The sequence below is a fragment of the Spirosoma lacussanchae genome (genome assembly GCF_005870035.1).
GTDB lineage: Bacteria > Bacteroidota > Bacteroidia > Cytophagales > Spirosomataceae > Spirosoma > Spirosoma lacussanchae.
This window is the reverse complement of the sequence record NZ_SWJG01000001.1, coordinates 173015-403700: the sequence shown is the minus strand read 5'-3', so window position 1 is coordinate 403700 and position 230686 is coordinate 173015. Positions and strand designations below refer to the sequence as shown.

Below are 230686 nucleotides of genomic sequence, written 5' to 3'. Positions count from 1 at the left end.
AAAAAAGCCAAAGCCGAGAAAAAAGTCATTTTCCTGGATGCTTACGCCAGCTGGTGTGGCCCCTGCAAACTGCTGCAGAAGCGGGTGTTTACCCAAAAGACCGTAGGCGACTACTACAACAGCCGGTTCATCAACGTGAAGATGGACATGGAAAAAGGCGAAGGGCCGGCCCTGATGCAGGTGTATCCGCTCGAAGCCTATCCAACACTGCTGTTCATCGACGGCAACGGTCGGGTTCTGAAAAAAGTCCTGGGCTACCAGTCGCCCGAAGACCTGATTGCCATTGGCCGCAGCGTGAAATAAATCACCGACATTCAGGACAGGAGCCTGTGGTCATACGACCGCAGGCTTTTTTCGTTGGCCAGATCCGACCCGGATTATGCCGTTGTGGTCGAGGCAGGGCGGCTGACGGGTTCCCCGCCCGCGGCTGCCTTCAGCAGACAGCGGGCCAGCTCGACCATAATCGTATGGCGGTTGAATTGCCGAATGAAGTCAGGCCGGTACTGGGTCCGGTAAGGCGTCTGCTGCAGCTGGGTTACCAGCTCGGCCACGTTGCCGGGCGGAAACAGCCGGTGGTTGCTGAGGTGTAGTCGAACAAAGCGGGCCGCGTAGCCCCCCACCCCCGCCAGAATCGGTTTGTCGGTCGCTCCGTACTCGAACAGTTTGGAGGGCAGCACTCGTTTCAGCGCCCGCAGATTACCCAGGTGAACAAACAGATAATCGGCCCGCTGGTACTCGGCCAGCAGCGTTTTTCGGTCTACGGGCGGGCGCAGCTCCACGTTTTTCACCCCCCAGTTATGAACGGCCGCTTCAAGGGCCGACAGCCTGCTGCCATCGCCGATGATGACGAACCGAAACTGGTTACCGAGCAGCCAAGCCGCCTGCGGAACAATGATCTCCAGCCGCTGCCCGGCCCCGATATTTCCCGCATACAGAATAGTTACGGGCCGGGTACCGTCAGGCGCTGGGGTAACCGGATTATTAGTGGGCATAAACTCTTTATCGATGCCGTTGGTATAAAAGCTGTACGACGCCTGCCGGTACCGGCCGAAATAGCTGGTAAAGCCTTCGGATACCAGATTGATATGGCGGGCGTAGCCGAACGTGTACCGCTCCACCGCCCAGAGCACGGGGTTGAGTGGCCAGCTGAGCGGATGCCCCAGCAATTCGACTATGGTTTCCCGAAACAGATCACGGATGTCGAGCAGCAGCGGAACCCGGCGCTTTCGCGCCAGCCGGGCGCCCAGAAAGGCCGTGAACAAACGCGACGACGACGCAATGACCACATCATAGTCGTGTCCTTTAGTCAGCTGACGAGCAGCCCGGTAATACGCCCCAAACGACCGAATCTGATCCCGGAACCCGTTCGCGTGGGCCGGTACACTAATCCGGTCGATTAGTAGGTTTCCCCGTTGTTCATGGGCCGGCGCCAGCCGGTAGAACGACTGGTATCGGTTGGGCTGCGTAGTGACTACGTGCAGCCGGTCATCGGTCGTCAGCTGCCGCGACAATTCGGCTACCAGCGCCGAGTTGCGGAACGACCCTGCACACAAGTCCGGCTCGAAGTAATAGGTTAAAAACAGAATAGTCATTCGGCTAGCTGGATTATGGTGTTCAGAGTGGTAGCAAAATCAACCGTCAGGCAGCTACCGGGCCGCAACTGGTTAAAATCCAGAGCCATCTCGTACGGAGTCAGCTGCCACGTCAATGGCCCATCTGACCGTAGCATCAGCCGCAGCGGACCAATGATGGCCCCGTTATCAGTCAGGCTAACCGGCACCTCCGGATGGGCATAAAACCGGGCCGTTCTCTGGCGATTGTTGGCAGTATGCCGCCCCGTAATCCGGTCGGTAATCCAGATACGGTCCGGAGATAGCGTCCAGCGTCGCCAGTGGGTCAGACCCAGATGCCGGTAGCCCGTATGCCGGGCCAGCAGGGTTGTTTCCGTATCGGTCAGTATCGTAACCCGCGCCCGGCGCCCCACCCGAAAAGCAGCCCAGACTTCCGATGAGTTCTGACCAGCTATCTCCACGGTATTATGGGCCGCGGTACTGCGCTCCCACCGACGGCGTTCGTTTCGTTCGTAAGTCGACGTACCCACATCGACCAGCACCGGACGGTTATCGACATACAGCAAAAACCCGAAGGTGTCGGCATGGGCGTGGCCGGGCTGATGATCCGGCCCTACCGGCCCCACGTCGGCCAGCAGCTCATACCTGGGCCGACGGAACATACGATAACCGGGCTGCCCGAAGCGGGTGTCAGCTACGGCCAAACCAGCTGTCGATATCACAGAGATACTATCGTTCATCATCGGTAAATCGCCGTTCCGAAACGTAATGGCCGCCAGCCAGCCCTTCATTCGGCTCACGTTGCGGGATACGACGGTTATCAACTCCGGGTCGTGGTGCCAGCTGTCGGCCAGCAGCATGGTCAGCAGGATAATAAGCCGGTTCAGCAGCAGCCGGTGGTAGGTCGGACTTTGTTCGTAATGCCCCCCATCTGACCCGATCTGACGGCTCAGCTCCGTACAGACGAGTTGAGTTGCTTTTCGTAACCAACGCTCATCACGCCAATGTACTGAAGCCATCAGCAGCGCGATGCCATTTTCTAGTAAATGGTTGCCGCTCAGGTGATATTCGAGCCGTTGCCAGACCAGCCGGGCCTGTGCTTTCAGGTGCCGGTCCAGTACGGCATCCTGAATCTGGTGCCTCCGCAGAAACTGAATCCAGTTGACCAGCCGCAGGGAGGTCGGGTACGGCTCCAGCCCATCGCGCAGGGAAGCGGTCTGACGCACGAAGTCGTATAGCAGCGCCAGCCCCCGATCAGCCGGCATGGGTTCCGGCTCGTTCAGGTAGCTGAACCCGTTCAGGTGATAGGTCCAGAGTTTGCCGTATACGGCGTAATTCCAGTCGACGGTTTCGTAGAACGTGGCGGTGCGGTTCAGAAACGTGAACGCAACAGGCGCTATGTCCGGCACACCCGGCCGGGTCGTCCCAGCCGTATACCAGGCATCGGCTCCCGGCAGGCGCGGGGCGAAACGCAGTCGGTTCCAGACCTGGTAAACGAGCTGGCGGGGCGTCAGGTGCCGCAGCGTGCGCCAGTACCGACCGGGAGTTACCATGTCGAAGGGGCTGATAGTGGTTCGATAGTTGGCTGGAGGGTGACCCAACCGGTCTGGCGCAGGCTCTCCAGGGCAGCCAGCATGGCCTGGGTCGTATTTACGCTCTCCGCGAACGGAATGGGCGGTTCGCTGCCCTGGCGCCGGTGATGCGCCAGGGCCATCATCAGCGCCCGATGGCCCTTATCCTGCCGCCCCGCCAGCCGCGAGAAGTGGCGAAAGCCATAGCCCGTGAGGCTTCGGTAGTTGTCAAGCACCAGCGTCCGGCCCTGGCTATGCACCTCAACCCGTTCCTTGGCGTAAGCACGGCTGCCAACGGCGAGGAAGTTCAGCACCCCCGTAGCGCCGTTGGCGTACTGAATGAGCAGCGAGGCCGAATCGGTTGTCTCGCTGGGCTGGGTTCCCATCGCCAGCAGACACACCCGCACCACCCGACTACCCGTCAGAAATGTAATCAGATCGACGCCATGGCAGCCTTCGCCCAGCAGCCGTCCTCCTCCAACAGCCCGGTCGTGTAGCCACGACCGGGCCGGCACCTCGCCCACATTCATAGTCATGGCCACATGCATCGGCACCGCATTGGATGCGGCTCCGCCCAGGAGCGTCTTCATCCTCTGCACATAGGTCGAGTAGCGTCGGTTAAACCCCACCGTTACGGTCCGGCCCGACAGCCGCTGTGCCTCCACGACATCGGCTAGCTCAGCCTCCGACAGCGTCAGTGGTTTCTCAACAAAGACATGCTTACCCGCCCGTAGCGCGTCGACGGTGAGCCGGGCGTGGCTGTCGTGACGGGTAGCGATCAGGCACAGGTCGATTGTCGGGTCGGCGAGCAGGTGGCGGTAGCTGGAGGTAGCCTTTTCGATCCCGTAGACGTTTGCCAGCCGGGCCGCGCTGAGTCCACTTTCGCTGGCAATGATGGCGGGAATCAGGCCGGTCTGTTTCAGAGCGGGCAGCAAGGTTGTTTTGGCGTAGTTACCCGCGCCGATCAGGCCCACCCCACCAACCGAATCCGTAAACCGGCCGGGACTTATACGAACGACCGGACTGAGCGATACCGGGTCGGGATACGAAAAGAGGGCGGCCACCGGCCCCGTCGATGTGTACACGGAGCGGAAGTCGGTCAGCGGTACGGGCTCCGTCCGCAGGGTCGACACCGTCAGCTGACCGCTGGCCAGCAGCTGCAGAATGGTCTGGAAATTCCGGTTTTCGGTCCAGCGGACAAACGGTAGCGGGTAGTCGTGCCCCTGCTGCTCGTAGGTATCGTCGTAGCGACCGGGCCCGTATGAACACGACACCTGAAACGTCAGTTCTTTGGCGTAGAAATCGGCCCGGTTCAGATGCAGCCCTACCTGCCCCACCAGTACGATACGCCCCCGAACCCGGCTCATTCGGGCAGCCTGGGTCAAAAGCGTATCACCCGATGCGGTAGCTGCGATGATCACCCCATCGGCACCGGCCTGCCCCGTCAGCGATACGACGGCGCGTAGTACGTCGGTCTGGTCCGGATTCAGCGCCAGCAGACCCCGGCGCCGGGCCAGGTCGCAGCGGGACTCGTCGGGGTCCGTAGCCACCACCCGGCAACCGTTGATCCGAAGCAGATCGGCGGTGAGCTGCCCAATCAGCCCCAACCCCATAACCACGACCGTTTCGCCCAAAGTCGGACTGAGCAGGCGGATACTCTGCAGCGCAATGGCTCCCACAACGGTAAAGACGGCATCGTCGTCGCTGACATCGTCGGGAACGGGAGCTACCAGATTGCGCGGTACGCAAACCACTTCGGCATGGGGGCCGTTGCTCACTACGCGCTGCCCTACGCGGAGATCAGTTACTCCTTCGCCCAGGGCCAGTACTTCGCCTACATTGCAGTACCCGAGCGGCACCGGCTGGTCGAGCCGCCGACGTACCGCATCGATGGTGGGCCAGAGGCCGTCGGTTTTCAGCTTGTCCAGCATCTGCCTGATCCGTTCGGGCTGCTGGCGGGCTTTGGCAAACAGACTGGCCCGTCCGAAGGCAACCAGCATCCGCTCCGTTCCCGCCGATACCAGCGACCGGCGCGTTCGGATCAGCACCTGCCCGGGTCTGACCCGTGGCGCGGGCAGGTCGTCAAGGCGTATCTGCCCGGTTTTCAACTCCAGAATCAGCTGTTTCATGCCCGGGAAGCCGCTATACAGTTAGCAATGCGACGGGCCGTCTGGCCATCCCAGAGCGGGGGCACGGCCGCGGGCCGCCGGGTTCCGGTCAGCAGGTCGGTTACGCGCATCCGTACCGTATTCGGGTTGAGGTCGCTCAGGAGTTGGTTGGTGCCGAGGGTGGTGGTAACGGGCCGCTCGGTGGAGTCGCGGAACGTCAGGCAGGGTACGCCGAGATAGGTAGTCTCTTCCTGAACACCGCCCGAATCGGTAATGACCAGAGCCGCCTGATCGAGCAGGTTCAGAAACTCCAGGTACCCCTGCGGCTCCAGCAGCCGGACATTCGGGAGTTGCTCCAGTTCATTCAGCAATCCAAACCGGGTCAGGCTGGCCCGCGTACGCGGGTGCATCGGGAACAGGACCGTACGCTGCTGCGCCGTATCGCTGATCAGCTGCAGCAGGGTCCTGAGCCCGTCGGCCGAATCGACATTGGCAGCCCGGTGCATGGTCATCAGGATGTACTGGCGGGGCTCGAGCCCCAGCGAACCCACCGTATCCAGGGCGCTGGCCCGGGGTAGGCATTGCTGCAGCGCATCGATCAGCACATTGCCCACAAAATGAATCTTTTGCGGGCGTATGCCCTCGCGCCGGAGGTTTTCCAGCCCGGCCGTTTCGGTAACGAACAGCAGGTCGGCCAGCTGGTCGGTCAGCAGCCGGTTGGTTTCTTCGGGCATCCGCCGATCACCGGAGCGCAGACCGGCTTCGACATGCGCCACCCGGATGCCGAGCTGTACGGCCACCAGCGCACAGGCCAGCGTACTGGTCACATCCCCCACGACCACCACCCAGTCGGGACGTTCTGTGAGCAGTACGGCTTCAAACCGGGCCATGATGCCAGCCGTCTGCTGCGGAATAGACCCCGGTCCAACTCCCAGCACATAGTCCGGCGCGGGCAGGTTCAATTGCTGGAAGAACAGATCGCTCAGCCGGGCATCATAGTGCTGGCCCGTATGCACGATCAGGTTGGTCAGAGCCGGATGCGCGTTAAACGCCTGGTGCAGCGGAGCCACTTTCACAATATTCGGGCGGGTGCCGACAACGGTAATGAGTTTCACGGGGTCTGCGGGGTCGATTAGGGGTTCACACTACGGCCTGACCAGCCGTTTGTACGGCATCGTCAAAGCAGGCCAGTTCATCGGCCAGCACAAAGCGCGACTGCCGGGTGCGGGTCAGCACACAATCGCGGATATGAAGGGTCAGTAGTGTTGTCAGTTCGATCTCGCGCCAGGGCCGAACATCGGCCAGGAAGGGTTGCAGCACAGCCCGTTCGTGGCCCACGTCTTTCGGTGAGAAGCGCCAGGTTTGTTTCGCGGCTCCCTGCCAGATGGTCATCGACCGGAAATCATCGATCCGGGCCATGAGATCGCCACATTGCAGGTCTATTTGCTCACTGATGCCTTCGTAGGGCTCCGACCGGGCGGTCAGCACCAGGCTAACCAGATCATGCCGATCGGTGGTGAGCGTCACCGACAGGTTATCATCGGGTTCGGCCGGATCAGCCCAGGTCAGCTGGATGGCAAACCAGTCGGGGAAGCCGCGTTGGCTCATCAGGTGAACAGCCAGGTCGATCCAGTGACTTAGGTTGCCCAGGATGCGGGTGCCTTCGGACGGGTGGCGGTACCAGTGGTCGGGCGGGATGCGGTGGCCGTTGATGTGACAGCTGAGGCTGAAGGGAGCCGCGCCCGGCTGGGTACGTAGCCAGGTAGCCAGTTTGGTCGTAGCCGCGGCAAAAGGCCGGTTGTAGCCAGCCAGCAGCTGACCCGCGGCCGCGCGCTGCGCCGACGACAGCGCCACCAGCTGCTGTCGGGTAACCGCTACCGGCTTTTCTACGTATACATCGAGCCCCCGCTGTAGTCCCGCCAGGGCGTAGGGCGTATGCGACGCGTGTGGAGAGGCTATATACAGCACCCGCAGGGCCGGGTTGGCGAGCAGTTCGCCGGGCGTGTCGACATACCGCCGAAAGCCGTACATCCAGGCCAGCGACCGGGCCTGTTCGGCATCGGTGTCATACGCATCGAGGAAGCGATTGCCCCGGTGTTTGCGCAGGAAAAAACAGAGGGTGCTGAACGCAAACTGCCCGCAGCCAATAACCGACGTATCGGCCCGGCCCGGCCACCCCCGCCCCACCATCAGCCATACCGGCCATTGGGTACGGAGTCGACCGGCAGCTTTGGTAAGGGCCCGACGCCAGCCGTAGATCCCGGCAAATCGAACCAGTCGAGCTAGCTGCTGGGTCGTCATAGCGGAGCTGAAACCGGGCTGAAGAGCTGCTGGTACTGCGCCAGGGCGGCTGATTGGTCGAAGATGCGGTCCAGCACAGCCCGGGCGCCAATGGCCCGCTCGGTGTAGGCTATAGGCCCCATGTCCAGGCAGCTGGTCAGGACGTCGACCCAGCGATCGGTATGCAGCGGCAGGTTCCACCCGGCCCGCTGTTCGTACAACCGCTGCCAGGGGGTCTGGTCGCTGATGAGCACCGGTAACCCGACCGACAAGGCTTCGGCAATACCATGACCAAAATTTTCGCCGGACGTGGGCATCACCAGAAAGTCGTACGGTACAAGCGTGTCCCGCACGGCCGTCGGAACCACGTCGCCCCGGTACACGATCCGATGCCGGCTGGCACAAATACGCTGCAGACACGCCTGCCAGTAACGCTCGTCGACCACGGGGCCGTAGATGGTCAGGGTCACCCCCTCGGGAACCCGCTCCAGGCAGTCGAGCAGAAAAAGCAGTCCTTTGTTTCTGGCGATACGGGCCAGCCAGATCAACCGGAGCTGCTTAGCCTGTTTGTAGTGCGGAGGGCGCGGGCTGAGCCGAATGGGAAGGTCAGGCGCCAGCACAATCTGGTCGGCACCCACGCCCAGCCAGTACTGGATCTCCTCTTTTTCGTGGATCGATGTGGCGTGCCAGCGTAGCCTGTCGGTCATCAGCCAGCGTAACAGCTGTACATACGGTTGTTTTTTCCAGGCTTTCAGCCGGATAGCGCCCGGCAGCAGCTCGCCCCGCGGAGCCACGGTAATGGGGCGTTTCAGCAGGAGGCTGTTCAGCAACAGCAGCCGCGTAAATACCGAAAATAAACTGTTGGTATAGACCAGCGCTTCGGGCCGCTCACTCAGCAGTTGCCCCACCCGGCAGAAAGTGACCTGATCGGGTGGCAGGTACAGCACCTGATAGCCATCGCGGTGGAGCCAGTTCTCGGCCGCCAGGCCGGGATAGGCTACGGTGTCGCCGGCGTCGCGGTCGCGCGTTACAACAAACAGATCGTACTGATCCCTCAACAGGCTAATCAGGTTTTCGACAGCGGGAATAGGGCCACCAAACCGATAGCCAGGCCGAAAATGGTCGATAAAAATGAGCAACGAGGGTGTCAAGAGCAGCGCGTTTACCGGTAATTACCAGAACCGATAGACGTATATACAGCCCTGTAGTCACGAGCCATCTGGGCAGTAGAATACCGGTTGGCATTCTGCAAACCAGCCGCAATTCGCTCGCTTCGGCAGGTTTCATCCGCCATGAGCCGGACAATACCCGCCCGAATGGCAGCCACGTCGGTCGGGTCAACCAACAGCGCTGCGTCGGCCGCTACTGTTCGCATGGGCTGCCGATTGGCGGTAATGACCACCCGCCCTACGGCATTGGCTTCCAGAATGGGCATACCAAAGCCTTCGTACACAGACACGAACGTGACAAGGTCGCAGTTTGTATACAACTGAAAAATAGCAGCCTGGCTTAGGTCGGCATATGATTCATAATCGATCCGGCAGCGGTCGAGCTGTTCCGTGAGTTGGGGCGACAGTGGGCCAACCAGCACCAGCCGACACCGCAACCCGGTCAGCGCATCGATCAGCCGGGGCAGGTTCTTGTGCGGAGCCGTTCCCAGCTGGAGCAGGACCGGGTAATCGGACCGAAAGGGACGCGGGCTGTACTGAAAAATCGGGTCCGGCGCGTTCGGCACGACTACCACCGCATCAGCCCGACGCCCTACATACCGGCGGAGTTCCTGCCGGGTTTTGTCCGAGACGGTCGTTACGACAGCCGCCCGGCGCATGGGCCAGTAGAACCACAACAGCCAGAAAACCAGCCACCGAACCGGCCGACGCCGATTCTGATGCAGGGTAATGGCATCATGAATGGTCAGCACCGTTCGCGACGGCGGCAGCACCAGCGCCAGGTAATGCACGTCGCCCGTGATATGGTACACGTCGGCGGGTGAGGTTCGGGTCAGCCGGGCCACAAACCGGAGGTTCTGCCAGACGCTCCGAATACCGCGGCTTACGTGCGGCATCGTTACCACGCGGACTGTGTCGGCCGGCTCACGAGCCAGCTCCTGCCCGATACCGGCTACCAGCGACTCGATGCTGTGGCCTGTACCGGGGCTCCGTAGTAGCAGGGTTATGTTCATGATGGTGCTTCTCCAGACGCATTTTGGCCGTCGGTAGCCGACTGCGGGGCCGGGGTTCGTTTCGGGCTCAGTAGCCAGGCCAGTGCGTAGCAGACCAGTACCGACCGCAGACCGATCAGGAAGGTGATCATATCGGTCTCCAGCATCGACAGCGCCAGCGATACCAGCACACAGGCCGTCAGCAGCGCAAAGACCGGCCGCCGGTCCGACGACGCCAGCCGGTACACCAGCCCGACCAGCGCCGTCAGAAAACCCGCGTACACGATAAACCCCAACCCGCCAAAATCGACAAACGACTCCAGGTACAGCGTCTCGCTGATGTCGGTCAGGCCGATTCCGAAGGCGTGTTCATAGAGTTTTTCTTTTACCTCGATTGTTTGCTTGTCGACCAAAAAATCGCTGGGCGTCGCCACGAGCAGACTACCCACCAGTTGCTGTCCCAGCAGGGGCGACTGCGAACTGGTTCGGAACAGATTCACGAACTGGCCCAGCGCCAGCGACCCATAGCCCGCCCGCAGCGCCAGGTTGCGGTTCCGGAGCGCGCTGTATTCATCCGTATCAGCCTGCCAAAGCCCCGTCAGCATTTCCCACCCACTCATACGCTGGGCCGCTTCGAACCGATAAACGACCCGCAGGCGGTGGTAGGCATCGGCCAGCGCAAAGGCCATCATCGCCGTCAGCAGCAACGCCAGGCTATTTTTCAGCCGAAATGGCCGGCTTAGTGGCCGGTCGAACAGAATCCCTAATCCGGCCAGCCCGAAAAAGAAAAAGACGCTGCGTCGACCAAACAGAAAAAACCAGCCCAGCTCAACCGTCAGCAGCAGGCCGTAGAGCAAAACGTGTCGGTAGCGACCTCGGATGTACTGATCCCGGGCGTAATACCCCAGCACCACCGGCATGACCGGAACCAGCGGACCGGTCAAGGCCAGCAGCGGATGCGTAGGCGCCCCGTCCTGCGCCAGATCACGACCGCCGTAGACCACCGCCCCAATCGCCAGCAGATATCCCTGCGTCAGCAACAGCAGCCCGACCAGCCCCTGCAAACGACGCCGGTGGTCGGTCAAAGCTGCCAGCGCGGTCCGATGCAGCCGGGTTATGCGACCGGTCTGCTGAACCCGGTTGCCCACCAGCCACAACGTCAGCGCAAAGGCGTTGGCATACGCCTGCGCCAGGGCCAGATCGGTACTGGTCGTATGCGCCTGCTCAATAACATCGGTCCACAAACCGGCCTGCTGAATCGATAGCGCCAGCAGGCTGAACAAACCACCCAGCGAACTGAACAGCCCGATCGTGACAGCGGCTACCCGGAAAAAGTTGAGCCGACTCGCCGGATGGCGCAGCAGCCCGACCCCACCCAACCCGCTACCCGCCAGCGAGAGCAGGGCCGTACTGACAAAGACCGCATCGGCCGGCCAGACCAGCCCCAGACCCGCTACGGCCATCGCCAGCAGCAGGTACCACACCACCCGTCGATCAGCGTCGTGTTCCATTGGTCAGAGGCCCAGTATGGCCAGTAACTGCGCTACCCGCCGGTCAAACGTGTGATACTCCTGAAAATGCCGGTACTGCCGGTCGGCCAGCTCGTGGCGCTCGTCGGGGCGGGTCAGGTATTGCCTGATGCTGGCGATGGCTTCGTCGAGGGTATCGAACGTCACCTTGTCAGACGGCACTCCCGTACAGGCGGCAACCATGGGTTTATTGTCGCACAGCTGGAATCCGCCGATGCCGTTGATTTCGAAATATTTCTGATTGGCCGACGACACCTCGGCGTAGTGAAAGCCGTTGAATACCACTTTGGCGCCGTAGACGAGCCTATTTTTCTCCTCGCCTGTCAGGTAGCGCGTCCGCCATTCGACCGGGCCCGCCAGGTGTCGGTACCGACCGGGCTGTCCGTAAACCACCAGGCGTAGCCCCGCCCGCGCCAGCTGCCCGATCAGCCGGGCCCGGTAGGCGTACAGACTTCCGTAGACCAGCACGTCGACCTGCTGCCGGCGTTCGGCATCGGCTTTGGGGAGGCTGGGTCGGCAGTGTACGCGGGGATTAAATGCTTCGGGCAGGTAGTGGGCGTTCAGACCGGCTTTATCGCGCAGGAACGCCACCAGATACGGCTCTTTCGAGAAATAGCAGTCGTAGTCGGCCCCGATGATCTGCTGCTGCTCCAGGTTGGTGAGCGCATCGGGGTTGATCTGGGCAACGGGTACTCCCGGCAGATCGCGCTTCAGCCGGTCGACCAGCAGGGGATGCAGGTGACGGTATACGACCAGCACCAGATCGGGCCGACATTGCCGAATCCGACGGGCCAGCTGTCGGGCCAGCAGCCGGTCATACGGCTCCGCAAAACGGGCCATCCAGTAGCTGAACCGTACCGAAGCAGGCAGTCCGTCGGTTATGTCGACCAGTCGGGGATGGTGGCCCAGCGCCCGGAACGAATCTCCGAGGTGATACTCCAGCGAATCGAACGCCCGACATCCCACCAAGACAACCTTCATCGGTTTAGCTGTGCAAAGGCCTATAATCGCCAGTAATCGAACCCATCGTCAGGGCTAATGGTATACAATCCTTTTACGTCGAGCAGAATGGGCGTACCGTTCATCAGTCCCCGCAGATACGCCACCTCATATTGCCGGAAGGAGTCGTGCCCCACCGCCACGATAACGGCATCGTAGGGTCCTGCGGGCCGATCGAACAGGGCCAGCCCGTAGGCCTGGGCTACCTCCCGGGGCGATGCGTAGGGGTCAACTACGTGTACGCTGATAGCCAGTCCCATCAGCTCCCGAACCAGATCGACCACTTTCGAGTTGCGGATATCCGCCACGTTTTCCTTGAAACTCAGCCCCATCACCAGCACCCGCGACTGCGCAGGCTCCTTGCCATTGCGTACCAGCATCTGGTTCAGCTTAGCGGCAATAAACGATGGCATGGCTTCATTGATGCGTCGGCCGGAGTTGATCACCTCGGGGTCGTAGCCGAGCTGGCGGGCTTTATAAAGCAGGTAGTGCGGATCGATACCGATGCAGTGCCCCCCCACCAGCCCCGGCGTGAACGGCAGAAAATTCCACTTCGTGGCGGCCGCTTTCAGCACATCCTGCGTGTCGATCTGCATGCGGTCGAAGATGATGGCCAGCTCGTTCATGAGCGAGATATTCAGGTCGCGCTGTACGTTCTCGATCACCTTGGCCGCTTCGGCCACGCGGATGCTGGGGGCTACATGAATACCGGCTTCGATAATCCGGCCGTAGACCCCGGCGATGGTCTGAACGGCATCGTCGTCGCTGCCCGACACGACCTTAACGATGGTGGTCAGCGTACGAACCCGATCGCCGGGGTTGATGCGCTCGGGCGAGTAACCCACCTTGAAATCGGTGCCGAGCCGTAGCCCCGACGTTTGTTCGAGTACCGGCAGGCAGTCCTCTTCCGTACAGCCCGGGTATACCGTCGATTCATAGACTACATAATCGCCCGGTTTCAGCGCCCGGCCAACAGTTGCCGACGCCCGGCGCAGCGGCTCCAGATCGGGTTGGTTGTCGGCGTCGACGGGGGTGGGTACTGTTACAATGAAAAAATGGGCCTGCTGCAACCCGGCCGGATCAGCCGTAAAGCGAATGTCGGTACCGGCAAAATCGGCGGTTGTCATCTGCTGCGAAGGGTCCTGCCCCTGCTGCATCTGCGCCACACGGTCGGCATCGATGTCGAAGCCGATCACCCGGAACTGCCGCGCCAGCGCCAGCGCCAGGGGTAACCCCACGTAGCCCAGCCCCACCACCGCTATCCGTTTTTGTTTTGTTACCAGTTCATCGATCATTCGTTGCAGCGCTAATCCGCGCGGTTCATTCAGGTATTTCGGTATCGCTTCTGCAGTTGCGCAGGGGGCGGTCTGTGTCAGGCTGCGGGTTACCTCAGGTCCCGCCAGGTCAGCCAGCCGGGCCAGTCTACAGCCAGCGTCAGCACGTAGCCAGCGCCCAAAGCTAAGCCCCCCAGCCCAAACAGCAGCACCAGCAGGGTCCGTTTGGGTGAAACCCGTTCGAGCGGTACCGTTGGGGGTTCGAGGACTTTAAAGACCGGCGTCCGCTCCTGCACCTTCAGCCGGGCCTGTTCGTAACGCCGGGCCAGCTCGGTATAGAGCCCCTGCGCCAGCGTTAGCTCGTCGGTCAGGCGCTGTCGCTCCAGCGTGGCCGTTTGCAGAAACAGGCGCTGGTGCTGGTCGTTATGCCGAAACAGCCGGAGCTGCGCCGTCTGGTAGCGCTGGCGGGCGTCGGCAAGCTGCCGACGATAGAACAACAGATCCTGCCGGGCTTTTTCGGTGCGGTAGCCCACTACGTACTGCTGCAGGTAATCCATGGCCAGCTGCGCCACCGTGGCCGACGCGCTGGCATCGGGCATCCGGGCCGTAATCGTAATAATGCCGGAGCGCGTATCGAAGCGCGCACTCACCCGCTCGCCGACGGCCTCGATCAGGGCTTTCTGCCGCATCGACAGCCGGATGGGCTGCCCGGGCCGAACCCCCGCGGGTGGTGCCAGCTCGCGGCTACCCGCTCCGAACCACCGGCCAATCTGCGCGATCAGGCTACGCTCCGGGCGAATCAGCTGCCCAACGGTAGTCGTATCGCCCTGGCTCAGCCGCACGCGCTGATCGATCAGCGCCAGCAAAAAAGGGGTGCTCTGCAGAATATTGGGGTACAGATCGGGCCGGATGGTTTCGGTATCGGTGGCGTCGGCCAGGTCGAAGCCCGAAAACCCCGCCACCGACGCCAGCTGCCGGAGTCGGTCGCCCGACCCATCGGTCAGTTCGGGCATGACCCGCGCCCCGGCCGCATACTCGGGCCGGAGCAGCAGCGCTACCGCCACCCCCAACAGCGCGCCCGCCAGCCCAATCAGCCAGACCAGCCGCCGGTTGGCCCAAAGCACGCGCCCGATGGTTTCGGTCGACAGGTCGGCCCAGGCCAGGCGCTTCGGATGGATAGTCACAGGGTACAGATCGGGAGTGGTTCTGCCCTCTCCGACGTACAGACACGCCTAATGTCTCTGCTGACCGGTAAAAGTTAACGGCCGGGCGGGCGTTACATCCGCTGCATCAGCCGAACTACCATCTCGTTCTTCCAGGACAGGAAGTCGCCCGCTTCGATATGGGCCCGCGCCTGCCGCACCAGCCAGAGGTAGAACGTCAGGTTATGCAGGCTGGCAATCTGCCCGCTCAGCAGCTCGTCGGACTTGAACAGATGGCGGAGGTACGCTTTGGAGTAGAACGTGCTGGCATAGCCGCCCAGCCCTGCATCGATCGGGTTGAAGTCGCGGCTCCATTTTTCGTTCTTGATGTTCATGATGCCTTCCGTGGTAAACAGCAGGCCATGGCGGGCATTGCGGGTTGGCATCACACAGTCGAACATATCGACGCCCCGCGCAATGGCTTCGAGGATGTTGGCGGGTGTACCCACTCCCATGAGGTAGCGGGGTTTGTCGGCAGGCAGGATTTCGTTGACCAGTTCGATGGTTTCGTACATGGCTTCGGCGGGCTCACCCACGGCCAGGCCACCAATGGCGTTGCCCTCGCGCTCCTTGCTGGCGATGAACGTGGCCGACTGTTTCCGCAGATCGGGATAGGTGCTGCCCTGTACGATAGGGAACAGGGTTTGTTTGTAGCCATAATGTCCCTCGGTGCTGTCGAACCGGTCGATGCAACGGTCGAGCCAGCGGTGGGTCATCTCCATCGATGCGCGGGCATAGCCGTACTCGCAGGGGTAGGGCGTACACTCGTCGAATGCCATGATGATATCGGCGCCGATAGTCCGCTGAATGTCCATAACGCCTTCGGGCGAAAAGTGGTGCTTCGACCCGTCGATATGCGACATAAACGTGACCCCTTCTTCCTTGATCTTGCGCGTTCCCGACAGCGAATAGACCTGGTATCCGCCCGAATCGGTCAGGATAGGCCGTCGCCAGCCGTTGAACGCATGCAGTCCACCGGCCTGCCCCAGCACGTCGAGGCCCGGACGCAGGTAGAGGTGGTAGGTATTACCCAGAATAATTTCGGCGTTGATGTCGGTTTCGAGTTCACGCTGGTGAACGGCCTTCACGGTCCCGGCCGTGCCGACTGGCATAAATATTGGTGTCTGTATAGGCCCGTGATCCGTCGTAAGCAGCCCCGTCCGGGCCTTCGACTGTGGATCATGCGCCGTAATCGAAAAATTCATTCACAAAGATAGGGAAGGAGTGATGAGTTATGAATGATGAGTGATAAGCGATGAGCGATTGGCTATGAGCGATGAGTGACAGCTATGAGCCACCTGTGGGCGTGTCCCCACGGCCACCTTCGCGACAGCAACACCATCCGGACAGGTGTACGTGTCCCCACGGCCACGGGTGGCTCATCATTTATCACTCATCGCTCATCATTCATAACTCATCACTCATCATTCATTCCCGCTCATCGCTAATCGCTCATAACTCATCACTCTTCTTTACCTTTGCCGCTTCATTCAGATAATCAATTCACTACCGAACAACCGTTTACTTTTTCCGTGATCACTGCCCTCCTGATCGCCTGGCTGCTTGTGGTCGGCATTCAGCTCGTTTATATCCTGTTTATCTACACCCGAACGGCCTTTTACCGGCAGCCCCAGCGGATGGCGGTGGCGGTAGCCGAAGCGGTTTCGGCGCCTGTCCGATCGCGACAGGCCGCTGGTGAGACGCTGACCGACGACGAAGCCGCGGGCGTGACGGTCGTGGTTTGCGCCCATAATGAGCTACACAACCTGACCGAGCTGCTGCCCCTGCTCAACGAGCAGCACTACCCCACCTTTGAAGTGCTCGTCATGGACGACCGCTCGACCGACGGCACCGTGGCGTACCTCGAAAACGACATCGCCAGCCTCGACCGGGTTCGGTTCATCCGCATCGCCAACGAACACGAGCACGTTACCCCGAAGAAGTACGCCCTGACCATAGCCCTCAAAAAAGCCACCTACCCCACCGTCCTGCTCACCGACGCCGACTGCCGCCCCGCTTCGGCCGACTGGCTGGCCGGTATGGTCGCGCCCCTCACCGATCCCAGCCGCGCCATCGTTCTCGGTTTTTCGCCCTACGAAGCCCAGCCGGGTCTGCTGAACCTGCTCATCCGCGCCGAAACGCTGTTTACGGCCGTGCAGTACTTTTCGCTGGCGCTGGTGGGTCGGCCGTATATGGGCGTGGGGCGCAACCTGGCCTACCGGACCAAAACCTTCTTCGCCAACCGGGGTTTTTATACCCACAAGAACGTGCTCGGTGGCGACGATGATCTGTTCATCAACGAAGTAGCCACGGCCCGCAACACCGCCATCTGCCTCGACGAAGACACCTTCGTGTGGTCGAAACCAAAGGAAAGCTGGGCCGACTGGCGCATCCAGAAACGGCGGCACCTGAACGTAGGCAAGCACTACAAGCCGGGCCATAAATTCCGGCTGGGTCTGCTCACCGGCTCGCACGTGCTCAGCTGGCTGCTGGCCCTGGCGGCTGGTAGTGTGCTGCTGATAAAAGAAATACGACAGGCGCCGTTCACGACCGACGAATGGCTACTTTTGCTCGTTGCCTCGGGCGGGTTTGCGTTTCGGTGGCTGGCGTTCTGGGGCGTTGTGGGCCGAATCAGCTACCGGCTGGCGCATACCGTTCACTGGGCGCTGGTGCCGTTGACCGACCTGATGCTTGGCATCTATTACGGCCTGGCGGGTCTGAAAACCCTCTTCCGCCGACGTCGGCAGCGCTACCACTGGCGGTAGATGGCCAGAGAAGACCGATGAGCGGTCGGCAGGCGACCGGGCCACTTGAATGAACTGTGATGACTATTGATCTTCTGCTTACTTATTTTCCGAACCTGACAGAGCAACAGCGAGAGCAGTTTGCCGCGCTGGACGGGCTCTACCGCGACTGGAACGCCAAAATCAACGTTATTTCGCGGCAGGACATCGACGCCCTCTACGAGAAGCATGTGCTCCACTCGCTGGGTATCGCCAAGATTGTATCGTTCAAACCCGGCACCGAAATCCTGGACGTAGGCACGGGGGGCGGCTTTCCGGGCATTCCGCTGGCTATCCTGTTTCCCATGGCCGACTTTCATCTGGTCGACAGCATCGGCAAAAAGATCAAAGTGGTGCAGGAAGTAGCCGACGCGCTGGGCCTCACCAACGTCAGGGCCGAGCAGGCCCGCGTGGAGCAGCTCAACACCACCTACGATTTTGTGGTGAGTCGGGCCGTAACGCGGCTGAAACCGTTTCTGGGCTGGGTTCGCTACAAGATTCACAAAAGTGGCAACAACGACCGCCCCAACGGGGTTTTGTACCTGAAAGGCGGTGACCTGACCGAAGAACTCGCCGAAGTCCCTGACCGGTACCGGGTCTACGACCTCTCCGATTACTTCAAAGAGCCGTTTTTCGAAACCAAAAAAGTAATTTACGTCCCGAAGAAATAGGTATCACGATGAAGAAACACCGGTTCGCCAGGTATAGCTAATGGCCGTCGGTTATGCGTTAAAGTTATGGTCGGGCAGCATCGCCGGTGCAGACACGGACCACAGTGTCGGGATGCGCGCTACCCGAACCAACTAAACCCCGGAGGCACTTTACCGACAACCGGATTTCAGTATCGACCTACCCAAATCAACTATGAACGAAAAATTCCATTCCAGCAGTTTCAAGGACCCCATCAACCGCGACGAGGTTGAGTTCAACGACAAAGGGGTTACGTTCCGGGTGCGCAAGCTCATTGGCGGCACCGACAACTTCGTATTCTACTCCGACATTTCGGGCGTCGAGATCGACAATGGCGTTTTCTTCTCGACGGTGCGGGTGATTCCGCGGGCGCGGCCGGAGATCGTGATCCGCAACTTTACCAAGGGCGACGCCCGGCGCATCAAGGAGCTGATCCTGCAAAACGTACCGAACAACCGGCCCGACATGTTTGGCGGTCCTCAGGGCGGCTATCCAGCGCGCTGATCATCAGCGGGGTAGCCAGCCTATACCGCCTGCTACCCTCTGACGGTATATTTTTTCTGGAAATATACTTGCGCGGTGTTGTGTTACGCACTACTTTTGCACCCACAATAACCGACACACTCCCGAATAGCTCAGTCGGTTAGAGCATCTGACTGTTAATCAGAGGGTCGCTGGTTCGAGCCCAGCTTCGGGAGCAAAAGCCATTTAGCAGCAATGTTAAATGGCTTTTTGATTTTTTGACCCGCTGGTTGACAGAACCTGATTAAAGGTATTTATCGATGCTGCTCAGGCAATGGGCCGGGCCTTGCTCTTCACTCCATCCGGATTATTACAAATCTCGCCGGGTTTACCAGTTTTAGTCATCGACCCCGGTCCATCATCTTCGAAAGTATAGATTATGGACCGGGGTCGATGACTAAGCGAAATGGCAGGCTATTTGCCAGGGTTACCAGTACGCCACTAAACCAATCAATCATTTCTGAATCAAAAGCTTACCCCGTTTGTTATCTATTATACAGTCCTTGCCGTTTCAACGTTATTCAGTAACTTTAGCGTTTGTGTTTTATGAATGCGTCGCACCATATGATCAGTATTCCAGAGGAAACAGGCGTAACCGTTGATATGACGGTGGCCTCGATGGCCGCAAAAGCCGTTCATACGGCCTTTCTAGATGCGCGTGTCAGTAATCAACCCGTTGTGGTGGCAGAAGGCGATGAACTGATCGAGCTGGGGCCTGACAATCGCCGAACCGTTCTGAAACAGTTGACACCTCTGCAAAAGCCTACCCGGCGGCTGCTGATCATCTCCTAACATATCGTGCCTACCCTGACCTTATTTGCCGGACCCAATGGTTCCGGTAAAACTACCATTGTCAAGTACGTACGGCAAAACGTTCAGTATCCTTATCCGCCCGATACGGTCTACCTCAATGCCGATGATTTGGAACAGGAACTGCGCAGAAACCCCTTCTGCGATTTACGAATTTTTGGGCTTTCGGTACTTCCATTATCCAGATGGAACCGGTTTGTGCTCACCTCTACCCTTACCGATAAAATTTGCCAGGTTAAACGGATTACAACCGAGCAACTACTGAAATGCGTAAAACTGGTACATGGCGTAATCATTATCAGAACGGTTCCTGTTGAAGGCGACCCCGACCGGCTCGATGTCGACTCGTATGTAGCCGCCCTCATCATTGATTTCATTCGGTACGCCCTCATCGAAGCCCGGAAATCATTTGCATTTGAAACGGTCATGTCGCATGTCGACAAACTGGACATCATGCAACGGGCCAAAGAGGCTGGCTTTACAGTACGCCTGTACTACATCACCACCCGCGACGCCGACATTAACGTGGCCCGGGTCAGGTTTCGGGTGGCCTCCGGTGGTCATCCGGTCAATGAAGCCAAAATTCGCAGTCGATACATCGGTTCGCTCGATAATCTGGCCGGGGCCCTTCGGCTATCCGACGAGGCCTTTCTGTTCGACAATTCGACCAACGGTCAGGATAGTATCGAGGTAGCCCGCAAAACCGGCAGCGACCTTACCGTTTCTACCGACCTGGTTCCTGACTGGTATATCACCTACGTTGAAGAGAAGTTTCTGACCAGTTAGCTTCATTGTACCCCTGTCACGCAGCCAGCCGTCCGTACGAATTGCGTCTGACGGAGACAGCACCTTCATCGCTTTCAGGACCCGCAGATTGGTTTTCTATTCAGCTTCGCGAACCCTGATCTGAGCAACAATGGGTCTGGTTTGTCATCGCCTGATTATCTCTTTTTATAGCAGTCAATGATCAGTAGGCCATCCCGCTACCCTGGCGAACCGGCGATACCGTGCATTCATAAGCACAAACGCATAGCTTTGCCGATGGCTTTTCCCTAGACCGATTATGCGACTTTCGTTTGTTTTTCTGATGCTGCTGGTGCTTCCTGCCTGGGCGAAGGTAACCGATACCCGTCCTAAACCCCGGGTGCTGGTACTGACCGATATAGAGAATGAGCCCGACGATACGCAGTCGCTGATTCGGTTTCTGCTCTATGCCAATCAGTGGGATATTGAAGGCTTGATTGCCACTACGTCGGTTCATCAGCAGGAGCGGGTTGCGCCCGAGAAAATAAGGGAGGTCGTTACAGCCTACGGGCAGGTCAGGGCGAACCTGGCATTGCACGAACCCGGCTATCCGGAAGCCGCGCAGCTATTGGGTCTGATCAGACCGGCCCTGCCCCGGTTCGGCAGGCAGGCGGTTGGTCCCGGTAATGACTCGCCCGGCTCGGACTTGATCATTCAGGTTGTCGACAAAAACGACGAGCGGCCCGTCTGGGTGCTGAGCTGGGGCGGACCGAACTGCCTGGCACAGGCGCTCTGGAAGGTATCGATGACCCGATCAGCGGAAGAGCTGAACCGCTTTATCGCTAAACTCAGGGTCTACACCATCTCCGACCAGGATGATTCGGGGCCCTGGCTGCGCAAAACTTTTCCGTCGCTTTTCTACGTGGCCAGTCCCGGCGTATATGGCCGGGGAGCGTACCACTACGCCACCTGGAACGGCATCAGTGGCGATCGGCACCACGGTCGGTTCACGGGTGCCGATTTTTCGCTGGTCGATAACCCCTGGCTGGATGTCAACATCCGGCAGGGTCACGGCCCGCTGGGAGCGCTGTATCCGCTTACCAAATACCTGATGGAGGGCGATACCCCATCATTTCTGCATTTGATCGACAATGGGTTGAACGTCCCCGAACACCCGGACTATGGCGGCTGGGGCGGCCGCTACGAATACTATCAGCCCCGCACCCGACCCTGGTTTTCGGAGCCGGAGACCCGCCCGTTTTTCACCGACGCCGACGATGAGGTGAAGGGGGTCGACGGACACATGCACCGGAGCAATCAGGCCACTATCTGGCGCTGGCGGCAGGCCTATCAGCATGACTTCGCGGCCCGGATGGACTGGTGTGTGAAGCCGTTCAGCGAAGCCAACCATCCGCCCCGGGTCGTGCTGAATCACCCGGCGGCCCTAAACGTAACCAGCGGAGAGCCCATCACCCTCAACGCGCGGGGCTCGACCGACCCCGACGGCAACTCCCTGACCTACAACTGGCTCTATTATCCGGAAGCCGGTACGTATCTGAGCCATCGGGACCTGGTGATCAGCCAGCCAGCCGCCCCCGCTACTACCCTGACGGCCCCCGATGTCAGCAAACCCGAAACGCTGCATTTTATCGTATCGGTAACGGATAACGGCAGTCCGGCTCTGACACGCTACCAGCGCGTACTGGTAACGGTCCTGCCAAAAAATCGGTAGACCGCTGGCTAAAGCACTGGGGCGGGGAACAGGCTCCTCTTCCGATCTTTCGGGTATGCAGACGTTGCTTTGTTCACTCCTGTTGCTGGCCCGGCCCCTGGCAGCGGCTCCGGCCGAGCCGCCCCCGCAGACGCTCAACCAGTATGTGGCGTTCCTGAGTCAGTCGGTCGACGTGGTCAACGGGCGCTGTCTGGCCCTGAAAGCGTATGAGGCCGAGGTGCAGCGGTATCGCAAAAAAGCCGATGGTACGCTGCGGCTGCCTTCGTCGGGGCCGCTGGAGACGTATTATTACCAGAAAGCACTGGCCGCTACCGGACTGACTGCCGCCGAACGGCAATTGTTGACAACCGGCGCGCAGGGCCTCTGGCAACGGCTGAACCAGATCGACCAGACCGGCAAGGCCCTGGAAACCTACGTGCGCCTGGGCGATTACCGGCGCGACAACCTGAGCCGGTCCGACTCGCTGGTACGCGCGCTACAGACCCTCGCCGGTCAGTTCGGCCAAGAGAAGGATGCCTGCTACCAGCAGATCCGGCAGATTTACCGGCGGTACCAGCCCTACCAGGCCAGCGACCCGTATCTGGTTGCCGAACACGAGATGGAACAGGTGCTGCAAAGCCAGCAGGCGCTGCTGTCGGCCCTCCCCTTCGTGCTCCACGACGATAGCCCCGCGGCCTGGCCCGCTGACCGGGTGCAGCAACATATGCTGGCCGATGCGGAACGGCTGCAACGCTTCGGCCAGACCGCCCCCCGGATCGGCTACCCGGCCTCGTCCATGCTGGCGTCGTTCAAAACGGCTTTACAGGCCATGCAGGCCCTCAAAAGCCGGGCCATCGATGACAATACCTATGCCGCCCGGCAGTCGGCCCGGCACGGGAACGAGGTGTACCTGGCCCTGCTGCAGGCGCTCAATCAGGATTTGCTGGCCATGTATCACAGCTTTGTCAACTACAGCCAGTCGGCCCGGGCGCTGCTCGACTACCCCTCGGTCAGCATTACTTTCCTGACCGAGTCACCCGCCCCGATCAGCCGGACGGTTGCGTCGGCTGCGCCTTTTGTCAACAGCCCCCCGCTGGCGTTCAGCACCCGCCCGGCAACGGCACCGGCCAGCCACGCTACGTTTCTGGCCCTCAACGCCTATGTCGATTTCATCAACGAGTCGCTCCGGCAGCTGCATACGCTACAGGTCGGCCTGCGCAACTACCAGTCGTCGGCGGAGTACCAGCGCGATCCGGCCCGGAGCCAGAAACGGGCGGCCCTCACGTATGCCCACGACGACTATAAACTGCCCACCTCCCTCTATCAGCTGCTGCGGCTCAACAGCCAGTCGATTCCACTTCCGTACCGGGCTTCGGTCAGCGGTCAGGCCGAGGTGCTCATGAACATGCTGATCGAGATGGACCAGCTGAGCATCGAACTGACGAACTACACCGCCGACAAACGCTACCAGCAGGACCAGCTACAGCGGTCTGACGCTATCCTGGACCGTTATGCCTACCTGTTCGATGCGTTTGATCAGAAGAAAGAACGGTTATATACCGACATCCGGCGTATTTACGAAAGCTACCCCACAGCCAGTCCGGGCAGCTCGTGGAACCGGGCCGGAAAAGCCCTGCTCAGCGCAGTTGACAGTAACCGGGCCGTGCTGGCGGGTATCCGGGCGTACCTGAGCGGACAGTCGGACCGGCTACCCGAAACCGCTTCTCTCGAAGCCATGGGCCGGCAGCTGATGGCCGATGAGTATTCGAACCTGAACGGCCTGACCCGCTACGGACGCAGCAACGGACTCTGCCCCTACACTCCCTACGAAGACCTGGCCGAGAGTTCGCTGCGGTTCGCGGAGCTGACAAAGCGGATCGCGTTACCCCGGCCCACTGCCACCAGCCATCCCTACGAGTCGGTCTATTATTTCTACAACAATCAGCTCATTTACCCTTACAACAAGTTCTGCGAGCTGGCCAAAGAAAACCGGCTGAAAGCCATTAACCAGCCCGACCTGTTCGCGTTTCGCCGGCAGGCGTCGGCTACGGGGTTGCCCCCCGCTCCGGTACCGGTCAGCCCGCCCGAATCGGCACGCGCTCGCCGGGAGCCATCGCCCAGCCCGGCCACAACGCCGGCAACGCCCGTTTCACCGCCCTCCGCTCCTGTAGCTGCCGGACCGACGCTGCGGGATACGGTTTATGTGGAGCGGCTGCGGGTCGACACGATGTACGTCGACCGAAGCCGCGACCGGGCGGTCAGTCCGTCGCTGGCGGGATTTGCGCCGAACAACATGGTGCTGCTGCTCGATGTGTCGGGCTCAATGGATTCGCCCTATAAACTGCCCCTGCTGAAGCGGTCGGTCAAAGCGCTGCTGACCCTGCTCCGGCCCGAAGACCAGCTCTCCATCGTAGTTTATTCCGGCAAAGCGCGGGTGGCCCTGAAACCAACCTCCGGAGCGCATGTCGATGAGATTGCCCGCGTCATTGACGAGCTGACATCGACGGGCGATACCGACGGGAATGGCGGGCTGAAACTGGCCTACAAGGTGGCGGACAAACACTACATCCGGGCCGGTAACAACCGGATCATTCTGGCTACCGACGGCGAATTTGCAATCAGCGGGGAGGTACTTCAACTCATCGAAGATCGCGCCCGGCAGGACATCTCCCTGACCGTTTTCACCTTTGGCCGCAACGCCCTTACCGGACAGGGCCTCCAGAAGCTGAGCCAGCTGGGTCGGGGCACCTTCGTTCATGTTACGCCCCAAAACGCCACCAACCAGCTGATTCTGGAAGCGCAGGCCAGGCCCGTTCGGTAAGCAACCTGATCTGGCCAGTAAACGAATAATTAGCTCAGGGCCAGTCCGGCCAGCGGCAAATCGAACCACCGGGCCAGTACGGCAACGATCAGGTTATGGTCATCGCGCTGGGGCAAACCCGACACGGCCAGCGTACCGACGCAGCCCGTTCCGCGCAGGATCAGCGGGAAACAGCCGCCAAAGGGCGCGTAGTCTCTGAGGTCGAGGCCCGAGCGTTCCTGCAGGGAAGTTTGCCGCTGTTGCAAATCGAGCCCAACGGCGTAGGAACTCCGGTGGAAACGCAGCACCACGTTTCGTTTGCGCCGAATCCAGTCGGCATTGTCGGCGGTGGTGCCGGGCATGGCGTAGAAGAACAGCGGCTGACCAGCCAGCTGGATCTCGATGGCAACGGCTTTACCGGCGGCTTCGGCAGCTTCTTTGAGCCGGGTGCCGAGCTGCCAGGCGGTATCGGCCGTGAAGGTATCGAACTGGAGTTGCTGCTCCTGAACGGCAAGCTGGTCGAGATCGGCCTGTATATCAATGGGGGCGGTATCCATAGGGAGCGGAATAACGGGTTAGGGCCGGGTCGTGACTGAGGAGCTACCGCTTCTGACGACCCGGCCCTGACAGAACCACAGGCAGCGGCTTCTCTACTCGTCGGTCCAGCGGGTCAGGCCCAGCAGTTTTTTCCCCAGCTCGCTTAGTTCGGCGGTCTGGTGGCGGGTGCGCTCCCAGCCACGCGGGTCGCCGGGAAAGGCGTAACCTTCGGGGGCGATGCGGTCGCGCCAGGACGTGATGCGCCACTGCCGCAGGGCTTCATTGTCTTCTTCGGCCGGCATCATGGAAATATACTGCGCAATCCGCACCTTATCGGCCGAGCGGTTGGGCCGGATGCCGTGGGGCTGGGTACTGTTGAAGATCAGCAGATCGCCCGCGTCCATCTTCACCTTGACCAGCTTGTCTTCGAAGCCCGTAATATCGGGTTTGAACCGGTCGCGGTCGGCGGGTTGGGTCAGCTTCCAGGTGTCGTAGGTACGATACAGCTCGGGTATGCACTGGAAACCACCCATGTTCTCGTCGTTCTGATCGGCCAGGGCCAGCACGCCCTGTACGTTCTGGGGGCGGGTTTCGGGGTCGTAGTCCCAGTGAATGAATCCTTTGAAGGTATCCTGCGGACGCAGCGGAAAATTCAGGTTAGCCCGGTCTATGGTTACCCAGAGGTGCTCGGTGCCCCAGATGTCGACAAACGCATCGTAGACACGGGGATACTGGCGGTTGTCCCACTGGTACTGGTGATTGTAAAGTTCGACCATGCCGCTGCCGATCAGCTCTTTCATCTGCATGTCGGCCCGCGGGGGCGCGTACCAGGTGCCGGGGTCATTGGGGTCTTTTTCTTCAAACGCCCACAGAAAGCGGGCCAGTCGCTCGGCCTGCTCGCGCGGCACGGCCTGTTTGACAACGATATAGCCGTTTTCTTTCCAGAACTGCCAGTCGGCTTCTGACAGTACCCGCAGCGGTTTGACCGTTTCGCCGGCGCGGTCGCTCAGGCTGATTTTGCTGCTGGTAGCCGTTGAGGGGTTGCCCGGAATATCTTTGTGGGCGTTGGCGGGCGCCATGGTCGGCGTCATGGTTGGGGTTGCTTCCATACGAGCTGATCGGTAAAAACAGGGTTTGGTTAGAACAAAGGTAGCCCGACCGGAGCAGGAGGTGTTACTACGAAACTAGCCCTTTTTTGTACTATATTGCTCTCAGATAGTACCAGACTCTGGCAAACCGGCAGATATGCACAAAACCCGCCCCGTATGAAACTAGCGCTCGAACAGATCAGCCCGGATGCCGACAGCTCGTTCCATATCCTGCTGACGCCCCAGCTGAGCGACGTTTTCCTGTGGCATTACCACCCGGAGTACGAGATCGTGTTTATCGAAGGCGCCAGCGGCACCCGCCACGTAGGCAACCACATGTCGCGCTACGAAGGCAGTGATCTGGTCTTTATCGGCCCCAACGTGCCGCACCTGAACTTCGACTACGGGGTTAGGACCGAGCACCGAAAAGTGGTGGTCCAGCTGAAAGAAAATTTTCTAGGGGAGGTGTTCTGGCAGGCACCCGAGCTGGCTGCTATTACCCGCCTGTTCGAGCGCGCCCGGTCGGGGCTGTCGTTTTATGGGGCTACCAAGCAGGCCGTTGGGCAGCAGTTGAGCCAGCTGGCCGGGCTGCCTTCGTTTGAGCGGCTGCTCAGCTTGCTCCGCATCTTTCAGCAACTGGCCACCAGCACCGAATACACCCCCTTACACGGCCAGGCGGTAGCCAGCGCCTATAACCTCAACGAGCAACAGCGGCTGAAACGGGTGCATCAGTTCATTACTGACGAATATGCGCGTAAAATCGAGATTCCGGAAGTGGCCGCCCTGGCCAGTCTTACCGAATCGGCCTTTTGCCGATCCTTCAAACGAATTACCGGGCTTACGTTTACCCAGTTCCTGAACCAGTACCGGATCAATCAGGCGCAGAAGCTGCTGCTCATGGACCATACCGTATCGGAAGCCTGCTTTGCCTGCGGATTCGAGAGCCTGTCGTATTTCAACCGCATTTTCAGGCGACTGACCGGCGAGAATCCGCTTCAGTTCAAGAAACGCCACCGCCAGGAACCGCCCTGATCTTTTTTGTCATTCCGCCGAAGAAGGGATAACAACGTGAGCAGATGATAAAAAACGGCGGGGCGCCTTACAGTTTAAACGCCAGGCCGGGTTCGGTGGGCATGGAGGCCGGGTGGAGGAGCTGGAGCAGAACGGCCCGCTCGGGGGCGGAGAGATGCTGCTGAAGATACCCGGCCAGGTTGCCATAGGTAGCGGTTGCGAAAGCCGGATGCAGCGCCTGATACGCGCTCACGCAACGGATGATCTGTTTCAACTGGCCTGCGTACCTCAGCTGCCGATCGATCTGTTCCGACGAGTCCGTTTCGAAGAGGGTCATCAGCACGCAGCGTATACTCGTGAGGGTTGCGGCCTTGTACAGTTTCCAGATCATGACTATCATATTTAACTAGTTGGAGAAATAAACCAGCCTGCTTAGTGCATAAATCGTTCCAGAAGCGGGGGTGACCACGATTTTCTGGAACGATTTATGCTTGTTACAGTGCTAATTCTCAAATTTACTATTTTAGCTTTAAAGCCAACTCATTGTTACTAACAAAACAATGATCCGGCTATAAGTAAACAGTTACACCCAAATCTGGTACATGAAAAAGTAAAGAAGTATCATACATCGTTATTATCACCTCAACCCTCTTTATATCAAACACTTATGAAAATACAATTAAAATGTATTTATCGATGAATGGGTAACACCAGTCAATTGTTGTCCGGAAATAACTGACCCTTATTAAAATTTGAGCTGGCCACCTGAATAATTACGTATATGGTTTTTAGTAAACTTATAATTTGCCATATTTGACACTTGTAACTTTACAGCAAGCATAAAGACAACCTCATGGAAAACAGCTACCACGTCCTTCATATAGATGATGACGTTTTCATCAGAAGAATCATCGAGCAGGCTCTCGGCGCCCAGTTTAAGATTACCTCATTTGCCAATGGTATGGAAGCGATGATGTGGCTGGAGTCGGGCAACGTGCCAGACATTATCCTGACTGATCTTCGGATGCCGATGCTCGATGGCACTGAAATGATCGATCTGATCCGGAGCAGCTCCCTGTATCGGCACGTACCCATTATCGTGCTGTCCAGTGCCGACGACAGCGCGCTGAAAGTGAAATGCATTGACCAGGGGGCCGACGATTTCATCATCAAGCCGTTCAACCCCCTGGAAATAGAGGCTAAAATCAAAGCCTTACTCCGCCGGGCCAACGATCGCCGGACCTTCCGGACTGATTTCGATGCCGCACGACTGAGCCCTTTCAGACAGTAACTCTCCTTCTCTGTGATGACTTCAGACTCGCCCGTCAATACCGTTGATTTCCGCATACTGTATGTTGAAGACAACGCCGAAAGAGCCTCTGATTTCGTGCAGGCGTTTGCTACGCTGGGGTCGGTAACGGTTCTTCCCGGCCGGTCAGAAGCGCTGGCAGCCCTCCAGCAGGGTCGGCCTTACGATCTGGTCGTGGTCAATGATGAACTGGGTGGGCTGAAATTCCTCAACAGCATCGACACGATCCGGCTCGACCAGGCGTTTGCCGTTATGCTGCTCAGCCCCAACGCCGAAGCCGATACGAACGTGCAGGCCGAGGGTCAGCCCATCATTGACGTATTTCCGCTGGATTACGACCCCACGGCGGTTCGGCAACGGCTAACCTACCTGATCCGAAAAAAAGAGTACAAAACAGCCTTTACGACCTTCGACAACGAAGAGCCGCTCCGGATGCCCCTCGGCAAACGCCTGTTCGATATTGCCGTGTCGGCCGGGGTGCTGCTGCTGATCTCGCCCCTGCTGCTGGTAGTGGCCGTGCTGATCCGGCTCGACTCCAAAGGGCCTATTCTGTACAAATCCAAGCGGATCGGTATGGGTTACAAACTGTTCGACATGTACAAGTTCAGGACCATGCGCACCGGGGCCGACAAGCTCATTTCGGGGATGGCGTCGCAGAATATGTACCAGTCGGCCCAGCCCGAGCAGGCTCCCGATGCGCTCTGCGAAACCTGCCAGCAGGCGGGTACGTCCTGCCAGCGGCCGTTATTTCAGGACAACATGCAGGTCTGCGAGATTCAGGTGCAGCGGAACCGCAAGGCCAAAGCCATGTTCATGAAGTTCAAGGAAGATCCGCGCGTAACCCGCCTGGGCAAGTTCCTGCGCAACACGAGCATCGACGAGCTGCCGCAGCTGTTCAACATCCTGAAAGGCGATATGTCGTTTGTGGGCAATCGTCCGCTGCCGCCCTACGAAGCCGAAAAGCTGACCACCATCGGCTACGCCCGCCGGTTTGCGGCTCCGGCGGGGCTGACGGGACTCTGGCAGGTAACCAAACGCGGTAAAGCCGGCGTGTCGGATCAGGAACGGATTCAGCTCGATGCGCTCTATGCCCGAACCTACTCCTTCCGGACCGATCTGATTATTCTGATCCGGACGGTGAAGGCTGTTTTCCAGAAAGAGAATGTATGAACAGCCAGCCGCTCGTTTCGCTGATCATCCTGAACTACAACCAGGTTGAGGTCACCTGCGCCCTGCTGGCGTCGGTGCAGCAGCTGACGTATCCATCGCTCGAAATCATCGTCGTCGATAACCATTCGGCCCAGAACCCCGAACCGGCCATTACAGCAATAGGCCTGCCGAACCTGCGGCTCATCGTTACCGATGCCAACCTGGGCTTTGCGGGCGGCAACAATGTGGGTATCCGGCAGGCCACGGGCGACTTCCTGCTTATTCTCAACAACGATACCGAGCTGGCCCCCGACCTGATCGAGCGCCTGCTGGAACCCTTCGCCACCGACAACGCCATTGGGGTTACCTGCCCCAAAATTCGTTTTTTCGACCATCCGACCGTTATTCAGTATGCCGGCTATACGCCCCTGAACACGTATACCGGACAGGCGTGGGCCGTCGGCAGCCATCAGGCAGACCGGGGCCAGTTCGACCAGCCGGGGCCTACGCCGTTTGCCCACGGCGCGGCCATGCTGGTCAAACGCGACGCTATCGAGCGGGCCGGCCTCCTGCCCGAGCTGTATTTTCTGTACTACGAAGAACTCGACTGGTGCATCCGAATCCGCGAGGCAGGCTATGTCATTTATTACCAGCCTTCGGCGCTGGTCTATCACAAAGAGTCGATATCGGTGGGCAAGGGAAACCCGCTGAAGGTGTATTACCAGACCCGAAACCGGATTCTGTTCATGCGCCGGAACGTGGCCCCGCCCCGGCTGCTGTTTTTTTTGCTGTACTACGCCGGCCTGGCTTTACCGAAAGCCATGGTGCGCTACAGCCTGCGCGGCCAACTCCCCTTTTTGAAGGCGCTGCTCAACGGCGTCGGCTGGAACCTGCGCCATAGCGTAGCCCGGCCGGCCCCGCTGCCAGCCGACGCCGTAACCCTGTTAACACCCCCTGTGTATGCGAATCGGAATTGAAGCTCAGCGACTCCTCAGACCTCATAAACACGGTATGGACATTGTGGCGCTGGAGCTTATCAATGCCCTCCAGCAGATCGACCATGACAACGAGTATTTCATCTTTGTCCGGCCCGACGTGGACGAAGGCTGCCTTAGCCTGCGCGAGAATTTCACCCTGGTCAAGGTAACGGGCAACAACTACGTACACTGGGAGCAGGTGGCACTCCCGAAAGCCATTCGCGACTACCGGCTCGACGTGCTGCACTGCACCGCCAATACGGCTCCGCTGATGCCCGGCGTTCCGCTGATCCTGACCCTACACGATGTGCTGTTTCTGATGCCCGCCTTCGGCATCAATACCGCTACTGCCTACCAGCGCTTCGGCAACCGGTACCGGGCCCTGCTGGTTCGGCGGCTGATCCGGCGCTGCCACAAGATCCTGACAGTGTCGCACTTTGCCAGCCAGCAGATCAAGGGCGAGTTGAATCTGGCCAAAACGCCCATCGAGGTACTTTACAATGGCGTCAGCGCCCGGTTTTCGGAGCCCATCACCGACCAGCAGCGCGACCGCGCCAGGGCCAGCTACCACCTGCCTGAGCGGTTTATGCTTTTCCTGGGCAGCGCAGATCCGCGCAAGAATATGACAACGGTGCTGAAGGCTTTTATTCGCTACGGCCAGATCGACACCGACGTGCAGCTGGTTGTCAGCGGCAAGCTCCCCGCATTCCTGAAGCAGCTACTCACCCCCGACGAGTATGCGTTTGTGGAACAGCGTTGTCAGTTTATCGGCTATATCGATAACGACGACCTGCCGGCCTTGTACGCCCTGGCCGAAACGTTTCTGTTCCCGTCCATCAGCGAAGGTTTCGGCCTGCCCATTCTGGAAGCCATGGCCTGCGGCACCCCCGTTATCACGAGCCGGGTTACCTCCATGCCCGAAGTGGCCGGAGATGCTGCGCTGCTGGTCGACCCGCACCAGCCTAACCAGATGGTGGTGGCCATGCACCGCCTTCGCCACGACCCCGCGCTCCGGCAAACGCTGATCGAACGGGGCCACAAGCAGGTGGCCCGTTTCTCGTGGCAACGCTCGGCTCAGCAACTGCTGGCTACCTACCGTACCTTTGCGCCGGCCCCGCAGTCGGTCACGACATCTACCTATTCAATGGTCTAACTAGCTATGCAGCTCTTCCTCCTGTTGTGTCTGGCCATTGTGGCCTATACCTACGTTGGTTACGGGATCGTGATCACGATACTGGTAGCCCTTCGGCGCTTGATCAAAGGTCGCCGACCGCTTCCGGCCGATGATTCGTACACGCCACTGGTAACGCTGATCATTCCGGCCTACAACGAGATGGACTGCCTGCCCGCTAAACTCAGCAACTCGCGCGCGCTCGATTACCCCGCCGGGCAGCTCCGCTTTCTGTTCGTCACCGAAGGCTCGACCGACGGGTCTACGGCTTACCTCGAAGCCCTACGCGACGCGGGCGACCCGCAGATCAGCGTCCTGGGCGGCACCGAGCGGGCGGGCAAGGTGGCGGCTATGAACCAGGCCATGCAGCACGTCAGCACCCCGCTGGTTATTTTCAGCGATGCCAATACCCAGCTCAACCCCCGCGCCATCCGTAATCTGGTGCGCCATTTCTACGACGAAGGCGTAGGCGCGGTAGCGGGCGAAAAGCGCATCGAGGTGTTCGATGCCGAAGCGGCTGCGGGCGCGGGCGAAGGGCTCTACTGGAAATACGAATCGTACCTGAAGCGGAAAGATGCCGAACTGCATACGGTCGTTGGCGCGGCCGGGGAGCTGTTTGCCCTCCGTACCAACCTATATGAACCCGTTGAGACGGATACGCTGCTCGACGACTTCATGATCTCCCTGCGCATTGCGGGTCGGGGGTATCGGGTCGAGTACGAACCCGAGGCTTACGCGCTCGAGCGGCCTTCGTTCTCGATCGTGGAGGAGAAAAAACGTAAAGTTCGGATTGCGGCCGGGGGCTTCCAGTCGATTCGGCGGCTGCTGTACCTGCTGAACGGATTTCGCTACGGCTGGCTGACGTTTCAGTATGTGTCGCACCGGGTGCTGCGCTGGGCCGTCACGCCGTTTCTGTTGCCGCTGATCTGGCTGGCCAATCTGGCGCTGGTGCTGGGCATCGAACCGCTGTCGCCCCTGGCCTACGGGGTCTGGGTGCTGCTGTTTATTGGTCAGTGTGCATTTTACGGGGCCGCCTGGTTGGGTTACCGGCTGGAGCATCGGCAACTGCGCGTCAAAGCGCTGTTTGTGCCGTTTTATTTCACCTTCATGAACGGTTGCGCGATTCTGGGTTTTCAGCGCTATTGGCGTGGCAACACCTCCGGTATCTGGGAAAAAGCCCGTCGCGCCACCGATCTACAGTTAGCCAAGTAGAGACGCAACCGCGACGGCGGCCCGGCCCTTGCGTCTCATTCGCGGCAGCACCCCACCTACGCGACAGCAACAAACCATCCGGACAGAAGACGCAAAACCATCCGGACAGAAGACGCAAAGGGTTGCGTCTCTACGTGCGGTCAGGACGACAAACGCACAGGTACTGGTCGATACCATGCCATTTCACCCTGACTGTGCCGATAGGCCAGTCAGTGGTACGAACCGTGATGCACGCGTGTTGTTCCTGTTTCTTACTGGCTGACGCCTTTGGCGCTGTGGGGCGTGTGGAGAAACTGGTTCTTGGCCGTTTTCATCTTGTAGATCGACTTGATGAAGCTCGTGAAAAGAACCGGCAGCTTCAGCAGCTCGGCCGGGCCGATCTGACGAATCAGGGCGTTGGGCGTTGAGATATAGAACGTGATCAGCAACAGAGCCAGCTGGCTACCGGTAACCAGCAGAAAGACCGGACTGTTGACCAGCGCACTGGCGATGACGGCCAGCAGCAACCCGCCCATCAACAGAATACGGGGTGGTATCAGCGTTTGAAACACCTTGTCGGCATAGTCGATGTTCCCCTCCAGCAATGACCGGATTCCCGACCGGAAGTTTAGCCGCAGGTATTTGTACTGAGCCGCAATCCAGCGGGTGCGCTGCCGTTCGAAAACCGCTTCGTTGGGCACCTTTTCATCGTATACGAAGGCGTTGGCCACGTAGGTAAACGGAATTCGCTGACTTAGCAGCCGCATTTCCAGCTCTTTGTCGAACCCGCCCACCGCCTGTACCTCGGGCATGATCTGCCGCAGCAGCGCATATTCGAACGCCATACCCGAGCCAATGAGCGCGGCCGACAGCCCTACCGAGCGGTGGCCCTGCCGGAAAATATGGTTGTTGATTTCTTCGCTGATGGCGTCCAGCACCGCCACGCTGCTGTCGGTATTTTTGGCCACCCGATGCCCCTGTACAATGCGCCAGCCCTGCTGAAAGGCCGTGTTGATTTGTTGCAGAAAGTCGGGCGCCATCAGATTGTCGGCGTCCAGGATAACGGCTATATCGTACGTGGTCGGCAGCTGCTGCAACGCCACATTGAGTGCCTTGGCTTTGGTCGACTTCTCGAATGACACCTCAATGACCTGGATCGGGAGCTTTCGCAGGGTCTGAATGGTTTCGGGCTGCAGCGAATCGGCGATCACGATTACGTCGTACATCGATGCCGGGTAGGTTTGCAGCAAGCCCTGCTGCGCCGACTCCAGAATGACGCCATCTTCGCGATAGGCCGGAATCAGCACCGCAATGCGCTGGCTCGTGGCCGCGTAGGTCCGAACCATGTTTTTGTTTTTCCGAAGCCGGCCCGCCAGCGCAAAAAACAGCAGGTACAGCACAACGAGACCTGTGTATAGAAACAGAGCGGCAGCCGCCCACTGAAAAATAAGTATCATACTACTAAGCAGTTAAGCCATTAATCGTTTCCACTCGCGCCGGAGCCGCATCGTAAACGCCTGCCCCAATCCGCCCGACTCCAGCAACCGGCGGTCGCTGGTACGAGCGCGGGCTTTGGGCGACGACACCCGGTACAAACGACCGCGTTCCATCAGGCAAAGGGCCATCCAGCCGTCTTCGCAGGGCCCGCTTTTATGATTCACCGTACCGGTATGACCGGCGTTGAGATTGAAGCCGCCCACGGCCAGCGCGTCGGCCCGCCGGAAGGCGAAGTTGAACCCCAGCACGTTGGTGGGCTCGTTGGTCCGGCTGCGCATCAGCGAAGCCAGCCGCGACGCCCGTTCGTAGAGGGCCAGCTGCAGGGGCGAAGTCCGGGCGCTGGGAATAAACGAGTAGGTGCCGTAGGTGCAGCTCACGGCCGGGTTCTCCAGCGGTTTGATGATGGTATTGAGCCAGGTAGGCGGGTATACGCTATCGGCGTCGGCGTTGGCTATGTAAATGCCCCGGGCGGCTTCGAGCCCGGCCTGCCGCGCGTAGGCCACGCCCTGCTGCTGCACGAACAAAGACCGAACCCCGTACTGGTCAAGCAGGGCCTGGGTCCGATCGGTTGAGTTGTTGTTGGCAATGATGAGCTCAACCCGGTAAGACGTTACCTGAGCCGCCATCGATTTCAGCAGCCGCTCAATCGTCTTTTCTTCATTGTAGGCCGGAACAACAATAGACACCTCGGGGTCATCGACCAGAAAGCGCTTTAGTTGCTGACGGAGTTCGGGAGTACCGGTGGATGGTTTGTGTGAGATAGCGGCCATAGGAGCACGAATTTCACACAAGTATAATGCTATAATTTATTATAATCCATAATATGTAAACAATACAGTTATTAAAATTCGATTAACCTGTTTTTTATTAACAAAACATATGCCTTATTTGAATGTATTTGTCATTCTGCACACTTACAGAGCCGTTCTATCCTGACTTGTATGAAGAAACGACCTACCTGTAGCCTGCTAATATCTACCTACAACTGGCCCGATGCCCTGCGGCTTTGCCTGTTGAGTGCGTTCCGGCAGAGTGTTCTTCCGAACGAGATTATTGTCTGTGATGACGGCTCCCGCGACGACACCCGGCAGCTGATCGATCAACTCCGGCCGCTGAGTCCGGTGCCGCTGCTTCATGTCTGGCAACCCGACGAAGGGTTTCAGCTGGCCCGCATCCGCAACAAAGGACTGGCGCGGTCCAGCTATCAATACATCCTGCAGATCGACAGCGACATTATCCTGCACCGCCACTACGTAAAAGACCAGCTGGCCAACGCGCGACAGGGCTTCTTTTTCTCGGGCAACCGGTATTATCTGTCGCCCGACGAGTCGGCCCGGCTCCTGGCCGATCCGGCTGCCAGCGAACATATTCCGTTCAAACTGAACAAGATGAGCTGGCGCCGGCTACGGCTTCCTGTTTTGCAGAACCCCATGCGCTGGTATTACCACTGGCCGACCGAGTACCTGTATACTACGGGCTGTAACATGGCTTTCTGGCGGCAGGACCTGGTCGATGTAAACGGCTACGACGAGAGTTTCAAGGGATGGGGTTGGGAAGATACCGACCTGGCGCTGCGGCTGATGAACAAAAATGTTAGCCTGCAATTTATTCGGTTCGGCGCCATCCAGTTTCATATCTACCACCGCGAAGTCAGCCCCGACAAACGAAACGAGAACTACGCCCGGGCTATGGTGTCGAAGGAGAAAAAAATCATCTACTGTCAGCAGGGGATGAGTCAGTATCTGCTGGCGGCCAACCACCAGCCCGCTACCGTATAAAGCCGGCTGACTACCGAATTTTCTGTATGGGCATGACTATAACGCACAGGGTTGCCGACAACCCTAGACTGAAGCAACTTATTCATTATCTGCTCATTCCGAAGGGGCAGGCGCGTCCGCGGTGGTGGGTGAGCTGGTTCGTAAATCCGTTCATTCATAAGAAAGGCAAAGGAGCCCGCATCTGCCGGTCGGCCCGGCTGGACGTGCTGCCGTTCCGAAAATTTGAGCTGGCCGATCATGCTACTATCGAAGACTTCTGCGTGATCAACAACGGAGTTGGCGACGTTACCATTGGGCCCAGTTCGCGGGTTGGGATCAGCAGTGTGGTCATCGGCCCCGTCCGGATCGGCACGCAGGTTATCATTGCGCAGCACGTGGTTATTTCGGGGCTGAACCACAGCTACGAATCGCTCGACAAACCCATCCGCCTGCAACCGCCCACCAGCCGTTGTGTGGTGATAGAAGACGAATGCTGGATTGGTGCCAATGCGGTCATTACGGCCGGGGTGCGAATTGGCAAGCACTCGGTGGTAGCGGCCGGCAGTATCGTTACGAAAGATGTGCCCCCCTATTCGGTGGTGGGCGGCAATCCGGCGCGTTTGCTCAAAGCGTATAATCCCGAAAGCCAGTCGTGGGAAAAAGTACGGCCTCAGCCGGTTAGCTGAGTCAGGATCCGGGGGCGTATGGTTTCCATTCGGTCGGCCAGCCGGCATGTCACCCCTACCGGAGCCTGGCGTATGGACAGGCAAATCCGACGAAAATCGCCTAACCAGGACGCTGAACCGATACCAACGTTACAAACCAACCCGTATCTACGGCAGGAGCCGCGACTAGAATAGTCGCGGCTCCTGATAAATCAACGCGATAAGCCCCTTACAAGCGGTATCGGTTGGCAGGCAGGGTAACGGTCTCCAGCCAGTAGCTGCCCAGTGTCTGGAAATACAGCAACCACTCATCATAATCTACCGGTTTTTTCAGGTAGGAAGAAGCGCCCAGCTCGTACGTTTTGAGGATGTCATCGCTATTATCTGATGAGCTAAACGTCACCACCGGGACCTGACCCAGCGGAAAAGGCATGTTTTTAATGTACTCCAGCAACGCCAGACCATCCGTGCGGTCGGGCATGTACAAATCCATCAGGATCAACTTCGGGATCTCCCATTCCTGATAGGTCCAGGCGTCCAGCTGCACCAGTGCTTCTTTGGGCGACCGGACCCAGATAATCTGCACGTTGGGCAGGCTTTGCTGAACGATCTTCTGAATCAGCGTTCCCTGATCCTCGTTGTCTTCAACGAGAAAGATTCGGACTGACCTGGATGTAGTTCGGCCGTTGATTGGACTTCCAGAAATTTTCATAAAGTAGGGAGGTTAGTATATTAGATAACAAACTATTTGTCAAATAGATTAAATAGTTTATAGATAGTTTTCGTGTATATACATTGGTTATCAGGGATTTTCAGCAATAGACTACTATCAAACAGACGTTTGTGATTCAGAATTTGTAGTTGGCAGTTGTCGATTCAATAGCACCCTGATTCGCACGAGTCAGAGTTTTCTACAATGCCTGTAACTCTTGCCCCTGACACCGGGGGGCTAAGGCCGTTAGTGAAAGTAACCGAATCAGCGTCTTAACGTATAGACACTCCGAGTCAGCAGATCGCCCTGACTTTCGGGTCGCCAGTGAGCAAATGGTCTGTCTATTTTGTCTGTTCACCGGCTCAACTTCGGACGCTATCAAGTACAAAAAACCCCGGCAACAGCGTCGCCGGGGTTTTCTAACTATCCTCTCAATATACTATCTTCAATAGGGTTCGGCCTGGTAGCCCAACCCCTTTTATTATCTGACTTTTCGGATCACGACGGGTACGCATTTCGGCGCCGGGCATTCGCATACCACCGGATCGAGCGTAACGATAACGTCCGTTACACAGGTGCCACCCGCGCTGAACAACCGAACGGTATAGGTTTGCCGCTGGGTCGGGTTCGCAATACCGGTGAAGCTCACCGCTCCGCTAACCACCAGCTTGTTGCTGGCCGCTCCGTAGACGGGTCCGCTTCCATACGAGCTACCCTGTACGATGTCGGCACGCTCTACGTTCTGCAGGGTCGTGAAGTCAAACCGCGCATCGCTATTCGGATTGGCACCGGTACAGGTAGCGGCAGTTACCGTCGGGGCCACATCGAACGTGGGGGCACTGTTGACGGTAATCGTAGTAGCAATAGTCGATGAGCATCCTGTCGAGAACGTACACGTAGCCGAATAGGTCGTCGTTACCAGCGGCTCGATCGACAGCGATGCCGTATTATCGCCGGTTGACCAGCGGATGCTGCCACCTTCGCAGCCACCAACGACCAGGTTGGTCGACGTACCGGCGCAGATCGTTGCCGAATCGATAGTCAGTTGTGGGCTGGCGTTAACCGTTACCGTAGCGCTGGTCACGTCTGAACAGCCGGCTTCGTTGGTTACCGTTACCGAGTACACCCCGGTGCTGGTTACCGAAATAGCCGCCGTTACTTCGTTTGTCGACCAGCGGTAGGTAGCTCCCCCACTAGCCGTCAGGGTTGAACTCTGACCAGAGCAGATGGTGGCGTTGCTTACTGTGATGCTGGCTACTGGGTTAGCGTTGACGACCACCGTGCCGCTGCCCACTGCCGTACAGCCCTCGGCCGAAATGGCCGTCACGCTGTAGACCGTTGAGGAGTTGGCCGCGCTCAGGCTCGTAGCGACCGTAGCCGTATTGCCGCTGGCGCCACCCACCTGGGTCAGACCCGATGAGAAAACGTAGCTGGCGTAGCCCGGTGTTGCTGTCAGACTGGCTGTCGTGCCCGCGCAGACCGTCGCGCTACTCAGGGCGATAACGGGGTTGCTGTTGACGACCACCGTGCCGCTGCCCACCGCCGTACAGCCTTCCGCCGAAATGGCCGTCACGCTGTAGACCGTCGAGGAGTTGGCCGCGCTCAGGCTCGTAGCCACCGTAGCCGTATTGCCGCTGGCGCCACCCACCTGGGTCAGACCCGACGAGAAAACGTAGCTGGCATAGCCCGGGGTTGCCGTCAGACTGGCCGTAGCACCGGCGCAAACCGTCGCGCTGCTGAGGGTGATGACGGGGTTACTGTTGACGACCACCGTGCCGCTGCCCACCGCCGTACAGCCTTCCGCCGAAATGGCCGTCACGCTATACACCGTCGAGGAGTTAGCCGCGCTCAGGCTCGTAGCCACCGTAGCGGTGTTGCCACTGGCGCCACCCACCTGGGTCAGACCCGATGAGAAAACGTAGCTGGCATAACCAGCCGTAGCCGTCAGGCTGGCTGTCGTGCCCGCGCAGACCGTCGTGCTGCTGAGGGTGATGACGGGGTTGCTGTTGACGACCACCGTGCCGCTGCCCACCGCCGTACAGCCTTCCGCCGAAATGGCCGTCACGCTATACACCGTCGAGGAGTTGGCCGCGCTCAGGCTCGTAGCGACCGTAGCGGTGTTGCCGCTGGCGCCACCCACCTGGGTCAGACCCGACGAGAAAACGTAGCTGGCATAGCCCGGGGTTGCCGTCAGACTGGCCGTCGTGCCCGCGCAGACCGTCGCGCTACTCAGGGTGATGACGGGGTTGCTGTTGACGACCACCGTGCCACTACCCACCGCCGTACAGCCCTCGGCCGAAATGGCCGTCACGCTGTAGACCGTTGAGGAGTTGGCCGCGCTCAGGCTCGTAGCCACCGTAGCGGTGTTGCCACTGGCGCCACCCACCTGGGTCAGACCCGATGAGAAAACGTAGCTGGCGTAGCCCGGGGTTGCCGTCAGACTGGCCGTAGCACCGGCGCAGATGGTGGTGCTGCTCAGGGCAACTACCGGATTCGGGTTCACCGTAATGGCACCGCTGGCCGTAGCCGAACAGCCCGATGTAGAGATGGCCGTTACAGAATAGGTTGTTGTGCTGCCGGCCGCACTCAGGCTCGTGGCCAGGGTGGCCGTATTGCCACTGGCACCACCGACCTGGGTCAGACCCGGTGAGAAAACGTAGCTGGCATAGCCCGGTGTTGCCGTCAGACTGGCCGTAGCACCGGCACAGATGGTGGCGCTACTGAGCGTAACCACGGGGTTGTCATTAACCGTAATGGTTGTCGATGTGCTGGCGGTACAGGTGCCGTAGGTGTTCGATGTACAGGTAAACGAGTAAGCCGTTGTCGATGTCGGCGATACCGTTATGCTGGCCGTACTGGCACCCGTACTCCACAGAAGCGTACCGGTGCCGCAGCCGGTAGCGGTCAGGCTGGTGCTGCCGCCCACGCAGATGGCCGTGGCCGAAGCTACCGCACTCAGGTTCGGCAGGATACCATCTTCGATAACAAGTGGTACGCAACCGCTAGCCGGACAGTCGACATTGGCCGTTGTGGTGAAGCTATAGCTACCCGCCTGTGTAATGGTGAAGCTGTTCCCCGAAGCCACGGGAGTCGGGTTGGCATTCCGATACCATTGTACATTGGTATACTCGGCCGGCAGGCTCGCGACGTACGACTCGCCCGGGCACATCTTGACCGGTACGGTTACCCCCGCGCGGCTCACGTTGTTGCGCGTGCTGATTTCGGCATCGGCGGTCGTGACATAAGCCGTATTATAGACAATACCTTCGGCATTTGTTTTCACCGTCAGGTTAATGCTCGACGTAGCGCCAGCCAGCATGGTTCCCAGCGACCAGGTCAGTACGGTCTGCGACGAGGGTGTGGTGCTAACCGTAGCCGCTGGTGAGGATGAGACATAGAGTACACCGGCGTCGAGGGTATCTTTTACGATGACGTTGGTAGCCACGCCGTCGGGGCTGATGTTGTCGACCCGAATGGTGAAACTGGCGTTGCTGCCCAGCGTTACGCTCGTTACGGTGGCCGTTTTTGTCAGGCTCAGATCCGGAGCACCGGCGGCCAGTCCAATATCGTACGAGTCGTTGGGCGAGTTGGTACCGCCAGTTGCGGCAAATACCACGATCTGGTTACCGATAACCTGTGCATCGCTGTCGCCACTGGTATCGCCCTGGTTCCGTTTCGTCAGCGAGAAGCCCGCTGGCAGATCGGTTGTAGCCACCCGAATTTCATAGGCCGTATTAGGCTTGAGTCCTCCCGTCACAACGGCGTCGTCGAAGGTATACTGTCCATTGGCATCGGAGGTTGTCTGACCGCGCTGGATTCCCTGCTGATAGAGCCGGAGTTTTACGTTACCGATGCCCACTTCGCCGTCGTCCTGACGGCCGTTTCGGTTGTAATCATGGAAAACGCGGTTGCCGAGTGCCAGCGCTTTGGGTGCGTTTCGGGCACCGGGAGGCCGACTGCCAGGGGGTGAATCATCAGGTACGAAAGCCCCCGCTGTCTGCGCTACCAGGATCAGTAGCCACAGCCCCGCCACCCGCACTAGTCGTTCTGTCAGCAGGGAGCTAAAACTGGATAACTGTTTCATAGAGGATTGTTTGTCAAGATGTTTTATTTAGTTAAGTAATCGGTGTTAGCGGTTAGTAGGCATTGGATATGCACAGGATTTTTAGCGCTTTTGCAGACTTACTTTCGGACATAACAGCGGTTCGCAGGTCGAGCAGGACGCTACAGGGATGGTTGTTTGTGTAGTCTGGCAGGTTGGTATGTCAAGATCACGGATAACGAGGGTGTAGGTGGTCGTACCATCCGCTTTGAACGTAGTGGGCGTGCCGACAGTAACCGACTGGCCGTACGTTGTCCCGCCGGGGTTCAGCACCGTGCCGTTCAGCAGTACCTCGAACCGATTCGATGGGCCGCGCACGCCGGGCAGCGCCCGTACGCCCAGGGTGTAGTAGTCATCGGCGGTAGTTGAGTTGCTGTTGTTGCTGTTGCAGGTTCCCTGTACCAGCGTAGCTGACGTCAGTGTCTGACTAACAGTCGTTGTAGCCGAGGCTGTACAGCCGTTGGGGGCCGTAGCCGTTACGGTATAGGTGCCGGTCTGGCTGACCGTAGCACTGGCGCCTGATGTACTCACCACACCCGGGCCGGCAAACGCGTAGCTCAGCCCGCTGGTCGTGCTACTGGCGGTGAGCGTCACTGTAGCTGCCGTACAGCTGAGCGGCCGGTTACTGGCCAGACTGAGCGACTGGGGCGCATTCGTATTGAGGGTAACCACCGCCGTAGCCGAACTGGTGCTGGTACAGCCATTAGCGGTAACGGTCAGCGTATACGTACCAGGTGTACTGGTCGTGAAGCTTTGTGCTGCGGAGGTGAAGGCGAGCGGGCCGGTCCAGCTGTAGGTCGACCCGGTCAGGCTCGAGCTACCCGTTACGGTGGCGGTAGCCACGCAGGTAATCGTCCCCCCCGTAGCGGTTGGCGCCGGTACCGGCCTGACCGTGACGGTACCGGTAGTCGTAGCTGTACAGCCACTAGCATTAGCTGCGGTTACCGTATAAGTCGTCGTACCACTCGGCGTAACGGTGAAGCTACCCGTCGCACTGGTCAAGTTGCCCGGCGTCAGCGTATAGCTGGTACCGCCCGTGGCCGTCAGGGTAGCCGTCTGCCCAGCGCAGATGGTTGCGCTGCTCAGCGATGGCGTCGGTAAGGAGTTCACCGTCACAACGCCAGTGGCTCTGGCGGTACAACTGCTGGCGTTCGTGGCAACGACTGTGTAAGTCGTCGTGCCGCTCGGCGTAACGGTGAAGCTACCGCTAGCGCTGACCGTTCCCGTGTTGACCAGCGTATAGCTGGTACCGCCCGTGGCCGTCAGGGTGGCTGTCTGCCCAGCGCAAATGCTGGTACTGCTCAACGATGGCGTCGGCACGGGGTTGACCGTTACAGTTCCTGTCGTGCTGGCGGTGCAGCCGCTGGCGTTGACAGCCGTTACGGTGTAAGTCGTCGTGCCGCCTGGCGTAACGGTGAAGCTACCGCTAGCGCTGACTGTTCCCGTGTTGACCAGCGTGTAGCTGGTGCCGCCCGTGGCCGTCAGGACAGCCGTCTGCCCAGCGCAGATAGTTGCGCTGCTCAGCGATGGCGTCGGCAATGGATTAACCGTGACGATTCCTGTTGTGCTGGCGGTACAGCCGCTGGTGTTGACCGCCGTGACGGTATAGGTCGTCGTACCGCTTGGCGTGACGGTGAAGCTACCCGTCGCACTGGTCAGACTGCCCGGCGTCAGCGTATAGCTGGTACCGCCCGTGGCCGTCAGGACAGCGGAACGCCCGACGCATATTGATGTCGAAGAAAGAGTTACGGCGGGATTCGGGTTAATCGTTACCTGAATCAACTGCGAGGGGCGGCAGCCATCGGCTGCGGGGGCAGGATTCAGAATGGCATAAACATAATAGGTAACGGCTGTCGTACCCGTGTTGGCTGGGAAGGCTACGTTCCCGATTCCGGCCGTGCCACTGGCGGGCGTAGCCGTTCCGAGCGACGTACCACCCGAATACATGGCCGTGCCGCTCTGGGGCGCCGTGAAGTAAACAAACTGTATGCCGTTGGTAACCGTAGTTGTGGTCGCCACCGTTAGCGATCGGATGGGTGTACCGGTGCAAACGGCCGTTGTACCCGAGGGATTCGTTATGGTTGGACAGTCAACAAATCCGAAGTCGAGGGTGTGGTTGTTTTCGCCGTAGTCGCCCGTGGTGAAGCTAATAACCGCGTTGTTGCCATTTCGTACGGCATCATTATCAATCGACGGATCGGAACCGGAACCACTGGGCGCCGGCAGGTAGCCCGGCCCCGAAAGGGCGGTCTGACTCAGCGGCACCCGCAATTCATAAGCCGTATTGGGTAATAAGCCCCCCGTCACGTTGGTACTGTTGAAGTAGTACTCGCCATTGGCGTCCGTAGTAGTCGATGCCACCTGCGAACCATTCAGGAAGAGCTGTACGGTTATACTGGCCAGGGGCGAGAGGCCGTTATCCTGCGTACCGTTGGCGCCCGTTGCTACTCCGTCGTACCAGATGCGGTTACCGATTTCGATCGGAGCCGGACTACAGCTCAGCTCCAGATCACCCAGGCCGTTTGCTTTACCGAAAGTGGCTACGTCGCCACTGGCATAGACCTGCACGCTGGTTGACGGACTACCGGTACCCGTCGCATTTCGAAACCGCCGGATCCCCCCCGCATCGATCTGGTCGGTTGGGTCGATTACGATAGACGATACGTCGCCGGTACCGGGAAATAGCGCCAGAGCTCCTTCGCTCATCTCAGCATGATACGGATCGGTAGCCGAAGGAATAGCAATAGCGTCCTGGTAGTAGTATTCACCGCCACCAAACCCCTGTCCGTTGGTTGCTCCAGCCGTAGCCGTTCCGCTACAGACCCGGCCAGCTCGTTCGATAGTCCACTGGTTAACGGCCGGATCACATTTACCCGCCCGCAGAATATCGCCGGGAGCAATGGCGCGGTACAAAGTTGTCGTGTTAGCCGTATTGGTACCGTAGTTATTATTGCCGTACTGATCGCCCAGACGGTCACGTATGCTCAGGATCATGGAACCATCGACATCGAATTCGATACCCGTCAGCATTGGCTGAGGATAACTACAGTTGGGCAGGTCGGCGCGGGCAAACCGGTTGGGTACGCTTCCCGTAGCCGGCGGAGCACTGATCCAGGGTAGCCAGTATTCGGCCCGGTCTACGCCAGACCGGTCATTGTTAGTGGCTCCTTTCTTATACGTCAGCGGAAACGCCAGTACCTGGGTAAAGGAGTTATTTACCGGATTGAACTCGTACACATACGCCTTCATGTTGGTCGTATCGCGGGTAATCAGGTTCCCCGTTGTCGATCCAGAGCCGAAGTTGATAGTCGTGGAGGTAGGCACGCCCTCGTTGGTAGTAACCCCGCCCACGTAGACCCGATCCCGATACACTTTAAGCGCAAATGGTCGAAAAACACTTCCCGTCCGTTGCGAAGGCACCGGCAGTGTATAACTCGTTGGCGTACCGGCCGTTGGGGTCGCGCTGGTAGGGTTAGTGATCGGAATCCTGTACAGCGACCGGTCGGCCAGGTTAACGGCGTATAGAACAGTACCATCTTCGGAAAGCTCGATGTCGCCCAGACCAGCCTTACCCACCTGATCATATACCGACGGATCGTGGTTACCCGTAGTGATATTGGCCGGTAGTCCCCGATCGGTATTTGAAGCAACAGTACCGGCGCTGAGTGTCGTAAACACACTCGATACCAGCGACCCACTCACCACCCGGGTCAGGTAGATAGCCCCTGCCCCGCCGGGGCCCAGCCCCGCATGACGCTTTACAAACGCACTGGAGTAGAGCTGGTTGGCAGCCCGCTGGTACGCCAGCCCATATACGGTACCAACTTGCTGGTTCAGGGCCAGAGCCGTTTCGGTAGGCGAGTTACCGGTACTACTATACGGCAGCGAAACCAGTACCCCCTGCGTACCGGCATTTCCGGTGGTCGTGAGCGAATTTCCGTTCACATAACAGGGCACCAGGTAGTTGGGGTTGGCCTGGCAATAGTCGGCCGGGTAGTTAATACCCAAACTAACCGTTGCTGATACGGGCAGCGTAGTGGTGTTGACAAACTGAACGGTAGTACCGCTCTGTGTACCCCGCTGCCCCGGGAAATAGCCGCTGGGCAGGTTGGTAAACTGAACCCGGTAGGGCCCGACCACGGAAGGTGTAATGCTGTATTGCCCCTGCGTAGCGGTTGTTGAGCTGGTGACTGCCGTTCCGGCAATAGCTCCCGTAGCAGTATATACGGTTACCGTTACGCCCCCTACCCCAATCTCTCCCGTCAGCGTCGATACGGCGGTATACTGACGAGTGCCGCTTTCGTTAAAGTCCCGGTAAACAACCCCCGATATCTGCGCGGTAGCCTGGCCAGCTACCAGCAGGCTAATCAGACCGATAAACAGACCGAAGCCCCGCCCGGAAGCCGTTTTAAGAAATTGACTATATCGAAGGTAAGTGGCGTAGAATTTTTCGTCCATACACAGTAACTTTTTGTATACATCTATACCGTATCATATTGCTGATAAATCAGATGTACACAGACTACTTTTATCGGATAAAGTACAAGTGCAGGACTCCCTCGATCAAATAAGGTGCCAGTTTTCTTAATTAATAAACTTTAATACCCTTTTAATACTACATTCGTACACTAATATGGCTAAACAGGAAACATACTTTAAAATAAGCTCACTAGTACATATATCACCTAATACGTATACTATATAATAACATATTTTATGAATCATCTGATTTATAGTTCATTACGTATATACTACCATAGGCCGGTTTCGGTCGGCTCCGTGCCAGGTATATTTTGTATTAATCAGGCAAAACAATTTATCCGATTTTAGGTCTATACATGGATCGACTCGACCAGGTGGCCCCGCTAATCGGAGCCAGCAGCCAGTACTGTCCAGCCGGAACCTGGCCTTTTTATGGGATGGCCAGTTCATCAAATACTATACCAGATTTGGCAGGAACATCTAGAATTTAGAACATACAGACTGACTGGGTTTAACCGTATGATAAGGTTCGTTTAGACCTCTTATCACAATTCGGTTGTTTTCGCGAAACCACCGTTGGAGATTAGGTATTGATTTGTATATTTGAAACCGTCGCATTATGAATTTTAGGCACAATAAGCTATTATACAGCCTATTGTGTTCTCTTTTTGCGACTCAGCAAACTACCCCACCGGGTTCTACCATAGTCCGTTCACCTTCCTGCCGTCTGGCGTCGATCCAGCCAATCGACTACAGATAGCTATGTCGTCGCATGAGAGTCTCGCCTACGCAACCATTCCAAATCGTTTATTCCCTGCTGGACCATGAGTTTCTGGGTTATCTCATCGAAGCCTTCGTGGTGCAGCGGAATAGCAAGGGAGAGTTAACCCTGCAGAACCAGACGCTCTCGACACAAAATGTAGGCGAGTTTGCGCAGGGACTCGACGAGCGGGATTTCGAACTGGTTAAACTGATCGACAGTATCCAGCAGGACACCATCGTTAAGAAATTTAACACCCGTAAGCTGCCCGCCGTCGATTTTTTCCTGAAGATTTACGACCCCCAGAAAGGCGACAAGCTGGTTCAGGAAGCAATATGCCAGTACCTGGAGAATCTGAAAGCCCAGATCATGGCCCTGATGCCCGGCAAGCCGTTCTATATCATGGGCAATGATGGCAACCCGGCCTGGTCGGTCATTGAGTGGATGCCCGAACCCGCCCGAGTCAACTTCCACTTCGACCGCAACGCCGAATCGACACATTATTTCCCGATTATCCGCTACCCTACCGGCCAAGTATCCGAAACCGGCCGCCCCCTGACCGACCGTGTGGAATTTCAGTTCAAAGATGCACTCATGATCTGCGACGAGCCGGCCTACATGATGGTAGGTAACCGGCTGTACCATTTCGGCAAAAACGTGGATGGGAAAAAGCTGCGGCCGTTCTTCACGAAAAACCATATCGTTATTCCCCGCAACATCGAGCAACAGTACTACGAGCGGTTTGTTACCCAGCTCATTGCCGGCTACGACGTATATGCTAAAGGGTTCGAAATCAGATCCGAGGTGCTGGAGCCAAAACCCGTCCTGACCGTATCAGAAACGGTGACCAGCGGTCGGCCCATACTGGCCGATGGCTCGGTCGATACCGACGAGGAAGCCAGCCACCGCATCACCTTCGATTTGTCGTTTCAGTACGGCGACTTCATGTTCCGGTTCGACAGTTTCGGGCCGTCGGCCAACGTCAGCCTGGAAAAACAGGGCGACGACTATATCTTCCATAAAATTCGGCGGGATCAGCGGCTGGAGCGGCAAAAGCTGAGCTTCCTGCGCGAAACCGGCCTCGACCTGCGGCACGGTCGGCTGGCCCTGCCCAAAACCGAGGCCTTTAGCTGGCTAACCGAAACCAACGTGCGGCTCCAGGAAGCCGGCTTCCAGCTCCGCCAGCACGAACACGACGCCAAACGGTATTTTCTGGGTTATTCGAGCATCGACGTGTCGATCCGCGAAGGCCGCGACTGGTTCGATATCTACGCCAACGTGCGCTTCGGCGAGTTCGAAATTCCATTCCTGAAGCTGAGAACCCTGATTCTGAACAAGAAACGGGAGTTCAGCCTGCCTAACGGCGAGGTGGCGGTGATTCCGGAGGCCTGGTTTACCAAATACTCGGAGCTGTTCGGGTTTCTCGAACATCGCATCGATCAGGATACAGACCAGCTGGTTTTGCAGAAACACCACCTGGCGCTGGTGCAGGAACTGGAACGCGACAACCTGGCCAGCACCGTGATGAGCCGTAAACTCGAGCGCCTGCGCGACTTCGCCGAAATTGAATCGTTTCCGCTGCCGAAGCAGTTCAAGGGGATATTGCGCCCCTACCAGCAGGCCGGTTATGACTGGATGAATTTCCTGCGCCAGTACCGGTTTGGGGGTTGCCTGGCCGACGACATGGGGCTCGGAAAAACCGTTATGACGCTGGCTATGCTACAGGGTCAGAAAGAGATCGCGCTGGCTGAAGCCGGCGTTTCGGCATCACCCGACGAGAAACAGGCCGCCCTCGCAGCCGCCCGGCCCAGCCTGCTGGTGATGCCCACGTCGTTGCTGTACAACTGGGAACTGGAAGCCCGCAAATTCACTCCCGATCTCCGGGTCATGATCTATACCGGCACCTACCGCGACAAGAACACGGCCCAGTTCGACAGTTACGACCTGATCCTGACCTCGTACGGTATCGTCCGGATCGACATCGACCTGCTGAGCCAGTATCAATTCAACTACGTGATTCTGGACGAGTCGCAGGCGATCAAAAACCCGTCGTCGCACATTACCCGGGCGGTGATGCAGCTGAACACCAAACATCGGCTCATCCTGACCGGTACTCCGCTGGAAAACAGCACTATGGATCTCTGGTCGCAGATGTCGTTCATCAACCCGGGCCTGCTGGGCAGCCAGTCGTTCTTCAGAAATGAGTTTCAGGTACCCATCGAGAAACGGCACGACGAAGCGAAGACGGGGCGGCTCTACGGCCTCATCAAGCCGTTCATGCTTCGGCGCAACAAGGCTCAGGTAGCTACTGACCTGCCCGAAAAGGTAGAGAGTGTGCTGTTCTCGGACATGACCCCCGATCAGGAGAAACAGTACGAAGAAGCCAAGTCGTACTACCGGAACCTGATTCTGGAGCGCATCGAAGAAGACGGCATGGCCCGGTCGCAGATGATCGTTTTGCAGGGCCTGACCAAGCTCCGCCAGATTGCCAACCACCCGCGCATGGTCGATGCCGACTACGAAGGTGATTCGGGTAAGCTGGACGACATGCTGATGCGGCTCGAAACGGCCATCGGCGAACACCATAAAGTACTCGTCTTCAGCCAATTCATCAAACACCTGAGCGTTGTTCGCCAATACCTGAAAGAAAAGAACATCAAATACGCCTACCTCGACGGATCGACTACCGATCGCCAGGGCCAGGTCGAGTTGTTCCAGACCGACGATTCGGTGCGGCTGTTCCTGATCTCGCTGAAAGCAGGTGGTTTGGGTCATAACCTGACCGCTGCCGACTATGTATTCATTCTGGACCCCTGGTGGAACCCCGCCATAGAAGCGCAGGCGGTTGACCGGGCCCACCGCATTGGCCAGCAGAAAACGGTATTCACGTATAAGTTTATCGCCAGGAATACCGTCGAGGAAAAAATTCTGGCGCTCCAGCGCTCCAAGCAGCAACTGGCAGGCAGCCTCATTACGACTGAAGAAAACTTCGTGAAATCGCTCACGAAAGAGGACATTATGGTCCTGCTGGAGTAAGACTTGGGTCAGGAACTGATTTTTTGGGACACTCGGTCTGTTTTCGAGTTATCTACCCGGAAATCATCATTCACTCTACTGACTCAACGATGAACACAAAAAGCATACTCGGCCTTATTCTCACCCTGGTCGGACTGGTTGGTCTGATCTACGGCGGCATCGACTTCACTAAAGGGGGCGTAGCGCAGGCTTCGTTCGTTTACCTGATTCTGGGCGGTATCTTTTTCTTCGCCGGCATTAGCCTGATTCGTAATACGAAAGGCTAAAAAAGGTCATTTCCCCCTCAGCGACTGACCATCCGCTGAGGGGGAAATGACCTTTTTCGTGCGAGTGCTTCTAATTGCTACCCAGGTTGTAATAGACACCCAGACCCAGCAGCAGCGCTTTGCTCGTACCGCCCTCACCGAAAATAAGGTGCAGACCGGCATCAAAATTAACACCCAGCGCTGAGGTGATCGCGTACTGTACGCCCGCCTTGGGAGCGATACCAAAATTGGTCACGTTGTCCGAATCAGTCCCACCGACACCGGCATTGGTCGTCAGGTCTAATTTATAAGCAGAGCGGTACATACCCGCTTCCAGCCCTGCGTAGGGACGCAGCGGGTAAGCCGCTTCGCTAAAGAAATACTCCGCCTGGCCCGTAACCTGGAGTATATTAAAGTTAGCTGTGGCCGTCGCCGTAATTCCTCCTCCGCTGCCACTGGCCGATTCACGCCGGGTAAAATACCGCGCGTTTAGCCCAACGGCCAGATTCTGGTTCAGGAAATAGCGCCCGGTAGCTCCGCCCCCCCATAATCCATCGGAAAACGAAGAGCCTGATTCGACGGGGGCCAGGTAGTTTCCGGTTAGGTTCAGCTGAATTTGCGCCTGCGCCCGGCCTGGTACCAGCCAGCATCCCAGCAGCAGGACCAGCACAGCTACTATGCGTACATACTTTTTCATAACTGTAGTTAATAGATTGAGCCGCGAATCTAGGCTTTATCACATATTATCTACAGAACAGATACATTAAATTTATTCATATGTCGGCAAGGAGAACGCATGAATAAATTTAACACAGCGGATGTCTGCGGGTTCGTGCTGGCTTTACTGTTTATTACTTTTTAATACGGTCAACACCATTGACCGGCCTGGCGGCACAGTCGGGGTGATACAGTTGGGTTGGTTACGCTCAGCGGAGGTAGACGCCCATTCGGGTGTCATCACTCAGGACCACATCGACGTGGTCGGTCAGGGTGGTGCTGAGTTCGTAGCCTTTGTAGTCGGCAGAGACGGGGTAGCGGGGGTAGTTGCGGTCGACCAGCACCGCTACCTGCAGCTTGCGGATCGGTACCGACAAGAAAGGCTGTAGACTGAATGCCAGCGTTCGGCCGGTATACAACACGTCATCGACCACGATTACCACTTTATCGGTAAAGTCGGTAACCGATCCGCTGGCTTCGACGGGCGGCTGGGCGGGCTGGGTTTTGTCGAGCCGAAGCTGTAGCAGTTCTACCGAAAAAGGGGCAATTCGCTGTAACTCCTGCGCCAGGGCCTGGGCCAGCACGTAGCCCTCGCCCGAAACGCCGGCCAGCAGCAGAGCCGGCTCTTCAAAATTGGTTTCGTATATCTGGAAAGCAATCCGCCGGATTTTCTGACGAATCTGCTCAGGAGTAAGAATCAGCGTTGGCTGGATGGTATTCATGCGCAGGTAAAACCATTTACGCTGTAAAGATGAGAAAAGTCGGTCACGGAACGAAATTACAGGCCCTTGGGGCCTTTCCCTTTCGTGTGCCCTATTCTCCCTTTCCACCTAACAATCCGTATCTTTGCGCTTTCTCACGAAAGTGCCATGATTGTTAAGACAAAAAAATACGCATTAGACCAAAAGACGTACATCAACATTGCCCTGCGGCAGTGGCTGAAGGAGAACTGGAAATGGGCCTTTGTACCGCTGGGACTGATCCTGCTGAACGTGGTTCTGAACATCACCGGAGCGTATCCTAACTACTGGATTTACATCGTCATTGTGCTCCTGACGATCCTGTACGTGCTGTTCTGGGCCGTACAGATTACAGGCATTGCCCAGATGGAACAGAGCAAAGCCCTGTTTCAGAAATACGTCTACGAAATCGATAGCCGCCAGATCCTGATGCGCATCAACGCCAAAGAAGGGGGCCTGCTAAAATGGAATCAGATCGACAGCGTTATCAAGGACAAAGACGCCTACATCCTCTTTCTGGATAATACCGAAGCCATGAAAAATGTGAAGGCGACCTGGATTGCCCGCGTGGTTACGAAAGGTCTTTCCAAAGCCCAGTTCCTGTATCTGCCGTTCAGCATTTTCAACAGCGATAACGACCTTCGTTTTACGGATGCCCTGCTCCGGCGCAAAGGCCTGCTGCCCGACAGTCCGGCGCTTCCGGCCGAAACCACCAAGTAGTGGTCTGGCCCTGGTCGTCTCACACTCATCTGGCCTTATTGGCACACAACCCGTATGCTCCGATTTCTTAGTCTGCTGATTATCCTACCAGGCCTTGTACTGGCGCAGAAACCCGTTACTCTCGACGACATCTGGGGGCGCAGCCAGGGTGTCTTCAACCAGCGTTCGGTATCGGGCGTAAACTGGATGAAAACGGGTGGTTTCTACACTACCCTCGACGGCGGTCGCATCGATCGGTTCAGCATCACAACGGGCAGCGCCGTAGAGACCCTCTTCGATGAGCGCAAAAACACCGTAACCGGCACCGGCAAAGCCGTTCACGTCGACAGCTACCAGCTCTCGGCCGATGAGCGCAAGCTTCTGCTGACAACCAACGAAGAGCCGATCTACCGCCGGTCCAGCAAGGCCGACTTTTACGTCTACGACCTGACGACCAACCAGCTGAAACCACTCAGCCAGGCCGGCAAGCAGCAATACGCTACATTCTCACCCGATGGGAAACGGGTGGCTTTTGTTCGGGATAACGACCTCTTTGTAGTCGATCTGCAGTCGGGGAAAGAAACCCGGCTCACAACGGATGGCAAACGTAACGCCATTATCAACGGGGGCGCCGACTGGGTCTACGAAGAAGAGTTCAGCATGGCCCGCGCCTTCGAGTGGTCGCCCGACAGTCGGCGCCTGGCCTGGATTCGGTTCGACGAAAGCCGGGTTCCGGAATATAACATGCAGCTCTGGGGGGAATTATACCCCACCGATTACCGCTTCAAATACCCCAAAGCCGGCGAAGCCAACTCCGTTGTAACGGTCTGGATAGCCGACGTAACGACGACGAAGAAAATACAGGCGCAGACCGGCACCAATACCGACATTTACCTGCCTCGAATTCAGTGGACCAAAGACCCGGCGCTGCTGTCGATCCGCCGGCTCAACCGGTTACAGAACCAGCTCGACCTGCTGCACGTGAATGCAGCCAGCGGGGCGGCCACTACGGTGCTGACCGAGTCGAGCCCTACGTATGTGGACCTGGAGTTTACCGACGATCTGACGTACCTGGCCGATGGCAAATCGTTTGTCTGGAGCAGCGAACGCAGCGGCTACAAGCACCTCTACCTGTACAGTATGGCGGGTAAACTGATCCGGCCCATTACCGGCGACGGTACGTTCGAAGCGTTTAGTATCGTAGGAATCGACGAGAAAAAACAGCTCGTGTATTACCTCTCTACCGAAGACTCGCCCCTGGAACGCCACCTCTACCGAATCGGGCTGGACGGCCAGAACAAGCAGCGGCTTACCACCCAGCCCGGTACCCACCGGGCCGACTTCAGTCCCGACTTTTCGTACTATCTGCTGTATCATGCCTCCGCTTCGGCTCCAACAACGGTCAGTCTCCGCAACACCCAGTCGACCACCGATCTGCGGGTGCTGGAGTCGAACAGCGCGCTCAAAACCAGGCTGGCCGGCTACCGGATCAGCCCGAAGCGATTCTTCCGGACCAAAGCCGCCGACGGGTCGACCGACCTCAATGGCTGGATGATTCGCCCGGCCGACTTCGACTCGACCAAAAAATACCCGGTGCTGATGTTCGTCTATGGCGGGCCTGGCTCGCAGACGGTGAAAAACGACTGGGACGCCCGCGACTTCTTCTGGTACCAGACGCTGGCGCAGAAAGGGTACGTCATTGTATCGGTCGATAATCGGGGGACGGGCGCGCGCGGAGCGGCTTTCCGTACGGTTACCTACGCCCAGCTGGGCAAGCTCGAAACCGAAGACCAGATGGCAACGGCCCGGTATCTGAAAACCCTGCCTTACGTTGACCCGGCCCGGGTTGGCATCTGGGGCTGGAGCTACGGCGGCTACATGACATCCCTCTGCATGACGCTGGGTGCCGACGTGTTCAAGACCGGCATTGCTGTTGCGCCCGTTACCAACTGGCGGTTTTACGACTCGATCTATACGGAGCGCTACCTCAAACGCCCGCAGGAAAACGCCAGTGGCTACGACGATAACTCGCCAGTTACCCACGCGGCCAAGCTACGCGGCCCATTCCTGCTCGTACACGGCACCGGCGACGACAACGTTCATTTCCAGAATTCCGTTGCGTTCGAGAACGCGCTGGTAGCGGCCAACAAGCAGTTCCAGTCGTTCTACTACCCCAACCGGAACCACGGCATCTACGGCGGCAACACCCGCCTGCACCTGTACACGATGATGACCGATTTTCTGGAGAAAAACCTGTAGTCCTTACGAAGAGGCAGATCTGATTTCGGTGAGTTTCCGATGTCGGTTTTTTAATTGAACGATGCTTTCCTGCTCACCAAAGGCCAGGTAACCCCGTTCGCTTCCGTATTTAATCTCACTGGTGATAAAATTATCGATCAGCAGAAAGCTACGCTTCGGAAAGTCGGGCGCCAGTCTCAATAAATCCTCCTCATAGATGAGTTTGTGGGTAATCTTTTTCGTGTTACTCAGCCCGCTCAAAATTTGGTTGTACAGTAATCGCTTCTCGTTTCGGGGGTCTTCAAATTCGACTTTGTTGACAATAAAGTAACGCTTAATAGTAGCCCGCTTAGCAGCAAATTTGTTTACTTTGATAAATTCATCATAGTTTTGCCCGCCCCAGAAATTCAGAAAATAGTTATTAATATCATAGGTAACGGCTATTATTTCCTTACACTGATTGTTCTTGAAAAGATGTCTTATGTACTGAATACGCTGAAATTCATTGTTGACCGTTAGCGGGTGATGTGGGGTTATGGTACCGATCCCATCAATCTGTTGCCGTGCTTCATCTATAATGTTTTCTTGTAAACTTTCCAGGTATTGATTCGATTTAATCTTCCCTTCGTTTTTCTTGAGCGTATCAAATAATTCGTTCAGCCTGGTTCTGGCTATCTCCTGAAGCTCAATTCGGGTAAGCCGCTGCCCAATATACCGCAGCGTAGTTGCGATGAAGACAACTAGTCCCAGAATGACAGGAGCATAGTATTTCTGGAAAATAGCGGGTAAGGTGTTTTCAACAAACGACATAACCGCAGAGTCCAAAACAACTACCATTATGGCCACTGCAGCTACCGAAATACTAAGCAGGCTTCGCGAACTCATTTAGTTTTAACCTGTATGAGTGGATATAATCACCTAAAAACGAATGTAAAATACTGTTTTATCTGATTATAACTACCGAAAGCTTTTATGCCACTGTAAAAAAGCGCCTGTAATGGGCGCTTTTTTACAGTGGCATAGTCTGTTTCTTTTTCTACTTCGCCTGGTTGGTGAAATCGACCACCGTAACGTCGGCCAGCCAGGGGCCTACTACCGAGCCAAAAGCTTTGTGAGCCGGATGAGGCAGGTAGGTATCGCGGTCTTTTTCATTATCGAACGTCAGGATGAAAGCATGGGTCAGGCCTTTATCGAGTTTTTCGGGGCTGTTATTGGTTCCCCACTGGAAACCTTTGATTTCTTTAATCTTCGACGGCAGCGCTTCAAAAGCGGCTACAATCTCGGCCACTTTCTCGGGGGTGGTTTCGGGCTTGAACTTAAAGAGCACAATGTGCTGCAGGGCTTTGGCTTTCATAGGTTTGCGGGGCGGCTCGGTACCGGCGTAGGTAGTGAGCGTCAGGACCGTTAATAGACTGACGAGTAGGTATTTCATAGGGATATAGGGTTTACGGGTTAAAAATCGTGCCACGGCTGGGCGACGCATCGCTTTGCACCGTGGCACGGGGGTATAGCGTTACTAATAAAGGGTGGTATTAAGCCAGGCCCCGTTTTGCTTTCAGGTTTTCGTCCAGCGCTTCGAGGAAGTCTTCTGTATTGAGGTAGTGCTCACCCGCTACCAGCTTGGTACCAGCCGGATAAGCCGACAACGCCAGATCTTTGGTCATCTTGCCGCTTTCTACCGTTTCAACGCAGACTGCTTCGAGCGCCGTAGCGAAATCGATCAGCTCCTGGTTGCCATCCAGCTGCCCCCGGAACGCCAGACCACGCGTCCAGGCGTAGATCGAGGCAATGGGGTTGGTACTGGTTTTATTGCCTTTCTGGTACTCGCGGTAGTGGCGGGTAACGGTACCGTGGGCTGCTTCCGCTTCCATGGTTTTACCATCGGGCGTAACCAGTACCGAGGTCATCAGACCCAGCGAGCCAAAGCCCTGGGCTACCGTATCTGACTGTACGTCGCCGTCGTAGTTTTTGCAGGCCCATACGAAATTACCTTCCCACTTCAGCGCCGACGCCACCATATCGTCGATCAGGCGGTGTTCGTAATGAACGCCTTTGGTTTTGAATTCGGCTTCGTAAATTTCCTGGAAGATGTCCTTGAAACGACCGTCGTATTTCTTCAGGATCGTATTCTTGGTCGAAAGGTACAGCGGCCATCCCTTCTGCAGGGCCATGTTGAAACAGGCCTTGGCAAAACCGCGAATCGACTCATCGACGTTGTACATACCCATGGCCACACCCGGACCTTTGAAGTTGAAAACTTCGTACTCCTGTACGGTTCCGTCTTCGCCTTCAAACTTCATGGTCAGCTTTCCTTTGCCCGGCACCAGGAAATCCGTAGCGCGGTACTGATCGCCGAACGCATGGCGTCCTACGATGATCGGTGCGGTCCAGTTGGTTACCAGACGTGGCACGTTGCTCATCACAATCGGCTCGCGGAATACCGTTCCATCCAGGATATTCCGGATAGTCCCGTTGGGCGATTTCCACATCTGTTTCAGGTTAAATTCTTTTACGCGGTCTTCATCCGGCGTAATGGTGGCACACTTGATACCAACACCGTATTCTTTGATTGCATTAGCGGCATCGATGGTTACCTGGTCGTTCGTCTCGTCGCGATATTCAATACCGAGGTCGTAGTATTTGATGTCAACGTCAACGTAGGGCAGAATCAGCTTGTCTTTGATGAACTTCCAGATGATGCGGGTCATTTCGTCGCCATCCAGTTCGACAACCGGATTTGCTACCTTAATTTTTTCCATGCGAGTTGTTTATAATTAATTGGGAACGAAGCAAAATTTGGGAGCAAAAGTAGTGAATAAGGGGCAAGGCGGAAAATAGAAACGAGCCTGAGGACCCTCCGTACGGTTTATCGGTACCGTCGGCATCAATGCCGGGACAATCGTCGGCATGAATGCCGACGCGATTCATAAATCGCCGGTAGAGCGATCCGGCACGAGTATTACCCGTTATCATCGATTGAATTAGCGCCGTAACCTACCCCTACGACCAATAAATAGCCCCGGTATTCATACCGGGGCCATATACCCCGTTTCATCGGCATGAATGCCGACGCTAGTCATGAATAGCCGACAGAACGATCCGGCCCGGGTTTACCCATTCGTACAGGTTATACCATCGCCATCCCCTAACCCCACCGACCAATGAATAGCCCTTGCATTTATACTGGGCATTAATCGTCGGCTGTAAATCCCCATTGCCGCAATAAGCCGTCATACTCCTCCGTATAAGATCGTCCCTCATGATGCGCTTCCTGGTTGCGGATATAATCCCGAGTTTTATTAAGCGTTGATTCACACACGGAAACAGCAAAGTACTCTGTCTGCCAGGCGAAGTAGGCCGGGACATAGCGTTTTTCCTTCAGCCACCTTGAGGACTCCCCTTTTAGGATATGTACCACTTCTGCAATAGACTGAGTTGACCTGAGCGATATGAGCACGTGCACATGATCCGTATAACCATTAATGAAATCGATGTAAATGTTGTGTTCATGAGCGTGATCGCGTATATGCGAGAACACGATCTGACGTAGCGTAGGTGTTTGAAAGAAAGGCTCTCTGTTCTTCGTGCTCCAGACAGCATGTACCCATATTCTAACATAGCTCATAATCACGGCAGGTTACTTTCAGGCATTAATACATACTCTGTAAATATATGAATACAAACCTTCGCTGGTATACCGTTTCGTCGGCATCAATGCCGACGCGATTCATGAATCGCCGGTAGAGCGATCCGGCACGAGTATTACCCATTCTCGTTGGCTACACCATCGCCATCCCCCTACCTCGTCGGCCGATGAATAGCCCCGGCTTTTATGCCGGGGTATCCTATACGCCATATCGTTTCGTCGGCATGAATGCCGACGCGATTCATAAATCGCCCACAGAACGATCCGGCACAATACTCACTCCTCCTAATTGACGGTTTACACCATCCCCCTACTCGCCGACCAATGAATAGCCCCGGCATTTATGCCGGGGTATCGTATCCCAATCCCATATTCAACCCAACCTCAATAGACCTGGTACTCAGACCTGTCAATCTATAAACCCGCCAAGAATAATGACAACAGACCGCCCACCGAGCCGCCGTAACTTGTATATTGTCGGAAACAACCTTATCCATGAAACGAACCATCTACCTCATCCTCAGTGTACTATTGCCATTACTGGCAACCGGACAGCGGAAAGTCAAGCAACCTGCCGGGATCGACCGCGACCCACTCGCCAAAATCAAAGCCGAAGCCGTAGCCGCCGTCGACGCCCGAAAAGACCAGGCTCAGCAGATCAACGACATGCTGTTCAGCTTCTCGGAACTGGGCTTCCAGGAACAGGAAACCTTCACCTATCTGACAACCTTGCTCGAGAAGGAAGGCTTCACCATCCAGAAAAACATTTCGGGTATGCCAACGGCCTGGATCGCCACCTGGGGCAGTGGTAAACCCGTCATCGCGATCGGCTCCGACGTCGACTGTATTCCCAAAGCCAGCCAGAAACCCGGCGTGGCCTACAAAGACCCGATCGTCGATGGGGCTCCCGGCCACGGTGAAGGCCATAACTCCGGACAGGCCCTGAACATCGTAGCCGCTCTGGCCGTGAAACAGCTGATGGAACGCGACAAAATTCCCGGCACGCTCATGCTCTGGCCCGGCGTCGCCGAAGAACTTGTAGGGGCTAAAGCGTTTTACATCCGCGACGGCTATTTTAAGAATGTAGACGCCTGTATCTTCACCCACGTAGGCGACAACCTGACCACCTCCTACGGCGATGCCGGGAACAACGGACTAGTGTCGGTGAAATTCAATTTTGAAGGGTCGGCGGCCCACGCAGCCGGAGCGCCCTGGCGGGGGAAAAGTGCGCTTGACGCCGTAGAGCTGATGAACATCGGCTGGAACTACCGGCGCGAACACCTCGAACTAACTCAGCGGTCGCATTACGTCATCTCCGACGGGGGCGACCAGCCGAACGTTGTCCCCTCCAAAGCGGCTGTCTGGTACTACTTCCGCGAACGGAGCTACCCCAAGATCAAAAAGCTGTTCGAAGCCGGCATTAAAACTGCCGAAGGAGCCGCCCTGATGACCGATACCAAGTTTACCTACGAAATACTGGGATCGGCCTGGCCCGGCCATTTCAACAAGCCCATTGCCGAAGCCATGTACAATAACATCCGGAAAGTAGGGCTGCCCACCTGGTCGCCCGAAGATCAGCTGCTGGCCCGGGCCACCCAGAAAGAACTCCAGGCCCGCAAAACCGGCGGCCTGGCCATGAAACTCGACAGCATCGGACTGCCCGCCGGTACGGCGCCCACCATGATCATGGGCGGCCAAACGTTCGTGCCCCTCACCGGCGGCTCCGACGATATTGCGGATATCTCGTGGTCACTGCCTACCATCGTTCTGCGCTACCCCAGCAACATTCCCGACCTGCCCGGCCACCACTGGAGCAATGCCATCTCCATGGCCACGCCTATCGCGCACAAAGGCATTGTGGCCGGTGCCAAAGCCGAAGCCATGACCCTGCTCGATCTGCTGCTAAAACCCGAAATCATCAAAGAAGCCTGGGCGTATTATACTAACGAACAAACCAAAGAGCAGAAGTACACGCCCCTGATTTCGCCGAAGGAGTTTCCGGCCGTCTACCTCAACCAGAAAATCATGGCCGATTTTAAGCCGAAACTGAAACCATACTACTACGACCCAACCCGTTACAAAACCTATCTCGAACAGCTGGGCATCAAATACCCAACCCTGCGTGACGACCAGCGGGCCGACCTCGAAAAAATAAAAGATAATAAAGAGCCGACGGGCAAGTAAGCCCGCCAGCCTTCCACAAAAAAGCCCCGGTCAGGGGCTTTTCTGTGGATAACGATAAATAGGCTCCGGGTTATCTATTGCTTGTTGCGATGCGCTTTGGTTACCTCCCGGACGTTGTCCATTAAGCGTTTCCAGCAACGGCTGATGGTGCTTTTACCTTCGTCCTGCCGCGCTTTTTTGCTGTCGACCGTGGCCTCGGTTTTAGTCGTTGCGGCTGAGTTGCGAGCCAGAACGGGTGCTTTTGGCTGACGACTCAGGCTTTTGGCGGGTGCGCTCACGTCGGCCGTAGTCGCAACTGGCGGCTGTACAGTTGTCGCGCCCGCGGTTACAGTCATTGATGGGCAGGCGATTAAAAGGCTAACGAGCCATAGACCCGCTACCTTGTTTAGTCCGATTTCTCTCATGAAGGTAAATGCACTCATTAATGCTGGCTATCGCGGGATTGATTCATGTTCGTATGAACCACAATTACAAACATAACGACGTTTAGTATTATTTATGCAGTGAATAGGAATAAATAGTTACCCGGGATACAGTGGCCACAAATCGGTACGGATCAGCCGACCGCACTATAGCACCCCGCCGGAAACTGTTATCTTTGTGTCACTGTTTTTAAAGGACTATGTTCGAGAATCTTCAGGATAAGCTCAATAAGGCTATTAAGACCCTCAAAGGGCAGGGCCGCATTACCGAAATTAACGTTGCCGCTACCATTAAGGAAGTGCGCCGGGCACTGACAGATGCCGACGTAAACTATAAAGTAGCGAAGGACATTACCGACCGCATCCGCGACAAAGCCCTCGACCGCAAGGTGCTGATCTCGGTAGAGCCGGGTCAGCTGTTTGTCAAGATCGTGCAGGAAGAACTGACCGAACTGATGGGGGGCGAAGCCCAGAACATCAACGTTAAGGGCGATCCGGCGGTTGTTCTGATTGCGGGTCTGCAGGGTTCGGGAAAGACAACGTTCTCGGGCAAGCTGGCTGCGTACCTCAAAAAACAGGGCCGTAACGTTCTGCTGGTGGCCGCTGATATCTACCGGCCTGCCGCTATCGACCAGCTTAAGGTACTGGGCGAGCAGGTCGGCGTGGAGGTTTACAGCGAACCCGATAATAAAAATGCCGTTCAGATTGCTCAGAACGCCATCAGCCAGGCACGCCGGACCGGCAAGAAAGTAGTCATCGTTGATACAGCCGGTCGTCTGGCCGTCGATGAAGCGATGATGCAGGAAATCGAAGCCGTAAAACGGGCCATATCCCCCTCCGAAACCCTGTTCGTCGTCGACTCCATGACGGGTCAGGATGCCGTCAATACCGCCCGCACGTTCAACGAACGGCTCAACTTCGACGGGGTCGTACTGACCAAGCTCGATGGTGACGCCCGCGGTGGAGCGGCCCTGTCGATCAAGACCGTTGTCAACAAACCCATTAAGTTCATCAGCACGGGCGAGAAAATGGAAGCGCTCGACGTGTTCTACCCCGATCGGATGGCAAGCCGGATTCTGGGTATGGGCGATGTAATTTCGCTGGTTGAACGGGCGCAGCAGGCGTTTGACGAAGACGAAGCCAAACGCATCAACGCTAAGATGCGGAAGAACCAGTTCGACTTCGACGATTTCCTGAGCCAGCTTCAGCAAATCAAGAAGATGGGTAACGTGAAAGATCTGCTCGGCATGATTCCCGGTATGGGCAAGATGATCAAAGACCTCGATATTGATAACGACTCGTTCAAGCCCATCGAAGCCATTATCAGTTCCATGACCCCCCTGGAGCGTCAACGCCCCGATATGATTGACGGCAGCCGCCGGAAACGCATTGCCAAAGGATCGGGTACCGACATCACGCAGGTCAATAACCTGATGAAACAGTTTGAGGAGATGCGGAAGATGATGAAAAAGATGAATACCATGCAGTCGTCAGGAAAACTCAATAAACTGATGCGCTAGCACCCTATAGTAACCCATTGGTCAGCAAGCCGAATAATCGCCAGGAGCGGTTGTTCGGCTTGTTGGCGTTAAGGGCCTACCCAAACTTATTTCCTGCCCGACCAGGCATCGCATCCCGCTTCCTGGTGCCGTTTCTTTATTAAACGGTATGCCAATGAATAACAAGCTATTAGCCTAAATAACATCAATAATATGCTGAATTATGCAAAAAATGTTAATTTTTAATTTATCATATATTGATTTCGTAAATAAAAAGTTTCTATATTTCTGACGAGGCCTCAACCCAAATTCAATAACCTTCATCTTAACTTACACATGGTACACGTATCTAAACGTGCCCTGCTGGGCGCATGCTTATCCTTTTTACTGGCCAGTTGCCAGCTTACCGAACCCGATGCTGCTTTATCTGACCAACAGGTACCTGACAACCTGGTTCGCTACGAACAGCCCGGCAAATCGGCACGGGCTGCCGGTGACCGACAGAAATACATCATCACGCTGAAAGAAGACGCGGATATCGCGAATCTGTTACCCCCCGAAGGCGGGGCCTACGACGGTCGACTGAACCGGATGCGGGGCCTGATCGAGCAGGTGATCGGCTCATCGATGGGCCAGCGGGCCGAGCAGGTCTATGTGTCCAGTCTGAAAGGATTCACCGTTACCCTGTCGCAGCAGGAAGCGGCCTGGGTCGAGAAATTGCCGGTAGTGGCTTCGGTAGAGCCCGACCAGGTATTTCAGCTGAAGCTGCCGGGCGGAAGCGTTTCAGCGCAGGCGCAGGAAACCCCCTGGGGTATCACCCGCGTGGGCGGATTTGTGAACTATACGGGTACGGCCGTAGCCTGGGTAATCGACACCGGTATCGATATGGACCACCCCGATCTGAATGTGAGCCAGACCCGCGGTCGTAACTTCATCAACACCAGCGCCAGCCCCGACGACGATAACGGCCACGGTTCGCACGTTGCCGGTACCATTGCGGCCAAAAACAATGGTCTGGGTGTGGTTGGCGTAGCGGCAGGGGCTACGGTTATTCCCATAAAAGTGCTGGCCGGCAACGGCAGCGGCTCCAACTCGGGCGTTATTGCGGGCGTCGATTTTGTGGCTAGCAACGGCCGGGCCGGCGACGTAGCCAACATGAGCCTGGGTGGCGGGCTGTCGACTGCCCTCGACAACGCGGTAAAAAGCGCAGCCGCCAAAGGCATCAAGTTCGCGCTGGCTGCAGGCAACGAAGCCCAGAACGCCAACAACTCATCGCCGGGTCGGGTAAACGGTACCAACATTATTACAGTATCGGCTTTCGACGCCAACAACCGGTTTGCCAGCTTCTCGAACTACGGCAACCCACCGATCGATATTTCGGCGCCGGGCGTGAGTATCAAATCGACGTATAAGAATGGTGGTTACGCCACGCTGAGCGGTACCTCGATGGCCACCCCCCACGTGGCCGGTATTCTGCTGGCCAACGGCGGCACGCTTCGCTACAACGGCACCGTAACAGGCGACCCCGACGGCACCCCCGACAAGCGCGCTTATCGGTAACAAAGGATTTTGGTAGATAGAAATCTAGTCAGACACGGCCCGGCTTATAGCTGGGTCGTGTTTTTTTTACGGGCGCTCCGGCCGGACCAGACAGTTGTTTTCGTTGTTCAGCCGCTTGTTTCTGCCGGGAAAAGTGTTGTTTTGCGGCTATGAAACACGCATTTACTGCGCTGCTCCTCAGCGTTGCCGCTTCGGCTTTTGGTCAGGCTTCCGTAGCCTATTATCCGTTCAATAACGTCGTTAGCGTTAGTACCAATGCCGATCGGGCCCTCTGGCTCGATGCGCGCGTACAGACCAACACCGTATTTGGGTCGCTTAGCACTACGTTCTGCCCGATGGTCAACGTGAGTCGCCAGCCCCAGGTAAACGTATATACCGGTCTGGGCGTCCGGTTCAACTTCCTCAACGGACTCGACGACCGTCAGGCGCTGGAAGGGTACTCGCTGCACGTAGGCGTCCGGGTACGGGTACCGTTTGTACCGAATCTGCGGGCTGCTTTCGAGCTGGCTCCCTACGCCCGCCAGGACTTCAAAACCGGTAACCTGCAATCCATGCTGGGGCTGGCCTATCAGTTCAAGAAAAAAGTAAAAGCCGAATAACGCAGAAATGGGGTCGGCAGAACGGGCTGTTGCCTGCTCTACCGACCCCATTTCCCGTTTATAATCGCCCTATTTGGGCTGATTGTACGTAAAGGTACCGTGGGCGAGCTTATCGGCCCGGTCAAATAACTTCAGCGCCTTCTGGTACGTATCGTCGGCCTCGCCAATGACTTTAAAGAACTCGTTGTTCTGGCCGCCTTTGTTGTTCTTCTGGTAGACATACCGCGCCACTAAGGCTTTTATCTGCGTCCGGATATAGGGCTTGGAGCGGTTATATTCTTTCTCGTTGAACTTGATCCCTGCCGACGTAGCATCTTTCACGAACCGGCCCATCTCCTCGTCGTTGATAGAAACTGTTTTGTCGAAGTCAGCAAATGGCAGTTTCTCCAGTTTCTTCCGGTTCGCGTTGGCGTACTCGACGGCAAACTCACGGATGATGTTTTTGCCATACAGCTGCACCAGATAGGGCGTCTGCCAGCTCGAATCGCGCGGAATAAAGTAATCCGGCGTAATACCGCCACCGCCGTATACCACCCGCCCGCCGTCGGTTTTAAACTTCAGCTTCGGGTCGTTCTTGATCGAGTCGGCAATGTAGTACTCGCCCCGTTTCGAGCGGAGTTCCAGCTCTTTTTCATAATCCCCTTCCTGACCCGGCACGTAAGGCTTCTGAATGCTCCGGCCGCTGGGGGTATAATACCGCGAGATCGTGAGTCGCAACTCCGATCCGTCAGACAGCTGCACTGGCATCTGCACCAGTCCTTTACCAAATGACCGCCGACCAACGATCAGTGCCCGGTCGTGATCCTGCAACGCGCCCGCCACAATCTCCGACGCCGACGCACTGCCCTCATCGACCAGTACGATCAAAGGCCCGTCCTCAAACTGACCCGCAATCCGGGCGTAGGTCTGCCGGTCGTAGCGGTTGTCTTTACCATCGGTGTAAACCAGCAATTTGTTACCGGCAATAAACTCATCGGCAATGCTGGTAGCCCGGTCCATATACCCCCCCGGATTGTTGCGCAGGTCGAGCAATAACTGGCTCATGCCTTCGGCCCGGAGAGCCGCCAGCGCCGACTTGAACTCATCGTAGGTCGTTTCGGAAAAACGATTTACCTTGATGTAACCGGTTTTACCGTCAACCATGTACGCAGCATCGACCGAGTAGGTCGGGATGCGGTCGCGGGTAATGGTAAACACCTTGGGTTTTTCATCGCCCTTGCGCAGGATGGTGAGCCGAACGTCGGTGCCGCGTTTGCCACGCAGGGCCTTGAAGACGGCACTGTTCTCGATTTTACCACCCGCCAGGGCCTGATCGTCGACTTTAATGATCTTATCCCCGCTCAGAATACCAGCCGTTTCCGAAGGGCCACCCGCCAGGGGCGTCACCACGTATACCGTATCCTTGTAGATATTGAATTCGATCCCGATGCCGTCGAACCCGCCTTCCAGCTGCGACCGGGCCGCAATAGCGTCCTGCGGGTTCATATAAGCCGTATGTGGGTCGAGCTTCTGCAGCATCTTTTCTATCGAAAAATCGACCAGTTCGTCGGTATTGACCGAATCGACGTAGTTGTTCTCGATCAGCTGCAAGATTTCGCGGTATTTGGTATACCCCCGCCCAATGGTATTCAGGCTCTTGGTGCCGCCGAAAAACGTGGCTCCAATCAGCATACCACCTGCCAGCGTAATGCCCAGCAACATGGGCAACCGAACAGTTGCTTTGTCATTATGAATCGGCGAACGGGGGCCTTTCTGCCCCGCCGATTCGTTGGTCGTTTCGTGTCCTGCCTCCATTCGTTTTAACCCGCTAACTCTGATGTCGTAGTATAGGCATAACGTTGGGAGTATAGCGAAATGTTTGCCAGAAATGCCTATACGGGAAAAAATTGCTAACCGTCTGAACCCCAAGGTCGCTTTTTGCTCTGACAGGCCTATTTTGGGCTATGACGAGTACCTGTTATTGCTGACCGGTCATTAAAGTAAACTAAATATTTCTAACATTTTTTAGCGGGTACTTGACGGATTTACGGAAACGAAGTCTAACTACTTGATTGACATACTTACCAACCGTCTGGTCAATCTTGAGTGCTCAGATTGGTTATTCATGATTTATGGCCGAATTTCACATTCACTCTCATGTACTTTACTTCGATGTCGCTCGTTTATCTGGCTTATTTTGGCTTTCTGAGCTTTCTGGCGCTGACGGTCCTGTATGTTCTGCTGTTTGCCGTAGCGGGTCGGCTGGGCAAAGCCGATGACAGCGGCCCACTCCCTCAAACGCCCCGGCTGCGCCGGATCGGCGTCCTGATCCCTGCCTATAAGGAAGATGCGGTTATTATTGACTCGGTAAAGGCCAACCTCCGCCAGCAGTACCCCGCCGAGCTGTTCGACCTGATTATCATTGCCGACTCCATGCAGCCGGCTACCCTGGCCGGGCTGGCCGATCTGCCCATTCGGGTTATGGAGGTGTCCTTTGAGGTATCGACGGTGGCCAAAGCGCTCAACGCGGCCCTTGCCCGGATTCCTGACGGTCAGTACGATATCATGGTGGTGGCCGACGCCGACAATATCATGGCACCCGACTTTCTGGTCCGGATCAACGCGGCTTTCGAGCAGGGCTGGCGAGCCGTACAGGGCCACCGGGTAGCCAAAAATACCAATACCGGGGTGGCGCTGCTCGACGCCATCAGCGAAGAGATCAACAACCATATTTTCCGGAAAGGTACCCGGTCGCTGGGCCTGTCGTCGCCGGTGATCGGGTCGGGCATGGCCTTCGATTTGCGGCTCATGAAGGCCTGCATGACCAACCTCCGGACCATGGGCGGCTACGATAAGGAACTGGAGATAAATGTTGAACTGAATGGTTACATCATTGGCTATCTGGAGCAGGCCTACATATACGATGAAAAAGTAGCCCAGCGAGCCATCTTCGAGAACCAGCGCACCCGCTGGATTGCGGCCCAGTTTCAGTTTCTGCGCCTGTATTACAAGAAAGGCCTGGCTGAATTATGGAAGGGTCGCCCCACACCCGCCCTGAGTATGCTTCGGCAGGTTGTTTTACCGCGTGTGCTTCTGCTGGGCGTGTTGGGACTCTGTACGCTCCTGGCCCTGCTGACGTTCAACCCGGCCTTGTGGGCCGCTCCGATGGCCCTGCTGATCACCCTCTGTTTCAGCCTGTTTATCTCGATACCAGCCTATCTGCGTCAGCGCGTCACCCTGCGCGAACTAATGCTGATTCCGATGCTGATGCTGAGCTTCGGGCGGGCTGTCCTGAACATGCGAAAGGCCTTCAAACGGTTTATGCATACCCCCCATACGGGCTCACCAGACGTGCATGTACCCTGAAAAAGAAGGGAAAAAAGTATATTAACTATATAGAGTGACAGAATCGAAGACAGCTAGTCCAAACAATAGTCCTGACCCCGCAACCGGGTGGATTGCCGGTAACAGCCTCTCAGCCAGTAACCACCGAACAATAAAATTAGACGATTCATAAGCAACAAAACAGTAACTTGGATACCCGCTGATTCAGTCGTTGAGAAACTGACGCTGTCAGCGTAGCCAAAAACCTTTATTCTGAATGAACATCTGCTTTCGTAGGCAACCATTGCGTACTGTATACCGAATTAGCTTGCTTGTTGTTGTCGGACTATTGTGGACGTTGACGGCTGGGTTCGGGCAGAGCCGGGGCGGGCGGGGACTGGTATCGTTCGGGCGCTCATCGGGGCTGGCCAGTGATACGCTCTACCTCGACGTGAACCAGGACATTGCCGTACAGCTCCTGCCCTTCGATGAGCTGGTAAAGATTGCCGTTGCCTATTCGCCCGCGATCAAATACCAGAATGAGGTATCCAGCGTCCTGAAAGCGTCTCAGGGCGTTGCGCGCACCCAGATCCTGCAGAACGTTTCGGGCTTTGGCAACTACTCGGGCGGCAACCAGGTTCTCATCGCCAGCGGCTCACCTGATCTAAATACGAATCCTATCGGACAAATTGCCAACGGGTATCGGGCGGGGGTCGAACTTCGGGTCTCGCTGTTCGACGTCTTCGGACGGAAACACCTCATCCGGCAGGCCGACGCTAATTACAAGGCCTCCCTGGTTCAGAAAGACATTGCCGAGCTGGAGCTGAAGCAGCAGCTGATCAGCATTTACCAGGACATGATCACGGCCCAGCAGATTCTGAAAACCCGACTCATCGACGAGCAGGCATCACTGGCCGCGCTCCGGGTAGCCGAGGCCGAGTTGCAGAAAGGCAAAATAACCACCGGTCAGCTGGCCAGTGCCACAACGGCCTACGTACAGGCAAAAGCCACTACCGAGCAAGTCAAAGGCGATTTTCTGAAAAGTGTACACTTGTTCGAAGCCTTGATGGGAACCCCCATCCAGCGGCTGAAACGATACTAATGAGCGGGTATGAATATTAGTGTTTTTCTTCGTTTACTGAAGCAACATCTGCCTTTGTTCGTTCTGATTCCCTGTATCACGGCCGGAACCGCCTGGTACGCCACCCGGAACGAACCCAAAGTCTACAAGTCAGAAGCTACGCTCTATACGGGCCTGGCCTCGGGCTATTCGCTGTTATCGGACAAGCAGGCTGCGTATGGCGACCGCTCAGCCAGTGCTTTCGACAACCTGCTCACTACCCTTTATTCGAAGGAGACCATGCTCCAGGTCGGCATTCACCTGCTGGCCGACCACCTGCGTCTGCAACAGCCCGACAGTCTGATCCTGGGAGCCGGTGGCTTTCAGCAACTACAACAGGCCGTACCGCCCAGTCTGCGCTACCAGCTCCCCCTCGAAGGCGACCCGGCCCTGCTGATTACGGCCCTCGACAGCCTGTCGAAAGCGCAGATGGCTAACCCCATCAAAGAGCTACTGCTGACTTCCAATTCGTACTACTCGCTGCGGCACCTGACCGAAACCCTGAAAGCAACCGCCCGCAAAGCAACCAACGACATCCTGCTGATGGAGTATGAGTCTGACGATCCGGCCGTTGCCCAGCGCACCCTTCGCTACGCCATCGACATGCTGAACGAGCGGTATTCGCTCTTCAAAACCTCCGAAACCAACTCGGTCGTTGGCTATTATGAAGGTAAACTGGCCAAAGCCAAGCAAAACCTCGACGAAGCCGAAGGACGGCTGCGCGCCTTCAATATTCAGCACAAGGTGCTTGACTTCGACTCTGAGTCGAAAAACGTGTCGGCGTCCAAAGAGCTGCTGAGTACCGAATATAACCAGGAGCTGATGCGCCGGGATGCGGCCAAAGCCGCCATCGACGCCCTCGACCGCCGGATGGGTCAGCAGGGAAGCGTTCGGTCGGCCAACTCCGACCTGAGCCTTAAACAGAAAAAACTGGCCGACGCCGAGAACCAGCTGGCCAACGCCCGCGCCTACAACCAGCCCCGGCATATCATTACCCGGCTCCAGGCCGCCGTTACCCAGGCCAGCGAAGAGCTCAAACTGAGCGCCCAGAAGTACGATGCCGCAGCCAGTGCTCCCGACGCCCTGCCCGCCCAGAGCATGGCCAACGACCGGATGACCAAGATTCTGGAGTATGAAGAATCGAACGCCCGCCTGCGGACTTACAAGAAACGCATGGACGAGTACCAGGCGAAACTTAACGAGTACAGCCCACTCGGCACCCAGCTCCGGCAGCTCCAGCGCGAACTGGCCGTAGCCGAAAAAGAATACCTCGACCTGCTACAGAACGTCGATCAGTCCCGCATGCGCCGGCAGGATGTTAAAATTGGTGGTACGCTCGAAGTCCTCGACGCCCCTTATTTCCCGCTTGTGCCCCAGGCCGCCAAGCGCTGGCAGCTCGTTGCCATTGGTTTTGGGGTGGGGCTGTTCCTGGCGCTGGTGCTGACGGCGCTGCGCTTCTGGCTCGACAAAAAAATTCACTCGCCCGATCAGGCCGAGCAGATGGTCGGTATGCCCGTTACAGCTGTGTTCCCGACGGTAAGCAAGCCGAATGTGTACTCGAAGGTGACCTGGGCCAGCCGCAGCATGTTTGAACGGTTGTTCAACGCCATTCACATCGAGATAACCCAGGCCACGTCATCGCCCTATCCACCCATTATTACCCTGTTCAGTATCCGCCCGAAGCAGGGGAAATCGTGGGTCGCCAACGGGCTGGCTCAACTGTATAACGACGCCGACCAGCAGGTGGCCTACTGCTACCCCCGCCAGAAAGGCAACGAACAGCGCGAGGTGCGGAACGGCATTACGTTCCTGCCCTATACCATCCGGCCCGACTTCATGAACGTAACGGACATCAGCTACCTGCTCGACGCCAGTCAGGATTTCGACGCCACCCGCTACGACCGGATTCTGCTGGAACTGCCGTCGCTGATCGACCATCAAATTCCGGTATTCCTGCTGAAACGGAGCGCCCTGTCGCTGCTCGTCATCGACGCCAACACGGCCTGGACCCGCGCCGAAAAACAACTGCTCAGCCTCTACGCCCGTGTCACCAACCAGCCCATGCTGCTGATACTGAACCGGGTGGGTGGCAACTACATGGACGTGCCGGGGCGTGACGACGCCAAGCTGGCTCCCATTCAGTCTGAGAACTCACTGTACACCCAGCGGAATATGACGTAGACGACGCTACCCGGTGCAGCAATGCTACCGGGTGGAAAACCTTTCTTTCTCCATGACACCAACCGGCCTTCCCGTAACATCTTTCCCGCTGGTTCATCAACTCGTTGAACGCGTCGCTGCCGACCATCCGGACCGGGTAGCGGTGGTGCATAACAACACCCGGCTAACCTACCGGCAGCTGAACGACCGCGCCGATGCGCTGGCTCAGGTCATTCTGCAACAGGACCCTACTGCCGACTACGTGGCCATCAGCACCCGGCGTTGCCTCGAGATGGTCATTGGCGTGCTGGCCATCGTGAAAGCCGGCAAAGCGTACCTACCGCTCGACCCTGAGCACCCCGAACAACGACTCCGCCGGATCATTACCGACTCGGGCCTGAAAACGGGCGTGTCGATCGGGGTCGATGCCAGTGTTTTTGAGACGCTGGGGCTGACGGTTGTCCGGGCCGATCTCGATCATGAGGTAGCCCCGCAGGCTGTGACGCACCGGAACGAGGTGGTCTGCGTACTGTATACCTCCGGCTCGACGGGGCAGCCAAAAGGCGTTTGTCAGCTGCATACCGGCCTGATCCGGCTGATGGACTGGCAGCGTCGGCACGGCATCGTAGGCATGGGTGTCAACACCCTGCAGTTCTGCCACCTGACGTTCGACGTATCGTCGCAGGAGCTGTTTTTACCCCTCAGCACCGGCGGCACCGTCCACCTGATCGACAACGCCGACCGGCTCGACGCGGGTCGGTTGCTGGCATTCGTACGCGATCATCACATCAACCGCTCGTACCTGCCCTACGTGGCCATCCAGTACCTCTGCGAAGCGGCCATTGCCGAAAACCGCTTTCCCGACGAGCTGCGCGAAATCACCATGGGGGGCGAGCAGCTGAAGCTCACCCCGGCCATGCGGACGTTCTTCGAGGCCCTGCCCGACTGTACGATGATGAACGTCTACGGCCCGGCCGAAGCCAGCATCTGGGTGACCGAATACCGGATGAAAGGCAACGCGTCGGCCTGGCCCACTATTCCGCCCATGGGCTGGCCCATTGTCGATGCCGGGCTGTTCATTGTTGATGAAGACCTTACCCTGCTGCCCAACGGCGAAGCGGGCGAAATCCTGATTGCGGGCAACTGCCTGGCCGCGGGCTACCTGAACCAGCCCGACCTGACCGCCGATCGGTTCATTCAGTGGCAACACCCGCAACAGGGTGAATACCGGGTGTACCGCACCGGCGATATGGCCCGCTACCGCCCCGACGGCACCCTGGAGTTTGCGGGTCGGCGCGACGACATGGTCAAGATTCGCGGCAACCGGGTTGAACTCGGCGAGATCGAAGCCGCCCTCCGGCAAATTCCGCTCCTGGCCGAATCGTCGGTAATGGTGCGCGATGGCGGCAACGGCCAGAAACAGATCGTCGCGTATCTGGTATCGGTTACGGGCCAGCCCGACGATGCGCTGATCCGGCGCGAACTGGAGCAGCGCGTAACCGACTATATGATGCCGTCGGCTTTTGTCTGGATGGACAGGCTGCCCCGCACCATTAGCGACAAGGTCGATAAGAAACTCCTCCCCGCCCCCGAACTGAAACGGCCGGAGTCGGCCGGCGCCTACCGCGCCCCCAAAACGCCCCTCGAACGCACCATCTGCTCGCTCTGGACGCGGCTGCTGGCGATCGATCAGGTCGGCGTTGATGATAATTTTTTCACCCTGGGCGGCAACTCGTTGCTGGCGCAGCAAACAGTAGCGGGGCTGAAACAACAGCAACTAACGCTACCCATTACCAAGCTCTACCAGTTTCCGACCCCGGCCGGTATAGCCCGGTATCTGAGCCAGGCTACCGGCCCCGACAGCCCGGCCCACTTCCCCGAAGCACTGGCCCAACCTGAGGCTTCGGCCGAGATTGCCATTATCGGCATGGCGGGCCGTTTTCCGGGGGCCAGCACCATCGAAGCGTTCTGGAACCTGCTGACCGAAGGCCGCGAAACCACCCGCTTCTTCACCGAAGACGAGCTGGACGGTGCCGTTCCGAACTCGTTCCGGACCGATTCCCTGTACGTAAAAGCGCGGGGCGTTATCGAAGGAGCCGAACTGTTCGATGCCGGATTTTTCGGACTGGCGCCCAACCAGGCCCGGCTCATGGACCCGCAGCAGCGCGTATTCCTCGAAATAGCCTGGGAAGCCCTCGAACAGACGGGCTACCTGCCGCAACAGTACGGCGGCCGGGTGGGTGTCTTTGCCGGTACCGGGAAGAACACCTACTTCCTCAACAACGTACTGCCCAACCACGAGCTGGTAGCGGCTGCGGGGCCGTTTCAGGTCGAACTACTGAATGAAAAAGATTACATCGCTACCCGAACCGCCTACACGCTGGACCTCAAGGGACCGGCCGTCAGCGTCTTTTCGGCCTGCTCAACATCGCTACTGGCGGTAGCCCAGGCCGTGCAGAGCCTCCGAAGCGGCCAGTGTGAGGTAGCTCTGGCGGGTGGCGCCAGCATTACAGCCCCGATCAACAGCGGCCATCTATACCAGGAAGGCTCTATGCTCAGCAGCGACGGGCATACCCGCCCATTCAACGCGGGCTCTACCGGCACCGTATTCAGCGACGGGGCTGGGGTGGTTCTGCTCAAACGGGCCGAAGCCGCCCGGCGCGACGGGGATACCATCTGGGCTATTATCGAAGGTGTTGGTGTCAACAACGATGGCGCTGGTAAGGGCAGTTTCTCGGCCCCTAACGCCGAAGGGCAGGCTGCGGCCATCCGGGCGGCCTATGCCGACGGGGGGGTCGATCCGGCAACGATCAGCTACGTAGAAGCCCATGGTACGGCCACGCCCATCGGCGACCCCATTGAGATCGAAGGGCTGACGATGGCGTTTGGCGAACAGACCAGTCGACAGTTCTGCGCAATCGGCTCCGTAAAAAGCAACTTCGGTCACCTGACCGCAGCCGCTGGCGTGGCCGGGCTCATCAAAACCGCCCTCTCGCTCCACCATCAGAAACTACCCGCGTCGCTGGGTTTCGAGCGGCCGAACCCGGCCATCGACTTCGCCAACAGCCCGTTTTTCGTCAACACCCAACTGGCCGACTGGTCGGGCGAGTCGGTCCGTCGGGCGGGCGTCAGTTCATTCGGCATTGGCGGTACCAACGTACATGTGGTGCTGAAAGAAGCCGACCAGCCCCAACCCGCCCCGTCAACGGCTCCGGTACGGCCCGCGCAGCTGATCAGCTGGTCGGCCAGGTCGGCAGACAGCCGTGATGCCTATGCCCAAAAGCTGGCCGACGCCCTCGCAACCGCCGGGGCACCCGCCCTGGCCGACATCGCCTATACGCTGCATACGACCCGCCCCGCCCTGGCCCACCGCCGGTTCGTGGTGGCAGACACGACGGCCGACCTGCTCGACAGCCTGACAAACCCTGCCGTGCAGACCGCACCACCCGTTCGGCAGGTACCCGACGACATTGTCTTTATGTTTCCCGGCCAGGGCGCGCAGTACCTCAACATGGGTCGGCCACTGTACGAGAATGAGCCGGTTTTCCGACAGGCCGTCGACGAATGCGCCGACCTGCTGACCGGCCAGCTCGACCGCGACATCCGGACAGTGATGTACCCCGATGTGGCCGATGCGGATGCCGAAGCCCGGCTCAACGACACCCGCTACACCCAGCCCGCCCTGTTCATTACTGAATACGCCCTGGCCAGACTCTGGATGCACTGGGGTATCCAGCCGTCGGTCCTCTGCGGCCACAGCATCGGGGAGTTTGTGGCGGCTCACCTGGCCGGTGTTTTCTCGCTGGCCGACGTGCTGCAGGTAGTCAGCTCGCGGGGGCGGCTCGTCAGCGAACAGCCCCGTGGCTCGATGCTATCGGTGCGTAAAAACGCCGACCTCATCCGGGCCATGTTACCCGAAACGCTTTCTATCGCGGCTATCAACAGCAAAAACCTGTGCGTAGTGGCTGGTCCTGACGATGCCGTATCGGAGTTTGCCCGGCAGCTCAGCGACCAGGAGATTCCGAACAAGCGGCTGCCTACGAGCCACGCCTTCCACTCGGCCATGATGGACCCGGTGGCCGATGCCCTTGAGAGTCAGGTAGCCCGTGTTCCGCTGAACCGGCCTCGAAAGCCCATCATCTCGACCTTGACGGGCACGCTGCTGACCGACGCCCGGGCCACCGATCCGCACTACTGGGCGCGCCACATGCGCGAAACAGTGCAGTTTGCCGGGGCCCTCGATACCATGCTGGCCTTCGACAACCCGCTGCTGTTCGACCTGGGGCCCGGCAAAATATCGGCCACGCTGGCGCGGCAGCAGGCAGCGGGCAAACCGGTTCCGGTACTGACCGGCCTCGAAACAACCACCGACTGGGCCGTTACCTGCCGGTCGATGCTGACAACCCTGGGGCAGTTCTGGCAACTGGGGCTAACCCCCGACTGGACCGCGTTTTACGCCGGCCAGCCGCAACACCGGGTCCTGCTGCCTACCTATGCCTTCAGTAAACAACGATGCTGGGTAGACCCGCCCGCGCCCGTAACTTACCCGCAGTCTGCGCCCTCACCGGCCGAGCCGCTGCCGACCCATACAACCTCAACTGAACCGACCCACTTACCCGTACCGCCTATGCGAAACGTTGTACTACTTAACCGAATCAATGAACTGCTGGAAGACGCATCCGGCATCGATCTGGCTGGTGTGCAGCCGTCCATGAGTTTTGTGGAGATCGGTCTCGACTCGCTGTTGCTGACTCAGGTAGCCACTACCCTGCGCCGGGAGTTCAACGTCCCCATCACCTTCCGTCAGCTATCGACCGATTATCAGTCGCCCCAGGAATTGGCGGCCTACCTCGACAAGGCCCTCCCGGCCGATCAGTTTCAGCCAGCCCCCGTTCAGGCAACGCCAGCCCCAGCCCCGGCCCCCGCACCGATAGTCGCCCCGGCCCCGGCACCCGTGTATGCAACACCGCCCGTATCGGTAGGGTCGGATACCGCGCTGGGGCTGATTGCGCAGCAGCTCCAGTTGCTGGCCAAACAGGTAGCTCTATTGCAGGCTGGTACGCCGGCACCTCCGGTACCGGCCGCTGCTCCCGCCCCCCAGCCCGCTCCGGTGCTGAACGGGCATATGAATGGCACCAACGGGGCTGCCCATGCCGCACCGAACGGGAAAGCCATATCGATCCCGAACGGACAGGCCGTTGACATCAGCCCCGAAGAAGCCGCTGAACTTAAAAAACCGTTTGGCGCCACGGCCCGCATCGACCGGCAAACCGCCAACCTGACCAACCGGCAGCACACCTTCCTGAAACAGCTCACGGCCCGGTACACCCAGAAAACGGCGGAGAGCAAAGCGTATACCGAACAGCATCGGGACCAAATGGCTGACCCACGGGTCGTATCCGGTTTCCGGCCGCTGACCAAAGAGATTGTATACCCGATTGTCGTCAACCGGTCGCGGGGAACGCGGCTGTGGGATGTCGACGGTAATGAATACATCGACGTACTGAACGGCTTTGGCTCCAACTTCTTCGGCTACCAGCCCGACTACATCCGCGAGGCCCTGCATCGGCAGATCGACAATGGCTTCGAGGTGGGCCCGCAACACGAACTGGCCGGTACCGTCAGCCAGCTCATCTGCGAGATGACGGGCGCCGACCGGGCTGCGCTCTGCAGCACCGGTTCCGAAGCCGTGCTGGGCGCCATGCGGATGGCCCGCACCATTACGGGTCGCTCGCTGATCGTAGCCTTTACGGGCTCCTATCATGGCATCATGGACGAAGTGCTGGTTCGGGGCACGAAAAAGCTGAAGTCATTTCCGGCTGCGGCCGGCATCATGCCCGAAGCGGTACAGAACATGCTGATTCTGGAGTATGGCACCGACGAGAGCCTGCGTATCATCCGGGAGCGGGCATCGGAACTGGCCGCCGTACTGGTCGAGCCGGTGCAGAGCCGCCGTCCGGAGTTTTTACCCGTCGATTTCCTGAAAGAAGTGCGCGCCATCACGGCTTCGGCCGGTACCGCCCTGATCTTCGACGAGGTCATTACCGGCTTCCGGATGCACGTAGGCGGTATGCAGGCCGTGCTGGATATCCGGGCCGACATTGCCACCTACGGAAAAGTGGTGGGTGCAGGCCTGCCGATCGGTGTAATTGCCGGGAAGAAAGCCTTTATGGACGCCCTCGACGGCGGCACCTGGCAGTACGGCGACAACTCGGTTCCTGAAGTAGGCGTCACTTACTTTGCGGGTACGTTTGTCCGCCATCCGCTGGCCCTGGCTGCGGCTCATGCGTCGCTGACCCACATTCGGGAAAACAGCCCCCGTCTGCAGGAAGGTCTCACCCACAAAACGACCTGGCTCGCCGATCAGATGAACGCCATTTGCCAGACCCGGCAGCTGCCATTTTTCGTGGCTCATTATGGATCGCTCTGGAAAATCAAGTTCAGGGATGAGGCTCCTTATACCGAGTTATTGTTTACCTTAATGCGGGAGAAAGGCATTCATATCTGGGATGGTTTCCCCTGCTTCATGACCGAAGCGCATACGGATGCTGACCTTGATGCAGTACTGGCAGCCTTTAGCGAAAGCGTAAACGCCCTGATCGAAGCCGGGTTCATGCGCGGTAGTCTGCCCGCGCCCGCAGCTCCCCAGGGACAGCTGCTCACGGCAAACCAACCGCCTATTCCCGGTGCCCGGCTCGGCCGCGACCGCCAGGGAAATCCGGCCTGGTTTGTTGCCAATCCTGACCTGCCAGGTAAGTATATGCAGGTGAATAACTAAGCCCGAAATGTCCACACCTCGTCCAACACCCGAGGCAACCTGATAGTACGCATGCTGACAACTGTACCTTACGACCAACTGACCGCCGTTGATTTCGACCCGTTTGCCGGACCGGATATACTGCTCGTCACCCACACCACGGAACCCCAGCGCGAAATATGGCTGGCGTGCCAGTTTGGGGGCAACGAAGCAAACCGCTCCTACAATGAGTCGATCTCGCTCCGTTTTACGGGCCAGCTGAGCATACCGGCTCTGGAGCGGGCCTGGCACGCCCTTGTGCAGCGGCACGAAGCCCTGCGCTCGGCCTTCAGCGCCGACGGCGAGCAGATGATTGTTTTCCGGGAGCTGTCGGTGCCGCTGGAGCTGGTCGATGGCTCGGCGCTGTCAGCCGCCGATCAGGACCGGCTGGTAGCCGATTACCTGAAACAGGACGTACAGACCAATTTCGACCTGACCCACGGCCCGCTCGTCAAAGCCGGGCTGATCAAATACAGTGATACCCGCTTTCATTTTGTCCTGACCGCCCATCATATCATATGCGATGGCTGGTCGACGGGTATTCTGATGCAGGATCTGGGCCGCTTATACTCGGCTTATGTGCGGCATCAGGAGCCGGTGCTGCCGCCCGTCGATGCCTTCAGCCAGTACGCGCTGGAGCAGCGGGCGTTTGTACAGACAGCCGACTACCGGCAGATCGAACAGTTCTGGCTACAGCAGTTTGCGGGCTCGGTACCCGTACTGGACCTCCCCGTCGACTCACCTCGCCCAACCCGCCGTACGTTCCAGAGCGACCGGATCGATTTTACGGTCGACGGGCCGCTGCTACAGGCCGTCAGGCAGATGGGTGCCAAAGCCGGGTGCAGTCTGGTAACCACCCTGGTGGCCACCGTTGAAGTACTGATCCACCGACTGACGGGTCAGACCGACATCGTGCTGGGTTTACCGGCTGCGGGCCAGTCCGCGACCGGCCACGACCGGCTGGTGGGCCATTGTGTGAACCTGCTGCCCCTCCGGAGCTTTCCGCAGCCGGAGCTGACGTTCGGCGCCTACCTGCAGAAACGAAAAATCGACCTCCTCGACGCCTTCGACAACCAGCAGCTCACCTTCGGTAGTCTGCTCAAAAAGCTGCCGATTTCGCGCGATTCGTCGCGGTTGCCGCTGGTGCCGATGGTTTTCAACATGGACATGGGTCTGGCCGATGGAGTCGCCTTTCACGGCCTCGACTACCGCTTCGACACCAACCCTCGCGCGTTCGAAAATTTCGAACTATCGATAAACGCCACGGGCTCGTCCGACGCGCTACAGATCGAATGGTCATATAATACCCAGCTGTTTCGGGAACAAACGATCCGGTCGTTTCATCGGCAATTTGTCGAGCTGTTACAGACCCTGTCGGCCTCGCCCGATACGCGCCTGGGCCAACCCGCTTCGGTCCCGGCGCCCGTGGCTGCGCCGGTGGCAAGTCCGGTCCGCGCCGACAAACCGGGCCTTGGGCGACGGCTGTCGTTTGCCAGCGACCGGGCGCTGCACGACTTTATTGGGGATACCGTTCGGCAGTTTCCGCACAAAACCGCCCTTCGGTTTAAGGAGCAGACGCTGACCTATACGCAGCTGAACGAGCAGGCCAACCAGCTGGCGCGGGTGCTGGTCGAAGCGGGCGTACAACCCGGCGACCGGGTGGGTCTGGCAGTAGAGCGGTCGCTGGAGATGGTTGTCTGTCTGGTAGCCGTCATGAAAGCGGGCGCGGCCTACATTCCCGTCGATCCGCGCCACCCCGCCGACCGGATTGGTTACGTACTGGCCGACGCAGGCTGTCAGGTGCTGCTGACCAATCGGGTTCATCAGGGTAGGTTTGCCGTAACCGCGCGCGAACTGTTGCTCGAAGACCTCTGGCCAACCCTGCCGGGCTACGCAACCGACGACCTGCCGATCCGCGTAGCGGGCGAATCGCCGGTTTATGTGCTGTACACTTCCGGCACTACTGGGCGGCCTAAGGGCGTGCAGATCAAACACAACAGCGTGGTAAACGTCATGTTGAGCGTTCAGCAGCAGCCTGGCCTGAACCCGACCGACAAAACCGTTTCGCTGGCTACTATTGCGTTCGACCTCGCCACCGTCGAAATCTACCTGCCGCTCCTGACCGGTGCCGAGCTGGTCATTGTCGATACCGATACCAGCCGCAACGGACCGGCCCTGGCCGACCTGCTCCGCACCGAAGCCATTACCTTTGTTCAGGCTACCCCCGCCACCTGGCGGATGCTGCTGGAATCGGGCTGGCGCGGCACCCGCGACGTTCGGATCATCTCCTGCGCCGAAGCCCTCTCGAAAGACCTGGCGCAGCAGCTGCTTTCGTTCTGTGGCGAACTGTGGAATTTCTACGGCCCGACCGAAACCACGATCTATGCCACGGGCAAAAAGATTTTACCCGACGATGAGCTGATCACCATTGGGCAACCCATTGCCAACACGACCATCATCATCAACCCCGAGAACCCCGATTCGTCGGGCGAGATCTGCATTTCGGGTGCGGGTGTCGGCATTGGGTACCTGAACCAGGCCACCCTGACCGCCGAGAAGTTCGTGACCGAGGCCGCAACGGGCGTCCGCATGTACCGCACCGGCGATCTGGGGCGCTTTCTGCCCAACGGCGATGTGCAGTACATGGGGCGGATCGATCAGCAGATCAAGATTCGCGGCCATCGCATCGAACCGGGCGAGATCGAGTACAACCTGCTTCAGCAACCCGACATTCAGGATGCCGTTGTCATTGCACGCGAAGATCGGCCCGGCGATCAGCGGCTTGTGGCCTACGTGGTTCCGAGCGCATCGGGCAGCGACGAAGGCTCGTCCGAATGGCAGGAACACTGGAACACAATCTATACGCTGGGGAAAGAATCGGAAAGCGACCTGGACCTGGCCGACCAGAACCTCGATGCGGCCATTGTGGCTCAGGTGAGCGACGTAGCCAACGCCCATGAGCAGAACGAAGAATGGATGCAGCAGTCGGTTCGGCGTATCAAAGCCCTGAAGCCAGCCAGCATTCTTGAACTCGGCTGCGGAGGGGGGCAACTGGTGTTTGAACTGGCCCCGCACGTTCGGCAATACATCGCCACTGACTACTCGCAGCCCGCTATCGACACGCTGTCGAAGAAACTGCAGCAGCAGCCCGCCAAATGGGCGAACGTGCTGGCAAAAACCGCCCCCGCCGATGACTTTACGGGTATCGAGCCGACCTCGCTCGATATGGTGCTTATCCACGCGGTGGCGCAGTATTTTCCTGACCTCGGCTACCTGCTGAAAGTCATCGAACGGGCCGCTAACGCTACGGCCGATGGCGGCTGTGTGTTTATTGGCGGTATGCAGGGCAAGCACACGCTGACCATGTACCACGCCATTGACCTGATCCGGCGCACGAGCGGTACCCGTACCGTGGCCGAGTTCCGGACGGCGCTGGACCGGCGGGTGCAGCTGGACGATGAGCTGATGGCCGACCCGGCCCTGTTTTATCGTCTGCCAGCGTTTATTCCGCGTATTACGGCCGTTGACATCCAGCTGCGCGAAGGCGTTTACCGGAACGAAGCCACCCGCTACGATTACGACATCTGGCTCTACGTAGGCACTCCGCCTGCCGTAGCCACGCCAGACCAGCGCATCGAGTGGGACAACCGGCTGTCGGTATCGGCAATCGGGCAGTTGCTCAGCAGCCATCCGCAGCAGGTTATCCAGGTGGTCAATCTGCCTAACCGACGTACGGCAAAAGATCATGCGCTGCTCCAGTTCATCGGCGAAGCCCGGCCCGACGATTTTATTGGCGAGGTGCAGGACCGGTACAATGCCCTGCCCGAAACCGGCGTTGACCCGAACGATTTCTGGGGGCTGGCCAGCCAGCACGGATTCCGGGCCCACGTTCGCTGGACGGGCAGCCATACCGACAACCGATTCGAAGTCGTCTTCATACCGGCCGACCGACGGGCTATTCCGCCGAAGCCGTCGGCGCTGGTTACAACCCACGAGCGCCTGAACGAGTACGTCAAAAGCCCGTACAAACCGTTTACAACCGTTTCGAAAGAGCATATTGCGGCCTGGAAAGAGCAGCTCCGGCAGGTATTACCGGCCTACATGGTGCCGACGGAGTTTGTGTCGCTGCCCAAACTGCCCGTTACGGCCAACGGAAAAATTGACCGGAAAGCGCTGCCGAAACCCGAGCCGACCGAAGTGCCCGTTGTGAACCGGTTCGTGGCCGCACAAACGCCCGAAGAAAAGCTGCTGGCCGGTATCTGGACGGGTGTTTTCGGTCTCGACAGCATCAGCGTTCACGACAATTTCTTCGACCTGGGTGGTCACTCCATGCTGGCCGTACGGGTAATGACCCAGCTGGAGCGCGAAACCGGTCGGCGTTTTCCGCTATCGATGCTGTTCGAATACCCGACCATCCATCGGCTGGCCCAGCTGCTGCAACCCGACAAACCGACCCGCACGTTTAAGTCGCTGGTGCCGATCAAACCGCAGGGCAGCAAAACCCCGATTTACATCATCCACGGCATCGGGCTGAACCTGCTCAACTTCAGCAGCCTCTCGACCTACATGGACCCCGAGCAACCCATATACGGCCTGCAGGCCCGCGGTCTCGACGGTACCGAAGAGCCGCTGAACCGGATGGAAGATATTGCGGCCTGTTACATTCAGGAGGTGCTGGAACAGAATCCAACGGGTCCCTACGCCATTGCGGGCTATTCGTTTGGGGGGTATGTAGCCTACGAGATGGCGCAGCAACTCCGGGCCATGGGCAAGGAAATCAAGCTGCTGGCCATGTTCGACACCGACGCCCGCGCCCTGGTTTCGCACAAGAGTCAGTTCAGTCGGCTGGTCTGGCGGATTGGGCGGCAGTTCCCGAAGATGCTCTTCATTGGCCGGTCGCTGATCAACCAGCCTAAAGAGACCCTACGCTACCAGCAGGAGTACTTTACCCGGCAGGGGCAACTGCTGCTGGAAGGTCTGGGCCTGGCCAGCAAGCCAAAACCTGCTACTGAACTGGGGCATATGGAATACATTATGCAAAAGCACGAAGAGGCCTTTGAGGCTTACCGGCTACAGCCCTACAACGGAAAGCTCGACCTATTCCGGGCAATGACCCGGCTGTATTTCGTAGATGACCAGGTCTACCTCGGCTGGAACGACTTTGCCCGGCAGGGCGTCCGCGTCCATGACGTTCCCGGCGACCATGCTACGCTCATGTACCCGCCTAACGATAAGGCGCTGGCGCTGGCCCTGCAACGCGCGCTGGATCAGGCATAAAGCAGAAGTTAGCCAAAGGCGGAACAGACGCGCACCTCATGATGCGCGTCTGTTCCGCCTTTGACGTTTGTTATCCCATGCACACCGGAGCCAGGTCGCGTACCTACGGCACGTTATCAACCCGGCAACCTTCTCCGACCCACCACCCCATCCGGATGGCATGTCCACGCCAAACAACCATGCCCGACTACAAACCCCGTAGGGGTGGCATGTTCTGCCCGCTACCGGGCTTCATCATCAATAAACAGGAATAAAGCTAGAGCGCCTGGCGGTAGGCTTTGATCTCGGAGAAGGGCAGTTTGTAAGCCAGCGTCAGGGCCAGATATACCGCCCCGCCCAGCGCAATCTCAGCACCAGCATTTAGCCAGCCCTCATGCCCAACGGTCATTTTGTACAGCATAACCACGCCAATCATAAGCCCGCAGAACAGCACCGGCTTAGCTATGTTTTGCAGGAAAACGCCCAGAAAGCTACCGACCAGGTAATGCACAATGGCGAAATTGGCCAGCATATTCAGAAAGGTCGTAAGCAGAAATGCATAGGCCACGCCCGTAACCCCAAAATACCGGCCTCCCACGTAAACCAGCGGAATCTTCACGAGCAACGTAGCCAGATTCAGGTAAAACAACAGGTTAGGCTTCCCCTTGGTAAAGGCCAGCGTGAAGAGCGGGTGGCTCAGCGAAAAGAAAACACTGACAAACACGAAAATCCGGATCAGCTGAATGGTTTCTTCCCAGCCCGGTCCGTAAAACAGCGGCACCACCGTTTCGGCCGTGATAAACAGCCCCGCCAGCAGCGGCAGGTTGCAGTAGCTAATGAAATCCAGAATTTTCAGGTACGACTTCTTCAGGTCGGCCGCGCTGTCTTTCATCTTCGCCAGAATCGGGTACGCTACCTGCAAAATAATCGGGTTCAGCTTGATGACGGGAAAAATAGCCAGCTGGTAGGCCATCGTGTAGAACCCGAGTTTCTCTACCCCGAGCAGGCCCCCGATAAAAATGTTATCGGAGTTTGACTGGATGAAGCCCAGAAAGCCATCGCCCATGTTGTATATGCCAAACCGCAGGTGTTCTTTGGCATCGTGCAGCCTGAAGGCCAGCATCGGTCGAAAAAACGGCCGGCCCAGCGCAACCTGGAGAGCACTACGCACCGCCTGCCCAACCAGTGAACCAATAATGAGCGACAACTCCTGATACTGGTTGAACGCGAGCGACAGCGTTACCCCTGTCGACACAACGCTGCCTATGATATCGATGATGGCCACTGACTTGAACCGCAGCTCTTTCTCGAGCAGGAACAGGTACAGTTGCCCGAAGTAAACAATCAGGAAATAAAACGACGCCAGCCGGACCACCCGCCCGAGCCGAGGCTCTTCGTAGAACGCAACGATGGGCGGTGTGCTGATGTATATGATCGCAAAAAGCAGCACCCCAACCGCCAGGTTCAGCCAGTAGAGGGTCGATAGAACGCGCCGGTCGCTTTCCTGCTTATAAATAATCGAGTTGGAAAAACCCAGGTTGGCAAACACCCCGAAAAACGCAATGATCAGGTTACTGACGCTCACAACCCCAAAGTCGGCGGGCGCCAGCAGCCGGGCCAGAACGGCTACCTGCGCAAACTGAAACACGGTAGAAATGGCCGTGGCAATTGTGATCCACTTGCCGCCATTCATGGCCTTACGGGTGTTACTCATTACGGTGATGACGGTTAGCGCAGCAGCAAAACTCGGCCGGTCTGCACGTAAGGTTTGTCGGGGCTGTTGACCCCACTAAGTCGATAAGCAATCTGGTACGTGTAAGCACCCGCCGGACAATGCTGCCCGGCATAGGTGCCATCCCACCGGCGCGACTGGGTGTTGCTGGTGAAAACGACCGTACCCCAGCGGTCAAAAATAGACAGATCGTAGGCGATCATGGTGTCGAGATAGACGGCCAGATCGTCATTTATACCGTCGCCGTTGGGCGTAAACACATCCGGAATCTGAACCGGGTTGGTGGCGCAGACGCTGCACTGCCGGAGCTGAATATCATCCAGCGCCATATCGTTGCCGCAGCCCCGCAGGCCCTGGTTGTTGATAAACCGGATCACAACGGTAGCCGACGTTTTAGGAACGCTGAAGACAGTAGCGTACCGGCGCCAGTCGGGTCGTTCGGTCTCTATGATCTCGCCCAGATCGATCAGCTGCAGCACCTCGCCATCGGCCGATTCGACACGCATCGTCAGGTTGGGGCGGATACTGTTTTCGCAGATGCCCGCCCGCAGCAGGTTCAGCGCCCAGACCGACACTTCGTAGGTCGTATTCGGACAAAGCCCCGTTACTGACTGCTGATAAAACTCACCCGGCTCGAAGTTCCCGTTGATGATCAGCATATTACCCCCGGCCGATCCCGGCGTATGATCGCGCGGAATAACGTGCCAGGTGTTGCTGAAGCAGGCACTGTCGAGCGCCGTAGTCCGGGTGTACTCACCATCGTCGGGGCAGGTTCGGTCCACGTACCGGTACGAGGTCTGATTCTCAGGCAGCGGGCCGGCTGTACGTCCGAACGTTTCGCTGACGATCAACGGTCCTCCCGACTCCGGGCAGGTCTGCGCCATGGCTCCAGCCACACTCAGCCAGCCAACGACCAGCGCCCTTATCATTCGCCCCATCCGGCATTCTCTCCAACCACCCTGATAAGCTATTGCACTGACCATGAACGACCACCGCGACCAAACGCAGAAAGATTTTTTCTTCTTAATTATGACTAATCGCACTAAATGACGTCACTACTATAGAGATCAAAAAGACTATTGGTGACCAACAAGCGTAGTAAGCCTCGTACTGTTGTCATCTATGTCACTTTTTGAGGAGGTCTTTCTTTGTTTTTCTATGCCTGCTGCGTTCGTTTCGTGTGTGTCGTGGCTGCCCCCAGACTGGCAGCCTATCCGACCTGGCTCCCTGCCCGGGCCGCTGGCGGTGTTTCGGGTGTTCCTGCCCGATCAAACGACCTGCCTGCCCTGGCTACGCAGCTGGCTCAGCCCCGACGAACTGGATCGGGCCAGCCGCTACCGGCAGGCAGCCGACCAGCACCGCTTCAGCTGCGCGCGCGGCTGGCTTCGTTTGCTGGTCAGTGCCTATACAGGTCAGCAGCCCGATCAGGTGCGCTTCACAATAGGCCCGAACCAGAAACCCGAACTGGACCCAACAACGGGCTGGCATATCAACGTATCGCACGCAGGCAGCTGGGTTCTGATCGGCATAGCGCGTCGGCCTATCGGGGTCGATGTGGAAGAAATCAGGCCGGACTTTCCGGTTAGCGACCTGCTCCCATCGACCTTCAGCCTGTCAGAACAGCAGTACATAACCAGCGTCACCGAGCCGCAACGCCGATTCTACCAGCTCTGGACGCGCAAGGAAGCACTGATCAAGGCCACCGGCCAGGGGCTGGGCAACGACCCGGCGGCCATTCCGTGTCTCGATGGCCAGCATCGGGTATCGGCGTCGGCCATCGGACAGCCGGGCCACTGGGCAGTGCGCAGCTTCGACCTGACCGGGTCTTACAGCGCGGCCGTGGCCAGCAAAGACCTTTCTGACAGGCCGGCATTCTATACGCTTACCCCCGATGCCCTCTACCGGCTCGCGTTGGCTACTCACTATACGCTCTCATGTTAGGCTTAACAGACTCCTGCATCTTATGAAAATCGGCATCGAAGCACAGCGCCTGCTCCGCCCCCACAAGCACGGTATGGACATCGTAGCCCTGGAAACCATACAGGCGCTGGTGAATAACCCGGAGCACGAATACGTAGTCTTTGTGAAGCCCGACATCGCGCCCGATAGTCTGCCTAGTGCGCCCAACCTGACGGTTGTCGAGCTGCCGGGTGGCCCTTACCCAGCCTGGGAACAGTATACGCTCCCCAAAGCCGTCAGTCAATACGGCCTTGATATGCTGCACTGCACCGCCAATACCGCCCCCCTCCGCCGACCGGTGCCGCTGGTGGTAACACTGCACGACATCATTTTTCTGGAAAACCGATTCCTGACGGGCGGCAACTGGTACCAGCGGATCGGCAATCTGTACCGGCGCTGGAACGTTCCGCGGGTCGTAGCCAGCTGCGAACGCATCGTTACCGTCTCGGACTACGAGCGGCAGCGCATCATCGAGCACCTGCGCCTGGAGCCCGAACGGGTCGTTACGGTGCATAATGCCGTGAGTAGCCAGTTCCGGGTCATCGACAATCCTGACCTGCTGGCCCAGGTACGCACCCAGTACGGCCTGCCCGACGAGTTCATGTTTTTCCTGGGTAATGCCGACCCCAAGAAAAATGTACGAAACGTACTGAAAACCCTGCTGTTACTGCAACGGCGCAAGCAGCTCTCGCTGCCGCTGGTGATGCTGAACGTATCGCCTTCGTACGTTAACGAACTGCTGAGCGAAATGGGTGGACATACCCTGGCCGATCATATCATCCTGCCCGGCTACATCCCGAACACGACCTTACCCCTGATCTACAATGCAGCCACGATCTTTCTGTGCCCGTCCCTGCGAGAAAGTTTCGGGTTGCCCATCCTCGAAGCCATGGCCTGCGGTACCCCCGTGCTGACGGCCAGCAGTTCGGCCATGCCCGAAGTGGCCGGCGACGCAGCCCTGCTGGCCGATCCAACGTCGGTTGAAGACATGGCTACCCAGCTCTATCGGCTGCTTACCCAGCCCGCTTTGCGCGAGACATTACGACTGAAAGGGCTGGCGCGGGCCGCTCTGTTCTCCTGGCAGCATACCGCCAACCGCCTGCTGAACGTCTATCAGCAGGTCAGCGCCCAGGCGACCCAACGGTCGTTTCCCGATGTATTCATTGATCAGCCTGCATGAAACGCTTATTTCTCAAAGCACTTTACGTTGTAGCCACCCTGAACTACCCCCGGCTCCGACGCGATCTGCGGTATTTCGTACGCGACAATTACTTTGCCCGCCTGAACCAGCTTCGGTTTATCCGGCAGGATTTTGTCAGCAAAAAGCCCTACAAAGTCATTGATTACCACGGCGAATTTGACCAGGAGTTGCGCTACGTGCTACCCTTTGCGTACTGGCACTACTGCAACGGAACCCTGAAACAAACCATTGGCTGTTCCAACACAAAAGCGTTTTACTTCTTCAGCCCCGATCACGTAGAGCGGTATGAAAAGCGAGTATGGCAGGCCGGTTACGGGTATTATGATGTTCCGAACATGACCCACAGCCCCACCTTCGATTTCTCGAAATGGACGCGCGTGCCGTTTAAAACCCACTATCAGAATACCCGTTTCCGCTACAGCAAGCCAACGCTCGTCATCGCCAATAAATATAATATAGAGTGGGACCAGCCGCCCATTAACTTTCTCGACATCCCGGCGCTGGATCGGATCGTTACGGCCTGCAAAAACAAGTACCAGATTATCTACAACCGCCCGCTGGCTACTCAGATCGTGGGCGATAACAGCGAAACGCTTGATCTGCACGAACACGCCTGGCTCCGCGAACACCACCCCGAGGTGTTGCTCATGAACGATCTGTACGAGCAGAACCGCTCGTCGGTCGATAATTACAACCACTTCCAGCTGCTGGTATACGCCAACTGCGACCGCTTTATCTCGATGCACGGCGGTACGGCTGCGCTGGCCAGCTATTTCGGCGGAATCAACATTATCCTGTCGCACCCCAGTGGTGGCAAAGAGCACGATTTCAACGAATACGAAACGATTTTTCCGGCCCTGTCGGGCGCCAGCATCCAGCACGCCCGCACCGTTGAAGAGGTATTCGGGTTCGTCGACAGCCTGTTTTAGGGCCCTTAATTCTTCGACGTTTTTGTATCGTGGGGCGGGTGGGGCGTCAGGTAAGACAACGGCCGCTGCAATTCGGTAAGCACGCGTTTGCCCAGCGCCTGCCAGAAATTTCCATCGCGCAGCAGGCTCCGGGGGCCGGTCCAGACACAGGCCGCGTTATTTTTCATGGCTGCTACCCGGCCGTACTGCATCAGATCAAAACACATCCGCCCGTCTTCGCCCCGGATATTCTGCATCACAAACCCCGCTTTCAGGCCAGCTTCCCGGTTGTAGCCCATGCTCATACCGAAGGCGTTCAGGTAGGGCCTGTTAACGTGCCGTACTTCAGCAATCAGGTCGCGCAGGGTTTCGTGCAGCGCCAGTTGCCAGCGCGGCATATCATCCTGAGCAATGAACGAGTAGCGGCCATAGACACAGGATACGCCCGGCTTCCGGAGTTTTCGGGTCATCTCATCGAGCCAGACAGGGGGGTACAGACAGTCGGCATCGGCCAGCAGCACGTAATCGCCCAGCGCCAGCTCCTGCCCCATTTGCCGGGCCGGACCGCAGCCCTGTATGGGTTGCAAAGCCGACCGGACATGCAGCCGATCCAGCGTTTCTGCCGTCTGATCTGTAGAATTATTGTTGACGACAATGATCTCGAACGGAATACTGGTTTCGAGAGCAGCGAGCGAACTAACGCAGCGAATCAGGTTAACTTCTTCATTATAAGCCGCAATCACAATAGATACGTCCGGCTTTCCGGTGGGCTGTTTATCCAGCCGGGCATTGATTGCCGCAAACACTGACCCGGGAACGTCGGCCAGCCGTTCATACGGATAGGCGTGTTGGTTGATCCAGTCAGGGTTCTTAAACCAATTCATTGCGGAGACTACTTGCTGAAAAGAAAGGTTTAAGTTACGCTATTTTTACGAAGCCGTAACCCCGCAAAACAGAGATCTATTAATTGGTAGAACTAATAGGTAAATTAAAAACACGGCGCTTACCCGATCAGGCGGGCTGTAGCTGCCTGATAACGGCCTCAAATTCTTCAGAGCGGTGTGACCATGAATTGGCTCTGGCCAGTGCAATTCGCTGATCGAGCCGCTGCCGACTGGTATCGGCCAGCGCCCGCCGAAGGGCCGCCACAAAGGCGTCGGGCGTGTCGGCCAGTTCGACGATACCGGCAAAATCGTCCAGCAGAGAGAACGGGGTTGACACCACCGGTAGCCCGGCCGCCAGGTACTCGTTGATTTTCAGCGGGTAGATGGTATAGGTGTGCTCGTTACAGACAAACGGAATCATGGCGGCACTCATCCGGGCCAGAAGCGGAGGCAATTCGGCTGGCTGGTGGGGCGGAACAAACTTTACGTTGGGATACGGAGCCAGCTGAACCCGGATCGTGGGTTCGTTTACCTCGCCCACAAACATAAAATCAAGGTCGGGCATTGTCCGAACGCAGTGCTCTACCAGCGGCAGATTGATTCGGTCGTCGGCGGTACCGAGGTAACCGACAACCGGTCGGTCCGGCGCGGTCTGGTCGGTAAACGAGCGGGCTTTGTTGAAAAGCTCAAAGTTGACCCCGTTCTTGACGCAGAAGGTGCGGGGCTGCAGCATCGACTTCGACTGCCGGAGCGTTTCGGAGGTAGTCACGACGGCATCGACCCCCTGCAGGTACAAAGGTTCGTACCGCCCCCCGTGGCGGCTCATCCAGCGCGACATGGTAATCTCGTCGAAGCAGTAGTAGATGGTGGCCCATTCGTTCAGCTGCCTCAGCATGGGCAGACCAAACACCGGATTGAAGGCGTTGATAACCAGCGGACGACTGATACCCAGTTGTTTCATCACAGTCCGGAGCCCGGCCGTCAGGCGGTTCACATTCCAGCGCACCACCCGATCATGCGACCGCGCCGACAGCCAGTTGATGGGCAACATAACGGGCGGATGCCAGATATACGCTTCGGTGCCGTTGTCGAACAGTTTCCGGTTGAGCGAGGGAGCCAGCCCCAGCATAGGCCGTACGGGTATGTCGGTACGGCCGGTCAGTCCTTTGGCCAGGTCTTTAAGTGTGTATTGATAATCGACAAATACCACCCGGTGCCGGGCCGAGAGTTCGGTCATCAGCTGCACGACAGCCTTCTGAAAATTGCCCTCCCACGACGTCTGGCCTATGCAGACAATACCGTCAAAAGGAGTGTTGTCTATGAAGACGTTGGGGTTCATAGCTGTGAAGAGGAGGTTTCTTGGGGAGGATGGGAATGTCCCAGCGTTCGCCGGTAGCAAACAGGACAGAATTGATGAATAGCATGGTACTGGTAGGAAACTGCCCCAGAATCGGGTTCGAATAACTCACTAAGGCAATCCCGATGAACTCGGCCAGCAGCGCAATCATGATAATTCGTAATCGGTCGTCCCGAATCTGCCAGACCTTGTATACGCCCGTCAGGATGATACCGGCCAGTACGAACAGATACAGCGATAACCCGACCCGGCCCGTCTCGATCCAGATCTGAACATACCAGCTATCGGTCGGAATCTGCGACGCAAAATGGTTCGGCGAGAAGCGCTGCCCGGCCCCCGACGACGACCCGATACCGGCTCCGAACGGCAGGTCTTTCAGGTAGGCCCGTAGTTTGGCCTGGTTCTCGAGCCGTACGATAAACGACGCATCCTTGGTGGGGCGCAGGGCCGTTCGTATGCGGTAAATCTGGTAAACAGAATCGCCGAAGTTTGTAAATACCAGCACCAGCAGCACTGGCGTAGCTACCGCAATACCGCGCAGGATAGGCTTCAGCTGCCGCATCAGAAACAGGTAGGCCGGGTAACCAGCCAGCAATCCAAACAAGGCGCTGCGGGTACCCGACACCGCAAAGCCCCAGAACAGAATCAGCGCCAGGGTCAGGTAGCCAATTTTGTTGAGCCAGCGTTTACTCTCGAAAAAGAAGATCAGACAGATCAGCGTGACGCCAGCCATCTCGGACCCAAACTGCCCGGCATCCGAATAAAAGGAGAAACTCCGTAGCTGTCCCCAGAGGATGTGGGTGCGTTCGGCGCCTTCGGCCAGCCACCGCTGTTCGGCAGCCGCCAGCCCGATGTATTGCTGTTTGAACGCCCAGAAAGCCGCCAGCACCGACCAGCCTACCCATAACTTGATTAGCGTGTGAATATCGCTGCGGGTGATGGGAGCAACGAAAACGATGATGGCCAGAAAGAACCAATTGATCGAAAACGACCGGATGTGATAGAACCAGGCCTGCCGGGCGGGCGCATCGGGGTTATAATACTCCAGCAGCGTATACGTGAGCCAGAGAATGAGCAGGTAAAAAACCGGATTTTTGAGCCGCGACCAGGCCATGCGTTTCCCGTTCAGGAACACACTGATCAGGGTTAGCGACAGAATAGCATCCAGCGACATGCCCAGCGGAGCTTCGGTCTGCAGAAAGCGGGTGAATCCCAGAATGAAGCTCAGGTTGATGTAAATCAGCAGGCCCAGCCGGGGTTCGAGCAGTATCCCCACTAGCGTCAGCAGCCCTACCGGTACCCCAACGGCCATCAGCGCCCCCATAATCCCGTAAGCGCCCAGGAGCACGCCGGCTATCAGCGCACAGATCACCCCGATCAGACCGTACACCCAGCGGCTGTCGCGGAGCAGGTTTTCCAGAGAAAGCGATTGATTGAACATACAAAGTCAAAAAATTAGGCGGCCCGGCGGGCTTTTTCCCAAACACCCGAAATCGAGCCGTTGCCATAGCGCCAGAAACCGAGCAGCACGCACCAGTTCATAAACACGAAGTAGAACGGCACAAACGTGAGTTTCCAGCGCGTTTGCCGATTCTCCAGCACGTAGCCAAGCATGGCTGCTGCGTAAAAAACAAGCTGTAACCCAAACAGCAACCACCAGAACCGCGTCGAAGCCGAGTTGGGCCGAGTCAGCATAATGGCGTTGAGCAGCAGCAGCAACGGCAGACAAAACGGCGTAACGGCCCAGCGCAGCACCCGGTGCGATACGTACTGAAAGCTCAGCCAGCCGTAACGAAACACGTTCAGCAGATACGCCAGTCGTTTCATGGCCTGGAAGCCCCCCGTAGCAATGCGAACCTTTCGTTTCATCTCCTCCCCGACCGAAAACGAAGGCGACTCGAGCGCGTAGGCATCCGGCGCATAGGCCACCCGATAACCCCGGCCCGCAATGCGCAGAGAAATCACAAAATCGTCGAGTAGCGTATCCGTCTCAACCGGTTCGTATAGTTCCGTTCGAATGGCAAACAGTTCTCCCGCAGCGCCAACAATGGTATACAGCTCGGCGTCGAGTTTTTTGAGGAATGACTCATACCGCCAGTAAAGCCCCTCCCCACTGCCCGCTGCCGCTTCGAAGCCCGCCTGCCGAATCCGTTTTTCACCCGTGACGGCCCCTACCGTCGGCGCGTTGAACCGACGTACCAGCCGACTGACCGCTTCCAGGTTGAGGTGTGTATTGGCATCGGTGAAAATGGTGATCGGCGTCGTAATCTGCTGCATGGCGCGGTTCATGGCTGCTACCTTCCCCAACCGTTCGGACCCCGACAGTATGGTCAGATTCGGCAGATCAGCCCGGCGCTGCTCCAGGTACTCCGCTGACCCATCCGTCGAACCTTCTACCACGAAAAGCAGGTTAAGTTGGCTGGATGGATAATCCTGGGCCAGGCAGTTCTGGAGCTTTTCGGGCAGGTAAGCCCGTTCGTTATAGGCAGGTACTACCAGCGTTACCAGCGGTAACGTCCCGGCCGGACCGGGCAAGGCAGCCGATTTGCCCAGCCGCGCCTTCAGGCTCACCAGTATCCACGCCAGCACTCCGTAGCCCATGTATGTATATAGAACTACAAAAACTAGTAGAAAAAAGGCATAGGCCGTCAGGTCGTAGAGGGTACTGATCATGGGGGAGATGAAGGGGCTAAACCGGGGAGACACTGGCCGATCGGACGTTCCACAGCACGCCGTTCAGGAAAGCACGGGCATGGGTAAACTGCCCTCTTGCAAGATACGAAATCACGTGCTTCGGTAACACTAGTGCCGCAAAGAAGCTATAAAAAACCAAACGTTGAAACAACGAACAGTGACGGCGCATATACAGGATCCGGTTGCGCGTCAGGTAATAGGTACGCAGCGGACTTTCCCGACCAACCGATACCGACTCTTTATGCAAAATCGTAACCTGCGGCTGGTAATAAATCAGAAAACCGGCATTGCGTATGCGCTGCGACCAGTCCAGTTCTTCATAATACAGAAAGAACCGATCGGCAAACCGGCCTACCCGCTCAACCACCTTCCGGCTCACGAGCATGGCACAGCCGTGGGCAAAGTTGGTTGGGCCGGGCCGGTCGTAGCGTCCGTCGTCGGTTTGATTGTAACCAATTATAGTCGCCGTGCCCGTGTACATGTTCATCGGATTATAGCCGGCATACTGCACCAGCCGGGGCGAATCATAGAAGCGAATTTTGGGGCATGTAACGCCAACCTGACTATTCAGGTCGAAAGGCGCCAGCAAGGCTTCCAGGACAGACGGCTCCAGCTCGGTATCGTTATTGACGATAAAGAAATAGTCGCCCCGCGCGTGGTCCATGCCCAGGTTATTGCCCCCCGTAAAGCCCAGGTTCGTGTCGCTCCGCACGACCTTCAGATTCGGGTACCGGGCGGGGTCGATCTGGGTAAGTAAAGCGGTTTCAGACGCGTTATCCACCACCACGATTTCAACGTTCGGGTAGGTTAGCATACGGGCTGACTCCAGAAACTCGCGGGTCGTTTCGGCCTGGTTATAATTGATGGTAACAATAGAAACGCAGGCAGGCGCGGGGGTTAGACGTTCTCCTTCTGCCATAAGCTGAAAAAGGTTCGCCATATGATATACGCGTCCGTTCGGAACGAGAAACTGCTGGCATAATCAATATCAAGCAGGGTCCGCTCCCGATCCGACATGGGCCCCTGCCCCCTGGCCCGTTTTTTTATCTGCCATAAACCCGTCAGGCCCGCCGGGCCGGCAAACCGTTGCGCAAACTCGTCGGAGGTTAGCTTTTCGGCTTCGTACAGCGGCAACGGCCGGTTCCCTACTAGTGACATATCGCCCAGCAGCACATTTACCAACTGCGGCAACTCGTCAATACTGCTGTTCCGCAGAAACGTACCCAGCCGGGTAATGCGCGGGTCGTTGCGGAATTTCATGAACTTAGCGGATTCATTACTTTGCCGCAGGTACTGCTTCTCACAGATGGTCTGGTTATGATCGATCAGCAGTCGTTGGCAGCTGGTTCCCTGCTGCTGGCAATCGGTGCACAGCCGTTCTCCTGCCGCCGACAAATCATTAATGCCTGGCGATTCTGCCGAAATACTGGCATAGATATTGCTAGCGGCCATGCTACTCAATTGTTGGTCGGCCTGGACCTTCATGGTCCTGAATTTATACATATTGAACACCCGGAAATTTGTTCCCGCGCGTTTTGACATATAAAAAGCGGGGCCTTTACTGTCGATAACAATAGCGATTGCTACCAGCAATAGCAAAGGCGATAGAATCAATAAGGCAATTGACGAAACGGCGATATCAATCAGCCGTTTCCACCAGGGTAACCGAAAATGTTGAAATGGCGTTGTGCGTTCGGCCCGTTGGCTTGTCTGTATCCGTTTTTTCAGGTCGATGTAATACTGAATCTTGGTATTAATCCGGCCATCGCCTTCGCCAAGTAGCAGAATATCAGTCACTCCACTCGAAAAAAGGGCCGATGAGAGCCGGGGTTCGGCGGAGTCCGACATCACCAGAACCGGCACCAGTCGATGTCGGACGTGGGTACGGATCAGGTTGGCCACGTCTTTTTCGTAGCTCACATCAACAATAATAAGGCTAAGGGCTACCGCTTCTGATAGCCCTTTTTCGAACTCACTTACGCTCTCATAACGCTCAACCGGGCCGTACTTTCCAACGATTGAGGTTATCCTATGCGTTGCAGCGGTGCCATTCTCCGACAGTATCAGACACAAATCGGACGATTTACTCCCGGAATTGACCTGAGTCACTACATTTTTCAATTCCGATTTCAACACTTTGGCACACATTTTGCAAGTTATTAGGTGAGTTTATCAGGTAATAGTGCTGCAAAACCGTTTAATTAATAATCAGGAAAAATGGCATTGAGCAACCGCGCTTTCTTTCAGAGTATGAGAGACATCACGCGTGATCTCAGCTGCCGGAGCAAATTAGTTCGTGGCTGCGTCCGGGCCAGAACGGGTCGCTTAAGCCCTTCTTCGACCGGGAATACGGTTCGCCGTAGCAGGGCATGAAGTTTTGCTTTTACTTCCAGTGGATTGAATGGTTTCAGAACGACATTGTCAACTCCTTCCTCAAGACTGCGAATACGTGTGTCGCTGTCGTGAGCGTCGGAAAGGGCAACAACCGGAATGTGACTCATTAGCCGATTGGTACGAATGAGCCGAGTTAGTTCAAGCCCACCCAGCGAGGGCAGGTTCAGTTCAGTGAGTACGCAATCAAAGCGGCAACCCTGCACAATTAGCTGGGCGGCCTCCTGACCAGATTTTGCTACGGTAATAGCAAAATCCTGGCGAAGCGTCTGTACAAGAATATCGGCTACGTACGGATTTTGGTCCACAATGAGTAGTCGGTGTTTACGGTCCATATATTGAGCGTTTTGAAAGTTTAGACTGTATCTATTTCTATCGGTTACTGGATTAATAAAAAAACCACAACTTTTAATCCGGCTAACCGAACGTACTTATGGCTTGAATCCCAGCTTAATTTGGTGGGTTGAGGGGACTATCGTGCCCTAAATTTATTAGACGGTCCGTAAAGCCAGCAAAGTCATCCGACGAGCTCTTCCCTACTTTACAAATTGTTAGTTTCTACGAAAACCAGGAGGCTTATAATCAACCGATAAGCAATTCTGTATATACAAATACAATCTCTTTATTTACTTAAACCATTTAACTAATTATCTATTCACTAGCAAGAGTTAGTATACTTATATATTTTAATCAATTTTTAATCTACATCCATTCCGTCTGCTGCTGCCAGAACCGAAATACGCCTTGCCATTTCGCAGCAATTCTGTGTGCTTTCCTTTTTTAATAACCCGCCCTTGCTTCAATATAATGATGGTATCGGCCTTGCTAACGGTAGTCAGTAGGTAGACAACAATAATGATGGTTTTGCCGGCTCTTCAGAGCAGCTGTACCGTCTGCTGCCCGTAGTTCTCAGAGGCTGGATCAAGCGCCGACCTGACTTTGTTCAGAACAGGGTAGACTCGTTTTCTCCCAGATAAATTTAACATTCGCTCAACAAAATCGGTATTGCCGAGCTGGCCATATATGGTCAGGATGCGCTGCATGTCCGGTTCTTCGTCGCCGACGGCCCTATTTCAATTACGTTGCCGGCAAACAGCTCGATCTTCTACGACACTACACTCACCACCCGGCGGAGGCTATCGGCATGCAGGTGCCAGATGTCGTACTCGCCAATGAACATGTTGCCAGTCCGCAGCGGCTAAACTGCAGGATATGGCCAACCTGTATCAACTGATTATTAGCGATCTGCTGAACAACGATGACGTAGACATAGTCAGGAAGCTGCTGGCCTACGAGCACTTTGCCGAGAAGCTCCTGGTCCGACCCAGCTAACGCGTTAGTTTCGCTTCAGCACGATTTCGGCAAACTGATCGAGCGAGGCCGGGTTCCGTAGCGTGTCTTTGCTGGTAGCCAGAGTAGCGTCCATCCCCGACAGCATCTTTTTGACGGGGGTTTCAAGCTTTTTACCGCTGATGGTATACGGTACATCGCCGATCTGGTAGATAGCGTCGGGCACATGCCGGGGGCTGAACTGGCTGCGCAGCGTTTGTTTAATACGTTTGGTTAGCTCATCGGTCAGTTCGACGCCGTCGTGCAGCACGACGAAGAGCGGCATAAAATACTGCCCGCCCGGCTGCTCGACTCCTACGACCAGGCTATCGGCTATTTCGGGCAGGCTCTCTACGGCACTGTAAATTTCGGCGGTTCCGATCCGGACGCCGTCGCGGTTAAGGGTGGCGTCGGAGCGGCCGTAGATGATAACCCCGCTCCGCTCGGTGATCCGGATGTAGTCGCCATGTCGCCAGATACCCGGGTAGTCGGCAAAATAGCTTTTGCGGTATCGATCGTTGCCGGGATCGTTCCAGAAATAGATCGGCATCGACGGCATCGGCTCCAGAATCACCATTTCGCCCAGTTCGCCCCGTACCGGCCTGGCCTGCTCGTCGAACGCTTCTACCTTGCAGCCCAGCAACCGGCACTGAATTTCGCCTTCGTAGACCGGCAGCATGGGGTTCCCCCCCACAAACCCGCTACAGACGTCGGTTCCTCCGCTGAACGAGATCAGCCAGACATCTTTCTTTATCGATTCATAGATCCACCGAAACCCTTCTGCTGGCAGGGGTGAGCCCGTTGAGCCGATGGTCCGCAGATAGGGGAAGCGGTGCGTAGCAGCCGGATTCAGGCCAGCGCGCAGGCAGGCCAGATAGAAAGCCGCCCCGCCCCCGAAGTGTGTAATACGGGCCTGCTCGGCCAGACTCCACAGAATATCCATATCCGGATACCCTGGCGCCCCGTCGTACAGAACCAGCGTAGCCCCCACCAGCATGGCCCCAACGGCGAAGTTCCACATCATCCAGCCCGTTGTCGAATACCAGAAATAACGTTCGCCAACGCGTACGTCCTGATGCAGCCCCAGCGCTTTGAGGTGTTCGAGCAGGCAGCCGCCCACGCTATGGGTGATGGCCTTTGGTTTGCCCGTCGTCCCTGACGAATAGAGCACCCAGATCGGGTGGTTGAACGGTACCGGCTCGAAGGTCAGTCCGTCGGGTGCGGGCGTTTGCAGTACGTCTTCCCAGAGGTCGGCCCGTTCGAGCTGGCTGGTTTCGTCCAGATAAGGCATCCAGACCACCTGCCGGAGCGATGGCAGACTCCGGCGCAGCTCACGCATGGCCTCGGTTTTATCGATGGCTTTGCCCCCATACAGGTACCCATCAACGGCGATCAGCACCTTAGGCGCAATCTGGCGAAACCGATCAACGATGCTGGCTGTCCCGAAATCGGGCGAGCAGCTCGACCAGACGGCTCCGATGGCGTTGGTAGCCAGAAAAGCAACCACCGCTTCGGGACAGTTGGGCAACACTGCCACCACCCGATCGCCCACCCCAACGCCCTGCTGCCGCAGATACGCAGCCACAGCCGCCACCTGATACTCCAGATCGGCCCACGACAGGGCCAGCAACCGCTGCCGGCGCGATTCGGGACCTTCGGCTGCGTAGAGGATAGCGGGCTGGTTGCTCTTATGTCGGAAGATATGTTCGGCATAGTTGAGGGTAGCGCCGGTAAACCAGTCGGTACCGATCATGTCGGCATCGGTAGGGCGATACACTACCTGGGTGTAAGGCGTTCGGGCCTGCACATCGAAAAACTGCCAGATGCTTTCCCAGAAATCTTCGAGATCCGTGACAGACCAGTCCCACAAATCATCGTAGTCGCGGAAGTAAAGGCCTTTTTTGACGAATAGCCAGTCGATGTATTTCTTCATCAGTGACTGACTGGCCGTACGCGAGTCGGGTATGTAGAGCGGGGTGAGTGTCGGGCGGGACATAAAAGCGTGCTAAGGAATACGTTGTTGACAGAAGTTTTCGGGTGTAGCGACTAATCGACTAACGACTAACGGCTCTTCTGGATTGTTTTTGTCATAAAATGCGTTTCTCTTCAGACGGCTTCGCAGGGGTTGTGGCGAAAAGCCGTAACTTTGCACTCCTTTTTTCTCCGTACAAACAACACAGCCTGATTATCAGCGCTTTTTACTTAGCAAAACAGTACACCTTACTGTATTTTTCCATGGACCAGGATTTTGATCAGAACAGAGCCGGCGGCCAAAAGCCGCGCCGTGATGGTGAGCAACGTTCATTCGGTCGTCGGGATGACGACCGGCCCCGCTTTTCCCGCGGCAGCGGCAGTGATGACGCATCACGCCCCCGCTTCAACCGGGATAGCAACCCTACTGATCGGCCCCGCTTTGAGCGGAACGACGAACGCCGGTCAGCCGACCGTACCAATGACAGAGGTAATGACCGGCCCCGCCCGGCCCGACGCACAGACGATACCAGCGACCGGCCCCGCTTTTCGGACCGGAGTGGCGACTCCCGGAGTGGCGACTCCCGGGGTGGCCGCTCGTACGCCAATAAAACCGACCGGTTCGGGAACGAACGACGGTTCAACGACCGCAACGACAGTACCCGCAACGAACGCGACAGCCGCCCCGAGCGGTTTGATCGTAACGACCGTGGCCGGGATGACCGCAATACCGACCGGCCCCGCTTCGAGCGCAGCCGCGACGACCGCCCGGAACGGCCATTTACCGACCGGCGCAACCAGCCTGCTGGCGACCGGCCCCGTTTCGAACGCCGGAGCGACGATTCGCGCAGCAACGACCGCGATCGGCCCCGTTTTGACCGCGACCGCAATACCGATCGGCCCCGGCCTTTTTCGGATCGGCGGGGCCGGTCTGACGAAGGGTCAGCCGAGCGCCCACGTTTCGACCGCGGCCGGAACGACCGGCCCGACCGCGCCGACAAACCAGCGTTCAAACGCGTAGGTGGCTTCAACCGCGACGCCGACGAGCGTAACCGTTCGTTTGAGCGGGGCAACGACGATCGGCCGCGTTTTGACCGCAGCCGTGATGAAGATACCCGCGGCAACCGCCGGAACGATGATTCGCGCAGCAACGACCGCACCGACGGACCGTACAAATTTACGCCGGAGCAACGCAAAGAATCGGGCGAACGGCGCACCGGCCGCTACGAAAAAGCGCCCAACTACAATATCGACCAGCGGCCCTACGAGCGCCGGTCGCGCCGGGACGACAGCGAACCATCGCGTCCATCGGCAGACCGTCCCGCCAAAGCCGACCGCAAAGCCCCGGCGCGCCCCGTCGACGATCGGTCACGTACCAGCGAACCGGGCGATCCGAACACGACCCGGCTGAACCGATACATCGCGAACTCGGGCGTTTGCTCGCGCCGGGAAGCCGATGAACTGATCAGCAAAGGCGACATTACGGTAAACGGCAAAGTCGTTACCGAGATGGGCTTCCGCGTGAAAGACGGTGATACCGTGAAGTACGGCACCAAGGTGCTTAACCCCGAGCGCTTCGTTTATGTGCTGCTGAACAAGCCCAAAGATTATATCACCACTACCGACGACCCGGAAGAACGCAAAACGGTAATGGAGCTAGTAGCCGATGCCGGTAATTTCCGGCTGTATCCGGTGGGGCGGCTCGATCGTAAAACAACCGGTTTGCTGCTACTGACCAACGATGGCGAACTGGCCGACAAGCTGACGCACCCCTCCAACAACGTCCGCAAAATCTACCAGGTCGAAATCGACAAACCCATCACCGAAGCGGATTTCGAAACGCTACTTAAAGGGATTGAGCTGGAAGACGGCCCCATCAAGCCCGATTCGATGAGCATCATCACCCCCGACGCGCAGGTCGTTGGCATTGAGATTCACTCGGGCCGCAACCGCATCGTACGCCGGATGTTCGAGCACCTGGGCTACGAGGTCACTAAGCTGGACCGGACCACCTTTGCGGGGCTAACCAAGAAAGAACTCCCCCGCGGCAAGTGGCGCTTCCTCGACCCGAAAGAGGTAGTGAAGCTGAAATACCTGAATTAGCGATTGCATGAATGAACGATTGAGTGGAAAAACGGTAGATGCTTCCACTCAATCGCTCATTCACGAAATCACTCAATCACTAGTTATGAATCACCTCTTCCCGTACATGGAGCGGACGCTGGTACACGCCAGCGTGACGGTCAATGAACAGTACGAAGCGATGGACGATGTTACCCAGCTTGGCCTGGCAGGTCTGACCGTGGCGCCGTTCTGGGTAAAAAAAATCCGGCGGGAACTCGGCGACGAGCATCCGGCGGTCCTGTCGGCGGTGGTGGGCTACCCGTTCGGGTACCAGCGGACGGAGGTCAAGCAGCTGGAGGTTGAGCTCGCGCTCAAGGATGGCGCTACAGAAATTGAGGTGGTCCTGAATACATCAGCGCTCTTCTCGCCGGCTTCGGTCTGGCTCAAGATCGAAGTCGCCAAGCTGGTAGCCATGGTGCACGCGCAGGAACGCCTGCTGACAGTTGTGCTGGATTCGGCCCTGCTGACCGATGACCAGCGCTACCAGATGATCAAACTCGCAGCCGACGCCGGTGCCGATTTCATCAAAGACCGGACCGGCGCTTTTCCATCGACTTTCTCGCTCGATACGGCCCTTCGGTTTCGGCAGGAGGTTCCCCGATCCGTCGGTGTCAAGATCGCAGCCGACGGAGCTACCCTTTCCGAGCTGGAAGCGCTGGTAGCGGCCGGTGTTGAGCGGCTGGCCATTCGGTCGGTTTCAGACTAATATAACCGGCACGTTAAGCCCCCAACCCATTCTTAAAATACTGATAATCTGCCAGTATTGAACTTTGCGTCAGTTTCTAACCGACTACTGATCTGACCCAAAGTTCATGAAAAAGCTTTACCTGTGTCTTCTGCTGTTGCTGCCCCTTCTGTCGTTTGGGCAGCTCTCGCCGGGCAGTATCGCCTTTACCGGCTTCAATGCTGACGGAACCGATAATTTTAACATTGTGGCCCTGGATGCCCTGCCGGCCAACACCACCATTTATTTCCGCGACGACGAATGGCAGAACCCGGGTTTTAATACCGGCGAAAGTATTCTGGTCTGGAACACGGGCGGAACTGTTATTCCGGCCGGTACGGTCGTGGCGTTCTCCAACATCAACCCGAGTCCGGCTTCGCCCGTAGTAGTGAGCGTCGGCTCGGCCACCATCAGCGGCAACCGGGGTATCTCGAACGAGAACGATGCGATCTTTGCCTATCTGGGCACCGATGCCGATACCCCGACCACGTTTTTGGGAGCCATCTCGAACAACGGCGTGGCGGCCAATACATTCGGCACGCTGGCCGGAACCGGACTGACGCTGGGCGGAACAGCCCTGGCGCTAACCGGCGAAATTGCGGTGGGTATCTACACCGGTCCGCGCACGGGAATCAGCCGAAGCTGTTATCCGGTAGTCCTGAACAACGCGGTAAACTGGCAGGTACAGGCCAACAGCTCTGGCGATCAGTCCATTGACGGTATTGCTCCTGATCTGCCGTTCAGCACTACTGCCTTTACGTTTGGCTCCGCTTGCCCACTGCCGACGGTAGCCTTCAGCGCAGCCAGCCGGAGCGTCGGCGAAGCATCGGGTACGCTTTCGGTAACCCTCGCCGTGACCAGCCCCGGCAGCTCGACTGGATCGGTACAATTGGCACTCGGCTCCGCATCGGCCCAGAACGGTCAGGATTTTGTGCTGGCCACGGCGCCCGTGACCGTGACCATTCCGGCCAATACCAGCGCCATCACGTACCGGATTCCGCTCATTAACGATGGCCTGCCCGAAGCCGACGAATACCTGACACTTCGGCTACAGAACGGCAGTGGCGTACAGATTGGCTCGGTCAGTTCACAACTTGTTTTTATTATCGATGACGACAAACAGGCTCCTGCATCCACTTCGGCGCTTACCCTGCAACTGCTGACCAGCTACCGCAACCCAACGGCGGGCTCATCGGAGATTGTGGCTTACGAGAAAACCAGCAAACGCTTGTTTATCGCCAACTCAGTAGCCAACCGCATCGACGTTGTCAACTTCGCCAACCCATCGGCTCCGGTAGCACTTACGTCGATCAATGTAGCGGCTCTGGGCGGTAGCATCAACAGCGTTGCCACCCGCGACGGTCTTATTGCAGCGGCCATCGAGAATACGAACAAAGTGTTGCCGGGTAAAGTGGTCTTCTTTGACCCGAACGGTCAGATACTGAAAGAGGTAACGACCGGCGCCCTGCCCGACATGGTAGGGTTCTCGCCCGATGGCCGGTATGTCGTAACCGCCGACGAAGGCGAACCCAACGACGATTACAGCGTCGACCCCGAAGGATCGGTTACGGTAATCGACCTGACGGGTGGTATTGCCTCACTAACGCAAAGCCAGGTCACAACCGTTCGGTTCACCGCGTTTAACGATCAGAAGGCAGCCCTCCGCAGCGCCGGTGTCCGGCTCTACGGCCGCAAAGGCAACGTAGAAAACGGGAGCAGCGTAGCCGAAGATCTCGAACCAGAGTACGTAACGTTCTCGCCCGACTCGCGTACTGCTTACGTAACCCTTCAGGAAAACAACGCCCTGGCTGTTATTAATCTGACCAGCAAAACGGTATCGGCCATCAAGCCCCTGGGGCTCAAGAACCACAACCTTGATGTCAACGCCCTTGACCCAACCGACCAGGGTGGTGTACCGGCGCTGCAGAAACTGCCCGTGTTCGGCCTGTATCAACCCGATGCCATTGCTACCTTTACCTCGGGGGGCCAGTCGTACCTGATCACGGCCAACGAAGGCGACGCCCGCGAATACAGCGCCCTGAGCGAAGTAGTGCGGGCCGGAGCGGGTGGTTATGTACTAGACCCAACGGTTTTCCCGAACGCGGCCGACCTGAAAAATAATCTGCTGCTCGGACGCCTGAACGTAACGAACCAGTCGGGCGATCTGGACGGCGACGGCGACTTCGACCAGATTCACGCGTTCGGGGCCCGGTCGTTCTCGATCTGGGATCTTAGCGGTAACCTCGTCTGGGATAGTGGCGATCAGCTCGAACGCATCACCCGCGCCCAGACACCCCTGCTCTTCAACGCCAGCAATACCGATGGCAATCCGGCCGTCAAAAATCGCAGCGACGATAAAGGGCCCGAGCCCGAAGGCGTCACGACCGCCATCATTAACGGACGGGCCTACGCCTTCATTGCGCTCGAACGCATTGGCGGGGTCATGGTCTACGACGTGACAGTACCCACTGCCCCGCAGTTTGTGACCTATTCCGTTAATCGCACCGCACCCACGGCTACGGCCGCCACCGACGACCGGGGTGCCGAGGGCATCGTTTATATTTCAGCGGCCGATAGCCCCAACGGGAAGGGGCTGGTGCTGTTGGCCAATGAAGTCAGCAACTCGGTTTCGGTCTATCAGATCAGCAGCCCGGTCAGCAGCCTGTCACTGGCGCAACCCGCCTACAACTGCGCTACGGGCCTGATTACATACACGCCAGTGGGGGGCGATGGCTCACCGATTACCTTCCAGACGCCTGGTATCCGCAGTTCGGGTCCAACCAGCCTGACCGGTATTGTCGAAGCCGAATTACGTAACGACCCGAAACCCATTACGATTACCGCTACCCAGAGCGGCCGGTCGGTCAGCGTTACGTTCGATTTTGCCGCCTACTGCGCCGGTCAGAACCCGGGCAACGACCTGACGCTGCTGACGCCCACGTACGACTGCTCGACCGGAGCCATCACGTTCGTAACGGCCGGGGGCGACGGCTCACCCATTACGTTCTTCGCGCCCGGTATTCGTCGGGCGTCGGTGACGAGTCCGACTGGTACGGTTGAGGCCGAACTACGTGGAGATCCGAAGCCGCTGTTCATTCAGGCTACGCAGGGTAACCGCACCGTCAGCACCACCTTCGACTTCGCGTCGTTCTGCGTGAGTCGCGCCCGGAAAGCCGCTGCTGAAGCCGAATTGGCCTTTACTGTTACGGTAGCGGGCAACCCCACCTCCGCGGAGCAGGTGCTCGTTCGTGTGTACGGAGCTGAAGGGCAGCCCCTGCGGCTGACCGTTCGCGATTTGCAGGGCCGTACGGTGAGCGACCTGGCGGTGAAGCAGGCCAACGCCGTTGAGCAGCAGACCGTTGAGCTGGGCCGCTCGTCAGGCTTGTACCTGCTGCAGGTCAAGACCCCCACCATGACCCGAACCGTGAAAGTAGTCCGGCAGTAAACTAACCCAGTACATACTCCGTCCCGATGACCGTTCGCTATCATGAATGATCATCGGGACATCTTTTTTTGGCTGAAAAGAATGTTCGGCTTATTTTAACACCTGTTTACACCGCCTTCATCCTATGAAACTATTTCCTTTTATCCTTCTTTTTCTATTGACCATCTCGTCATTAGCTCAACCTGTTGCTTATCAAAGCTTTGAAACCGACAGTGCCGCCGAGCCCCGGGGCGGGATGCCTTCGCTGAGTACCTTCCTGCAAACGAATCTGCGCAAACCCATCGAAGCCGAAGCTCAGGGCATTGGCGGTCGCGTGGTTCTTTCGGGCATCGTAGAATCCGACGGGCGCCTGTCTGACATCAAGGTCGTGCAATCGCTGCGGCCCGACTGCGACCGGGAAGCCATTCGGGTTTTCAGTCGGTTTCAGGCCTGGCGACCGGCCTACAAAAACGGCAAAGCGGTACGGCAGTTCGTTACGATTCCGGTTACCTTCAAAGCCAACAAGCCCTTCCCCTACGTGAATGGCAACCGGATCAGCTATTACGACGCCAATCAGAACCTGCTGCCCGACAGCAGCGACCTGGCCCGGTACAAACAGCTCACCCCAACCGATTCTAACGGGCTTCCCAATGGAAATATCATGGTGTATCAGCTGAAGCGGCAGGTCTGGAAAGAACAGGCCACCCTGCCGTTTGTCCGGAAACGGAGCGACCTGTGCAGTCGCTCCGGAAAACCGGTTTATATGGTTGGGGTTGTACAACAGACCAACCAGTGGCAGGGCCGCGTAGCCGATGTCGACGAAACGGGCACGCTGGTCAGACAGGCCTTCTACAACAATGGCGAACGGGTTGGCTACCAGCTCGACTACTACAGCAACGGCCTGGTAGCCCAGCGCTCCGACGATGCCAACGGCCTGTATGTGTTCAACGCCTGGCACCCCAACGGGCAGATCAAACAGATCTGGACCGTTGACAAACCAAAACCCGGAACCCCGAAAAGTCCGGATCAGGTCATGGCTTACTGGGACAGCACCGGCCGCCAGCTCGTCAACGAAGGCAACGGCAGCGGCTCTTTTACCGAACTGGTGCAATCGAAGAATGACTCTACCCGCCAGACGTTGTTCATCGAAGAAGGCGCCTACGCAGGCGGGCTGCGGGAGGGTCGCTGGATTGGCCACTATGCCGATGGGTCCTACTTTTACGAAGAACGGTACGAGAAAGGTATCTGTCAGGCGGGCAAAGCCATTACGGCCGGGCAGGATACGGTACGGTATACGCAACGCGAGCAGCAACCGGAGTTTGCGGGCGGAATGCAGGCGATGGGCCAGTTTCTGGCCAGTACGCTGCGCTATCCGCCCGATGCGCAACGAGCGCACGCTCAGGGTCAGGTCATGGTTAGTTTTGTGGTTTGCGCCGACGGTACACTCTGCGATTATGAAGTCATTAAGCCGCTACACCCCGCCATTGATCAGGAAGCCCTGCGCATTGTAAAAGCCATGAATGGTCGTTGGAAGCCAGGTGTTCAGCGCGGCCAAAACGTACGGGTGCGGTACCGAATGCCGCTCAATTTTATGCTGGAGTAAGACCGTTATAGCTAGCCTTCCCGTTGCGCTTCTTCGTTAGCCGCATCCATAAAGCAATGAATCGGTTGTAGCCCAATACGTTAATTCCAATCCCACAAGAGGTCGATTGGTAAGGACAAATGGGCTAGTATACACTTTTTATATTTGTGTACTATTTTCTTAATTTGGCAGGTCTTCATACCAACCTCCCTTTTATGAAATTAGTACAAATCTTTTGGTTATGGCTGGTGGTGCCGGTATCCGGGTTTGCCCAGTCGCCAGTCTACAAGTCCTTCGAAGTCGACAGCGTGGCACAGCCCCAGGGCGGTCCTGAAAGACTTCATTCGTTTCTGCTGACCAACTTTCGGATGCCTCTGGCGGCAGGAGCTGCTGGTCTTACTGGCCGTGTCATTTTGAGCGGTATCGCGGAGCCCAATGGTCAGATCAGCCACGCAGTTGTTGTACGCGGCCTTCGGCCCGATTGTGACCAGGAAGCCCTTCGGGTGTTCAGGCTGTTCAACGCCTGGCAACCGGCCATCAAAGCAGGGCAGCGCGTACGTCAGGAAGTTACCTTCCCCCTTACCGTCAAAGCAAGCCCACCCCAGTATGAATACTTCGACGGCCAGCGCATTACCTACCTCGATGAGCAGTTCACCCCTGTTCTACCCGGCAGTAGTCTGGCCCAGTACAAAGAAGTCGCCCGTCAGGACAGCCTGGGGTTACCAACGGGCAATGCCATCATTTATCAGCGACAGGGTAAACGATGGGCTGAAAAGCTGACGCTGACGATGGCCCGGGAAGAACAACCTTACCACTCGCCGGACGGCTTAGTGATAAACCGTATTGGTCTGAAAGCACCGAATCACCAATGGCAGGGCCTGGTCTACGACATTACGGAGACGGGCCGCCGGGTATCCACACGCACTTTCCTGAATGGAACCCAGACCGGAGTAGACCAATTCGATCTGAACGAGATGCTGGTAGAATCGGAACAGGATATTGCCCAGTCCAACAGTAGGGAGCCAGTGCAACAGACGCGGTGGCGATGGTACAGCAACGGCCAGCAGGAATCCATCGCTACCATCAATCGCTATAATCAATCGCGCGCCAAAGCCGAAAAATTCGAATCGATCTGGGATGCATCGGGAAAGCAGATGGTGACCGAGGGCAACGGACGAGCTGTAATTCGCTCCCGAATCGTTTCCAAAACGCGCCAGCAACCCCCGACTGACCTGATAGAAGAAGGCTACTTCGTCAACGGTTTCCGCGATGGGGTCTGGACGGGGCGCTATGCCGATGGGTCTTTTTTTTACGAAGATCGTTACGATACAGGGGAAGACCTGGGTGGCAAAGCGGTGGTTGGCACGCGAGATACCCTGCGCTATGCCAAAATTTACCAGCCTCCTTCTTTCAAAGGCGGTATGGCCGCACTGGGCGACTTCCTGAACAACACGTTACGCTACCCGGCCGAAGCACAGCGACGCGGAGTACAGGGCCGCGTTGTTATCGGTTTTGTGATCAGCGAAGAAGGAACTGTAGACGATATAACAGTAATTCGGGGACTGGGCTACGGTACCGATGAAGAAGCGGCACGGGTGGTCAAATGGAGCAGTAGCCGCTGGACACCGGGTTATCAGCGCGGTCAGCCTGTGCGAGTAAAGTACACTTTACCCATCAACTTTACCCTGTAAGTTCTGGTAAATACCCAACCGTTATGGCGGCCATACACATACGGCGTGGAAAGCCGATCATCTGTTTGTAAATTTGCCCGATAACCTCCGGCACGAGATGTCCCTCAAGCAAGTTCCCCTTCATCATATTCATCAGCAATTAGGCGCGAAGATCGTGCCGTTTGCGGGCTTCGAGATGCCCGTTCGCTACTCGTCCGACCTCGACGAGCACCACACCGTCCGTAATGGCGTTGGCGTATTCGACGTATCGCACATGGGCGAGTTCATCGTGAAAGGCGATGATGCGCTGGCCCTGATTCAGCGGGTATCGGCCAATGACGCCAGCACGCTCTTCGACGGCAAGGTACAGTACAGCTACCTGCCCAACGGCCGGGGCGGTATCGTAGACGATCTGCTCGTTTACCGGATCAGCGAAACGGAGTACATGCTCGTTGTTAACGCGTCGAACATCGAAAAAGACTGGAACTGGATCAACCAGTACGTGCGTGACACCGACAACCTGACGCTCGTGAACGTATCGGACGATATGTGCCTCTTTGCGGTACAGGGTCCGATGGCGGCCAAAGCGCTGGAGTCGCTGACAGCCGCCGATCTGGAAATGACGTATTACACCTTCGAGAAAACAGATTTTGCGGGCATGGCTAATGTTATCGTATCGGCAACGGGCTATACCGGCGCGGGTGGGTTCGAGATTTACGTATCCAACCACCAGGCCGAAACCGTATGGAACGCGATCATGGAAGCCGGAGCGCCCTATGGAATCAAACCCATCGGCCTCGGTGCCCGCGATACCCTCCGGCTCGAAATGGGCTATAACCTGTACGGCAACGACATTACCGACGACACCTCCCCTATTGAAGCCGGGCTGGGCTGGGTCACCAAATTTACCCACGACTTTGTGGATGCCGATGTACTGAAACAGCAGAAAGAGCAGGGCGTTGCGCGCAAACTGGTTGGCTTTACTATGATTGACCGGGGTATTCCACGCGGTCACTACGCCCTCTGCGATGCCGACGGCCATACCATTGGCGAAGTAACGTCCGGCACGCAGTCGCCCACGCTCGGCAAAGGCGTAGGCCTGGGCTACGTACCCACCGCCCTAAGCAAGCCCGGCACCGAAATTTTTGTAAACGTGCGCGACAGACTCCTGAAGGCCGAAGTTGTAAAGCCCCCTTTCGTTCGGCGCTGATGGTTCTCTGCCAGACCTCCAACCAATCGATTCATCTAACCAGGATCTAACTCATACCGATGGGCGGTAGCGACTGTACCTACTGCTCATCGGCCAGCGACATACATGAAACACATTGACGTTTGTTTAACCCCGGATCTGTTGCATCTACACACGGTTGAAAACACCATCGTAGTCGTTGCCGACGTGTTCCGGGCTACTTCCTGCATGGTGACGGCTTTTGCCTATGGGGTGAAAACCATTGTACCCGTAGCGACCATCGAAGAGTGTCAGCAGTGGCAGGAGCGTGGGTATCTGGCCGCGGCCGAGCGTAACGCGCGCCGGGTCGACGGTTTCGAACTCGACAATTCGCCGTTCACGTACATGGACGAGCAGATTCGGGGGGCCAACGTAGCCATGACAACCACCAACGGTACGCTGGCCATCACCAAATCGCGGTCGGCGGTAAAAGTGCTGGTCGGCTCATTCCTGAACCTCGACGCGGTGGCCAGATTCCTGAAAACTGAGCCTTATGATGTGATGGTGCTGTGCGCGGGCTGGAAAGGCCGCGTCAACCTCGAAGACACCCTCTTTGCTGGCGCCCTCATCGACCGGCTCAAAGATAGCTACGCCCTGGCCGAAGACAGCGCCATTGTAGCGCACCGGCTCTACTGCGACGGAAAAGAAAACCTGGTCGGCTACATGGCCAATGCCTCACACATCCGCCGGCTCCAGCGGCTCGGCATTCAGAAAGATATTACCTACTGCCTCCAGCATGACCTCTACGACGTGGTTCCCGTTCTCCGTGGCAACGCACTCGTAGCGATGGAAATGTAAACGGAGTGATGAGTTAGTAGTGGTGAGCGATGAGTGATTGCCTGTAGGCGCCGACCCCACTCATCACTACTAACTCATCACTCATAGCCCTTCTCCCAGCAGCCGTTTCAGTTCGAGCTGGTTGAGCAGGAGCTGGTATTTAAAATTGAGTCGGCCCAGCTCGGCTTCTTCAACGCCGGTTTCGGCGCTTTGTAGCTCTACGTTTGTGATTACTCCGTTGCGCAGGCGGGCGTTGGCAATAGTCAGTGCCTGACGCGCCTGCTGCACCTGCGTTTCGAGGTTGGCCAGGCGGGTCTGGTTGCTGCGGATGTCGGCGTTGAGTTGGGCGAGGTTCTGCCGAAGCTGGGCGTTAGCGGTTTCTACGGCGTAGCGGCTGGCGTTCAGATTCAGCTGGGCGGCCTGGTTCTGTAGCTGGTAGCGCTTACCGGCATAGAGAGGAACTACCACGGCAACACCGGCCGCCAGATTGGCGCGCGGCTGCTCTACGTTGAGCGGATACCCATTTTTGAACCCCGCATTCCCGCTGAACCCGATGCTCGGCTTACCAGCCCGGCTATTGACCAGAATCTCAGTCTCGGCCGCGCGGAGCCGGTCCTGAGCCAGCTGCACATCTTTGTTAGTCGCCAGTACCGGAGCCAGGTCGAGGTTGTAGGGCTGGGTAGCGCTGCTGACCGCATCGGTCAGGTCGAACTGGGTAATGGCCTGGCTCACGTCCGGACTGGGATTACCGGTCAGGAAGGTCAGCGCAGCCAGTTGTCGCTCCAACAGGTTCTGGATTTCGATCCGGCGGTTTTGCGCGGCTTTTACCCGAACCGTTTGCGTCAGTACGTCGTATTGCAGCGCATCGCCGTTCTGCAGCCGCGTTGCCAGGAGCCGCACGTTGGCTCCGGCGGTCCGGATCACCGAATCCTGCACGACCAGGCTCCGTTGCAGAAAGCCCACGCCGAAATAGGCAGCCGCGACCTGAAAGGCCAGGTTCTGCTGCGTAATCTCCAGCCCCCGGCGCAGCACCTGCACGTTATCGGCAGCCTGCCGAACAGATGCGTCGGTCCGGCCAAAGTCGTAGATGGTTTGCCCGATCGATACGTTGCCGTTGAGGTTGTTATTGGGCGCCAGCTTCAGCGTAGCATCCTGCCCGTTGACCGGAAACGTCACCTGCGGCACGGGGGTCAGGTAGGTGTAACTCCCGTTCAGGTTAACAGTGGGGCGTAATGCCGTACGGGCTATATCGACCCGCAGTTCACCCGCCCGGATCAGCTCCTGCTGCTGTCGGAGCACGGGGTAGTTGGCGTTGGCCTGCTGAAGCAGCGCCCGCAGGTCGGCAGGCACCGGAACCGGCTGAGGCTGCTGCGCCCGAACACCACCGGCCGTTAGTAAGGCTATACAGACAAGGTATTTTAACTGCATACATGTATGTGTTTGTGAGACCCGGCGGGTTGCGGCATCATGAGGATCAACGGCCGGCGGCACTGACCATCGACGTAGGCCTATCCGGCCATGCATACCGCTCCCGGGCGCCAAGTACTAGTGAGCGGCATCGGCTACTGCTTTGGCAGCGGCCGGGTCCATTTTTTTGTTTTTCAGTAAGAATAACAGCGGAAACGACACCACGAAAAACAGCCCCGCCAGCCGGAATGTGTCGAGGTACGAGACCATCAGCGCCTGCTTCTGGATAATCAGATCGAGATTGCGATACGCCCCCGTCGTGGCATCGAATGCGTTGACGCCCCGTGCCATCAGCCCCTGCGTGAGCGCGTTGAGCCGTTCGGTCAGGAGCGGATCGCCGGGTTGCAGGTTTGATACCAGATCGCCCCGATGAACAGCGCTGCGCTGGGTTACGTAAGTGTTCGTGATAGCTACCCCGAAGGCTCCGCCCAGCTGCCGCATCATGTTTACGATGGCAATGCCCGTAGGCAGCTGACGCGGTTCGAGCGTCGATACCGACTGGTTGATAAGCGGCACATTGACCAGCGCCAGCCCGATGCCCCGAATGATCAGCGCCCCGATAAAATCGCCATTCGACGCGTCCATGTTATAAGTAGACATCGTAAAGCAAAACGCAGCGAAGGCAATGTAGCCGAAGATCACGATCAACCGGGGCGAGGTTCCTTTGGCCAGCAACCTGCCCGTCAGCGCGAACATGGGCAGCGTAATGAGGCCGCCGGGAATCAGGAGTTTGCCGGTCTGGGTGGCCGTCATGCCAATAATGCGTTGCGCAAACAGCGGATATAACAACACCGACGTAAACAGCCCGTAGCCAACCACAACGATCAGCAGCGAGCCAACCACCAGGTTTCGGTTCTTGAGCGTACGCAGATCCACCACCGGCTCGCGGGTGCCCCGCAGCTCCCACCAGACAAACAGCGGCAGCGTCACCGCAGCGGCAAGGGTCAGGCCCGTAATCAGCGAACTATCGAACCAGTCGTCGGCTTCGCCCCGCTCCAGCACATACTGCAGACTACCCACCCCGATGGCCAGCAGCAGAATACCGAACTGGTCAATTTTGATGGCAGCGCGGTTAATGTTCAGCTCTTCTTCTTTTTTGTCGATGAAGGCCGAGCTGAGCATGACGGCCACAATACCGATCGGTACGTTGATGTAGAACATCCAGCTCCAGTGGTAATTATCGATGATATAGCCACCGAGCGTAGGACCGAGTGTGGGGCCCAGTACAATACCCATCCCGAACAGGGCCGAGGCCGTGGCCCGCTGCGAAGGCGGAAACGCATCGTACATCAGCCCCTGCGAGGTAGACAGCAACGCCCCCCCGCCAACGCCCTGCAGGAACCGGAAAAACACCAGCATCCACAGGTTATCGGACAGGCCGCAGCCATACGAGGCCAGCGTAAACAGGAAAATGGAGCCGATGTAATAGTTCTTGCGGCCGAAGTACCGCTGCAAAAAACTCGTCATCGGGATAACGATCACGTTGGCGATGGCGTAGGACGTCACCACCCACGATACATCCTCGATCGTAACGCCCAGATTACCGGCAATGTCGGTCAGGCCCACGTTTACGATCGAGATGTCGATCAGTTCGATTATAGCTGCCGAAATGGCCGTGATCACCACGATCCACCGACGAAACCCGGTTGGTTGATTCATGTTCTAGGCCTGAAACAGGTAGCATGTCTTGTCCTGGGCAGCGGCCTCACGGACAAACCCGTACATAGTGTTCATTACTCATCGACGCGCACGTCGGCTTCCACGCTGAGCCCTGCCCGTAGCTGATTCCGGTACTTTTCGGGGTTCACGATCTCGATCTTGACCGGTACGCGCTGGGTGATCTTGACGAAGTTACCCGAGGCATTATCGGGCGGCAGCAGCGCGAAACGAGCGCCTGTCGCGTCAGACAGCGAGGCTACCCGGCCTTTGATATCGAGGTTGGGGTAGGCATCGAGTTTTACGTCGACCGCCTGCCCGATTTTCATTTTCTCAAGCTGGGTTTCCTTGAAGTTGGCAACGACCCAGAACGTAGAATCGGCCACGATGGTAAACAGGTTCTGTCCGGGCTGTACGTACTGACCCGCTACCACGTTCTTACGACCTATTTTCCCGTCAATGGGAGCCGTTAGTCGGGCGTAGCCAACGCGCAGTTTGGCGTTGTCGATGGCGGCCTGTTTGACTTTTAGTACGGCTTCAATCTTCTGGATATTGGCCTGGGCTTTGGCAATACCCGCCTGCGCTACCCCCTGCGACGTACGCGCCAGGTTGATCTGCTCAACGTTAGCCTCGTACTGGCGGCTCTGCACCTCAACGTTGTTCTGGCTGTCTTCGAGCTGCTTGCGCGTCAGCGATTGCTCTTTGTACAGATTCTGATCGCGCTGCAGATCACGCTGGGCCTTACTGCGCCGGGACTCCTGCACCGCTGCGTTTGACTGAGCTACCCGAGCGTTCTGCGCCACATTACGGGCATTGGCCTGCGCGTTCTGCAGATCGGCACGGGCATTCTGGAGGTCGGCCAGCGACTGCTGATAATCGGCTTCGGCCTGCGCCAGCGCCACATCGTACTCCTGCGGATCGATCGTGACCAGCAGCTGCCCCTTTTTCACGTTGGCATAGTCGGCCACGTTGACAGCCTGCACATAGCCCGCTACCCGAGCCAGTACCGGCGCCGAGTTCCCCTCAATCTGCGCGTTATCCGTCGATTCGTACTGCCGACCGTGTACGTAGGCTTTGTACGCGAAATAGCCCCCGATCAACAGCGCGAAAAAAAGAATGATACGGGGTAAATAAGCCCGTATGCCATTATTTTCAGCAATATCCGGGCTGCCGTTTGTTGTAGTAGAAATAGCCATGAAACAATTGGTAAGTGTTGGCTTTGATGAGCACAAAAGTAAACCTGGTTGACTATAAAGTCAAACAAGTTGACTATATTTGTTTATGTACCCCACTATGAATGGCTGAAAAGATTATTTTTGTGCCTATGACCACGGAAACAGATAAAAATTCCTTTGATTTTGAACAATACCGCATCATGCGCGAACGGTCTATTGGCCGATTGCTCTGGCGGATGAAGCGGTATATGGAAAGCTTCGTGGAGCCTCGTTTGCACCAGCAGGGCTTCACCGACTTCAAGATGAGTTACCTGATGTTCCTGGCTAACATCGGCGAACGGGGAACGACTAATAACGAGCTGGCCAAACGGGCCTGCGTTACCAAGCAGATGATGAGTAAGATTGTCGGCCTGCTCGAAGCCGACGGCTACATATACACCCAGAAAAATCCCGCCGACTCGCGCTCCAGCGTCATTTTCCTGAATGATCGGGGCAAAGAGCTATTCATGGCGCTCAAAGACAGCATGCAGCAGGCCCGCGACCAGTTCGACGCCATCGTGGGGCACGACCGTATGGATCAGGTTATCGACACCCTGCTAGAACTTGTCACCGTCCTCGAAGCCGACAACCCAACGAACAGTGAATAAGTTATGAGTGATGACTGATGAGCGATGAGTGTATGCCCGTGGTCGGTGCGGTTGGCGCCTGTAAGTACTCATTCATCATTCATAACTCATCATTCATAACTCATAACTTACTCATCGTCCTTTAATTATGTTTGCCTCTATCAATCCCTACAATCAGCGTCGGCTGAAGACGTACCGGGCCGACAGCGCGGCCGCTATCGAACGAAAACTCAAACGAGCCGACCGGGCCTTTGCCGACTGGTCGGTTTTGTCGCTTCCGGAGCGGACTGACTTTTTGCGTCGGGTTGGCTCTCAGCTGGTAAGTCGCCGGTCAGAACTGGCCGACCTGATTACGGCCGAAATGGGAAAAATTCGGCAGGAAGCCGAGGGCGAAATTCAGAAATGCGCCGATGCCTGTGCGTTTTACGCCGACCAGGCCGAGTCGTTCCTGGCCGATCAGGTTATTGACAGCCCCGCCCACCGGAGCTATGTCACGTACCAGCCGCTGGGAACGGTGCTGGCCATTATGCCCTGGAATTTCCCCTTCTGGCAGGTATTTCGTTTCGCCATTCCAGGACTCATTGCGGGCAATGTTGGGGTACTGAAACACGCGCCTAACGTATTTGGCTGTGCGCTGGCCATTGAGCAGGTTTTCCGGGATGCTGGTCTGCCCGACGGCGTTTTTCAGTCGCTGCTGATCGACGTGGAGCCCGTTGAAACGCTGCTGAACGATCAGCGCGTCAAGGCTGTGACGCTAACGGGCAGCGGACGGGCGGGGGCATCGGTGGCGGCCCTGGCTGGCAAAGCCATCAAGAAATCGGTGCTGGAGCTGGGCGGTTCCGATGCGCTTATCGTTCTGGCCGACGCGGACCTCGACCAGGCCGCTAAAATCGCCGTGCAATCGCGGATGCAGAACGCAGGCCAGAGTTGCATTGCCGCCAAACGATTCATCGTGGAAAAATCCGTGAAAAAAGCCTTTACCGAACGGGTAGTTCAGCACATCAGCCAGATCCGGCAGGGCGACCCGACCCATGATACCACGACCATGGGACCGATGGCCCGGCTCGATCTGGCCGACTCGATCGAACGGCAGTATCATCAATCGCTGAAACAGGGTGCCAAATCGCTGATGGGTACTCTGAAACGCGACGGCTGCAATGTTCAGCCCATGCTGCTCGACAAGGTGAAGCCCGGCATGGCGGCTTTCGACGAAGAAACCTTCGGACCGCTGGCCGTACTGATCGACGCTAAAGACGAAGCGGAGGCCATCCGGCTCGCCAATCGGTCGAACTTCGGTCTTGGCTCCGCCATCTGGACCCGGGATCTGGACCGCGCCAACCGGCTGGCCCGGCAGATCGAGGCAGGGTCGGTCTTTATCAACGGACTGATGCGGTCCGATGTTCGGGTTCCCTTCGGTGGTATCAAACAGTCGGGCTTCGGCCGCGAACTGTCCGACGTTGGCATGAGGGAGTTCGTGAACATCAAGACCGTCTGGGTCGAGTAACCCGGGCCTCCGCCCCGGATCATTCCTTCATCACTTTCCGGTGAGCCGTGCCACTGGGCGTCTGAACGTGCAGAAAATACAAGCCTTTGGGCAGGTGTTGCAAATCGAGCGTGGCGGTACGCTGACGACCCCGAATGGCAGGCTGCGTAACAATGGCCCCGCTTACGGACCGCAGCGATATGGCCTCCAGCGTTTCGGAAGCAGGCAGGTCGACGGTCACCGTAGCGCGGGTTGGGTTCGGGTATACCGACATCGCATCGGACCAGGCAGGTTCATTACCCGTAACGGCCAGCACCGTAAACGTGCGTTCAACGGGCGTGGCGGCATAAAACAGCGTGTTCCCTTCCTGATAGGCCCGCACCTTAACGGCACCGGCTCCGCTAATTTTCAATACATTGGCACTGGTCAGAACCGCCGGCCCACCCATCACCTGAAACCCAACCGGCAGCCCGGCCGACGAAGTAGCCCGTAGTGTCATATCGCCCTGATCCGTATAGCGGTCGGCAATAGCGTCGAAGGTTATCGTCTGGGTGGTTTTGGTTGGCAGCACCCGCGTAGCCTGCGTATACCAGACTGGCCATTTGGCACCGGTATACAACACCTGGGCCGTACCGGAGGGCGTAAGCTTATCGGCTGCCAGACCGATGCCGGCCACATCTTCGCTGGTGCCCGACTCGGTGCTGAACACGATCCGGTTGTCGAGCCGCGAGTAACTCGGGAAACCAAGGGTATTGTTGCGGTAAATACCCCGCAGGTTATCCGCGTTTTTGCTCAGGTCAACGGCCACCACGTAATAGATGTCGTTAGCCTCCTGCACGTAGTCGAACGCGATGATGCCGGGCGAGTTTTTAGAGAAAGACGGGTTACCAATACTTTCGCCCTCGTCCAGATCACTGAACAGTTTTTCGATGGTACCGGTAGCAAAGTCGTTCGCTTTGTTATCCCAGACGTTGATAAAGCCCACATCCCAGTAGTCGATGTTTTCACCGCTGGCGTTCTGCAGCTCGTTGAAGGCGTCGTACACGATAAACTCGCCCGTAAAGTCCCACTCAAACGAGTCGGCATAACGTACATCGCCGGTTTCAACGCCCTCTGTATACGTCGGGTTATACAGTTTAAACTCAGCCCACTTCTTTTTGACGTAGCTATAGACATAGATCGAGCCATCGCGGTCGGCAGTCAGGGCCGCCAGCTTGGTACCGTCTTTCGAGATAGCCACATTATCCCAGATCGGCTCGTCGGAGATGATGGTTTCGACGGGCGTACCGGTCAGATTCACCGACCGGATTCGTTTGTCCGACGACACGTAAAACGCTACTTTGCCATCGTCCGTTACGCTGGGGCGGTGGAGCAGCGCCGAACTGGTTTTCTGGTCGAACTTAGCCGTTGAGGACCCCACCGTTGTCGAATACAGTCGGCTGCTTTCGGCATCGGACAGCAGCAGCAGATCCTGTCCGGCCGCTATCGGCACGTCGGGCTGAGTTGGTGTCGTGGGTGCACTGTCCAGAATACCAACGGCCGTAAACGCGTTCTGAGCCGCTGTTACCTCGGCGCCGGGCGTTCCATACAGGTCGGCAGCGGCTTTGATAACGGCCAGCCGCAGATCAACGAACTGCGAGCTGCGGGTGAGGTAGGTCGTCAGCGCCCGATAGTAGACTTTCTCGGCTTTTTCGCGCCCAACGGCCGTCGCAAACTTATAAAAGGCAAAATTCGGAATACCGCTGTTGATATGCACCCCGCCGTTGTCTTCGGTGGTGTTGTCATACTGAAGCATGGTGGCGGGCTGGTAGCCGTTGGGGTCGGCCGTGGGGCCGCCCTGATTCGGGTTCGACAGGTCGCGCAGGGCACCCGACGGCAGCACATTGGGTTGCGCCACATCTTCACCCAGCCGCCAGTCGTCCCGATCGATCAGCACGGCAAACACATCAGCCATCGACTCATTGATAGCGCCCGACTGGTTTTTGTATTGCAGGTTGGCCGTATTCTGAATAACACCATGCGTCATTTCGTGGCCTGCCACATCGAGGGCACCGGCCAGCGGTTTCAGCAACTTTCCGTTGCCGTAGGCCATGATCTTACCGTTCCAGTAGGCATTGTCCAGCGCAGCCCCGTCATCGTCGACTACGTTGATGAGCGAAATCATCGTGCCGCCACTCCCGTTCAGACCGTTACGGCCAAAGGTGGTGCGGTAATAGTCATAGGCAATACCCGCATTGTAGTGGGCCGATACGGCCGTTGGCGACCAGTCGGTATTCGTGGCCGAGGTGATCTGGTACACCTTCTGATTATCGCCATAGGTCTTCTGCGCGTCTACTGTCCAGATCGCGCCTACCGGCTCGTTGGGCATGGTCGACGCCTGGGCGTTAAACATGGGGCGCGACGTATCGATCAGAAAATAAGTCCCGCCCTGCTGATAGGTCTGGAACGTGCGGTTAGCCCCGTTGAGGTCGCGCCCCGAAGCCGCCACCAGCAGCGAAGCAGCGGCCGGGCGTTCGGGAGTGGCAGTACCCGCATTGGCCGATACCGGAACCAGCGGCCGGGTGATGGAGCAGGTATGGTTGTATTTGTCCAGCACCTCGCCCGTTTGCGCATCAATGACGTATTCCCAACGGTCGAGCAGGTTGGGCCGAACGGTCAGCTGATAGGCCAGCCGCGCCCCACCACCCGCCATCGGATACACGCATAGCGACCCTTCGGTGGGCTGTACGTTCAGGATATTGTCGCCAAACGAGCGGACGCGCACGGCCTGGCGCACATCGGTGAGGGCCCGCTTGGTGGCTTCGGCCAGGGCTAGTTGCGGTTGGGTCGACAACTCGTTGGGTATAGGCTGATAACGGCCGTTGAGCACGGTCACGTCGGTACCGGTCAGGTGAGCCACCAGTTCTGACCCCAGCACAGGAACGCCCCGGTGCAGCTGCGTTAGCCGAACGTGGGTCTGACCCAGTTCATCGGCCCGGGTACTGGCCACGGTGAAGCTGGCTTCCGGCGCATCGATCTGCAACAGGCTCCGGATCTGCCCCATAAACTGAAACGCAGCCGACGAAGCCGCGGCCGCCGACAGTCGGGCGCCAGCGTTCTGGTTGAGCTTCTGTCGTTTGCTCAGGGTTCGTTCGATAAATACCGGTAGTCCAGTACTGGTGTCGCGTATGACCCGCAGCCGCAGCGGTTCGGCCGATGGGCGGCTGAGTCCGGTAGCCAGCAGCGTCTGCTGCCCCCGCCGGTTTCTGGGCGTCGGTATGACCTGTGCCGCCAGCCGCTGAGCTACGTTTACCGACGGGACCGATGTCTTGGTTTTACGGCTGAAACCTGTTTTGGGCTGCTGAGCCAGCGCGACCGATGCTGTAAGCAGGGTCAGAAAAAGTACAGGTGCTTTCATGGGTAAGCGTTAGTTGAGCCGGACCGAATCCGGAATCATGGCCATAAATGCGTTATAAAATGCGGGATAGGCGGCCGGTACGGCTGTGTCAGCTACGGACCAGGTCACCCGATACGTTTGTTCACCCTGTTGCCAGCCTACAAACCGCGACCGGTTGCCGGGCTGGTCGTAGCGGGTCGTTTTAATCAGGCAGGTATCCTCCGCAGCGGTGAAGAACCGCCGGACCAGCGCGCGTTTCTGCTTACCGAGGGGCCAATAGGTCGCATCCCGATGTTGCTTCCGGAAAAGTTGTCCGTTGTCGAGCAGGATATAGGTGGTTGTAAAGCCCGTGAACCCGCCCCCGCTACCGACCAGCAGCTGCCGCCCGGCATAGCTGTCGGGTCGGGTGGCCAGCCGTTTCGTGCAGCTCTGTGTCAACAACAGACCCAACCCCAAAGCAGCCATCAGTAAAGCAAGGCGTTGCATACGCGTAAATCAGGAAGTTATCAACAAATGTATATATAGCCTCAGCCTCCGCCAATACGTACCCTATGAATCGGCTGAATAAGTGAAGGAAGCGTGCTTCAGGGACTATGAAGTGGCCCTGGGCTACCAGCCGTCAGGGGGGTGTCGGTACGCCGTACGTTCTCTCGGTCAGGCTCACCGACTGGCCAAAGAGTCCGCGCCGGATGCGAACCTGAAACAGGTTGTCGTAATCGCCCGACGCAATTTTGACGGCCCGGGGCTGCGCGCCCAGTGCCTGCGTAATCTCCAGAATGGTATTGCTGTGCCCTACTACCAGCACCGACTGCCGCCGGATGCGTTTAACCCGCCCCGCTACATCGCCGATGGACCTGGTCGAATAGCTAACAATCGGGAGCCGGAGCCGGGTGGCCAGCGGTTCGGCCGTCTGGCGGGTGCGCCGGTAGGGCGTCGTAAAAATAGAGTCGATTCCCGCACGGGCCAGGGTATCGGCCAGGGCCAGCGCGCGCTGCCGTCCGGCAGGGCTCAGATCCGTCGAGTCGGTTTCGTCTACTTTCTCGGCATGGCGCACCACATAAACTGTAGTTGTCGAGCAGCCCGTGGCCAGCCAGCAGACGATCAGTAATCCGTAGATAAAGCGCATCGTTCTTTTACCATTTTGTCTCACAATGATACAAAAAAAAGTCCCCGGCTGTGAACCAGGGACTCTTACTTGCCAGACTATAGACGGAGGTTACAGTTCGCGCACCCAGATGTTGCGGAAACCAACGGGGTTGCCGTGGTCCTGCAGGATGAGGGGACCTTTGCCGTGTGCCTGCACTTTGGGGTAGCCAATGTATTCGGTAGTGCCGCGAATGGCCACGTGATTCTGCACCAGTACGCCGTTCAGCAGTACAGTTACGAAAGCTGGCTCCAGCATGAGGCCGGCTTTGTTGAAGCGTGGAGCCGTATAGATGATATCATAGCTCTGCCACTCGCCGGGCTTGCGACTGGGGTTAGCCAGCGGAATAGCCTGCTTGTAGATCGAGCCAACCATCCCGTTTACGTAGGTTGGGTTGTTGTAGTTATCCAGAACCTGTAATTCATAGCGGCCCTGCAGAAAGATACCGCTGTTGCCCCGGCCCTGCCCGTTGCCTTCTACTTTGGCGGGTGTCTGAAACTCGATGTGTAGCTGCATATCGCCGAACTCCTGCTTGGTTTTGGCCGACGATGCTGTAGACGAGTACAGGACACCATCGCGTACCGGCCACTTCAGCGGATCGGTGCTGTTGGTTGGGTTATACCCTTTGTTAGCCACCCACTGATCGGCGTTGCGACCGTCGAACAGGATAATCGCATCGGAGGGCGGTGTGGTACCGGCCGTACTGCCCGAGTAGGTGCCGGGTGTCACAACGGGCGGAACGGGCTCCCAGATTTCGGTCGACTCGGGCGTTTGTTTTTTAGGGTCGGTCTGGGCAGAAGCCTGGTTCATTACGAATAAGCTGGCTACACCAAAAACCAGCCATGCGGGCACATTTCTCATGGAAAAAGAAAGGGGGTTAATTGACGTTCAAAGATAGGGTAAAAGGCACACTGCGGCTTTTTTTCCTCAAAAATTGGTAAATTTCAGGCCCCAAATTTTTCAATTGCTACATGATAAAACTTTCACGAATGGTTCGCTTCGGCGGGCTAATGGGTATCGGCTGGACGCTGAGCACAGGGCTTCTTACGGCTCAGCCCGCTCCCACACCCGGCATTCCGCTCACGCTCAACGACCTCAGCGCGTTTAAACCCGCAGCCGCTCACTGGCGAGTGGTGGGTGGCGTTCGCGCGGATCTGAACAAACCCAATACGCTCATTACCGACAAGGGAACCGGTATTGTGGTGGCTCAGCCAACCCCCGCCAAACCCGGCCAGCCGACCGATCCGAAGGCCAGTCTGTTCACCACCTTCGACCACGGCGACGTTGATGTCGAGCTGGACTACCTGCTGGCGTCCAAATCCAACTCGGGCGTTTATCTGCAGGGCCGCTACGAAGTACAGCTGTTCGACAGCTGGGATATCCGCACCCCCAAAACCATTGACAACGGCTCGATCTACGAACGCTGGGACCCCAAACGGGGCGAGGGTCGCTACGGCTACGACGGCCACCCCGCCCGCCAGAACGCCAGCCGCGCACCGGGGCTGTGGCAGCATCTGAAAATCTCGTTTCAGGCGCCACGCTTCAACGCCAACGGCCAGAAAACCCAGAATGCCCGTATGGTTCGGGTCGAACTGAACGGGGTCATCATCCATGAAGATGTTGAACTGACCGGCCCCACGCGCGCAGCCGCTTTCGACGACGAGAAACCGACCGGACCGCTGATGCTCCAGGGCGACCACGGCCCCGTGGCGTTCCGCAACATCCGGTACGTCAGCTACGACAAACCCCGGCCCGAGCTGCGTGATCTGAAATACACCGTTTATAAGGGTAAGTACGAGAAAGAACCCCAGTACGACAAAATGGCTCCCGAGTCGGAGGGCACCTCAACCATCCTGTCGTCGTCGGTAAGCCGGATTCCGAACGAGTTTCTGATTCGCTATACCGGCACCCTGCGCGTGAGCGAACCCGGCGAGTACCGCTTCAACCTGGGCGTGCCGGGTGGTGGTGGCCTGCTCAGAATTAATAACCAGCAGATCATCGCGCCCGGCCAGTGGAATGCCAGCGGCAAAGCCACCCTGCCCAAAGGCGATCTGCCGTTTGAACTGCTGTATGCCAAATTCGTCGACTGGACCAAACCCGCGCTGGGCCTGACCGTTGCGGGGCCCGGCGTTCGGGAGTACGTCATCAGCGACCAGAACGGGGGCGACGGCGAAGAAACCGACCCAATCGTAGTCGATGCACCGACCAGCACCATCCTGCGTAGCTTCATGGACATGCCGGGCGAGAAAAACGCCCAGGGCGGCACCCTGCGCATTACCCATGCCGTATCGGTGGGCAGCCCGGATATTGTACACTATACCTACGATCTGGACAAAGGTGCGCTCGCCCAGGTATGGCGGGGAGCGTTTCTCGATGCCACGCCCATGTGGCACGACCGGGGCGACGGTTCGTCGCGGCCCCGTGGTATGGTACAGCGTCTGGGAGCACCGGTGCTGTTTCTGAGCCAGCTGGCATCGACCCAGATGGCCTGGCCAACCGACACGACCGGTTCGGGTTTCCGGCCCAAAGGCTACGCCCTCGACGCCAGCGATCTGCCAACTTTCCGCTACCAGAGTTTCGGCGCATCGGTCGATGACAAGATTCGGGTGCTGCCCGAAGGACAGGGCGTTCGGCGGGAGGTGACCATTACCAATCCGGCCAGCAACCTCTACGCCCGGCTGGCCAGCGGCATGCGTATCAGCGCCCTGGAAAACGGCCTATACGTTATTGACGACCAGCACTACGTCCGCATCGACGACCTCGGCGGTGCCAAACCGACCGTTCGCGAAAGCAATGGCCGGCAGGAGCTGATTGTACCGGTAAAAGGTAAAGTGGTTTATTCGATCCTGTTCTAAACCACTCCTCCCCCATCTTACGTACCATGAAAAAATTACTCACAACCTTCCTGGCCGTTGCCAGTCTAACAGCCGTTCGGGCGCAGGAGTCGCCTAAGGAAGAGGATTTCTTTAAAATTCTTAAGGTTACGGCCCCCGAAGGCACCCTGCTCGAAGTAGGTGGACTGGCCACCCTGCCCGACGGGAGCCTGGGCGTGGCGACGCGCCGGGGCGACGTCTGGATCGTTGAAAACCCAACGAGCCGCAAGCCCTATTTCCGCAAGTTTGCAACGGGTCTGCACGAGATCCTGGGGCTTACCTATAAAGATGGCGCGCTCTACTGCGCCCAGCGGGGCGAGCTGACCCGGCTGGTCGATACCGATCAGAACGGGAAAGCCGATCTGTTCGAAACCGTTTATGCTTGGCCGCTATCGGGCCATTACCACGAATACAGCTTCGGCCCCAAGGTGGCACCCGACGGGCAGTTCTTCGTAACGGGTAACGTAGCCTTCGGCGACGAAGAGTGGTGGCGGGGCGAAAGCCGGGTCCCCTGGCGCGGCTGGACGATGAAGATCAGCGAAAACGGCAGCATGCAACCCTGGGCAACCGGTATGCGCTCGCCCTGCGGACTGGGCATTTACGACGGTGAGCTTTTCTACGCCGACAACCAGGGCGACTGGATGGGGTCGGGCGGTATTGTTCACGTGAAGCGCGGCTCGTTTGTGGGTCACCCCGCCGGTCTTCGCTGGACCGGAGCCGCTAACTCGCCCGTTAAACTCACCGCCGAGCAGTTCAACGCCAAGATCGACGAACGTCGGCGCCGGGACGAAAATGGGCGGGCTATCAAACCCGAAAACGTAGTCAACGAAACGCCAACCCTTCTCTATACGATGAAGGACCAGTTTCCGAATGCCGATATTCAAACGCCATCGGTCTGGTTGCCCCACGGGATTCTGGGCATTTCAAACTCGGAGATTCTGGAGATTCCGGAGGGCACCTTTGGGCCGTTTGCGGGTCAGCTGCTGGTGGGCGATCAGGGCATGAGCAAAATCTCCCGCGTGTTTATGGAGAAAGTAAACGGCGAGTACCAGGGCGGAGCCATCGAGTTCCGCAACGGGTTCCGGTCGGGCGTACTGCGCATGGCCTGGGGTAAAGACGGCTCGCTGTTCGTGGGCGAAACCAACCGGGGCTGGGGATCGGCTGGCGAAGCCAACGAAGGCCTGCAGCGACTCGTCTGGAACAACGCCCTGCCGTTCGAAATGCGCACGGTGAAGGCCATGCCCGACGGGTTCGAAGTGGAGTTCACCTCGCCCGTTGACCGAAAGTCGGCCGAAGATCTGGCATCGTACCGGGTAGAGAGCTTCATCTATAAATACCACTCTGTCTACGGCAGCCCGACGATCAACAAGGAAGCATTGCCGCTGAAAGGGGTAAAAGTATCGGCCGACGGCATGAAAGCCCGGCTAATCGTGGGCGACCTGCGTCGGTACTACATCCACCAGCTGACGCTCGATGGCGTTCGGGGCGCCCAAGGTTCCTATTCGCTGGTTCATCCGATTGCGTACTACACGCTCAACAACATTCCCGACGGTCAGAAGCTGGCCCTGAGCGAAGTCAGTACGACCAACTCGGCCGCGGCTCCGGCTGCTGCACCGGCTGCCGCTGCACCAGTCGGTAAAAAAGCGACCCCAGCCAAAGCAGGGGCTGCTACCAAACCAGGTACCAAAGTTGATCCCACGCGCGGAGCTAAACCCAAACTGGTAGAAGGCCAGGCTGTCACCATGGCCAAGGCGCCTACTTACGATGAGGTGAAAGGGCTGCTGACCCGCCATACCTGCCTGGCCTGCCACCAGACAAACAAACGGCAGGTCGGTCCGGCCTATGTCGACGTGGCCAAACGGAAATACACCAACGACCAGATCGTTGACCTGATCTATAATCCCAAGCCACAAAACTGGCCGGATTACGCCACCGAAATGCCACCCATGCCACAGGTACCGAAAGCCGATGCGCTCAAGATTGCGGCCTGGATCAACTCGCTGTCAACGACCGGCAGCAGCTCATCAGCCGGGGCGCCCAAGCCCTGATCGCATATTCAGGCAAACGACGGCCTAAAGCCGATCTGGCTATGTAAGAAACGCCCGGACCTGTAGGTTCGGGCGTTTTTTGGTAAAAGGCTTGTCATCAGGTAGGCTATACGCAGCTTTTTCCTGAAATTACTCATCAAACTATAGTAGAAAATACGTGTACAGGGGCTTTATCTGGCTTGGTAATCTACCAAGAAATAGTTGCGTTATTCAAACAAGACAAAAGTAACTTATAAATAACCCTGTATGAAATACCATTTACTAACCCAATCAACAGGTACGTTGCGTGCGCTGCTGTGGGCGCTGCTTCTGCTCACCACCACTGTCACGCACGCACAGGACCGCCGGATAACAGGCCGCGTAACTTCCGGAAAAGACCAGACACCTATTCCGGGCGTTAACGTGTTGATCAAAAACACCCAGACGGGTACTACCTCCGATGCAGACGGTAACTACGCGCTGAGCGTCTCGCCAAATGCTACGCTGGTCTTCAGTGCCATCGGATACGTGGGTCGGGAGGTCGCCGTCGGTAACCAGTCGCAGGTGAACGTCAGCCTGCAGGAAGGGGAGCAGAACCTGAACGAGGTCGTTGTAACGGCACTCGGTATCAAAAAAGAAGCCAAGCGCCTGGGCTACGCCACCGCTACCGTGAGCCCGGAACAGGTAACGACCAACCGAACGGTGAACTTCATGAACGCCTTACAGGGAAAAATTGCCGGGGTTAACATCAGTAGCCTGGGTACCGGCGCTGCGGGGACCAGCAAGATCCGGATTCGGGGTCAGTCGTCGTTCTCGGGGCAGAACAGCCCGCTGATTGTGGTAAACGGCGTACCGATCGATAACACAAACTTCGGCCAGAACAACGGCAACACCGGCGGTGACAACTCCATTGGCAACCGCGACCGCAACTACTCCGACGGGGGCGATGGCCTGTCGTCGATCAACCCGGACGATATTCAGGAGATGACCGTGCTGAAAGGCGGTACCGCAGCCGCCCTGTACGGCTCGCGGGCCAAGGACGGCGCCATCCTGATTACCACCAAAACAAAAGCCAGCGGCCAGGGGATCGGCGTGACCTACAACACCAATTTCACCACCGATACGCCCCTCGACTTTACGGATTACCAGTACGAATACGGCCAGGGCGAATACGGCGTGCGGCCAACGGCCCCCAACCCAACAACGGGCGTATGGAGCTTCGGCGAAAAATTTGCCGGGCAGACCCAGGTGCTATTTGGGGGCGTTACCGTTCCCTACGAACCGGTTCGGGATCGGATCGCCAAGTTCTACCGCACCGGCTCCACCTGGACCAACTCGGTAGCGGTTTCGTCGGGCAGCGAGAAAGGCGGATTCAACCTGTCGGTTTCCAATACCGACAACAAGGGTATTGTGCGCAACAACACCTTCAACCGGAAAACCATCAACCTGGGCTTCAACTACAATATTTCGCCCAAACTGAACGTGTCGGGAACGCTGAACTACTCCAACGAGTACAACAAAAACCCACCCCAGATCGCGCAGCAGGATAACAGTACCCCTACGGTTATCTACACCCTGGCCAATTCGATGCCGCTCGACGTGCTGGAAGCCAACCAGATCAACCCGGCTACGGGCAATGAGTTTATCTACTCGCGCTTCCAGAACCGGACCAACCCCTACTTCGTGCTGAACCGGAAGTTCGAGAACATCCGCCGGGATCGCCTGTTCGGCAACCTGACCGCCCGCTATAACTTCACCGACTGGCTATATGCGCAGGTTCGGGTTGGTCAGGATTACTGGTCGCGGGATCAGGACTATAACTTCCCAACCGGACAGGCATCGCTATCTGCCGCACCCGCCGGGTTTGTTAACGGCGCTTACGTGCAGGAGGCCCGCCGGTTCCGCGAGCTCAACAGCGACTTCCTGATCGGGGCCAACCGGACCTTCGGCAAATTTGGCGTTGACCTGACGGCGGGCGGCAACCAGCTCTATCGCCGGAGCGACCTGAACAGCGTACAGGTAACCGACTTCATTATCCGGGATCTGTATACCCCCCAGAACGGCCGTCTGAAAGACCCCACCTTTGGGCTGAGCGAGCGCAAAGTCAACTCCCTCTACGGAGCCGCCGAATTCTCGTATAACGACTATCTGTTCCTTGGCGTTACGGGCCGCAACGACTGGTTCTCGACCCTGGCCCCGGCTAACCGCAGTATCCTGTACACTTCGGTAACGGGTAGCTTCGTGTTCTCGCAGGCGTTCAACAATCTGCCTTCATGGCTGAACTTCGGTAAACTCCGGGGTGCCTATGCCGAGGTGGGTAGCGATGGTGACGTAGCGCCCTATTCCAATAACCTGTTCTACGGCGTCAATGCTAACCTGTTTCAGGGACAGCCGCTGGCGTTCGTTACCTCCAATACCATTCCCAGCGCCAGCCTGAGACCAAGCCGCACCACCGAAACCGAGTTAGGACTTGAGTTACGGATGTTCAACCGGCGCGTTGGCCTCGACCTGGCCGTTTACAACAAAATAACGAGCGATCAGATTGTTGCCGCTCAATCGTCTGATGCATCGGGCTATACCAGTACCCTGATTAACAGCGGGCAAAGTCGCAACCGGGGTATCGAAGTGTTGCTGAACCTGACCCCGATCCAGAGCACCAATTTTAAGTGGGACATAACCCTGAACGGTTCGTATAACGAGACGAAGCTGCTCAAACTGCTGACCGACGACGACGGTAGCCCCGAAAAAGACTACAACAAAGATAAGCAGGCCGAACAGATCGTGGTCGGTAATGGCATCTACGTTGGTGAACTGCGCCACGTGGTAGGCCAGCCGCTGGGTCAGCTTTATACCTTCGGCTACCTGCGCGACGCCCAGGGCCGGATTGTGCACGATGGCAGCGGCCTGCCTGCCCGTACGGCAACGCCCATCTCGTTCGGGTCAGCCCTGCCCAAGTACGTAGGCGGTATCACGAACGCATTCACCTACAAAGGCCTTAACCTGTCGGTACTGATCGACTTCAAGCTGGGCGGAAAAATGATTTCCGGTACCAACCTGAATGCGTACCGGCACGGGCTCCACAAAGAGTCTCTGGTTGGCCGGGGCGATGCCGACAACAAGATGGTAGGCGTAGGCGTGAACGACAAAGGCGAGACCAACGCGGTTCGCGCCTTTGTGCAGGACTACTACTCGGTGGGCCGGTCAAGAAGTTTGGGCGAGCAGGTAGTTTATGACGCCGGTTTCTGGAAGCTTCGCCAGATCTCGCTGGGGTACGACTTCACCCGGTTTCTGCCCAAGAACCTGTTTATCAAAGGCGTCCGGCTCAACGTGGTATCGAACAACGTAGCCGTGCTGAAGAAGTGGGTCCCCAATATCGACCCGGAGCAATTCGGCTTTAGCTCAGACAACCTGGTCGGTCTGGAATCGACAGGCCTACCCATAACCCGGAGCACCGGTTTCAACCTCAATGTCAGATTCTAATACGCAGACAGCATCCATGAAAAAAATAAGCCTTACGCTCACGCTGGTTGCTCTCCTCACCTGGATGAGCAGTTGCGAAGAAGGGTTCGATACGCTAAACGTTAACCCTACGGCGGCTACCACAATCAATCCGGTTTTTGTCTTCAATAATGCCGTCGTTAACACGTCGTTCCCGACGTCGACCCTGGTTTTTGAACATGCCATTGTGCAGTACATGTACTCGCCAAACTCGGGCGTACTGGCCGGCGGTAACTTCAACGTTGGTAACCCCGGCCCTACCGGCCAAAATGCGGGCATGTGGCAGCGGTATTACCGCGACGTGATCCGGTACGTAGTCGATGTAATTGCCAAAACGAAAGACGATGCCAACCGGAGCAACCTGTACCACATGGCCCGCATCTGGAAAGCCTATGCGTTCATGGTCCTGACCGACACCTATGGCGATGTACCGTATAAAGAGGCTGGACTGGGGTATCTAAGCGGCAACATCAGACCCAAATACGACGCTCAGCAGGCTATCTATGAGGATATCATCAAAGAACTCACCGAGGCCACGGCGGCTCTGGACGCCAGCAAACCAACCGAAGCCGGTGAGGTGATGTTCGGCGGTAACATTCCCCGCTGGAAACGGTTCGGTAACTCGGTGCTGTTTCGGGCCGGTATGCGTCTGACGAAAGTCAATCCGACGCTGGCGCAGTCGACGGCTCAGAAAGCCATTGCCGGCGGGCTCATGCAATCTAATGCCGACAACGGTATTGTTCGTAACAATGCTACGTTCAACAACCTGGTAGGGTCGCTGCTGAACTCGACCGAAGCGGCTAACTTTTACCTGACCCGCTATTTTGTCGATTATCTTCGCACGACCGGCGATCCCCGTCTGGCGTCTATTGCGGCTCGTTATGTAGGGGCCCGGAGTGGCTCGGAGCAAACAGCGGCCCGCATCAACCGCGATCCGGCAGTGCAGATCGGTATGCCACTCGGCTTCGACAACGGCACCGTAGCCACGCAGGTAGCCGCCGACAAGTTGGCGAGCTTCTACGACTACTCGCAGCTGGACCGGACACGCCTGGGCAAGCTGGATGCACCCACTTTCCTGGTCACCTATGCCCAAACCCAGCTGTTGCTGGCCGAAGCCGCACAACGGGGCTGGACAACCGGCAGCGCAGCCGACTACTACAAAGCGGGCGTTACGGCCCATATGCAGCAACTTGCCGATGCAGACGCCACCGCAGCGGTCCCGGCCGCAGCCATCACTACCTATCTGGAGAAAAACCCATACGATGCCGCCCGGGGTCTGGAGCAGATCAACACCCAGTACTGGCTCGCTTCGTTCCTGAACGGTCCCGAAGCGTTTGCCAACTTCCGGCGCAGTGGTTTCCCCAAACTAACGCCCAACCCGTATCCGGGCAAGGAGATCAAAGGCAGCTTCATCAACCGGATTCCATACCCCGATTCTGAGATCGCTGTCAACCAGGCCAACGTAGGCGAAGCTTCATCACGGCAGGGCCCCGACAACCTCGATACCCGCGTTTGGTGGGATAAACAGTAGAGACCCCAACTATCCGAATCCGGGGTCCGTGGGGACACGGACCCCGGGCGCGGCTGCAAAAACCATCCGGTTAGGAGACGCCCCCCACCGTGGTTCGTGTCCCCACGGACCACTCGTGCGACAGCAAAAACCATCCGGTCAGGAGACGCAAGGGGTTGCGTCTCTACGTACAAAACCCCGATCCGCCGGATCGGGGTTTTGTTGTTTTAGGTGATTCCGGGTGGTCCGGTTTTAATCGGCGCGGGGGTCGGATGGAGGGTTATCCCACCGGCCGCGGCCGGTACAGCGGTCACGCCAGCGGGCTTTCATCTGTTCGCGTTCTTCGGGGGTTATCTGCTGCCAGCGCTCGGCCATCTTCTCTTTCCAGGCCCTGCGGCCTTTCCAGCCACCCTCCCAGCCCCGGCCCCGAACACCATACCCCCCGAACAGGATGCGGCTGAGGAGCAACAGACCCAGCGCCTGCCAGAACCCGATGGCCGATACCCCCAGGATAGGGGGCAACAGCGCGTTCCAGAGTGTCATAACGGTCAGGCCGGCCAATCCGGCCAGTACAATAGCAAAGCCAAGAAAGCGGGCCGCCCGGCGAATCCAGAATCGTTTCATTTGTCGATAGATGCGGTTGCCCGCAGGGTGTTATAGTTTGTTACGGACACCAGACGTGGTTACTCGTTGAAGAAATCTTCGTACCAGTCGCGCAGGCGTTTGCGCAGGTGCAGCACCGCATAACGCTTGCGTGACAGGAGCGTATTGAGCGGCACCTGACCAGCGGCTGCTATGTCGTTGAAACTGCGCCCTTCCAGTTCATGCTGCACAAAAACATCGCGTTGTTCGGCTGGTAGCTCGGCCAGCGCATCGGCCAGGGCTTCCATGAGCGTTTCGCGGAAGAACTCGCTTTCGGGTCCGGCCTCGTCGGTCATGGCGAGCCATTCTCCCAAGATTGGCTGTTCGGGGTCGTCATCGGCATGGGGCGGCTCGCTGAGCGAAATGGTGGGGGTCCGGTTTCGGCCACGATACCAGTCGCTGATTTTATGACGCGCCACGGCAAACAGCCAGGATGCTACCCGACCAATGGGTTTGGCGGTCTGGTACGCTTCGGTCAACTCCACAAAGACATCCTGCACGATATCTTCGGCATCGTCGGGGTCGGGCAGTCGCCGACGTATGAAGGCCAGCAGCCGGGCCCGCTCCTGCCGAACGGTCTCGCTCAGGGGGCGTGTCGGGCCCAACTCCTCATTACTACCCAGTCCTGCACTGGTCAGGCTCAGGGCATATTGCGGAGACAGGGCGTCGATAAACTGACTACTACGGGCTGGATTCACATTCGGTTTCGTTCGTACATACAGGTAGTCGGAAACAGAAGGAAAATATTGTCTGGCAAGTGCCCGCAGTCCCATCTTTATCGGAAGAGCGGAACGTACCGGGGACAAACGGCGGGTTACCGGGCTAATAGCCAGCCATCTGCTCATCGGCATAGCACCACAACCAGCGTTCGCCCGGCTCAGCCGAGGCTACGACCGGATGCTGGCTGGTATGATAATGCCGGGTGGCGTGCTTATTGGGTGATGAGTCGCAGCAGAGGGTCGTGCCGCAGGTCTGGCACGTTCGGAGATGAACCCAGGAGTCGCCAGCTTTTATACACTCCTCGCAGACATATTCCTGAGCCGAACGAACGTCGGTCAGCACCGACAGATGGGTACAGAGTTGAGTTTGTTTTAGCATCTCTAGCAGATTTACAGGTTGAACTTACGTTTATTTGCGTGAATTTTCCATGACTACATAGCCGCTTATGAGCAACAGTTCTTTACTCCGGCGACTAGGGAAGCCGCTGCTACAACCCTTTGCCGAGTTTTTCCAGCGGGAGGCTTCCGGCGGTATTATCCTGCTCCTGAGCAGCATCGTAGCGCTCCTGCTGGCCAATACTGACGTCGGCATCGGCCGCTATTTCCCGGCCATCTGGGAAAACCACTTTTCAATAGCAGTGGGTAGCTTTCAGCTCGAAAAAAGCCTGTCGCACTGGGTCAACGACGGGCTCATGGCGCTGTTTTTCCTGATTGTCGGACTCGAGATCAAGCGCGAGGTGCTGGAGGGTGAGCTGGCCTCGGTGCAGCAGGCCGTTCTGCCCATGGTCGGAGCGCTGGGCGGCATGGTACTCCCCGCCGGGCTGTTCTGGCTCGTTAACCAGGGCACCCCCACGGCGGGCGGCTGGGGCATTCCGATGGCAACCGACATTGCCTTCGCGCTGGCTATCGTTAACCTGCTGGGCAACCGGGTTCCACTCTCGCTCAAAGTGTTTCTGACCGCCCTGGCTATTGTCGATGATCTCGGCGCCGTACTCGTCATCGCCGTTTTTTACACCCAGTCTATCGCGGTTGATTATCTGATCGGGGCCGGGCTGGTCTGGGTCGGACTGCTGGTACTCAACCGGCTGGGCGTACGGGTACTGGGCGTGTATCTGCTGCTAGGGCTGGTATTGTGGTATCTGACGCTTAAATCGGGCATTCACGCTACTATTGCCGGGGTACTACTGGCCATGGCGATCCCCTTCCGAACCCGCCTGACCGACCGCGCTGCCGTACAGCAACGGCTGAATACCATCCAGACGATGGTAGGTACCCAAAGCTGCATAGCCCGCGATGTCAGCGAAGAACTGGAGTCGCTTTCGGAAGAGATCAGCTCGCCCTCGCAGCGACTCGAACAGGTTCTGCACAGCCCGGTGGCGTTTTTTATCATTCCTTTCTTTGCGTTCTGCAACACGAGCATTGCCATCGATCTGTCTACGCTGGGCCAGCTTACCGAACCGCTGGCGCTGGGCGTTATGGCGGGGCTGCTCGTGGGCAAACCGGCGGGGGTTTTCCTGCTTTGCTACGGTACCGTACGGCTGGGCTGGGCTACCCTCCCCGCCGATGTGCGCTGGTCGCAGCTCCTGGGGGTTTCGATTCTGGCCGGTATTGGTTTCACGATGTCTATCTTCATCACCCTGCTTGCCTTCGACGGGCAGCCCGCTCTTCAGGATTCGGCGAAGATTGCTATCCTGCTGGCGTCTCTGGTAGCCGGTCTGGCGGGCTATGGTTTGCTGCGTCGGGTATCGTAGAAACAGGGCATCGTTTATTGACGATGGGGTATTGATGGTATCGGTAGTTACGTCTTGCTACCTGCGCTACCGACGCTGCGCTGTTGTGTCCCTACGGGACGATGGTTGGAGGCAGGAGTGGCAGGGATACGACGAAGGTGTTGTTCGTTTCTTCGACACGGGGGGTACGCTGACCCAGCAGCTGGTATTTGTTCAGGATGTTGAGCAGGCCTTTCTGGGTGGAGCTGGCCCGGTTGGCAGGCTTGCGCTGGAGGGTGTTACTGATCGTTAGCCAGCCGTCGGACGTGGTGGTCAGGCGGATGTGCAGCGGCTGATCGGCCGAGACGATGTTGTGTTTGATCGCGTTTTCGAGCAGCAGGTGGAGGGTTAGTGGCGGGAGTCGATAGGCCAGCAACGAAGCGTCGATGTCACTGATCAGATCGATCCCACTACCGTAGCGGGTTTTCAGCAGGTGGTAGTAAGAGTCGACGAACGTTAGCTCCGTTTGCAGGGTTGTCAGCTCGACATCGTTGGTTCGGAGCAGGTATCGATACACACTCGACATCTCATCGACGAATCGTTCGGCTTTAGCAGGCTCGTCGGCAATGAGCGACGAGAGCGAGTTGAGGCTATTGAACAGAAAATGGGGGTTCAGCTGCGCCTGCAGCGCCATCATCTGTACCGTAGCCATCTGCTGTTGAAGCTTTTCCGTAACCAGCTCGGCCTCTACCCGTTTCCGCTGCAGATACTCGTGTTCGCGGGCAATTCGCTGCTCAACAATGGCACTCCTGATGGCCCCCCGACGCTGCCGGTACCCCAGCACCAGGGTGAAACAAAGCAACTCGGCCAAAATCCCGAACTCCATATAGGTCAGCGGAGCCTGCAGAAACAGCAGGGGCGTATCGGCGGGCAGCCCGATCATAGTCAGCACCATAGCCGTAATACCACCGATCAGCAACAGGCCCGACCCCGTCGATACGTAGCGCGGCACCACGCCCCTCAACCCACGAATCTGGACAATACCGAACGTGGCCAGAACAACAATCAGCAGCCGCATACTGGTATGAGCCGTATCATACACGGCTGCGTACCAGGTGTCAAGCCCGAAACACAGCACGCCGATCAGGAGGGCATAGAGTATAATAACGAGCCGGGCCAGCCTGAACAACCGAAACAGAACCGGCAGTCGCGCCTGCAGCTGAATCAGCGCATCGGCAAAATCGAAATAGATAAGGTAAGCCAGCATGGGTGCCACGGCCCGGACAAAATACAGAACCGAAGCCGGCACGTAGGCATTGATCTCGTCGACACGCAGGCCGAAATAAACGAGCCAGGCCAGCATGTACAGCGTATAAAGCCCGTAAATACGCTCGCGGTAGATAATCCACTGCACCACGTTCAGCAATAGAATAGAGCTGATCATGCCGGTAAACAGCAGATTCCAGGTGGCAAACGTCATGATGGCGAACTTCTCTTAGTCAGGCGAAATAGAGCAAAAATTGCCAATAATGGTAGGTGAACGCAATGGCAGGCCTGATGAAACGGAAAAAGCCCCCAATGAACCGTCACACCGGGGGCCTGAACCGAACGGGTCGGTCCGGCGGGTTTAGGAAGATTACGAGTCGGCTAGGGAACAGCTTTCCAGACTATGGTGGTCCGGAGCGGTTTGCCTTCTTCGGTAATGGTTGCGTGGATTGTCAGGGTCTGGCTGGTCAGGTCGGCCACCTCCCAGGTCGTTACGCTGTTGGCAGAGCCGCTAGTGATGGTAATGGTTCGGGTGGCGTAGTTGTACGTCCAGCTGCCGCCCCGCGCGGCTCCCGTTTCGGGGGTATCGCAGGTGATCTGGCCGTCGGTCGTAATCAGCTTCCCGCCTGGGTCGAACACCAGCGCATTGTCGCGGTCGCAGGCAGACATGAACGAGAGCAGGTCGGTATCCAGCTTCCCATCGCCATCGAAATCAGTTGGCGGATCGAGCCGGAACGCCGTCATATGCCAGCGGGGTCCAACAAAAGCCGGAGCGGCTACGGATGCGCTGCCGGGCGCCGGGCTGGCCTTATCCTGTTTACAGGCTACCGTTCCGAGCAGAACGCCCAGCAGAACGCCGGGCAATAAAATTAGCATGCGTTTCATCGTATTGTTGTTGATTTTTAGAGGAATGAATGCGGTCGTTTGACGGGGCAAAGGTGGCCTTCCCCGGGCGGGTTGCCAGTGCTGTTCCGGATCAGAGCGCAGAGTCGGCCCTTAGAGCGGAATAAATTGCGTTTCAACCGCCAATCCTGCGTATTCATCGGCGTTCCAATTGGGGGTTCGTACAAAATGGATCAAGTTTGAGCAAGAATTAGTTAGTAACCGTTTCCTTTATTTCTTGTGGAGCGCCCCAACGACAAATGGTTCAGACGCCTGGGTATACCCGCCCTGATCATGCTGGTGAACCTGTTTTACCTGCGTGACTATCAGTACAATCCGGTAACGTATTTCAGCTGGGTAGCCGTGGGGGTCGTATACCTGACTCCGGTCTGGGCGCTGGTGGTTCAGTGGCTGATGTTCGTTCGTCGGCGTTACCACCGGATTCGGCAGACCCATCGCCGGATCGTAGTCACCTTCATCGGCTACGTGCTGATCACGCTGGTGTCGCAGCTGCTGTTCACCACCGCCATCGACCATTCGGGGTTGGCCGCCAAACCGCTGACCATCCGCTCCTACGTTGTCAATGTGCTGGTTGGCTTTTTCGCGACGGTTCTGGTGGGGGCTATCTACGAAATCATCTACTACCTCCGGCTTTATCGGCTGGCCGTTGCCGAAAGTCAGGCCGTACAGCAGGCCAGCCTGCAAAGCCAGCTCGACAGCCTCAGGAGCCAGGTCAATCCCCATTTTCTGTTCAACAGCCTCAACGCCCTGTCGGCCCTGATCAGCGAAGACCGAAACCGCGCCAACGATTTTCTCGATGAGCTGGCCACTGTTTATCGCTACCTGCTCCAGACCGAAAAACAGCAGCTGGTGCCGCTAAAGACCGAGCTAACCTTTATCCGCTCGTTTCTCTATCTGTTTAAAACCCGCTACGGGGCCGCTTTCGAGTATCAGATCGACGTAGACGACACCCTGCTCGACCGGCTTCTGCCCCCGCTGACGCTTCAGACGCTGGTCGAAAACGCCAGTCGACACAACGTCATTGAGGCCGCCAAACCGCTCTGCATCCGTATCTACACCCAGGATAACGCGCTGTTGGTCAGCAACACCCTCCAGCGCCGAACCCGCCTGCTCGATACCCAGCCCGGCGGCCTGGATCGGCTCATCAGCCGATACCTTGTGTTGCATCTGCCCCCGCCCCAGATCATCGACGATGGCTCTCTGTTCAGCGTTCGGCTGCCGCTCGTTGCCAAAAGCGTAGACAGTGCGGTACTGCTGAAAGTCTGACCTAACCTACCCCAACCATGAAGACGACGGCCTATACCAGACGGGACAACCTGATTGCGCTATGCGTGCTGCCCTGCTACTACCTGCTGTTCAACTACCTGTTGTTCGGCGCGACCTATGTCCGGCGGCCCGATGTGTTCGTCTACGCCACGCTCAGCATCGTACTGGTTCTGACGCCCCTTTACTTTCTGCATGCGATACCGGCTATCTATTTCCGCCAGCGGCTCCCAGCCATCCGCCAAACCTGGCAACGGCTGCTGCTGTCACTGCTGGCTCATGTGATGATGAGTTGGCTCGTTGTCCTGCTTTTCTTTTACGGCTACGACTGGATCGACTTTCCGGGTTACAGGTTCGATGCGGGGCGGCTGCAACGGGCGCTGCTGCTGAGTGTGGTTGGCAACGTGATCGTGAACGTCATCCATGAAAGCGTTTATACCTTCGAGCGCTGGTCGCAGGCGCTGAACGAGACCGAGAAGCTGAAAAAAGCTAACCTGCAAAGCCAGCTCGACGGACTTAAACAGCAGGTCAGCCCGCATTTTCTGTTCAACAGCCTCAACTCACTCTCGTCATTGATCGACGAAGACCCCGGGCGGGCCGAAGAGTTTGTAGCGGAGCTGGCCAGCGTATACCGCTACCTGCTTCAGAACAACACCGACGAGCTGACTACCCTGGCTACCGAGCTGCGATTTATCCGGTCGTATTTTCATCTGCAGCGCACCCGCTACGGCAACGGCCTGACCATGCAGATCGACGTGGCCGATAGCTGGCTGGACGCCCGGCTACCGCCCCTGACGTTGCAACTGCTGGTCGAGAATGCCATCAAACACAATATTGTCTCGGCCGATCAGCCGCTGCACATCCGCCTGGCCACCAGTTCGACCGGTTGCTTGGTCGTCAGCAACAACCTGCAGCGCAAACCGGCCCGCACCGACCGGCAAACCGTACTCTCGAATGGGGTCGGGCTGGCTAACATTACCGCTAAATACCGATTGCTGAGCCGATCAGCCGTACATATTGAAGAAACCAACGGGCAGTTTACGGTAACGCTGCCCCTGCTCGGTCAAACCACCCTGCTCAGCGAAGCCTGACGGCTGATGCTGCGTTTGGGTGGGTTCAGCCCCTGTTTATGCGGGTTGATCACGAGTACATTTGACCCAGCGTTGACCCGTACCGTATTTTTAGTCTTTACCTCTTTTGCGCAAACCCTCGCTGACCATGAACGTACTTATTATCGAAGACGAAGAATTAGCCGTCCGCAAGCTGACCAAACTGCTACAGGACGTTGACCCTACCCTGCATGTTGTGGGCACAGCCGCCAGCGTACGAGCGTCGGTCAGCTGGCTCGAGGCCAACGCACCCGGTCAGCCCTCGGCGCCGGATCTGATTCTGATGGATATTGAACTGGCCGATGGGCAGAGCTTCGAAATCTTCGAGCAAACGACCGTTACGGCGCCGGTCATTTTTACAACCTCGTACGACGAATACGCGTTGCGGGCCTTTAAAGTCAACAGCATCGATTACCTGCTGAAACCCATTAAACGGCAGGAGCTGGAAGCCAGTCTCGAAAAACACCGACGGCTCAGCAGCGGAGCCGCCACCGAACCCGCCCCACAGGTATCCATCGACGCCCTGGTGCAGCAGCTCCGCAAACAGGTAGCCCCCACCGAGCACCGGCGCCGGTTTCTGGTCCGGCATCTGTCGCAGTGGGTGCCCGTCGAAGTAAGCGACATCGCTTATTTCTATTCTGAAGAAGGGGTAAGCCTGTTCCGCACCCGCAGCAACCAGAAATTCTCCGTCGATTATACCCTCGACGAGCTGGAGTCGATGCTCGATCCTGCCCAGTTTTTCCGGGCCAACCGTCAGTTTATTGTCGATATCAATTCGGTACAGCAAATCCACCCGTACTTCAATAACAAACTGAAACTGACCCTGAAACCCAGCCCCGACGACGAAGTTCTGGTCAGCCGCGAACGGGCTACTGACTTTAAAAAATGGATGGGCAAGTGAGTGTACCCCGGGGTACACTCACTTACGCTTACAATGCCGACACGACTTTACCGATCGGCAGCTGGTTCAGCTCGTACGACGTCATTTCATGCACCATCCCGCCCGGCTCGTTCACGAACCGAACCCGGCAGTAGTTGAGTCCCGCTGGCGTATTGGTAAACAGCCAGTTGCGCCCCACTTTCGATAGGATAAACAGGCCGTTATCGTCGCCCAGCGCCGTAAAATCGGCCGTGGGTGCTGACCGGCTGAAGGGCGTCACCCCAAACCGGCGCTGGAGCTGACAGGCGGTACTGGCTACGTCTTCGGTGCCGATGCCGATCTCGCTCACGCCCTGAAACAGGTCATTGATGGTCAGGTTCGGATCGTCGAGCGGTAGGTCCGTACTGGCAATGAACTCCAGCAGGTTGCCCGTACCATCGTAGAAGTAGCAGGCTTTGGCACGCCAGTCCGGCAAATCGGCGATGATGTTGTCCGGCCGGTCGGTGTCCAGATAATCCAGATCGAAATAATACATGACCACATCGAGCGAACTGCGGGGTACGTTGATCGCCAGGTGGTACGGCGCTACGGGTCGACTGGTCAGGTGAAAGGTCAGTCGGGTCCAGCCGATCATCAGGGTCAGGTGGTCATACGAGCGCGACAGGACGGGCAGGCCCAGCCGACGAACGTAAAAGTGTCGGGTGGCGGTTAGATCGGTTGTGTACAGATCAAGATCAAGGAGTTTCATAAGGGAAGAGGCAGCTGTTTTCACGACAGCTCGTTTATGGGTTGTTTACTCTACTAAAGATCCGATTTAAGGCGCCAGCTATCAACAAGCTACCGGATGAAGCGCCGGAAACCCCGGATGAAGCGCAGTCATCACACCCACCCGTCGCGGTGAGGACACCGGGACGCGTAGTCGGACAGGGGTGGCAGAAATAAACAGGCCAGGAGCCACCCGTGAGGATAGCGCCTGGCCTGTTTCGTTGATCCGGTTATTTCTCGATCAGCACGTTGGTCTGAGCATTGGTTTCGAAGGTGTTGGCCGTCATCAGGTCGGTATTGGCCGATGCACCGTAGCTCACGAATACGCCGTAGCCACCGCTGCCGCTAATGCGGGTGTTGCGGATCGTCATGGCGGCTTTTGTGCCATAGATGGCCACATTTGCCTTTTTACCCGATACGATGATACCACTGCCAGCGTTGGTCACCTCGGCGTTTTCGAGTACGTTTTTCGAATCCTGCGAATAGCAGATGAGGCCCCGCCAGTACCCGGCTGTACGCTCGGCACCCGTCAGCACGACTTTCTCGGTAGCCGTTCCTTTCGCACTCAGGTACCCACTGGTGTTGACCCGAATGACAGCATCGCGGTTCATTTCCATCGTAATTCCCGGATTCAGCCGGAAGCCCGTATTGATCGTGAACTCTCCATTGATGCGGTAGGGCGTTTTGTCGGCGAAGGCCGTCCAGGTCACCTCGTTGGTGCCATTGACAGAGGAGGGCGTGACTTCAACTACGTTCCGGCCGTTACTGCCCGTGAAGGTCGATGCCGCATCCAGCTTCCGCACGTTTTCAGCATCCAGCAGAATACCCGCTTCGGTATGGCTGGTAAACGTATTCTTCTCGAACTCGCGCAGGATACCACCGTCGTAGACATAGACCCCGTAGCCGTCGTTCTGGGTAAACAAGCTGTTTTTCAGCGCTATCTGGGCCCGGCTACCGCCCGACAGGAACAGGGCCGCTTTGGTGGTGCTGTAGATGGGGCGGCTGCCCGCATGCATAACCTCCACGTATTCCATCAGGTTGGCGTTGCTGCCCGAATAGAGCGCAATACCCAGCCAGTAACCTTTGGTTTTCTGCACCCCAACAAACCTGATTTTCCGCTCGGGTTCGCCCCTGGCGATGAGCAGACCGCCGTTGTCGTTCACGTTCAGACGCACGTCGCGTTCGAAGGCGATAACCACGCCGGGGTTGATGGTTAATTCATGGTTTACGTCGACAGATTTGGTCACGATATAGTCGGGCAGGTCGGGGTTAACGATCCGGTCGACCAGCACGGTTTTAACCGTGATGTTGGCGCTGATGGCGATTGGCTCGGCCACCGAAGCGACTACAACTACCTTGTCGGTACTTTTGCCGTTGGCGCTCGTAACGGTCAGCTCCAGCTCGTACTCCCCTACCTCGTCGGGTCTGAACGTCGGTTTGGCGGTGGTAGGGCTGCTCAGGGCTACGCTGCTTTTGGCGGGTCGACGAATCAGATTCCATTGGTAGGTCAGCGGCTTACCATCGCTATCGAGCGAACCGGCACCATCGAGCGTGACGAGCTGCCCAACCTGCACCGACTGGTCGGGCCCGGCGTTGGCCACGACCGACCCGACCGGGGTCACGTCAGTTTCCTTCTTACAGCCCGCCACCATAAACAGACTGGCCATCAGGATGATAAATACGAATTTAGATGCGTACGAGGCCGCCAATGCGGCAACAGGAACGGGAATGTTCAGGGTGATGTATTGACTGGGTTTCATAAAAAAGAGGGGTGATTTGTGTTTACCTGCCCAAAAGTACCCGGCCCCGTTTGGCCCCGAAACCACCAGGCGGCTGAAACGGAAAAAGCCGCTGGTGAAGCGGCTTTTTCGACAAACGTTAGCGGGCAGGTGGTCCTAGGGCGTAGCGCCAACCAGCGGCAGCGTCACCACAAACTGCCCCTCATCTTCGCGGATGGTTGGCTGGGGCAGGTTCAGCATCTGGTACTTCGACCAGATGTTCGACAGGCCAACGCCGGTCGACGCCACCCGTACGGTCTTGCGCTGCACGTTATTCCGCACCTGTAGTTGTGCCTGTGCATCGGTTTGTATGCTGATTGTCAACGGCTGGTCGGGCAGAACGACGTTGTGCTTAACCGCATTTTCGACCAGGAGCTGTAGGGTCAGGGGAGGCAGCCGGTAGGTCTGGTAGCGTGCATCGACGTTTACGTTCATGGTCAGGCCCGAGCCGTGGCGGGTTTTGAGCAGGTGGTAGTACGACTGAATGAAGGCCAGCTCAGAGTCGAGCTCGGTCAGGTGCTGGTCGTTCGAGCGCAGCAGGTAGCGATAAACCGTACTCAGCTCGTCGAGGAAAACGCGGGCCTGCTTCGGGTCTTCTTCAATGAGCGAGTCGAGCACGTTCAGGCTGTTGAACAGAAAATGGGGGTTGACCTGCTGCTTGAGCGCGTCGAGCTGGCTTTGCAGATTGGCGGTCCGGAGCTTTTCTTTCTCGACCTCGGCCTGCTTGAGCCGTTTCTGGTACTGCGACGAATCCCGGGCAAAGAACAGCGTCTCGTAAATGACCTGAAAGAAAATAAAATTCGTGGTAGCCTGCACAAAATCGAACCCGTACAGGTTCAGCGCAATGGTCATTTTGTTGACCGTTATGCTGGCCATCTGCCCCGAATCCCGGAAATTATCCAGGTTGCCATGCAGCGCCAGATACCGTAGCGCACTGGTTAACCAGATAATAACGGTACTGGCTATACTACCGGCCAGAAACGTCAGAAGCAATCGCTTGCCAGTGTCATGTCTGGCAAAAAACCGCCGTCGGAAATAGATGATCAGCGCCCGGATCACATGCCAGGTAACGGTAATCGACACGAGGCTGATCAGCATACGGATCAGAATAAGGCCCGTCAGCGGTTGCTCGTGGAAGCCGTTACCCAGTACACTCATCAGAAACAGCAGCGTAATACCGATCACACGCAGCCATTTGTCGTTAACAGTATCCAAGGGGTTGAGGCTTTAAGTCAGGCTGGTTAAATATACGACTCCCTTAGTCACGTAATCAACTATACTTTATGATCGGTCACTACGCCCGGGCAGCTTCCCTCCTTTCGGTCTGCAGACCGAAAGGAGAGCAAATAGAAACGGAGTCGGTCCCTCACGACAACTCCTTCAGCCAGGCTCGTGCCATATCGCGGGCAGCCATCACCGGCTCGCGACCAATCCGGTAGAGCAGTTTCCAGTCGTCAGACTGCTGTCGGTAGTCGGCCCGGACAAATTCCAGTTTATCGCCCTGCCGGCTGACCTTCGCGTCAAAATCTACCGACTCGGCCAGGGCAACGAATGCCGCCAGCCGCTTTTTGAGAAGCTGGTTGGGATTGGCGTTGGCCTGGTACTGGGCCAGACGGCTGCGGTATTCGGCGGCTTTGGCTTTGCTGTCGGCCAGGCGCGTTTCTTCGTTGTCCAGCCCGTGTCTCATCTGGCGGGCCATATATCGGTTCAGGAAAGCCATATACTGCGTTTTAAACTCGGCCGGTTTGGTAGTTGCCAGCGGCTGTAATTGTCGCAGGACCATCAGGTCGCGGGTCAGGGCGGCTTTGGCGGGTGCATCGGCATCGGCAACCTGCTGCTGCAGCTGAATCATCTGCTGCTGAAGCATCATGGCCAGCGTAGCCGGTGGCATCTGGGCAAAGGTCGCGTTGGTTTGTGTTACCTGCTGGTCGGCCAGGGCGCGCACATCGGCCATAGACGTCTGTTCCGTTTGGCGAGCGTCGGCCGTCTGCTGATCGCTGACCTGATACTGCTCCTGTAGCCAGCGGTCGTAGCGGCTCCGGAACACCGCCGACTGAACGTAGGTACGAACCACAGCACCCATGGCCCGAACCGCCGAAGTTCGGGCACTGACCGACAGCCGTTTGCCAGCCTGACGGGCTTCGTAGGGCAGATCGACAGAAGCGGCTTCGGTCGTTAGCTGATAAAATGTTTGATCGTGTACCGCTTCGGTGGTCAGTTTCAGCTCGGTCAGTACGTCAGCGGGGCGGGTCGCCAGCCAGAGCGTAGCGCCAGCCAGCAGCAGCAGGTTCTTAGTGCGGGGTGTCATGGGTAGATGTTGTTTGGGTTGTTGCAAAAGTGGGCGGTGGCGGGCGCAGGCCCAATACCCGACCCGCCGAAACGGAAAAAGCCCGCCATGAACTGAATCATAGCGGGTTTGAACAGACGCGACTCGTTTACTTCTTCGCCAGCTGCAATTCCGCGTTTTTCCGGGCGATATCGTTCTGGATTTTAGGCACCGTTTTCAGGTACTCGTAGATAGCCCCAACTTCCCGGTCCGACAGCATCGGCTTGGGCTCCATCGGGTATCTGATTACGCTTCCGTCGGGACGAACCCCGGCTTTTACCATCCGGATAAACTGCTCTTTGGTATACTTGGCCACGGCGCCGGTTTTCTGATCGGCTGTCAGATTGGCCGTTATAATTGGTTGTCCCCCGTCGCCGGTCATCTCGATACCGCCCCCGTAATATCCCTTGGTTTTTTCGGGATGTACTTTATCCTGATCGATCAGATCACCCGAATGGCAGGCGTAACAGTCGCCGATGGCATCGGCCGTATAGCGCCCCAGCGCAATGGGGTTTGTGCTGTCGGGGAAAGCGATCAGCTGCTGCGGATACGGCAGCGGTTTCATCAGCGTATGGGTCAGCAGTTTCGAGACGAAGCTCAGTTCGGAAGGGGGCGCTTCCTGGCTCGACGGTTGCACCGAGAACCGGTCTGAGCGCAGCCAGGCCACCACCGCCTTCAGGTCTTCGTCGGCCATGTTGGGGTACTGCGGCATGATGGGTGCAAAGGAACCGTCGCGCCGAACGCCCGTCCGCAGGAAGTAGAGGATCTCACCGTCGGTCCAGCTACCGATGCCTTTCTGTTTGTCCTGGGTAATATTTTTGGTGTAGATTTTCCCGAACAAAGCCGGCACATCGGCCATGTGTTTGCCCGTGAGCCGGTTGTCGCGGTCGGCATGGCAGGCCGCGCACTGAATCTGGGCTATCACCTCGCCCCGGGCAATGCGCGCCGGCGTACGCTCGACGGATAGCTCCGGAATCGTTGGCGGATCGTAGGTTGGTACGCCCGACAGAGCTACGTAGACGCAGAAGCCCGCTACCATCAGCAGCAGCCCGCCTAGCAGCAGACCGGTTAGTTTGAGCAGTTTTTTCATGGTTTTCAGGTGAAAGAGGATCGTTGACCCAGACAGAAACTAGTAGCTAATCAGCGTAGCCGATTCGGCTGGGGTCCCGGTCAGCGCCTGGATGTACTGAGTAGCCAGCTGGTTGGGCTGGTAGGCGCTAAACTCAAGGCCCAGCTTATGTACGGCCTGGCGGTAGTGCCCATCGGCCAGCACCGTATGAACCGCCTTCTGAATCTGAGCCGAGGTGGGCGTTTCGGTCTTCAGATCAATTCCGACCTGGCAGTAATCGATGCGGGCCGCGATTTCATTTTTGCCTTCGTGAACCCCGGCCACCACGACCGGCAGCTGGTGTTGCAGCGCCAGCATAACGCCCCCGTAGCCGCCATTGGTCACGTATACATGCACATAGGGCATGACGGCGTTGAAGTCGATGAAATCGTCGATGATGAGGTTGTCCTGCGGAAATCGACGACGGAGTTCGTCGGTCTGCGAGCCGCCCGTTGTGGCAATGACCAGCGTTGACGGATCGGTCCTGAATGCTTCCAGCGCCGGAACGAGGATTTTCTCTACGTTTCGTTCTACGGTACCCTGCGTCACCAGCACAACCTGCTTGTAGCTTAGCGCTTTGGCGGCATACTCGAACGGCTGTTTCCGACCCGAACTGTAAGGCAGCAGCGGCCCCACGAACCGAACGTTCGGGCTGATGCGTTTGCGCGGAAACTCGAAACCCGGCACCCCGCTCTGCAGGTACAGATCGGCCGACCGAACCATGGTGTCGAACATGAAGCCCGGCACCGGCTGCAACCCATACTGTTGGCGCAGCTCGTTGTGCAGGTCGTTGCAGGGCTTGAACAGAATCCGTTGTACAACAAACCGCGACAAACTCTGCAGCCAGCGCCCCACCATTCCTTTGGCGGGTAACTTGCCCATACCCGAAGGCGGCACCAGCTCGTCCGATTCGGCCAGTGGCACCACCCCAACGGCAACGGCTTTGACCGGCAACAGCTCCTGAAGGAACGACCCTGCCATGAAGGCCACGTCATGAACGATCAGGTCGAACGGCCAGCGGGCGTGAATCTCACGCAGGTCGTCGATAAACTCGGGTACGCGCAGCAGAAACACCTGGCTGATATCGAAGCGCAGGCGGGCTACGGTGCCTTTGATGGCCGATCGTTCGGGAAACAGGGCTTCGAGGTTTTCCTGGTTGACGGTTTTGGCCCGAACGGGTTGGTAGTGATGCAGGCCTAGTTTCTTCACCTTGTCGCCGTAGTGACCGCCTACGTACCAGCGTACGTCGTAGCCCAGTTCACGAAGGTGAACGGCAAGGCCCGTCAGGGGGCTGAAATGGCCATCCATCGGCATGGTGGCAAAGAGGATGCGTGGGGGTGTTGTCATGAGTAGTCGTTGTTTGGTGGAACAAAGTTGTCCAACGCCCCCCCTGCACTCAACCCTTTCTCCGATGAACAGGAAAAAGCAGCCAGTCAACCGTTATTTTCAGCGGCTTATGGGCCAGTGCCAGTAATTTCTAATCGTTTTCTAACCATCTCCTAATTTCCCTCTTACGCTTGTTATGCACCTTTGCTCCCACAACAAAACAGGTAAGGCTAAAAGAAAAGTGTAGGACCATCAGTGTGAACTGATATTGGGGTGTTAACGGAAACAGCCAGGCTTCTAGCCCGGCTGTTTTTATGTACATCCTGTTGATTTTCAGCTAACCATCAACTACTTCGGAGCCACGTAGGTAATGGGTACGATACCGGCCGCCCGCGCTACCCCTATATCGACCAGCGCATAGCCGATTTCTTCATTCTCGATAGCATCCTGGTGGCTGACAAACGTGCGGTTGCCGGTTTCGACAGCCGCTACGAACGACTTCATGGCTAGTTGCGCGCCCAGCGTGGTCTGGCCGTTCAGCAGGGTTTTATAGAGCGCCTTGTTCTGGATGGCGGTTCGGCGGGTGTCGGCTCCCAGGAGCGTCGTTTCCAGATACGCCTGCTGCTCACCGTCATCGTCGAGGTCGAAGCCGAGAAACATGTGCCCCGGCACCACCACCAGCGTGGGGTTCAGCCCCACCCGACGCAGCACCGACGCCAGCAAAACACAGCCGTCGGCACAGTTGGCCTGGGTATACTGCGCCATGTCGTCGATGAGCCGAACCGGCTGCGAGGCAACCCCATGCTGCACCGGAACGACCGCCGGACTGCTGCTATACCGAATACCCCGCTCCTGCAACACCCGCCAGATGGCCGCCACCTGCCGGTAAACGGCACTCGGTCCGGCCTGGTAGCCAACAAACGCATCGACGTATTTTTTACGCAGGGCTTCCTGCAGGAGTTCCTGAATCCAGGGGTGGTCTTCGTTCACATAAGCCGCAAACATGAAGTCGATCGCCAGCTCATCGTCGTCGCTGACTACCGCAAACGGACAGTCGTTGATAGACCGGACGCGGAGCCGTTCGGTACGGGGCGGCTGGGGCTGATCGTTGATGATAACGTTGTAGGTAACATAGGTCGTTGTAGCCTGCCGCAGCGTGGCCAGCCGGCTGGGGCTGAACGGGATCAGGGGGGTTATCAGGTACTCCTGGCCTGCTTCGGGGGCCGTAACTTCCAGCACTACGGGTGCGAACAGGTTCAGGACATCGTCGCAGCGGAGTTCCAGCCGCACCTTCGTGTTGGGCTGGCTCGTGGTCAGGGTAATGCCCATAAACCCGTTCGGATCGCCCAGCGAGTAGGCCCGTTTGTCGCCGTCAGGGACCAGGTTCGCCACCGCTATGGCATAGGATGGGTACAGGTCACCGAGTTCGTGATACGGTTTCCAGGACTGAGCCAGCGCGGGCCACGAAGCCAGCAGGACCACGAACAGAGAGAATAGACGGAGCATGAAAATGGGTTGAGTAGAGACCAGATGTTATTCGTAAACTATACCAGCCTCGGCCCGAACGCTGTCCAGCAGGCTCATCAGGTTCAGGCTGTCGGTCAGCGACCAGAGGGGACTTTCGGTGCGGCCGTCGCGCAGACACTGCATCACGTGCTGGGCCTCGTACTCGTAGCCGAAGGTCGAACGGGTAGCTGTAAACGTTTCGGGTTCGTGGCCGTTCCGCACCAGCGTGAGCCCCTCGGTCTCGTGCCAGCGGCCGTGTACGCGAATCTGCCCGTCGGTACCGTGGATGAACGCTTCGCAGGGCGTTTTGGTACGCAGGGTGCTATCCAGCAGAGCCAGTTCGCCGTTGGGGTAGGTCAGTACCATGCCGCATTGTTCGTCAACGCCGGTTGTCCCGAACGTGGCCGAGGCTTTAATGGAAGCCGGCATACCCAGAATCAGGTACGACCAGAAGAGCGGATAAATACCGATATCGAGCAGCGAGCCGCCCCCCAGCGCCTTGTTGTACAGCCGACCCTCGGGCGTGAACGGAGCCGCAAAGCCGAAATCGGCCCGCACGCCCGTAACCGTTCCGATGGCGCCGTCGTCGGCGAGTTGTTTGGCCCGCAGCAGGACCGGCATGAACCGGCTCCACAACGCTTCCATCAGAAATACCGACTTCGACCGGGCCGTTTCGACCATCGTCTGCACCTGCTGGCTGTTCATCGCAAACGGCTTCTCGCCCAGCACAGAGATGCCCCCGTTGAGCAGCATCATCACGTTTTCATAGTGTTTGACGTGGGGGGTAGCCACGTAGACCACATCCAGATCGGGTAACGTCAGCAGGCCTTCGTAGCTATCGAGTGCATGCGGAGCGCCATACTGTGCGGCAAAGGCATCGGCCCGCTGCTGATCGGTAGACGCTACGGCGTAGAGTTGTGCGTCGGGTACGGTTAGCAGGTCCTGCGCAAATTTGTGGGCGATGCGCCCGGGTCCCAGAATTCCCCAGCGGGTCATAACGAATAGGGTTAGTGCTGAATCTTCAGTCGATAGGTTTTACCGGCTGAATTTATCCTTTTTTCCTAAGTTGCGGCCTGTACCATTGGCTTCCGTTGTGAAAAAACGTCATTATCTGCTTCTCCTGCTTGTTTTTCTATTGAGTCCGATCCTGACTCTGGCCCAGATTGTGGAACAGCCCGACCCGCTTCGCCCCTCTACGCCCGACAGTACCCAGGCCACCGCCGATTCGGTTCAGACCGACAGCACGCTGGCCCAAACGCCTGCCCCAGCCACTGCCAAACCGGCTACCCGGATTTTCCGGTATCGGCTGGCGGCCGACGGGACCCTTACGGCCGGCAACATCAACCGGGCGCTGGTGCAGCTGGCGGGCGCTGTCGATTATCAGCTGAGCAATCTGTTCAAACTATCGACCACCCCCTCGTTCGTGTACGGTCGGCAGAACGGCATCCTGGCCGAGCGCGAATGGTTCGGCGATTTCCGGGCTACGTACCGACCCGAAAAACGGCTGTACTACCTGGCCTTCGGCTCTTATGAGCGCAGTAACCTGCGGCAGATCAGCCACCGCTGGACCATAGCGGGCGGGGCAGGCTACAAACTCGTTGACCGCAAACGGGCTTATCTGTCGGTTACCAATGTGGTGCTGCAGGAGTACACCAATTTTGTCGAACTGGCCAACATCAACGTCATCCGAAATTCGGCGCGGCTGTTTGGCGAGTATACCTTCGGGAGCGACCGCTGGACCCTGACCCATACGGCGTTTTATCAGCCTGCCCTCAACCAGCGGAACGTTCGCTGGAATGCCAGCCTGAGCCTGTCTATCAAGCTGAATACCGTTATCAGTCTGCGCTCGTCGCTGGCCAATGCCTACGAGAGCGTCGTGGCCCCCGGCCGTCAGAATAACGACCTGCGTTTCACGGCTGGCCTCGTCTACGAACGAAAATAGGCGACCAATGGCCGCCTATCGTTACTGTTTTTCGGGGAAGGGGATAATCAGTTTCTCACCCCGGGTGGCTATGTCCTTGTCTTTTCGGTTGGCCCGCATGAGGGCTTCCTTGCTGACGCCGTATTTCTGCGCCACCACCCGCAGCACATCGCCCGGCCCGACCGTATGAACGGCCATGACTTTCACATTCAGTTTGGTCACGCCAGCCTTGATCTGCTGCTCCGTAACGCCCGGGTTCAGCTCTTTCAGGGTGTTGATCTTCATATTGTAGCGGTTAGCCACCCCATAGAACGTCTCACCCGACCCGACGGTATGCGTATTGGTAACGCCCCCGGGTTTCACGTTAGGCTTCTCCACGGCGGCTACTTCGGACTTCGGTTTTTCTGCCTTTTTCTCTTCTTTGGGCTTCTCTACCTCTTTCGGCTTTTCGACCGGCTTTTCGGGCTTCGGCGCAGCGGCTACCGGCTTCTCGTCGGCCGGAGCGGGTTTGCCAGCCGTGGTTTCGCGGTTGTCTTCGGCCACTTCTTCGGGCTGGGCGCTGGCATCGGCCACCCCGGCGGGCGGTTCAGCCTGCGACAGGTCGACCGGTGCGGGCTGCGACGAGGTGTCGACTTCTTCGGGAGCCATCAGCATGTCCGGATCGGTTTGCGCCAGGGGCTGCTGCGAGGTCGTGTCCAGCGCCACATTGGTCAGCTCGTCGGAGCCGTCGGTGTTATCGACAAAATAATCGTAGCCTACGTACAGCAAGGCAGCAATCAGCCCCACCAGCACGACCAGAGTCAGCGCCGGTAAACTGTTACTGCCCGTAGGCCGGGGATTTTTGGGTTGTTCTTCCATAGCCTTGTTACTTTTCACTTGGTTGTCAGCAGCTCCTGGCTCATTTCAGCCACTTTTGCTTTCAGCTCTTCCTTAAACCGGGCCAGGTTCTGCGCCACCGTATCGTCGGCGGTACCGATGATCTGCGCAGCCAGAATACCGGCGTTGCGGGCCCCGTTGAGGGCCATTGTCGCTACCGGAACACCCGCGGGCATCTGTAGAATCGACAATACCGAATCCCAGCCATCGATGGAGTTACTCGATTTGACCGGCACACCAATAACGGGCAGGGTGGTCAGCGACGCCACCATACCGGGCAGGTGAGCAGCCCCACCCGCCCCGGCAATAATCACACGCAGCCCGCGGTCCCGGGCGCTCTGGGCGTAGTCGACCATTTTTTCGGGCGTGCGATGGGCCGAAACGATGTCCATTTCGTAAGCAACGCCCAGGGTGTTTAGAATGTCGGCGGCCTCCTGCATCACGTTTCGATCGGAGAGGCTGCCCATGATAATACCTACCATTGGGGGTGGATAAAGTTGACTGTCTGCGAAATAACGCAGATTGCGGCACAGTATGACAGAAAGGCCCCTAATTTTTATCGGATTCCCTGTAGAGACCGGTCCGTCGTCACGGCGACACGGCCCCTACGATGTCAACACCGATATGGGCAGGGCGCGGAACAGGGTTTGCAGGGATAGCTCCGATACAGACTCGCCCGTCAGGCGGCTCGTCCAGGTAGAGGGCGCGTCGTCAGGCAGGGTGATGCGGGTATCCTGCCAGTCGAGCAGCCGGGCATCGGGTTGCTGCTGTTGCCGAACCAGCTGACCTACGTGCAGCGGCACGACAACCACACACCAGTCGTCACCCAGCTGCCGCGCAAAAGCCAGCACGTGGTCACTATGCGTACCCGCTACGGTCAGCGGCCGATAGGCCCCCTCGGCAAACAGCGTTTCGTACTCACGCCGGAGATGCAGCAGGGTGCGGAGCAGCGCCAGCTTGATGCGGCTGTCGAACCGGTTGGCCCAAAGGTCAGCCCAGTCGGCGGAGTCAGGTTCACCAAGCGCGTCGAGGAACCTCAGCCTCCGGTCGAAATCGATGGGTCGGCGGTTGTCGGGATCGACCAGACTCAAATCCCAGTTTTCGGCGCCCTGGTACACATCCGGCACCCCCGGGCAGGTACATTTCAGCGTAGTCTGGACCAGTGAGTTAAGTACCCCCAGGTCGGCCACGCGCCGGTGGAACGGCTCGAACCGCTGCCAAAACGCGCCCTGCTGATCGAACATCCGGTCGATAAACCGCCGGATTCCCTCGTGGTAGGTCTCCTCAACCGTCCAGCCCGACGTATGGCGTTTGGCTTCCTGAAGCGCCTTTTCCATGTACAACCCAAAGCGATTCTGAAAATCGTCGTCGTGCTGGCCGGGCATGGGATAGCCGCCAATCATGTTTTGGAGCATGAAGTACGCATCGTTTGCATCGGGCACACCGGCATACGCATCGGTGCCTGGGTTGGTTTCGGCCAGTATATCCAGCCAGTGCTGCACCTCGGCCAGCCATTCGTCCGACAGATCGGTCAATACGTTGAGCCGGGCGCGCACGTCTTCGCCCCGTTTGGTATCGTGGGTCGTGGTCGTGTTCATGGCCAGCGGCCAGTGCTGCTGCCGGTGCTGCATGAGTTGATGAAAGGCATCGGGCCGCATACCGTGCCGCTCGGGCGCGTCGCCCACTTCGTTATGGCCCACAAACGCGTTGTAGGTATAGAGCAGCGTGTCTTCAACGCCCTTGGCCATGAGCGGACTCGAAAACTGCATCAATCGCTGGTAGAACCGCCGGGCCCGCCCGTTATAATCCGCGTCGGCGGTTTGGGGGCGGGTCAGCAATACATCGTCGAGTAACGCGGCAGCATCAGTCAGTTCGGGCCGCTTCTCCAGTATTTCGGCCAGTATGGCGCGTAAGGCGTCGGCTTCTTCGGCAGGCAGGGGTAACTGGTTGCCATAATAGCGGTAAACGGGGCAGCGTACCAGTACCTCCCCGATGGTTTGTTTCAGCTGGCCCTCGCGCAGCTGAGCCAGGGACTCCTCGTCAACCAGGTTCAGCGACCGGAAATAATGGTACAGGTTATCGAGCTCTCCGCCCATGTACTGCGCCAGAAAAAACGCCTTGCGGTCCCGAACCTGATCGTGTACCGACGTTTCGTTGCCGACCAACTGCCGGTAAAACGCCCGGAAAGCGGGTTCGCTGCGGGTGTCGGTCAGGAGGTTGTTGACCATGGCCAGAAACTCGTAGCCCGATGCCCCTTCAATGGGCCAGTGGTGGGGCATGTCTTCGTCGGCCTGCAGGATTTTCTCGACAATCAGGTAGGTTTCAGGCCCCATCCGCTCCCGCAGCCGGTCGAGGTATTGCGTCGGGTCGTAGAGTCCATCCACATGGTCGACCCGCAGTCCCTGAAACAGGCCCTCATCGACCAGTCGCTTGGTGAGCGCATGATACGCATCGAAGACAGCCTGATCGCGCATGTTGAGACAGATCAGCCCGTTGACCGTGAAAAACCGTCGGTAGTTCATCTCCCGGCGCGTCTCCGGTTCGGTCCGGAACTGATAATACTGGCTGGTGGCCAGGTCGGTCATTAACTCCGGCGATTCGTTGATGTGATCGATAGCCGACTGCACATAGGTCGCCGTGGCTTCATTTTTCATCAGCGCCACCAGCTGCTGCCGGAACTCCTCCCAGGCCACCGCGTAGGCTTCCGGTTCGTCGGTATGTTTCAACTGATCAATCAGTTCGAGCAACTGATGCAGGGCTGTATTGGGCTCACCCGCGCCAGCCTGTATGACTTTCGCATAGCCCCCCGGATTAAGTGGCAGGGTGTTACCCTGCACCTGCAACACCAGCCGATCGTCGATGTAGGCCAGCGTCAGTGCCCCGTCGGCAATGCTCTGATCGAGCGGGCCGGGCAGAAAAGGCGCTTCGATACGACCCCGAAAGAACGAACTGCTCAGCGATGTTTCGAAAAAGCGGGCGTAGCGCGACATACTGCCTTTCTCCAGCATGTCCATCAGCCATTCGTTGGTCGGATGGTAGGCCATGTGGTTGGGTACGATGTCCTGAAACCAGCCCATGCCGGCCGCCCGAAGCCGCTCGCTGATAGCGCGCAACTCCTCTTCCGTGCCTATTTCGGGATTGATGCGAGTGGGGTCCACGGCATCGTACCCGTGCGAACTCTGCGGAGTCGATACGTAGATCGGCGATCCATATATAGTTTTGATACCCAGGGCTTTGAGGTAAGGCAAAAGCCGGTCGAGCTTGCTGAGTGTAAAGGTGCTGTTGAACTGAAAGCGGTACGTAGAGACCGGGTTATACATAATGTTGAGTCTGTTAAACAACCGTTGAGGAGGGGGCCAGCGAACCGGAGCCCCTTACCCTACAACACGCAGCCCCGGACTTGTGTTGGATTTTAGCGTTGCCCGGCGCTAATATGTCCCGCACAATAATATACCCGTGTTCATTCGGGGCTACGCTGGTTTGATAGGTATCAACCCGACTACGCAATACCTATGCTAACGGAAACGCTGCCCGTGGCCAACGCGCCCGACGCCCTGCCCGCAACCCAGCCTATTGAACTGACTATCAATGGCCAAAAACGGCAGTTCAGACTAGCCCCCTGGACAACCCTTCTCGACGCCCTCCGCGAATACGCCAACCTGACCGGCACCAAAAAAGGCTGCGACCACGGCCAGTGCGGGGCCTGTACGGTACTGATCGACGGAAAGCGGGTGAACTCCTGCCTGACCCTGGCGGTCATGCACGAAGACCATGCCATCACCACCATCGAGGGCTTAGCCGACTCCGCCACAGGTCAGTTTCATCCACTGCAACAGGCGTTTATCGACCATGACGCCTTTCAGTGCGGCTACTGCACGCCCGGTCAGATCTGTTCGGCGGTTGGTATGCTGAACGAAGGCAAAGTCGAAAATAAAGCCGATCAGATTCGCGAGCTGATGAGCGGCAACCTCTGCCGGTGCGGAGCCTATCCCCACATCGTCGATGCTATTCAGGAAGTAATGAAAAAAGAACGGTAAGACCGTAGTCCATGCGGTCGGCGCTGTGTCACCGTGGTCCGTGGTCCGGGACGTGTCGTAGTCCGGATGGTTTTTGCTGACGCGCGGTGGTGTTGTAGAGACGCAACCTCTTGCGTCTCCTGACCGGATGGCGTTGCTGACGCATGAGCGATCCGTGAGGATCAGGGCGCCGACCGCACGGGCCAGAGTGATAAACACCGACCACTTGTCAGATAAGCGATATACCGTACACACAAACTCAGCATACTTATGAACCCATTTGCCTATAGCCGGCCGTCATCGCTGGCGGATACGGTCGACGAGCTGGCCGGGAGCAGCCGAAGCCGGATCATTGCAGGCGGCACCAACCTCATCGACCTGATGAAGGAGAACGTGGAGCGGCCCGCCCAGCTTATCGACATCAACCGGCTTCCGTTCAGCACCATCGACGAACTACCCGATGGCGGTCTGCGGCTGGGTGCTCTCGTCACCAACGCCGACACGGCCTATCATCCACTGGTTGAGCAGCGGTATCCGTTACTGTCGCAGACGATCCTGGCCGGTGCTTCGCCCCAGTTGCGGAATATGGCCACGAACGGCGGCAATCTCTTTCAGCGAACCCGCTGCTATTACTTCTACGACACCTCCATGCCGTGTAACAAACGGGCCGCTACCAACAACGGACCGGGCGGCTGCGCGGCTTATGGGGGCTACAACCGAATCCACGCCATCCTGGGTACCACCGACGACACCAACGGCCAGTCGTCCTGTGTGGCCACGTACCCCTCCGACATGGCCGTAGCCCTGACCGCACTTGAAGCCGTAGTGCAGGTTACCGGTCCTAACGGCGACCGGAGCATTCCTATGGCTGACTTTCACCGGCTACCCGGTGCCGAGCCCTGGCGCGACAATACGACCCAGCCCGGCGAAGTCGTCACCGCCATCGATTTGCCCGTACGCGGGTTTCCGGATCATTATACATATATAAAAGTGCGCGACCGGTCGTCCTATGCCTTCGCCCTCGTATCGGTGGCTGTAGGGCTGGAGATGGACGGCGACGTTGTGCGCGACGCCCGCATTGCCCTCGGCGGAGTGGCCCATAAGCCCTGGCGTAAGTCCGAGGCCGAGCAGCTGCTGGCTGGCAAAACGCTTTCGCCCGAAACGATCCGTCCCGTGGCCGACGCGCTGCTGGCCGGTGCCCGGGGTTACGGTCATAACGACTTCAAAATAGAGTTGGCCCATCGCGCCATCGTCCGGGCCGTTCTGAAAAGCGGATTGGCTGATAACACGCAGGAATAATGGCCTGTACCACCGGTAGGGTCTTTGATCAGTAACGGGGTGAATGATCTGCCAATACCCCGTCAGTGGTCGGAGCCCCTGACGGTGGTAAATCGCCACGCGGGTTCATCCACCCTCAGGGTCTTTGACCACTAATGGAGATGTACCCATACGCCCAACAAATCATTAATTGACTCTTTATTGTATGATCGGAAAACCCATAAGCCGCGTCGATGGCCCTGAAAAAGTGACCGGGCAGGCTAAATATGCCGCTGAATTCAACGTGCCTGACCTGACCTACGGCGTCGTCGTGTCGAGCACCATCACCAAAGGCACCATTACCCGCATCGATACCACCAAAGCACTGGCCCTGGAGGGCGTTCTGGAGGTCTTCACCCATAAGAACCGCCCCAAAACGGCCTGGTTCGACATGAGCTACAAAGACCAGGATTCCCCACCGGGTTCGCCTTTCCGGCCGCTGCACGACGATCAGGTGAAATACAATGGTCAGCCCATCGCGCTGGTAGTGGCCGACACCTTCGAGGTGGCCCGCTATGCCGCCACGCTGATTGAAGTCGACTACGACGCTGAACCCTGCGAAACAGACCTGCTCAAGCACCTGCACGAAGCCCGCGACCCGGAGTCGGGCGTGGCCAATGTGTTCAAACCGCTGCCGCCCAAACCCCGGGGCAATTCAGCAGCCGCCTACGCCAATGCGCCGGTCAGCATGTCGGCCCGGTACATTCATGGTATGCAGCATCACAACCCCATGGAGATGTTTGCCACCACGGTAGAGTACGGCCGCAACGGCAAGCTCACGATCTACGACAAAACGCAGGGCGCTACCAACAGCCAGCTCTACGTGACGCAGGCGTTTAACCTGTCGTTCGATCAGGTGCGGGTCGTATCGCCCTATGTCGGGGGTGGGTTCGGGTCGGGGCTACGGCCGCAGTATCAGCTGTTTCTGGCCGTTATGGCGGCCCGCGCGCTGAAACGCTCGGTTCGGGTATCCCTGACCCGCCAGCAGATGTGGAGCTTCGGTCATCGCCCCGCCACCGTACAGAACATCCGGCTGGCCGCCGATTCAGACGGTAAGCTGGCCGCGGTAGAGCACGAAGCCATTGCCGAAACGTCGCAGTTTGAAGATTATACCGAAACCGTGGTCAACTGGACCGGTAAGCTCTACGACTGCCCCAACTCAACGCTGAGCTACAAGCTGAAGTCGCTGGACATGTATTCGCCCCTCGATATGCGCGCACCGGGTGGCGTAACGGGGGTTCACGCCATCGAATGCGCCATCGACGAACTCGCCTATAAGGCCGGTATCGACCCGCTCGACTTCCGGTTCAAAAACTATTCGGAAAAGGACTGGACCGAAAAAGACAAACCCTACTCCAGTAAAGAACTGCGGGCCTGCTTTACCCAGGGAGCCGAACGATTTGGCTGGAGCAACCGTACACCCGAACCCCGCTCCATGCGTCGGGGCCATACGCTCATCGGCTGGGGCATGGCTACCGGTATCTGGGACGCCAGCCAGGTGCCCGCCCGCGCCGAGGCCGTACTGACCGTGAACGGAAAACTGCGCGTCAGCAGCGCTACCGCCGACATCGGCACCGGCACCTATACGATTATGACCCAGATTGCGGCCGAACTGCTCGGCATGCCTCTGGAAAACGTCATCTTCCGGCTCGGCGATACCGATATGCCATTGGCCCCCATTCAGGGCGGGTCGTGGACCGCAGCTACGGTAGGGTCGGCGGTAAAGGTCACCTGCGAAGCGCTGGCCAAAAAGCTTTTCAAACTGGCCAGAAAGATGCCCGGCTCCCCCCTGGCCGGTGCCGACTTCGACGATGTGTTCTTTGCCAGCAGCCACATCCGGCTCCGGCGTGACCCCAGTTTATCGGTTTCGCTGCAGGCTATCGTAGACCAGAATGGCGGCCGGGCCATCAGCGAAACAGGCACCTCGCTGCCAAACGTGCTCAAACAGAAAGACTATTCGCGTAGCGCACACGCAGCCGCTTTTGTCGAAGTAGAAGTCGACGAAGATTTCGGAACGGTAGTGGTTACGCGGGCGGTAAGCGCGGTAGCGGCCGGTCGGATTCTGAACCCCAAAACGGCCCGCAGCCAGATCATTGGCGGCATGGTGTGGGGCATCAGCTCGGCCCTGCAGGAAGAAAGCATCATGGACCATCGCTACGGCCGGTACATGAACCACAACCTGGCCGAATACCACATTCCCGTCTGCGCCGACGTTCGCGACCTCGACGTCATTTTTGTCGAAGAAGTTGATGACATCGTGAATCCGCTTGGGGTAAAAGGGGTGGGTGAAGTGGGACTGGTAGCCATGCCTGCCGCCATTGCCAACGCCGTTTTTCACGCCACCGGCAAGCGCATTCACGACCTGCCGATCCAGCTCGATAAGCTGCTGTAGTTCGGCGTACGGAAGTTTATTGTCTATAGAAGAAACGGTATTTATCGGATAAAACCCGGCAAATACCGTTTCTGTGTTTATTTTTGGGCCACGTTTACGGTTTGCCCCCTCAACAAGGGCAATTAAAAGGGAACACCGGTGCAAAACCGGGGCTATACCCGTAGCTGTAAGTTCTAGTACCAGGCCGACAACAACAAGCCACTGCCACCAGCGGGAAGGCGTTGCCGGTAGAACAAGCCAGAAGACCTGCCGCCAACGCATTCATGATCGAGCTTTCGGGTAAAAAGCCGGGAATGAAAGACGTTTTTCGGTAGAATGGCGTGGCCGCCCGGCGGTCACCGATGGGCGTTTGGCCCGTCTGTCTTTTATTTTCTCTTTCCGACGGCTCATTACTTAATCCATTCGATTAATGATGAGCAAGTTTACCACCCTGATGGCGGCCGTATGGGCCGCATCCGCCCTGCCCGCCCTGGCGCAGGACAACCCCACTCCCCCCCTAGCGCGCGCCCTGCAACTGGACGCGGTCACCGTTTCGGCCAACCGCATCGGGAAGAAACTATCCCAGACGGGCAAAGTCGTAACGGTACTACCCGACTCGGTGCTGCAGCGCTACGCCACCCAGTCGGTGAGCGAGCTGCTGACGCGGCAGGCCGGCCTGCAGATTGTTGGCGCCAACGGTCCGCTGGGTACCAACCCCGACATCTACCTGCGGGGGGCGTCGGCCGGAAACACCCTTATTCTGCTCGATGGCCTTCCGGTCTACGACCCGTCGGGCACGGCCAATACCTTCGATCTGAACCTACTGACGGTGGGCGAATGCGAGCGTATCGAGATTTTACGGGGCGCTCAGTCTACCCTCTACGGGGCCGACGCCGTAGCGGGAGTCATCAGCATCTCGACCCGACAGGCCCGCCCCGAAGCAGACGCCCGGAAACCGCTGGGCGTGACGGCCTCGCTGAACTATGGCACCTACCAGACATTTCGCGGAACGCTGGGCCTGACCGGCCAGACCGACAAGCTGTCGTACGCCGTTCAGTACACCCGGCTGTCGTCGGCGGGGTTTTCGGCCGCTACAGACCCTACCGGCCAGCAGGCTTTCGACCCCGACGGCTACCGGCAAAACGCAGTGCTGGCCAACCTGAACTGGCAGGTCAGTCCCCGGTTGAGCTGGAAACTGCGCGGCATCACAACCGCCTATTCGGCCGATCTGGATGCCGGTGCCTTTGCCGATGAGAAAGACTTCACCTATCACAATCAGTTTAAGCAGCTGGCTACGGGCTTCGACTACCGGCATAACCACGGCAGACTGACGGTCAACTACGGCCTGAGCGACAGCCGCCGTACCTACCGCAATGACTCGACGGTTATCGAACCCAACGCGTCGGAGCGGTATTCGGAGCAGGCTTATGGCGGGCTGGCCCATTTTGCCGAAGCCTACCACACCCTGACCGTGGGGCGCTGGGGCGAGCTGCTGACCGGCGCCGACTACCGGTTCAGCAATACCGATCAGACGTACCGGTCTATTAGTTCGTTCGGCCTCTACGAAGCCCCCCCGATCGGCGCCGATACCGCCCGGATCGGGCAGCTGGGCCTGTATGCGACCGCCATCGTGACGCCCTACCGGGGCCTGTCGGTCGAGCTGGGTGGACGTTACAACCGCAACTCGCTCTACGGCAACGTGTTCACCTATTCGATCAACCCCTCCTATCTGCTGGCCAACCGCATCAAGGTATTTGTCAATGCATCGTCGGGATTCCGGGCGCCTACCCTCTACCAGCTCTTCTCGCCCTACGGCAACAAGGCGCTCCGCCCCGAGCGCAGCCGATCGACAGAAGTGGGCGTGCAAGTGTTCAGCAAAAGCCGAAACGCCTGGGTCAGGGCCGTTTACTTCGACCGACAGATTCAGCAGGCTATCTTTTTCGAGTCGCTGAATACGGCTCCCTTTGGCCGGTACATCAATTTTGACCGGCAGCACGATCGCGGCTGGGAGTTTGAAGCGCAGACGCAGTTCAACCGACTGTCGGTAACGGGTAACCTGACCCTGCTGACGGGCGCCGTTACCACCCGGGCAGCTGGCCGGGATACCACCTACAACAACCTGTTTCGTCGGCCCAGAACCCAGTTCAACATTAGCCTGGGTTACCAGCTGACGCCCCGGCTGTTTGTCAGCGTGGCGGGCCGGTCGGTGGGGGCGCGTACCGATCGGTTCTATAACGATGAAACCTTCCGGACCGACAACGTAACCCTGGCCGCCTATACCACTATCGATCTCTACGCCGAAGGCAGGCTGACGCCCTACCTCCGGCTCTATGCCGACGTTCGAAACAGCCTCAACACCACTTACTTTGACATATACGGCTATAACACCCGCGGCCGAAATGCCAACGCGGGCATTCGATTTACCTGGTAATTTTTTCGCTTCGTACGTATGAAACAACCCCTCAATCCCCGCTCGCTGGTGCTGCTGCTGTTCATTGGCCTGGCGGCCTCCCTGCGCATCGCCAACTCGACCGACTGGTCGCCGATGGCGCATTTCACTCCGCTGGGCGCCATGGCCCTGTTTGGCGGCTCATACTTCAGCAACCGCTGGAAAGCATTTGGTCTGCCGCTGCTGACGTTATGGATCAGCGATCTGGTTATCAACGGGGCGCTGCTCGGGGGCCGGTACGGCATCATGTATGACGGCTGGTACTGGATCTACGGCATCTTTGCGCTCCTGGTCTGGTACGGGCAAGTACTGCTGCGGACCGTATCGATTCGGAACGTGTTGCTGGCCGCCCTGGTGGCTTCGGTTTCGCACTGGGTACTGGCCGACACCAGCGTATGGCTCACCGGCGGCATCGACCTGCGCACCCAGCTCCCGCTCAGCCGCGATCTGGCCGGCTGGCAGCAATGTCTGGTTCAGGGATTTCCGTTCATGCGCAATTTCCTGGCCGGTACGCTCGTCTATAGTACGCTCCTATTTGGCGGGTTCGAGTGGCTGCAAACGCGCTACCCCCGGCTGGCCCTGGCCTGATAGCGACCGTTCTCTACTAGTTAGCTCATTCGCCGGTTCCTATAGTGGGAACCGGCCTTTTCCGACTCACGATGAAAGCCTGTTCATTTTTGCCGGCCGCTACCCAGATGATCTACGACATGGGTCTGCAGGATCAGCTGCATGGGGTTACGTTTGAATGCCCCGAACTAGCCCGGGCCGACCATCCTGTTCTGGTGCGATGCGTACTGGAAGGCCACGACTACAGCAGCCAGGAGATAGACCGCATTTTTTCGGCTTCGAAAGCCGAAGGGCGTAGCCTCTATTACGTGGAAGAAGAAGCGCTGCACGCCATTGCCCCCGACGTTATTTTCACCCAGGATGTCTGCGAAGTTTGTCAGATCGACACCAAATGCACGCAGGCGGTACTGGACCGGCTCCCGAAACAGCCGACCGTCGTGGCGCTGACGCCCCAGAGCCTGAGCGACGTCTTCGACTCGGCCATCACCATTGCCTCGGCGCTGGGCCGCGAAGAAGCCGCCTATACCTACCTCCAGCAGCTGCGTAGCCGCATCGACGTGGTAGTTGATCGGCTTCGGGCCAGCCGGGCCCTGCCCAAACGGGTCATGGTTATGGAGTGGATGGCGCCGATCTACAACTGTGGCCACTGGATTCCGCACCAGATCGCCTATGCCGGTGGTATCGACATGCTGGGCAACCCCTCGGGCGACAGCATCGTGACGAACTGGGAAAAGGTACGCCGGTACGACCCCGAAGTCCTCGTCGTAGCGCCCTGTGGCTTTACCATCGAGCGAACGCTCCAAGAGTTTCCGCTGCTCGAGCACCTGCCCGGCTGGAATGAGCTACAGGCGGTCGTTGACCAGGCCGTTTACGTTGCCGACTTCGACCTGTTCACCCAGCCCTCGGCGGCTACGCTCGTCGACGGCATCGAACTGCTGGCGTCTTGTTTTCATCCCAACCTGTTCAGCGTGCCAACGGCGTTGCAGGCCAAAATCCATCCGGTTTATGCAACCTCAACCCACTTTTCTACAGCTGATTACGGGTGGAGCCCGCAGCGGTAAGAGCCGGTATGCCCAGCAACTCGCCCGGGCCTGGAGCCCCGATCCGGTCTACGTGGCCACTGCCCAGCTCTGGGACGATGAGTTTGCCGGGCGCGTCGACCGCCACCGGCACGACCGCGGCCCGGAATGGACCGTATTCGAAGAACCCCGACACGTTAGCCGGTTACCCCTGGCCAGCCGGGTTGTCCTGATCGATTGCGTAACGCTCTGGCTGACCAATTTTTTCGTAGATACCCAACAGGGTGTGACCGAATCGCTGGCCCTGTTCAAACAGGAGATCGACGCGCTGCTGACCTTACCCGGACAGTTTATCATCGTCACCAATGAACTGGGTATGGGCGTTCATGCCGAAACCGCCGTGGGCCGGGCGTTCACCGATCTGCAGGGCTGGGCCAACCAGTACGTGGCCAGCCGGGCCGACGCCGTCACACTCATGGTCAGCGGCTTGCCCCTGGCCGTTAAACAACCGCTGCTATGAATCGGGCACTGATGAACTGGAGTGGTGGTAAGGATTCGGCGCTGGCGCTGTGGCAGGTCCGGCAAAGCGGCCAGTATCAGGTCGAAACGCTGCTGACCACGCTCAACGCAGCCAATCGTCGTATTTCCATGCATGGCGTACCGGAAGCGCTGCTCGATGCGCAGGCCCGGCGGATCGGACTGCCGCAGACCAAACTGTTCCTGCCCGAAGACAGCAGTATGGTCAGCTACCAGGAGCAGATGGGGCTCGCTCTGGCTCCGCTGGTCGAAACGGGAATTACGCACGCCGTCTTCGGGGATATTTTTCTGGACGATTTACGCCGGTGGCGGGAGCTACAACTGGCCCGCTGGGCACTGACGGCCGTTTTTCCACTCTGGCAGCAGTCGTCGCTTCAGCTGCTCGAAACGTTCTGGGCGGCTGGCTTCGAGACGGTTGTTGTCAGCGTCAACAGCCAGTATCTCGACGCATCGTTCTGCGGACGGGTGCTCGACCGGCGTTTTGTCAGCGACCTGCCCCCAACGGTCGATCCCTGTGGCGAAAACGGCGAGTTCCATACGTTTGTGTACCAGGCCCCGTACTTCAACAAGCCTATCCGCTTCCAGACCGGCGAGACGGTAGAGAAGCACTACACCTACCAAACCGACACCGGCGCCGAACAGCGGTCGACCTATTACTTTACGGACCTGCACCTAATTGGCCACTGATTACCCATGAGCGCACGCTCAGCAGCCCGGGCTGGATGCTGATTACCGGCTTCCAGCCCGGGGCTGGTCGCTAGAGGGTGTAGCCGCCGTTGTACTGGCGTCTGACAAACTGGTTGGCGTAGTCGTAATTAGTGATTTTCATGGCGTTACCGTCCCAGAAGAGTTTTTTCCGGCCAGTGAACTTACCGTCTTCGCGGGCCAGGTACGAGCGCGTAGCCAGATTCCCCATCAGTACGGTTTCGGTGAGCGGGCCAGCCTCGTCGAACGATGAGGAGGTATAGGCGCCGTAGCCCTGCTTACAGGCTTTTACCCACTGCTGCTGGTGACCTTCGGTTTTGCCTTCGACCAGGGGTTTTTCGGGCGTGGGCAAGGCGGTATTGGCGAACCTGGCCGTGGGCAGCAGCTTCGGATTACCACCGAACAGCCCGCCCGTCAGCATGCCTTTGGTACCGATGAACAGCATACCACCATCGATGCTTTGAAACACGTCTTCGTAGGCAACACCCTCGGGGAGCTGGGGCCGGATACCTCCGTCGAACCAGGAAAGCCGGATCTCTTTTACCTTCTTATGATCAGACGGGAACGTCAGGTGAATGGCCGACGAGGGCGGACACACATCGTCGAAGTACGCTTCCTTGAAAAAGTCGGCGTAGACCGAGCCGACGCTACACTCTACTGAGGTTGGATATTTGAGTTTCAGCGCCCGGAACGGAACGTCCATGAAGTGACAGCCCATATCGCCCAGCGCGCCCGTACCAAAATCCCAGTACCCGCGCCACCGGAAGGGCATGTACGCTTCGTGATAATCGCGGGTGGGGGCCGTACCGAGCCAGAGCGGCCAGTTTACCTCGGCCGGAACGGGCTGTTTCTCGCCTTTGTCTTTCGGCGACTGAACGCCCTGCGGCCATACGGGGCGGTTGGTCCAGCAGTAGACCGTATGTACCGGGCCGATCATGCCTTTCTGAATGACCGTTTCGATAACGCGCGTGTCATCGCCCGAACTGCCCTGATTACCCATCTGCGTCACGACCTTGTACTTCCGGGCCGCTTCGGTCAGCATCCGGGCTTCATAGATATCGTGAGTAAGGGGTTTTTCGACGTACACGTGCTTACCGAGCTGCATAGCGGCCATGGCAATGGGCGCGTGCATATGGTCCGGCGTGGTGACGATTACCGCATCGACGGTCTTGCCTGCTTTATCGAGCAGCTGCCGGTAATCCTGGAAGTAAGGCGCTTTAGGAAACTGGTCGCGGTATTTTTTGGATTGCCGGTCATCAACGTCGCAGAGGGCCACGATGTTATCGGTACCGCCATTATAGGCCTGATGAATATTGAAATCGGCTTTACCACCGCAGCCGATGGCCGCTATATTGAGCTTGTCCGACGGCGCTACATACCCTTTGCCCAGTACATGTCTTGGTACGATATAAAAAGCCGCGGCCGTTAACGCACTGCTTTGCAGAAATTTGCGACGGGTTGGGTTGGTCATTGTCTGAAATGGTCATTGAGTGATTGAGCGAATTAGCGAATGTTTCGGCAGGAATCCAACGGATTCTACAAATCATTCAATTACTAACTCGCTCAATCGCCCAATAACTCACTGGGTACTACGCCATCACCTGGCCCATTTTCATGGCAATGCCCATGTCGCCTTTCACTTTGAGTTTACCCGACATGAAGGCCATCATGGGGTTGAGATCGCCGGTACCCATCCGGACGAGATCGTTTACGCTCACGTGCAGGTCGCAGTCGGCAGGTTTGTCTTCGTTCGACACCACTGCGGGCGACTGCGTGGCATCGATATACACGACACCCTGATCGGTGACGAGCTTGGCCGTCGCGTTGAGGCTGTCGGCGTGGGTGGCTTTGGTCCGAATCTGTTCGGTCAGTTCCTGTAAGGTCATGTTGTTTTCTCGTTTCTTTGTAAACTGTGCCGCGAAAATAAGGTTTTCCGGTTGCGCAGGCGGTCTGCCTGGCTTATTTAAACCGAGTGGGTAAAGCCGCTTGCTCCCTATGCGTTCTCAATTTCTGACTTTGCTTTGTGTACTAACCTTTCTGAGTTGCGCCTGGGGCCTCGTTGATGCGGTGGTGTCGTTTGCGCAGACCGATGCCGTCTCCGAAACACCCCTGATTGAGCGTACACTGACCCCCGAGGAGAAAAAGAACGAACCCAAACAATACTTCGAAGACCGCTCGTCGGGCGATGCGCCCATGCCCGGCGATCCTGATCAGATTCGGGCGCTGTCGGTTGCGCAGTTTGCCTATTCGCTGCTGACCCTGCTGGGTGCGGTGTTGATGTTCAACCTGCGCCGGATCGGCTTCTGGGTGTACCTAGCAGGGGTGCTGGTTGGCATCGTGGCCCCGATAGCGCTGGCCGGTTTCGGCGCCCTCAACACTTCATTCGGTGTTTTCTTCAGCCTCCTCTTCGCCGGCCTGTACTGGCTAAACATCAAAGATTTACACCCGTAGAGACGCGACCCTTCGCGTCTCCCAGGCGTCAGAAAGATACCCTTCGCGTCTCATTCGCGACAGCCACGCAACATTTGAACAGGAGACGCCAAATGGCTGACGCACAGGAGACGCGAAGGATCGCGTCTCTACACATTCCAAATAACTAATAAATTAGTTGTAAAACTAAACCATTAGTCATAGCTTTGGGTTAGTATAGAAATTTCACCGTACCATCATGCCAATACGCGACCTGACCAGGGCCGAAGAAGAGATTATGCGGGTGCTGTGGCAGATCGGTAAAGGGTTCGTGAAGGACGTTCTCGCTGAACTACCCGACCCTAAACCAGCCTACAACACCGTATCGACCATTATCCGGATTCTGGAGAAGAAAGAACTGGTAGGCTATACCGCCTACGGAAAAACGCACGAATACTTCCCACTGATCAGCGAGGAGCAGTACCGGCGGTTCCAGACCGAGCAGCTGATGACTAACTACTTCGACGGGTCGCTGAAGAAGCTGGTGTCGTTTTTTGTCAGCGAGAAAAATGTCAGCCTGTCGGAAGCGGATGAGATTATCCGGCTCCTCAACCAAAAGAAAGAGTCATGAACGCGCTCCCCTACTTCCTCACAGCCAGCCTGTTTCTGATTCTGTTTTACGGATGTTACTGGCTCCTGTTACGCCGTAATACTTTTTTCAGGCTCAACCGCGCCTATCTGCTGGCGTCTGTCGCGCTATCGCTGACATTGCCGCTGATCAGCCTGCCCGATTCGTGGCTCAGGGGCGCCGATAGCCCGGCGGTTATGGAGTCGGTTACTCTGCCCACCTTCTCGGTTAGCCCCGACGCGCCCGACACGCTGTATGGACTGACGACCGACCAGTGGTTCTGGCTGGTATACGGGCTTGGTGTAGCAGCTATGCTGACCCGGCTGCTTATGCATCTGCGGGCCGTGTTTCAGCTCATCCGCTCGGGCGTAGCGCAAGTCCGAAATGGCTACACGCTCGTCCGGTTACCCAAACATACCGGGTCGGCTGGCCCCCATCCGTCGTTCTCATTCGGTCGGTATCTGGTGTTGAATCATGCCGACGCCCTAACCGAACCCAACGCCCTGATGCGCCACGAAGAAGCACACATCGCCCAGCGTCATACTGTCGATGTGCTGGTCCTGGAGGCTGTCCGGGCCGCTTTCTGGTTCAATCCGGTCATGTGGTTCTACAAACGCGCCCTGCAGGTAGTCCACGAGTTTCTGGCCGACCGGGCCGCGTCAGAACGAACTGCCGAAGCGCCAGCTACTCGTCGGGCCGACTACGCCCGCGCGCTGGTAGCCTACGCGCTCGATGTTACTCCTACGGCTTTAACTACTCCTTTTGCGTCTGCGTCAACCCTAAAACAACGTATCCTTATGTTACAGAAATCGCACTCCAGCCGCCGGGCTCTGTTTGGTTATATTCTTGTTCTGCCCCTGGCGGCCCTGCTGAGCTTATGCACGCAACCGGATCACAACCCCGCTGTTGAGCGAGCCAATGCCCGCCCGATCGATGGTGAGGTGTATACCGTTGTCGAGCAGCCCCCGGTGTTTCCGGGCGGCATGGAAAAGCTCAGCCTCTACCTGGGTGAACATCTGACCTATCCGGCAGCGGCCCGGAAAGCGAAGGCCACGGGCCGGGTGTTTGTCAGCTTCGTCGTTACCAAAACCGGCGACATCACCGACATAAGCGTATTGAAAGGCATTGGCTACGGAGCCGATGAAGAAGCCATGCGCGTTGTGGCCGAAATGCCCCGCTGGGAGCCTGCCCGACAAAACGGTGAGCCCGTGAACCTAAAATTCAACCTCCCCATCAACTTTCAGCTGAGCGACACGCCGACGCCATCGGCCGGTAAAACGGAACCGTATACTGGCATCAGGTACTTTATCGTCGACGGCAAAGAGGTCACAAAGGCAGAGCTGGAAGCGATTCCCCCGGCCACCATCGTCCGCATGGACGTCAACAAAGAGCAAGGCACCATCGCCATAACGACCAAAAAGTAGTTCCCCCCTCCCGTGGTCCGCGTCCGCACCGAGACGCGCAGTCCGGGACGCGCAGTCCGGGACGCGGACCACGGCGATAGCGACGACCAGCGCACCATTATTGTAAAGTAGTTCTCACCGGTTCAGCCGCTTTTGTTCGATAGATTGTCGTCTATCGATATGCTTACTCGTCGCAGCTACATCCTCCTCCTGTCGGTTCTTTGCCTGGGGTATCACGCCCGGGCGCAGCGGGCCATTCGTCCGGTAAATTTTTCGCAGGTAACGATTTCTGATAATTTCTGGCGCCCCCGCATGGAGCGGGTGCAGACAGCCACGTTGCCGGTTTGTATCGAACAAACCGAAGTCAAAACCGCCCGCATGCAGAATTTTGAACGGGCCGCCGAGAAAATACGGACCGGCAAAGCGGGCAAACACGAAGGCATTTATTTCGACGATTCCGACGTCTACAAGGTGATCGAGGGCATAGCCTATACCCTCAAAACCAACCGCGACCCCGCGCTTGAGCAGAAGGCCGACACCTGGATCGACAAGATTGCCGCGGCCCAGTGGCCCGACGGGTACCTCAACACTTACTACACCCTCGGCGACCTCAGCCAGCGCTGGACCGACATGGAAAAGCACGAGGACTACTGCGCCGGTCACCTGATCGAAGCCGCCGTAGCCTACGCCGACGCCACCGGCAAACGAAAACTACTGACCGTAGCCACCCGGCTGGCCGATTATCTCGACAAGACCTTCCGCCAGGCCAACCGCCCCTGGGTATCGGGCCACCAGGAAATTGAGCTGGCCCTGGTCCGGCTCTACCAGGCTACCCAGCAGGATCGTTACCTCAAACTAGCCGACTGGTACCTCGAACAGCGCGGTCACGGCTATGGCAAAGGCGCTATCTGGAACAACAAAACCTGGGGAGCCGCCTACTGCCAGGACGACGTGCCGGTGCGGCAGATCAGCGACATTAAAGGGCATGCCGTGCGGGCCATGTATCTCTATACCGGCATGGCCGACGTAGCCGCCGAAACCCACGACCCCGGTTACATGACCGCAACCAGCCGCGTTTGGGACGATGTGGTCGGCCGAAACATGTACGTGACTGGTGGCATTGGCTCATCGGTCCACAACGAAGGGTTCACCCACGACTACGACCTGCCCAACGAGTCGGCCTACTGCGAAACCTGCGCATCGGTCGGTATGGTGTTCTGGAACCAGCGAATGAACCTGTACTCCGGCAATGCCCGCTACATCGACGTGCTCGAACGGTCGCTGTACAACGCGGCCCTGGCGGGGGTACAGCTCACCGGCGACCGCTTTTTCTACGTCAACCCGCTGGCGTCGGCCGGGCAACACCACCGCAAACCGTGGTATGGAACGGCCTGCTGCCCCAGCAACGTATCGCGCCTGCTGCCTTCGCTGGGTGGTTATGTTTATGCCGCTGGCCAGGACTCGCTCTATGTCAACCTCTATGTCGGCAGCGAAACAACAGCCAGCGTTGGCCAGCGCACGGTGCGGGTCCGGCAGGAAACGAACTACCCCTGGGACGGCGCCATTACGGTTCGGATCGACCCGGCAGCGATGGGTACGTTTGTGCTCAATCTGCGACTGCCCGACTGGTGCCGCTCGCATACCGTTCGCGTAAACGGCCGCACCACTACAGCCCGAACCAGCCAGGGTTATTTGTCGCTGAACCGAACCTGGAAGAAAGGAGATGTCGTATCGCTGACCCTCGACATGCCCGTGGAGGTGATCGAAGCCGACCCGCGCGTACAGGCGAACGTCGGCAAGCGGGCCATCCGGCGCGGCCCACTGGTCTACTGCGCCGAAGCCGCCGACAACCCCGCCGATACCAGCCTGACCAGCGCGACCCTCTCGGCCGACACAAAGTTCGTAGCCCAGCGCCAGCCCAGCCTGCTGGGTGGCATCACGACCATTCGGGCCACCAGCCCAACCGGTTCGTTTACCCTCATCCCCTACTACGCCTGGGATAACCGGGAGCCCGGCCCCATGAAAGTCTGGTTCGACTGGCGGTAAAATCAAAAATGCGCAACCACACCCACACTATCAACCTACACCAGCTTCAACGCATCGAACCGGCGACCCAGGATGGCTACATCGTCGGTACCGAGGTAGTGGCGCAGGAGCGTAGCGTAGATCTGCCGAAAATCGACGGTGTACTTCAGGTCGCCTTCGGTGAGGTCGCTGAGGTTGGGAGCCTCGTTCAGCACCCGCTGCGACGGTAAGCCACCGCCAATCAGAAATACGTTGCTGGCCGTACCGTGGTCGGTGCCTTTGCTGGCGTTCTGCTTCACGCGCCGACCAAATTCCGAAAACGTCATCAGCATGACGTCGTTTTGCCGGCCAGCCGCTTTTAGGTCGGCCATAAACACACCAACGGCTTCGGCATATTGTTTCAGCAGCCGCTCCTGCTGCCCCGGCTGGTTGATGTGCGTATCGAACCCACTGATCGAGACGTAATAGATACTCGTAGCCACGCCCGACTGAATCAGCTGCGACACCGTTTTGAGCCGGTTGCCCAGTTCGTGAGCCGGGTAGGTCACCGTCGTTGATCGTACCGTTGCCTTGTCGAACACGTACTCCGCCGACGATACCGTTTCGGCCAGGGTTTTGTAGAGGTATCCAACCGTTTCGTGGTCGTGGTCGTGCTGCTGACTCAGGTTGCGGACCAGGCCGCTACGGGTCTGGTTGTAGAGCTTTTTGGGGTCCAGCACCGCCAGTCCGTTCAGCCGCTCTCCTTTCAGAGCCAGGCTCAGCGTATCGTCGACTTCCAGCGCGTTATACGGTCGGGCCGTGTCGGTTTTATCGAGATAACGACCGAGCCAGCCCGTTTGCAGATACTGGTCCGAGTCGCTGCCTGTTTGCCATATGTCCATCGACCGGAAATGCGATCGGTCAGGGTTGGGATAGCCAACGTTGTTGATTACGGTCACCAGCCCGTCGTCATAGAGCGCTTTGAGTGGGGTCATGGCCGGGTGCAGGCCAATCTCATCGTTCAGCTTCAGTACATTCTCGGGCTTGATCGCCAGGGTCGGGCGTTCGCGGTAGTAGATGTCGTTGCGGAAGGGGACCACCGTATTGAGCCCGTCGTTCCCGCCCGACAGTTGTACCACCACCAGAATTTTACCCGACGGCGCCATGGTCTGTCCCATCGCCTGGGCTTCGTACGCTTTCAGAAATTGCGGAATCAGCATCGTTCCCGCCGTCGTAAAAGCCGATTGTCTGATAAAATCGCGTCGGTTCATATCTGTGAATCATTGAGTGATTGAGTGAGTGGCGATTGAGTGAATTAATCAGTCACTCAATCGCCATTCACTCAATCACTCAATACGCTAGGTTAGTTGATATTCGGGCAGGCTCATGAGGGCGGTGGTGAGGGCGCGGATGCGTTCGGAGCGGGTCTGGCCAGGCTGGCTCAGCTTCCCGATCAGGCTGCGCTGTTCGGCGCGGAGCGGCAGGGGCAGCAGTACGGCCGCCAGTGCATCGGGTAGATCAGCGTCGGCCGTTTTGGCAAACGACTCCTCAAAACCGGCCCAGTCGACAGTAGTGCGAAACGTAGCGCCCCCTTTGCGGGCCAGTGCTTCGGTATTCACATCGCCATCTTCTTTCGGACGAACGGGCACGTCGGCGGCTTTCAGCACGTAGTTGGGCAGTTGCATCCGGAACAGCAGGCTCGACGAGTCGATCCAGTTTTTGCCGCCGGGCCAGCCCGCTACGTTGGGCGGATAAAACAACACCTGCCCCAGCGTGCGCTGAACGAAGAGTTGCGGCTGCGGCTGATCAAAGGTGATGCTCAGCGTGTGACGCATACCAGCCAGCAGTTCGACCGGCGATTTGATATGCGTCCCTACGTTCTGAGGCTCGTAAAACCAGTCGGCGGTAAAGATATGCGTCATCAGATCGGCCATGTCGTAGCCACTTTTCCGGAATCGGTCGGCCAGTTCATCGACCCGTTTTTTGTCTTCAGTCTCGTTGACGAAGAAGCGGTAAATTTTGGCGGTAATGTAGCGGGCCGTCTGCGGTTTGTCGAGCAGCATCCTGATCACGTCCTCGCCCCGGAACGCGCCCGTCTGGCCAAACAGTGTTTTTTCGCCTTCATCGTGCACCCGTTCGCGAAACACGAACTGCCCATCGAGGGTAAACTGCCAGCCCGTAAAAGCGCGGGCCGCTTCTTTAATATCCTGCTCGGTGTAGTTGCCCCGACCCAGGGTAAACAGCTCCATGACCTCGCGGGCAAAGTTTTCGTTGGGTGCGTTTTTGCGGTTCTGCTGGTTGTTCAGAAACTGAAGCATGGCCGGTTCTTTCGATACCGCCATCAGCAGATCGCTGAACCGGCCGAGCGCGTGCTGACGCAGGGTGTTGGCATACAGCTGCATGAACAGGGGGTTCTGGCCCATGGTCCGGCAGGCAAAATGGCCGTGCCAGAACAGCGCCATTTTCTCGCGCAGGGCGTTTTCGCCGGAGGCCATCCTGTCAAGCCATTGCAGGTTGAGGTCGCGTACTTTTTCGGCGTTCATCCGGATACGCTCCTTCAGCGCATCGCGGTCGAGTTGCCCGTCGCGCACCATGCCCCGCAGGCCACGCTTCGTTACGGCCGTCTCGGGGTCTACTACCTTCAGTTCGGTCAGGGTGTCGGGCCGTCCCATCAGCCGACGCACTACCGCCGGGAGCGACTGGCGACTGGCTTCGGCCAGTTCGGCGGGGGTAGCCCCGAACGCGGCCCGATCCAGCAGGTGTTTCCGTTGCTGCTGTTTGGTAAGTTTATCCATACGGTTCAGCGAGTAGCTATGCTGATAGGACAAACCGGCCCTGGCAAGGTTTAGACGCCGTTCAGAATTTTCTTTTTGTCAGGGATTTAGGGGCGCAGTACGGTCGTAGTACAGACCTTACACATACCCCATTTACAGGTAAACAGATCAGAAGGCGAGTGCTACCCTCCCAGCCAAGTTTTTGTCAACCCGGAGCCGGTTTGTCATCCCAACGGAGGAGGGGCCTAAGACCCAGCGAACGAGCCAGCCCCCTCCTGCACCGGGACCAACTAACAAGCTAACCTACCTTTAACCAACGCATTACCGCTCTCCCTCCCAGGGCTTGGGCCGCCAGCAATACACACCGTTATGAAGCTCTCTGAAGCCATATAAATCACTGCTGATCGAGTAAAGCCAACCGGCCCGGGTGAACCGACCGATGGCCCGCTGCAGACTGCGCTGAGACATCCCCACCAGCGAGCCCGTCCACTCGTCGCACACCACCACATACCGACCCATGATTTGCGTGTAAAACAGCGGGTGAGCCAGCGAAGCAGTTCTCATAAAATTATAATTTTCATATGTCGTATAAAGCCGGTAACAGACCATGGTATCGCGCCTGACCCGGGGCACAATTACAAAAATCACCCCTTTCTGATGGAATCGTTTATCCCTGGGCTCGTTCATGCGCCGATTGATGTAGTCAGGGATGATGCGCAGCAGAAACGTATCCTGGATAGCCGCCTGTTGCAGTTGCAGCGAGTCAGCGCGTTGGGCGGTGGCCCGGTTGGCCAACAGCAGCCCCAGTAGGGCCACCGCCAGGCCCCACCTAAAAACAGACATAGCCAGGCTTGTTGTCATAGTAGTTTGGGGTTCTTTTCCGATGGGCAGGCCGTCGGTGTCATACCGATTCGTTCCAGCCAATCCAATAGACAATGTCGCGCCGAACTAGCCCATTATCTACCGGACTCTGCTACTCCCGATAGTAAGGCACACGGGTGACTCGCTCCCGCTTTACCAACACGCCCTCCGAAAAAAATAATTTATCGATCGGAGCATCGTATATGTATCCACAGGCCCCACTAATCTCTTTGGACCCCGGTCGCTTCAACTGCTCGCGGAACGCCAAATCATCGCAGAGCTGATTACCGATAAACGCTCTGACGGTTTCAAACCAGGCCTGCTTATCGGTAATAAAGTGTTCGGTTCCATCATAAATCAGGAACGGGTGCCCTTCAAAAGTGGTGAAGCTGGCAGGCAAATGTTCCTGTACTTCGACCAGCAGATTGTAGGCCGTCAAGTATAGACTTATCCCATTCGCTTCGGGTTTGAGCAAAATCACCGATACGGTAGAGTTACCGCCTTTTCGGTGGCGATCCATTTCCTGTATCCTCTCAGTCAGCATAGGCTTCACGGCTGGGTGATTGAGCAGGTGGCGCAGCTGGCCCTGGGCGTAGCTGGCTGAGCTTACTCCCAGCAGCAGTACGAACAGACTTACTTTTTTCATGGTTTAATTACAGTCGTCAGCCAATCTTCTATCGCCGAATAAGCAGGCAAGCCATCGGTCTCGCGCTACAAAAGAATCTTGATATCAGGCTCTTCGCCTTTTTTGAAAATCACGCGCCAATTCTCACAGTGGTCAATGGGATACGGACTGTGCTTTTCCAGACGAAGCTTAGCCACGACCTGCTCAAATTTTTTGATATACGATTTGGGATACACAATACCCGGACTGGTCTGATACCAGTCAAAATAGATGGCGATACTATACCCATCTACCTCACTGAGGTAAGCCGGAATTTTTGACCTCAAGCCCTCACGGCTTTTAGGAGCAACAATCTGGATCTCGTGGTAATCTGGATTACCGTACTTATTTGAGATCGACATCAAAATCACCGTCGTGTCTTTCTGCAGGCCATGCCGTTGATTGGCCTTGATGTAGCGCCTGATCACAGCCGTATGCGCTTTGTCCAGCCGAACAAAGAAGGTCGAATCCACACGAGGGGGGGTATCTCGGATCAACGAGGGTTGGCCCGCTGGGGATAGAAGAAGCAGTAACAGGAGAGCGGTCATCGCACTATTCGTTTAAGGGCAGGTGGCTTGCTCATGCTGAATTTCGTCTTGTAGCTGGGAGTTAGACGTGGCAGAACCGCGTAAGTAGCTGGGAAGATCTCTTCTAGTTACCACGGACCACCTGCCTGTTGATCAAGTATCGTTGTTAGCCACAAACACGACGAGCCAAGCCCTAAGAATGCCCCGTCCGATATGGATTAGGCGTTATCAGCTCAGTCTGTACATCGACCCACCGGACAACTGGTTGCTATGCCGAACTGGTTTCGGGCTGCTCTCACGGTCGATGCGGCTCGTACATAGTCGTTTCTACACTGCCTGAAATCAGGTAGATAAACTTGGTCTGATCCGCAACGATACGACCCGAATTCACGTATCGTTTTCATACCTTCGCTAGTCTGATTCTGCCGGCTCTCTGGTTCGGCTTGTTCTGGTTACTATGCATCAACGTTTACGGTCTTTGGCCCGGTGGTTTTTTGCCGGCTTTTCGGGTATAGGTTTTATGGCCAGCGGGTTAGCCCAGCCCCTGCCTCAGTATAGCGCCCGGCAGCAAGCGCAGCTTCAGTCGCTGAAGCAGCTGGTTCAAACAGAGCGCACCGACAACTACAACCGCGCCGTTCAACTGGCCAACCGGCTGGGTCGACCGCTAATCCAGACCTCCCGACGGGGCGAGGTTATTGTTCTAGACGGTCTCGATGATACCGGCAATCTGCGTTACGTCGGTACCACCAGCGCTACCCGGGCCGGCAACTCGACACGCACCTCCTCGCTCTACACCGGCGGCTCGCTCGGGCTCAACCTGTCGGGCAGCAGCGAATCGGTCCGGAACCGGCTGGGCATGTGGGAAGTACGCGGGCTGCCCAGAACTACGCACCTGGAAATGGGGGGGCGCATCAACCAGATCGACGTGGGTCAGACTACCTCGCCCGATGAGATACTTCACTCGACCCACGTGGCTGGCATTATGATTGCGCAGGGACAAAACCCGCTTGTTCGGGGTATGGCATACGGCGCAAACCTGCAATCGTACAACCAGAGTAACGATGCCGCCGAAATGACCGGCGCAGCCGCGAACCTGCTGGTCTCCAACCATTCGTACGGGACCATAACGGGCTGGCGGTTCAATGATAGCCGCACAACCACCACCAAATGGGAATGGTGGGGCGATACGGCCGTTAGCCAGACCGAGGATTATAAGTTTGGGTTCTACGAAAGCTCGGTGCGCTCCTGGGATCAGATCATGGCTAATGCGCCCTATTATCTGATTGTTAAGTCGGCCGGTAATAACCACGGCAGCAACGGGCCGGGCGCCGGACAACCCTACTACCTGGGCAGTAGCAACACGATCAGTACCGTGGCCCGCGCTAACCAGAACGGTTACGACAACATCCCGACCCAGGGGACTGCCAAAAATATACTGACCGTCGGGGCCGTCGGTAACCTGAGTGCGGGTTACAACCAGCCCGGCGACGTACAGATTGCCGACTTCAGCAGCTGGGGACCCACCGACGACGGCCGCATCAAACCCGATCTGGTGGGCGTAGGGGTCAGCGTCTTATCGACCAGCTCGGCCAGCGACAGCACCTACACCACCCTCAGCGGCACGTCTATGTCGACCCCCAACGTAACGGGAACGCTGCTCCTGCTGCAGGAGCTTCATGCGCAGCGCAACAACGGGCAGTTCATGCGAGCCTCGACGCTGAAGGGACTGGCCATCCATACCGCCGACGAAGCGGGCCCCGCTCCCGGCCCCGACTACCGCCACGGCTGGGGCCTGCTCAACGCCGAACGGGCTGGCCGGGCCATCCTCAACACCGACCGGAACTACCTCGTCAGTGAGCAGACCCTGACCCAGAGCCAGTCATACACCCTGGCCGTAGTCGCTTCGGGCCGGGGCCCCCTCATGGCGACCATTGCCTGGACCGACCCCGCCGGTACGACAACCTCGCCGGTTACGCTCAACGACCGCACCCCCAAACTCGTCAACGACCTCGACATCCGAATCGGCGACGGACAAACCACCACCCAACCCTGGATACTGGACCCCGCCAACCCGGCAGCGCCCGCCACCCGGGGCGACAACAGCCGCGACAACGTTGAACAGGTCCTGGTAGCCAGCCCGGAACCGGGTAAGTCATACACCCTCACCGTTTCGCACAAACGCAGCCTGTCTGGCACCCGCCAGGACTATGCCCTGCTCGTGAGCGGCATTGGCGGCCAGACCTACTGCGCGTCGGGCCCCAGTTCGTCGGCCAACAGCAAGATCAGCCGGGTACAGCTCGGCACGATCGACCAGGCGGGTGGCAGCGGCTGTACGACCTACTCCGATTTTTCGCAAACCACTACGTCGGTGCAGGCCGGTCAGCAACTGCCGCTCACGGTATCGCTGGGTACCTGCGGAGAAGCGCGCACCGTAACCCTCAAAGCCTTTGCCGACTGGAACCAGAACGGCACCTTTACCGACCCCGGCGAAACCATCGCTCAGTCCGGTACGCTGACGAATACGGGGGTCTTCTCGACCACGATCGGCATTCCGGCTACGGCGCAAAATGGCCAATTTATCCGGCTCCGCATCGTAGCCGTCGAAACCGCCGATGCCGCTACGATCAGCGCCTGTGGCACGTACGGCAACGGCGAAACGCAGGATTACGCCCTGCGGGTGGTACAGACCGTCAATGACATCGGCACCGTGGCGCTGCTATCGCCCCAGACCGGCTTCTGCGGCCAGACCAACCGCGAAACCCTGGTAACGGTGCGCATCCGCAACTTCGGCTCGGCAACCCAGCGCGACATACCCGTCAGCGTTGCCATTACCGATACCACGACGAACACACCCGTTGCTACGCTGACTGGTACGCTACCGCTTTTGTCGGCGTTTCGGCAGGCCCAGCTGACCCTGTCTCTGCCCGCTACGACCGTTCTGACGCCGGGCCAGCCGTATCGGTTTACGGTATCGACAGGGCTGGATACCGACCTGAATCCCGCCAACAACACCCTCACCGAAACCCGCGTAGCCGCTACCCAACCCACTACCGGCCTGTTTGCGGTGGTACGATGCGGCAGCGATACGGCCATTGCCCTGCGCAACACCGGCGGTGGCACTGCTTTCTGGTACGATGCCCCCGCGGGCGGTAACCTGCTGGCGGCCGGTAACCGGGCCAACGTGAATACCCTGCCAACGAGCGGCCAGTTCTACGCCAGCCTGAACGAGTTCTCGGGTAGTATTGGCCCGGTCGAAAAGCGCTCGTTCGGCGGGGGAACCTACGGCACCGGTTTCCAGCCCGCTCCGCTCGTGACTACGGCCGTACCACTCCTGATCGAAAGCGCCCGGCTCTATATAGGATCAGCGGGCCAGCTGACCTTCACCGTTCGGCGTTATGACGACACCCCCGTATCGAGCGTGACGCTGGATGTGGTGCCAACCCGCAGCCAGAGCGTGACCACCCTGACTGGCGGCACCTACCCCGACGATGCCGCCGACCGGGGTGCAGTTTATCCGCTCAACCTGCGGCTTCCCGAAGCGGGCCAGTACAAGATCACGATCGACTATGCCGATGGGGCTTCGATCTTCCGTAGTAACCTAAGTGTATCGGGCTTTCCGTTCCAGCTCCGGTCCCAGACCGGCCAGCCTATCGTGACCATCAAAGGTTCGCTGTTCAACAACGGCACGACCACCGATACCCTGACAGCAGCCTGGTACTACTTCTACGACCTGAAGGTGCGATCGCTCGACTGCCCCGCCCCCGCCCGGGTGGCGGTTACGCCAACGGCTGGCACCACCACCGCGGCCACGATTACAGCCAGCGGCTCGACCAGCCTCTGCGAAGGAAGCAGCGTTACCCTCCAGGCCAATACGGGCAGCGGACTGGCTTACGAGTGGCTGCGCAACGGACAAATCCTGAGTGGAGCCACCAGCAGTACCCTGGCCGCATCGACAACGGGCAGTTATGCCGTTCGGGTTACCGGAACCTGCCTCCCGGTTCTGTCGGCTTCGGTGCCGGTAACGGTACGCCCGGCCGAAATTCCGACGATAGCAACCAGTGGACTAACCCTGACCACCAATGCCGTTAGCAACATTCAATGGCTGCTGGATGGCATTCCGATCGCGGGCGCTACGGCCCCGACCTATACCGCCGTTCGGGCGGGGCGCTACTCGATCCGGGGCGGGGTCAACGGCTGTGGCGAAGCCATCTCCGCCGAAGTCGTGCTAACCATCCTGGCCGAAGAACCCACCCTCGACGACCTGTCGATACAGGCTTATCCGAACCCGGTAACCCGCCAGCTAACCGTATCGGTATCGGCCGAGGGGTTAACCACCCCCCGTCTTCGGCTCACCGACGGCCGGGGCCTCACCGTGCGGTCGGCCCCGCTGCAACGGGACGGAAAAAATTTCAGGTCCGTTTTTGAGATGGGTGATTTACCCGGCGGTACGTTTTTTGTAGTGATCGACAATGGACCCGACCAACCCATTCGGGTGAAACGTATTAGCAAGCAATAAACTGTTACCCCATCTGCGTACCTTAACCTGGCGGCAGGCAGCTGCCTATATCAATCAATTAGTTTATTATCCGGCCGGGAGCCGGATCAGGAGTCTCGTTTTGCTTAGCTATTTGCCAATTCTGCTACCGTTCGTCAGCGCCCAGCCCCGCACGCCGACGCAGCCGCCAGCCTGGCAAACCGACCTGATCCGACAGTATACGGCCCGGCAGCAGCGTACCGCCCGGCTGGCAAAACAGCATGGCTGGCCCCTTACCAAACGATATTCCGGCCAGCAGCTATTTCGGCTACAGGATGTCGATGCTACCGGTTGGCCCGTCTATTACCGGCTCCATAATGCCGAAGCAGCCAGCGCTACTCATACAACCGCTCTGTATGGTGGCAGTTCGCTGCCGGTAACGTTATCGGGCAACTCGGCCCGGATGGCCGGTCGGCTCGGCCTATGGGATGGCGGTCGCGTGCTGGATACCCACCAGGAACTGGGACCGGTTCGTATCCAGCAAAACAACAATGCAGCCCCGCTCAGCGACCACGCCACCCACCTCGCCGGTACCCTGATCGGCAAAGGCGCCGATAGCCGGGCCCGGGGTATGGCCTACGGCGCCCAACTTACCGTCTGGGACTATACCAATGACCTGTCTGAGTTAACTACGGCAGCGCCCCGGCTGCTGCTGTCCAACCATGCCTACGGCCCGGTCGTGGGCTGGGTCTACAACCCGTCGCGCCCCGGCACCGACCCCAATCTGAAGTGGGAATGGTGGGGCAATACCGCCATCAGCGCTACCGATGACTACCTCTTCGGTTTCTACACCGCCAAAGCCCGCGACCTCGACCGGCTCGCCTACAACAATCCGTTTCTGCTCATGGTCCGGTCGGCCGATAACAAACGGGTCGATACCGGCCCTCCCGCCGGAACCCCGTATTTCCTGCGCGACTCCAACAACCAAAGTACCCTGCCCCGGAAGCGCAACGACGCCTACGACGTAATTCCCGCCGAAGCCACCGCCAAAAATGTACTGACGGTAGGAGCAGCTGATATCACCCAGGGCATTCAGCAGCTGGCCACAACCGACTTCAGCGGCTGGGGACCCACCGACGACGGCCGCATCAAACCTGACCTGATGGGGTTGGGTACCAGCATCTACTCGTCGATGAGTGGCGGTAATAGTACCTACGGCACCTTCAGCGGCACTTCCATGGCTTCGGCGAATGTAACAGGTTCGCTCTTTCTGCTTCAGGAACTCTACGCGCAGCAACGGGCCACCAGCGCATCGGCACCGAGTCAGTTTATGCGGTCAGCTACCCTGCGCGGGCTGGCTCTGCACACCGCTACCCGACCCAATCCGGCAGCTGGACCCAACTATCGCATGGGTTGGGGACTGCTCAATACAGAAGCAGCCGCCCGGGTGCTGCTTAACGACGACCTGGCTCATATGGTGCTGGAACAGTCACTGGCGCCGGGCCAGTTGTTCAGCCGCCGGCTGGTGGCGCAGGGCAACGAGCCGCTGATCGTTACCCTTTGCTGGACCGATCCCGAGGGGGTGGCCAGCCCGGTAGCGCCGGCATCGGTCAACAGCCCAACACCTAAACTCGTCAACGACCTGGACCTGCGCCTGACCGATAGCCAGGCTACCCTTTTTCCCTTCGTACTGGACCCCGCCAACCCGGCAGCACCCGCTACCCGGGGCGATAACAGCCGCGACAACGTTGAACAGATTTATATTTCGAACCCTATTCCGGGGCAGGCCTACACCTTACAGATAGCCCACAAAGCGAAACTGACCTATGGCAATCAGCCTTTTACGGTTATCGTGAGTGGACTTCGCCGGGCCAGTTGTGGCCTTACCGTACAGATCAGCCCCAAACGCGACACCATCCTCTGCCCCGGCAGCACCTTATCCCTACAGAGTTCGCTTGAGTCGGATTCGTACCAGTACCAGTGGCTGCTAAACGGGGTCAACATAGCCAGCGCCGAAACAGCCCGGTATACAACATCCCAGCCCGGCAGCTATGCACTTCGTGTTACTGACCAGGTTGGTTGCGTGGCCACGTCAGCTCCCGTTAGCGTCAGTGTGCGGACAGCAGACGTACAGATCAGTCCAACCGGCGAACAATGGCTCTGCACCGATGGCAAACCGATCCAGCTAAAGGCAAGCGGGCTTCCGACTGCCACCGCCCGACCAACCTGGCTCCGCGATGGCGAGGTGATTACCGGCGCAGTCAGCCCATCGTTTTCTACGACCCAGTCTGGCAGTTATCAGCTGCAGGTCGATCTGTTCGGCTGCGACATCCGTTCTGAGCCAACGCTCGTTCGGCAAACCACCGTCAACTCCATCGCGCTGACTCCGTCCGAAACCCAGCTTTTTCTGCCCCTGGGGGCGGCCGTTACCCTCCGCGCGCCCGTCGATACCAGCTACCGGTACCAATGGTATCGGGATTCGACAGCTCTGACCAATGCTACCCGGGCTCAATTGTCCGTTTCTGAGTCGGGTACCTATGCCGTACAGGTTACGCAAAAAAACTGCGTGGGCTGGTCATCGGATCGAACAGTGGAGGTAGTGGTATTGACCGCTACCTCCACTACCGCCGACCCGCAGCTCCGGTACTTCCCCAATCCGGCCCATACCGCGCTGTCGGTGCAGTATGCCAATCCGATAGCCCGGCAGGCAGTTATCCGCGTGTTCGATAGTGGGGGCAGGCAGGTTTTACCTCTACAGCCACTGAGCCGCATCAACGGCGGTCTTGAAGGAACGATTCCATTGACCGACCTGCCTCCCGGCTCTTATCTGCTGCAACTCACGGATGAGCGGGGTAGCCAGACCGTACGTTTTGTCAGACAGTGACCCAAACGGCATCGGCCCCGACCCGGCAGAACGTTTGCGCTGCCAGATCGGGGCCGATCTCCCAAAAAAACGGTTATGATTATTTACCCTTCGTTCCTGAACCGGCTTCCTGAGCCATAGCCAGTTTAACGGCTTCGTACAGGTTGACGATACCGCCCGTTTTCGACAGGCTGGCGAAATCGACCGAGTCGCTGGTTTCGGGTTTGCGTACCTTCGTACTGTATGGCGTGGCCGACTGCATGATGATCCGTTTCAGATCGGCATAGGTGAGTTTGGGGAAGTACGACTTCAGCACAGCGGCTACCCCCGCCACAACCGGCGAGGCCATACTGGTACCGCTGTTGTTTTCGTACTTACTACCCGGCACGGTAGAGTAGATGTCTTTACCCGGCGCAAACACATCGACGGTTTGCTTGCCGTAGTTCGAGAAGCTGGCAACCAGTTCGTTTGTGTTCGGCTCGGCACTGGCGCCTACCGTAATTACGTTCGGAATCTCTTTACCATCCAGGAACCGGGGCGACGGATAGTTGGCTGCCGTATCGATGTCTTTCCCATCGTTACCGGCCGCATGTATCAGCAGTACCCCTTTCGAGAGCGCATACCGTTCGGCTTCTTCAACCACCTCCCGCTGGGGCGAATAATCTTTACCGAAGCTCATGTTGATGATCTGCGCGCCGTTATCGACAGCATACCGAATGGCGTTGGCTACATCTTTATCGCGCTCGTCGCCATCGGGTACGGCCCGAACGCCCATGATCTGCACCGCATCGGCAATGCCCATAATACCGAGGGCATTGGTCCGGTCGGCACCGATGATACCGGCAACGTGTGTACCGTGGTCAGCGCGCGGGCCCATGATGTCGGCGTTCCCGTAGTTCCGCTCCTTCAGATCGTTGGGGTTATCACCCACAATAGCGCGGCTGTCGAAGTCGGGGTTGTAGTTGTACTCGGCGCGTGCTTTGAGTTGCTCGTTGGCTTTTTCCAGCTCAGCCGTTACCGCGTCGGCATCGGCCGCACCCTGCTGCCGCAGCAAGCGCAGAATACCGACTACCGGCCGTTTCAGCGCAGCGTTGGTGATCGTATCCGATACTTTGCTGAGCGTAGTAGTATCGAGTTTCGTTACGTTGAGTGCTTTTTTCAGGGTCGTTACGGCTGTAGAGTACTGCTCGTAGAACTGGCTGATTCCCTGGTATTGCGCCTTATACTGCGCCTGGTTCTTCTCGACTTCGGCCTTGGTTTTTACATACAGATCGTATTCTTTTTGCTCGGCCGGCTTCAGCGATGCCCGGCTTTTACCGTCGTACTTAGGCTTCAGCTGGGTGTAGAGCCGGGTTACCTCGGCGGTTTCGTAGCTGACATTCCGACCGTCTTTCCCACCAATGAAGTTCCAGCCGTGAACGTCGTCGACGTAGCCGTTTTTATCATCATCTTTCCCGTTACCGGCAACTTCTTTCGGATTGACCCATAGCACCCGGCGCAGGTCTTCGTGGGTGGTGTCGATACCGCCGTCAATAACGGCTACCAGCACCGGCGTAGGTTTGCGATTTTTGAGGAGTTCGCGGTAAGCGCGCTCTACGCTGATACCGGCCGAATTATCGGTTTTATCGCGGAGATACCATTGGCTCTCCTGCGCCGATGCTGCCACAGAGAGCAGGCAAATCGACGCGCTAAAAAGGAGTTTCTTCATGAATTATAAACAAATAGTCTTCACAAATTACGAAGAAACCCGTGATTTATAGCCTTAAAAGTTGTTAAATGGCGCGCTTCGTTGCGTTAATTACGGACATCACTGACCCGCAGCCGCTCAACAACGGCTGGCGTCTGGCTGATGATATCAACGAGAGCAACCGAATTCAGATCCACCAGTTGCTGGACAGTAAGTCCATAGAGCCCGGCCAGTTGCTCCAGCCGTGGAAGATCCAGCCGGGTAGTGCCGTTTTCCAGTCGGCTATAGGCCGACTGCGTAATGCCGAGCTGATCGGCAACCGCTTCCTGAGAGAGGCCGCAGAATTCGCGCAGCGTCCGAATCCGGGTCATGTAGTTTGGCATAGATAGGGAATTTTAAGTTACGGACAGTTCAGACACCAAAGTTTCGATTAGGAGACATATGAACAAGACTATATTGCGTGAAATCACCTTTTTTATGCGTGAAATCAACCAAAAAAATAACTATCAATTCTATAAAATTGATAGTTAAAATTACGTTCACACCTATTTGTACCAATTTAATTGGCATATTTTTATAGATACACATTCTATATCTTATAAAGACTAAAATCTCCAGAATCGATACCTATGTTGGTTTATGCGTAAAACGCATAACGATATGCACAATTTGCATAAATTATGCATTTTACGCATAGCTTCGTCTAGACACTCCTATCAACTTTGCAATAACCAATCGCTACTAATTCGGCTGGCTCGAGACGGCTTGAAACGTAGAAAGGTCGGGAGGCTTTAACTTGTATCAAAATCATGAATACTTTATCATTAGATAACTTTGATGTCGTTGAAATGGACGAATATGCTATCCAGCAAACCCAAGGTGGAACACCCATACATGTAGCCATCTTAATAGGAGTTGCCATTGCAGCTGCTACGGAAATAATTCAAGACTGGGATAATTTTAAGGCTGGTTTAAGTGGAAATTGTAAGCAGGCAAAAAAATAAATCATTAACAACGAGTGAAATGAGACAGCACATCATTCTTGATAACCAGCTGGCAGAATTAAGCCACCTTGAAGTTCGTGAGATTAGCGGTGGTGATGGTTTTGCTCATGACATTGGAACAGCAATACGCTTTGGCTTACATTACATCAAATACGGTGCAGTAATTCCTGCGCATGGTATAGCTATGGCTTATGCCGACTATGCAGCCAATAAAGCAAAGTGCAATTGTAAATAACCAATCTTGTACCTAGCCCCTTAGGTCTTACCTAAGGGGCACCTTCGCAATAATCAAGGAGTATGAAAAAGACCATGAAAAATCGCGACATCTTGCTAGTTCTGATTTCTTTTATCACTGCTTACACTATATTTTCTAATTGGCATATAGTAAAAGTCTTTCTAGGAAAATTGTTCTCATAATGGCTATGAAATGATATGGACGCGACCAAATACATTTCTCTAACTTGACCATTCGTATCCAGCTCATGTATACGTCCATGCTAGTAGCAATAGTAGTAATCCTGGCTATGTTTTGACTGTTGCCGGTTTGTCTGTGCAGGTTAGTAGGCTAGTAAAGTTTAGGCCCGTGTCAATCTGTATCTAATGAACAATAGCATTCAGATCCAACGTGATTATGGTACAATTTAATGGTATAAACTAATGTTTTATCTGGCCGTAGTGTTAACCATTTTACATTCTACCGAACTCATTTACCGGTTAGCTATTTCAAACAGGATTGGCCAGTGTTATAATGAAATTGATTTTCTCTGTAAGCTGCATTTATCTGTCCAATAGGTTAGAAAAGAACAGATAGACCATGGACGCGATCACCTACCTCCCTACTCTTACCGTTCGTAGCCAGCTCATCTATACGTCCGTGCTGGTAGCGATAGCGGTTGCCCTGGCTTCGTTGCCGTTCATTGTTGTTGATGTGTCGGTGCAGGCTAGTGGGCTGGTACGGCCCGTAGCCGAACGGAGCGACGTAAAACCGCTGGTTAGTGGGCGCGTGGCTGCGCTACTGGTCCGGGAGAACCAGTCCGTGCAGACAGGAGCCGTACTGCTGCGGCTACAAACCCCCGTGCTGGATACCAAACTACACCTGCTGTTGGCACAACAACAGGAGAAGCAGCAATCTATTCATGATCTAACACTTCTCCTGGATCAAAAACCCGATGAACTTCTGGCTTCAGCTACGTATCCGGCTCTTATGGCGCAGCTCCGCTCCCCGCTTTACCGGCAACAGTTCGAGCAGCTCCGATTAGTGGGCCAGGAAAATCTGCAAACCCAGCAAAAACGCCGGCGCGACGTTGAAACCAGCCAATTGCTGTTACGCGATAAGGTCGTAGCCCGGCTCGAACACGAAGACAAAGAGTTTGCCCTCAATAGCGTAGTGACGCAATATCAGACATTAATGGAGCGGCAGCGCAGCGAGTGGCAAACGGCCCTGACTCAACACCAGCTGGCCCTCACGGAGCTACGGGCACAGGAGCAACAGCTCCGGCAGGAGCGCGACCTCTACACGGTGCGGGCGTCGGTTAGTGGTACGGTTAGTCAGGTAGCGGGGCGATATGCAGGAAGCTACGTACAGGCAGGCGAGACAATCGGCATCATTTCACCAGATTCTACACTCATAGTCGAGTGCTACGTACCCCCTAAAGATATTGGCCTGCTTCGCCCCGGCCAAACGGCCCGGTTTCAGGTCGACGCGTTCGACTACAACCAGTGGGGCCTGATAGACGGACACATTCTCGACATCGATAACGATTTTACGATTGTGGAAAACAGCCCGTCGTCCCGGCAACCTGTTTTTCGGGTACGCTGCCAGCTTCGGCAAAACTACCTGACTCTACCCAACGGGTACCGGGGTTCGCTAAAAAAAGGTATGACCTTACGAGCGCGATTTGTTGTTACGCAACGCTCGCTGTTCCAGCTACTCTACGACAAAGCCGACGACTGGCTTAACCCCAACCGTACGCGACAGAACCCGTCCAGTTCCGTCTAACCTATTCATTGTATGAACAAGCGCGTCAGAATCAAACAGCGCGACATTACCGACTGTGGGGCTGCCTGCCTGGCTTCGGTAGCCGCTCATTACCGGCTGTTGATGCCCGTAGCGCGGGTTCGGCAACTGGCCAGTACCGACCAGAAAGGTACCAATGTGCTGGGCCTCATCGAAGCCGCCCACAAAATGGGGTTTCAGGCCAAAGGAGTCAAAGGCCCCTTCGAGAGTTTAGGCAAGGTTCCTAAACCGGCCATCGCTCACGTAATCGGTAAGAATCAACTCCATCACTATGTGGTTATCTACGACGTAACCAGCAAGTACGTTGTCGTGATGGACCCCGCCGATGGTCGGCTACACCGCAAAACACACGACCTGTTCCGGCAGGAATGGACAGGCGTCCTGGTGCTGCTCGTACCTGACAACGGCTTTCAGACCGCCAATGCGCAAACATCGGTTGGGCAACGATTCTGGCAGTTGTTACGCCCACACTGGGCCGTAATGCTTCAGGCACTCTTTGGCGCTGTCATATACACGCTTCTGGGGCTATCTACCTCAATCTACGTACAGAAACTGGTCGACAACGTGCTGGTCGATGGCAATCGTAATCTGCTGAATCTGCTGAGCGTAGTCATGATTGGACTCTTGCTCCTCCAAGTATTCATCGATACGGTCAAAGACTTCTTCAATCTGAAAACGGGGCAGCAAATCGACGCGGCCCTTATTTTAGGCTATTACAAACACCTGTTGACCTTACCGCAGTCATTTTTTGACACCATGCGCGTCGGCGAAATCATTTCACGGGTCAATGATGCGGTCAAGATCCGGACCTTTATCAACGATACGGCCCTGGGGCTGGTCGTTAACGGGCTGGTCATCCTCTTCTCATTTGGCCTGATGTTCACCTATTACTGGAAGCTGGCTGTTGTCATGGGCCTGATTGTGCCGCTTTACGGTCTTATCTATTACGTGGTCAATCGAATTAACCGAACCTACCAGCGCCGGTTAATGGAAGACAGCGCTGAACTGGAATCGCAATTGGTTGAGTCACTGAACGCCGTATCGACTATCAAGCGGTTTGGCCTAGAAGCGTTCGCCAATGAAAAAACCGAAACCAGATTTATAAAACTGCTGCAGACTATTTACCAATCGGGCAGTAGCAGTATATGGGCCGGATCAGCTTCGGAATTTACGTCGAGGTTATTCACGATCATAGTGCTATGGCTGGGCGCGTTCTTTGTGCTTGACCGGCAGATCACACCCGGCGAACTATTATCTTTTTACGCCCTGATCGGGTATTTTACCGGCCCGGCTGCCGGCCTGATCGGCGCCAACCGCAGCATCCAGGATGCCCGTATTGCGGCCGACCGTTTGTTTGAGATCCTGGATCTGGAAAAGGAGCAGACCGACAACAAAATCTGGCTAACAGCTGATCTCGTTAGTGACATTCGATTTGAGAATGTAACGTTCCGTTATGGCACCCGAATCACCGTATTCGATCGACTTACGCTCACCATTCCACACGGGCAGGTTACGGCCATAGTTGGCGAAAGTGGCTCGGGTAAAAGTACCTTACTGTCGCTGGTTCAGGGTTTGTACCCGCTTCAGGAAGGTAGTATCCATATTGGCGACTATGACATTAAATACCTGCACCCCGACAGTCTGCGAAAAGTAGTAGGCGTTGTGCCTCAGAAGATCGACCTGTTTGCGGGTACTGTGCTGGAAAACATTGCCATTGGCGATCCCGAACCCGATATGCAGCGCATCATCAGCATCTGCCGCGAGTTGGGCATTCTGGATTTTATCGAAAAACTGCCCACTGGTTTTCAAACATATCTTGGCGAAAATGGCGTGTCTCTGTCGGGCGGTCAGCGTCAACGCATAGCCATCGCCCGGGCCCTATACCGTGATCCGGCTATCTTGATTTTAGATGAAGCAACGTCTGCCCTCGATTCCGGTTCCGAGCAGTTCGTGCAACGCACCATTCAGCATCTTCGACAATCGGGCAGAACAGTTATCATTATCGCCCATCGGCTGAGTACCGTTCGGCAGGCCGACAAAATTATCGTGCTGGAGCAGGGCAAAATTGTTGAAGAAGGTAGTCACACCGACTTGCTTCAAAACGGACAAACGTATCGGCATTATTGGCAGCAACAGATCGAGCTGGTATAAACGCTGGTCATATTATTCGCACAGCTGCCACATTAAAAATAACATTCAGGGTTTCCCGTGCTGGCTGGCGCGGTAGTGTTCCTGGAGCATGTCTTCGCCCCAGTCGTTTGTCAGATCGCGGACAACGGTATGGATGTGGTTGGCGCTCGTCTGCGTGTTATCATACTCGATCAGGATAGTAGGCCCGTGAATGCGGTAGTACCAGCCTTTCCCCTCGCCCAGTTCGGGCGTCAGATCACCCGCCCACGCAAACCGCAGGCTGTCGAGCCCGGCTTTCTCCAGTTTGTTCAGCTGCTGTTTGGCCAGGGTGATGCGGTAGTTGGCCAGGTAGGTTTGCAGCAGATCCATGAACAGCCTTTGCTGATCGGCGGTCATATCGGCCCGTTTCAGTCCGTCCATCCGCTCCAGCGAGGCTTTACGTTTGTTACTGGTCACAATATCCGGGTAGGCCACGGCGGCCAGTACCACCTGTTTGCGCTGCTCGGCCGATAAACTTTTGAGCAGCGCAAAGGCCCGCTCCGTTTCCAGCTTCAGAATTTGTCGGCCTTTCTGGGGTAAGTCCTTCACCCGCACATCGCCCATCCGCTTGTCGGCCATCTGAGGATCGTACTGCAAAACGCCCGGATTACTGCCGAAGAACGTTGGCGTCTGCGCCAGCACTCGCCCGGTGAGCGACATGAACTGAAGCGACAGGTGGTGCCCTTCCAGCCGCCAGCTCCAGGGTTTATCCGTCGATGGATCGCCGAAGATGCTGAACGAGTAGTTTTCGGGGTCGCGGTAGGTATCGTTGGGCGGGCGGTTGTCAATAACCCGCAACACGTTTTCCATGTCGATGATCGACGTAGCTTTCTCGTATCCCTGTTCGCTGAGCCCCGTTTTGAGCAACGCCATGGCTGATTTCCGCTGGTCGGCGGTCATCTGCTTCAGCGGGAGGCCCTTGCGTTCGCGCGGCACAAAATGCCAGTTGAACCGTTCTTCGTCGTCGAAAGAAAACATAATCTGCTTGCGCTGATCGGCGGATAAGGTGCTTAGGAACGCCTTCCCAGACTCGCGCATATCGTCCAGCACGGCTTTCCGGGCAGCCACTGTCTGCGCCGAAGCGCCCATATATATAAGGTTGCACAGTAGAAGCAAACATCTCGCCAAAAATTGGAAACGGATCATACCAATAGAGTTTATTATGTTAGGTTAAAGTGCTGACATCCGTTGATTTACTTTCGGCAAATGGCTTAATTATAGTCAGGTCGGAAGGCTTCCGATCGTAGCCGCTCACTAAATACAGATGTATCAAATCTGGCCTTTTTGCTAACAACCGATCCCCTTTACCGGTTGTATTCATATCTCCACTGTCACTCTGCACGTATGTCAACCCGGCCACCAAATAACAGTTCTGGACCACTTGATCATCTGGCACTTCGCTATCTGCGTCAGGCATTGGACACGGCGCATCCCACCGATGAGCCGTATGTACTGAATCCGACCGAGAGCCGCGTCATCCGCCGAACCAAGGTTGTTACGCTCACGATGGCAGCTCTGCTCGGCATACTGGGTGTATTGATGTTATACCTGCCCCAGTACAGCTGGCCCGATCTGTTTGTCAGTACGCCCATCACCCTCTTCGGCACCACCTATGCCCTACCGCTGGTCACGATGCTGTACGGCCTGCTGCTGGTCTACCTCGAGATTAACTTACTGATCGCCATCAACTTACGGGGCGTAAAAAATATCATGCAGGTGTGTCAGTTTCCTAAGGCCCACGATGCTCAGTACGAACGGCACCTGCGCGCGCTGGCCGACGCAGCCCTGGAGAAAACCAATCGGGGCGTATTGCGCTTTGGCATAGACCCTTACCTGAACCTGCCCCGCTGGGGCCTGACTATGTTCTTCCTGGTTAATATGATCAGGGGGGCTCTGAGCAGTCTCGTGCTGAAGTTTCTGCTACGCCGGGTAGCGGGGCGGTTTGCCCTGCGGCAGGTTACCGATCTGGCCGGACTGCCAGTATACGCGTTCTGGAATGCGTGGGCTTCGTGGCAGGTATTACATGAAGCGCAGGTACGGGTTATGGCTCCGCTGACAATCCGTGAATTTGTTAACGAACTCTACGATGAGTGGGGCAATAATCCCCAGTTCAGACCGCTCATTCTGGAAGCTCTCCAGTACGTGGCTATCTTGAAACGGCAGTATAACTACGCTCATTTTCTGCTCACCGAAACGCTGGTGCATCGGTTTGAGCTGCAAACCAGTGCTACGCTAACGGGCCATTTTGCCGAACAGGTAGCCAACGCGCCGGTTGAGGTACGCCGGAGTCTGGAGCGCCTGCTGGTGTTCGGCGTGCTGGTAGACGGCAAACTATCGTGGTTCGAAAAACGTCGGTTACGGCAACTCCGCCGGAAAGGACTCCTCAGTAATTACCAGCCCGCAGACATCGAGCGGATCGGCAGCGAATACAATGCCGGCCGGGGACTTTGGGTGTAAACCCATAAAGCGTATTCACGAAAAAGGGGAAAGACCAGTTGGTCTTTCCCCTTTTTCGTAGCCTATATCAATCACTTACAGGGTCTTGCCCGCATCAAATATGTCTTCCTGGTCAGGCATATGGGGATTTACGAATACATCGGCCCCATTGATAGTACGGCGGATGGGTTCGGCAGTCGGTAGCTGCCGGTGGTGCCGGTACGCCTTATCCGATGAATAGTGGCAAACGAATGATTTACGGGTCAGGGCTGTATTTCTGATTTCATCGCCCCCGTGGGCTAGCGCGGCATGCCACAACAGCACATCGCCCTTTTTAATCAGTAGCGTTTTCTTCTCCAGACCAGCCTCCTGACATCTTTTGTCGAGGTAGTTGGCGAAATCGTTGGGGTCGTGGGTCGACTGCCCGTTGAAGAAAATGCCGTTGCCAAAATTGAATTTGTCCAGCGTGTGCGAACCGGGGTAATAGAAAAGCGGCCCTGAGTCGATGTGAACATCTTCCAGAGCGACCCAGGCAGCGGCCAGATGGCTTGGAATTTCCGAAACAACATACGCAAAATCCTGATGGGTTGCCTGCTGGCTTCCGTATTTGAACAGCAGACTTTGCATACCGATCACCTTATCGTTAAATACCGCGTTCAGGAACGTTACGATGTTACGGTGCAGCATGATCTTCTTGCCAATCACCGAGTTATCGTGAAAGTCCATAAACTTGATATAAGGCCCGTCCAGCACCTCTTTGGGCACGTCACGAACGGGCTGAACCGGTTTTTGCGTATAGGCTGGCAGATCGACCCGAACCAGGGTCTGGTATTTCTGGTGCTGGTCAATCAGCTCCTCTACTTCGCGCCAGAGCTGGTCGACCCAGGCCGTCTGGATAGCCTGCTCCAGGATTACATAACCATTGGCTTTCCAGAATCGCATCTTCTCGGCCAGATCATATGGCAGGTCGGTATCGGGTTCGCGTTGCCGCAGAAAACCATCGATGTCGGCGTCTTTCTTATCGATCCAGGGGAGGGTTGGGTAATCGAATTCGGTAACTGGCTTAACCGGTGGGCTTATTGTTTGCCGAACAACAGCCTTCAACTTACTGATCAGACTCATTGATACTAGTTGGATAAGTACGCGCTAAATATACCAGAAAAATCAGTGCTGATACTTAAAAAATCACGTATCCAATGATTTCCATAGTGCCCGTTACAGCACGCACGATTCTGGCAACGGTAGTAGCTGGCTGGCTATAGATCAGGAAGCGGTAACGGCAACGCTGTTCCGGATAACCCGTACTTCGTTGATCCGTTTATCGTCGGCCGATACTATGTGGAAGTTGAACCCGGCATAGCTTGTTTCGTCGCCCGCTTTCGGTAACCGGCTGAATAATTCGAGCAGCAAACCACCCAGTGATTCGCTGTCTCCCTGCACCGCTTCAAAGGTGGTGGCGTCTACGTTCAGGACACGACATACGTCAGTGATGGGCACTCTTCCTTCAAATACAACGGTGCGTTCATCTTCGCGCCGATAGCCAGTGGGCGTATCGTCATCAAACTCGTCGTTGATATCACCGAAAATCTCTTCGATAATGTCTTCCAGGGTTACGAGTCCCCGGGTGCCGCCGTATTCATCCACTACGATGGCCATGTGAACCCGTCGCTTCTGAAAGTCCTGCAGCAGGTCGTCGACTTTCTTATTCTCAGGAATGAAAAAAGCGGGCCGGAGCAGCGACTGCCAGCGGAACGAATCGTCCTGGTGCAAATGGGGCAGCAGATCCTTGATGTACAGTACCCCTTCTATCTTATCCAGCGATTCGCTGAAAACCGGCACCCTCGAATAGCCCGATGCATTGATCTGTTCCATCAGTTCAGCAAATGTCAGATCGTCGGCAACGGCCGAGATATCGGGTCGGGCCCGCATCACCTGCCGGGCGTTCAGGTTGCTGAAGTTGACAATCCCTTTCAGAATTTCTTTTTCCTCGGTAGTGGCATCGGTACCGGTCAGTTCAACGGCCTGGCTAAGTTCCTCCACCGAGAGTTTGTAGCCCCGGCGCTCAATGCGTTTATCGACCTGGTTACTCAGGCTCACCAGCAGCGCCGATAGCGGGCGAAACAAAACCAGACCGACCTGGGCCAGCGGGGCCGTCCGGCGGGCCACGGTCAGGTTGTTCTGGCTGGCGTATACTTTGGGGACGATTTCGCCGAAGAGCACAATGACCAGCGTTGTGAGCAGGGTTACCCCCGACAAAACGAGGCCCGATTCGTGCGAAGCCTGCGAGTAGATCCAGGTCAGATATGTGACAATCACGACGATGGCTATGTTCAACAGGTTGTTGAAGATAACGAGCGAAGCCAGTAGCCGCTTGGGTCTATCGAGCAGGCTCGCTATACGTTTCTCGTCGGGCTGTACGCTATCCCGGCAGCGGGCCCGGTCATCGGGCGATAGGGAGAAGAAAGCCGCTTCGGAGGCAGACACCAAGCCTGCCAGCGTCACTAAAAGTAGCAGCAGGGCCGCGTAGGGGCCGTAAAAATCAAAATAGGTGCCCCAGCCTTCTGCGGCTGGGAGCACCTGTCGGGGAAGAGGATCGCTAAGGTCCATGTACGTCAAATCTCGTTCAACAATCGAGCGTGGCTAGAAGGGAAGATCATCATCACCACTGTTGCTCTCAAAAGGCATCGGGTCGGGTTCCCGACGGCGTTCCGGCGCAGCCGCCTGCTGACGGGCCGGGGCGGCTTGCTGACGGGGAGCGGCCGGTTGCGGAGCCGGAGCCGCCTGCTGGCGGGCTGGGGCCGGTTGCGCCTGCGGAGCGGCAGCCGGAGCGTCATAACCCGTTCCTTCCTGACGGTCATTCGGTCCACTCAGGAACTGGAACGTCGTAGCCCGTACGTTCAGGGCAAACCGTTCTTTTCCTTCCCGATCGGTATAAGTCTCTGTGCGCAAACGACCTTCAACGTAAATCTGCTGCCCTTTACGAACGTATTTTTCTATAGTTTTTGCCTGATCATTCCAGACTTCAACCCGGAACCACTCCGTCGATTCAACCTGCTCTCCGGTACGGGTCGTATATCGTTCATTGGTAGCAACGCTGAACTTAGCCACTACCGAACCGCCGTCCAAATAGCGCACGTCCGGGTCGCTGCCTACGTTGCCGATAATAATCACTTTGTTAAGACTTGCCATTGTTGTTCTAGTTGGTTACGTATAAAAATTCAGGGGTTTAAGAGAGATAAAGATACTGAAACAAACGTACTTATCCAAATTCACGGGCCAAATAGTTGCTGATCAGAACAGGCTTTGGAAGCTCGTTTACCTGATCCATAGAGTACCAGTTCAGGCCCGTCGGCAGCTGCTCTAACAGCCTGTCCGGCAAGTCAATCAGATGAAAAAATGCCCGAATTCGCTGGTGCGATAAAAGCTGCGACAGCTCAACAACGTAAGCCGCCGATGCTCCCTGCTGTACCAGTCCGCTCACCGGATCAGGCAACGCCAGATCGCGCAGCGTCGTAACAGGCTCGTCGGTTTCCTGGAGGTAAAAATCGAATAAATTCTGCCAGATGTCGCGGGCCGTACGTTCACGAAGGGCGAGCCGACCGTTGTTTCTGAACACGAGATAGGAATAATATCGATCCCGCACAGGCGATTTTTTTGCCTTGACCGGCAGGCGACTCTGCCGACCCGTCTGGTAGGCCACGCAGTGCTGCTGCAATGGACACAGCAAACAGTCGGGCGAGACGGGAGTACACTGGATAGCTCCGAACTCCATAACGGCCTGATTATAGGTGGCCGGATCGTTGGCCCGCTCAATCAGGCGGGCGGCCAGCGCGGCAAACGTCTTCTTAGCTGCCGTTGTGGTGATATCCTGATCGATCCCGAAAAGCCGGGCCAGCACCCGGTATACGTTGCCGTCGACCACCGCTACCCGCTCGCCAAACGCGAACGACGCAACAGCCGCGGCTGTATAGGCACCTATGCCCTTCATTTTCAGCAACTCACGATAGGTATCAGGGAACTTACCGGCACAGTGTTCGGTTACGTAACGGGCAGTCTGGTGCAAATTTCGGGCCCTTGAATAATAGCCCAGCCCCTGCCAGAGACGCAGTAAACTCTGCTCGTCGGAACGGGCCATATCGGCAACCGTTGGGTAGGCAGCAACGAAGCGTTCGTAGTAGGGTTTTCCCTGCGCCACGCGGGTTTGCTGAAGAATTACCTCCGACAGCCAGATGCGGTACGGGTCGCGCGTGTGGCGCCAGGGCAGGTCCCGTTTATGGTGGTCGTACCACCCCTCCAGAACGGGCGCAAGTATCGTTTCGGTGACGTTAGCGTCTGATTGCCAATTCAAAATAAAAGCAGAAAATACAACGTTGGGTAAAGAAATGGGGAAGCCGGGGTTTTATAATTTACCAGAAACCCCTACCTTTGTGTCCCATTTTTGACACCCGAATTTTCAACAATACAGTAAACGTTAAAGTTTAAAAAGTCGTGACGAAAGCAGACGTAATTGCAGAGATCGCCGATAAGACCGGGATTGACAAAGCCGAGGTAACCAACACACTGGAAACCTTCTTCTCGGTGGTTAAAGACTCATTGGCAGAGGGGGAGAACATCTACGTGAGAGGGTTCGGCAGTTTCATCAACAAAAAGAGAGCGAAGAAAGTAGCGCGGAATATTTCGAAGAATACCGCTATGGTGATCGACGAGCACTATATTCCCAGCTTCAAACCCGCCAAAATTTTTGTTGAGCAGGTAAAAACCAGCGATAAAGCCAAAGTTGCGGCTGAGTAACTGAAAACGCCCTGAAAGTTCCGGGCGCCTGACGTTTGCGACGCATCATGTAGTCTTATGAATAAGTACGTATTGCTTGTTATTGTTTTGGCAGCGGCTCTGACAGCGGGCTTATATACCCGCCCCAAAGTCGTTGTACGTAATACCGACAAGCAGTTAAATGAACGAGCGTCGCAAACGTCTGGCAACCGGGCCTCTACTACTGACTCGCTCAACCAGGCGGCTTCGGTAGGTACTCCTGATCCGAGCCAGCCCGACCGCTCGTCTATGCACAATGAGCCTTTGTCGGCAGCGGTACAGCAGCGTGTGGTTGCGTTACAGCAACAATATGCATCGGCCGATGCCGCCAAACGACTCACCATTGGCAAGCAGCTGATTGACGTGTTCAGACAGGCCAATCGATTCGACAGTGCCGCCCACTATGCGGGCCGACTGGCAATTGAACAGCCTACCGAACAGAATCTGCTGCAGGCGGGTGATCAGTATTTTGAAGCGTATACGTTTGCCGTTGATCAGCAGAAAACGGCAGCGCTGGGCCAGAAAACCCGTGATTTTTACCAGAAAGTACTGGCCAAAAATCCGAACCTGCTGGAGGCAAAGGCCAATATGGCGATGACGTATGTAAATACCGAAACGCCTATGCAGGGAATCATGTTGCTGCGGCAGGTGTTGCAGCAGGACCCTACGAACGAGCTGGCTTTGTTTAACCTGGGTTTGCTGTCGATGCGGTCGAATCAGTATGAGCGGGCCATTGAGCGGTTCCGACAGATTCTGATTGTGAACCCTGCGAGTCGCAAAGCCCAGTTTTATCTGGGCATCAGTCTGGCCGAAGCCGGTCAGAAAGAAGAAGCCAGAAAAGTACTGGCGCAGGTAAAACAGCAGGAGAAAGACCCGCAGATTCTGGCTGCCATTCGTGAATACGAAGAGCGGCTGTCACAATAACAGGTACTACAGGTAATCCACCTGTCTGAACTCGTTTATCACTAGTTGGGTCTGCCGGTTGGCTGACCGACATTTATTTTCAACCATTAAACACTGTATACAATGCCTTGCGGTAAGAAACGGAAGCGGCACAAGATTGCCACCCACAAGCGGAAAAAACGGCTCAGAAAAAATCGGCATAAAAAGAAATAGTTTACCGTTTTCAGTTCACCGTTTTCAGTAGCCTGCTACCCCGTACGCGTAGCTGACCAAACCGCCAGTCTGCGGGAACGTCCCGTGAAAACCAACGATCTGGAAACTGGAAACTCATTTTATAGAAGCCTCGGCCGGCCTGCAAAGTCCGAACGTGGCTTCTTTCTTTTTACACAGCCATTTTAACCGTACATTCATCTTGTGAGTAATGAATTAGTTATCAGTTCGACTCAGAAAGGTGATCGGATCGCACTCTTGCAAAACAAGAGGTTGCTCGAGTATCACGAAGAAGAGTTAGACAGCAGCTTTACTGTTGGCGATCTTTATTTAGGAACAGTCAAGAAACTATCGTCGGGGCTCAACGCAGCCTTTGTGGATGTAGGCCACGAAAAAGATGGTTTCCTGCACTATCAGGACTTGGGGCCGAATATTAATTCGCTCAACAAGTTTGTCAAAGATGTTATCGCCAAGCGCGTCACCACCGGTCGGCTAAACGGCAGCAAGCTGGAGCCGGCTATCGAAAAAATTGGGAAGATCGATAAGGTACTGACGAAAAACGCTCCCATCCTGGTTCAGGTGGTTAAAGAACCCATCTCAACCAAAGGCCCACGCCTTTCCTGCGACATTTCAATAGCAGGCCGCTATCTGGTTCTGGTGCCGTTTTCAGACGGCGTAAACCTATCGAAAAAAATTACCGACCGTGCCGAACGGTCCAGGCTCCTGCGGCTGATGTCATCGCTGAAGCCCCAGAATTTCGGCGTTATTGTTCGTACGGTAGCTCAGGAAAAAGACGTAGAAGAACTCGACCGCGACCTGCAGAACTCGCTAGCCAAGTGGGAACAGGCCGTCAAAACCCTGTCAGAGGCCAAGCCCCGCGATCGGGTACTGGGCGAAATGAACCGGGCGTCGTCAATTCTGCGCGACATGCTCAACGAGTCCTTTGAAAGCATTACCGTCGATACGCGTGAATCGTACGACGAAATCCGGAATTACATCCACACGATTGCGCCCGACAAAGAAAAGATTGTTAAGCTCTACAACGGTAAAACAAAGGTATTTGAAGCGCTGGGGCTAGAAAAACAACTCAAGTCCCTGTTTGGCCGATCGGTAAGCTTACCCGGTGGCGGTTACCTGATTATCGAGCATACCGAAGCGCTGCACGTCATCGACGTTAACAGTGGCAACAAATCAAACTCAGAAGAAGATCAGGAGGCTACGGCTATCAGCGTTAACCGCGAGGCCGCCAAAGAAATTGCCCGGCAGCTCCGGCTGCGCGACATGGGCGGGATTATCGTTGTCGACTTTATCGACATGAAGAAAGCAGAGAACAAAAAACTTCTGCAGGATATCATGCGCGACGAGATGAAGCCCGATCGCTCTAAGTTTACCATTTTGCCCCTGACCAAATTTGGTCTGATGCAGATTACCCGACAGCGCGTTCGGCCCGAAATGAATATTGTTACCCGCGAGGTTTGCCCAACCTGCGGTGGCACCGGTACCATCCAGGCCAGTGTGCTGGTTACCGACGTGATCGAGAACAACCTCGACTACGTGCTGACCAAACAGAACGAGCGTGGTATTTCAATCTCGATGCACCCATTTCTGTATTCATATTATACCAAAGGTGTTTATTCAAAACAGATGCAATGGTATATGAAGTACAAAACCTGGGTCAAACTGGTTAAAGACAGCTCGCTGGGCATTGTCAATTTCAAATTCTTCAACAAATCGGGCGACGAGATAGACCTCGGCGGCATTGTCTGAACCAGCAGCTTACAAGAAAGGCTTACCATCCGGTAAGCCTTTCTTGTATCAATAAGTAATGCTGTAATAGTTAGTAAAGCACTTCAAGTTCGACGAGTTCGCCGAATACTTCCTGTCCGACTACAGCTTCCACTGACTCAACACTATTCAGGTTGAGCAGCAGATCGCGCAGATCTTCCGTTATTTCATACGTCTGATACAGACGCCGGTCGAACAGGATTGGGGCCTGTTCCAGATCGCAAAGCGTATAGCGATCCGCATTAAAGGCCGGTTTTACTACCCGTCTCTGGGTTGAATCAGGACGAAGCTTCTCTGGCTCGAGGAAAGAGTGAACAAAATTCCACCCTTCCCATTGCTCCGGGTATCGGTTCAGATACGGCCAGAAGGCGTCGTAAAGCTGTTGCATAGCCTCCCGGCAATACATATCCCGGTCACTCTGCCGGATCGGGCGTATTGGGCTCAGAAACTGCAACACGTTGGTCAGGTCATCCTGCCGGTAACTCACGACCGGTACGATAGGCACGCCAGCAGCATGCGATAGATACCCTACCCCTTTGCGGGTCAATAACCGTCGCTTGCCAAACCTGACTGACAGAAATTGATCTTCCTGGCCCGGCTCGGGGGCCGTCTCAGGACTTCCATCTACGTAGACGATCAATGATCGCCCGGCTTTCAGCTCCCGCAGTACCGTTAAGCCGGCGGTCGGACTCCCCGCTTCGACTATCCGGAATGAATTGGTCAGTCCATGTTTCTGGCGCAGACCCTCAATGTGTTCAACCATACCATCGCCCTGGCTGCGGTTCATGTTGTTCCCCACCAGCAGCACACAGTCGACCCCTTGTCTAAACAGCACGCTGGTGAGCAGCCTGTACGAGCCGAGGTGATAAGTACAATAAATAGCTGGGGTACCGGCGGCAAACGACGCTGTACGCATTCCGTTCAGTTTTACCAGGTCACCAGCCGTCAGACATTGCTGATCGAAGGTGGCGAAGATCTGCTGCAACAGAAGCTGCCTGAAAAGGCTTTCGTGCTCGTCTCGGGGAATGTGGGGCAGTACGTTTTCAACGTTTGCCGAAAAGGTCGTGAACCTCATCAGGTAGCCCCGCTCCCGCTGCAAGTCGACCCGCTCAAAATGTTCACGACAGCGGGCCAACTCCTGCCTATACAATGTCCGTGGGGTTGGCATGGTTTGTGTGGCTTAGAGCGAGAAAACTGGCTTGTTCTGTCCGTTAATGAGCATGACAGAATCACAGCAGATCGGGCTCTTTACGAATTTGAATACGTTAGCTGATTCCGACTTGGCAACTGATTTCGACAAAGATTTCAGGACACTGGCTGGTTTGATGGCGAATTGCTTTTTCATGGTGACTATCAGTTTGATTGTTTTTTGGTTGTTTGTAAGCCGGCGTTTGTAGTGCCGTTTTGTTGATACAAAGCTACCAGGTGGCCCAGGGGCCGACAATCACGAAAAAGTCACAAAAGCATGTTGGAATTAGTTAATTATTACCAGTATCTTAGTCGAGATTTTGAATAAGGGGACAGCATGAAGGAGATCCGACTCACCCGCAGTTTTCTGAGCAAACCGATCAACAGCATTCTCATTTTGCTGGGTATCATTTTGCTCATCGAAGCGGTTTCATGGTCGATTGGCTACGCCATTAAACTAGACAAAGTGGAGAAAGCAGGCGGCTTTCTGAGTTATGTCGGGTTGGTGGTGCGGGTTTTGTTCCTGCCTGAGCTGGTTACGCTTATCATCACCATTGCGCTCGTTAACCGCTATCACAAGTGGCTAAAGCTGGTTTCCGTCGAAAATGACTGGCAGGCTGTAGGGCTGTATGAGCTTAAGTTTCTGCCTGTTCTGGGTGTGGCATTCTGGATATTCAATCCGTTCACGCAAACTGTCCGGTACATACTGGAGCAGTTCCCCACTTATTCGCTGTCAGATTACCTCACTTTTTACCTGATAGGCACCTATAACTGGGCCACTTACTTTAAGTATTTATTCCCAGTCATACTAATCGGTTACATAGCATTAAATATTTCGCTCTTATCAGACTTCCTGAAACAGCGCCGGGAAGCCCAGGAGGCCGCCGAAGCCAAAGCCACTAAAGCCGCTCAGGAAGCGCTGGCCCTATCAGCCACGTTTGTACCCAAACCCACGCCTACCACGCCATCGCCTTATCTGACCCAGTTGAAAGGCAAAAACGGGGGTGGCGAACTGACTTTCCCCATTAATGAAGTCTGCTTCTTTACGGTTGAAGACCGGAGTTATTACGCAGAGCTTACCAAAGGGCGGTATCTGGTGAGCAAAACGCTGAACGAACTTGAAACCGAAGTAGACCCGAGCGTCTTTTTCCGGATAAAACGAGATTATATCATCAACCGTCAGGCTGTTCAGCATTATTCATACTGGGAAAATGGCAAGTACATAGTACGGCTAAACACACCTGATGCGCACGAAATCATTGTTCCTCGGGCTCGTATGCAGGAGTTCAGAGAATGGCTGCAAAACACCCAGTCATCGCAGACAGACACCGCGGCAGATTCTTTCGTTCTCACCTCCTGACCTATTTATAGGTAGCTTTTGACAGCAATACCATAGCGAGGTAACTGCCTGCAGCTGCTCAATTCCAGCTTTTTAGCGATATGAGCTTTGTGGTTAATAGCTGTTCTGTAGCTTATACCCAGTTGCTCAGCTATTTCGGTAGCCGTATGACCGTTGGCCACCATCTTCAGTACCTCGCGTTCCCGATCCGTGAGCCGGTTCAGTTCATTGCGTGTGCTATCGGCCAGTATTTCGACGCCGAAGTTCTTGAGCAACGCCATAAACCCTGTGCTGTAATAACAGCCGCCACTGCTTACCGTCTGAAAGCAACGGTGCAGTTCTTCCAGGCCGTCACTGGCGTACAGAAACCCGAAAAAACCCAATTGCATCGCATTGGCGATCATCCGTAAATCCGGTTTACTAGCATACAATATGAACTTGGTCTGCTGGTTGGATTGCCTCATCTGATGAACAATATCGAAACTCTGCCGACCTGATATCTCTGACTCCAGGATCACGCACTGTGGACGCTTAACCCGAATTTGCTGCAGGGTATCCTCTACTTCTACCGCACGGCCTACTACGTTATATCCCTGCTCCTTGAGGAGCTGGCTCAATACCTCGCACGTGAACACTTCTGACTGAGCTACGAGGATAGAGAAATCCCGGCGTCGAATCGCAAAATTTTTGGCGGCTTCCTGGCCGTCGGTTGAGTGGCTCATAATATGCTAGGTTGCATAAGTGCTGAAATCTAAAGCCCGCTTGCCCGACCAGGCAAGGGAGAACGTCTGAAATCACCTATTTTCCGTCTGAAATCACCCATAAAGGTTTATTGGCTGCTAAAGCCATCCGACTTTATGGGTGATTTCACGCATAAAAAGGGTGATTTCACGCATAGTGGCTTGTCTAAACGAAATAGAAGGGCCTATTTTGATCATCAGTCAAGAATCACGTACTCAAATTTTTTGTGTGATGAATCAGGAAGAAAAGGTAATGTCGTCTGGATACGAAGCGTCATCAGTAGAGGTACAAAACGTGATTATCGAGTGGGCAAAAGCTGCCGAAGCGTTTCATCAGCGTTATGGAAAGCTAACTGAGGTTATCAACGTTTTACAAGTTACAGCCCGGCGAAACCCCGGCGCTAACAAAGCAAAGCTGCGTCGGCTCGTTGCCTTGCGGCAACATATGAGCGATGCGCTTATGACGCTGTTGCTGGACATGTCTGGTCAAAAACCAGGACGTTCTGCACAACCGTCAAAACCAGGTCAGCTACGCTCTCACGCCTGCCTCCTGGATGAGCTAAACCGCGAAATTGACGCTGAATTGGTCAGTTTCAGCAACGTAGCTCAAGCGTAGTGTTCACTTCCCTATTGATAAAGGTAAGTCCCTCGATACGTTGAGGGGCTTTTTTTATGGTAAACGTAGTAAAAAATTACCATGCAATGATCACAAATCGACTAAATGGATAGTAAATGTTAGCATTATTGCTAATACACATACAAATCCACAAAAAGTTACTTTCCAGGAAAAATACAATTTTCGGCGAAGCTGCTCAGCCCGAAATGACCGTTCCCAACAGGGACGAAATCTGCATATCGATTCGCTTAAAATGCATGAATTCGGTCATAAGCTGATCCGCTTCTTCGGGGGTTTTACTGCTGACGTCGCGGAGTTGTTGTTGAAGGGTGACCATGCGTTGCTCGGCCAGCATTTTCTTGATGCGCAACACATTCTTCCAGGCTGCTTCGGCCAGGATTTTCACTTCCTCTTCTGACGGCACGAATATCTCGTGTTTCTCCCACCCATCACTGATCTCATACCGGGGGGTTGTCAGATTAATAGCCTGATGCTGCATATCGGCAGCACTCGCATTCGGCACAACCGCCGGATTGCGGTTCAGGAAGTCATGGGCCAGCAGGATCTCTCCCCGGCTGTAGGCCTCCCGATACAAGGTTAACATCAGATCATAAGGCGAAGTTTGAAACTCGATCTCGTGCAGTTCTGAGAGTACGTACTGGCAGAGCGTGATACCGGGCTCCAGCTCCCGCGCGCCATAGTTCATCAACAGCCGAATACATTCTTCTTCCTGAAACGAGAGCGGAGTACGGGCCGTTGCCGCCGGAGTAGGACTGGGTCTGTGGGGCGCTTCTGCTTCATCGGGCGGCATATCAACGCTCAACCCGTTAAGCAGCGCATTGATCTCCTCCAGCGACGCGTCGGGGGCAGGGATGCCGCCGACTGGTTGCTGCCGGTTGTTACGATCGCGCTGCCGCTCGGCCTCTTTTTGCCGCTGATCCTGCTGTTGCCGAAGAAGCCGGTTGATCTCCGTGATAACCGACTGTTCACTTACGTGAAATACCTGCGCCACCCGCTGCGACAGAGTCTGGCGCTTGAGTGGATCGGGTATTCGGGTGATACTGGCGCATACGTCTGATATTCCTTCGGCTCGTTTGAGCGGATTATCGCCCGCTTCGGCCAGCCACTGACTGGCTTTGAAATCAATGAAGTCTTTAGAGTGGGTACGGATATACAGTTTAAAGGCATCGGCCCCTACTTTATGCACGTAGCTATCCGGATCTTCGCCATCGGGTAACAGCAGCAGCCGCAGGTTCAGCCCTTCTTCCAGCACCATGTCGAGACCGCGCAGGGCCGCTTTGATACCGGCCGCGTCGCCATCATAGAGGATGGTCACGTTGGGGGTAAACCGGCTAATCAGCCGAATTTGCTCGGTCGTCAGCGAAGTACCCGACGAAGCCACCACGTTTCGGATACCAGCCTGGTGAAGCGATATGACATCGGTATATCCTTCTGTCAGGTAGCACACATCCTCCTGCCGGATGGCCTGCTTGGCCTGAAAGATGCCGTACAGCACCTGGCTCTTGTGATAGACCGTTGTTTCGGGCGAGTTGAGGTACTTGGGCTGCGTTTTATCGGCCTTTAGAATACGCGCCCCAAAGGCAATAACCCGGCCCGACACATTATGAATTGGAAACATGACCCGCCCTCTGAAACGGTCGAAGGTCTTGTTGTTTTCCTTGCTCAAAATGAGTCCGGCTTTTTCGAGCAGATCGCGGCTATACCCACGTCGGCTACCTTCCTGCAGGAGGGCGTCCCACTGGTCAAGGCTGTATCCCAGATCAAAAGCCTCAATGGTTGGGTTTGTAAAACCACGCTCCCGAAAATAAGTCAGGCCAATGCTTTTGCCTTCGTCTGTCTGCAATAAGGTCTCCTGAAAAAACGTCTTGGCAAAGTTCAGCACAATCAGCAGGCTCTCCCGCTCATTCTGGCGCAGCAGATCTTCGGGTGTCTGCTCCTGTTCTTCGATCTCAATGCCGTATTTCTTGGCCAGATAGCGCAGTGCTTCGCCGTAGCCAATGTTCTCGATATCCATAACGAACTTAACCGCGTCTCCTGCCTTGCCGCAGCCAAAGCACTTGTAGATCTGCCGCGACGGGTTTACGTTAAACGAAGGCGACTTCTCATTATGGAAGGGACAGCAGGCAGTATAGTTACTACCCCGCTTCTTCAGCGAGACAAAATCACCGACCACCTCCAGGATATCTGCCGCCTGTCGGATTCGTTCAACTGTTTCTTCAGGAATTCGCATTGGATTTCATTACGTCAATGAATAGCCAAATTTACGCCTAAACCCGTCTTAATCACGATTTCAGCCTTAGGACCCCTACTCGATTTGGCAGTATTTTTGCTATTTATATAGTCGATCGCTAATGTGATCATGCATAGCAGGGGTCTCACATCACACAAAACCATATGAATCGACAAGTACTTACTGTAACTCGTACATCCTTGCATGACCAAAGTCGCTATTTCTCGATAGCTATACTCTGTCTGCTTGTTTTACTCCAGTCGTGCCGCAAACAGCCTGACGACGCGGTAACTCCCAGCGGAAAGACAGCCGATCAGTATTCGGCCGATGTGGCTACCAAATGGGCCTCCCTCCAGCTTAAGCTAACGCGCACTACGCCCGGTTTTACGCCACCTGTAGCATCGCGCGCTTTTGGCTATGCCGGCCTCACTATGTATGAGTCGGTTGTGCCGGGCATTAGTAACCGCAAATCGCTGGTAGGGCAGCTTCAGGGCCTGACTACCTTACCTGTACCGGAGGCTGGCAAAACCTATAATTGGGCCCTGAGTGCCAATGCGGCACAGGCTGCTATGCTACGGAGTTTGTACGCCACCACCTCAGCGGCTAACAAAGCTACGATCGACTCGCTGGAAACAGCGCTGCTGACCCAGTTTAAAGAAACCGACGAGACAATAAACCAGCAGTCGATCAGCTTTGGCCAATCGATTGCCAAGGCCGTATTTGATTACTCTAAGTCGGACGGTGGTCACGAAGGATACAGCCGTAACTTCCCAGCCAGTTTCGTCGTTCCATCTGGCGCCGGCATGTGGCAACCGACGGAGAATGGGGTGAAGATTCCTATGCAGCCCTACTGGGGGAGCAACCGAACGTTCGTGAAAGCCAATGAAGCGCTGCCCATGCCGAAACCGCTGGCCTACTCAACCAATACTAACTCACCGTTTTTTAAACAGTACCTGGACGTTTATAACAAGTCGAAGGTATTGACCCAGACCGAGAAAGAGATTGCCGTCTGGTGGGCCGATAATCCTGGCGAGACCTTTACACCACCCGGCCACTCCTACAGTATCGCGCTGATCACCGTAACGACGGCTAAAGCCGGCCTGGCCAAGGCCGCTGAAACCTTTGCGCGTACCGGTATAGCCGTAGCCGATGCCTTCATTCTGTGCTGGCGGTGTAAATTTGTCTACAACAACCTGCGCCCCTACACCTACGTCCGGCTGGCCATTGACCCATCCTGGGTTCCGTTCTGGCCCGCTCCGCCCTTCCCGGGCTTTCCGTCTGGCCATGCTACCCAGTCATCATCGGCGGCCACCGTACTGACGGCTTTGTATGGGGACAATTTTACGTTCACGGACAATTCGCACGTCAACCGCGCCAGGGATGCATCGCGGAACGTAGAATTTAAAGCCCGTACGTTTACGTCATTTGCCGCTTCGGCGCAGGAATCAGCCGATTCGCGCTTTTACGGCAACATCCACACCGCGCAGGATAACGAAACGGGGCTGGCTGAAGGCAAAAAAATCGGGGCCAACATAAACGCTCTGGCCTGGGCGAAATAAATACAAGACATGAGTCGGCCCCCGGGCGTACAGGTTCTGTACGCCCGGGGGCCGACTCGTTATCTATACAGGGTGGCTTAGTAGGCCCGAACGAGCTTACCTTCCATAAAGTTGACGAACGCTTTGTTAACTACGTTATTACCACCCGGCGTTGGGTAGTTGCCCGTAAAGTACCAGTCGCCCGAGTGGTTAGGGCAGGCGCGGTGCAGGTTCTCAACCGTTTGGTACACCACGGCCACCTGCGCTTTGAGATCGGATGGCGTAACGATCCGGGCCACCTGCTGCGACAGTTCATCGTGCGTGAACGGGTCAAACAACGCTTTCACGTAGTTATCTTTGGTAGCATTACCCGACTCGATAGCCGCTACGCACTGGGCATAGACTTCTTCGATGATGTCTTCCTGATTCCGCTCACGCAGCAAATCGAGCGCAGCCCGGAAACCAACAAATTCTTTGAACTTTGACATATCGATGCCGTAGCAGTCAGGAAAACGGATTTGCGGAGCGGACGAGACAATGATGATTTTTTTAGGACCCAACCGGTCGAGCATCTTCAGGATGCTTTTCTCGAGCGTAGTTCCCCGTACGATGGAGTCATCGACCACAACCACGTTGTCTTTACCCTTCCGGATAACTTCAAACGTTGTGTCATATACATGCGACACCATATCGTCACGCTGGCTATCGTCGGTAATGAAGGTGCGTAGCTTCACATCTTTGGAAACCAGCTTCTCTACCCGCGGCCGGAAGGACAGCACCCGGTCGAGCTCCTGCTCGAACAGGATACCCTCCATGATGGCTTTTTTCCGCTGTTTATAGAGATATTCTTCGAGCCCTTCTACCATACCGAAGAACGCGGTTTCGGCCGTGTTCGGAATGTAAGAGAAGACCGTATTTTCGAGATCGTAATCAATCTCTTTCAGAATCTGCGGAACCAGCAATTTGCCGAGCATCTTACGCTCGTTATAAATATCGGGATCGGTAGCCCGCGAGAAGTAAATCCGCTCGAAGCTGCACGACCGTTTTTCGACCGGCTGGATGAACTCGTACTCGCCGTACTCACCATACTTGTCAACAATGAGCGCATGGCCGGGCTGTACTTCTTTGATTTCGCTGTATTCTACGTTGAATGCCGTTTTGATAGCCGGTTTCTCCGAGGCTACCACCACCACTTCATCGTCGGCATAGTAATAGGCCGGGCGGATACCCGCCGGGTCGCGCGCTACGAACGAGGCCCCGTAGCCCGTCATACCAACCATGGCATAGCCACCGTCGAAATCGCGGCACGACCGGTGCAGAACCCGTTGCAGATCGAGATTATCCTCGATAATGTCTGACAGGTCGGGGTTTTCGTAGATACCCTTGAACCGGTCGAAGACGCGCTGGTTTTCTTCATCGAGAAAATGGCCGATTTTTTCCATCACCGTTACGGTATCGACCTTTTCTTTGGGGTGCTGACCAAGCGAAACCAGTTTGTTGAACAGGCTGTCTACGTTGGTCATGTTGAAGTTGCCGGCCATCACCAGGTTCCGGCTTCGCCAGTTGCTCTGCCGGAGCATAGGGTGGCAGTTTTCGATCTCGTTGGCGCCATGGGTGCCGTAGCGGAGATGGCCCATCCAGACTTCGCCCGTAAACGCCACGTTCTCCTGGAGCCACTGCGCGTCTTTGGCCTTGTCCCGATTACCTTTGATGGCCTTCCGGAACTTCTTGTTGACCTTCTCAAAGATGTCGGTCACCGGCCGCTGATCAACGGAGCGGTAGCGGCTGATGTACCGATGGCCCGGTGGTACGTCGAGTTTGATGTTGGCAATGCCGGCTCCGTCCTGGCCCCGGTTTACCTGCTTTTCCATGAGCAGGTAGAGCTTGTTGGCTGCATAAAGAGCCGTTCCGTACTTATCAATATAATACTGGTACGGTTTGCGGAGCCGGATTAGGGCAATGCCGCACTCATGTTTGATGGCGTCGCTCATGAGGGGTTGTCGCTGAAGCGAAGAGTGTTTTGGTGAATAACGAAGTAACGACCCTCTTCTAAAAAGGGTTCGGCATCGGTATAAGCAAAGGTAGAGAAAGTGGGCTGGAAACAGATGGGTTGTCAACTCATTTTACCACTTCCTCAAACGGGTAGTTTCCCGGGTTGACATTAGACCTGCGATTCATCATATTTACAGCAATTGGCTACGGCCGAATGGATGAATAGCGCCGATGGACTCCGGTTTTGTTATTGCGGTCGGAACGGCCGTACTCTTGATGATGGCCGTGTTCATCATCATTTTCGTGGCCTACTACCAGCAAAAACAGGCAAAGCAGCAACTGGCACTCAAGGAGCTACAGGAACAGCATCGGCGTGAGCTTATGGCTGCGACCTTCCGTGGTCAGGAAGCCGAACGAAAACGCCTGGCCGCCGACCTCCATGATGGCATTGGTACCATGCTGTCGGTCACCAAAATGAGTCTCAACCAGGTAGAGCGGCAACTGAACGGCGATACGCTGAATATGCGAACAGCCCTCCAGGTCCAGAAAACCCGGGCCATGATCGACGAGACCATGAGCAACGTCAGGCGCATCAGCCGTGATCTGGTGCCTACTACCCTCGACCGGTTTGGTCTGCTGCCCGCCCTCGAAGAACTGGCCGAACGCGCTTCAGAAGGCGATATTCTGGTTCGGCTCGACTGCCCCGATGATCTGCAGCAGCTATCGTCCCCGCTGAGTTTGACGCTCTACCGCATTGCGCAGGAGTTACTCAACAACGCCATTCGGCACGCCCGGGCTACCCAGATCGATATTCAGCTGTACTGCCTGCACATGAACAACTCGGCGGGCGAGGTTCGCCTGTCGGTGATCGACGACGGCGTCGGCTTCGATTTCGACGCCATTATGGAAGACAAACGCGCCGGGCTCGGCCTGCGCAATATCGAAAGCCGACTGAGTGTGGTCGATGGTCATGTCACCTTCGATGTGGCACCCGGCCGGGGCTCACAGATTCACGTACAGGTCAGGCTCGAAGACGCAGAAACTGTTGGTTTTATGCGTTAATTTGTTCCCCCACAGCACCGCCAAAACGACTAACTATCGACTCAATTTTACTGGCTTCCTCCTATGAGAAAAATAAAACTGGCCCTCTGCGACGACCATACGCTGTTTCGTGTGGGCATGGCCACCATTCTTGGTCAGGTTCACGACTTCGAGCTGATCCTGGAAGCAGGCAACGGACAGGAACTGATCGAACGCGTTCCCCGAAAAATGCCCGACGTCGTACTGCTTGACCTGCAAATGCCGGTTATGGACGGCACTGCTACGGCCGACTATCTCCGCGAACACTGGCCCCTGGTTAAAATCGTTGTTCTAACCATGCACGACGAAGACCGGATGGTACTGCACCTGCTCGAAAAAGGGGTGAGCGGCTACCTGCTCAAAGATGCCGAGGCCGACGAGGTTGAAAAAGCCATTCGCAAGGTGATGGACGAAGGCGTTTATCTGAACGAATTCGTATCGAAGGCTATGCTGCGGAAAATGACCAATAAAACAACCGTATCGAAACCCGCTAATCCCTTCTATAACAGTAAAATACTACTTTCGGAGCGGGAGAAAGAAGTGCTAACCCTGATCTGCGAAGGCCTGTCAACGAACGAGATCAGCGAAAAGATCTTTCTCAGTCCGCGCACGGTAGAAGGCCATCGCCTGCGCATTCTGGAGAAAACAGGCACCAAAAACACAGCCGGCATGGTAGCCTACGCGTTCAAGAATAGTCTAGTATGAGGTACGGGGGCCAGCACTCCCTCGGGGCCGGGCTGAGCAGACTCCCGACTAAACCTTTTTCGGCTTGTGGGCGTATGTATCTCTAAACAAATGCCGATACGCATGAAACGCTACACACAAAAAGGAATATTGGTAACTCTGACAGGCTTTGCTCTAACCAGCCTGGTGGCCTTCACCGAGCCAGGATCGGTCACCACACCGGCAGCCCCGGTCATGACGCTGGCGGCCGACCCCGTTGATCACAGCATCTACGACCGGCTGGCCAAAAAACACATCAATGAAAAGGGGCTGGTCAACTACAAAGGCTTCAGGAGCGATGAGAAAGAACTGGATAAGTACCTCGACCTGCTTTCGAAAAACCCGCCAACCGATAAATGGAGTCAGGACGCCCAGATCGCTTACTGGATTAACGCTTATAACGCCTACACCATCAAGCTGATTCTGAACCATTACCCGGTTAAAAGTATCAAGGACATCGGCAGCAAAATCAAGATTCCGTTCGTGACCACCCCCTGGGCCATCAAGTTTATTCCGATCGGGTCAGAAAAGATCAGCCTCGACAACATTGAGCACGGAACCCTCCGTAAGAAGTTCAACGACCAGCGGATTCACTTTGCACTGGTTTGTGCGGCTCGCTCCTGTCCCCGTCTCCGTAACGAAGCCTACACAGGCGCCAAGCTGGATGCCCAGCTCGACGACCAGGGTAGCGATTTCCTGAACAACCCGGCAAAGAATGCGATCAGCCCGCAGAAAGCCAGCTTGTCGAAGTATTTCGACTGGTACAAAGGTGACTGGAAAGAAGACAACAAGTCCATCGAATACTGGGTAAATCGGTATTCGAAAACCAAAATCAACAAGGACACCGATATTTCTTTTCTGGATTATAACTGGGCCCTAAACGAACAGTGATGTCTGCTGTCAGTTATCAGTAAGGAGTGATTGCCGCCAGGCCGTTGGTTTTTCCGAAAACGATGGCCAGGGTCAACCCGCTCCTTACTCAGCTGTTTACAGATGAAACGCATTGTATACTGGTTCCGAAATGATCTGCGGCTACACGACAACGAGGGATTTTCCCGCGCGCTGGCCGACGCCGACGAAGTGCTTCCCGTTTTTGTATTCGACCCGCGCTGGTTTACCGAATTAGACAGCGCCCGGCGCCCCGACACACCCCTCAACTTTCGCAAAACCGGCCTGTACCGAACCAGTTTTCTAATTGAGTCGGTAGCGGACCTGCGCCAGTCGCTACGGGCTAAGGGCGCCGACCTGATTGTTCGTATCGGCAATCCGGCGCTTATCCTGGCCGAACTGGCCGAAGATATCGAAGCCGTTGCCATCTACGCCAGCAAAGAAGTAACCCAGGAAGAAACAGATGTAGAATCAGATCTCAGCAAACGGCTCAAGCCGCTCAATATCAACCTGGATCTGTTCTGGCAGTCGACGCTTTATCACGTCCGGGATCTGCCGTTCGAAATTTCCAGACTGCCCGATGTGTTCACCCAGTTTCGGAACCGGATTGAGAAATATGCGCCGGTGCGTGAGGCAATTCCGGCACCGGATCGTGTCCGGCTCGCTACCGACGGAACCGGCTCGGCTATTGCGCCTGAACCGCTACCTACTATCGCCACGTTTGGGTTCCCGTCCGAATTTTCGCCCAGCGCGCAGGCCGCCATACGCTTCAAAGGGGGCGAGACTATGGCACTCAGCCGGCTTCAGCACTACCTATGGGATCGCGACCTGCTCAGGACCTACAAAGACACCCGCAACGGCATGCTCGGCGAAGCGTATTCGAGCAAGTTTTCGGCCTGGTTGTCGATGGGTTGTCTGTCGCCCCGGTTTGTGTACGAAGAAGTGAAGCGGTACGAGCAGGACCGGGTCAAAAACGACTCGACCTACTGGCTGATCTTCGAGCTGCTCTGGCGCGATTTTTTCCGGTTTGTGGCACTGCGTTACGGCACCCGGCTCTTCAAACCCAGCGGTATCCGCCATCAGCTCGGCAAAAAATGGCGTCGCGACCGGGACCTGTTTTTACGGTGGGCAGCGGGCGAAACAGGCATTCCGTTTATCGATGCCAATATGCGGGAGCTGAACATGACCGGGTTTATGTCTAACCGGGGCCGTCAGAATGTAGGCAGTTTTCTGGTCCGGGATCTGGGCATCGACTGGACCTGGGGGGCCGCCTATTTCGAAAGCCTGCTGGTCGACTATGATCCCTGCAGCAACTGGGGTAACTGGAACTACGTAGCCGGGGTGGGCAACGACCCGCGCGAAGACCGGTACTTTAACATTTACAGCCAGGCCATGCGTTACGACGAGGAAGGCCGGTTCGTCAAACACTGGCTGCCGGAGCTGGCCAGCGTACCTTCTCATCAGGTACACATGGTCTCGAACATCCCCCAGCAGGAACTGAACGAGTACGGCGTAGCGCTGGGCGAAAACTACCCCATGCCGATTATCAATCCAAACAAGTGGCTCACGGCTGAAAAAAACCGGTAACCAAAAAAAGTAAAAACAAATCCATAGTTTTAAGCAGTTTTGAATCCGATAAACACCTTTTCGGTACCACAATTATGTCAAGAACAACCATTATCGTCGTTGCTGTTTTGCTTATTCTGGGCGTATACGGCTGCAGTTCGTACAACGGCCTGGTGACAAAAGATACACAGGTAGAAAACGCCTGGGCCAATGTGCAGACCCAGTACCAGCGCCGGGCCGACCTGATTCCGAACCTGGTTCGGACAGTGCAGGGAGCGGCTAATTTTGAGAAAAGCACCTTGTCGGCTGTAATCCAGGCTCGTGCCAACGCAACGGGTATCAACCTCAATGCCGACCAGCTCACACCCGAAAATATTCAGAAGTTTCAGGCCGCCCAGGATCAGCTGAGCGGTTCGCTGTCTCGCCTGCTGGCGGTGGCCGAGAGCTACCCGCAGCTGAAAGCCACGCAGAATTTCTCGGAATTGCAGGCACAGCTGGAAGGCACTGAGAACCGGATCACCGTGGCCCGTAATGACTTCAACGGGGTAGCCACCAGCTACAACCAGTCGGTTCGGTCATTCCCGAACAATATCTTCGCGGGCGTTTTCGGATTCCAGCGCAAAGGCCTCTTCGAAGCCTCGCAGGCCGCCCAGAGTGCTCCGACCGTACAGTTTTAACGTACAGTGATCAATGCATACGGCAGACAGAGATTCGGTCTGCTGTATGCATTACCCCGCTCTGAATCATGACAGCACCTTTCTCTCCTGCCGAGCAGCAACGTATTGTGGAGGCCATTCAACAGGCCGAAAAAGCCACATCGGGTGAAATCCGGGTACACGTTGAGCCACATTGCGCCGGTTCGGACCCCGTAGCGCGGGCCGTTGAGGTGTTTGCCCAGCTGGGTATGCACCAGACCAAAGCGCAAAACGGGGTTTTGTTTTATCTGGCCCATGCTGACCGCAAGTTCGCCGTCATTGGCGATAAAGGCATTAATGCGGTTGTGCCTGCCGGCTTCTGGGAAGAGACGAAAGACCTGCTGCGTAACCATTTTGCCGTCGGCGACTATGTCGGTGGCCTCAGGCAGGGGATAGCCCAGGCAGGTCGGCAGCTCCACCAGTATTTTCCGTACGATGGCGAAACGGATACCAACGAACTCGCCGACGACATTTCGTTTGATCATTAATTCTGTGAACGTACTTACCCGTCTTATTCGCCTGATTGGCCAAACAGGGTCGGTTGTGCTACTGCTTATCCTGCTGGCGCCGAGTCTGCGGGCGCAGGTCAGCAGCGCCGATTCGGTCATTCCGGCCCGACCCAACCCGCCCCGGCTGGTCAATGATTTTGTGGGCGCGCTGAGCCGGTCTGAACGTGACCAGCTGGAGCAGAAACTACGCGCTTACAATGATTCGACCTCTACCCAGATCACCGTCGTTATTGTTCGGACTACCGAACCGTATCCAATTGGCGACTTTGCCTTTCGGGTAGGGCGCAAGTGGGGCGTAGGCCAGAAAGGAAAAAACAACGGATTAGTGCTGGCCTGGGCTACCCAGACCCGAAAAATTTATATTGCTACCGGCTATGGGCTGGAAGGAGCCATACCCGACGCCATTGCCAAACGGATCATCAGCAACACGCTGGTACCGGCCTTCAAGCAGGAACAGTATTACCAGGGGCTCGACGCAGCCACTACCGAGATCATTCGGCGGGCGCAGGGTGAGTACAAAGCCGAACCCCGGTCCGGCAACGACTCCGACGGGTTCGGTATCCTGATCTGGATCTTCATCATTTTCGTCATCATCTTCCTGATTTCGCGACGTAACAAAGGGGGGGGCAACAATCGAAACCGGGGCGGAGGTTTCTTACCACCGGTATTCTTCCCCACATCAACCTACTCGGGCTGGGGCGGCTCGTCGGGGGGCGGTGGTAGCTTTGGGGGGGGCGGGGGTAGTTTCGGCGGCTTTGGGGGGGGCAGTTTCGGTGGAGGTGGCGCCGGTGGCGACTACTAAACCAGACACATACCTGCCAGCGCAACGATAAACGATATAGCGTTCTAAACACGGTCGATTATAGCCTTTGCCGACTAGCCAGCGAGTGCCGTTTTCCTGATACATCCTATAGCAGCAAACCGAACGCCGACATCCGCCAGGTGGCCCTGCTTTTCATCCAATCAGGCAACCGTTCGGCGAAAAATTGACCTACGCCTGGCCGCAGGATCTTATGTTTGGCGCCTGCTTAATCTGCGTTTATGGTTCTTTCGTTACGGCGCTATACCCTTCTCCTTTTACCTTTTTATACCCTTGCCCAAACGAATCCGGATATAGCCAATACGGCTCAGTCGGATACCGTTCGGGAAGAGGCCCATGCCAACAATCGGGGTGGACAGGCCGTTATTTTTGCCCCACCTACGCGCCGTCGCAGCGTACAGGCCGTCGAGGTCGGCAGCCGATTACGGATTGACGGGCGACTTGATGAGGCTGACTGGCAGCGGGCGCACCCCCTCCGCCGGTTTGTTCAGGTAGACCCGCAGCAGGGCCGGGCCGCCACCTTCGATACCGAAGTTCGGGTGCTGTTCAACCGCCAGTATCTGTACATAGCCGCTGTTAACCGGGATACCGCTGGTCGGCGATCGTTACGAACGCCCAACTTTCAGCGAGATTTTCAGTCCAGAGCCCACGACTTTTTTGGCATCACCTTCGACGGGTTCAACGACCGCCGGAACGCGATGGCGCTCATGACCAACGCCTACGGGACCCAGCGCGACCTGCTTAGTTTTGATGATGTCTTATACGACACCGACTGGGACGGCCTCTGGAAGGTACGCACCACTCGAACCGACTCGGGTTGGGTGGCTGAATTGCAGATACCCTGGCAAACACTCCGGTATCCGCAATCAACGGATTCGACCCAGACCTGGGGCATCAACTTCTTCAGAAACCGACGCGCCACGAACGAACTGTCGGCCTGGTCGGCGTTTCCGCGGGCGTTCCCATCGGGCCTGCGCATGGAATATGCCGGGCAGGTAACCGGTCTCAAACCACCCCCACCCCGCCCCAACGTTCGGGTTCAGCCGTACGTACTCCTCTCCGACGATGCCTATAACGGCTCCGAAACCAGTAACAACCGAACCACCCGCCTGAAACTGGGGGGCGACATAAAATGGGCCATCAACACCAGCACCGTTCTCGACCTGACGTTTAATACCGACTTCGCCCAGGCCGACGTAGACCGGCAGGTCAACAACCTGACCCGCTTTTCGGTGCTGTTTCCCGAACGGCGGGCCTTTTTTCTGGAAAATGCGAGTCTGTTCGGGGCCGGTCTTTCGGCGGTCAACGGCTTGGGGGAGGGAGGCAGCATGGGTATTCAGCCGTTTTTCAGCCGTCGCATCGGCCTGGCGACCCTGCCCGACGGCACCAGCGCCCCCGTACCCATCGATGCGGGTGCGCGGTTGGTATACCGATCGCTGGAGCGTAACTACGGCGGCATGCTCATTCGACAGCGCGGCATCACGGGCAGCCCCGCTACGGATTTTCTGGTAGGCAGGTATGTCGAAAACGTGGGGAAACAGAACCGGATTGGCGTTTTGATCACGGGGAAAAACACCCACGCCACCGACACGACCGACAGCCGACAGGATGGTACAATAGCGATTGATGGCTTCTTCCGGCTCGGCCAGTCACTCAACTACAGTGCGATGCTGATTGGAACCCAGTCGTCCGAATCGTCGCTGACTGAAGGCGATGGGACGGGTATGGCGGGCTACAGCCAGTTTTTTTACCGGTCTAACCAAGTAGTTGGCTGGCTGACGCAGACCGTTGTGACGCGGAATTTCAACCCGGCCATGGGCTTTGTTTCCCGCTCCGATGTGATCTCGAATTCGTTTGGCGGATTTCTGGTCAACCGGGCCAGCTGGCTGCCGAAATGGGTACGCAACTTCGAGCCGGGCGCGTTTGCCGAGCTGTATCACAAAGCCTCTACGGGCTACCTGCAGGAAGCGCAGTGGAACCTGAACCCAATCTGGTTCACCTTTCAGAACGCGGGCAACTTCGGCCTGTTCGTAAACCCTACGTTCCAGCGTCTCGACGATGGCGATTTCCGTCCGCTCGGTCTCGCTATCGCATCGGGTAAGTACCGCTATGTACGGTATTCGGTTCTGTTCGGCAGCGATCCGTCCCGGCGGGTGTCGTATAACCTGACCGCCGAAACCGGGCGTTACTATGACGGCCGGCTTAGCTACGGCCGGGCGTCGCTGATTCTGGCCCCTGTTCCGCACGCAGCCTTTACCCTGAGCAGCGAGCTAAACGAGTTTCGGAACGTGGGCGGCTATACCGGTACCATTGCGCTCTACAGCATCCAGAACCGGCTGGCCGTAAACCCCCGCCTGCAACTGATCAGCTTTTTCCAGCGCAACACGTTTACCGACCGAAACGTCTGGAATGTTCGACTGGCGTGGGAGTTTCAGCCCTTGTCGTTCCTGTACCTAGTGTACAACCGCGGAGTTTACGCCGGTTCGGTAGCGTCGGCCGACGGGCTTATAGCCCGGCAGCAGGAACGGCATCTGATCGGTAAAATCTCGTACCTGAAACAGTTTTAGACGACCTGTTTCTCGATGAGCAGGATGAACAGGTGAATTACCTTGATGTGAATTTCCTGAATCCGGTCGGCATAGCCAAAATGAGGTACCCGAATCTCGACATCGGCCTGTCCGGCCAGTTTACCGCCGTCTTTACCGCTCAGCAACACAACCTTCATGCCTTTCTGGCGGGCGGCTGCTACGGCCCGGATCACGTTAGCTGAGTTGCCGCTGGTGCTGATGCCCAGCAATACATCGCCCTCGTTGCCCAGCCCTTCGATGAAGCGCGAGAACACGTACTCGTATCCGTAATCGTTACTGACGCAGGAGAGGTGGCTCACGTCAGAAATGGCAATGGCAGCCAGTGACCGGCGGTCATCGCGGTAGCGGCCCGACAGTTCTTCGGCAAAGTGCATGGCGTCGCAGTGGGAACCGCCATTGCCGCACGAAATAATTTTTCGTCCGTTTTTCAGGGCATCGCCCATGAGCCGGGCAGCCTGCTCAATAGCCAACAAATGATCAGGGTTAGCTAAAAAGGTATCTAAGACTGACTGGGCTTCGGTCAGTTCCTGGCGAATCAGGTCAAGCATGGTACAGTGTACAGGTTCTGTTTCCAGTATAACTGGGGTAGTAAGTGACCCCAAAGTTGAGCACTCTTCGCGGAAGCAGGAAACAGAATACCGAAAACTTCTTAAAAGACCCAGTTCCGATACGGCAGATTCCAGCGGAGGGCCAGGCTCGCTACCTGGCTGGTATAGCTGTAAGGGCGGTACTGGCTGTCCTGATAGCGATACAGGAAACGGGCATCCAGAAAGACATTGTGCCGAACCATATACGAAGCCCGCAGATCGGCGTAGGTAACGATGGTCTTGCGTCCCTGCCCGATAAAGTTTCCGTCTTCACTGACCCGGTCTGTATAGTCAAGCAGGATATTACCCCCGTAGTTGCGGCTCGGTCTCCCATCAGGCTCAACATCCGGCGGATCGGTTCCGAAGGTCATCAGCCCGAAAATACCGTTAACCGACAGCCGTTTGCGCTGATACCGGGCAATGAACAACTGCTCGATGAAGTTAGCACCCAGCGGATGAGCCAGCGGCTGGCTAAAGTGGGCGTAGTTGGTCTGCCCGGCACTTACCCTCGGCGAGGCTTCGTGCGAGTAGGTATATGGTCTGGCCAGATTCAGCTCTGCCTGCAGGTCGAGGTTGGGTACCCCAAAAGCGTCGATGTATTTGGCGCCCAGCTGAAAGGCAAATTTATTGGTCCAGTCGCCATTGCCAGCCCGGAGTGCGTTGATCCGAAACTCGTCGAGCATCAGCTGGCCGTAGACCAGGTAATGCGACAGAAAATTGGCTTTGAAGTCGATACCCAGCAGTGCATTATCAGCACTCCCCTGCCCCGATTCCACATACCGGTACAGAATAATAGGGTTCAAGTAATTCAGATCGATCCGGTCGCGGCTGAATACCGTGGCCTCAAAAACACCTACGTTGATATGGTCATTGATATTGACGCTCAGGTGGTGCATGGTGGCAAACTTGGGCGGAATCAGCCGATCACCCTGCGGCAGGGGGGCCTGGGTGTTCAGCAGATGCGAGAACAGGTTGGTATACTGAATCCGGCGGCCAAAGCGGGTCGAGAACTTGGCAAAAAGTGCCGGCGGGCTGTTGTCCGACAGGAACAGCGAGCGAAACCCGTTGCCAAAAAAATTGCGGTCGTGCCCAAACTGTATGTTGATGATTTTGAGCGCATCGAAGGTAATGTACCCCCTGGCCGACAGATAATCGACTCCGTTCTGCCCAAACCGTTTGATGAAACTTTCGCCCGGAGCCGACCCCTCTATGCCGTTGTCGCGGCTGTACCGGTCGCCGTAGCGTTGGATATACTCCGGAAAAATAACCTGGTTGTCCGAAAAATACGTGTAGAAACCTAACTTCTTGCCAATCGTTCCGCGCACTTCCAGGCCGCGGGTATTGACAAATAATTCCTGGCGACCGCCGGGTTGTCCGGCTTCTTCGGCATACCGATAGTTGACATTCTCCAGCCCCAGCCCCAGATTGAAAACCGGATTGACATGCAGATCGAAATCGGGCGTTTGCAGGCTGTAGAAATCAGCTTTTTTGCGATAAAAATTTTTCAGGAACGGTTTACGGCTGTCGCCCGGTCCGGCGGGCGGTAACAGATGACGCGTAAACGGGTCGGGGTTCAGCGAATCGGTTGGGGAACCCGCCAGTTCCCAGCTGTCATCGCGCAGGTAATCGTAGTTGAAATAGTCGGTATCTGACAGTTCGCGGGTGGGGTGAGCAGCCAGACTGTCCGTCAGGCGGATGATACTATGCCGGTTATACGGCTTTACGGAACTGTGAAATCCTTCGGCCCATCGGTTCTGACGAATCTCCAGTCGATCAATCAGATGATAATAATCTGTGTTGAGTGGTACAAACGGACTTTGTGCCCAAACCGAAACAGAAATGAATAAAAAAAAGAAAACGTAAACGATACTACGCATGCATGTTACCGGCTATCGGTCGTTCTGGCTCTCGCTCGTGTTCACATCAGACCGTATGAACGGTCAAATTAAACAAATGGCTTGGATATACGACAAGCATCCGGCTAATTTACGCCAAAAGAACCCCCTTCGCCATGTTCGTTTTTACGCAGCAACCCTCGTTAGCTAACCAGTATATAGCCGAACTTCGTAACGTATCCATTCAGCAGGACCGGTTGCGGTTTCGGCGGAACCTGGAGCGGCTTGGCGAGCTGATGGCGTACGAAATCTCGAAAACGCTATCGTATCATAACGTAGCGGTCCAGACGCCCTTAGGTACGGCAAACACCCAGGTAATCCGGCAACAGCCGGTTTTAGCCACGATTTTACGGGCGGGCTTACCGTTTCACCAGGGATTTACGAACTATTTCGATCAGGCCGAAAACGCATTTGCCGGCGCCTATCGGGGCTATACGCCCGGCGAAGAAGATACCTTCGAGATCGCGATGGACTATATCGTTAGTCCCGACCTGAGCGGAAAAACCCTTATCCTGTGCGACCCGATGCTGGCCACGGGCCGTTCCCTCGAAAAAGTATACCATGCCCTTCTACGCTACGGTATTCCGGCGCAGACCCACATTGCAGCTGCTATCGCCAGTCCCGAGGGGGTCCGTCATGTGCAGCGTCAGTTGCCCCAGTGTCACCTCTGGCTGGGTGCCATCGACGACTATCTGAACGAGCACGCCTACATTGTGCCCGGCCTCGGCGACGCGGGCGACCTGGCTTATGGCGGTAAGGTGTAATAGAAAAGTCAGCCGGATGGGGCTGATGAGCGTGCTACGACGACGTTCATCGGCCTCATCCGGCTGACTGTTATTCAGGTGACGCGCCTATCGAAGATCGACAACTTCAACGCCGGGGTGGCGAGCTTTGTCGAAAACGAAATAGCTATCGGGCACGTTGACGTTGGGCGTGAATTTCGTAATGGAGTAGGTTGTACGCTTGCCGTCTTTATTGATGATTTCCCAGTTGCGCACCGACTTATCGGCTTTGTCGACCGAAATCTGCACCGTAGCGATCGGACTTTTCTTCCGGTTGGGGGTCAGTTCTATCACTTCCAGCGTACGCCCGCCCTGCTTCTGCTCTTTCAGGAACCGGTAATCGAAACCCCGTTTGTAGATCGTATAAATCTGCGTAGGGTTCAGTTCGCTGGTGGCGCTGGCGTCATAATCCTGTACGTTTACCTCGTTCGTTTCCTTCACGTAGGTCGACATCGTCTTGCCGTCGGTAAAGACCTCCTGTCCGCCCAGCACCAGCCGAAACTTATCGTTCTTAACGGTCAGATCGCCTTTGTACGAATCTTTGGCACCGCCCCCCACGCTGGCGTAGGTGAAACTGGCCTGGTATGATTTCAGAGCCTGGTATTTTTTGCTCATCGCGTCCAGAATGGTCTGCGCCCGCTTATCTTTCTGAGCCATGGCCGGTACGGTAAGAACCACGACCAGACTCCATATGAATGTTAGTTTTCTCATTGGGTATACATTAATCAGAAATACAGGCGGCAGTCTATGCCGGGCCACCTCTATAGGCATTAGATCAAAAAAATGGACAAACGTTTAACGGTAGGTCAGGTACGGTTTTGCGGTACCGACTACCAACTGTACTTACTCGCCTTTCAGGCGTTTTAGCATCTCTTCCAGCGTTTGCAGGTCGGTTACGAGCACATCACGGGCTTTGCTCCCTTCAAACGGGCCAACAATACGGGCGGCTTCCAGCTGATCAACCAGCCGACCGGCCCGGTTATAGCCAAGTTTGAGTTTGCGCTGAATGAGCGATGTGCTGCCCTGCTGGTGGATAACGATAAGCCGGGCGGCCTCATCAAACATGGGGTCCCGGTTGTCGAGGTCTACGTCTTTTTCGTCGCCCTGCCCGCCATCGTCGCCGACAAACTCGGGCAACGCATACGCATCATCGTAGCCACGCTGATTGCCGACAAACTCACAAATATCCTCAATCTCGTTCGTATCAACGAAGGGGCACTGCAACCGGATAATATCGGAGTTGGATGACAGCAGCATATCGCCCATCCCCACCAGCTGTTCGGCTCCGCCCGTATCGAGAATGGTCCGCGAGTCGATCTTCGAGGTCACCTTGAACGACAGACGTGCCGGGAAGTTAGCCTTGATCAGACCCGTAATTACGTTGACCGAAGGTCGCTGTGTTGCCACGACGAGGTGGATACCGATAGCCCGGGCCAGCTGAGCCAGGCGCGCGATGGGCTGCTCTACCTCTTTACCGGCCGTCATCATCAGATCGGCCAATTCGTCGACGATCAGCACGATGTAGGGCAGGAATCGATGCCCTTTTTCGGGGTTCAGCCGCCGTTTCACAAACTTGGCATTGTATTCTTTCAGGTTCCGGCAACCAGCATCTTTGAGCAGGTTATACCGATTGTCCATCTCGATACACAATGAGTTCAGCGTGTTGACCACCTTCTTGGTATCGGTAATGATCGACTCTTCGGCGTCGGGCAATTTGGCCAGGAAATGGCGCTCGATCTTGTTAAACAGGGTTAACTCTACCTTCTTGGGATCGACCAGTACCAGCTTGAGCTGCGACGGGTGCTTTTTATAGATCAGCGACGTCAGCAGTACGTTTAGCCCGACCGACTTACCCTGACCGGTAGCCCCGGCCATGAGCAGGTGCGGCATTTTTGCCAGGTCGGCCACGTAAATTTCGTTCGAGATGGTCTTACCCAGCACAACCGGCAAATCGAACTTGCTGTTACTAAACACGTCGCTCATTACCACCGAGCGCATGGACACCATCTCCCGGTTCTTGTTCGGCACCTCGATACCAATAGTACCCATCCCCGGCATGGGGGCGATGATCCGGATACCCAGCGCCGAGAGGCTGAGGGCGATGTCGTCTTCCAGGCTTTTGATCTTGGAAATTCGTACGCCTTTGGCCGGCACGATCTCATACAAAGTGACGGTTGGTCCGATCGAGGCCTGAATGGAGTCAATTTCGATACCAAAGTTCCGCAACGTTGTCTCGATGCGTTCTTTATTGGCCGTCAGTTCATCGTCCGAGACCGACGCTTTGCGGCTGTTGGCGTATTCGGTCAGCAGGTCGAGCGTTGGGTACTGATAGTGCGGCAGGTCGAGCGTTGGATCATACAAGCCGTGAACCGCCACCAGATCATCTTCTTCGAAGGGGTCAGGTTCATACGTTGGCGCAGGCGTTGCGGCCAGTTCGTCGGCAGGCTCCTGATCGGCCACGGCGTCTCGGTTTTTGATCGTCAGCGTCACCCCGGTCGACTGGGCAATGACTTCGGGAGCCGCCGGTGGTTCACTGACGGGTTTGGGCGTGGATACCGGTGCTACAGGAGCCGGTGGTACAGGAGCGCTGGCCACGGGAGCCGGTACCGGTGGTTGTTCTTCTTCCTCCTCGTCTAGGTCGGCTTCGGCCTCAGCCTCCTCCACTTCGGTATCCTCAAAGGTCTGCAGGGTATCGTCGGCGTACGGGCGCGTACGGGTAGTCGTTTTCCGGGAGAAATCGGGCAGCCGGATCTTGCTGACATCGAAAAAGTAAACGACGAAGAAAAACAGCATGAACCCGATGAAAGCCAGGTTGCCCCAGCCAAACAGACTGTATAGAGCCACGTTGACTTCGTACCCGATACCCCCACACCAGACACTGGCCGTTTCGGCCGAGTCCGTCACCAGCACCACGTAGCCGATGATCAGGCTGGTCCAGACCGCGGCAAAGAGCAGACCGATCGTAGCCCGGTTCAGCGGCACCAGCTCCTGCCGAAACACCAGTTTATAGCCCGACAGAAACACGATCACGGGCAGAGCCAGCGCCCCTACGCCAAACCAGCGAAATACGAAGGCGTGAGCAACCGAAGCGCCCACCAGCCCGAGCCAGTTCCGGGTTTCGCTACCCGACTCAGCCAGGGGTCGCGACAGCGCGGAGTCAACAGCGCTCTGGTCGGCGTTACCATGAAGCAGATACGATACAAAGGCAAACAGCAGGCCACCCGCCAGGCCCATCAACAATACACCCAGGGTCAGGGTTGAACGTTGATCGGTCAGCCAGCGGTCCAGCGCAAGGCCCCAGTTAAATGACGATTTCGGTCGGGGACGGCTTCCCGATTCACCAGTGCGCCCGGCCGGACGGGGCTCAGGAGATCGGCGAAGCGTATTCTGACGGGGTGACGTGGTCGGTTGGGCCATGCGTTGGGTAGTAAGGCTGTGTCGGCAGGGGTAAATTTCCGCCTTTTTAACGAAAAATTATGAACTAGCGCGTGAAAAAGGAGTCTACGGTAGAGACGCGACCCCTCGCGTCTCCTATGCGCCAGCCAGGTTATACATAACTACCTGGCAACTAGACAACAACACATCCATCAACCCTAAATACCACAAAAACCATTGACAATCAGAAGCTGCGGAAACGAGGTAGCGGGGTAGTCGATGAAAAGGGAGTTAATACGCAAAGGGTTGCCGTAGCGACGGACCGGTCTCTACAGGAGGCCACGATTGATTCGCTTGGCCAGGGCTGGGCCTTCGTAGATGAAACTGGTGTAGACCTGTACCAGGCTGGCACCGGCGTCTAGTTTCTCGCGGGCATCGTCGGCCGAAGCAATCCCGCCAACCCCAATGATTGGAAAGGTGCCGCCCGACCGCTCGTGCAGATACCGAATCACGGCCGTAGAGCGCTCCCGCAGCGGTTGTCCACTGACGCCCCCCGCCCCAATCTGCCCGACCTGAGCGGCATCCGTGACGAGGTTGTCGCGGCCAATGGTTGTGTTGGTAGCGATAACCCCCGCAATGCCGGTTTCGGCTACGATAGCGATGATATCATCCAGTTGTCCGTCGGTGAGGTCGGGGGCAATTTTGAGCAGAATCGGTTTGGGCGCCGGTTGCTGCCGGTTTTCGGTTTGCAGGGCTGTCAGCAGGTTCGTCAATGGTTCACGCTCCTGCAGATCGCGCAGCCCGGGCGTATTGGGTGAACTCACGTTAACGACAAAGTAGTCGACCGCATCGAATAAAGCCCGAAAGCCCAGCAGGTAATCGTTCAATGCCTGCTCGTTGGGCGTATCTTTATTTTTACCGATGTTACCGCCTACGATGACCCGTCGGCCACCCCGGTTCGCCGAGAACTGACGCAGCCGCTCAGCCGCTGGCCCGGCTCCTTTGTTGTTAAAACCCATTCGGTTGATCAGGCCCCGATCGGCTTTGAGCCGGAACAGGCGCGGACGGGGATTTCCCGGTTGCGGACGCGGGGTTACGGTGCCGATCTCGACAAAACCAAACCCCAGATCGCTCAACTCGCTGACCAGTTCGGCATTCTTGTCGAAGCCAGCCGCCATCCCCACCGGGTTCGGAAAGGTCAATCCAAATACGGTTCGCTCCAGGCGCTTGTCTTCCAGCACATATAGCTTTCTACACAAGGCCGACAGACCCGGAATAGCCAGCGCAAACTTCAGGAATGACGTAACGGTATGGTGAATCGTTTCGGCATCGAACCGAAACAGCAACGGCAGGATAATACGGGTATACATAGCTACAAAGGTACCGAACTTACGGCCAACCGACGAACAGGCCGGGCGGTAAGCCAGCTTTTTTACCAGTCCTGCCCGGCAAAACCGGCCTACCCGAACAAGCCCGACGAGAGATACCGGTCGCCCCGGTCGCAGATGATGCAGACAATGATGCCCGACTCCAGCTCTTCGGCCAGCCGGATCGCTGACCATACACAGCCGCCACTGCTCATCCCGGCAAAGACCCCTTCTACATTCGCCAGTTTGCGGGTCATGTCGGTCGCATCGTCGGCCGACACCTCGATTACCCGATCCACACGCTGCGGCTCAAAAATGCGCGGCAGATACTCCACCGGCCATTTTCGGATACCCGGAATCGACGAGCCATCCGTCGGCTGACAGCCAACAATCTGTACGTTCGGGTTTTGCTCTTTCAGGTACCGCGACGTACCCATAATGGTGCCGGTCGTACCCATCGACGAAACGAAGTGGGTAACCTGCCCCTGGGTATCGCGCCAGATTTCGGGACCGGTAGTCCGGTAATGAGCCAGGTAGTTGTCGGGGTTGGCAAACTGATTCAGCATGAAATACCCCCCTTTCCGAACCTGCTCATCGGCATAGTCGCGGGCGGCTTCGATGGTTTCGGTCAGGATCACACGGGCGCCGAAAGCTTCCATGGTCAGCACCCGTTCGCGGGTTGAGTTTTCGGGCATAACCAGCTCAATCTCGATATCATAAAGCCGGGCAATCATAGCCAGGGCAATACCGGTATTTCCGCTGGTGGCTTCGATGAGTTTGATGCCGGGTTTCAGCTCACCCCGTTCCAGCGCCCCCTGAATCATGCTGGCTGCGGCCCGGTCTTTCACACTGCCGCCGGGGTTATTTCCTTCTAGCTTACCGTAGAGTTGTACGTTTGGATTTGGATTCAGGCGATCTAACGACACCAGGGGCGTGTTACCGACCAAATCAAGCAAAGTAGCCATGCGAACTGATTTATTCTTGTGTTCTAGTCAAGGCTAAAGCCGCTCAATTAGTTCGCCCGATGTCGTTACTATCCGGCGGCAACCTCGTAGCCCAGGCTTGTTTAATAAATTTTGGCCCTGGCTAATGGCTTGACAGTGAATTTTGTGTAAACTTGTTTGACAGTGTGGGCGCAACGTACCGAAAGGTCAGTTTGCGTTACCATCCTGTGTATTTATTCACACCATCTTATTGAATAGTATTATGAAATCAACCTTGTTGACCAAGCCGCTGACCAAAGCACATGTCGAAGAAATTGCCGGTCAATTTGAGATGCCTGATTTAACCCTGCCGTTCTGGGGGTACCGCAAAAAAATGCCGATGCATCGGATTGTTCGGCTCGAAGGCGAAGGCAATTACACCGTTTTTCACTTTGCCGATGGCAGCCAGCTCATGGTGTCGCTGACGCTGAAGAAGATGGAAAGCCGGCTCTCATCGAAAGTATTCGTGCGACCGCACAAGAAGAACATCATCAACCTGCTGTATTTGGAAGGCATCCACCCTGACCAGCAGCAGTTGAGCGTAAGCCTGATCAATGGGCATCGTGTAGATGTATCACGCCGAAAAGCCAGCCGATTTATAAAACAGGTAAAAGGCTTTCAGCAGGAACTCGGAATCCTCTCCGACTTCAGATCGAACAACCGCCTGGTTGCCTAATAAACAGGGGTTTAGCCAACCAGACCGGTGCTAAACCCCTGTTTCTTTTATTTGGCCTGTTTGGCCATTTCTTCATCGCGCAGCGGACGGCGCAGGATCTTGCCAACGTTCGACTTCGGCAGCTCATCGCGGAACTCAATCATCCTCGGCACTTTATAGGGCGTCAGGTTCTCGCGGCAGTACGCTTTTATGGTTTCGGCGGTCAGGGCCGGGTCTTTCCGGACCACGAAAATCTTGACCACTTCGGTCGATTTTGCGTCGGGCACACCAATACAGGCTACCTCCATCACGCCGGGACACTGAGCTACTACGTCTTCGATCTCGTTGGGGTATACGTTGAAACCCGACACCAGAATCATGTCTTTTTTCCGGTCAACGATTTTGAAGAACCCATCTTCGTTCATCACGCCCACATCGCCGGTTTTGAACCAGCCGTTCAGCATCGACTTGGCTGTTTCTTCGGGTCGGTTGTAATACCCGCTGAACACCTGCGGTCCCCGCGCCACAATTTCGCCGGGTTCGCCCATCGGTGCGTCGGTACCGTCTTCGCGAATGATTTTCATCTCGGTGCTGGGCCAGGGAATCCCGATCGTACCGACGCGCACCGACCCATCGATCGGGTTCGACGACAGCACGGGTGAGGTTTCGGTGAGGCCGTAGCCTTCGCAGGGGGTGTTACCGGTCAGCTTGGCCCAGCGTTCGGCAACCACCGTTTGCAGCGCCATACCGCCCGCCGAGGTTACGCTCAGCCGACTCCAGTCTACCTCGCCAATACGCGGGTGATTCAGCAGGCCGTTGTAGAGCGTGTTAACCCCCGTAAAGGCCGTAACCTTGTATTTTTTGAGGTCGTCGATAAAGGCGTTCAGATCGCGGGGGTTCGTGATGAGCAGGTTCATAGCCCCACTTTTCAAAGCTGCCAACGCGTTGGTTGTCAGGGCATAGACATGATAAAGGGGCAGAGCCGCCACGATGATTCCCTGCCCATCGGGTACGTTGCCGGGCGCCATCCAGACGTGCTGACATTCTACGTTCGAGATAATATTCCGATGGGTCAGCACAGCCCCTTTCGAAACGCCCGTAGTGCCGCCCGTGTACTGCACAAAAGCCATATCCGTATTCCTGACATCGACCGGCCGGAACGGCTGCCGACGGCCTCGGCTCAGCGCATCGCCAAACGAAATAGCCGTGGACAGACTGAAGGGTGGCACCAGCTTCTTGACGTATTTCACCACCGCGTTCACAATCTGTTTCTTGGGGAAGCCCAGCAGATCGCCCAAACTCGTTACGACAACGTGTTTGATGTCGGTTTTGTCGAGAATCTTTTCCAGGTTAGCCGCAAAATTGGTTAGGATCACAATGGCTTTGGCGCCCGAATCCTTAAACTGATGCTGCATTTCGCGGGGGGTATAGAGCGGGTTGGTGTTTACCACCGCCAGGCCGGCCCGCAGCGCCCCGAACATAGCTACGGGGTATTGCAGCGTATTGGGCATCTGAATAGCAATTCGATCGCCCTTCTGCAAACCGAGGTCATTCTGCAAAAACGACGCAAACTGCAGCGATAGCTTATCGAGTTCGGCAAACGTAATCTGCTTACCCATACAGGCATAGGC

General features: G+C 56.9%; 172 protein-coding genes, 1 tRNA gene and 1 riboswitch (2 of these 174 cut by a window edge). Of the genes, 87 read left to right on the top strand and 86 right to left on the bottom strand.

Translation table 11 applies throughout. The features are described from left to right. Positions 1 to 303, top strand: the 3' portion of a protein-coding gene (locus FBR45_RS01650) for a thioredoxin family protein (RefSeq protein WP_077920596.1). The gene continues 156 nt to the left of window position 1, outside the view; only the last 303 of its 459 coding nucleotides appear in the window; its start codon lies beyond the left edge, outside the window; its stop codon occupies positions 301 to 303. A 74-nt stretch (positions 304 to 377) separates the two neighbouring features. Here the strand turns inward: FBR45_RS01650 and FBR45_RS01645 are convergent, their stop codons facing one another. From FBR45_RS01645 to tgt, 12 genes are all read right to left on the bottom strand, one after another. After that, positions 378 to 1592 (bottom strand): glycosyltransferase family 4 protein, encoded by a 1215-nt coding sequence (locus tag FBR45_RS01645; RefSeq protein WP_138498749.1) that lies wholly within the window; start codon positions 1590 to 1592, stop codon positions 378 to 380. Then, entirely contained in the window at positions 1589 to 3124 is a 1536-nt protein-coding gene (locus tag FBR45_RS01640; RefSeq protein WP_138498747.1) for a heparinase II/III family protein, read from the bottom strand. Before FBR45_RS01640 ends, FBR45_RS01645 begins: the two co-directional genes overlap by 4 nt. Next, a complete protein-coding gene (locus FBR45_RS01635; RefSeq protein WP_138498744.1) occupies positions 3118 to 5271 on the bottom strand; it encodes a Gfo/Idh/MocA family oxidoreductase in 2154 nt (717 codons plus the stop codon). Before FBR45_RS01635 ends, FBR45_RS01640 begins: the two co-directional genes overlap by 7 nt. Continuing rightward, positions 5268 to 6365 (bottom strand): non-hydrolyzing UDP-N-acetylglucosamine 2-epimerase, encoded by a 1098-nt coding sequence (wecB, locus tag FBR45_RS01630; RefSeq protein ID WP_138498742.1) that lies wholly within the window; start codon positions 6363 to 6365, stop codon positions 5268 to 5270. Before wecB ends, FBR45_RS01635 begins: the two co-directional genes overlap by 4 nt. 25 nt (positions 6366 to 6390) lie before the next feature. Beyond that, entirely contained in the window at positions 6391 to 7551 is a 1161-nt protein-coding gene (locus tag FBR45_RS01625; RefSeq protein ID WP_138498740.1) for a Gfo/Idh/MocA family protein, read from the bottom strand. Then, positions 7548 to 8681: a glycosyltransferase gene (locus tag FBR45_RS01620; protein ID WP_138498738.1), complete on the bottom strand. Its 1134-nt coding sequence runs from the start codon at positions 8679 to 8681 to the stop codon at positions 7548 to 7550. The genes FBR45_RS01625 and FBR45_RS01620 overlap by 4 nt, the downstream gene beginning before the upstream one ends. Before the next feature lie 11 nt (positions 8682 to 8692). Then, positions 8693 to 9712: a glycosyltransferase family 4 protein gene (locus tag FBR45_RS01615; RefSeq protein ID WP_138498736.1), complete on the bottom strand. Its 1020-nt coding sequence runs from the start codon at positions 9710 to 9712 to the stop codon at positions 8693 to 8695. After that, on the bottom strand, positions 9709 to 11202 hold the full coding sequence (locus FBR45_RS01610; RefSeq protein ID WP_138498734.1) for an O-antigen polymerase: 1494 nt from the start codon (positions 11200 to 11202) through the stop codon (positions 9709 to 9711). Before FBR45_RS01610 ends, FBR45_RS01615 begins: the two co-directional genes overlap by 4 nt. 3 nt (positions 11203 to 11205) lie before the next feature. Continuing rightward, positions 11206 to 12201, bottom strand: a complete 996-nt coding sequence (locus FBR45_RS01605) for a CgeB family protein (RefSeq protein WP_138498732.1) — start codon at positions 12199 to 12201, stop codon at positions 11206 to 11208. A 20-nt stretch (positions 12202 to 12221) separates the two neighbouring features. After that, a complete protein-coding gene (locus FBR45_RS01600; protein ID WP_138498730.1) occupies positions 12222 to 13514 on the bottom strand; it encodes a nucleotide sugar dehydrogenase in 1293 nt (430 codons plus the stop codon). Between the two features lie 89 nt (positions 13515 to 13603). Then, a complete protein-coding gene (locus FBR45_RS01595; RefSeq protein ID WP_138498728.1) occupies positions 13604 to 14677 on the bottom strand; it encodes a Wzz/FepE/Etk N-terminal domain-containing protein in 1074 nt (357 codons plus the stop codon). A gap of 92 nt (positions 14678 to 14769) precedes the next feature. Further along, positions 14770 to 15900 (bottom strand): tRNA guanosine(34) transglycosylase Tgt, encoded by a 1131-nt coding sequence (gene tgt / locus FBR45_RS01590; RefSeq protein WP_138498726.1) that lies wholly within the window; start codon positions 15898 to 15900, stop codon positions 14770 to 14772. A 327-nt stretch (positions 15901 to 16227) separates the two neighbouring features. Here tgt and FBR45_RS01585 point away from each other — a divergent pair, with 327 nt between their 5' ends. The 8 genes from FBR45_RS01585 to FBR45_RS01550 all read left to right on the top strand — a co-directional run bounded on the left by FBR45_RS01585 (position 16228) and on the right by FBR45_RS01550 (position 24776). Beyond that, positions 16228 to 17460 (top strand): glycosyltransferase, encoded by a 1233-nt coding sequence (locus FBR45_RS01585; protein ID WP_138498723.1) that lies wholly within the window; start codon positions 16228 to 16230, stop codon positions 17458 to 17460. Between the two features lie 59 nt (positions 17461 to 17519). Continuing rightward, on the top strand, positions 17520 to 18149 hold the full coding sequence (gene rsmG / locus FBR45_RS01580; RefSeq protein ID WP_171044812.1) for a 16S rRNA (guanine(527)-N(7))-methyltransferase RsmG: 630 nt from the start codon (positions 17520 to 17522) through the stop codon (positions 18147 to 18149). A gap of 193 nt (positions 18150 to 18342) precedes the next feature. Next, positions 18343 to 18672, top strand: coding sequence for a hypothetical protein (locus tag FBR45_RS01575; protein WP_138498721.1), 330 nt, complete (start codon positions 18343 to 18345; stop codon positions 18670 to 18672). 120 nt (positions 18673 to 18792) lie between these two features. Continuing rightward, positions 18793 to 18866: transfer RNA gene (locus FBR45_RS01570), tRNA-Asn, on the top strand. Positions 18867 to 19236: 370 nt separating this feature from the next. Next, on the top strand, positions 19237 to 19482 hold the full coding sequence (locus FBR45_RS01565) for a hypothetical protein (RefSeq protein WP_138498719.1): 246 nt from the start codon (positions 19237 to 19239) through the stop codon (positions 19480 to 19482). Between the two features lie 6 nt (positions 19483 to 19488). After that, positions 19489 to 20286, top strand: coding sequence for a zeta toxin family protein (locus FBR45_RS01560; protein ID WP_171044811.1), 798 nt, complete (start codon positions 19489 to 19491; stop codon positions 20284 to 20286). 277 nt (positions 20287 to 20563) lie between these two features. Further along, positions 20564 to 21976: a DUF1593 domain-containing protein gene (locus tag FBR45_RS01555; protein WP_138498715.1), complete on the top strand. Its 1413-nt coding sequence runs from the start codon at positions 20564 to 20566 to the stop codon at positions 21974 to 21976. A gap of 55 nt (positions 21977 to 22031) precedes the next feature. After that, on the top strand, positions 22032 to 24776 hold the full coding sequence (locus FBR45_RS01550) for a vWA domain-containing protein (RefSeq protein WP_138498713.1): 2745 nt from the start codon (positions 22032 to 22034) through the stop codon (positions 24774 to 24776). A 29-nt stretch (positions 24777 to 24805) separates the two neighbouring features. On the opposite strand, the gene FBR45_RS01545 is transcribed toward FBR45_RS01550, so the two are convergent. Both FBR45_RS01545 and FBR45_RS01540 read right to left on the bottom strand, forming a co-directional pair. After that, entirely contained in the window at positions 24806 to 25312 is a 507-nt protein-coding gene (locus FBR45_RS01545) for a heme-degrading domain-containing protein (RefSeq protein ID WP_212748610.1), read from the bottom strand. Between the two features lie 93 nt (positions 25313 to 25405). Continuing rightward, the gene (locus tag FBR45_RS01540; protein WP_138498711.1) at positions 25406 to 26401 is read right to left on the bottom strand and encodes a phytanoyl-CoA dioxygenase family protein; all 996 of its coding nucleotides are present in this window, start codon (positions 26399 to 26401) and stop codon (positions 25406 to 25408) included. Between the two features lie 156 nt (positions 26402 to 26557). Between FBR45_RS01540 and FBR45_RS01535 the strand changes: the two genes are divergently transcribed. Continuing rightward, the gene (locus FBR45_RS01535; RefSeq protein WP_138498709.1) at positions 26558 to 27412 is read left to right on the top strand and encodes an AraC family transcriptional regulator; all 855 of its coding nucleotides are present in this window, start codon (positions 26558 to 26560) and stop codon (positions 27410 to 27412) included. A 67-nt stretch (positions 27413 to 27479) separates the two neighbouring features. Here FBR45_RS01535 and FBR45_RS01530 read toward each other — a convergent pair whose 3' ends face one another. Continuing rightward, positions 27480 to 27782 carry a hypothetical protein gene (locus tag FBR45_RS01530; RefSeq protein ID WP_138498707.1) on the bottom strand — a complete coding sequence of 101 codons (303 nt, stop codon included), beginning with the start codon at positions 27780 to 27782 and terminating at the stop codon, positions 27480 to 27482. A 462-nt stretch (positions 27783 to 28244) separates the two neighbouring features. Here FBR45_RS01530 and FBR45_RS01525 point away from each other — a divergent pair, with 462 nt between their 5' ends. The 5 genes from FBR45_RS01525 to FBR45_RS01505 are packed head-to-tail and all read left to right on the top strand — an operon-like array spanning position 28245 to position 33209. Further along, positions 28245 to 28682: a response regulator transcription factor gene (locus tag FBR45_RS01525; protein ID WP_138498705.1), complete on the top strand. Its 438-nt coding sequence runs from the start codon at positions 28245 to 28247 to the stop codon at positions 28680 to 28682. A gap of 15 nt (positions 28683 to 28697) precedes the next feature. Then, positions 28698 to 29870 carry a sugar transferase gene (locus FBR45_RS26800; RefSeq protein WP_138501842.1) on the top strand — a complete coding sequence of 391 codons (1173 nt, stop codon included), beginning with the start codon at positions 28698 to 28700 and terminating at the stop codon, positions 29868 to 29870. After that, the gene (locus FBR45_RS01515) at positions 29867 to 30826 is read left to right on the top strand and encodes a glycosyltransferase family 2 protein (protein ID WP_138498703.1); all 960 of its coding nucleotides are present in this window, start codon (positions 29867 to 29869) and stop codon (positions 30824 to 30826) included. Before FBR45_RS26800 ends, FBR45_RS01515 begins: the two co-directional genes overlap by 4 nt. Beyond that, a complete protein-coding gene (locus tag FBR45_RS01510) occupies positions 30810 to 31979 on the top strand; it encodes a glycosyltransferase family 4 protein (RefSeq protein WP_138498701.1) in 1170 nt (389 codons plus the stop codon). The genes FBR45_RS01515 and FBR45_RS01510 overlap by 17 nt, the downstream gene beginning before the upstream one ends. A gap of 6 nt (positions 31980 to 31985) precedes the next feature. Further along, positions 31986 to 33209, top strand: coding sequence for a glycosyltransferase family 2 protein (locus FBR45_RS01505; protein WP_138498698.1), 1224 nt, complete (start codon positions 31986 to 31988; stop codon positions 33207 to 33209). Positions 33210 to 33460: 251 nt separating this feature from the next. Here the strand turns inward: FBR45_RS01505 and FBR45_RS01500 are convergent, their stop codons facing one another. Together FBR45_RS01500 and FBR45_RS01495 are read right to left on the bottom strand one after the other, a co-directional pair. Further along, positions 33461 to 34645: a glycosyltransferase gene (locus FBR45_RS01500; protein WP_138498696.1), complete on the bottom strand. Its 1185-nt coding sequence runs from the start codon at positions 34643 to 34645 to the stop codon at positions 33461 to 33463. Positions 34646 to 34657: 12 nt separating this feature from the next. Next, the gene (locus FBR45_RS01495; protein WP_138498694.1) at positions 34658 to 35455 is read right to left on the bottom strand and encodes a glycosyltransferase family 2 protein; all 798 of its coding nucleotides are present in this window, start codon (positions 35453 to 35455) and stop codon (positions 34658 to 34660) included. Positions 35456 to 35626: 171 nt separating this feature from the next. On the opposite strand from FBR45_RS01495, the gene FBR45_RS01490 reads away from it, so the two are divergent. Further along, complete coding sequence (locus FBR45_RS01490; RefSeq protein WP_138498692.1) at positions 35627 to 36463, top strand: glycosyltransferase family 2 protein; 837 nt, start codon at positions 35627 to 35629, stop codon at positions 36461 to 36463. Between the two features lie 32 nt (positions 36464 to 36495). Then, positions 36496 to 37128, top strand: coding sequence for an acyltransferase (locus FBR45_RS01485; protein ID WP_138498690.1), 633 nt, complete (start codon positions 36496 to 36498; stop codon positions 37126 to 37128). 208 nt (positions 37129 to 37336) lie between these two features. Here the strand turns inward: FBR45_RS01485 and FBR45_RS01480 are convergent, their stop codons facing one another. The 3 genes from FBR45_RS01480 to FBR45_RS01470 all read right to left on the bottom strand — a co-directional run bounded on the left by FBR45_RS01480 (position 37337) and on the right by FBR45_RS01470 (position 46379). Then, a complete protein-coding gene (locus tag FBR45_RS01480; protein ID WP_138498688.1) occupies positions 37337 to 37819 on the bottom strand; it encodes a response regulator in 483 nt (160 codons plus the stop codon). Between the two features lie 481 nt (positions 37820 to 38300). Next, positions 38301 to 41903: an SdrD B-like domain-containing protein gene (locus tag FBR45_RS01475; RefSeq protein WP_138498686.1), complete on the bottom strand. Its 3603-nt coding sequence runs from the start codon at positions 41901 to 41903 to the stop codon at positions 38301 to 38303. Between the two features lie 81 nt (positions 41904 to 41984). Continuing rightward, positions 41985 to 46379 (bottom strand): SdrD B-like domain-containing protein, encoded by a 4395-nt coding sequence (locus FBR45_RS01470; protein ID WP_138498684.1) that lies wholly within the window; start codon positions 46377 to 46379, stop codon positions 41985 to 41987. A gap of 796 nt (positions 46380 to 47175) precedes the next feature. On the opposite strand from FBR45_RS01470, the gene FBR45_RS01465 reads away from it, so the two are divergent. After that, on the top strand, positions 47176 to 50199 hold the full coding sequence (locus FBR45_RS01465) for a DEAD/DEAH box helicase (protein WP_138498682.1): 3024 nt from the start codon (positions 47176 to 47178) through the stop codon (positions 50197 to 50199). Positions 50200 to 50288: 89 nt separating this feature from the next. Continuing rightward, entirely contained in the window at positions 50289 to 50465 is a 177-nt protein-coding gene (locus tag FBR45_RS26285; protein ID WP_171044810.1) for a hypothetical protein, read from the top strand. A gap of 70 nt (positions 50466 to 50535) precedes the next feature. On the opposite strand, the gene FBR45_RS01460 is transcribed toward FBR45_RS26285, so the two are convergent. Beyond that, positions 50536 to 51141, bottom strand: a complete 606-nt coding sequence (locus FBR45_RS01460) for an OmpW family outer membrane protein (RefSeq protein WP_138498680.1) — start codon at positions 51139 to 51141, stop codon at positions 50536 to 50538. Between the two features lie 229 nt (positions 51142 to 51370). Continuing rightward, positions 51371 to 51883: a phosphoribosyltransferase family protein gene (locus tag FBR45_RS01455; protein WP_138498678.1), complete on the bottom strand. Its 513-nt coding sequence runs from the start codon at positions 51881 to 51883 to the stop codon at positions 51371 to 51373. 147 nt (positions 51884 to 52030) lie between these two features. Here FBR45_RS01455 and FBR45_RS01450 point away from each other — a divergent pair, with 147 nt between their 5' ends. After that, a complete protein-coding gene (locus tag FBR45_RS01450; protein ID WP_077923498.1) occupies positions 52031 to 52621 on the top strand; it encodes a YcxB family protein in 591 nt (196 codons plus the stop codon). A 54-nt stretch (positions 52622 to 52675) separates the two neighbouring features. Beyond that, positions 52676 to 54859 (top strand): S9 family peptidase, encoded by a 2184-nt coding sequence (locus FBR45_RS01445; RefSeq protein WP_138498676.1) that lies wholly within the window; start codon positions 52676 to 52678, stop codon positions 54857 to 54859. A gap of 3 nt (positions 54860 to 54862) precedes the next feature. Here FBR45_RS01445 and FBR45_RS01440 read toward each other — a convergent pair whose 3' ends face one another. From FBR45_RS01440 to tnpA, 4 genes are all read right to left on the bottom strand, one after another. Further along, a complete protein-coding gene (locus FBR45_RS01440) occupies positions 54863 to 55723 on the bottom strand; it encodes a hypothetical protein (RefSeq protein ID WP_138498674.1) in 861 nt (286 codons plus the stop codon). A 151-nt stretch (positions 55724 to 55874) separates the two neighbouring features. Then, entirely contained in the window at positions 55875 to 56270 is a 396-nt protein-coding gene (locus tag FBR45_RS01435) for a Dabb family protein (RefSeq protein ID WP_138498672.1), read from the bottom strand. A 100-nt stretch (positions 56271 to 56370) separates the two neighbouring features. Continuing rightward, positions 56371 to 57597: an NADP-dependent isocitrate dehydrogenase gene (locus tag FBR45_RS01430; protein WP_138498670.1), complete on the bottom strand. Its 1227-nt coding sequence runs from the start codon at positions 57595 to 57597 to the stop codon at positions 56371 to 56373. 431 nt (positions 57598 to 58028) lie between these two features. After that, positions 58029 to 58463, bottom strand: a complete 435-nt coding sequence (tnpA, locus tag FBR45_RS01425) for an IS200/IS605 family transposase (protein WP_138498668.1) — start codon at positions 58461 to 58463, stop codon at positions 58029 to 58031. A 516-nt stretch (positions 58464 to 58979) separates the two neighbouring features. On the opposite strand from tnpA, the gene FBR45_RS01420 reads away from it, so the two are divergent. After that, a complete protein-coding gene (locus FBR45_RS01420) occupies positions 58980 to 60668 on the top strand; it encodes a peptidase dimerization domain-containing protein (RefSeq protein ID WP_138498666.1) in 1689 nt (562 codons plus the stop codon). A gap of 74 nt (positions 60669 to 60742) precedes the next feature. Here FBR45_RS01420 and FBR45_RS01415 read toward each other — a convergent pair whose 3' ends face one another. Beyond that, complete coding sequence (locus tag FBR45_RS01415; protein ID WP_138498664.1) at positions 60743 to 61003, bottom strand: hypothetical protein; 261 nt, start codon at positions 61001 to 61003, stop codon at positions 60743 to 60745. A gap of 287 nt (positions 61004 to 61290) precedes the next feature. Between FBR45_RS01415 and ffh the strand changes: the two genes are divergently transcribed. The 3 genes from ffh (at position 61291) to FBR45_RS01400 (ending at position 64748) form a co-directional block, all read left to right on the top strand. Next, on the top strand, positions 61291 to 62610 hold the full coding sequence (gene ffh, locus FBR45_RS01410; RefSeq protein WP_138498662.1) for a signal recognition particle protein: 1320 nt from the start codon (positions 61291 to 61293) through the stop codon (positions 62608 to 62610). A 315-nt stretch (positions 62611 to 62925) separates the two neighbouring features. Next, positions 62926 to 64149 (top strand): S8 family peptidase, encoded by a 1224-nt coding sequence (locus FBR45_RS01405; RefSeq protein ID WP_138498648.1) that lies wholly within the window; start codon positions 62926 to 62928, stop codon positions 64147 to 64149. A 149-nt stretch (positions 64150 to 64298) separates the two neighbouring features. After that, positions 64299 to 64748: a hypothetical protein gene (locus FBR45_RS01400; protein ID WP_077923488.1), complete on the top strand. Its 450-nt coding sequence runs from the start codon at positions 64299 to 64301 to the stop codon at positions 64746 to 64748. Positions 64749 to 64817: 69 nt separating this feature from the next. On the opposite strand, the gene FBR45_RS01395 is transcribed toward FBR45_RS01400, so the two are convergent. Continuing rightward, the gene (locus tag FBR45_RS01395) at positions 64818 to 66542 is read right to left on the bottom strand and encodes a S41 family peptidase (protein ID WP_138498646.1); all 1725 of its coding nucleotides are present in this window, start codon (positions 66540 to 66542) and stop codon (positions 64818 to 64820) included. A 342-nt stretch (positions 66543 to 66884) separates the two neighbouring features. On the opposite strand from FBR45_RS01395, the gene FBR45_RS01390 reads away from it, so the two are divergent. The 6 genes from FBR45_RS01390 to FBR45_RS01365 all read left to right on the top strand — a co-directional run bounded on the left by FBR45_RS01390 (position 66885) and on the right by FBR45_RS01365 (position 83658). Continuing rightward, the gene (locus FBR45_RS01390; protein ID WP_246082075.1) at positions 66885 to 68093 is read left to right on the top strand and encodes a glycosyltransferase; all 1209 of its coding nucleotides are present in this window, start codon (positions 66885 to 66887) and stop codon (positions 68091 to 68093) included. A 286-nt stretch (positions 68094 to 68379) separates the two neighbouring features. Then, entirely contained in the window at positions 68380 to 69153 is a 774-nt protein-coding gene (locus tag FBR45_RS01385; protein WP_246082074.1) for a TolC family protein, read from the top strand. 9 nt (positions 69154 to 69162) lie between these two features. After that, positions 69163 to 71352 carry a GumC family protein gene (locus FBR45_RS01380; protein WP_138498642.1) on the top strand — a complete coding sequence of 730 codons (2190 nt, stop codon included), beginning with the start codon at positions 69163 to 69165 and terminating at the stop codon, positions 71350 to 71352. 52 nt (positions 71353 to 71404) lie between these two features. Further along, entirely contained in the window at positions 71405 to 78109 is a 6705-nt protein-coding gene (locus FBR45_RS01375) for a polyketide synthase (RefSeq protein ID WP_138498640.1), read from the top strand. A 51-nt stretch (positions 78110 to 78160) separates the two neighbouring features. After that, entirely contained in the window at positions 78161 to 83404 is a 5244-nt protein-coding gene (locus FBR45_RS01370) for a non-ribosomal peptide synthetase (RefSeq protein WP_138498638.1), read from the top strand. Positions 83405 to 83481: 77 nt separating this feature from the next. Then, complete coding sequence (locus tag FBR45_RS01365) at positions 83482 to 83658, top strand: hypothetical protein (protein WP_171044809.1); 177 nt, start codon at positions 83482 to 83484, stop codon at positions 83656 to 83658. A gap of 2 nt (positions 83659 to 83660) precedes the next feature. Here the strand turns inward: FBR45_RS01365 and FBR45_RS01360 are convergent, their stop codons facing one another. Continuing rightward, on the bottom strand, positions 83661 to 85097 hold the full coding sequence (locus FBR45_RS01360) for an MOP flippase family protein (RefSeq protein WP_138498634.1): 1437 nt from the start codon (positions 85095 to 85097) through the stop codon (positions 83661 to 83663). 14 nt (positions 85098 to 85111) lie between these two features. Then, a complete protein-coding gene (locus FBR45_RS01355) occupies positions 85112 to 86044 on the bottom strand; it encodes a T9SS type B sorting domain-containing protein (protein ID WP_171044808.1) in 933 nt (310 codons plus the stop codon). A 229-nt stretch (positions 86045 to 86273) separates the two neighbouring features. Here FBR45_RS01355 and FBR45_RS01350 point away from each other — a divergent pair, with 229 nt between their 5' ends. From FBR45_RS01350 to FBR45_RS01340, 3 genes are read left to right on the top strand one after another with little or no spacing between them, the layout of a single operon-like run. Beyond that, the gene (locus FBR45_RS01350; protein WP_171044807.1) at positions 86274 to 87056 is read left to right on the top strand and encodes a 4'-phosphopantetheinyl transferase family protein; all 783 of its coding nucleotides are present in this window, start codon (positions 86274 to 86276) and stop codon (positions 87054 to 87056) included. 22 nt (positions 87057 to 87078) lie between these two features. After that, complete coding sequence (locus tag FBR45_RS01345) at positions 87079 to 88254, top strand: glycosyltransferase family 4 protein (protein WP_138498628.1); 1176 nt, start codon at positions 87079 to 87081, stop codon at positions 88252 to 88254. Beyond that, entirely contained in the window at positions 88251 to 89204 is a 954-nt protein-coding gene (locus FBR45_RS01340) for a hypothetical protein (protein WP_138498626.1), read from the top strand. The genes FBR45_RS01345 and FBR45_RS01340 overlap by 4 nt, the downstream gene beginning before the upstream one ends. Before the next feature lie 5 nt (positions 89205 to 89209). Here FBR45_RS01340 and FBR45_RS01335 read toward each other — a convergent pair whose 3' ends face one another. From FBR45_RS01335 to FBR45_RS01300, 8 genes are all read right to left on the bottom strand, one after another. Then, positions 89210 to 90067: a glycosyltransferase family 2 protein gene (locus tag FBR45_RS01335; protein ID WP_138498624.1), complete on the bottom strand. Its 858-nt coding sequence runs from the start codon at positions 90065 to 90067 to the stop codon at positions 89210 to 89212. Positions 90068 to 90194: 127 nt separating this feature from the next. Then, positions 90195 to 91406, bottom strand: a complete 1212-nt coding sequence (locus tag FBR45_RS01330) for a glycosyltransferase (RefSeq protein ID WP_138498622.1) — start codon at positions 91404 to 91406, stop codon at positions 90195 to 90197. Continuing rightward, positions 91369 to 92865, bottom strand: a complete 1497-nt coding sequence (locus FBR45_RS01325) for an O-antigen ligase family protein (protein WP_138498620.1) — start codon at positions 92863 to 92865, stop codon at positions 91369 to 91371. Before FBR45_RS01325 ends, FBR45_RS01330 begins: the two co-directional genes overlap by 38 nt. A gap of 14 nt (positions 92866 to 92879) precedes the next feature. After that, positions 92880 to 94097, bottom strand: a complete 1218-nt coding sequence (locus tag FBR45_RS01320) for a glycosyltransferase family 2 protein (protein ID WP_138498618.1) — start codon at positions 94095 to 94097, stop codon at positions 92880 to 92882. Positions 94098 to 94113: 16 nt separating this feature from the next. Continuing rightward, entirely contained in the window at positions 94114 to 95037 is a 924-nt protein-coding gene (locus tag FBR45_RS01315; protein ID WP_138498616.1) for a glycosyltransferase family 2 protein, read from the bottom strand. Further along, positions 95016 to 96038 carry a sugar transferase gene (locus FBR45_RS01310; protein ID WP_317128588.1) on the bottom strand — a complete coding sequence of 341 codons (1023 nt, stop codon included), beginning with the start codon at positions 96036 to 96038 and terminating at the stop codon, positions 95016 to 95018. The genes FBR45_RS01315 and FBR45_RS01310 overlap by 22 nt, the downstream gene beginning before the upstream one ends. A 323-nt stretch (positions 96039 to 96361) precedes the next feature. Beyond that, positions 96362 to 96844: a response regulator gene (locus FBR45_RS01305; protein ID WP_138498614.1), complete on the bottom strand. Its 483-nt coding sequence runs from the start codon at positions 96842 to 96844 to the stop codon at positions 96362 to 96364. Positions 96845 to 97845: 1001 nt separating this feature from the next. Next, complete coding sequence (locus tag FBR45_RS01300; RefSeq protein WP_138498612.1) at positions 97846 to 99834, bottom strand: acetoacetate--CoA ligase; 1989 nt, start codon at positions 99832 to 99834, stop codon at positions 97846 to 97848. 239 nt (positions 99835 to 100073) lie between these two features. On the opposite strand from FBR45_RS01300, the gene FBR45_RS01295 reads away from it, so the two are divergent. The 7 genes from FBR45_RS01295 to FBR45_RS01265 all read left to right on the top strand — a co-directional run bounded on the left by FBR45_RS01295 (position 100074) and on the right by FBR45_RS01265 (position 111359). After that, a complete protein-coding gene (locus tag FBR45_RS01295) occupies positions 100074 to 101912 on the top strand; it encodes a pseudouridine synthase (protein WP_138498610.1) in 1839 nt (612 codons plus the stop codon). Between the two features lie 85 nt (positions 101913 to 101997). Next, positions 101998 to 102639 (top strand): deoxyribose-phosphate aldolase, encoded by a 642-nt coding sequence (locus tag FBR45_RS01290; RefSeq protein ID WP_138498608.1) that lies wholly within the window; start codon positions 101998 to 102000, stop codon positions 102637 to 102639. A 106-nt stretch (positions 102640 to 102745) separates the two neighbouring features. Further along, complete coding sequence (locus FBR45_RS01285) at positions 102746 to 106102, top strand: choice-of-anchor I family protein (protein WP_138498607.1); 3357 nt, start codon at positions 102746 to 102748, stop codon at positions 106100 to 106102. 124 nt (positions 106103 to 106226) lie between these two features. Continuing rightward, on the top strand, positions 106227 to 107684 hold the full coding sequence (locus FBR45_RS01280) for a TonB family protein (protein WP_138498605.1): 1458 nt from the start codon (positions 106227 to 106229) through the stop codon (positions 107682 to 107684). 194 nt (positions 107685 to 107878) lie between these two features. After that, positions 107879 to 109354, top strand: coding sequence for an energy transducer TonB (locus FBR45_RS01275; RefSeq protein WP_138498603.1), 1476 nt, complete (start codon positions 107879 to 107881; stop codon positions 109352 to 109354). Between the two features lie 97 nt (positions 109355 to 109451). After that, on the top strand, positions 109452 to 110543 hold the full coding sequence (gene gcvT, locus FBR45_RS01270) for a glycine cleavage system aminomethyltransferase GcvT (protein WP_138498601.1): 1092 nt from the start codon (positions 109452 to 109454) through the stop codon (positions 110541 to 110543). 105 nt (positions 110544 to 110648) lie between these two features. After that, positions 110649 to 111359: a 2-phosphosulfolactate phosphatase gene (locus FBR45_RS01265; RefSeq protein WP_077924237.1), complete on the top strand. Its 711-nt coding sequence runs from the start codon at positions 110649 to 110651 to the stop codon at positions 111357 to 111359. 81 nt (positions 111360 to 111440) lie between these two features. Here FBR45_RS01265 and FBR45_RS01260 read toward each other — a convergent pair whose 3' ends face one another. The 3 genes from FBR45_RS01260 to FBR45_RS01250 all read right to left on the bottom strand — a co-directional run bounded on the left by FBR45_RS01260 (position 111441) and on the right by FBR45_RS01250 (position 115657). Beyond that, complete coding sequence (locus FBR45_RS01260) at positions 111441 to 112766, bottom strand: TolC family protein (protein ID WP_138498599.1); 1326 nt, start codon at positions 112764 to 112766, stop codon at positions 111441 to 111443. Between the two features lie 117 nt (positions 112767 to 112883). Then, a complete protein-coding gene (locus FBR45_RS01255) occupies positions 112884 to 114464 on the bottom strand; it encodes a DHA2 family efflux MFS transporter permease subunit (RefSeq protein WP_138498597.1) in 1581 nt (526 codons plus the stop codon). Positions 114465 to 114538: 74 nt separating this feature from the next. Beyond that, the gene (locus tag FBR45_RS01250; protein ID WP_138498595.1) at positions 114539 to 115657 is read right to left on the bottom strand and encodes an HlyD family secretion protein; all 1119 of its coding nucleotides are present in this window, start codon (positions 115655 to 115657) and stop codon (positions 114539 to 114541) included. Positions 115658 to 115785: 128 nt separating this feature from the next. On the opposite strand from FBR45_RS01250, the gene FBR45_RS01245 reads away from it, so the two are divergent. Both FBR45_RS01245 and FBR45_RS01240 read left to right on the top strand, forming a co-directional pair. Further along, the gene (locus tag FBR45_RS01245) at positions 115786 to 116283 is read left to right on the top strand and encodes a MarR family winged helix-turn-helix transcriptional regulator (RefSeq protein ID WP_138498593.1); all 498 of its coding nucleotides are present in this window, start codon (positions 115786 to 115788) and stop codon (positions 116281 to 116283) included. Between the two features lie 127 nt (positions 116284 to 116410). Continuing rightward, on the top strand, positions 116411 to 117766 hold the full coding sequence (locus FBR45_RS01240) for an NAD-dependent succinate-semialdehyde dehydrogenase (protein WP_138498591.1): 1356 nt from the start codon (positions 116411 to 116413) through the stop codon (positions 117764 to 117766). A gap of 19 nt (positions 117767 to 117785) precedes the next feature. Here the strand turns inward: FBR45_RS01240 and FBR45_RS01235 are convergent, their stop codons facing one another. The 4 genes from FBR45_RS01235 to FBR45_RS01220 form a co-directional block, all read right to left on the bottom strand. Continuing rightward, a complete protein-coding gene (locus FBR45_RS01235) occupies positions 117786 to 121142 on the bottom strand; it encodes a M4 family metallopeptidase (protein ID WP_138498589.1) in 3357 nt (1118 codons plus the stop codon). 9 nt (positions 121143 to 121151) lie between these two features. Then, a complete protein-coding gene (locus FBR45_RS01230; RefSeq protein WP_246082073.1) occupies positions 121152 to 121607 on the bottom strand; it encodes an FAD-binding oxidoreductase in 456 nt (151 codons plus the stop codon). A 133-nt stretch (positions 121608 to 121740) separates the two neighbouring features. Continuing rightward, positions 121741 to 122247: a SixA phosphatase family protein gene (locus FBR45_RS01225; protein WP_138498587.1), complete on the bottom strand. Its 507-nt coding sequence runs from the start codon at positions 122245 to 122247 to the stop codon at positions 121741 to 121743. Between the two features lie 90 nt (positions 122248 to 122337). Then, a complete protein-coding gene (locus tag FBR45_RS01220) occupies positions 122338 to 123126 on the bottom strand; it encodes a 3-keto-disaccharide hydrolase (protein WP_138498585.1) in 789 nt (262 codons plus the stop codon). A gap of 110 nt (positions 123127 to 123236) precedes the next feature. Between FBR45_RS01220 and FBR45_RS01215 the strand changes: the two genes are divergently transcribed. The 4 genes from FBR45_RS01215 (at position 123237) to FBR45_RS01200 (ending at position 132194) form a co-directional block, all read left to right on the top strand. Further along, positions 123237 to 125120 (top strand): 3-keto-disaccharide hydrolase, encoded by a 1884-nt coding sequence (locus FBR45_RS01215; protein ID WP_138498583.1) that lies wholly within the window; start codon positions 123237 to 123239, stop codon positions 125118 to 125120. Positions 125121 to 125146: 26 nt separating this feature from the next. Continuing rightward, entirely contained in the window at positions 125147 to 127186 is a 2040-nt protein-coding gene (locus FBR45_RS01210) for a c-type cytochrome (RefSeq protein WP_138498581.1), read from the top strand. Between the two features lie 246 nt (positions 127187 to 127432). Further along, a complete protein-coding gene (locus FBR45_RS01205; RefSeq protein WP_138498579.1) occupies positions 127433 to 130645 on the top strand; it encodes a SusC/RagA family TonB-linked outer membrane protein in 3213 nt (1070 codons plus the stop codon). Positions 130646 to 130661: 16 nt separating this feature from the next. Then, on the top strand, positions 130662 to 132194 hold the full coding sequence (locus FBR45_RS01200; RefSeq protein WP_138498577.1) for a SusD/RagB family nutrient-binding outer membrane lipoprotein: 1533 nt from the start codon (positions 130662 to 130664) through the stop codon (positions 132192 to 132194). 231 nt (positions 132195 to 132425) lie between these two features. Here the strand turns inward: FBR45_RS01200 and FBR45_RS01195 are convergent, their stop codons facing one another. The 3 genes from FBR45_RS01195 to FBR45_RS01185 all read right to left on the bottom strand — a co-directional run bounded on the left by FBR45_RS01195 (position 132426) and on the right by FBR45_RS01185 (position 133913). Then, positions 132426 to 132797: a hypothetical protein gene (locus FBR45_RS01195; RefSeq protein ID WP_138498575.1), complete on the bottom strand. Its 372-nt coding sequence runs from the start codon at positions 132795 to 132797 to the stop codon at positions 132426 to 132428. A 59-nt stretch (positions 132798 to 132856) separates the two neighbouring features. Beyond that, complete coding sequence (locus tag FBR45_RS01190; RefSeq protein ID WP_246082071.1) at positions 132857 to 133513, bottom strand: RNA polymerase sigma factor; 657 nt, start codon at positions 133511 to 133513, stop codon at positions 132857 to 132859. A 124-nt stretch (positions 133514 to 133637) separates the two neighbouring features. Next, positions 133638 to 133913 carry a UBP-type zinc finger domain-containing protein gene (locus FBR45_RS01185; RefSeq protein WP_138498571.1) on the bottom strand — a complete coding sequence of 92 codons (276 nt, stop codon included), beginning with the start codon at positions 133911 to 133913 and terminating at the stop codon, positions 133638 to 133640. 67 nt (positions 133914 to 133980) lie between these two features. Here FBR45_RS01185 and nhaA point away from each other — a divergent pair, with 67 nt between their 5' ends. Then, positions 133981 to 135285: a Na+/H+ antiporter NhaA gene (gene nhaA, locus FBR45_RS01180; RefSeq protein WP_138498569.1), complete on the top strand. Its 1305-nt coding sequence runs from the start codon at positions 133981 to 133983 to the stop codon at positions 135283 to 135285. 91 nt (positions 135286 to 135376) lie between these two features. Here the strand turns inward: nhaA and FBR45_RS01175 are convergent, their stop codons facing one another. Next, a complete protein-coding gene (locus tag FBR45_RS01175; RefSeq protein WP_138498567.1) occupies positions 135377 to 136723 on the bottom strand; it encodes a sensor histidine kinase in 1347 nt (448 codons plus the stop codon). 167 nt (positions 136724 to 136890) lie between these two features. Further along, positions 136891 to 137394, bottom strand: a complete 504-nt coding sequence (locus FBR45_RS01170; RefSeq protein WP_138498565.1) for a hypothetical protein — start codon at positions 137392 to 137394, stop codon at positions 136891 to 136893. Between the two features lie 237 nt (positions 137395 to 137631). Between FBR45_RS01170 and FBR45_RS01165 the strand changes: the two genes are divergently transcribed. The 3 genes from FBR45_RS01165 (at position 137632) to FBR45_RS01155 (ending at position 140685) form a co-directional block, all read left to right on the top strand. Beyond that, positions 137632 to 138678 carry a sensor histidine kinase gene (locus FBR45_RS01165; RefSeq protein WP_138498562.1) on the top strand — a complete coding sequence of 349 codons (1047 nt, stop codon included), beginning with the start codon at positions 137632 to 137634 and terminating at the stop codon, positions 138676 to 138678. 17 nt (positions 138679 to 138695) lie between these two features. Beyond that, on the top strand, positions 138696 to 139766 hold the full coding sequence (locus tag FBR45_RS01160) for a sensor histidine kinase (RefSeq protein WP_138498560.1): 1071 nt from the start codon (positions 138696 to 138698) through the stop codon (positions 139764 to 139766). Between the two features lie 127 nt (positions 139767 to 139893). Further along, positions 139894 to 140685: a LytR/AlgR family response regulator transcription factor gene (locus FBR45_RS01155; protein WP_138498558.1), complete on the top strand. Its 792-nt coding sequence runs from the start codon at positions 139894 to 139896 to the stop codon at positions 140683 to 140685. Positions 140686 to 140713: 28 nt separating this feature from the next. On the opposite strand, the gene FBR45_RS01150 is transcribed toward FBR45_RS01155, so the two are convergent. The 8 genes from FBR45_RS01150 to FBR45_RS01115 all read right to left on the bottom strand — a co-directional run bounded on the left by FBR45_RS01150 (position 140714) and on the right by FBR45_RS01115 (position 150469). After that, positions 140714 to 141412 (bottom strand): VOC family protein, encoded by a 699-nt coding sequence (locus tag FBR45_RS01150; RefSeq protein WP_138498556.1) that lies wholly within the window; start codon positions 141410 to 141412, stop codon positions 140714 to 140716. 247 nt (positions 141413 to 141659) lie between these two features. After that, positions 141660 to 143189: a right-handed parallel beta-helix repeat-containing protein gene (locus tag FBR45_RS01145; protein WP_138498554.1), complete on the bottom strand. Its 1530-nt coding sequence runs from the start codon at positions 143187 to 143189 to the stop codon at positions 141660 to 141662. A 135-nt stretch (positions 143190 to 143324) separates the two neighbouring features. Beyond that, complete coding sequence (locus tag FBR45_RS01140) at positions 143325 to 144422, bottom strand: sensor histidine kinase (protein WP_246082070.1); 1098 nt, start codon at positions 144420 to 144422, stop codon at positions 143325 to 143327. 151 nt (positions 144423 to 144573) lie between these two features. Then, entirely contained in the window at positions 144574 to 145515 is a 942-nt protein-coding gene (locus FBR45_RS01135; RefSeq protein WP_138498552.1) for a hypothetical protein, read from the bottom strand. 127 nt (positions 145516 to 145642) lie between these two features. Further along, entirely contained in the window at positions 145643 to 146623 is a 981-nt protein-coding gene (locus FBR45_RS01130; protein WP_138498550.1) for a c-type cytochrome, read from the bottom strand. 39 nt (positions 146624 to 146662) lie between these two features. Further along, on the bottom strand, positions 146663 to 147988 hold the full coding sequence (locus FBR45_RS01125) for a glycosyltransferase (RefSeq protein WP_138498548.1): 1326 nt from the start codon (positions 147986 to 147988) through the stop codon (positions 146663 to 146665). A gap of 327 nt (positions 147989 to 148315) precedes the next feature. Further along, positions 148316 to 149473 carry a hypothetical protein gene (locus tag FBR45_RS01120; RefSeq protein WP_138498546.1) on the bottom strand — a complete coding sequence of 386 codons (1158 nt, stop codon included), beginning with the start codon at positions 149471 to 149473 and terminating at the stop codon, positions 148316 to 148318. Positions 149474 to 149500: 27 nt separating this feature from the next. Further along, positions 149501 to 150469, bottom strand: a complete 969-nt coding sequence (locus FBR45_RS01115; RefSeq protein WP_138498543.1) for a Gfo/Idh/MocA family protein — start codon at positions 150467 to 150469, stop codon at positions 149501 to 149503. A 97-nt stretch (positions 150470 to 150566) separates the two neighbouring features. Here FBR45_RS01115 and FBR45_RS01110 point away from each other — a divergent pair, with 97 nt between their 5' ends. Further along, positions 150567 to 151415, top strand: a complete 849-nt coding sequence (locus FBR45_RS01110) for a DUF481 domain-containing protein (RefSeq protein ID WP_246082069.1) — start codon at positions 150567 to 150569, stop codon at positions 151413 to 151415. A 21-nt stretch (positions 151416 to 151436) separates the two neighbouring features. Here the strand turns inward: FBR45_RS01110 and FBR45_RS01105 are convergent, their stop codons facing one another. The 3 genes from FBR45_RS01105 to treY form a co-directional block, all read right to left on the bottom strand. Beyond that, positions 151437 to 152252 (bottom strand): LysM peptidoglycan-binding domain-containing protein, encoded by an 816-nt coding sequence (locus FBR45_RS01105; RefSeq protein WP_138498536.1) that lies wholly within the window; start codon positions 152250 to 152252, stop codon positions 151437 to 151439. Positions 152253 to 152266: 14 nt separating this feature from the next. Then, positions 152267 to 152752, bottom strand: coding sequence for a 5-(carboxyamino)imidazole ribonucleotide mutase (gene purE, locus FBR45_RS01100; protein ID WP_138498534.1), 486 nt, complete (start codon positions 152750 to 152752; stop codon positions 152267 to 152269). A 123-nt stretch (positions 152753 to 152875) separates the two neighbouring features. Further along, positions 152876 to 155590: a malto-oligosyltrehalose synthase gene (gene treY / locus FBR45_RS01095; RefSeq protein ID WP_138498532.1), complete on the bottom strand. Its 2715-nt coding sequence runs from the start codon at positions 155588 to 155590 to the stop codon at positions 152876 to 152878. Positions 155591 to 155782: 192 nt separating this feature from the next. Between treY and FBR45_RS01090 the strand changes: the two genes are divergently transcribed. The 8 genes from FBR45_RS01090 (at position 155783) to FBR45_RS01055 (ending at position 165233) form a co-directional block, all read left to right on the top strand. Continuing rightward, positions 155783 to 156307, top strand: coding sequence for a (2Fe-2S)-binding protein (locus FBR45_RS01090; protein ID WP_138498530.1), 525 nt, complete (start codon positions 155783 to 155785; stop codon positions 156305 to 156307). Between the two features lie 249 nt (positions 156308 to 156556). Beyond that, positions 156557 to 157585 carry an FAD binding domain-containing protein gene (locus FBR45_RS01085; RefSeq protein WP_138498528.1) on the top strand — a complete coding sequence of 343 codons (1029 nt, stop codon included), beginning with the start codon at positions 156557 to 156559 and terminating at the stop codon, positions 157583 to 157585. A gap of 184 nt (positions 157586 to 157769) precedes the next feature. Next, the gene (locus FBR45_RS01080; protein WP_138498526.1) at positions 157770 to 159995 is read left to right on the top strand and encodes a xanthine dehydrogenase family protein molybdopterin-binding subunit; all 2226 of its coding nucleotides are present in this window, start codon (positions 157770 to 157772) and stop codon (positions 159993 to 159995) included. A gap of 80 nt (positions 159996 to 160075) precedes the next feature. Further along, positions 160076 to 160263, top strand: a riboswitch (cobalamin riboswitch). A gap of 141 nt (positions 160264 to 160404) precedes the next feature. Further along, on the top strand, positions 160405 to 162405 hold the full coding sequence (locus tag FBR45_RS01075; protein WP_138498524.1) for a TonB-dependent receptor plug domain-containing protein: 2001 nt from the start codon (positions 160405 to 160407) through the stop codon (positions 162403 to 162405). Between the two features lie 18 nt (positions 162406 to 162423). Further along, positions 162424 to 163011 (top strand): DUF6580 family putative transport protein, encoded by a 588-nt coding sequence (locus FBR45_RS01070; RefSeq protein WP_138498522.1) that lies wholly within the window; start codon positions 162424 to 162426, stop codon positions 163009 to 163011. Between the two features lie 71 nt (positions 163012 to 163082). Further along, positions 163083 to 164051, top strand: a complete 969-nt coding sequence (locus tag FBR45_RS01065) for an ABC transporter substrate-binding protein (RefSeq protein WP_138498520.1) — start codon at positions 163083 to 163085, stop codon at positions 164049 to 164051. Beyond that, a complete protein-coding gene (gene cobU, locus FBR45_RS01060; RefSeq protein WP_138498518.1) occupies positions 163996 to 164529 on the top strand; it encodes a bifunctional adenosylcobinamide kinase/adenosylcobinamide-phosphate guanylyltransferase in 534 nt (177 codons plus the stop codon). Before FBR45_RS01065 ends, cobU begins: the two co-directional genes overlap by 56 nt. Continuing rightward, positions 164526 to 165233: an adenine nucleotide alpha hydrolase gene (locus tag FBR45_RS01055; protein ID WP_246082068.1), complete on the top strand. Its 708-nt coding sequence runs from the start codon at positions 164526 to 164528 to the stop codon at positions 165231 to 165233. Before cobU ends, FBR45_RS01055 begins: the two co-directional genes overlap by 4 nt. Before the next feature lie 70 nt (positions 165234 to 165303). Here the strand turns inward: FBR45_RS01055 and FBR45_RS01050 are convergent, their stop codons facing one another. Then, on the bottom strand, positions 165304 to 166722 hold the full coding sequence (locus FBR45_RS01050) for a Gfo/Idh/MocA family protein (RefSeq protein ID WP_138498516.1): 1419 nt from the start codon (positions 166720 to 166722) through the stop codon (positions 165304 to 165306). Between the two features lie 118 nt (positions 166723 to 166840). Continuing rightward, positions 166841 to 167137 (bottom strand): SCP2 sterol-binding domain-containing protein, encoded by a 297-nt coding sequence (locus FBR45_RS01045; RefSeq protein WP_077924275.1) that lies wholly within the window; start codon positions 167135 to 167137, stop codon positions 166841 to 166843. Positions 167138 to 167246: 109 nt separating this feature from the next. Here FBR45_RS01045 and FBR45_RS01040 point away from each other — a divergent pair, with 109 nt between their 5' ends. The 4 genes from FBR45_RS01040 (at position 167247) to FBR45_RS01025 (ending at position 171737) form a co-directional block, all read left to right on the top strand. Next, positions 167247 to 167702 carry a hypothetical protein gene (locus tag FBR45_RS01040; protein ID WP_138498514.1) on the top strand — a complete coding sequence of 152 codons (456 nt, stop codon included), beginning with the start codon at positions 167247 to 167249 and terminating at the stop codon, positions 167700 to 167702. Between the two features lie 217 nt (positions 167703 to 167919). Next, positions 167920 to 168291, top strand: a complete 372-nt coding sequence (locus tag FBR45_RS01035) for a BlaI/MecI/CopY family transcriptional regulator (RefSeq protein WP_138498512.1) — start codon at positions 167920 to 167922, stop codon at positions 168289 to 168291. Continuing rightward, positions 168288 to 169712 carry a M56 family metallopeptidase gene (locus FBR45_RS01030; RefSeq protein WP_138498510.1) on the top strand — a complete coding sequence of 475 codons (1425 nt, stop codon included), beginning with the start codon at positions 168288 to 168290 and terminating at the stop codon, positions 169710 to 169712. The genes FBR45_RS01035 and FBR45_RS01030 overlap by 4 nt, the downstream gene beginning before the upstream one ends. 159 nt (positions 169713 to 169871) lie before the next feature. Continuing rightward, the gene (locus FBR45_RS01025) at positions 169872 to 171737 is read left to right on the top strand and encodes a glycoside hydrolase family 127 protein (protein ID WP_138498507.1); all 1866 of its coding nucleotides are present in this window, start codon (positions 169872 to 169874) and stop codon (positions 171735 to 171737) included. A 35-nt stretch (positions 171738 to 171772) separates the two neighbouring features. Here the strand turns inward: FBR45_RS01025 and FBR45_RS01020 are convergent, their stop codons facing one another. From FBR45_RS01020 to FBR45_RS01000, 5 genes are all read right to left on the bottom strand, one after another. Continuing rightward, positions 171773 to 172966, bottom strand: a complete 1194-nt coding sequence (locus FBR45_RS01020) for a DUF1501 domain-containing protein (RefSeq protein WP_138498505.1) — start codon at positions 172964 to 172966, stop codon at positions 171773 to 171775. 87 nt (positions 172967 to 173053) lie between these two features. After that, complete coding sequence (locus tag FBR45_RS01015) at positions 173054 to 174490, bottom strand: DUF1800 domain-containing protein (RefSeq protein WP_138498503.1); 1437 nt, start codon at positions 174488 to 174490, stop codon at positions 173054 to 173056. A gap of 300 nt (positions 174491 to 174790) precedes the next feature. Continuing rightward, the gene (locus FBR45_RS01010) at positions 174791 to 175330 is read right to left on the bottom strand and encodes a hypothetical protein (RefSeq protein WP_138498501.1); all 540 of its coding nucleotides are present in this window, start codon (positions 175328 to 175330) and stop codon (positions 174791 to 174793) included. Between the two features lie 112 nt (positions 175331 to 175442). Continuing rightward, positions 175443 to 175976 carry a hypothetical protein gene (locus tag FBR45_RS01005; protein ID WP_138498499.1) on the bottom strand — a complete coding sequence of 178 codons (534 nt, stop codon included), beginning with the start codon at positions 175974 to 175976 and terminating at the stop codon, positions 175443 to 175445. Between the two features lie 65 nt (positions 175977 to 176041). Next, entirely contained in the window at positions 176042 to 176467 is a 426-nt protein-coding gene (locus FBR45_RS01000) for a hypothetical protein (RefSeq protein ID WP_138498496.1), read from the bottom strand. Between the two features lie 574 nt (positions 176468 to 177041). Here FBR45_RS01000 and FBR45_RS00995 point away from each other — a divergent pair. Both FBR45_RS00995 and FBR45_RS00990 read left to right on the top strand, forming a co-directional pair. Beyond that, positions 177042 to 181037, top strand: a complete 3996-nt coding sequence (locus FBR45_RS00995; RefSeq protein ID WP_246082067.1) for a S8 family serine peptidase — start codon at positions 177042 to 177044, stop codon at positions 181035 to 181037. Between the two features lie 112 nt (positions 181038 to 181149). Next, positions 181150 to 183879: a S8 family serine peptidase gene (locus tag FBR45_RS00990; RefSeq protein ID WP_246082066.1), complete on the top strand. Its 2730-nt coding sequence runs from the start codon at positions 181150 to 181152 to the stop codon at positions 183877 to 183879. 79 nt (positions 183880 to 183958) lie between these two features. Here FBR45_RS00990 and FBR45_RS00985 read toward each other — a convergent pair whose 3' ends face one another. Continuing rightward, the gene (locus FBR45_RS00985; protein WP_171044806.1) at positions 183959 to 185566 is read right to left on the bottom strand and encodes a S8 family peptidase; all 1608 of its coding nucleotides are present in this window, start codon (positions 185564 to 185566) and stop codon (positions 183959 to 183961) included. A gap of 86 nt (positions 185567 to 185652) precedes the next feature. Beyond that, complete coding sequence (locus FBR45_RS00980; RefSeq protein WP_138498492.1) at positions 185653 to 185928, bottom strand: helix-turn-helix domain-containing protein; 276 nt, start codon at positions 185926 to 185928, stop codon at positions 185653 to 185655. A 426-nt stretch (positions 185929 to 186354) separates the two neighbouring features. On the opposite strand from FBR45_RS00980, the gene FBR45_RS00975 reads away from it, so the two are divergent. From FBR45_RS00975 to FBR45_RS00960, 4 genes are all read left to right on the top strand, one after another. Then, positions 186355 to 186549: a hypothetical protein gene (locus tag FBR45_RS00975; RefSeq protein WP_138498490.1), complete on the top strand. Its 195-nt coding sequence runs from the start codon at positions 186355 to 186357 to the stop codon at positions 186547 to 186549. Between the two features lie 19 nt (positions 186550 to 186568). Beyond that, a complete protein-coding gene (locus tag FBR45_RS00970) occupies positions 186569 to 186784 on the top strand; it encodes a hypothetical protein (RefSeq protein ID WP_138498488.1) in 216 nt (71 codons plus the stop codon). A gap of 579 nt (positions 186785 to 187363) precedes the next feature. Next, positions 187364 to 188548, top strand: coding sequence for an HlyD family secretion protein (locus tag FBR45_RS00965; protein ID WP_138498486.1), 1185 nt, complete (start codon positions 187364 to 187366; stop codon positions 188546 to 188548). Between the two features lie 12 nt (positions 188549 to 188560). Then, the gene (locus FBR45_RS00960) at positions 188561 to 190717 is read left to right on the top strand and encodes a peptidase domain-containing ABC transporter (RefSeq protein ID WP_138498484.1); all 2157 of its coding nucleotides are present in this window, start codon (positions 188561 to 188563) and stop codon (positions 190715 to 190717) included. Between the two features lie 45 nt (positions 190718 to 190762). Here the strand turns inward: FBR45_RS00960 and FBR45_RS00955 are convergent, their stop codons facing one another. Continuing rightward, a complete protein-coding gene (locus tag FBR45_RS00955) occupies positions 190763 to 191824 on the bottom strand; it encodes a DUF3500 domain-containing protein (RefSeq protein WP_246082065.1) in 1062 nt (353 codons plus the stop codon). Positions 191825 to 192079: 255 nt separating this feature from the next. On the opposite strand from FBR45_RS00955, the gene FBR45_RS00950 reads away from it, so the two are divergent. Next, a complete protein-coding gene (locus FBR45_RS00950; RefSeq protein WP_138498482.1) occupies positions 192080 to 193192 on the top strand; it encodes an LBF_2804 family protein in 1113 nt (370 codons plus the stop codon). A 75-nt stretch (positions 193193 to 193267) separates the two neighbouring features. Here the strand turns inward: FBR45_RS00950 and FBR45_RS00945 are convergent, their stop codons facing one another. The 4 genes from FBR45_RS00945 to mutY form a co-directional block, all read right to left on the bottom strand. Beyond that, positions 193268 to 194293: a phytanoyl-CoA dioxygenase family protein gene (locus FBR45_RS00945; protein ID WP_138498479.1), complete on the bottom strand. Its 1026-nt coding sequence runs from the start codon at positions 194291 to 194293 to the stop codon at positions 193268 to 193270. A 141-nt stretch (positions 194294 to 194434) separates the two neighbouring features. Next, positions 194435 to 195778, bottom strand: coding sequence for a gliding motility-associated protein GldE (gene gldE / locus FBR45_RS00940; RefSeq protein WP_138498477.1), 1344 nt, complete (start codon positions 195776 to 195778; stop codon positions 194435 to 194437). Between the two features lie 33 nt (positions 195779 to 195811). Next, positions 195812 to 196360, bottom strand: a complete 549-nt coding sequence (locus FBR45_RS00935; RefSeq protein ID WP_138498475.1) for a single-stranded DNA-binding protein — start codon at positions 196358 to 196360, stop codon at positions 195812 to 195814. 70 nt (positions 196361 to 196430) lie between these two features. Continuing rightward, entirely contained in the window at positions 196431 to 197519 is a 1089-nt protein-coding gene (gene mutY / locus FBR45_RS00930; RefSeq protein ID WP_138498473.1) for an A/G-specific adenine glycosylase, read from the bottom strand. Positions 197520 to 197659: 140 nt separating this feature from the next. On the opposite strand from mutY, the gene FBR45_RS00925 reads away from it, so the two are divergent. The 3 genes from FBR45_RS00925 (at position 197660) to FBR45_RS00915 (ending at position 200860) form a co-directional block, all read left to right on the top strand. Further along, positions 197660 to 197962 carry an HU family DNA-binding protein gene (locus FBR45_RS00925; protein ID WP_077924301.1) on the top strand — a complete coding sequence of 101 codons (303 nt, stop codon included), beginning with the start codon at positions 197660 to 197662 and terminating at the stop codon, positions 197960 to 197962. A 57-nt stretch (positions 197963 to 198019) separates the two neighbouring features. Further along, complete coding sequence (locus FBR45_RS00920) at positions 198020 to 198904, top strand: tetratricopeptide repeat protein (RefSeq protein ID WP_138498471.1); 885 nt, start codon at positions 198020 to 198022, stop codon at positions 198902 to 198904. A 393-nt stretch (positions 198905 to 199297) separates the two neighbouring features. After that, entirely contained in the window at positions 199298 to 200860 is a 1563-nt protein-coding gene (locus FBR45_RS00915) for an Rne/Rng family ribonuclease (RefSeq protein ID WP_171044805.1), read from the top strand. Between the two features lie 70 nt (positions 200861 to 200930). Here the strand turns inward: FBR45_RS00915 and FBR45_RS00910 are convergent, their stop codons facing one another. Then, positions 200931 to 202046, bottom strand: coding sequence for a lysophospholipid acyltransferase family protein (locus FBR45_RS00910; protein ID WP_138498469.1), 1116 nt, complete (start codon positions 202044 to 202046; stop codon positions 200931 to 200933). Positions 202047 to 202403: 357 nt separating this feature from the next. Here FBR45_RS00910 and FBR45_RS00905 point away from each other — a divergent pair, with 357 nt between their 5' ends. Further along, the gene (locus tag FBR45_RS00905) at positions 202404 to 203426 is read left to right on the top strand and encodes a LytTR family DNA-binding domain-containing protein (RefSeq protein WP_138498467.1); all 1023 of its coding nucleotides are present in this window, start codon (positions 202404 to 202406) and stop codon (positions 203424 to 203426) included. A gap of 5 nt (positions 203427 to 203431) precedes the next feature. On the opposite strand, the gene FBR45_RS00900 is transcribed toward FBR45_RS00905, so the two are convergent. Next, on the bottom strand, positions 203432 to 204127 hold the full coding sequence (locus tag FBR45_RS00900; RefSeq protein ID WP_138498465.1) for a LuxR family transcriptional regulator: 696 nt from the start codon (positions 204125 to 204127) through the stop codon (positions 203432 to 203434). 250 nt (positions 204128 to 204377) lie between these two features. Between FBR45_RS00900 and FBR45_RS00895 the strand changes: the two genes are divergently transcribed. After that, the gene (locus FBR45_RS00895; protein WP_138498463.1) at positions 204378 to 204761 is read left to right on the top strand and encodes a hypothetical protein; all 384 of its coding nucleotides are present in this window, start codon (positions 204378 to 204380) and stop codon (positions 204759 to 204761) included. A gap of 196 nt (positions 204762 to 204957) precedes the next feature. Here FBR45_RS00895 and dnaG read toward each other — a convergent pair whose 3' ends face one another. Further along, entirely contained in the window at positions 204958 to 207012 is a 2055-nt protein-coding gene (gene dnaG, locus FBR45_RS00890; RefSeq protein WP_138498461.1) for a DNA primase, read from the bottom strand. 200 nt (positions 207013 to 207212) lie between these two features. Here dnaG and FBR45_RS00885 point away from each other — a divergent pair, with 200 nt between their 5' ends. Then, a complete protein-coding gene (locus FBR45_RS00885) occupies positions 207213 to 208571 on the top strand; it encodes a vanadium-dependent haloperoxidase (protein ID WP_246082064.1) in 1359 nt (452 codons plus the stop codon). Between the two features lie 77 nt (positions 208572 to 208648). On the opposite strand, the gene FBR45_RS00880 is transcribed toward FBR45_RS00885, so the two are convergent. Next, positions 208649 to 210541 (bottom strand): amidophosphoribosyltransferase, encoded by a 1893-nt coding sequence (locus tag FBR45_RS00880; protein WP_138498457.1) that lies wholly within the window; start codon positions 210539 to 210541, stop codon positions 208649 to 208651. A gap of 232 nt (positions 210542 to 210773) precedes the next feature. Here FBR45_RS00880 and FBR45_RS00875 point away from each other — a divergent pair, with 232 nt between their 5' ends. The 8 genes from FBR45_RS00875 (at position 210774) to FBR45_RS00840 (ending at position 219390) form a co-directional block, all read left to right on the top strand. Next, on the top strand, positions 210774 to 211604 hold the full coding sequence (locus tag FBR45_RS00875; protein ID WP_138498455.1) for a sensor histidine kinase: 831 nt from the start codon (positions 210774 to 210776) through the stop codon (positions 211602 to 211604). Positions 211605 to 211667: 63 nt separating this feature from the next. After that, positions 211668 to 212327, top strand: a complete 660-nt coding sequence (locus FBR45_RS00870; protein ID WP_138498453.1) for a response regulator transcription factor — start codon at positions 211668 to 211670, stop codon at positions 212325 to 212327. Between the two features lie 102 nt (positions 212328 to 212429). Further along, positions 212430 to 213236: a DUF547 domain-containing protein gene (locus FBR45_RS00865; RefSeq protein WP_138498451.1), complete on the top strand. Its 807-nt coding sequence runs from the start codon at positions 212430 to 212432 to the stop codon at positions 213234 to 213236. A 102-nt stretch (positions 213237 to 213338) separates the two neighbouring features. Further along, positions 213339 to 214820 carry a DASH family cryptochrome gene (locus FBR45_RS00860; RefSeq protein WP_138498449.1) on the top strand — a complete coding sequence of 494 codons (1482 nt, stop codon included), beginning with the start codon at positions 213339 to 213341 and terminating at the stop codon, positions 214818 to 214820. A gap of 74 nt (positions 214821 to 214894) precedes the next feature. Continuing rightward, on the top strand, positions 214895 to 215476 hold the full coding sequence (locus tag FBR45_RS00855; protein ID WP_077924314.1) for a LemA family protein: 582 nt from the start codon (positions 214895 to 214897) through the stop codon (positions 215474 to 215476). Between the two features lie 68 nt (positions 215477 to 215544). After that, on the top strand, positions 215545 to 215982 hold the full coding sequence (locus FBR45_RS00850) for a TPM domain-containing protein (protein WP_138498447.1): 438 nt from the start codon (positions 215545 to 215547) through the stop codon (positions 215980 to 215982). Positions 215983 to 215986: 4 nt separating this feature from the next. Then, complete coding sequence (locus tag FBR45_RS00845; protein WP_246082063.1) at positions 215987 to 216805, top strand: TPM domain-containing protein; 819 nt, start codon at positions 215987 to 215989, stop codon at positions 216803 to 216805. Positions 216806 to 217044: 239 nt separating this feature from the next. Further along, on the top strand, positions 217045 to 219390 hold the full coding sequence (locus FBR45_RS00840) for a carbohydrate binding family 9 domain-containing protein (protein ID WP_138498443.1): 2346 nt from the start codon (positions 217045 to 217047) through the stop codon (positions 219388 to 219390). On the opposite strand, the gene lpcA is transcribed toward FBR45_RS00840, so the two are convergent. Beyond that, entirely contained in the window at positions 219387 to 219959 is a 573-nt protein-coding gene (gene lpcA / locus FBR45_RS00835) for a D-sedoheptulose 7-phosphate isomerase (protein WP_077923755.1), read from the bottom strand. The genes FBR45_RS00840 and lpcA overlap by 4 nt on opposite strands. Before the next feature lie 101 nt (positions 219960 to 220060). Then, complete coding sequence (locus tag FBR45_RS00830; protein WP_138498441.1) at positions 220061 to 221875, bottom strand: hypothetical protein; 1815 nt, start codon at positions 221873 to 221875, stop codon at positions 220061 to 220063. Between the two features lie 134 nt (positions 221876 to 222009). Here FBR45_RS00830 and upp point away from each other — a divergent pair, with 134 nt between their 5' ends. Continuing rightward, the gene (gene upp, locus FBR45_RS00825; protein ID WP_138498439.1) at positions 222010 to 222657 is read left to right on the top strand and encodes a uracil phosphoribosyltransferase; all 648 of its coding nucleotides are present in this window, start codon (positions 222010 to 222012) and stop codon (positions 222655 to 222657) included. 87 nt (positions 222658 to 222744) lie between these two features. Here the strand turns inward: upp and FBR45_RS00820 are convergent, their stop codons facing one another. The 4 genes from FBR45_RS00820 to cysM all read right to left on the bottom strand — a co-directional run bounded on the left by FBR45_RS00820 (position 222745) and on the right by cysM (position 228382). Continuing rightward, positions 222745 to 223386, bottom strand: coding sequence for a LolA family protein (locus tag FBR45_RS00820; protein WP_138498437.1), 642 nt, complete (start codon positions 223384 to 223386; stop codon positions 222745 to 222747). A gap of 132 nt (positions 223387 to 223518) precedes the next feature. Further along, positions 223519 to 226092, bottom strand: a complete 2574-nt coding sequence (locus tag FBR45_RS00815; protein WP_138498435.1) for an FtsK/SpoIIIE family DNA translocase — start codon at positions 226090 to 226092, stop codon at positions 223519 to 223521. Between the two features lie 287 nt (positions 226093 to 226379). After that, complete coding sequence (locus tag FBR45_RS00810; RefSeq protein ID WP_138498433.1) at positions 226380 to 227420, bottom strand: quinone-dependent dihydroorotate dehydrogenase; 1041 nt, start codon at positions 227418 to 227420, stop codon at positions 226380 to 226382. An 89-nt stretch (positions 227421 to 227509) separates the two neighbouring features. Then, positions 227510 to 228382, bottom strand: coding sequence for a cysteine synthase CysM (cysM, locus tag FBR45_RS00805; RefSeq protein ID WP_138498430.1), 873 nt, complete (start codon positions 228380 to 228382; stop codon positions 227510 to 227512). 241 nt (positions 228383 to 228623) lie between these two features. Between cysM and FBR45_RS00800 the strand changes: the two genes are divergently transcribed. Beyond that, positions 228624 to 229076: a LytR/AlgR family response regulator transcription factor gene (locus tag FBR45_RS00800; protein WP_138498428.1), complete on the top strand. Its 453-nt coding sequence runs from the start codon at positions 228624 to 228626 to the stop codon at positions 229074 to 229076. Positions 229077 to 229123: 47 nt separating this feature from the next. Here FBR45_RS00800 and FBR45_RS00795 read toward each other — a convergent pair whose 3' ends face one another. Beyond that, positions 229124 to 230686: the 3' portion of an AMP-binding protein gene (locus FBR45_RS00795; protein WP_138498426.1), read on the bottom strand. It continues 144 nt past the right edge of the window; only the last 1563 of its 1707 coding nucleotides appear in the window; its start codon lies off the right edge, out of view; its stop codon occupies positions 229124 to 229126.

Bases quoted from the DNA above. Each gene is read 5' to 3' on its own strand.
- FBR45_RS01645 (WP_138498749.1), bottom strand. From the start codon at position 1,592: ATGACTATTCTGTTTTTAACCTATTACTTCGAGCCGGACTTGTGTGCA.
- FBR45_RS01640 (WP_138498747.1), bottom strand. From the start codon at position 3,124: ATGGTAACTCCCGGTCGGTACTGGCGCACGCTGCGGCACCTGACGCCC.
- FBR45_RS01635 (WP_138498744.1), bottom strand. From the start codon at position 5,271: ATGAAACAGCTGATTCTGGAGTTGAAAACCGGGCAGATACGCCTTGAC.
- FBR45_RS01625 (WP_138498740.1), bottom strand. From the start codon at position 7,551: ATGACGACCCAGCAGCTAGCTCGACTGGTTCGATTTGCCGGGATCTAC.
- FBR45_RS01615 (WP_138498736.1), bottom strand. From the start codon at position 9,712: ATGAACATAACCCTGCTACTACGGAGCCCCGGTACAGGCCACAGCATC.
- FBR45_RS01610 (WP_138498734.1), bottom strand. From the start codon at position 11,202: ATGGAACACGACGCTGATCGACGGGTGGTGTGGTACCTGCTGCTGGCG.
- FBR45_RS01605 (WP_138498732.1), bottom strand. From the start codon at position 12,201: ATGAAGGTTGTCTTGGTGGGATGTCGGGCGTTCGATTCGCTGGAGTAT.
- FBR45_RS01600 (WP_138498730.1), bottom strand. From the start codon at position 13,514: ATGATCGATGAACTGGTAACAAAACAAAAACGGATAGCGGTGGTGGGG.
- tgt (WP_138498726.1), bottom strand. From the start codon at position 15,900: ATGAATTTTTCGATTACGGCGCATGATCCACAGTCGAAGGCCCGGACG.
- rsmG (WP_171044812.1), top strand. From the start codon at position 17,520: ATGACTATTGATCTTCTGCTTACTTATTTTCCGAACCTGACAGAGCAA.
- FBR45_RS01575 (WP_138498721.1), top strand. From the start codon at position 18,343: ATGAACGAAAAATTCCATTCCAGCAGTTTCAAGGACCCCATCAACCGC.
- FBR45_RS01565 (WP_138498719.1), top strand. From the start codon at position 19,237: ATGAATGCGTCGCACCATATGATCAGTATTCCAGAGGAAACAGGCGTA.
- FBR45_RS01555 (WP_138498715.1), top strand. From the start codon at position 20,564: ATGCGACTTTCGTTTGTTTTTCTGATGCTGCTGGTGCTTCCTGCCTGG.
- FBR45_RS01550 (WP_138498713.1), top strand. From the start codon at position 22,032: ATGCAGACGTTGCTTTGTTCACTCCTGTTGCTGGCCCGGCCCCTGGCA.
- FBR45_RS01545 (WP_212748610.1), bottom strand. From the start codon at position 25,312: ATGGATACCGCCCCCATTGATATACAGGCCGATCTCGACCAGCTTGCC.
- FBR45_RS01540 (WP_138498711.1), bottom strand. From the start codon at position 26,401: ATGGAAGCAACCCCAACCATGACGCCGACCATGGCGCCCGCCAACGCC.
- FBR45_RS01535 (WP_138498709.1), top strand. From the start codon at position 26,558: ATGAAACTAGCGCTCGAACAGATCAGCCCGGATGCCGACAGCTCGTTC.
- FBR45_RS01530 (WP_138498707.1), bottom strand. From the start codon at position 27,782: ATGATCTGGAAACTGTACAAGGCCGCAACCCTCACGAGTATACGCTGC.
- FBR45_RS01525 (WP_138498705.1), top strand. From the start codon at position 28,245: ATGGAAAACAGCTACCACGTCCTTCATATAGATGATGACGTTTTCATC.
- FBR45_RS26800 (WP_138501842.1), top strand. From the start codon at position 28,698: ATGACTTCAGACTCGCCCGTCAATACCGTTGATTTCCGCATACTGTAT.
- FBR45_RS01515 (WP_138498703.1), top strand. From the start codon at position 29,867: ATGAACAGCCAGCCGCTCGTTTCGCTGATCATCCTGAACTACAACCAG.
- FBR45_RS01510 (WP_138498701.1), top strand. From the start codon at position 30,810: ATGCGAATCGGAATTGAAGCTCAGCGACTCCTCAGACCTCATAAACAC.
- FBR45_RS01505 (WP_138498698.1), top strand. From the start codon at position 31,986: ATGCAGCTCTTCCTCCTGTTGTGTCTGGCCATTGTGGCCTATACCTAC.
- FBR45_RS01500 (WP_138498696.1), bottom strand. From the start codon at position 34,645: ATGATACTTATTTTTCAGTGGGCGGCTGCCGCTCTGTTTCTATACACA.
- FBR45_RS01495 (WP_138498694.1), bottom strand. From the start codon at position 35,455: ATGGCCGCTATCTCACACAAACCATCCACCGGTACTCCCGAACTCCGT.
- FBR45_RS01490 (WP_138498692.1), top strand. From the start codon at position 35,627: ATGAAGAAACGACCTACCTGTAGCCTGCTAATATCTACCTACAACTGG.
- FBR45_RS01485 (WP_138498690.1), top strand. From the start codon at position 36,496: ATGACTATAACGCACAGGGTTGCCGACAACCCTAGACTGAAGCAACTT.
- FBR45_RS01480 (WP_138498688.1), bottom strand. From the start codon at position 37,819: ATGAAAATTTCTGGAAGTCCAATCAACGGCCGAACTACATCCAGGTCA.
- FBR45_RS01475 (WP_138498686.1), bottom strand. From the start codon at position 41,903: ATGAAACAGTTATCCAGTTTTAGCTCCCTGCTGACAGAACGACTAGTG.
- FBR45_RS01470 (WP_138498684.1), bottom strand. From the start codon at position 46,379: ATGGACGAAAAATTCTACGCCACTTACCTTCGATATAGTCAATTTCTT.
- FBR45_RS01465 (WP_138498682.1), top strand. From the start codon at position 47,176: ATGAGAGTCTCGCCTACGCAACCATTCCAAATCGTTTATTCCCTGCTG.
- FBR45_RS26285 (WP_171044810.1), top strand. From the start codon at position 50,289: ATGAACACAAAAAGCATACTCGGCCTTATTCTCACCCTGGTCGGACTG.
- FBR45_RS01460 (WP_138498680.1), bottom strand. From the start codon at position 51,141: ATGAAAAAGTATGTACGCATAGTAGCTGTGCTGGTCCTGCTGCTGGGA.
- FBR45_RS01455 (WP_138498678.1), bottom strand. From the start codon at position 51,883: ATGAATACCATCCAGCCAACGCTGATTCTTACTCCTGAGCAGATTCGT.
- FBR45_RS01450 (WP_077923498.1), top strand. From the start codon at position 52,031: ATGATTGTTAAGACAAAAAAATACGCATTAGACCAAAAGACGTACATC.
- FBR45_RS01445 (WP_138498676.1), top strand. From the start codon at position 52,676: ATGCTCCGATTTCTTAGTCTGCTGATTATCCTACCAGGCCTTGTACTG.
- FBR45_RS01440 (WP_138498674.1), bottom strand. From the start codon at position 55,723: ATGAGTTCGCGAAGCCTGCTTAGTATTTCGGTAGCTGCAGTGGCCATA.
- FBR45_RS01435 (WP_138498672.1), bottom strand. From the start codon at position 56,270: ATGAAATACCTACTCGTCAGTCTATTAACGGTCCTGACGCTCACTACC.
- FBR45_RS01430 (WP_138498670.1), bottom strand. From the start codon at position 57,597: ATGGAAAAAATTAAGGTAGCAAATCCGGTTGTCGAACTGGATGGCGAC.
- tnpA (WP_138498668.1), bottom strand. From the start codon at position 58,463: ATGAGCTATGTTAGAATATGGGTACATGCTGTCTGGAGCACGAAGAAC.
- FBR45_RS01420 (WP_138498666.1), top strand. From the start codon at position 58,980: ATGAAACGAACCATCTACCTCATCCTCAGTGTACTATTGCCATTACTG.
- FBR45_RS01415 (WP_138498664.1), bottom strand. From the start codon at position 61,003: ATGACTGTAACCGCGGGCGCGACAACTGTACAGCCGCCAGTTGCGACT.
- ffh (WP_138498662.1), top strand. From the start codon at position 61,291: ATGTTCGAGAATCTTCAGGATAAGCTCAATAAGGCTATTAAGACCCTC.
- FBR45_RS01405 (WP_138498648.1), top strand. From the start codon at position 62,926: ATGGTACACGTATCTAAACGTGCCCTGCTGGGCGCATGCTTATCCTTT.
- FBR45_RS01400 (WP_077923488.1), top strand. From the start codon at position 64,299: ATGAAACACGCATTTACTGCGCTGCTCCTCAGCGTTGCCGCTTCGGCT.
- FBR45_RS01395 (WP_138498646.1), bottom strand. From the start codon at position 66,542: ATGGAGGCAGGACACGAAACGACCAACGAATCGGCGGGGCAGAAAGGC.
- FBR45_RS01390 (WP_246082075.1), top strand. From the start codon at position 66,885: ATGTACTTTACTTCGATGTCGCTCGTTTATCTGGCTTATTTTGGCTTT.
- FBR45_RS01380 (WP_138498642.1), top strand. From the start codon at position 69,163: ATGAATATTAGTGTTTTTCTTCGTTTACTGAAGCAACATCTGCCTTTG.
- FBR45_RS01375 (WP_138498640.1), top strand. From the start codon at position 71,405: ATGACACCAACCGGCCTTCCCGTAACATCTTTCCCGCTGGTTCATCAA.
- FBR45_RS01370 (WP_138498638.1), top strand. From the start codon at position 78,161: ATGCTGACAACTGTACCTTACGACCAACTGACCGCCGTTGATTTCGAC.
- FBR45_RS01365 (WP_171044809.1), top strand. From the start codon at position 83,482: ATGCACACCGGAGCCAGGTCGCGTACCTACGGCACGTTATCAACCCGG.
- FBR45_RS01360 (WP_138498634.1), bottom strand. From the start codon at position 85,097: ATGAGTAACACCCGTAAGGCCATGAATGGCGGCAAGTGGATCACAATT.
- FBR45_RS01355 (WP_171044808.1), bottom strand. From the start codon at position 86,044: ATGATAAGGGCGCTGGTCGTTGGCTGGCTGAGTGTGGCTGGAGCCATG.
- FBR45_RS01350 (WP_171044807.1), top strand. From the start codon at position 86,274: ATGCCTGCTGCGTTCGTTTCGTGTGTGTCGTGGCTGCCCCCAGACTGG.
- FBR45_RS01345 (WP_138498628.1), top strand. From the start codon at position 87,079: ATGAAAATCGGCATCGAAGCACAGCGCCTGCTCCGCCCCCACAAGCAC.
- FBR45_RS01340 (WP_138498626.1), top strand. From the start codon at position 88,251: ATGAAACGCTTATTTCTCAAAGCACTTTACGTTGTAGCCACCCTGAAC.
- FBR45_RS01335 (WP_138498624.1), bottom strand. From the start codon at position 90,067: ATGAATTGGTTTAAGAACCCTGACTGGATCAACCAACACGCCTATCCG.
- FBR45_RS01330 (WP_138498622.1), bottom strand. From the start codon at position 91,406: ATGAACCCCAACGTCTTCATAGACAACACTCCTTTTGACGGTATTGTC.
- FBR45_RS01325 (WP_138498620.1), bottom strand. From the start codon at position 92,865: ATGTTCAATCAATCGCTTTCTCTGGAAAACCTGCTCCGCGACAGCCGC.
- FBR45_RS01320 (WP_138498618.1), bottom strand. From the start codon at position 94,097: ATGATCAGTACCCTCTACGACCTGACGGCCTATGCCTTTTTTCTACTA.
- FBR45_RS01315 (WP_138498616.1), bottom strand. From the start codon at position 95,037: ATGGCAGAAGGAGAACGTCTAACCCCCGCGCCTGCCTGCGTTTCTATT.
- FBR45_RS01305 (WP_138498614.1), bottom strand. From the start codon at position 96,844: ATGGACCGTAAACACCGACTACTCATTGTGGACCAAAATCCGTACGTA.
- FBR45_RS01300 (WP_138498612.1), bottom strand. From the start codon at position 99,834: ATGTCCCGCCCGACACTCACCCCGCTCTACATACCCGACTCGCGTACG.
- FBR45_RS01295 (WP_138498610.1), top strand. From the start codon at position 100,074: ATGGACCAGGATTTTGATCAGAACAGAGCCGGCGGCCAAAAGCCGCGC.
- FBR45_RS01290 (WP_138498608.1), top strand. From the start codon at position 101,998: ATGAATCACCTCTTCCCGTACATGGAGCGGACGCTGGTACACGCCAGC.
- FBR45_RS01285 (WP_138498607.1), top strand. From the start codon at position 102,746: ATGAAAAAGCTTTACCTGTGTCTTCTGCTGTTGCTGCCCCTTCTGTCG.
- FBR45_RS01280 (WP_138498605.1), top strand. From the start codon at position 106,227: ATGAAACTATTTCCTTTTATCCTTCTTTTTCTATTGACCATCTCGTCA.
- FBR45_RS01275 (WP_138498603.1), top strand. From the start codon at position 107,879: ATGAAATTAGTACAAATCTTTTGGTTATGGCTGGTGGTGCCGGTATCC.
- gcvT (WP_138498601.1), top strand. From the start codon at position 109,452: ATGTCCCTCAAGCAAGTTCCCCTTCATCATATTCATCAGCAATTAGGC.
- FBR45_RS01265 (WP_077924237.1), top strand. From the start codon at position 110,649: ATGAAACACATTGACGTTTGTTTAACCCCGGATCTGTTGCATCTACAC.
- FBR45_RS01260 (WP_138498599.1), bottom strand. From the start codon at position 112,766: ATGCAGTTAAAATACCTTGTCTGTATAGCCTTACTAACGGCCGGTGGT.
- FBR45_RS01255 (WP_138498597.1), bottom strand. From the start codon at position 114,464: ATGAATCAACCAACCGGGTTTCGTCGGTGGATCGTGGTGATCACGGCC.
- FBR45_RS01250 (WP_138498595.1), bottom strand. From the start codon at position 115,657: ATGGCTATTTCTACTACAACAAACGGCAGCCCGGATATTGCTGAAAAT.
- FBR45_RS01245 (WP_138498593.1), top strand. From the start codon at position 115,786: ATGACCACGGAAACAGATAAAAATTCCTTTGATTTTGAACAATACCGC.
- FBR45_RS01240 (WP_138498591.1), top strand. From the start codon at position 116,411: ATGTTTGCCTCTATCAATCCCTACAATCAGCGTCGGCTGAAGACGTAC.
- FBR45_RS01235 (WP_138498589.1), bottom strand. From the start codon at position 121,142: ATGAAAGCACCTGTACTTTTTCTGACCCTGCTTACAGCATCGGTCGCG.
- FBR45_RS01230 (WP_246082073.1), bottom strand. From the start codon at position 121,607: ATGCAACGCCTTGCTTTACTGATGGCTGCTTTGGGGTTGGGTCTGTTG.
- FBR45_RS01225 (WP_138498587.1), bottom strand. From the start codon at position 122,247: ATGCGCTTTATCTACGGATTACTGATCGTCTGCTGGCTGGCCACGGGC.
- FBR45_RS01220 (WP_138498585.1), bottom strand. From the start codon at position 123,126: ATGAGAAATGTGCCCGCATGGCTGGTTTTTGGTGTAGCCAGCTTATTC.
- FBR45_RS01215 (WP_138498583.1), top strand. From the start codon at position 123,237: ATGATAAAACTTTCACGAATGGTTCGCTTCGGCGGGCTAATGGGTATC.
- FBR45_RS01210 (WP_138498581.1), top strand. From the start codon at position 125,147: ATGAAAAAATTACTCACAACCTTCCTGGCCGTTGCCAGTCTAACAGCC.
- FBR45_RS01205 (WP_138498579.1), top strand. From the start codon at position 127,433: ATGAAATACCATTTACTAACCCAATCAACAGGTACGTTGCGTGCGCTG.
- FBR45_RS01200 (WP_138498577.1), top strand. From the start codon at position 130,662: ATGAAAAAAATAAGCCTTACGCTCACGCTGGTTGCTCTCCTCACCTGG.
- FBR45_RS01195 (WP_138498575.1), bottom strand. From the start codon at position 132,797: ATGAAACGATTCTGGATTCGCCGGGCGGCCCGCTTTCTTGGCTTTGCT.
- FBR45_RS01185 (WP_138498571.1), bottom strand. From the start codon at position 133,913: ATGCTAAAACAAACTCAACTCTGTACCCATCTGTCGGTGCTGACCGAC.
- nhaA (WP_138498569.1), top strand. From the start codon at position 133,981: ATGAGCAACAGTTCTTTACTCCGGCGACTAGGGAAGCCGCTGCTACAA.
- FBR45_RS01175 (WP_138498567.1), bottom strand. From the start codon at position 136,723: ATGACGTTTGCCACCTGGAATCTGCTGTTTACCGGCATGATCAGCTCT.
- FBR45_RS01170 (WP_138498565.1), bottom strand. From the start codon at position 137,394: ATGAAACGCATGCTAATTTTATTGCCCGGCGTTCTGCTGGGCGTTCTG.
- FBR45_RS01160 (WP_138498560.1), top strand. From the start codon at position 138,696: ATGAAGACGACGGCCTATACCAGACGGGACAACCTGATTGCGCTATGC.
- FBR45_RS01155 (WP_138498558.1), top strand. From the start codon at position 139,894: ATGAACGTACTTATTATCGAAGACGAAGAATTAGCCGTCCGCAAGCTG.
- FBR45_RS01150 (WP_138498556.1), bottom strand. From the start codon at position 141,412: ATGAAACTCCTTGATCTTGATCTGTACACAACCGATCTAACCGCCACC.
- FBR45_RS01145 (WP_138498554.1), bottom strand. From the start codon at position 143,189: ATGAAACCCAGTCAATACATCACCCTGAACATTCCCGTTCCTGTTGCC.
- FBR45_RS01135 (WP_138498552.1), bottom strand. From the start codon at position 145,515: ATGACACCCCGCACTAAGAACCTGCTGCTGCTGGCTGGCGCTACGCTC.
- FBR45_RS01130 (WP_138498550.1), bottom strand. From the start codon at position 146,623: ATGAAAAAACTGCTCAAACTAACCGGTCTGCTGCTAGGCGGGCTGCTG.
- FBR45_RS01125 (WP_138498548.1), bottom strand. From the start codon at position 147,988: ATGACAACACCCCCACGCATCCTCTTTGCCACCATGCCGATGGATGGC.
- FBR45_RS01120 (WP_138498546.1), bottom strand. From the start codon at position 149,473: ATGCTCCGTCTATTCTCTCTGTTCGTGGTCCTGCTGGCTTCGTGGCCC.
- FBR45_RS01115 (WP_138498543.1), bottom strand. From the start codon at position 150,469: ATGACCCGCTGGGGAATTCTGGGACCCGGGCGCATCGCCCACAAATTT.
- FBR45_RS01105 (WP_138498536.1), bottom strand. From the start codon at position 152,252: ATGGAAGAACAACCCAAAAATCCCCGGCCTACGGGCAGTAACAGTTTA.
- purE (WP_138498534.1), bottom strand. From the start codon at position 152,752: ATGGTAGGTATTATCATGGGCAGCCTCTCCGATCGAAACGTGATGCAG.
- treY (WP_138498532.1), bottom strand. From the start codon at position 155,590: ATGTATAACCCGGTCTCTACGTACCGCTTTCAGTTCAACAGCACCTTT.
- FBR45_RS01090 (WP_138498530.1), top strand. From the start codon at position 155,783: ATGCTAACGGAAACGCTGCCCGTGGCCAACGCGCCCGACGCCCTGCCC.
- FBR45_RS01085 (WP_138498528.1), top strand. From the start codon at position 156,557: ATGAACCCATTTGCCTATAGCCGGCCGTCATCGCTGGCGGATACGGTC.
- FBR45_RS01080 (WP_138498526.1), top strand. From the start codon at position 157,770: ATGATCGGAAAACCCATAAGCCGCGTCGATGGCCCTGAAAAAGTGACC.
- FBR45_RS01075 (WP_138498524.1), top strand. From the start codon at position 160,405: ATGATGAGCAAGTTTACCACCCTGATGGCGGCCGTATGGGCCGCATCC.
- FBR45_RS01070 (WP_138498522.1), top strand. From the start codon at position 162,424: ATGAAACAACCCCTCAATCCCCGCTCGCTGGTGCTGCTGCTGTTCATT.
- FBR45_RS01065 (WP_138498520.1), top strand. From the start codon at position 163,083: ATGAAAGCCTGTTCATTTTTGCCGGCCGCTACCCAGATGATCTACGAC.
- cobU (WP_138498518.1), top strand. From the start codon at position 163,996: ATGCAACCTCAACCCACTTTTCTACAGCTGATTACGGGTGGAGCCCGC.
- FBR45_RS01055 (WP_246082068.1), top strand. From the start codon at position 164,526: ATGAATCGGGCACTGATGAACTGGAGTGGTGGTAAGGATTCGGCGCTG.
- FBR45_RS01050 (WP_138498516.1), bottom strand. From the start codon at position 166,722: ATGACCAACCCAACCCGTCGCAAATTTCTGCAAAGCAGTGCGTTAACG.
- FBR45_RS01045 (WP_077924275.1), bottom strand. From the start codon at position 167,137: ATGACCTTACAGGAACTGACCGAACAGATTCGGACCAAAGCCACCCAC.
- FBR45_RS01040 (WP_138498514.1), top strand. From the start codon at position 167,247: ATGCGTTCTCAATTTCTGACTTTGCTTTGTGTACTAACCTTTCTGAGT.
- FBR45_RS01035 (WP_138498512.1), top strand. From the start codon at position 167,920: ATGCCAATACGCGACCTGACCAGGGCCGAAGAAGAGATTATGCGGGTG.
- FBR45_RS01030 (WP_138498510.1), top strand. From the start codon at position 168,288: ATGAACGCGCTCCCCTACTTCCTCACAGCCAGCCTGTTTCTGATTCTG.
- FBR45_RS01025 (WP_138498507.1), top strand. From the start codon at position 169,872: ATGCTTACTCGTCGCAGCTACATCCTCCTCCTGTCGGTTCTTTGCCTG.
- FBR45_RS01020 (WP_138498505.1), bottom strand. From the start codon at position 172,966: ATGAACCGACGCGATTTTATCAGACAATCGGCTTTTACGACGGCGGGA.
- FBR45_RS01015 (WP_138498503.1), bottom strand. From the start codon at position 174,490: ATGGATAAACTTACCAAACAGCAGCAACGGAAACACCTGCTGGATCGG.
- FBR45_RS01010 (WP_138498501.1), bottom strand. From the start codon at position 175,330: ATGACAACAAGCCTGGCTATGTCTGTTTTTAGGTGGGGCCTGGCGGTG.
- FBR45_RS01005 (WP_138498499.1), bottom strand. From the start codon at position 175,976: ATGAAAAAAGTAAGTCTGTTCGTACTGCTGCTGGGAGTAAGCTCAGCC.
- FBR45_RS00995 (WP_246082067.1), top strand. From the start codon at position 177,042: ATGGCCAGCGGGTTAGCCCAGCCCCTGCCTCAGTATAGCGCCCGGCAG.
- FBR45_RS00985 (WP_171044806.1), bottom strand. From the start codon at position 185,566: ATGAAGAAACTCCTTTTTAGCGCGTCGATTTGCCTGCTCTCTGTGGCA.
- FBR45_RS00980 (WP_138498492.1), bottom strand. From the start codon at position 185,928: ATGCCAAACTACATGACCCGGATTCGGACGCTGCGCGAATTCTGCGGC.
- FBR45_RS00975 (WP_138498490.1), top strand. From the start codon at position 186,355: ATGAATACTTTATCATTAGATAACTTTGATGTCGTTGAAATGGACGAA.
- FBR45_RS00970 (WP_138498488.1), top strand. From the start codon at position 186,569: ATGAGACAGCACATCATTCTTGATAACCAGCTGGCAGAATTAAGCCAC.
- FBR45_RS00965 (WP_138498486.1), top strand. From the start codon at position 187,364: ATGGACGCGATCACCTACCTCCCTACTCTTACCGTTCGTAGCCAGCTC.
- FBR45_RS00960 (WP_138498484.1), top strand. From the start codon at position 188,561: ATGAACAAGCGCGTCAGAATCAAACAGCGCGACATTACCGACTGTGGG.
- FBR45_RS00955 (WP_246082065.1), bottom strand. From the start codon at position 191,824: ATGGGCGCTTCGGCGCAGACAGTGGCTGCCCGGAAAGCCGTGCTGGAC.
- FBR45_RS00950 (WP_138498482.1), top strand. From the start codon at position 192,080: ATGTCAACCCGGCCACCAAATAACAGTTCTGGACCACTTGATCATCTG.
- FBR45_RS00945 (WP_138498479.1), bottom strand. From the start codon at position 194,293: ATGAGTCTGATCAGTAAGTTGAAGGCTGTTGTTCGGCAAACAATAAGC.
- gldE (WP_138498477.1), bottom strand. From the start codon at position 195,778: ATGGACCTTAGCGATCCTCTTCCCCGACAGGTGCTCCCAGCCGCAGAA.
- FBR45_RS00935 (WP_138498475.1), bottom strand. From the start codon at position 196,360: ATGGCAAGTCTTAACAAAGTGATTATTATCGGCAACGTAGGCAGCGAC.
- FBR45_RS00920 (WP_138498471.1), top strand. From the start codon at position 198,020: ATGAATAAGTACGTATTGCTTGTTATTGTTTTGGCAGCGGCTCTGACA.
- FBR45_RS00910 (WP_138498469.1), bottom strand. From the start codon at position 202,046: ATGCCAACCCCACGGACATTGTATAGGCAGGAGTTGGCCCGCTGTCGT.
- FBR45_RS00905 (WP_138498467.1), top strand. From the start codon at position 202,404: ATGAAGGAGATCCGACTCACCCGCAGTTTTCTGAGCAAACCGATCAAC.
- FBR45_RS00900 (WP_138498465.1), bottom strand. From the start codon at position 204,127: ATGAGCCACTCAACCGACGGCCAGGAAGCCGCCAAAAATTTTGCGATT.
- FBR45_RS00895 (WP_138498463.1), top strand. From the start codon at position 204,378: ATGAATCAGGAAGAAAAGGTAATGTCGTCTGGATACGAAGCGTCATCA.
- dnaG (WP_138498461.1), bottom strand. From the start codon at position 207,012: ATGCGAATTCCTGAAGAAACAGTTGAACGAATCCGACAGGCGGCAGAT.
- FBR45_RS00880 (WP_138498457.1), bottom strand. From the start codon at position 210,541: ATGAGCGACGCCATCAAACATGAGTGCGGCATTGCCCTAATCCGGCTC.
- FBR45_RS00875 (WP_138498455.1), top strand. From the start codon at position 210,774: ATGGACTCCGGTTTTGTTATTGCGGTCGGAACGGCCGTACTCTTGATG.
- FBR45_RS00870 (WP_138498453.1), top strand. From the start codon at position 211,668: ATGAGAAAAATAAAACTGGCCCTCTGCGACGACCATACGCTGTTTCGT.
- FBR45_RS00865 (WP_138498451.1), top strand. From the start codon at position 212,430: ATGAAACGCTACACACAAAAAGGAATATTGGTAACTCTGACAGGCTTT.
- FBR45_RS00860 (WP_138498449.1), top strand. From the start codon at position 213,339: ATGAAACGCATTGTATACTGGTTCCGAAATGATCTGCGGCTACACGAC.
- FBR45_RS00855 (WP_077924314.1), top strand. From the start codon at position 214,895: ATGTCAAGAACAACCATTATCGTCGTTGCTGTTTTGCTTATTCTGGGC.
- FBR45_RS00850 (WP_138498447.1), top strand. From the start codon at position 215,545: ATGACAGCACCTTTCTCTCCTGCCGAGCAGCAACGTATTGTGGAGGCC.
- FBR45_RS00840 (WP_138498443.1), top strand. From the start codon at position 217,045: ATGGTTCTTTCGTTACGGCGCTATACCCTTCTCCTTTTACCTTTTTAT.
- lpcA (WP_077923755.1), bottom strand. From the start codon at position 219,959: ATGCTTGACCTGATTCGCCAGGAACTGACCGAAGCCCAGTCAGTCTTA.
- FBR45_RS00830 (WP_138498441.1), bottom strand. From the start codon at position 221,875: ATGCGTAGTATCGTTTACGTTTTCTTTTTTTTATTCATTTCTGTTTCG.
- upp (WP_138498439.1), top strand. From the start codon at position 222,010: ATGTTCGTTTTTACGCAGCAACCCTCGTTAGCTAACCAGTATATAGCC.
- FBR45_RS00820 (WP_138498437.1), bottom strand. From the start codon at position 223,386: ATGAGAAAACTAACATTCATATGGAGTCTGGTCGTGGTTCTTACCGTA.
- FBR45_RS00815 (WP_138498435.1), bottom strand. From the start codon at position 226,092: ATGGCCCAACCGACCACGTCACCCCGTCAGAATACGCTTCGCCGATCT.
- FBR45_RS00810 (WP_138498433.1), bottom strand. From the start codon at position 227,420: ATGTATACCCGTATTATCCTGCCGTTGCTGTTTCGGTTCGATGCCGAA.
- cysM (WP_138498430.1), bottom strand. From the start codon at position 228,382: ATGGCTACTTTGCTTGATTTGGTCGGTAACACGCCCCTGGTGTCGTTA.
- FBR45_RS00800 (WP_138498428.1), top strand. From the start codon at position 228,624: ATGAAATCAACCTTGTTGACCAAGCCGCTGACCAAAGCACATGTCGAA.